This is a genomic window from Nocardioides soli, assembly GCF_014191495.1.
Taxonomy (GTDB): domain Bacteria; phylum Actinomycetota; class Actinomycetes; order Propionibacteriales; family Nocardioidaceae; genus Nocardioides; species Nocardioides soli.
On sequence record NZ_JACHWR010000003.1, the window covers coordinates 119,768 to 345,535 of the forward strand.

The 225,768-nt window shown below is 72.0% G+C and carries 219 protein-coding genes, 1 tRNA gene, 1 other RNA gene and 2 pseudogenes (2 of these 223 only partly in view); 134 read left to right on the forward strand and 89 right to left on the reverse strand.

The annotated features are described in order from the left end of the window. Together FHU40_RS19415 and FHU40_RS19420 are read left to right on the forward strand one after the other, a co-directional pair. A protein-coding gene (locus FHU40_RS19415; RefSeq protein ID WP_183594020.1) for a hypothetical protein crosses the window boundary here: on the forward strand, positions 1–119 show its 3' portion. The gene continues 46 nt to the left of window position 1, outside the view; only the last 119 of its 165 coding nucleotides appear in the window; its start codon lies off the left edge, out of view; it ends in the stop codon at positions 117–119. After that, positions 116–982 (forward strand): fumarylacetoacetate hydrolase family protein, encoded by an 867-nt coding sequence (locus FHU40_RS19420; protein WP_183594021.1) that lies wholly within the window; start codon positions 116–118, stop codon positions 980–982. Before FHU40_RS19415 ends, FHU40_RS19420 begins: the two co-directional genes overlap by 4 nt. A 69-nt stretch (positions 983–1,051) precedes the next feature. Here FHU40_RS19420 and FHU40_RS19425 read toward each other — a convergent pair whose 3' ends face one another. From FHU40_RS19425 to rnpB, 3 genes are all read right to left on the reverse strand, one after another. Continuing rightward, complete coding sequence (locus FHU40_RS19425) at positions 1,052–1,465, reverse strand: PIN domain-containing protein (protein ID WP_183594022.1); 414 nt, start codon at positions 1,463–1,465, stop codon at positions 1,052–1,054. After that, positions 1,462–1,689 carry a FitA-like ribbon-helix-helix domain-containing protein gene (locus FHU40_RS19430; RefSeq protein ID WP_183594023.1) on the reverse strand — a complete coding sequence of 76 codons (228 nt, stop codon included), beginning with the start codon at positions 1,687–1,689 and terminating at the stop codon, positions 1,462–1,464. Before FHU40_RS19430 ends, FHU40_RS19425 begins: the two co-directional genes overlap by 4 nt. Before the next feature lie 221 nt (positions 1,690–1,910). Continuing rightward, an RNA gene (rnpB, locus tag FHU40_RS19435) (RNase P RNA component class A) lies at positions 1,911–2,320 on the reverse strand. Positions 2,321–2,424: 104 nt separating this feature from the next. Between rnpB and FHU40_RS19440 the strand changes: the two genes are divergently transcribed. From FHU40_RS19440 to FHU40_RS19455, 4 genes are read left to right on the forward strand one after another with little or no spacing between them, the layout of a single operon-like run. Beyond that, complete coding sequence (locus tag FHU40_RS19440) at positions 2,425–2,973, forward strand: GNAT family N-acetyltransferase (protein ID WP_183594024.1); 549 nt, start codon at positions 2,425–2,427, stop codon at positions 2,971–2,973. 17 nt (positions 2,974–2,990) lie between these two features. Further along, the gene (locus FHU40_RS19445; protein ID WP_183594025.1) at positions 2,991–3,428 is read left to right on the forward strand and encodes a tetratricopeptide repeat protein; all 438 of its coding nucleotides are present in this window, start codon (positions 2,991–2,993) and stop codon (positions 3,426–3,428) included. Positions 3,429–3,457: 29 nt separating this feature from the next. Next, complete coding sequence (locus tag FHU40_RS19450) at positions 3,458–3,631, forward strand: hypothetical protein (protein WP_183594026.1); 174 nt, start codon at positions 3,458–3,460, stop codon at positions 3,629–3,631. Continuing rightward, positions 3,621–3,893: a hypothetical protein gene (locus FHU40_RS19455; RefSeq protein WP_221200073.1), complete on the forward strand. Its 273-nt coding sequence runs from the start codon at positions 3,621–3,623 to the stop codon at positions 3,891–3,893. Before FHU40_RS19450 ends, FHU40_RS19455 begins: the two co-directional genes overlap by 11 nt. Positions 3,894–3,899: 6 nt before the next feature. On the opposite strand, the gene FHU40_RS19460 is transcribed toward FHU40_RS19455, so the two are convergent. The 4 genes from FHU40_RS19460 to FHU40_RS19475 all read right to left on the reverse strand — a co-directional run bounded on the left by FHU40_RS19460 (position 3,900) and on the right by FHU40_RS19475 (position 7,812). Next, positions 3,900–5,156 (reverse strand): CNNM domain-containing protein, encoded by a 1,257-nt coding sequence (locus FHU40_RS19460; RefSeq protein ID WP_183594027.1) that lies wholly within the window; start codon positions 5,154–5,156, stop codon positions 3,900–3,902. Between the two features lie 9 nt (positions 5,157–5,165). After that, on the reverse strand, positions 5,166–6,332 hold the full coding sequence (locus FHU40_RS19465; protein ID WP_183594028.1) for a PQQ-dependent sugar dehydrogenase: 1,167 nt from the start codon (positions 6,330–6,332) through the stop codon (positions 5,166–5,168). 40 nt (positions 6,333–6,372) lie between these two features. Beyond that, positions 6,373–7,236 carry a 3-methyl-2-oxobutanoate hydroxymethyltransferase gene (panB, locus tag FHU40_RS19470; protein WP_425490191.1) on the reverse strand — a complete coding sequence of 288 codons (864 nt, stop codon included), beginning with the start codon at positions 7,234–7,236 and terminating at the stop codon, positions 6,373–6,375. A gap of 99 nt (positions 7,237–7,335) precedes the next feature. Further along, entirely contained in the window at positions 7,336–7,812 is a 477-nt protein-coding gene (locus FHU40_RS19475; protein WP_183594030.1) for a VOC family protein, read from the reverse strand. Positions 7,813–7,913: 101 nt separating this feature from the next. Here FHU40_RS19475 and FHU40_RS19480 point away from each other — a divergent pair, with 101 nt between their 5' ends. From FHU40_RS19480 to FHU40_RS19495, 4 genes are read left to right on the forward strand one after another with little or no spacing between them, the layout of a single operon-like run. Next, positions 7,914–11,750: a patatin-like protein gene (locus FHU40_RS19480; protein ID WP_183594031.1), complete on the forward strand. Its 3,837-nt coding sequence runs from the start codon at positions 7,914–7,916 to the stop codon at positions 11,748–11,750. Between the two features lie 10 nt (positions 11,751–11,760). Then, on the forward strand, positions 11,761–13,785 hold the full coding sequence (locus FHU40_RS19485) for an NAD(+) synthase (RefSeq protein ID WP_183594032.1): 2,025 nt from the start codon (positions 11,761–11,763) through the stop codon (positions 13,783–13,785). A 1-nt stretch (position 13,786) separates the two neighbouring features. After that, complete coding sequence (locus tag FHU40_RS19490; protein ID WP_183594033.1) at positions 13,787–15,838, forward strand: phosphoinositide-specific phospholipase C-related protein; 2,052 nt, start codon at positions 13,787–13,789, stop codon at positions 15,836–15,838. A gap of 28 nt (positions 15,839–15,866) precedes the next feature. Then, on the forward strand, positions 15,867–16,211 hold the full coding sequence (locus tag FHU40_RS19495) for a type 1 periplasmic-binding domain-containing protein (RefSeq protein WP_183594034.1): 345 nt from the start codon (positions 15,867–15,869) through the stop codon (positions 16,209–16,211). Between the two features lie 154 nt (positions 16,212–16,365). Here FHU40_RS19495 and FHU40_RS29080 read toward each other — a convergent pair whose 3' ends face one another. Both FHU40_RS29080 and FHU40_RS19505 read right to left on the reverse strand, forming a co-directional pair. Next, positions 16,366–17,709, reverse strand: a complete 1,344-nt coding sequence (locus FHU40_RS29080; protein ID WP_221200074.1) for an HNH endonuclease signature motif containing protein — start codon at positions 17,707–17,709, stop codon at positions 16,366–16,368. Between the two features lie 109 nt (positions 17,710–17,818). Next, positions 17,819–18,731, reverse strand: a protein-coding gene (locus FHU40_RS19505) for an IS5 family transposase (RefSeq protein ID WP_425490146.1) whose coding sequence is annotated in 2 segments (ribosomal slippage) — positions 17,819–18,392 and positions 18,391–18,731 — 915 coding nt in all. Because the reading frame shifts where the segments join, the coding sequence is not laid out codon by codon here. Between the two features lie 400 nt (positions 18,732–19,131). Here FHU40_RS19505 and FHU40_RS19510 point away from each other — a divergent pair. Then, the gene (locus tag FHU40_RS19510; protein WP_246391223.1) at positions 19,132–20,586 is read left to right on the forward strand and encodes a basic amino acid/polyamine antiporter; all 1,455 of its coding nucleotides are present in this window, start codon (positions 19,132–19,134) and stop codon (positions 20,584–20,586) included. 52 nt (positions 20,587–20,638) lie between these two features. Beyond that, a complete protein-coding gene (locus FHU40_RS19515; RefSeq protein WP_183594035.1) occupies positions 20,639–21,886 on the forward strand; it encodes an arginine deiminase in 1,248 nt (415 codons plus the stop codon). Positions 21,887–21,892: 6 nt separating this feature from the next. Here FHU40_RS19515 and FHU40_RS19520 read toward each other — a convergent pair whose 3' ends face one another. After that, positions 21,893–22,963 carry a trypsin-like peptidase domain-containing protein gene (locus tag FHU40_RS19520; RefSeq protein WP_183594036.1) on the reverse strand — a complete coding sequence of 357 codons (1,071 nt, stop codon included), beginning with the start codon at positions 22,961–22,963 and terminating at the stop codon, positions 21,893–21,895. A gap of 48 nt (positions 22,964–23,011) precedes the next feature. On the opposite strand from FHU40_RS19520, the gene glnA (FHU40_RS19525) reads away from it, so the two are divergent. From glnA (FHU40_RS19525) to FHU40_RS19540, 4 genes are read left to right on the forward strand one after another with little or no spacing between them, the layout of a single operon-like run. Next, positions 23,012–24,352, forward strand: a complete 1,341-nt coding sequence (glnA, locus tag FHU40_RS19525) for a type I glutamate--ammonia ligase (protein WP_183594037.1) — start codon at positions 23,012–23,014, stop codon at positions 24,350–24,352. Next, entirely contained in the window at positions 24,352–24,714 is a 363-nt protein-coding gene (locus tag FHU40_RS19530) for a hypothetical protein (protein ID WP_183594038.1), read from the forward strand. The genes glnA (FHU40_RS19525) and FHU40_RS19530 overlap by 1 nt, the downstream gene beginning before the upstream one ends. Continuing rightward, positions 24,711–25,448: a glutamine amidotransferase-related protein gene (locus FHU40_RS19535; protein WP_183594039.1), complete on the forward strand. Its 738-nt coding sequence runs from the start codon at positions 24,711–24,713 to the stop codon at positions 25,446–25,448. Before FHU40_RS19530 ends, FHU40_RS19535 begins: the two co-directional genes overlap by 4 nt. Then, a complete protein-coding gene (locus FHU40_RS19540) occupies positions 25,445–28,417 on the forward strand; it encodes a bifunctional [glutamine synthetase] adenylyltransferase/[glutamine synthetase]-adenylyl-L-tyrosine phosphorylase (protein ID WP_183594040.1) in 2,973 nt (990 codons plus the stop codon). Before FHU40_RS19535 ends, FHU40_RS19540 begins: the two co-directional genes overlap by 4 nt. Before the next feature lie 46 nt (positions 28,418–28,463). Here FHU40_RS19540 and FHU40_RS19545 read toward each other — a convergent pair whose 3' ends face one another. Continuing rightward, positions 28,464–29,183, reverse strand: coding sequence for a response regulator transcription factor (locus FHU40_RS19545; RefSeq protein WP_246391224.1), 720 nt, complete (start codon positions 29,181–29,183; stop codon positions 28,464–28,466). 86 nt (positions 29,184–29,269) lie between these two features. On the opposite strand from FHU40_RS19545, the gene mmuM reads away from it, so the two are divergent. Further along, positions 29,270–30,160: a homocysteine S-methyltransferase gene (gene mmuM, locus FHU40_RS19550; protein ID WP_343057952.1), complete on the forward strand. Its 891-nt coding sequence runs from the start codon at positions 29,270–29,272 to the stop codon at positions 30,158–30,160. Here mmuM and FHU40_RS19555 read toward each other — a convergent pair. Continuing rightward, the gene (locus FHU40_RS19555) at positions 30,144–31,517 is read right to left on the reverse strand and encodes an outer membrane protein assembly factor BamB family protein (protein WP_183594042.1); all 1,374 of its coding nucleotides are present in this window, start codon (positions 31,515–31,517) and stop codon (positions 30,144–30,146) included. The genes mmuM and FHU40_RS19555 overlap by 17 nt on opposite strands. A gap of 99 nt (positions 31,518–31,616) precedes the next feature. Between FHU40_RS19555 and FHU40_RS19560 the strand changes: the two genes are divergently transcribed. Together FHU40_RS19560 and FHU40_RS19565 are read left to right on the forward strand one after the other, a co-directional pair. Then, positions 31,617–32,237 carry a flavodoxin family protein gene (locus FHU40_RS19560; protein ID WP_183594043.1) on the forward strand — a complete coding sequence of 207 codons (621 nt, stop codon included), beginning with the start codon at positions 31,617–31,619 and terminating at the stop codon, positions 32,235–32,237. A gap of 1 nt (position 32,238) precedes the next feature. Continuing rightward, a complete protein-coding gene (locus FHU40_RS19565) occupies positions 32,239–32,856 on the forward strand; it encodes an RsmD family RNA methyltransferase (RefSeq protein ID WP_183594044.1) in 618 nt (205 codons plus the stop codon). A 23-nt stretch (positions 32,857–32,879) separates the two neighbouring features. Here FHU40_RS19565 and FHU40_RS19570 read toward each other — a convergent pair whose 3' ends face one another. Continuing rightward, positions 32,880–33,083 carry a CDGSH iron-sulfur domain-containing protein gene (locus FHU40_RS19570; protein WP_183594045.1) on the reverse strand — a complete coding sequence of 68 codons (204 nt, stop codon included), beginning with the start codon at positions 33,081–33,083 and terminating at the stop codon, positions 32,880–32,882. Continuing rightward, the gene (locus tag FHU40_RS19575) at positions 33,080–34,045 is read right to left on the reverse strand and encodes an iron-containing redox enzyme family protein (RefSeq protein WP_183594046.1); all 966 of its coding nucleotides are present in this window, start codon (positions 34,043–34,045) and stop codon (positions 33,080–33,082) included. Before FHU40_RS19575 ends, FHU40_RS19570 begins: the two co-directional genes overlap by 4 nt. Before the next feature lie 94 nt (positions 34,046–34,139). Between FHU40_RS19575 and FHU40_RS19580 the strand changes: the two genes are divergently transcribed. After that, positions 34,140–35,087 carry a TIGR03557 family F420-dependent LLM class oxidoreductase gene (locus tag FHU40_RS19580; RefSeq protein WP_183594047.1) on the forward strand — a complete coding sequence of 316 codons (948 nt, stop codon included), beginning with the start codon at positions 34,140–34,142 and terminating at the stop codon, positions 35,085–35,087. A gap of 45 nt (positions 35,088–35,132) precedes the next feature. Further along, a complete protein-coding gene (locus FHU40_RS19585) occupies positions 35,133–36,974 on the forward strand; it encodes a KUP/HAK/KT family potassium transporter (RefSeq protein ID WP_183594048.1) in 1,842 nt (613 codons plus the stop codon). 659 nt (positions 36,975–37,633) lie between these two features. Here the strand turns inward: FHU40_RS19585 and selD are convergent. Genes selD through FHU40_RS19615 form a run of 6 tightly spaced genes read right to left on the reverse strand, consistent with a single transcriptional unit; the run spans position 37,634 to position 44,411 of the window. Continuing rightward, the gene (selD, locus tag FHU40_RS19590) at positions 37,634–38,638 is read right to left on the reverse strand and encodes a selenide, water dikinase SelD (RefSeq protein WP_183594049.1); all 1,005 of its coding nucleotides are present in this window, start codon (positions 38,636–38,638) and stop codon (positions 37,634–37,636) included. Continuing rightward, positions 38,635–39,573 carry an NrfD/PsrC family molybdoenzyme membrane anchor subunit gene (gene nrfD / locus FHU40_RS19595; protein WP_221200075.1) on the reverse strand — a complete coding sequence of 313 codons (939 nt, stop codon included), beginning with the start codon at positions 39,571–39,573 and terminating at the stop codon, positions 38,635–38,637. Before nrfD ends, selD begins: the two co-directional genes overlap by 4 nt. Then, positions 39,573–40,457 (reverse strand): 4Fe-4S dicluster domain-containing protein, encoded by an 885-nt coding sequence (locus tag FHU40_RS19600; RefSeq protein WP_215524596.1) that lies wholly within the window; start codon positions 40,455–40,457, stop codon positions 39,573–39,575. Before FHU40_RS19600 ends, nrfD begins: the two co-directional genes overlap by 1 nt. Then, positions 40,457–43,132 carry a formate dehydrogenase gene (gene fdh / locus FHU40_RS19605; protein ID WP_183594050.1) on the reverse strand — a complete coding sequence of 892 codons (2,676 nt, stop codon included), beginning with the start codon at positions 43,130–43,132 and terminating at the stop codon, positions 40,457–40,459. The genes FHU40_RS19600 and fdh overlap by 1 nt, the downstream gene beginning before the upstream one ends. A gap of 12 nt (positions 43,133–43,144) precedes the next feature. Further along, entirely contained in the window at positions 43,145–43,723 is a 579-nt protein-coding gene (locus FHU40_RS29960) for a dehydrogenase (protein WP_183594051.1), read from the reverse strand. Between the two features lie 40 nt (positions 43,724–43,763). Further along, complete coding sequence (locus tag FHU40_RS19615; protein WP_183594052.1) at positions 43,764–44,411, reverse strand: TetR/AcrR family transcriptional regulator; 648 nt, start codon at positions 44,409–44,411, stop codon at positions 43,764–43,766. A 94-nt stretch (positions 44,412–44,505) separates the two neighbouring features. Here FHU40_RS19615 and FHU40_RS19620 point away from each other — a divergent pair, with 94 nt between their 5' ends. The 5 genes from FHU40_RS19620 to FHU40_RS19640 all read left to right on the forward strand — a co-directional run bounded on the left by FHU40_RS19620 (position 44,506) and on the right by FHU40_RS19640 (position 49,949). Beyond that, positions 44,506–45,048, forward strand: a complete 543-nt coding sequence (locus FHU40_RS19620) for a GNAT family N-acetyltransferase (RefSeq protein ID WP_183594053.1) — start codon at positions 44,506–44,508, stop codon at positions 45,046–45,048. A gap of 134 nt (positions 45,049–45,182) precedes the next feature. Continuing rightward, positions 45,183–46,541 carry an IS1380 family transposase gene (locus FHU40_RS19625; protein ID WP_183590707.1) on the forward strand — a complete coding sequence of 453 codons (1,359 nt, stop codon included), beginning with the start codon at positions 45,183–45,185 and terminating at the stop codon, positions 46,539–46,541. 309 nt (positions 46,542–46,850) lie between these two features. Then, positions 46,851–46,945 (forward strand) — tRNA-Sec (locus tag FHU40_RS19630). 23 nt (positions 46,946–46,968) lie between these two features. Continuing rightward, a complete protein-coding gene (gene selA, locus FHU40_RS19635) occupies positions 46,969–48,270 on the forward strand; it encodes an L-seryl-tRNA(Sec) selenium transferase (RefSeq protein WP_183594054.1) in 1,302 nt (433 codons plus the stop codon). Next, positions 48,270–49,949 carry a SelB domain-containing protein gene (locus tag FHU40_RS19640; RefSeq protein ID WP_183594055.1) on the forward strand — a complete coding sequence of 560 codons (1,680 nt, stop codon included), beginning with the start codon at positions 48,270–48,272 and terminating at the stop codon, positions 49,947–49,949. Before selA ends, FHU40_RS19640 begins: the two co-directional genes overlap by 1 nt. A gap of 131 nt (positions 49,950–50,080) precedes the next feature. On the opposite strand, the gene FHU40_RS19645 is transcribed toward FHU40_RS19640, so the two are convergent. Next, positions 50,081–50,254 carry a hypothetical protein gene (locus FHU40_RS19645; RefSeq protein ID WP_183594056.1) on the reverse strand — a complete coding sequence of 58 codons (174 nt, stop codon included), beginning with the start codon at positions 50,252–50,254 and terminating at the stop codon, positions 50,081–50,083. Positions 50,255–50,259: 5 nt separating this feature from the next. After that, entirely contained in the window at positions 50,260–50,415 is a 156-nt protein-coding gene (locus tag FHU40_RS19650) for a hypothetical protein (RefSeq protein WP_183594057.1), read from the reverse strand. Positions 50,416–50,534: 119 nt separating this feature from the next. Here FHU40_RS19650 and FHU40_RS19655 point away from each other — a divergent pair, with 119 nt between their 5' ends. After that, on the forward strand, positions 50,535–50,804 hold the full coding sequence (locus tag FHU40_RS19655) for a hypothetical protein (RefSeq protein ID WP_183594058.1): 270 nt from the start codon (positions 50,535–50,537) through the stop codon (positions 50,802–50,804). Here FHU40_RS19655 and FHU40_RS19660 read toward each other — a convergent pair. Beyond that, entirely contained in the window at positions 50,785–51,465 is a 681-nt protein-coding gene (locus tag FHU40_RS19660) for an HAD family hydrolase (protein ID WP_183594059.1), read from the reverse strand. The two genes, FHU40_RS19655 and FHU40_RS19660, sit on opposite strands and share 20 nt — an antisense overlap. 61 nt (positions 51,466–51,526) lie before the next feature. Here FHU40_RS19660 and FHU40_RS19665 point away from each other — a divergent pair, with 61 nt between their 5' ends. Further along, on the forward strand, positions 51,527–51,766 hold the full coding sequence (locus tag FHU40_RS19665; protein ID WP_183594060.1) for a hypothetical protein: 240 nt from the start codon (positions 51,527–51,529) through the stop codon (positions 51,764–51,766). Here the strand turns inward: FHU40_RS19665 and FHU40_RS19670 are convergent, their stop codons facing one another. From FHU40_RS19670 to FHU40_RS19680, 3 genes are read right to left on the reverse strand one after another with little or no spacing between them, the layout of a single operon-like run. Then, on the reverse strand, positions 51,767–52,135 hold the full coding sequence (locus FHU40_RS19670; RefSeq protein ID WP_183594061.1) for a hypothetical protein: 369 nt from the start codon (positions 52,133–52,135) through the stop codon (positions 51,767–51,769). Between the two features lie 37 nt (positions 52,136–52,172). Further along, positions 52,173–53,150: an LLM class F420-dependent oxidoreductase gene (locus tag FHU40_RS19675; protein WP_183594062.1), complete on the reverse strand. Its 978-nt coding sequence runs from the start codon at positions 53,148–53,150 to the stop codon at positions 52,173–52,175. Further along, on the reverse strand, positions 53,147–53,977 hold the full coding sequence (locus FHU40_RS19680) for a sigma-70 family RNA polymerase sigma factor (protein ID WP_183594063.1): 831 nt from the start codon (positions 53,975–53,977) through the stop codon (positions 53,147–53,149). Before FHU40_RS19680 ends, FHU40_RS19675 begins: the two co-directional genes overlap by 4 nt. 266 nt (positions 53,978–54,243) lie before the next feature. Here FHU40_RS19680 and FHU40_RS29660 point away from each other — a divergent pair, with 266 nt between their 5' ends. Continuing rightward, positions 54,244–55,425: an alcohol dehydrogenase catalytic domain-containing protein gene (locus FHU40_RS29660; protein WP_183594064.1), complete on the forward strand. Its 1,182-nt coding sequence runs from the start codon at positions 54,244–54,246 to the stop codon at positions 55,423–55,425. Between the two features lie 44 nt (positions 55,426–55,469). After that, positions 55,470–56,945, forward strand: a complete 1,476-nt coding sequence (locus FHU40_RS19690) for a SpoIIE family protein phosphatase (RefSeq protein WP_183594065.1) — start codon at positions 55,470–55,472, stop codon at positions 56,943–56,945. Between the two features lie 13 nt (positions 56,946–56,958). Here FHU40_RS19690 and FHU40_RS19695 read toward each other — a convergent pair whose 3' ends face one another. Next, complete coding sequence (locus FHU40_RS19695) at positions 56,959–57,438, reverse strand: DUF421 domain-containing protein (RefSeq protein WP_183594066.1); 480 nt, start codon at positions 57,436–57,438, stop codon at positions 56,959–56,961. Positions 57,439–57,446: 8 nt separating this feature from the next. After that, positions 57,447–57,965, reverse strand: coding sequence for a hypothetical protein (locus tag FHU40_RS27805; RefSeq protein WP_221200076.1), 519 nt, complete (start codon positions 57,963–57,965; stop codon positions 57,447–57,449). Between the two features lie 82 nt (positions 57,966–58,047). Here FHU40_RS27805 and FHU40_RS19705 point away from each other — a divergent pair, with 82 nt between their 5' ends. Continuing rightward, complete coding sequence (locus tag FHU40_RS19705) at positions 58,048–58,506, forward strand: SRPBCC family protein (RefSeq protein ID WP_183594067.1); 459 nt, start codon at positions 58,048–58,050, stop codon at positions 58,504–58,506. Continuing rightward, positions 58,503–60,101: an NAD(P)-binding protein gene (locus tag FHU40_RS19710; protein WP_183594068.1), complete on the forward strand. Its 1,599-nt coding sequence runs from the start codon at positions 58,503–58,505 to the stop codon at positions 60,099–60,101. The genes FHU40_RS19705 and FHU40_RS19710 overlap by 4 nt, the downstream gene beginning before the upstream one ends. Here FHU40_RS19710 and FHU40_RS19715 read toward each other — a convergent pair. Next, entirely contained in the window at positions 60,096–61,202 is a 1,107-nt protein-coding gene (locus tag FHU40_RS19715) for a YihY/virulence factor BrkB family protein (protein WP_221200077.1), read from the reverse strand. The two genes, FHU40_RS19710 and FHU40_RS19715, sit on opposite strands and share 6 nt — an antisense overlap. 128 nt (positions 61,203–61,330) lie before the next feature. On the opposite strand from FHU40_RS19715, the gene FHU40_RS19720 reads away from it, so the two are divergent. The 3 genes from FHU40_RS19720 to FHU40_RS29880 are packed head-to-tail and all read left to right on the forward strand — an operon-like array spanning position 61,331 to position 62,297. After that, on the forward strand, positions 61,331–61,546 hold the full coding sequence (locus tag FHU40_RS19720; RefSeq protein ID WP_183594069.1) for a DUF7218 family protein: 216 nt from the start codon (positions 61,331–61,333) through the stop codon (positions 61,544–61,546). Between the two features lie 2 nt (positions 61,547–61,548). Next, positions 61,549–62,079 (forward strand): cytochrome P450 family protein, encoded by a 531-nt coding sequence (locus FHU40_RS28490; protein WP_246391226.1) that lies wholly within the window; start codon positions 61,549–61,551, stop codon positions 62,077–62,079. After that, the gene (locus tag FHU40_RS29880; protein ID WP_425490207.1) at positions 62,004–62,297 is read left to right on the forward strand and encodes a cytochrome P450 family protein; all 294 of its coding nucleotides are present in this window, start codon (positions 62,004–62,006) and stop codon (positions 62,295–62,297) included. The genes FHU40_RS28490 and FHU40_RS29880 overlap by 76 nt, the downstream gene beginning before the upstream one ends. 21 nt (positions 62,298–62,318) lie before the next feature. Here FHU40_RS29880 and FHU40_RS19730 read toward each other — a convergent pair whose 3' ends face one another. Next, on the reverse strand, positions 62,319–62,747 hold the full coding sequence (locus FHU40_RS19730) for a CBS domain-containing protein (RefSeq protein WP_183594070.1): 429 nt from the start codon (positions 62,745–62,747) through the stop codon (positions 62,319–62,321). 140 nt (positions 62,748–62,887) lie between these two features. Here FHU40_RS19730 and FHU40_RS19735 point away from each other — a divergent pair, with 140 nt between their 5' ends. Together FHU40_RS19735 and FHU40_RS19740 are read left to right on the forward strand one after the other, a co-directional pair. Next, positions 62,888–63,682 (forward strand): SDR family NAD(P)-dependent oxidoreductase, encoded by a 795-nt coding sequence (locus FHU40_RS19735; protein ID WP_183594071.1) that lies wholly within the window; start codon positions 62,888–62,890, stop codon positions 63,680–63,682. 17 nt (positions 63,683–63,699) lie between these two features. After that, positions 63,700–65,952, forward strand: a complete 2,253-nt coding sequence (locus FHU40_RS19740; protein ID WP_183594072.1) for a catalase — start codon at positions 63,700–63,702, stop codon at positions 65,950–65,952. An 86-nt stretch (positions 65,953–66,038) separates the two neighbouring features. Here the strand turns inward: FHU40_RS19740 and FHU40_RS19745 are convergent, their stop codons facing one another. Next, positions 66,039–66,341: a hypothetical protein gene (locus FHU40_RS19745; RefSeq protein WP_183594073.1), complete on the reverse strand. Its 303-nt coding sequence runs from the start codon at positions 66,339–66,341 to the stop codon at positions 66,039–66,041. Between the two features lie 99 nt (positions 66,342–66,440). Next, entirely contained in the window at positions 66,441–67,904 is a 1,464-nt protein-coding gene (locus FHU40_RS19750; protein WP_183594074.1) for an aminotransferase class I/II-fold pyridoxal phosphate-dependent enzyme, read from the reverse strand. A 154-nt stretch (positions 67,905–68,058) separates the two neighbouring features. On the opposite strand from FHU40_RS19750, the gene FHU40_RS19755 reads away from it, so the two are divergent. From FHU40_RS19755 to FHU40_RS19800, 10 genes are all read left to right on the forward strand, one after another. Then, positions 68,059–69,180, forward strand: coding sequence for an SGNH/GDSL hydrolase family protein (locus tag FHU40_RS19755; protein ID WP_183594075.1), 1,122 nt, complete (start codon positions 68,059–68,061; stop codon positions 69,178–69,180). A gap of 131 nt (positions 69,181–69,311) precedes the next feature. Further along, positions 69,312–70,706, forward strand: coding sequence for an aldehyde dehydrogenase family protein (locus FHU40_RS19760; RefSeq protein WP_183594076.1), 1,395 nt, complete (start codon positions 69,312–69,314; stop codon positions 70,704–70,706). Continuing rightward, the gene (locus tag FHU40_RS19765) at positions 70,703–71,950 is read left to right on the forward strand and encodes a cytochrome P450 (protein ID WP_183594077.1); all 1,248 of its coding nucleotides are present in this window, start codon (positions 70,703–70,705) and stop codon (positions 71,948–71,950) included. Before FHU40_RS19760 ends, FHU40_RS19765 begins: the two co-directional genes overlap by 4 nt. After that, positions 71,950–72,162 (forward strand): ferredoxin, encoded by a 213-nt coding sequence (locus FHU40_RS19770; RefSeq protein ID WP_183594078.1) that lies wholly within the window; start codon positions 71,950–71,952, stop codon positions 72,160–72,162. Before FHU40_RS19765 ends, FHU40_RS19770 begins: the two co-directional genes overlap by 1 nt. Positions 72,163–72,211: 49 nt before the next feature. Then, positions 72,212–72,535 carry a 2Fe-2S iron-sulfur cluster-binding protein gene (locus tag FHU40_RS19775; protein WP_183594079.1) on the forward strand — a complete coding sequence of 108 codons (324 nt, stop codon included), beginning with the start codon at positions 72,212–72,214 and terminating at the stop codon, positions 72,533–72,535. Beyond that, entirely contained in the window at positions 72,532–73,773 is a 1,242-nt protein-coding gene (locus tag FHU40_RS19780) for an NAD(P)/FAD-dependent oxidoreductase (protein WP_183594080.1), read from the forward strand. The genes FHU40_RS19775 and FHU40_RS19780 overlap by 4 nt, the downstream gene beginning before the upstream one ends. A gap of 9 nt (positions 73,774–73,782) precedes the next feature. Beyond that, on the forward strand, positions 73,783–74,517 hold the full coding sequence (locus FHU40_RS19785; RefSeq protein ID WP_183594081.1) for a TSUP family transporter: 735 nt from the start codon (positions 73,783–73,785) through the stop codon (positions 74,515–74,517). A 16-nt stretch (positions 74,518–74,533) separates the two neighbouring features. Beyond that, positions 74,534–75,127, forward strand: a complete 594-nt coding sequence (locus FHU40_RS19790; RefSeq protein ID WP_183594082.1) for a TetR/AcrR family transcriptional regulator — start codon at positions 74,534–74,536, stop codon at positions 75,125–75,127. Then, positions 75,124–76,278 (forward strand): acyl-CoA dehydrogenase family protein, encoded by a 1,155-nt coding sequence (locus FHU40_RS29665; protein WP_221200078.1) that lies wholly within the window; start codon positions 75,124–75,126, stop codon positions 76,276–76,278. Before FHU40_RS19790 ends, FHU40_RS29665 begins: the two co-directional genes overlap by 4 nt. Further along, the gene (locus tag FHU40_RS19800; protein WP_183594083.1) at positions 76,266–77,018 is read left to right on the forward strand and encodes a TSUP family transporter; all 753 of its coding nucleotides are present in this window, start codon (positions 76,266–76,268) and stop codon (positions 77,016–77,018) included. The genes FHU40_RS29665 and FHU40_RS19800 overlap by 13 nt, the downstream gene beginning before the upstream one ends. On the opposite strand, the gene FHU40_RS19805 is transcribed toward FHU40_RS19800, so the two are convergent. Then, complete coding sequence (locus tag FHU40_RS19805) at positions 77,011–77,613, reverse strand: TetR/AcrR family transcriptional regulator (RefSeq protein ID WP_183594084.1); 603 nt, start codon at positions 77,611–77,613, stop codon at positions 77,011–77,013. The genes FHU40_RS19800 and FHU40_RS19805 overlap by 8 nt on opposite strands. A gap of 125 nt (positions 77,614–77,738) precedes the next feature. Here FHU40_RS19805 and FHU40_RS19810 point away from each other — a divergent pair, with 125 nt between their 5' ends. Genes FHU40_RS19810 through FHU40_RS19840 form a run of 7 tightly spaced genes read left to right on the forward strand, consistent with a single transcriptional unit; the run spans position 77,739 to position 83,558 of the window. Then, positions 77,739–78,941, forward strand: a complete 1,203-nt coding sequence (locus tag FHU40_RS19810; protein ID WP_183594085.1) for a CaiB/BaiF CoA transferase family protein — start codon at positions 77,739–77,741, stop codon at positions 78,939–78,941. Between the two features lie 52 nt (positions 78,942–78,993). Next, complete coding sequence (locus FHU40_RS19815; protein WP_221200079.1) at positions 78,994–79,878, forward strand: ABC transporter permease; 885 nt, start codon at positions 78,994–78,996, stop codon at positions 79,876–79,878. Positions 79,879–79,906: 28 nt separating this feature from the next. After that, a complete protein-coding gene (locus FHU40_RS19820; protein ID WP_183594086.1) occupies positions 79,907–80,686 on the forward strand; it encodes an ABC transporter ATP-binding protein in 780 nt (259 codons plus the stop codon). Between the two features lie 11 nt (positions 80,687–80,697). Continuing rightward, positions 80,698–81,771 (forward strand): ABC transporter substrate-binding protein, encoded by a 1,074-nt coding sequence (locus FHU40_RS19825; protein WP_183594087.1) that lies wholly within the window; start codon positions 80,698–80,700, stop codon positions 81,769–81,771. Between the two features lie 4 nt (positions 81,772–81,775). Then, positions 81,776–82,819: a zinc-binding dehydrogenase gene (locus FHU40_RS19830; RefSeq protein ID WP_183594088.1), complete on the forward strand. Its 1,044-nt coding sequence runs from the start codon at positions 81,776–81,778 to the stop codon at positions 82,817–82,819. Beyond that, complete coding sequence (locus FHU40_RS28500; RefSeq protein ID WP_221200080.1) at positions 82,819–83,223, forward strand: DUF202 domain-containing protein; 405 nt, start codon at positions 82,819–82,821, stop codon at positions 83,221–83,223. The genes FHU40_RS19830 and FHU40_RS28500 overlap by 1 nt, the downstream gene beginning before the upstream one ends. Then, complete coding sequence (locus tag FHU40_RS19840; protein ID WP_183594089.1) at positions 83,220–83,558, forward strand: DUF202 domain-containing protein; 339 nt, start codon at positions 83,220–83,222, stop codon at positions 83,556–83,558. The genes FHU40_RS28500 and FHU40_RS19840 overlap by 4 nt, the downstream gene beginning before the upstream one ends. 18 nt (positions 83,559–83,576) lie before the next feature. Here the strand turns inward: FHU40_RS19840 and FHU40_RS19845 are convergent, their stop codons facing one another. The 5 genes from FHU40_RS19845 to FHU40_RS19865 form a co-directional block, all read right to left on the reverse strand. Beyond that, a complete protein-coding gene (locus FHU40_RS19845) occupies positions 83,577–84,197 on the reverse strand; it encodes a dihydrofolate reductase family protein (protein ID WP_183594090.1) in 621 nt (206 codons plus the stop codon). Positions 84,198–84,314: 117 nt separating this feature from the next. Continuing rightward, positions 84,315–86,432 (reverse strand): MMPL family transporter, encoded by a 2,118-nt coding sequence (locus FHU40_RS19850; RefSeq protein ID WP_221200081.1) that lies wholly within the window; start codon positions 86,430–86,432, stop codon positions 84,315–84,317. Between the two features lie 89 nt (positions 86,433–86,521). Further along, positions 86,522–87,157, reverse strand: a complete 636-nt coding sequence (locus FHU40_RS19855) for a response regulator (RefSeq protein WP_183594092.1) — start codon at positions 87,155–87,157, stop codon at positions 86,522–86,524. Continuing rightward, a complete protein-coding gene (locus FHU40_RS29670; RefSeq protein WP_183594093.1) occupies positions 87,154–88,323 on the reverse strand; it encodes a histidine kinase in 1,170 nt (389 codons plus the stop codon). Before FHU40_RS29670 ends, FHU40_RS19855 begins: the two co-directional genes overlap by 4 nt. Before the next feature lie 50 nt (positions 88,324–88,373). Beyond that, on the reverse strand, positions 88,374–89,270 hold the full coding sequence (locus FHU40_RS19865) for a sigma-70 family RNA polymerase sigma factor (protein ID WP_183594094.1): 897 nt from the start codon (positions 89,268–89,270) through the stop codon (positions 88,374–88,376). A gap of 85 nt (positions 89,271–89,355) precedes the next feature. Between FHU40_RS19865 and FHU40_RS19870 the strand changes: the two genes are divergently transcribed. The 4 genes from FHU40_RS19870 to FHU40_RS19885 all read left to right on the forward strand — a co-directional run bounded on the left by FHU40_RS19870 (position 89,356) and on the right by FHU40_RS19885 (position 93,081). After that, positions 89,356–90,732: an MFS transporter gene (locus tag FHU40_RS19870; protein ID WP_183594095.1), complete on the forward strand. Its 1,377-nt coding sequence runs from the start codon at positions 89,356–89,358 to the stop codon at positions 90,730–90,732. A gap of 16 nt (positions 90,733–90,748) precedes the next feature. Next, positions 90,749–91,531 (forward strand): UTRA domain-containing protein, encoded by a 783-nt coding sequence (locus FHU40_RS29675; protein WP_221200082.1) that lies wholly within the window; start codon positions 90,749–90,751, stop codon positions 91,529–91,531. Continuing rightward, a complete protein-coding gene (locus tag FHU40_RS19880) occupies positions 91,531–92,295 on the forward strand; it encodes a sulfite exporter TauE/SafE family protein (RefSeq protein ID WP_183594096.1) in 765 nt (254 codons plus the stop codon). The genes FHU40_RS29675 and FHU40_RS19880 overlap by 1 nt, the downstream gene beginning before the upstream one ends. A gap of 84 nt (positions 92,296–92,379) precedes the next feature. Then, entirely contained in the window at positions 92,380–93,081 is a 702-nt protein-coding gene (locus tag FHU40_RS19885; RefSeq protein WP_183594097.1) for a haloacid dehalogenase type II, read from the forward strand. A 52-nt stretch (positions 93,082–93,133) separates the two neighbouring features. Here the strand turns inward: FHU40_RS19885 and FHU40_RS19890 are convergent, their stop codons facing one another. Beyond that, on the reverse strand, positions 93,134–93,526 hold the full coding sequence (locus tag FHU40_RS19890) for a RidA family protein (RefSeq protein WP_183594098.1): 393 nt from the start codon (positions 93,524–93,526) through the stop codon (positions 93,134–93,136). Between the two features lie 240 nt (positions 93,527–93,766). Here FHU40_RS19890 and FHU40_RS19895 point away from each other — a divergent pair, with 240 nt between their 5' ends. The 5 genes from FHU40_RS19895 to FHU40_RS19915 all read left to right on the forward strand — a co-directional run bounded on the left by FHU40_RS19895 (position 93,767) and on the right by FHU40_RS19915 (position 98,878). Beyond that, complete coding sequence (locus FHU40_RS19895) at positions 93,767–94,471, forward strand: ribonuclease activity regulator RraA (RefSeq protein ID WP_183594099.1); 705 nt, start codon at positions 93,767–93,769, stop codon at positions 94,469–94,471. Beyond that, entirely contained in the window at positions 94,468–95,496 is a 1,029-nt protein-coding gene (locus FHU40_RS19900; protein WP_183594100.1) for a Gfo/Idh/MocA family protein, read from the forward strand. The genes FHU40_RS19895 and FHU40_RS19900 overlap by 4 nt, the downstream gene beginning before the upstream one ends. After that, on the forward strand, positions 95,493–96,614 hold the full coding sequence (locus tag FHU40_RS19905; protein ID WP_183594101.1) for a mandelate racemase/muconate lactonizing enzyme family protein: 1,122 nt from the start codon (positions 95,493–95,495) through the stop codon (positions 96,612–96,614). Before FHU40_RS19900 ends, FHU40_RS19905 begins: the two co-directional genes overlap by 4 nt. Next, a complete protein-coding gene (locus tag FHU40_RS19910) occupies positions 96,611–98,026 on the forward strand; it encodes an aldehyde dehydrogenase family protein (RefSeq protein ID WP_183594102.1) in 1,416 nt (471 codons plus the stop codon). The genes FHU40_RS19905 and FHU40_RS19910 overlap by 4 nt, the downstream gene beginning before the upstream one ends. A gap of 81 nt (positions 98,027–98,107) precedes the next feature. Then, positions 98,108–98,878 carry an IclR family transcriptional regulator gene (locus tag FHU40_RS19915; protein ID WP_183594103.1) on the forward strand — a complete coding sequence of 257 codons (771 nt, stop codon included), beginning with the start codon at positions 98,108–98,110 and terminating at the stop codon, positions 98,876–98,878. A 13-nt stretch (positions 98,879–98,891) separates the two neighbouring features. On the opposite strand, the gene FHU40_RS19920 is transcribed toward FHU40_RS19915, so the two are convergent. Beyond that, positions 98,892–99,689 carry an MBL fold metallo-hydrolase gene (locus tag FHU40_RS19920; protein WP_183594104.1) on the reverse strand — a complete coding sequence of 266 codons (798 nt, stop codon included), beginning with the start codon at positions 99,687–99,689 and terminating at the stop codon, positions 98,892–98,894. A gap of 137 nt (positions 99,690–99,826) precedes the next feature. On the opposite strand from FHU40_RS19920, the gene FHU40_RS19925 reads away from it, so the two are divergent. The 9 genes from FHU40_RS19925 to FHU40_RS19965 all read left to right on the forward strand — a co-directional run bounded on the left by FHU40_RS19925 (position 99,827) and on the right by FHU40_RS19965 (position 109,469). Beyond that, complete coding sequence (locus tag FHU40_RS19925) at positions 99,827–100,636, forward strand: creatininase family protein (RefSeq protein WP_183594105.1); 810 nt, start codon at positions 99,827–99,829, stop codon at positions 100,634–100,636. Then, positions 100,629–101,777 (forward strand): M20 family metallopeptidase, encoded by a 1,149-nt coding sequence (locus FHU40_RS19930; protein ID WP_183594106.1) that lies wholly within the window; start codon positions 100,629–100,631, stop codon positions 101,775–101,777. The genes FHU40_RS19925 and FHU40_RS19930 overlap by 8 nt, the downstream gene beginning before the upstream one ends. Positions 101,778–101,858: 81 nt before the next feature. Then, positions 101,859–102,977, forward strand: a complete 1,119-nt coding sequence (locus FHU40_RS19935; RefSeq protein ID WP_183594107.1) for an ABC transporter substrate-binding protein — start codon at positions 101,859–101,861, stop codon at positions 102,975–102,977. Positions 102,978–103,031: 54 nt separating this feature from the next. Beyond that, positions 103,032–103,871, forward strand: a complete 840-nt coding sequence (locus FHU40_RS19940; RefSeq protein ID WP_183594108.1) for an ABC transporter permease — start codon at positions 103,032–103,034, stop codon at positions 103,869–103,871. 8 nt (positions 103,872–103,879) lie between these two features. Continuing rightward, complete coding sequence (locus tag FHU40_RS19945) at positions 103,880–104,659, forward strand: ABC transporter permease (RefSeq protein ID WP_183594109.1); 780 nt, start codon at positions 103,880–103,882, stop codon at positions 104,657–104,659. Then, the gene (locus tag FHU40_RS19950) at positions 104,659–105,765 is read left to right on the forward strand and encodes an ABC transporter ATP-binding protein (protein WP_183594110.1); all 1,107 of its coding nucleotides are present in this window, start codon (positions 104,659–104,661) and stop codon (positions 105,763–105,765) included. Before FHU40_RS19945 ends, FHU40_RS19950 begins: the two co-directional genes overlap by 1 nt. Beyond that, positions 105,762–106,808, forward strand: coding sequence for a phosphotriesterase family protein (locus FHU40_RS19955; RefSeq protein WP_183594111.1), 1,047 nt, complete (start codon positions 105,762–105,764; stop codon positions 106,806–106,808). The genes FHU40_RS19950 and FHU40_RS19955 overlap by 4 nt, the downstream gene beginning before the upstream one ends. Further along, positions 106,805–107,794, forward strand: a complete 990-nt coding sequence (locus FHU40_RS28510) for an NAD(P)-dependent oxidoreductase (protein WP_183594112.1) — start codon at positions 106,805–106,807, stop codon at positions 107,792–107,794. Before FHU40_RS19955 ends, FHU40_RS28510 begins: the two co-directional genes overlap by 4 nt. Positions 107,795–107,798: 4 nt before the next feature. Continuing rightward, positions 107,799–109,469: a thiamine pyrophosphate-binding protein gene (locus FHU40_RS19965; RefSeq protein WP_183594113.1), complete on the forward strand. Its 1,671-nt coding sequence runs from the start codon at positions 107,799–107,801 to the stop codon at positions 109,467–109,469. A 134-nt stretch (positions 109,470–109,603) separates the two neighbouring features. Here FHU40_RS19965 and FHU40_RS19970 read toward each other — a convergent pair whose 3' ends face one another. From FHU40_RS19970 to FHU40_RS29685, 3 genes and pseudogenes are all read right to left on the reverse strand, one after another. Continuing rightward, positions 109,604–110,323 carry a 2OG-Fe(II) oxygenase gene (locus FHU40_RS19970; RefSeq protein ID WP_183594114.1) on the reverse strand — a complete coding sequence of 240 codons (720 nt, stop codon included), beginning with the start codon at positions 110,321–110,323 and terminating at the stop codon, positions 109,604–109,606. Next, positions 110,320–110,715, reverse strand: coding sequence for a methylated-DNA--[protein]-cysteine S-methyltransferase (locus tag FHU40_RS29680; protein WP_343057999.1), 396 nt, complete (start codon positions 110,713–110,715; stop codon positions 110,320–110,322). Before FHU40_RS29680 ends, FHU40_RS19970 begins: the two co-directional genes overlap by 4 nt. Further along, positions 110,651–111,232: pseudogene (locus FHU40_RS29685) on the reverse strand (hypothetical protein); the annotation flags it as partial. The gene FHU40_RS29680 and the pseudogene FHU40_RS29685, both read right to left, overlap by 65 nt. On the opposite strand from FHU40_RS29685, the gene FHU40_RS19980 reads away from it, so the two are divergent. Further along, the gene (locus tag FHU40_RS19980; protein ID WP_183594115.1) at positions 111,119–111,844 is read left to right on the forward strand and encodes a hypothetical protein; all 726 of its coding nucleotides are present in this window, start codon (positions 111,119–111,121) and stop codon (positions 111,842–111,844) included. The pseudogene FHU40_RS29685 and the gene FHU40_RS19980 overlap by 114 nt on opposite strands. Before the next feature lie 91 nt (positions 111,845–111,935). Here the strand turns inward: FHU40_RS19980 and FHU40_RS19985 are convergent, their stop codons facing one another. After that, a complete protein-coding gene (locus FHU40_RS19985; RefSeq protein ID WP_183594116.1) occupies positions 111,936–112,847 on the reverse strand; it encodes a DUF4262 domain-containing protein in 912 nt (303 codons plus the stop codon). A 41-nt stretch (positions 112,848–112,888) separates the two neighbouring features. Between FHU40_RS19985 and FHU40_RS19990 the strand changes: the two genes are divergently transcribed. Next, on the forward strand, positions 112,889–113,497 hold the full coding sequence (locus tag FHU40_RS19990) for a hypothetical protein (RefSeq protein WP_183594117.1): 609 nt from the start codon (positions 112,889–112,891) through the stop codon (positions 113,495–113,497). A gap of 606 nt (positions 113,498–114,103) precedes the next feature. Here FHU40_RS19990 and FHU40_RS19995 read toward each other — a convergent pair. Continuing rightward, complete coding sequence (locus FHU40_RS19995; RefSeq protein ID WP_183594118.1) at positions 114,104–114,517, reverse strand: hypothetical protein; 414 nt, start codon at positions 114,515–114,517, stop codon at positions 114,104–114,106. After that, positions 114,514–115,110 carry a nucleotidyltransferase domain-containing protein gene (locus tag FHU40_RS29690; protein ID WP_183594119.1) on the reverse strand — a complete coding sequence of 199 codons (597 nt, stop codon included), beginning with the start codon at positions 115,108–115,110 and terminating at the stop codon, positions 114,514–114,516. The genes FHU40_RS19995 and FHU40_RS29690 overlap by 4 nt, the downstream gene beginning before the upstream one ends. Positions 115,111–115,201: 91 nt before the next feature. On the opposite strand from FHU40_RS29690, the gene FHU40_RS20005 reads away from it, so the two are divergent. The 7 genes from FHU40_RS20005 to FHU40_RS20035 all read left to right on the forward strand — a co-directional run bounded on the left by FHU40_RS20005 (position 115,202) and on the right by FHU40_RS20035 (position 120,201). Further along, positions 115,202–115,591, forward strand: coding sequence for a restriction endonuclease (locus FHU40_RS20005; RefSeq protein WP_343057958.1), 390 nt, complete (start codon positions 115,202–115,204; stop codon positions 115,589–115,591). Positions 115,592–115,989: 398 nt separating this feature from the next. Continuing rightward, complete coding sequence (gene istA, locus FHU40_RS20010) at positions 115,990–117,534, forward strand: IS21 family transposase (protein ID WP_064075337.1); 1,545 nt, start codon at positions 115,990–115,992, stop codon at positions 117,532–117,534. Beyond that, positions 117,531–118,325 (forward strand): IS21-like element helper ATPase IstB, encoded by a 795-nt coding sequence (gene istB, locus FHU40_RS20015; RefSeq protein ID WP_183591811.1) that lies wholly within the window; start codon positions 117,531–117,533, stop codon positions 118,323–118,325. Before istA ends, istB begins: the two co-directional genes overlap by 4 nt. 496 nt (positions 118,326–118,821) lie before the next feature. Then, on the forward strand, positions 118,822–119,364 hold the full coding sequence (locus FHU40_RS20020) for a DUF5994 family protein (protein ID WP_183594120.1): 543 nt from the start codon (positions 118,822–118,824) through the stop codon (positions 119,362–119,364). Between the two features lie 2 nt (positions 119,365–119,366). Next, the gene (locus tag FHU40_RS20025) at positions 119,367–119,615 is read left to right on the forward strand and encodes a hypothetical protein (protein WP_183594121.1); all 249 of its coding nucleotides are present in this window, start codon (positions 119,367–119,369) and stop codon (positions 119,613–119,615) included. Between the two features lie 38 nt (positions 119,616–119,653). Further along, positions 119,654–119,974: a hypothetical protein gene (locus tag FHU40_RS20030; RefSeq protein WP_183594122.1), complete on the forward strand. Its 321-nt coding sequence runs from the start codon at positions 119,654–119,656 to the stop codon at positions 119,972–119,974. After that, positions 119,971–120,201: a hypothetical protein gene (locus FHU40_RS20035; RefSeq protein WP_252274563.1), complete on the forward strand. Its 231-nt coding sequence runs from the start codon at positions 119,971–119,973 to the stop codon at positions 120,199–120,201. Before FHU40_RS20030 ends, FHU40_RS20035 begins: the two co-directional genes overlap by 4 nt. Positions 120,202–120,962: 761 nt before the next feature. On the opposite strand, the gene FHU40_RS29885 is transcribed toward FHU40_RS20035, so the two are convergent. Next, a complete protein-coding gene (locus tag FHU40_RS29885; RefSeq protein ID WP_221200084.1) occupies positions 120,963–121,430 on the reverse strand; it encodes a DUF5994 family protein in 468 nt (155 codons plus the stop codon). Positions 121,431–121,707: 277 nt separating this feature from the next. On the opposite strand from FHU40_RS29885, the gene FHU40_RS29890 reads away from it, so the two are divergent. Then, entirely contained in the window at positions 121,708–122,247 is a 540-nt protein-coding gene (locus FHU40_RS29890; protein ID WP_425490208.1) for a LuxR C-terminal-related transcriptional regulator, read from the forward strand. A 109-nt stretch (positions 122,248–122,356) separates the two neighbouring features. On the opposite strand, the gene FHU40_RS20045 is transcribed toward FHU40_RS29890, so the two are convergent. After that, positions 122,357–122,947 carry a hypothetical protein gene (locus FHU40_RS20045; protein WP_183594124.1) on the reverse strand — a complete coding sequence of 197 codons (591 nt, stop codon included), beginning with the start codon at positions 122,945–122,947 and terminating at the stop codon, positions 122,357–122,359. 379 nt (positions 122,948–123,326) lie between these two features. Here FHU40_RS20045 and FHU40_RS20050 point away from each other — a divergent pair, with 379 nt between their 5' ends. The 3 genes from FHU40_RS20050 (at position 123,327) to FHU40_RS20060 (ending at position 125,480) form a co-directional block, all read left to right on the forward strand. Continuing rightward, complete coding sequence (locus FHU40_RS20050; RefSeq protein ID WP_183594125.1) at positions 123,327–123,989, forward strand: hypothetical protein; 663 nt, start codon at positions 123,327–123,329, stop codon at positions 123,987–123,989. Then, the gene (locus FHU40_RS20055; RefSeq protein ID WP_183594126.1) at positions 123,925–124,521 is read left to right on the forward strand and encodes a hypothetical protein; all 597 of its coding nucleotides are present in this window, start codon (positions 123,925–123,927) and stop codon (positions 124,519–124,521) included. Before FHU40_RS20050 ends, FHU40_RS20055 begins: the two co-directional genes overlap by 65 nt. A gap of 46 nt (positions 124,522–124,567) precedes the next feature. Further along, positions 124,568–125,480 (forward strand): IS5 family transposase gene (locus FHU40_RS20060; protein WP_425490193.1). Its coding sequence is split into 2 segments (ribosomal slippage): positions 124,568–124,908 and positions 124,907–125,480, totalling 915 coding nucleotides; the frame shifts between segments, so codons are not numbered across the junction. Between the two features lie 398 nt (positions 125,481–125,878). On the opposite strand, the gene FHU40_RS20065 is transcribed toward FHU40_RS20060, so the two are convergent. After that, positions 125,879–126,523 (reverse strand): RES family NAD+ phosphorylase, encoded by a 645-nt coding sequence (locus FHU40_RS20065; RefSeq protein ID WP_281374822.1) that lies wholly within the window; start codon positions 126,521–126,523, stop codon positions 125,879–125,881. Between the two features lie 51 nt (positions 126,524–126,574). Further along, positions 126,575–126,757, reverse strand: a pseudogene (locus tag FHU40_RS29110) (HEPN-associated N-terminal domain-containing protein); the annotation flags it as partial. Positions 126,758–126,807: 50 nt separating this feature from the next. Here FHU40_RS29110 and FHU40_RS20070 point away from each other — a divergent pair. Continuing rightward, on the forward strand, positions 126,808–127,179 hold the full coding sequence (locus FHU40_RS20070) for a hypothetical protein (protein ID WP_183594128.1): 372 nt from the start codon (positions 126,808–126,810) through the stop codon (positions 127,177–127,179). Continuing rightward, positions 127,176–127,625, forward strand: a complete 450-nt coding sequence (locus tag FHU40_RS20075) for a hypothetical protein (protein WP_183594129.1) — start codon at positions 127,176–127,178, stop codon at positions 127,623–127,625. Before FHU40_RS20070 ends, FHU40_RS20075 begins: the two co-directional genes overlap by 4 nt. A gap of 275 nt (positions 127,626–127,900) precedes the next feature. Here the strand turns inward: FHU40_RS20075 and glnA (FHU40_RS20080) are convergent, their stop codons facing one another. Then, positions 127,901–129,319, reverse strand: a complete 1,419-nt coding sequence (gene glnA / locus FHU40_RS20080) for a type I glutamate--ammonia ligase (protein WP_183594130.1) — start codon at positions 129,317–129,319, stop codon at positions 127,901–127,903. A 190-nt stretch (positions 129,320–129,509) separates the two neighbouring features. On the opposite strand from glnA (FHU40_RS20080), the gene FHU40_RS20085 reads away from it, so the two are divergent. Both FHU40_RS20085 and FHU40_RS20090 read left to right on the forward strand, forming a co-directional pair. Beyond that, positions 129,510–129,920 carry an RDD family protein gene (locus FHU40_RS20085; protein ID WP_252274555.1) on the forward strand — a complete coding sequence of 137 codons (411 nt, stop codon included), beginning with the start codon at positions 129,510–129,512 and terminating at the stop codon, positions 129,918–129,920. A 74-nt stretch (positions 129,921–129,994) separates the two neighbouring features. Continuing rightward, on the forward strand, positions 129,995–130,894 hold the full coding sequence (locus FHU40_RS20090; RefSeq protein ID WP_183594131.1) for an SCO4651 family lipoprotein: 900 nt from the start codon (positions 129,995–129,997) through the stop codon (positions 130,892–130,894). Between the two features lie 37 nt (positions 130,895–130,931). Here the strand turns inward: FHU40_RS20090 and FHU40_RS20095 are convergent, their stop codons facing one another. Together FHU40_RS20095 and lipA are read right to left on the reverse strand one after the other, a co-directional pair. Continuing rightward, complete coding sequence (locus tag FHU40_RS20095; RefSeq protein ID WP_183594132.1) at positions 130,932–131,654, reverse strand: DUF4191 domain-containing protein; 723 nt, start codon at positions 131,652–131,654, stop codon at positions 130,932–130,934. 31 nt (positions 131,655–131,685) lie between these two features. Continuing rightward, positions 131,686–132,630, reverse strand: coding sequence for a lipoyl synthase (lipA, locus tag FHU40_RS20100; protein ID WP_183594133.1), 945 nt, complete (start codon positions 132,628–132,630; stop codon positions 131,686–131,688). A 95-nt stretch (positions 132,631–132,725) separates the two neighbouring features. On the opposite strand from lipA, the gene FHU40_RS20105 reads away from it, so the two are divergent. Continuing rightward, positions 132,726–133,097, forward strand: a complete 372-nt coding sequence (locus FHU40_RS20105; protein WP_183594134.1) for an ArsR/SmtB family transcription factor — start codon at positions 132,726–132,728, stop codon at positions 133,095–133,097. Continuing rightward, positions 133,094–133,591: an SRPBCC family protein gene (locus tag FHU40_RS20110; RefSeq protein WP_183594135.1), complete on the forward strand. Its 498-nt coding sequence runs from the start codon at positions 133,094–133,096 to the stop codon at positions 133,589–133,591. The genes FHU40_RS20105 and FHU40_RS20110 overlap by 4 nt, the downstream gene beginning before the upstream one ends. On the opposite strand, the gene FHU40_RS20115 is transcribed toward FHU40_RS20110, so the two are convergent. The 10 genes from FHU40_RS20115 to lipB all read right to left on the reverse strand — a co-directional run bounded on the left by FHU40_RS20115 (position 133,588) and on the right by lipB (position 144,257). Next, positions 133,588–134,556, reverse strand: coding sequence for an ABC transporter permease subunit (locus tag FHU40_RS20115; protein WP_183594136.1), 969 nt, complete (start codon positions 134,554–134,556; stop codon positions 133,588–133,590). The genes FHU40_RS20110 and FHU40_RS20115 overlap by 4 nt on opposite strands. Beyond that, positions 134,556–135,473 carry an ATP-binding cassette domain-containing protein gene (locus FHU40_RS20120; protein WP_183594137.1) on the reverse strand — a complete coding sequence of 306 codons (918 nt, stop codon included), beginning with the start codon at positions 135,471–135,473 and terminating at the stop codon, positions 134,556–134,558. The genes FHU40_RS20115 and FHU40_RS20120 overlap by 1 nt, the downstream gene beginning before the upstream one ends. A 48-nt stretch (positions 135,474–135,521) precedes the next feature. Next, positions 135,522–136,016, reverse strand: a complete 495-nt coding sequence (locus tag FHU40_RS20125; RefSeq protein ID WP_183594138.1) for a signal peptidase I — start codon at positions 136,014–136,016, stop codon at positions 135,522–135,524. Further along, positions 136,013–137,629, reverse strand: coding sequence for an RCC1 domain-containing protein (locus FHU40_RS20130; protein WP_183594139.1), 1,617 nt, complete (start codon positions 137,627–137,629; stop codon positions 136,013–136,015). Before FHU40_RS20130 ends, FHU40_RS20125 begins: the two co-directional genes overlap by 4 nt. 26 nt (positions 137,630–137,655) lie before the next feature. Next, a complete protein-coding gene (locus FHU40_RS20135) occupies positions 137,656–138,258 on the reverse strand; it encodes a hypothetical protein (protein WP_183594140.1) in 603 nt (200 codons plus the stop codon). Continuing rightward, positions 138,258–139,877 carry an RCC1 domain-containing protein gene (locus FHU40_RS20140; protein WP_183594141.1) on the reverse strand — a complete coding sequence of 540 codons (1,620 nt, stop codon included), beginning with the start codon at positions 139,875–139,877 and terminating at the stop codon, positions 138,258–138,260. Before FHU40_RS20140 ends, FHU40_RS20135 begins: the two co-directional genes overlap by 1 nt. A gap of 2 nt (positions 139,878–139,879) precedes the next feature. Further along, on the reverse strand, positions 139,880–140,500 hold the full coding sequence (locus tag FHU40_RS20145) for a hypothetical protein (protein ID WP_183594142.1): 621 nt from the start codon (positions 140,498–140,500) through the stop codon (positions 139,880–139,882). A gap of 106 nt (positions 140,501–140,606) precedes the next feature. Beyond that, positions 140,607–142,811, reverse strand: coding sequence for an ATP-binding protein (locus FHU40_RS20150; protein WP_183594143.1), 2,205 nt, complete (start codon positions 142,809–142,811; stop codon positions 140,607–140,609). Further along, positions 142,808–143,455: a LuxR C-terminal-related transcriptional regulator gene (locus FHU40_RS29695; protein ID WP_183594144.1), complete on the reverse strand. Its 648-nt coding sequence runs from the start codon at positions 143,453–143,455 to the stop codon at positions 142,808–142,810. The genes FHU40_RS20150 and FHU40_RS29695 overlap by 4 nt, the downstream gene beginning before the upstream one ends. An 85-nt stretch (positions 143,456–143,540) precedes the next feature. After that, entirely contained in the window at positions 143,541–144,257 is a 717-nt protein-coding gene (lipB, locus tag FHU40_RS20160) for a lipoyl(octanoyl) transferase LipB (protein WP_183594145.1), read from the reverse strand. A gap of 68 nt (positions 144,258–144,325) precedes the next feature. Here lipB and FHU40_RS20165 point away from each other — a divergent pair, with 68 nt between their 5' ends. Then, entirely contained in the window at positions 144,326–144,796 is a 471-nt protein-coding gene (locus FHU40_RS20165; RefSeq protein WP_183594146.1) for a hypothetical protein, read from the forward strand. Here the strand turns inward: FHU40_RS20165 and FHU40_RS20170 are convergent. The 3 genes from FHU40_RS20170 to lpdA form a co-directional block, all read right to left on the reverse strand. After that, positions 144,742–145,641: a TIGR01777 family oxidoreductase gene (locus FHU40_RS20170; protein WP_183594147.1), complete on the reverse strand. Its 900-nt coding sequence runs from the start codon at positions 145,639–145,641 to the stop codon at positions 144,742–144,744. The two genes, FHU40_RS20165 and FHU40_RS20170, sit on opposite strands and share 55 nt — an antisense overlap. 102 nt (positions 145,642–145,743) lie before the next feature. Then, on the reverse strand, positions 145,744–147,531 hold the full coding sequence (sucB, locus tag FHU40_RS20175; protein WP_183594148.1) for a 2-oxoglutarate dehydrogenase, E2 component, dihydrolipoamide succinyltransferase: 1,788 nt from the start codon (positions 147,529–147,531) through the stop codon (positions 145,744–145,746). 55 nt (positions 147,532–147,586) lie between these two features. After that, positions 147,587–148,978 (reverse strand): dihydrolipoyl dehydrogenase, encoded by a 1,392-nt coding sequence (gene lpdA / locus FHU40_RS20180; RefSeq protein WP_183594149.1) that lies wholly within the window; start codon positions 148,976–148,978, stop codon positions 147,587–147,589. Between the two features lie 157 nt (positions 148,979–149,135). Here lpdA and FHU40_RS20185 point away from each other — a divergent pair, with 157 nt between their 5' ends. Then, entirely contained in the window at positions 149,136–149,462 is a 327-nt protein-coding gene (locus FHU40_RS20185) for a hypothetical protein (RefSeq protein ID WP_183594150.1), read from the forward strand. 33 nt (positions 149,463–149,495) lie between these two features. Here the strand turns inward: FHU40_RS20185 and FHU40_RS20190 are convergent, their stop codons facing one another. Beyond that, on the reverse strand, positions 149,496–151,013 hold the full coding sequence (locus FHU40_RS20190) for a leucyl aminopeptidase (RefSeq protein ID WP_183594151.1): 1,518 nt from the start codon (positions 151,011–151,013) through the stop codon (positions 149,496–149,498). Between the two features lie 66 nt (positions 151,014–151,079). Here FHU40_RS20190 and gcvT point away from each other — a divergent pair, with 66 nt between their 5' ends. The 18 genes from gcvT (at position 151,080) to FHU40_RS20280 (ending at position 178,375) form a co-directional block, all read left to right on the forward strand. Then, positions 151,080–152,183, forward strand: a complete 1,104-nt coding sequence (gene gcvT / locus FHU40_RS20195; RefSeq protein ID WP_183594152.1) for a glycine cleavage system aminomethyltransferase GcvT — start codon at positions 151,080–151,082, stop codon at positions 152,181–152,183. A 3-nt stretch (positions 152,184–152,186) separates the two neighbouring features. Next, a complete protein-coding gene (locus FHU40_RS20200; protein WP_183594153.1) occupies positions 152,187–152,444 on the forward strand; it encodes a hypothetical protein in 258 nt (85 codons plus the stop codon). A 33-nt stretch (positions 152,445–152,477) separates the two neighbouring features. Continuing rightward, the gene (locus tag FHU40_RS20205; protein WP_183594154.1) at positions 152,478–152,990 is read left to right on the forward strand and encodes an RNA polymerase sigma factor; all 513 of its coding nucleotides are present in this window, start codon (positions 152,478–152,480) and stop codon (positions 152,988–152,990) included. After that, on the forward strand, positions 152,987–154,093 hold the full coding sequence (locus tag FHU40_RS20210) for a hypothetical protein (protein ID WP_183594155.1): 1,107 nt from the start codon (positions 152,987–152,989) through the stop codon (positions 154,091–154,093). Before FHU40_RS20205 ends, FHU40_RS20210 begins: the two co-directional genes overlap by 4 nt. A gap of 24 nt (positions 154,094–154,117) precedes the next feature. Beyond that, on the forward strand, positions 154,118–154,939 hold the full coding sequence (locus tag FHU40_RS20215; RefSeq protein WP_183594156.1) for a PhzF family phenazine biosynthesis protein: 822 nt from the start codon (positions 154,118–154,120) through the stop codon (positions 154,937–154,939). A 16-nt stretch (positions 154,940–154,955) separates the two neighbouring features. Then, a complete protein-coding gene (locus FHU40_RS20220; protein WP_183594157.1) occupies positions 154,956–155,750 on the forward strand; it encodes a thymidylate synthase in 795 nt (264 codons plus the stop codon). Beyond that, entirely contained in the window at positions 155,740–156,243 is a 504-nt protein-coding gene (locus FHU40_RS20225) for a dihydrofolate reductase (RefSeq protein WP_183594158.1), read from the forward strand. Before FHU40_RS20220 ends, FHU40_RS20225 begins: the two co-directional genes overlap by 11 nt. Before the next feature lie 18 nt (positions 156,244–156,261). Continuing rightward, positions 156,262–157,176 carry a hypothetical protein gene (locus FHU40_RS20230; RefSeq protein ID WP_183594159.1) on the forward strand — a complete coding sequence of 305 codons (915 nt, stop codon included), beginning with the start codon at positions 156,262–156,264 and terminating at the stop codon, positions 157,174–157,176. A 10-nt stretch (positions 157,177–157,186) separates the two neighbouring features. Further along, positions 157,187–157,555: a SpoIIAA family protein gene (locus FHU40_RS20235; protein WP_183594160.1), complete on the forward strand. Its 369-nt coding sequence runs from the start codon at positions 157,187–157,189 to the stop codon at positions 157,553–157,555. A gap of 53 nt (positions 157,556–157,608) precedes the next feature. Continuing rightward, positions 157,609–158,526, forward strand: coding sequence for an LLM class F420-dependent oxidoreductase (locus FHU40_RS20240; RefSeq protein WP_183594161.1), 918 nt, complete (start codon positions 157,609–157,611; stop codon positions 158,524–158,526). A 43-nt stretch (positions 158,527–158,569) separates the two neighbouring features. Next, a complete protein-coding gene (dapA, locus tag FHU40_RS20245) occupies positions 158,570–159,469 on the forward strand; it encodes a 4-hydroxy-tetrahydrodipicolinate synthase (RefSeq protein WP_183594162.1) in 900 nt (299 codons plus the stop codon). Beyond that, positions 159,466–161,151 (forward strand): ribonuclease J, encoded by a 1,686-nt coding sequence (locus FHU40_RS20250; protein WP_183594163.1) that lies wholly within the window; start codon positions 159,466–159,468, stop codon positions 161,149–161,151. Before dapA ends, FHU40_RS20250 begins: the two co-directional genes overlap by 4 nt. Before the next feature lie 395 nt (positions 161,152–161,546). Further along, positions 161,547–164,207, forward strand: coding sequence for an FtsK/SpoIIIE family DNA translocase (locus tag FHU40_RS20255; protein WP_183594164.1), 2,661 nt, complete (start codon positions 161,547–161,549; stop codon positions 164,205–164,207). Next, positions 164,204–165,922, forward strand: a complete 1,719-nt coding sequence (locus FHU40_RS29700; protein WP_183594165.1) for a helix-turn-helix domain-containing protein — start codon at positions 164,204–164,206, stop codon at positions 165,920–165,922. The genes FHU40_RS20255 and FHU40_RS29700 overlap by 4 nt, the downstream gene beginning before the upstream one ends. Positions 165,923–166,023: 101 nt before the next feature. Then, the gene (rimO, locus tag FHU40_RS20265; RefSeq protein WP_183594166.1) at positions 166,024–167,433 is read left to right on the forward strand and encodes a 30S ribosomal protein S12 methylthiotransferase RimO; all 1,410 of its coding nucleotides are present in this window, start codon (positions 166,024–166,026) and stop codon (positions 167,431–167,433) included. Then, the gene (gene pgsA / locus FHU40_RS20270) at positions 167,433–168,044 is read left to right on the forward strand and encodes a CDP-diacylglycerol--glycerol-3-phosphate 3-phosphatidyltransferase (protein ID WP_183594167.1); all 612 of its coding nucleotides are present in this window, start codon (positions 167,433–167,435) and stop codon (positions 168,042–168,044) included. The genes rimO and pgsA overlap by 1 nt, the downstream gene beginning before the upstream one ends. Positions 168,045–168,363: 319 nt before the next feature. Next, on the forward strand, positions 168,364–175,878 hold the full coding sequence (locus FHU40_RS20275; RefSeq protein WP_183594168.1) for an ExeM/NucH family extracellular endonuclease: 7,515 nt from the start codon (positions 168,364–168,366) through the stop codon (positions 175,876–175,878). 199 nt (positions 175,879–176,077) lie between these two features. After that, on the forward strand, positions 176,078–178,375 hold the full coding sequence (locus FHU40_RS20280; RefSeq protein ID WP_246391351.1) for a bifunctional metallophosphatase/5'-nucleotidase: 2,298 nt from the start codon (positions 176,078–176,080) through the stop codon (positions 178,373–178,375). Positions 178,376–178,402: 27 nt separating this feature from the next. Here the strand turns inward: FHU40_RS20280 and FHU40_RS20285 are convergent, their stop codons facing one another. Then, positions 178,403–180,190 (reverse strand): glycoside hydrolase family 15 protein, encoded by a 1,788-nt coding sequence (locus tag FHU40_RS20285; protein WP_183594170.1) that lies wholly within the window; start codon positions 180,188–180,190, stop codon positions 178,403–178,405. Positions 180,191–180,215: 25 nt separating this feature from the next. On the opposite strand from FHU40_RS20285, the gene FHU40_RS20290 reads away from it, so the two are divergent. Next, a complete protein-coding gene (locus FHU40_RS20290) occupies positions 180,216–180,704 on the forward strand; it encodes a CinA family protein (RefSeq protein WP_252274553.1) in 489 nt (162 codons plus the stop codon). Between the two features lie 42 nt (positions 180,705–180,746). Beyond that, a complete protein-coding gene (locus tag FHU40_RS20295; protein ID WP_183594172.1) occupies positions 180,747–181,049 on the forward strand; it encodes a helix-turn-helix domain-containing protein in 303 nt (100 codons plus the stop codon). Between the two features lie 7 nt (positions 181,050–181,056). Here FHU40_RS20295 and FHU40_RS20300 read toward each other — a convergent pair whose 3' ends face one another. The 3 genes from FHU40_RS20300 to FHU40_RS20310 all read right to left on the reverse strand — a co-directional run bounded on the left by FHU40_RS20300 (position 181,057) and on the right by FHU40_RS20310 (position 186,865). Next, positions 181,057–181,815, reverse strand: coding sequence for a DNA-formamidopyrimidine glycosylase family protein (locus FHU40_RS20300; protein WP_183594173.1), 759 nt, complete (start codon positions 181,813–181,815; stop codon positions 181,057–181,059). Then, positions 181,808–186,379 carry an ATP-dependent helicase gene (locus tag FHU40_RS20305; protein ID WP_183594174.1) on the reverse strand — a complete coding sequence of 1,524 codons (4,572 nt, stop codon included), beginning with the start codon at positions 186,377–186,379 and terminating at the stop codon, positions 181,808–181,810. The genes FHU40_RS20300 and FHU40_RS20305 overlap by 8 nt, the downstream gene beginning before the upstream one ends. A gap of 105 nt (positions 186,380–186,484) precedes the next feature. Continuing rightward, positions 186,485–186,865 carry a Rid family hydrolase gene (locus FHU40_RS20310; protein ID WP_183594175.1) on the reverse strand — a complete coding sequence of 127 codons (381 nt, stop codon included), beginning with the start codon at positions 186,863–186,865 and terminating at the stop codon, positions 186,485–186,487. A 198-nt stretch (positions 186,866–187,063) separates the two neighbouring features. Between FHU40_RS20310 and FHU40_RS20315 the strand changes: the two genes are divergently transcribed. Genes FHU40_RS20315 through FHU40_RS20330 form a run of 4 tightly spaced genes read left to right on the forward strand, consistent with a single transcriptional unit; the run spans position 187,064 to position 189,994 of the window. Next, the gene (locus FHU40_RS20315) at positions 187,064–188,002 is read left to right on the forward strand and encodes an ABC transporter ATP-binding protein (RefSeq protein ID WP_425490197.1); all 939 of its coding nucleotides are present in this window, start codon (positions 187,064–187,066) and stop codon (positions 188,000–188,002) included. Further along, positions 188,002–188,814 carry an ABC transporter permease gene (locus FHU40_RS20320; RefSeq protein WP_183594176.1) on the forward strand — a complete coding sequence of 271 codons (813 nt, stop codon included), beginning with the start codon at positions 188,002–188,004 and terminating at the stop codon, positions 188,812–188,814. The genes FHU40_RS20315 and FHU40_RS20320 overlap by 1 nt, the downstream gene beginning before the upstream one ends. Then, a complete protein-coding gene (locus tag FHU40_RS20325) occupies positions 188,814–189,626 on the forward strand; it encodes an ABC transporter permease (protein ID WP_183594177.1) in 813 nt (270 codons plus the stop codon). The genes FHU40_RS20320 and FHU40_RS20325 overlap by 1 nt, the downstream gene beginning before the upstream one ends. After that, on the forward strand, positions 189,623–189,994 hold the full coding sequence (locus tag FHU40_RS20330; protein WP_183594178.1) for a hypothetical protein: 372 nt from the start codon (positions 189,623–189,625) through the stop codon (positions 189,992–189,994). Before FHU40_RS20325 ends, FHU40_RS20330 begins: the two co-directional genes overlap by 4 nt. Here the strand turns inward: FHU40_RS20330 and FHU40_RS20335 are convergent. Continuing rightward, positions 189,966–190,484 (reverse strand): GNAT family N-acetyltransferase, encoded by a 519-nt coding sequence (locus FHU40_RS20335; RefSeq protein ID WP_183594179.1) that lies wholly within the window; start codon positions 190,482–190,484, stop codon positions 189,966–189,968. The genes FHU40_RS20330 and FHU40_RS20335 overlap by 29 nt on opposite strands. Positions 190,485–190,554: 70 nt before the next feature. Here FHU40_RS20335 and FHU40_RS20340 point away from each other — a divergent pair, with 70 nt between their 5' ends. From FHU40_RS20340 to FHU40_RS20380, 9 genes are all read left to right on the forward strand, one after another. Then, on the forward strand, positions 190,555–191,700 hold the full coding sequence (locus FHU40_RS20340; protein WP_183594180.1) for a class I SAM-dependent DNA methyltransferase: 1,146 nt from the start codon (positions 190,555–190,557) through the stop codon (positions 191,698–191,700). Then, positions 191,697–191,891, forward strand: a complete 195-nt coding sequence (locus FHU40_RS20345) for a DUF3046 domain-containing protein (RefSeq protein WP_183594181.1) — start codon at positions 191,697–191,699, stop codon at positions 191,889–191,891. The genes FHU40_RS20340 and FHU40_RS20345 overlap by 4 nt, the downstream gene beginning before the upstream one ends. Beyond that, positions 191,888–193,147 (forward strand): MFS transporter, encoded by a 1,260-nt coding sequence (locus FHU40_RS20350; protein WP_183594182.1) that lies wholly within the window; start codon positions 191,888–191,890, stop codon positions 193,145–193,147. The genes FHU40_RS20345 and FHU40_RS20350 overlap by 4 nt, the downstream gene beginning before the upstream one ends. A 4-nt stretch (positions 193,148–193,151) precedes the next feature. Then, positions 193,152–193,958 carry an S-methyl-5'-thioadenosine phosphorylase gene (locus FHU40_RS20355; protein ID WP_183594183.1) on the forward strand — a complete coding sequence of 269 codons (807 nt, stop codon included), beginning with the start codon at positions 193,152–193,154 and terminating at the stop codon, positions 193,956–193,958. Between the two features lie 385 nt (positions 193,959–194,343). Next, positions 194,344–195,393, forward strand: coding sequence for a recombinase RecA (gene recA, locus FHU40_RS20360; protein WP_183594184.1), 1,050 nt, complete (start codon positions 194,344–194,346; stop codon positions 195,391–195,393). Positions 195,394–195,542: 149 nt separating this feature from the next. Then, complete coding sequence (locus tag FHU40_RS20365; protein ID WP_183594185.1) at positions 195,543–196,208, forward strand: regulatory protein RecX; 666 nt, start codon at positions 195,543–195,545, stop codon at positions 196,206–196,208. A gap of 224 nt (positions 196,209–196,432) precedes the next feature. Continuing rightward, a complete protein-coding gene (locus tag FHU40_RS20370; RefSeq protein ID WP_183594186.1) occupies positions 196,433–197,155 on the forward strand; it encodes a GNAT family N-acetyltransferase in 723 nt (240 codons plus the stop codon). A gap of 51 nt (positions 197,156–197,206) precedes the next feature. Next, positions 197,207–197,974 carry a HipA family kinase gene (locus tag FHU40_RS20375; RefSeq protein ID WP_183594187.1) on the forward strand — a complete coding sequence of 256 codons (768 nt, stop codon included), beginning with the start codon at positions 197,207–197,209 and terminating at the stop codon, positions 197,972–197,974. Then, positions 197,971–198,351 carry a DUF3037 domain-containing protein gene (locus FHU40_RS20380; protein ID WP_183594188.1) on the forward strand — a complete coding sequence of 127 codons (381 nt, stop codon included), beginning with the start codon at positions 197,971–197,973 and terminating at the stop codon, positions 198,349–198,351. The genes FHU40_RS20375 and FHU40_RS20380 overlap by 4 nt, the downstream gene beginning before the upstream one ends. Here the strand turns inward: FHU40_RS20380 and FHU40_RS20385 are convergent. The 10 genes from FHU40_RS20385 to FHU40_RS20430 form a co-directional block, all read right to left on the reverse strand. Beyond that, entirely contained in the window at positions 198,344–199,531 is a 1,188-nt protein-coding gene (locus FHU40_RS20385) for a fatty acid desaturase family protein (RefSeq protein WP_183594189.1), read from the reverse strand. The two genes, FHU40_RS20380 and FHU40_RS20385, sit on opposite strands and share 8 nt — an antisense overlap. A 61-nt stretch (positions 199,532–199,592) precedes the next feature. Then, complete coding sequence (locus FHU40_RS20390; RefSeq protein WP_183594190.1) at positions 199,593–200,270, reverse strand: response regulator; 678 nt, start codon at positions 200,268–200,270, stop codon at positions 199,593–199,595. After that, positions 200,267–201,529, reverse strand: a complete 1,263-nt coding sequence (locus FHU40_RS20395) for a sensor histidine kinase (RefSeq protein WP_183594191.1) — start codon at positions 201,527–201,529, stop codon at positions 200,267–200,269. The genes FHU40_RS20390 and FHU40_RS20395 overlap by 4 nt, the downstream gene beginning before the upstream one ends. Before the next feature lie 87 nt (positions 201,530–201,616). Beyond that, positions 201,617–202,555, reverse strand: a complete 939-nt coding sequence (locus FHU40_RS20400; protein ID WP_183594192.1) for a D-alanine--D-alanine ligase family protein — start codon at positions 202,553–202,555, stop codon at positions 201,617–201,619. After that, positions 202,552–203,709: an alanine racemase gene (gene alr, locus FHU40_RS20405; protein ID WP_183594193.1), complete on the reverse strand. Its 1,158-nt coding sequence runs from the start codon at positions 203,707–203,709 to the stop codon at positions 202,552–202,554. The genes FHU40_RS20400 and alr overlap by 4 nt, the downstream gene beginning before the upstream one ends. Further along, positions 203,706–204,329: a M15 family metallopeptidase gene (locus tag FHU40_RS20410; protein ID WP_183594194.1), complete on the reverse strand. Its 624-nt coding sequence runs from the start codon at positions 204,327–204,329 to the stop codon at positions 203,706–203,708. Before FHU40_RS20410 ends, alr begins: the two co-directional genes overlap by 4 nt. Before the next feature lie 151 nt (positions 204,330–204,480). Further along, on the reverse strand, positions 204,481–205,224 hold the full coding sequence (locus FHU40_RS20415) for a sirohydrochlorin chelatase (RefSeq protein ID WP_183594195.1): 744 nt from the start codon (positions 205,222–205,224) through the stop codon (positions 204,481–204,483). Between the two features lie 127 nt (positions 205,225–205,351). Beyond that, positions 205,352–206,098: a phosphoadenylyl-sulfate reductase gene (locus FHU40_RS20420; RefSeq protein WP_183594196.1), complete on the reverse strand. Its 747-nt coding sequence runs from the start codon at positions 206,096–206,098 to the stop codon at positions 205,352–205,354. Continuing rightward, on the reverse strand, positions 206,095–206,289 hold the full coding sequence (locus FHU40_RS20425) for a hypothetical protein (protein ID WP_183594197.1): 195 nt from the start codon (positions 206,287–206,289) through the stop codon (positions 206,095–206,097). Before FHU40_RS20425 ends, FHU40_RS20420 begins: the two co-directional genes overlap by 4 nt. 51 nt (positions 206,290–206,340) lie before the next feature. Further along, on the reverse strand, positions 206,341–208,065 hold the full coding sequence (locus FHU40_RS20430) for a nitrite/sulfite reductase (RefSeq protein WP_183594198.1): 1,725 nt from the start codon (positions 208,063–208,065) through the stop codon (positions 206,341–206,343). A 399-nt stretch (positions 208,066–208,464) separates the two neighbouring features. Between FHU40_RS20430 and FHU40_RS20435 the strand changes: the two genes are divergently transcribed. Further along, entirely contained in the window at positions 208,465–209,913 is a 1,449-nt protein-coding gene (locus tag FHU40_RS20435) for a glycine hydroxymethyltransferase (protein ID WP_183594199.1), read from the forward strand. Positions 209,914–210,062: 149 nt separating this feature from the next. Further along, a complete protein-coding gene (locus FHU40_RS20440) occupies positions 210,063–210,605 on the forward strand; it encodes a Uma2 family endonuclease (protein ID WP_183594200.1) in 543 nt (180 codons plus the stop codon). A gap of 170 nt (positions 210,606–210,775) precedes the next feature. Here FHU40_RS20440 and FHU40_RS20445 read toward each other — a convergent pair whose 3' ends face one another. After that, positions 210,776–212,419 carry an acyl-CoA dehydrogenase family protein gene (locus FHU40_RS20445; protein ID WP_183594201.1) on the reverse strand — a complete coding sequence of 548 codons (1,644 nt, stop codon included), beginning with the start codon at positions 212,417–212,419 and terminating at the stop codon, positions 210,776–210,778. Between the two features lie 17 nt (positions 212,420–212,436). On the opposite strand from FHU40_RS20445, the gene FHU40_RS20450 reads away from it, so the two are divergent. From FHU40_RS20450 to FHU40_RS29705, 3 genes are all read left to right on the forward strand, one after another. Continuing rightward, positions 212,437–213,441 carry a YihY/virulence factor BrkB family protein gene (locus tag FHU40_RS20450; protein ID WP_183594202.1) on the forward strand — a complete coding sequence of 335 codons (1,005 nt, stop codon included), beginning with the start codon at positions 212,437–212,439 and terminating at the stop codon, positions 213,439–213,441. Between the two features lie 10 nt (positions 213,442–213,451). Beyond that, positions 213,452–214,552: a potassium channel family protein gene (locus tag FHU40_RS20455; RefSeq protein WP_183594203.1), complete on the forward strand. Its 1,101-nt coding sequence runs from the start codon at positions 213,452–213,454 to the stop codon at positions 214,550–214,552. A gap of 124 nt (positions 214,553–214,676) precedes the next feature. Then, on the forward strand, positions 214,677–216,656 hold the full coding sequence (locus FHU40_RS29705; RefSeq protein WP_183594204.1) for an ATP-binding protein: 1,980 nt from the start codon (positions 214,677–214,679) through the stop codon (positions 216,654–216,656). Positions 216,657–216,813: 157 nt separating this feature from the next. Here FHU40_RS29705 and FHU40_RS20465 read toward each other — a convergent pair whose 3' ends face one another. The 4 genes from FHU40_RS20465 to FHU40_RS20480 form a co-directional block, all read right to left on the reverse strand. Beyond that, entirely contained in the window at positions 216,814–217,392 is a 579-nt protein-coding gene (locus FHU40_RS20465) for a hypothetical protein (protein ID WP_183594205.1), read from the reverse strand. After that, positions 217,392–219,584, reverse strand: coding sequence for a YfaP family protein (locus FHU40_RS20470; RefSeq protein ID WP_183594206.1), 2,193 nt, complete (start codon positions 219,582–219,584; stop codon positions 217,392–217,394). Before FHU40_RS20470 ends, FHU40_RS20465 begins: the two co-directional genes overlap by 1 nt. Before the next feature lie 158 nt (positions 219,585–219,742). Then, positions 219,743–219,943 (reverse strand): hypothetical protein, encoded by a 201-nt coding sequence (locus tag FHU40_RS20475; protein WP_183594207.1) that lies wholly within the window; start codon positions 219,941–219,943, stop codon positions 219,743–219,745. 61 nt (positions 219,944–220,004) lie between these two features. After that, a complete protein-coding gene (locus FHU40_RS20480; protein WP_252274550.1) occupies positions 220,005–221,027 on the reverse strand; it encodes a LacI family DNA-binding transcriptional regulator in 1,023 nt (340 codons plus the stop codon). Positions 221,028–221,254: 227 nt separating this feature from the next. Between FHU40_RS20480 and FHU40_RS20485 the strand changes: the two genes are divergently transcribed. The 3 genes from FHU40_RS20485 to FHU40_RS20495 are packed head-to-tail and all read left to right on the forward strand — an operon-like array spanning position 221,255 to position 224,966. Next, a complete protein-coding gene (locus FHU40_RS20485) occupies positions 221,255–222,214 on the forward strand; it encodes an NAD(P)-dependent oxidoreductase (RefSeq protein WP_183594208.1) in 960 nt (319 codons plus the stop codon). A 1-nt stretch (position 222,215) separates the two neighbouring features. Further along, positions 222,216–223,469, forward strand: coding sequence for a M24 family metallopeptidase (locus FHU40_RS20490; protein ID WP_183594209.1), 1,254 nt, complete (start codon positions 222,216–222,218; stop codon positions 223,467–223,469). Positions 223,470–223,517: 48 nt separating this feature from the next. Further along, positions 223,518–224,966, forward strand: a complete 1,449-nt coding sequence (locus FHU40_RS20495) for an NAD-dependent succinate-semialdehyde dehydrogenase (RefSeq protein WP_183594210.1) — start codon at positions 223,518–223,520, stop codon at positions 224,964–224,966. A gap of 12 nt (positions 224,967–224,978) precedes the next feature. On the opposite strand, the gene FHU40_RS29710 is transcribed toward FHU40_RS20495, so the two are convergent. Together FHU40_RS29710 and FHU40_RS20505 are read right to left on the reverse strand one after the other, a co-directional pair. Further along, entirely contained in the window at positions 224,979–225,623 is a 645-nt protein-coding gene (locus FHU40_RS29710; RefSeq protein ID WP_183594211.1) for an FCD domain-containing protein, read from the reverse strand. Then, a protein-coding gene (locus FHU40_RS20505; RefSeq protein WP_183594212.1) for a VOC family protein crosses the window boundary here: on the reverse strand, positions 225,616–225,768 show its final stretch. 351 nt of this gene lie beyond the right edge of the window; only the last 153 of its 504 coding nucleotides appear in the window; the start codon falls outside the window, past its right edge; the stop codon is at positions 225,616–225,618. The genes FHU40_RS29710 and FHU40_RS20505 overlap by 8 nt, the downstream gene beginning before the upstream one ends.

Consider the following 225,768-nt stretch of genomic DNA (forward strand, 5'->3'; position numbering starts at 1 on the left):
TGCTGGAGACGTCGGCCCGTCGCCGGGCCGACCTTCCGGCGGACAGCGAGGCCCGGGCCGCGCGCGACGTGATCGTGCCGGTGCTGGTCCGGCCCGTGCCCGCGTGGTTCGGGCGATGAGGCTCGCCACCGTCCGCACGGAGAGCGGGACCCGGGCGGTCAGGCTCGAGGGCGACCGCCTGGTCGACCTCGGCCGGCCCGACCTCGGCGTACTGCTGGCGGAGGCCGACTGGGAGAGGACGGCGGCGACGACCGGGATGCGGACCTACCCCGTCGCGGACGCGGACTTCGCGCCGCTGGTGCCGAACCCGTCGAAGGTGCTGTGCGTCGGCCACAACTACACGAACCACATCCAGGAGATGGGCCGCGATCTCCCGGCGTTCCCCACGCTGTTCCCCAAGTTCGCCGACACCCTGATCGGCGCGAACGACCCACTCGTCAAGCCGCCCGAGACCGAGCGGCTGGACTGGGAGGTCGAGCTCGCGCTGGTCGTCGGCCGGCAGGTCCGCCGGGCCTCGACCGCGGAGGCGGCGGCCGCGATCGCGGGCTTCACCGTCATGAACGACATCTCCGTGCGCGACTGGCAGTTCCGCACCATCGAGTGGACCCAGGGCAAGATCTGGGACTCCTCCACCCCGGTCGGGCCGTACCTCGTCACCCCCGACGAGCTCCCGGGCGGCGTCCGGCCACAGGTGAACGTCCGCACCGTCGTCGATGGCATCGTGATGCAGGACGACGACACCGCGACCCTGCTCTTCGACCCGGTCGCGCTGGTGGAGTACGTCTCCACGGTGATCACCCTGCGCCCCGGCGACCTGATCGCGACCGGCACCCCGGCCGGCGTCGGTCAGGCCCGCGACCCGCAGGTGTTCCTCACCCCGGGCAGCACCGTCACGGCCGCCATCGAGGGGATCGGCGCCTGCACCAATGTGGTCATCGGCTCATCGTGCGGCGCCGCTGTGAGGCCGCGCGGCCGACGCTGAGCGGCTGTGGCGAGCAGACATCAAGAATGGCTTCGTTCGGACCAGGACGGCCGGACGTGCTGTGCGAGCTCAGGCGTCCCACGGGTTGAGGAGTTGTACCCCGAGAGGCTCGAAGTGCTTGGGGTTGCGGGTCGCGACCACGAGCTCGTTGGCTCGCGCGACGGCCGCGATGAGGGCATCGTCAAGCGGGGCATGCTCGGGAACCCGGTAGGTCGCTAAGACGCGTGCTGCGGCTAGATCGAACGGCAGAACGCGATCGGCGAACGCGGGCAGTACTCGCTCGCTGAACCAACGGCGGAGCACCGCTCCTTGCTCGGCGTCGGACCGCTCCAAGGCGGCCACGCCACGTTCGATCTCGGCAACCGTGGTCCCGGCGATGAACTGGTCGTTCACGGCGACCGACGCAGCCCAGACTTCGACCGCGGGATTGCGTCCGCGCACCCGCAGCGCCGAGACCACATTCGTGTCGAGCAGGTACCTCACAGTTCGGGCACTCGGGCCGTCAGACCGAGGCGGCCGGGCTCGAAGTCGATGTCGGCGCCCTCATCGGTGCTGAGAAGATCAACCAGCGTGACCGGCTCGCGCTCCAGAGCTTCAACGAGGATGGCCCGCACCTCAGCCTCTGTGTTTCGATGATGCTGCCCAGCGCGAGCCTTCAACTTGGCCTTGGTGCCGGGCGGCAGGTTGCGAATCAGGATCTGCTCCACGGCGATCACCTCCGATATCGATCTCACGATATCACCGCCGTCCTGTATCTGTGTCAGGCGCTCATGGCGTCGCGACGAAGTTCGGATCGACCCTTGCGGCGGCGTACGTCAAGCAGGCCGTGATGTCCTCGGAGGTCAGGTCTGTCGGGGTGTCCCTCGAGGATCGTGGCCTCGTCGGCCCTTGCAACGAGCATCGAGAGGACGTCGGTGACGCTGTTGTGCGGATGGGCTGGCCTGTAGGCCGGGTTCTGTGCGCCGAAGCGTGGCGACCATCCATCTACGACGGCCGTTGCCGGCCGCCTCCAGCGGTCTACCCGCGCACTCGGGCGGGCCGCCCTCGGTCGTGCGCGCGTCCGGGGCCCGAAGGCTCCGGACTTCTTGACCTTGCTCCAGGTGGGGTTTACCGAGCCGGCCGGGTCGCCCCGGTCGCTGGTGGTCTCTTACACCACCGTTTCACCCTTACCTCCCGTCGTCAGGCACAGCCGTCAGGCGGGAGGCGGTCTGTTCTCTGTGGCACTGTCCCGCGGGTTTCCCCGGGTGGGCGTTACCCACCACCTCGCCCTGTGGAGCCCGGACCTTCCTCGGCACCGCACTCTCGCGAGCACGGCGACGCGGTCGCCCGGCCAGCCCATCCGCAGGGACAGGATAGGGCAGGTGGGGCGGGGGACGTCATACGGATGGTGGAAGGGGACGCACTGTCCGTATGACGTCCGGGGGAGGGCCTAGGCTGGCGCGGTGCTGGCGGACGGGTACGAGATCAGGGCGCTGCGGCGGGGTGACGGGGCCGCGCTGGCGGCGGCGTTCCGGCGCAACCGTGAGCACCTCGCGCCGTGGGACCCGGAACGGCCGGACGAGTTCTACACCGACGCGGGGCAGGAGGCGGAGGTCGGCCGCAACCTGATGCAGGCCGAGCAGGGCCGGTCCTACCTCTGGCTGCTCACGTACGGCGACGTGGTGGTGGGCCGGATCATGCTCAACAACATCGTGCGCGGCATCCTGCAGACCGGCACGGTCGGCTACTGGATCGACCACGAGCACCTGGGTCGGGGCCTGGCGACCGCGGCCGTCGAGCACGTCGCCCGGGAGGCGACCAGGCTCGGGCTGCACCGGCTCGAGGCCGGCACGATGCCGCACAACGCGGCGTCGCAGGCGGTGCTGCGGCGCAGCGGCTTCACGGAGTACGGCACGGCGGAGAGGTTCCTCTACCTGCGCGGCGCGTGGCGCGACCACGTGCTCTTCCAGCGCATCCTGCACGACGACCCGCCCGGGAATCCCGTGCCCTGACCCGGTGTTGAGCGGGCATGTACGACGACACGCTGCCCACGCCGCCCGTCGTCTTCCCCGACCAGGCGGCACCCGAATCGGCCTACCGCACCGCCTTCGACCTGCTCGCCCGGCGCGCGCCCCGGGAGGCGCTCGAGGTGCTGACCCCCGCGCTCGAGCAGGAGCCCGACAACACCGGCCTGCTGACGCTGCGGGCGTGGGCCTACCTGATCCGTGCCCAGCTCGGGCCCGCCGAGACCGAGCTCGCCGCACTCGCCGAGCGGCGGCCCGACGACGACTGGGTCCGGCACGCGCTCGGCCGCGCCCTCGAGCGGCAGTCGCGGTACGCCGAGGCGCTGCCCCACCTGCGCCTGGCCGCCGCCATGTCGGGCGACCCCGAGCACGAGCTGGCGGTCCTGCGGGTCGAGCGACGGCTCGCCGAGACCGGTGAGCGGAGCCTCGACGACCTGACCTGACGGGCCGTGCCGCGTGTAGTTTCGGCAGCATGAGCTACTGGTTCTGCGTGCGGCACCGCCGGGTCGAGGACGAGGACAACATCTGCCCGCCGATCGACCGGCTCGGGCCCTACGACACGCGCGAGGAGGCCGAGCGGGCGCTCGAGACGGCCGAGCAGCGCAACGAGGACTGGGACAACGACCCGGACTGGAATGACGACTGACCCGACGCGCCGGGCCTCGCCCTGGCCGTTCGTGGGCATGGCGGGGATGGCCTGCGCCTTCTTCCTGTACGCCGCGAGTGGGCTGGTCGCCCCGTGGTGGGCGGTCGCGCTGCTGCTCGTCGTGTGGGTGCTCCTGCTGGTCGTCGCGTGCGCGTGGTGGACCCCGCGGCCGCGATGGGTCCCGGGAGTCGCGGTGTTCGCCGTGGTGCTGTGGTTCGCGGTCGTGACCGCGGGTGGGGCGTGGCTGGGCTGGACGGCCTGAGCGCCCTCAGGCGCCCGGCCGCACCGAGACCCGGGTGATCCGGTGCCGGTCGACGTCGGTGACGACGAGCCGGTGGCCGTCCACGACGACGGCGTCGCCGATCTCCGCCAGCCGGCCGAGCCGGTGCATGACGTAGCCGGCGACGGTCTCGTAGGGGCCGTCCTCCAACGGCACGCCGGTCTCGCGGGCGAACTCCTCGATCGTCAGACCCGCGTCGACGACGTCGGGTGCGGTCTCGGGCGCGGCCTCGTCGTACTCGTCGCGGATGTCGCCGACCAGCTCCTCGACGAGATCCTCGAGGGTGACGATGCCGTCGGTGCCGCCGTACTCGTCGACCACGACCGCGATGTGGCGACCCTCGTCGCGCATCCGGGCCAGCGACGGCAGCACCCGGTTGGTGGCCGGCAGGTGCACGATGTCGCGGGTCAGGCCGCGGACCCGGCGCTTCGGGTCGGCACCGAGCAGGTCGCGCACGTGCAGGAAGCCGCGGATGTCGTCGGGGCCGGTGCCGGTCACCGGGAAGCGCGAGTAGGGGTGGGACAGCGCCGCCTCGGTCGCCTCGGCGACGGTGCAGTCGGCGGCGAGGAACGTGACGTCGCGCCGGGGCCGCATCACCTCGCTCAGCGACCGGTCGCCGGCGTCGAAGACGTCGGTGAGGATCTTGCGCTCGTCGTCGGCCAGCCCCTCGTGCTGGTCGACGAGGAACCGCAGCTCGTCGTCGCTGAGCTGCTCCGCCGTCGCGCCGGGGTCGCCGCCGAAGACCCGCACCACCGCGTTGGTCGAGAGCGAGAGCAGCCACACCACCGGCCGCATCAGGACGGCGAACCGGTCGAGCGGCCCGCCGACGACGTACGAGACGCCCGCGGCGCGCTGGAGGGCGAGCCGCTTGGGCACCAGCTCGCCGAGCACCAGCGACAGGTAGGCGATGAACAGCGTCAGCAGGATCAGCGCCAGCGTGTCGGCGGCGGCGCCGCTGAGACCGAGATCGACGAGCACCGGGGCGAAGTCGGGCGCCAGCGTCGACGCGCCGTACGCCGCGGAGAAGAAGCCGGCCACGGTGACGCCGATCTGGACGGCGGCGAGGAATCGGTTGGGGTCGCGGGCGACCCGCGCGACCCTGGCCCCGCGCGGGCCGCGCTCGGCGAGGGCGTTGATCTGGCCCTCGCGTAGCGAGACCAGCGCGATCTCGGTGCCGGCGAACACGCCGCCGACGAGGATGAAGGCCAGGACGAGCAGCAGGTTGGTCAGCGTCTGGGCGTCCACCCGTGAAATCTAGCGGCGCGGTCGTACCCGCAGGATCACGTCGGTGCCGCCGCCGTTGTCGGTGGTCACATAGAACGTCGGACCGGGGCCGTCGACCACGGTGCGGATCCGGCCGTAGCGTCGCAGCTCGGCGGGCACGTGCACCCGCTGGAGCGCGCCGTCGGCCGACAGCGTCAGGAAGAGCACCCGCTCGGCCTTGAGCGCCGCGACGGCCAGGGTGCCGTCGTACGCCCCGAGGCCTCGGCCGCCGACGAAGCCGCCGCCGGAGGTGGCCAGCGTCGGGTAGCCCGAGCTCCACACGGCCTCGATCTGCCGGCCGGGCAGCGACTGGTCGGTCATCGGCACGCTCTCGTCGTAGCCCGGGCCCGGGTCGTAGCCGTAGTTGCCGCCGTTGACGAGCCGGTTGACCTCGTCGTCCCGATCGGTGCCCTGCTCGATCGACCACAGCGTGCCGTCGGCGCGCTGGCTGAGGCCCTGCACGTTGCGGTGCCCGTAGGTGTGGACGTAGCGCTGCGCGCGGCTCCGCGCCCCGGCGAACGGGTTGTCGGGCCACGGCCTGCCGGTGAAGCGGTCGAGCCGCAGCGTCTTGCCGCCGAGCGACCGCTTGTCCTGCGGGTTGGTGGCGGTGGCGGCGTCGCCGGTGCCGACCAGGAGCGAGCCCGCGTCGTCGACCAGCAGGCGACAGCCGCCGTGGCGACCGCTGGTCGCCGGGAGTCCGCCGACGAGTCGCCGCACCTTCGTGGCCCTGGTCAGGTCGGTGTTCAGCCGCCACGCGATCACGCGGACGTCGTGGCCGCTCGCGGTGGTGCCACCCTGGCAGGTGTAGATGCGCCGGTTCGTGGCGAAGCGCGGGTCGACCTCGAGTCCCATCAGCCCGGTCTCGCCGCTGACCCACACCGAGCCGCTGGGGAACCGCACCCGGTGCCGGCGCCCGTGGTCCCACACCCCGAGCGTGGCCCGGTCGCGCTGGGTGTAGAGCAGCACGCCGCGGCCGAGCACGCGGACGTCCCACGGATGGTCGAGGCCGCGCACGAGCCGCTTGACCGCGAGCGGTGGGTACGCCGCGGCCCGCCCGACCGCATCCCGGTCGTGGTGGCCGGGCGTGCAGGCGACCGCGGGTGCGGCGGGCAGGGCGAGTGCGAGGGCCGTGGTCAACCCGAGAACGACGGAGCGCATGGCGGCACGGTAGCGACGGTTGATGAGACCGCGGGTGGGGTCAGAAGGTGTGCTCCTCGGCCGGGAAGGTGCCGGCGCGGACGTCGGCGGCGTAGGCCCGCGCCGCGTCGAGCAGGACGCCGTGGAGGTCGGCGTACTGCCGCACGAAGCGCGGCATCCGGCCGGTGCGCAGCCCGAAGGCGTCCTGCCACACCAGCACCTGGCCGTCGCAGCCCGCGCCGGCGCCGATGCCGATGGTGGGGATCGACACGGACGCCGTGACGTCGGCGGCGACGTCGCCGGGCACCATCTCCATCACGATGGAGAAGGCGCCCGCCTCCTCCATCGCCCGGGCCTCCTCGATGACCCGCTTGGCCGCGTCGCCGCGGCCCTGCACGCGGTAGCCGCCCAGGTTGTGCTCCGACTGTGGGGTGAAGCCGATGTGCGCCATCACGGGGATGCCGCCCTCGGTCAGCTTGCGCACCTGCGGGGCCATCTCGACGCCACCCTCGAGCTTCACGGCGTGCGCGTTGGCCTCCTTCATGAACCGGACGGCGGTCAGGTAGGCCTGCTCGGGCGAGGCCTGGTAGGAGCCGAACGGCAGGTCGGCGACGACCAGCGCGCGGCGTACCGACCTCGTCACGGCGCGGGCCAGCGGGATCAGCTCGTCGACGGTCACCGGCAGCGAGGTCTCGTTGCCGAAGACGTTGTTGGAGGCGCTGTCGCCGACCAGCAGGACCTCGATACCGGCCTCGTCGAAGGTCTGGGCGGCGTACTGCTCGTAGGCGGTGAGCATCGCGAACCGCTCGCCGCGCTGCTTCATCTCGCGTAGGTGGTGGGTGCGGATCCGCTTGATCGCGGCGGCTCCCTCCGTCTGCTGGGCCTTGGCCGGACCGGTGCCGTACGGCGCGGTCTCCTCGCTCATGGAATCTCCCTGACATGTCATCTCGCGGCTCCCTGATGGAGTCCACGGACCGTTCGTCAGGCTAGCCCCGGACCGCCCCGTTGAGGCCTGTGTGCCTCGTCACGCGATGCCGGCGGGGCGGGCGGCGTCGGCCGCCGCCTCCATGTCGGCGATCACGATCTTCTGCATCGTCATCATGGCCGCGGCGGCCGCCTGGGCGCGGGCCGGGTCGGGATCGGAGATCAGCTCGTAGAGGCGCACCGGCACGATCTGCCAGGACAGCCCGAACCTGTCCTGCAGCCAGGCACACTGGTCGGGCCGGCCGCCGGCGACCAGGGTGTCCCAGTAGTAGTCGACCTCCGACTGGTCGACGCAGTCGACGCTCAGCGACACGGTCTCGGTGAAGCCGGCGTGCACCGGTCCGCCGTTGATGCCGCGGAACGGCCGGCCGTCGAGGGTCCACCGGGCGGCGAGCACGCTGCCGTCGTCGTGATGGGACACCCCGCGGATCTCGGAGTTCGGGAAGACCGCGGTGTAGAACTCCACGGCCTCCATCAGGTTGTCGTCGAACCACAGGCAGGTGCTGATCTCAGGCATGCCGTGCAGACCGCGGTCGGTCCGAGAACTCATCGCAGCCGGCACGGATCTGCCTCGTTCGGGCCATGTCGGTCGGGCGGTCGGCGGCGCACGCTGAGGGGATGGCAGCACCGCAGGACGCTCGGGAGGAGCTCCGCCTCGCCGTCGTCCTCAACGGCGGCGTGAGCCTCGCCGTCTGGATCGGGGGAGTCACCCTCGAGATCGACCGGATGACGCGGGGCGACCGCGTCTACGGCCAGCTGTTGGACCTGCTCGGCATGAGCGCTCGTGCCGACGTCATCACGGGTACGTCGGCCGGCGGGATCAACGGGGCCGCGCTCGCCCTGGCGCAGGTCAACGACCACGCCGACCTGCGCGGACTGCGCGACCTGTGGGCCGACCAGGGGCGGATGGAGACCCTGCTGCGTACGCCGTTCCACGGCCAGCCGGCGTCACTGCTGCGCGGCGACGAGTACTTCCTGCCGTCGCTGGAGCGGGCGCTGCGCGGCCTGACCGTCGACTACGCACCGATCGGGCCGGACCGCCGGCCGGTGTACCTCGGCGTGACCACGACGCTCCTCGACGGCGCCCGCACGGTCACCTCCGACGCGCTCGGCCAGGCGCTGCCCCAGGAGGTGCACGCCGGCCTGATGACCTTCAAGCATCTGGAGAACGACGGCCAGGACGACTTCGCGGCCGACCAGATCGGCGAGACCACGCGCCGGCTCGCCCTGGCCGCCCGCTCCTCGGCGAGCTTCCCGGTGGCCTTCGAGCCGTCGTTCCTGCCGGTGGGCACCGGGGTCTCGGGCAACGGCCGGCCGGACATGACGATGGTCGCCGACTGGGTCGACCCGACCGGACCGCCGGACCAGTCGCACTTCGGCGTCGACGGCGGTGCGATGGTCAACACCCCGACGCTCCCCGCACTCGAGGTGATCGACAGCCTGCCGGCGACCACGGCGGTACGCCGGGTGATGCTGCTCGTCTTCCCGCACGCGCCGACCGTGCAGGAGCGCCCGCCCGCCGAGGAGCAGGACCCGCCGACGGTGGTGGAGGCGCTGACCGGGGTCGCCCACGCGACCCGCAGTGAGGCGAGCCGCACGCATGTCGAGAAGGTGGAGGAGCACAACCGGCAGGCGGCGGCGCGCAGGTTCGGGCGCTCCGACGTGCTGATCAGCCTCCAGCGCAGCACCGACAACGGCCTGACCGACGTGCTGTCCGGGCTGTTCGGGACGCTCTACCCGCACTACCGCGAGCTGCGCCTGCGCCGGGCCGCCCGCGACCTCGCCGAACGGGTGCCGACGGTGCCGGGCTGGTCCTACGACCGGGTGCTCGGATCCGTCGAGAAGGCGCAGCAGCGCGTCGACGCGACGCACGGCCTGCCGTACGTCGTCACCACGGCGCAGGCGCGCGACTGGCGGTTCGACCCGGCGCGCGGCTGGCCGTGGGGCGTCACCACCGCCGAGCACCTGGCCGACGACGCGCTCGACCTGGCGCGCCGGCTGGTGCGCCTCGAGCTGACCGCGGACGAACGGGTGCTGGTCGAGCGGCAGCGGATGGCGCTCTTCGACGTACGCCGCCGGGTCGAGCGGGCCCGGCGGGGGTTCGACGACGTGTGGTTCCGCGGCTGCCTGAGCGGGCTGCCGCCGAACACGTCGTACTGGCAGGTCCGGATGGCCGCCCAGCAGCGCGCCTACCGCGGCGGGCGCGAGCTGGAGGCGGCCGACTTCGAGCGACTCACCCCGGACCCGCAGCGCCGCCAGGACCTCGCCGACCTGGTCAACGCGACCTATCCCGAGCGCAAGGTCGGCACCGAGGTCGCCGACGGCCTGATCGAGCTCGCGGCCTCGCTGCTCGCGCTGACGCCGGCCGTCGACCGGCTCGCCGACGTCGTGACCGGCGACGATCAGCTGGCGCTCCAGGCCTGGCAGAAGCTCCTCGGGAACGTCGCCGACGAGCGGGAGCTGATCGCGGAGCTGGTGCGGCTCGACGTGGTGACCGCGTGTCTGAGCAACGCCCCCGAGCGAGGCTCGGAGCAGCTGGTCGAGCTGGTGCAGGTGAGCCTGCAGACCAGCAACGCCTTCGCGCAGGTGACCACCCAGGGCAGCGACAAACTGGGCGGCGCCCGGCTCGGCCGCTTCGCCGGCTTCCTCAAGGAGTCCTGGCGGATCAACGACTGGATCTGGGGCCGGCTCGACGCCGCCACGATGCTCTGCCAGGTGCTCCTGGACCCCGACCGGCTCCGCCGCGCCCGCGAGGACGCCGAGCGGCGCGGCGAGCCCTGGCCGGCGACGGCGCAGGGGTGGGTCGACGCCTGGGTGGCGACGCTGTTCGCGGGCCGGGAGCCGGGGCCGGGCTTCCTCTCGCTCCGGCAGCGGGCGGTCGTGGAGCTGGACCGGTACGTCTACCACGACACCGCCGACCGGCCGCCCACGCTGGAGGCGCTGGCCGGGCTGTTCGCCTGGGCGATCCAGGCGGATGTCGCGGCCGAGGACCTGCCCGCGCTGCGGGACGCGGTCGCCGCGGACCGCCGGGAGGGCGCGACCCAGGCCTCGCACGGGGAGCGCTTCGTCGAGGACCACGCGGCCCTGCTCGACCAGCTCAAGGGGCTGGGGCCGGTGCTGCTGGCGTCCAACGAGCCGGGCGCCGCACCACCCGACGACCCGAGATCCGCCCAGCGCCGGGGTCTCGGGCTGGCCGGACTGCGCGCCTTCGACCGCGCGGGCGTCGGCCGCGAGCCGCTCGACGCCGAGGCGTCCGGCGACCTGCTGATCCGCACCGGCGTCACCGCGGTGGCCGTCGGTGCCACCGTGCTGGACAGCCCGAAGCTCGGCGTACCGGCCGCCAAGCCGCTGACCCGCACGATCCGGGGCCTGGCGCTGCTGCCGTACTGGGTGGCCCGCGGCCTCACCGGTGGCGCCCGCATCGGCAACACCGTCGCCATCGCCGTGCTGGCACTCGGCGGCGCGATGCTGGCGCTCTCGCTGGTGCTGTCGGCGACCCCGCGCTGGGTGGCGCTGATCGGGGTGTCGGCGCTGCTCTTCGGCTTCGCCTACGCCGCGCTGCGCACCGGCAGCCTGCTGCACGGCATCGCACTGCTCAGCCCGGTGATCCCGTTGATCGCGTACGCCGTGACCCAGCAGGTCCGGCCGACGGAGACGACCCTGCCCACGCTCGCCGTGCTGCCGTTCGTGGCCGCGCTGATCGCGGGCCTGGTCATCCTGGGATCCCTGCCGGCGCTGGTGCGTACGCCGTTCGCGGTGGTCACCGACAGCGGTGGGCGCGGGTGGCTGATCGCCCTGATCGTCGGAACGTTGGTGCTGGAGGCGGCGGTCGTGGCCGCCGTATGGATCACCGTCTCCTGGAGGCCCGCGCTGGTGCTGCTGGCCGTGTCGGTCGTCGTCGACGTGGCCTGCTGGCTGGCCGAGCGCGAGTCGTCGGCCTTCCGGGTGCGCTTCCTGGCCGCCGACGGCTGGGCCGAGGATCGGTTGGTGCAGCCACAGGCGGTGGCGGGCGCCTGGGCCTGCGTCTACGCGATCCTGTCCGCCGCGGTCGGGGTGCTGCTCTGGCTCCTGGTGCGCGCGCTCGGCGACGACCTGCGCTTCGACACCGGCGAGCACCAGGGCGAGCTGACCGCCACCGGGGTCGCGCTCTGGGCCTCGGTGCTCGGCGCGCTGGTGATGACCGTGCTGCTCGCGGTGCTCGTCGTGGCGCTGCCGCGCCGGGCCCGCGGCCGCTTCGCGACCGAACTGGAGCGGCAGGTCCGGGCCGGCGCCTTCGCCGTCGGCGCCAGCCTCGACGAGACGCGGGACCTGCTGGTGCGGCGGCTGCGCACGCGCGGCACGGCGTACGTCTATCTGACGCAGGTCGCCGACGACGACCTCGTGCTCTCCGGGACCGGCGACGGCCTGGCCCGGCGCATCTGGAGGGCGGCGGGTCATACCCAGGCCCACACCTAGACTCTGGGCCGTGGACTTCTACTCCGCCTACGCCCAGGGGTTCGCCCGGGTGGCCGCGTGCACCGTCCCGATCCGGGTGGCCGACCCCGCGACCAACGCTCGCGCCGTGCTGGAGCAGGCCCGGGCCTGCTCCGACGACGGCGTCGCGGTCGCGATCTTCCCCGAGCTCTGCCTGAGCGGGTACGCCGTCGACGACCTCTTCCTGCAGGACCCGCTGCTCGACGCCGTGGCCGACGCCATCGCCGAGATCGTCGAGGCGTCGCTCGACCTGCTGCCGGTGCTCGTGGTCGGCGCGCCCGTCGAGCACGGCAACCGCGTGCTGAACACCGCCGTGGTGATCCACCGCGGCCGGATCCTGGGGGTGGCGCCGAAGTCGTACCTGCCGACCTACCGCGAGTTCTACGAGCGCCGCTGGTTCGCGCCCGGGGACGACGTGCGCGGCACCACGGTGCTCGCGGGCCAGGAGGTGCCGATCGGGCCGGACCTGCTCTTCCGGGCCGACGACGTGCGCGGGCTGGTGCTGCACGTCGAGGTGTGCGAGGACCTGTGGGTGCCGGTGTCGCCGAGCGCCGAGGCGTCGCTCGCCGGCGCGACCGTGCTCGCGAACATCTCCGGCAGCCCGATCACCGTCGGCCGCGCGAGCGACCGGCACCTGCACGCCCGGAGCGCGTCGAGCCGCTGCCTCGCGGCGTACCTCTATGCCGCCGCCGGCCAGGGCGAGTCGACCACGGACCTGTCCTGGGACGGCCAGACGATGGTCTACGAGAACGGCGAGCTGCTCGTCGAGTCCGAGCGGTTCCCCGACGGGCCGCGGATGTCGGTCGCCGACGTCGACCTCGACCGGCTGCGGCTGGAGCGGCTCCGGATGGGCACCTTCGACGACAACCGTCGCGCGGTCGGCCGGGACTTCCGGACCGTCGACTTCGAGCTCGCGCCGCCTGCGGGTGACATCGGGCTGCGCCGCAAGGTGGACCGGTTCCCTTTCGTGCCGGACGACCCCGAGCGCCTCGCGCAGGACTGCTACGAGGCCTACAACATCCAGGTCTCCGGGCTCGAGCAGCGCCTGGCTGCGATTGGCCAGCCGAAGGTGGTGATCGGCATCAGCGGCGGCCTCGACTCGACGCACGCGCTGATCGTCGCGGCCAAGGCGATGGACCGGCTCGGCCGGCCGCGCAGCGAGATCCACGGCTTCACGCTGCCCGGCTTCGCGACCGGCGAGCGCACCAAGGGCTACGCCTGGCGGCTCGCGGAGTCGCTCGGCATCACCATGCAGGAGATCGACATCACCGGCGCCGCCCGGGAGCTGCTGACCGACCTCGGCCACCCCTACGCGCAGGGCGAGGAGGTCTACGACGTCACGTTCGAGAACGTCCAGGCCGGGCTGCGCACCGACTACCTCTTCCGGCTCGCCAACCACCGCGGCGGGATCGTGGTCGGCACCGGCGACCTCTCGGAGCTGGCGCTGGGCTGGTGCACGTACGGCGTGGGCGACCAGATGTCCCACTACAACGTCAACGCCGGCGTACCGAAGACGCTGATCCAGCACCTGATCCGCTGGGTGATCGGCTCCGGGCAGTTCGGCGACGACACCAACGACGTACTCGCCGAGGTCGTCGCGCAGGAGATCACCCCCGAGCTGGTGCCGCACCGCGAGGACCAGCTGCCGCAGTCGACCGAGGCGTCGGTCGGGCCCTACTCGCTGCAGGACTTCACGCTCTTCCACGTGCTGCGCCTCGGCTACCCGCCCCGCAAGATCGCCTTCCTCGCCTGGCACGCCTGGCACGACGCCGACGCGGGGGAGTGGCCGCCGAACTTCCCCGACGACCGCCGGGTCGCCTTCGACCTGGCGACGATCCGGACGTGGCTCGACGTGTTCGTCCGACGCTTCTTCGCCAGCCAGTTCAAGCGCTCCGCGCTCCCGAACGGGCCGAAGGTCAGCCACGGCGGCACCATGTCGCCGCGCGGCGACTGGCGGATGCCGTCCGACGCCAGCGCGGCGGCCTGGCTGGCCGACCTCGAGTCGGTCCCGGACTGAGGTGGCCACCCGATACCCGGGCCGCGGCGTACTCGCTGCGGTCGCTTGCCTCGGCGCCCTGCTGGTGCTGATCGGTGCGGCCTGCGGCGTCGTCAACCGCGAGGTGCTCGACGCCGGCCGCTTCGCCGCGCACGTCGACGCGGTCCGGTCCGACCCCGGCGTCTCCCGGCAGGTAGGTGCGCTGCTGACCGACCGGCTCCTGGAGGATCAGCCCGACCTGGTGGCGATCCGGCCGTTGGTCGAGAGCACGGCCACCTCCGTCGTCGCGAGCCCGGCGCTCGGCCCGGTGGTGCGGGCGGGCGTCCGACCGCTGTACGACGCGCTGGTGCTCGGCCGTGACGACGCCGTCGTGCTCCGGCTGGCCGACGTCGGCGCGGTCGTGGTCGGGTCGCTGGCGGTCGCGGCGCCGGAGACCAGGGCCGCGGTGCCGGCCGATCTGGACGTGCGGCTGTCGCGGTTCGGCGGCCAGGAGTACTCCGGGAGCGTGGTCGGCTCGGTGCACCTCGTGGAGCTGCTCGCCTGGCTCTGTCCGGTGCTGGGACTGGCGTTGCTCGTGCTGGCAGGCGTCCTCCGGGAGCGTGGTCCGGGGACGGTCCGCCGGGTGACGCGCGAGGTCGGCCGCGGCGTCCTGGCGGCCGGCCTGGGGCTCGCCGGCCTGCTCGTCGCGGTGGGCTTCGTCGTCGACCGGCTCGACCCGGGCACGCTGGCGGGCGCCGTACGCCGCGCCGCGTGGAGCGAGCTGGACGGGCCGTTCTGGGTGACCGCGGGCGTCGTGGTGGCGCTCGGGGCGCTGGCGACCGCCGTGGCGACGGCCACGAGGTGGCCGCGGCTCGAGGACGTGCGCCGGCTCGTCGACCTCGATGTGCCACCGCGCCGGCTTGCGGCCCGCGCGGTGGTGCTCGCCGTGCTCGGGGCGGCGCTCGTCCTCCAGCCCGCCCGGGTGGCCACCGTGGGTCTCGCGCTCCTCGGCGTCGGCCTGCTGACCCTCGCCGTGGTCTCGGCCCTGGTGGCGCTCGGCCGCAGTCCCCGGCGGCGTACCTGGATCGCCCTCGCCGCCGCCGGCCTCGTCGGAGCCACGGTCCTCTCCGCCCTCCCCGTCGAGCACCGGCTCGCGGTCACCTCGGCCGCTCCGCGCGAGGGCTGCAACGGCCACGTCGAGCTGTGCGACCGGCGCTACGACGAGATCGCCTACCCCGCGACCCACAACTCGATGGCGGCGGCGAGCGAGGGGTGGTTCTTCCCCGAGCAGCCCGACGGCATCGTCGACCAGCTCGACCACGGCATCCGGGTGCTGCTGATCGACAGCTGGTACGGCCAGCGCACCGACCGTCCGGGAGTCATCGCCACCGCCGACGAGCACCGGGCCAAGGCCATCGCCCAGGCGGAGTCCGAGCTCGGCGCCGCCACCGTGCGCAGCGCGCTGCGGATCCGCGACGCGCTCGGACTCACCCCGCAGGGCGCCGTCGAGTCGTACCTCTGCCACGGCCTGTGCGAGCTCGGCGCGACGCCGTGGCTGCGGAGCCTGCGCGAGGTGCACGACTGGCTCGTCGCGCACCCCGACGAGGTGGTCACGCTCTTCGTCCAGGACGAGGTGAGCCCCGACGACACGGTCGCGCTCATCGAGCAGGCCGGGCTGCTGCCGTACGTGCACGAGCAGGGCGGAGACTCCTGGCCGACGCTCGGCGAGATGATCGCCTCGGGCCGGCGTCTGGTCGTGCTGATGGAGAACCGGGGTGGGAGTACGGCGCATCCGTGGCTCCGACAGGGCTTCGACGAGGTGCAGGACACGCCGTTCCTCTTCCGTCGCCCCGGCGAGTTCAGCTGCGCGCCCAACCGAGGCGCCGTCGACGCCCCGCTCTTCCTGGTCAACCACTGGATCACCGACAAGACCGCCGAGATCACCAACGCGGAGCGGGTCAACGCGCGTGAGGTGCTGCTGCCGAGGGTCGAGCAGTGCCGGGCCGAGCGCGGGATGCTGCCCAACTACGTCGCGGTGGACTACTACGACCGCGGCGACCTGATGGAGGTCGTCGACGAGCTCAACGGGCTCTGAGCCGCCTCGGCCCCGATACGGTCAGCACGTGCGCGTCGATCTCCTGGAGTGTCAGCGGCCGGAGCACCGCGACCGGGGCATGATCACCGGACCCGACGGTCGCGGCTACGCCCGCCACGGCACGCGAACCGGCCGGCGAGCCGGGGACGAGCTGGTCGCCGCGGGCGTGCCGATCGTGCTGGACCTCTACGGCCACGGGCAGCTCGAGTGGTTCGACGCCGAGGATGCCCGCACCGCCTGGACCGAGGCGCGGCCCTTCGTCACCACGGCCGAGCCCACGTCTCGGCAGCTGGCCAAGCACGTCATGTGGACCGCGGGCACCTGGCTGTCCGAGGACGAGGGGCCCCTGCTCTACCTCACCGGTCGTTGCTGACCTGCCTTCGAGTGTGATGCCCGGAGCGGTGCGGTCAGCCGGTGGTTGCGGCCGGTGACGCGCTTACCGGGTTGGTGTGGTGGCCGTGGGTGGGGGTTACGGGGGGTGGTTGCGGCTGCTGGGCGGTCGACCGGGTCGACCGGGTCGGCCCTGGTCAGGCGGCGTAGTCGATGGCGATGTGGAGGTCGGTGTAGTAGAGCTCGCCTCCCATGAGGGGTACGACGCGGCTGGGGGTGGGTGCGCGGGGTGCTGCCGATCGGATCGTGTGGCCGGTGGGCAGGGTGGTCTCGACGACGTGCTGATCGGGTGGGCCGGCCAGTGGTCTGGCGCGCCAGCCGGGGGCTTGTTTGGTGTGGTTGCACTGCTCGCACAGGCCTTGGCCGTTGATGGCGGAGGTGGGGCCGCCGTCGGCGTGGTCGGTGATGTGGTCGTGGTGGCGGACCGGGGCGTTGCACCAGGGGGTGCGACAGGTCTGGTCGCGCAGCTCGAGGAACAGGCCGAGGGCCTTGGGGAACGCCCGGGCGCGGGTCTCCATCGCGACGAGGGTGCCGGTCTCGGGGGCCACGTAGAGCCGCCGCAGCGCCATCTGCGCCATCTGCGCCGTCTGTGCCTGGGCGAGGGCGGTGGCGGTGAGGTGACGGGCGTGGTCGGCGGTCAGGGGGCCGTAGCCGGTGAGCCAGGCCGGCTGGTGTCCGCCGGCGAGGAGGGTGTGGTCGGAGACGGTCAGGTTGACCGTGACCGGGACCGCCTCCGCAGAAACTTGTCCGGTGATCAGGGTGACGAGGGTGTCGGTCATCACCTGGCCCCGTGATCTCGGGTCGCCTTGGGCACGAGCGGAGTCGGCGGCCCGGGTCAGGGTGGCGTAGACGGCGACGCCCTGGGCGACCGGGAGCAGTACCGAGAGCCGGGCCATCGTGTCCGGCGCGGGCCGCAGGCTCACGTGCCGGTCGGCCTCCGCCTTCGCGCGGCGGTCGACCACCGCGGCCGGGTCCAGGCCGGCGACCAGCGCCCGGGCCTGCGCGATCAGGCGTCGGTCGCCCCACCCCTCGAACGGGTAGGTGCCCTGGTTGTCGGGGGCGCAGAGCTCGGCGTCCACGCGGGCCCGGTGTCCGGGCTGGAGGCAGGCGGTCTCCCGGGCGATCAGGATCGCCCGCCACTCCGACACCACCCCGGCCGCCAGGGCGGCCTCGGTGTGCGGGAGCTCGGTCAGGGCGTGCGCGAACCCCAACAACCGCGTGCCACGGGCGGGGGACTCCCGGCGGGCGTAGGCCACCAGACCGGGCACGTCCCGCCCCCGCCGCGCGACCGGCACCCCCTGGTCGGCGTGCCGGGCCCTCACACGGGCATCCAGTGCCCGGGTCAACCGCGCCTGGACCGCGCAGGCGCGGGCCTTGGCGTCCTCGAGGGCGCGGATCGCGTCCACCAGCTCCGCCTCGCTCATCCCCGACACGTCGGACACGTCACCGGCCCGGAGGTCGGTGACGGGAGCGCTGGCCATGCCTCATTGTATCGAACAATTGTTCGATCACACAAGGGGTTGGGCGGACCAGTTCGGCCGGGGTGGCCGGCTTGGGGTGGTTTCGAGACAGGCGCTAGGGAGTGTCTGGTTATTCGCGAAGCCAGATGAGGATGGCGCTGAGGACGACGCCGCCGCGGTAGGTCGTGGCGTGCTTGTCGTAGCGGGTCGCGATCCCGCGCCATTGCTTGTGGTCGTTGAAGGACCGCTCGACCACGTTGCGCCGTTTGTAGATGACGGGGTCGAACGAGGGTGGTCGTCCTCCTGCTGAGCCACGACGGATGCGGTTGCCGATCTCGTCGTCTCGCTGCGGGATGACTGTTCGGACCCGCTTGCTGCGCAGCAGGGCGCGGTTGGCGCGCGAGGAGTAGGCCTTGTCTCCGAGCAGACGGTCGGGTCGGGTGCGCGGCCGGCCGGGTCCGATTCGTTTGACCGCGAGGTCGGCCAGCAAGAACTTGAGCATCGGGGCATCGCCGGCCTGGCCCGCGGTCAGACCGATCACCAGCGGTCGCTTGCGGCCGTCGACGAGCTGGTGGACCTTGGTCGACAACCCGCCCCGGGAACGGCCGATCGCATGATCGGGAGGCTCGTGAGCCGGGGCCGCGGCGGAGTTCTTGTAGTTCGACTCAGCCCCCTGTGAGGCCGGCAGGCCGCTCCTCGCGCGACAGCGTGGTGGCGTGCTGGTGGGCCCGGTTGATCGTGGCGTCCACCGACACGGTCCAGTCGACCTCGCCCGCCGCGTCCGCCTCGGCGATCAGCTGGGCATGGATCCGGTCCCAGGTGCCGTCCCGGGAGAACGCCTGATGCCGCTCCCACACCGTCTGCCACGGCCCGAACGAGCCCGGCAAGTCACGCCACGCGACCCCGGTCCGGTAGCGGTAGATGATCCCTTCGACCACCTGCCGGTGATCGCGCCACGGTCGACCACGACGACCCTCGGAGGAGGGCATCATCGGCTCGATACGGGACCACTGAGCATCGCTCAACACCTCGACACGCGACATGGGTCAACAATCACCCACCCAACCGCCCCGAATTAGCAGACACGCCCTAGCGCGCCTTCCTCAACCACCGTGATCCCGAGGACGGTGGTTGAGGAGGTTGCGCTAGCAACCGTCTCGAAACCCTGCTGCGTCGGCGGATGTGGGGGTCGGGTGCTGGGTGGTGGTTTCGAGATAGGCGCTAGCGCGCCTTCCTCAACCACCGTGGGCGCGCTTTCGCACCTCGGCCACGGGGTGCTCGGGCGGGCCGCTTCGCCCGGAGTGGGTGAGGCGGAGGGGGTGGGGGCTGGGGGAGCATCGGCGTGCTTGCTGCTCCAACCGGCCGCTGTGCCGAGCGCTGGTGCGCCGGGCGCGCGCTGAGCGTGCCGTACGGCTGCGCCCGCTTCACGATCGAGGAGGCACCATGAGCACCCAGACCGAGGCGGCTCCGGGCGGCGCCGTCGCGAAGATGAGCGTGCCGACGCTGACGGCGATGGTGGTCGGCAGCATGGTGGGTGCGGGCGTCTTCTCGCTGCCGGCCCGCTTCGGCGTCGCCACCGGGATCCTGGGCTCGCTGATCGCCTGGGTGATCGCCGGCACCGGCATGCTGATGCTCGCGTTCGTCTTCCAGAACCTCGCGATCCGCCGGCCCGACCTCGACTCGGGTGTCTTCATCTACGCGAAGGCCGGGTTCGGCGACTATGCCGGCTTCAACTCCGCCATCGGCTTCTGGGCGAGCGCGGTGGCCGGCAACACCTTCTACTGGGTGTTCATGACCGCGACCGTCGGCGCGTTCTTCGACAGCTTCGGCGACGGGGACACGTTCCTCGCGGTCGCCGTCGGCACCGTCGGGGTCTGGATGTTCCACTACCTGGTCGCGCGCGGGGTCCGCGACGCGGCGGTGATCAACCGCATCGTGACGGTCTTCAAGATCATCCCGATCCTGGTCTTCATCGTCGTGCTGTTCGTGAACTTCGACGCCGGCGTCTTCTCCGACAACTGGACGGCCTACGGATACGGGGACCTCGGCAACCTCAACGAGCAGATCCGCAACACGATGCTGATCACGACGTTCGTCTTCATCGGCATCGAGGGGGCGAGCGTCTACTCGCGCTACGCGCGGCGCCGCGAGGACGTCGGCCGGGCGACGGTGCTCGGCTTCCTCAGCGTGCTGTCGATCTTCGCGCTGGTCACGCTCTCCAGCTACTCCGTCGTCCCACAGCCCGAGCTCGCCGACACCCGCCAGCCGTCGATGGTCGGCGTGTTCGAGACGGTCGTGGGGGACTGGGGCGAGGTCTTCATCAGCGTCGCCGTGATCGTCTCGGTGCTCGGCGCCTACCTCGCGTGGACGCTGATGGCGGCCGAGGTGATGTACATCCCCGCGCGCCAGGACGACTTCCCGGAGTTCCTCGGGCAGGAGAACGCCAACGGCACCCCGATCACGGCGCTCGTGGTCACCTCGCTCGCCGTGCAGGGGCTGCTGGCGCTGACGCTCTTCGTGACCGACGCCCTGAACTTCATGCTCGACCTCTCCACCTGCCTCGCGCTGCTGCCCTACCTGCTGGCCGCGGCGTACGCGCTGAAGCTGGGGCTGACCGGCGAGACGTACGACGGGGTGGCGGCGGCCGTCAGACGCAAGGAGACGATCGTCGCCGGCGTCGCGACGGCGTACACGATCTTCCTCTTCGACGCCGCCGGCATGAAGTTCGTGCTGCTGATGACGGTCATCCTCGCCCCGGCGTCGCTGCTCTACATCAAGGCGCGCAGCGAGCACGGCCGGCGCCTGTTCACGCCGGCGGAGATCGCGCTCTTCGCGCTGATCGTCGCCGGTGGCGTCATCGGTGCGATCGGGCTGTGGACCGGCCGCATCGTCCTCTGACCCCCGACCCAGACCTCCACGACGCAGATCCACGGCACAGAAAGGAACCCCGATGAGCGTCTCCGAGACGTACGGCGTGCACTCCGAGGTGGGACGGCTGCGCAAGGTGTTGGTGTGCGCGCCCGGCCTCGCGCACCGCAGGCTCACCCCGAGCAACAACGACGAGCTGCTCTTCGACGACGTCATGTGGGTCGAGAACGCCCAGCGCGACCACGCGGACTTCGTCAACAAGCTGACCCAGCGCGGCGTCGAGGTCGTCGAGCTCCACGACCTGCTGGCGCAGACGCTCGCCGTGCCGGGCGCGAAGGACTGGATCCTGGACCGTAAGATCGTGCCCAATCAAGTGGGCCTCGGGCTCGTCGACGACGCCCGCGGCTATCTCGAGGCGCTGCCGGACCGGCAGCTCGCGGAGTTCCTGATCGGCGGGCTGGCGACCAACGACCTCCCCGATGACTTCCGCTCCGACTACATCAACCTGGCCCGGGAGTCGACGGGGGCGCGGGAGTACCTGATGCCGCCGCTGCCCAACACCCTCTATACCCGCGACACCACCTGCTGGCTCTACGGCGGGCTGACGATGAACCCGCTGTACTGGGCGGCGCGCAAGGAGGAGACCCTCCTCTACAAGGCGATCTACCAGCACCACCCCGACTACGTCGGCTCCACGATCTGGTGGGGCGACCCGGAGCGGGAGTGGGGCCAGGCCAGCTTCGAGGGCGGCGACGTGATGCCGGTCGGCAACGGCGTCGTGCTGATCGGCATGAGCGAGCGTACGTCGCGGCAGGCGATCACCCAGGTCGCGAAGGCGCTCTTCGAGCAGGGCGCCGCGACGCGGGTGATCGTGGCGGGCATGCCGAAGCTGCGCTCGGCGATGCACCTCGACACGGTGTTCACGTTCGTGGACCGCGACATCGTCACGCTCTACCCGACGATCATGGACGCGGTGCACACGTTCACGCTGACGCCGTCCGACCGGGCGCCGGGGGTCGAGGTGCGCGACGAGGGCGCGGCGGCGTTCGTCGACGTGGTGGCGCGCGAGCTCGGGCTGCCGTCGCTCCGGGTCATCGACACCGGCGGGGACGTCTACCAGTCGGAGCGGCAGCAGTGGGACAGCGGCAACAATGCCGTCGCGCTGGAGCCCGGCGTCGTCTTCACCTACGACCGCAACACGCTCACCAACACGCTGCTGCGCAAGGCGGGCATCGAGGTGATCACGATCGTCGGCGCCGAGCTCGGCCGGGGCCGGGGTGGCGGGCACTGCATGACCTGCCCGATCACCCGCGACCCAGTGGACTTCTGACCGGCCTCAGCCCGCGGACTCAGGGGTCACGGGCACCGTCTGCTGCTCGCCGGCGCGCTCGAAGGTGACGTCGACGGGCTGCCCGATCGTCGCCTCGAGCTCGATCTGCACGAGGTCGTCGGGCACCGAGACCCGGCGTCCGTCGAGCTCCATGATGACGTCGCCCGGCCGGAGGCCGGCCTGCTCGGCGGGGCCACCGGGCACCACCGCCTGGACGAAGAGACCGGTGGGCAGGCCGGTGCTCTTCGCGGTGTCGACGGACACCGCGGCGACCTGCAGGCCGAGCGTGGGGTGGCGGACCCGGCCGTGGTCGACCAGCTCGGTGGCGATCGTGGTGAAGAGCGAGGAGGGGATCGCGAAGTTCAACCCCACGCTGCCCTGGTCGCCCGGCGGCGAGGCGCCCGCGGAGTTGATGCCGACGAGTTCCCCGGCGCAGTCGACGAGCGCGCCACCGCTGTTGCCCGGGTTGATCGACGCGTCCGTCTGGATCGCCCCGACGAGGTGGTGGGACGATCCGGCCGCCGAGGGGACCCGCACGTACCGGTCCGTCGCGCTCACGATCCCGGTGGTGACGGTCGAGCTGAGCCCGAGCGGGGCGCCCAGCGCGATGACCGGCTGCCCGATGCGGAGGTCGCCCGAGCTCCCGACCTCGACGGGTGGGGCGTCCGACTCGCCCTCGACCACGGCCAGGTCGGTCACCGCGTCGGCGCCGACGACGTGGCCGACGGCGGTGCGGCCGTCGCTGTAGATCACCCGGATGTCGGTGCCCGGATCGCCCGAGCCGACGACGTGCTCGTTGGTCAGGATGTAGGGGCGGCCCGGAGTCGTCTCGACCACGACGCCCGACCCGTTGCCCTCGCCCTCGGCGGTCGTGACCTGCAGCGTCACCACGGAGGGCAGGGTCGCGGCCGCCACCCGCTCCACGTCGCAGCCGGGGCCGGCCGACCCGCTGGGGGAGTCGTCCGACCCGGCCAGCTCACGAACGCCGACCACGACACCGCCACCCACGAGACCGGCGACGAGGGCCAGCGCCACGATCAGGTAGGGATGCGCCAGGATCCGAGGTGTCGCGTCCACGAGGCGACGCTAGGGGAAGCCCGGGGGACCAGCCAATAGGCTGGTCCCATGGGCAAGCAGGAAGACTTCGTTCTCCGCGCTCTCGAGGAGCGTGACGTCCGGTTCGTCCGGCTCTGGTTCACCGACGTGCTCGGCTTCCTCAAGTCGGTCGCGGTCGCCCCGGCCGAGCTCGAGCAGGCGTTCTCGGAGGGCATCGGCTTCGACGGCTCCTCGATCGAGGGATTCGCCCGCGTCTACGAGTCCGACATGCTGGCCAAGCCCGATCCGTCCACCTTCCAGATCCTGCCGTGGCGCAGCGGCGACGGGCCGTCCACGGCCCGGATGTTCTGCGACATCTCGATGCCCGACGGCTCACCGTCGTACGCCGACCCGCGCTACGTGCTCAAGCGCACCCTGAGCACCGCGGCCGACAAGGGGTTCACGTTCTACACCCACCCCGAGATCGAGTTCTACCTGTTCAAGGACGTGCCGGCGTCGGGCGCCGAGCCGATCCCGGTCGACCGCAGCGGCTACTTCGACCACACCGCGCAGTCGCGCGGCGCCGACTTCCGGCGCGAGGCGATCACGATGCTCGAGGCGATGGGCATCTCGGTGGAGTTCAGCCACCACGAGGGCGGCCCCGGCCAGCAGGAGATCGACCTGCGCTACGCCGACGCGCTCACCACCGCCGACAACATCATGACCTTCCGCACCGTCGTGCGCGAGGTCGCGCTGACGCAGGGCATCTGGGCGTCGTTCATGCCCAAGCCGTTCACCGACCAGCCGGGCTCGGGCATGCACACCCACGTCTCGCTCTTCGAGGGCGACAACAACGCGTTCTTCGAGGCGGGCGCGGAGTACCAGCTCTCCAAGACCGGCCGCGGCTTCATCGCCGGCATCCTCAAGCACGCGAGCGAGATCAGCTGCGTCACCAACCAGTGGGTGAACAGCTACAAGCGGATGCTGTGGGGCGCCGAGGCGCCGTCGTACGTCTGCTGGGGGCACAACAACCGCTCGGCGATGATCCGGGTGCCGATGTACAAGCCGCTCAAGGGCCAGTCCACCCGGGTCGAGCTGCGCACGCTCGATGCCGCGTGCAACCCCTACCTCGCGTACGCCGTGGTGCTCGCGGCCGGCATGAAGGGCATCGAGGAGGGTTACGAGCTGCCGCGGGAGGCCGAGGACGACGTCTGGTCGCTCTCGGAGCGCGAGCGCAAGAGCCTGGGCATCGACCCGCTGCCGAAGAGCCTGCACGACGCGATCGAGATCGCCGAGGACTCCGAGCTGCTGGCCGAGACGCTCGGCGAGCACGTCTTCGACTTCTTCCTGCGCAACAAGCGCGCCGAGTGGGACGACTACCGTGGCCAGGTCTCGGCGTACGAGCGCGACCGCATGCTCCCGGTGATCTGATGACGGAGGGCCCGGAGTTCCTCACCGACGACCGCACGAAGGTGCTGCGTCGGCTGCTCTTCGTCATCGTCGGGTTCGCGGTGGTGCTGGTGCTCGTCGGCGTGCCGCTCGTCGCCGGCGACTACGAGGTGTACGGCGCGATCGTGCTCGCGATCGCGGTGGTGGTCGGTGCGGCCGCCCTCGCGACGCTGCGCGCGATCCGCGGCCGCTCCCCGGCGGCCCGCCGGCTGTGCATCGCCACCGGGGTGCTGACGGCGGCGCTGTCGGTGCTGTTGGTCCCGGTCTGGATCGGCCTGTTGACGGTGGTCGCCGGCATCGGCCTGCTCGTGATCACCTTCGCCCCGGAGCGGGGACCTCGGTGAGCGCGCGGCGGGTGCTGGTCGTCGAGCACGACGCCGAGTGCCCGGTCGGCTGGCTGGGCGTCTGGCTCGACGAGGCCGGGTGCGCGGTCGAGGTGTGCCGGCCCTACGCCGCGGAGCCGCTGCCCGAGCTCGGCGAGTACGACGGACTGGTGGTGCTCGGCGGCCCGATGGGTGCCAACGACGACGAGTCGCACGCCTGGCTGGGCCCGGTGAAGCAGCTGCTGCGCGAGGCGCGGGACGTCGCGCTGCCCACGCTCGGCATCTGCCTGGGGCACCAGCTGGCCGCGGTCGCTCTCGGCGGCACGGTCGAGCGCAACCCGCGCGGCCAGCAGGTCGGCCTGCTCGCGCTCGGGTGGACCGCCGAGGCGGCCGCCGACCCGCTGCTCGGGCCGCTGGCGACGCCGCGCCGCGGCGTGCAGTGGAACGACGACATCGTGACCGCGCTCCCGGACGGCGCGGTGGTGCTGGCCGCGACCCCGGAGGGCGAGGTGCAGGCTGCCCGCTTCGGGCCGGCCATGTGGGGCGTGCAGCTGCACCCGGAGGTCGACGACGTCATGCTGCGGCCCTGGGCCGAGGTGGACCGGGGCAGCCATGCGACCCGGGGGATCGACACCGACGCCCTGCTCGCCGACGTGCGCGCGGCGCGGGCCGAGCTCGACGCCGCGTGGCGGCCGCTCGCCGAGAGCCTCGCGGCCCTGCTCGGCGACCGGACCACGGACGCCGCTGGGCGATGACCCGGACGGCGACGAGCAAGGGCGGCCTGGTGCGGCTCGGGTTCCAGGACCCGGAGGCCGCGCAGGCGGCCCTGGCGGGGCTCGGTGCCGCCGCCGAGCCGCTGCTGGGCGCGCTGGGTCGCACCGCCGACCCGGACGCCGCGCTGGCCGGGCTGGTCCGGCTGCGGGCGAGCGCCGGCGACGACGACGCCCTGCTCGCGACCCTCGTCGAGGACGACGACACCGCCATGCGGCTGCTCGGCGTGCTCGGCGCGAGCGAGGCGCTGAGCGACCACCTGGCCCGGCATCCCGAGCACTGGCACGAGCTGCGCGACCCGGCACTCGCCTCGACCCGGTCGGCCGCCTGGGCGCTGCGGGCGGCGCTGCTGGCCGCGGTCGGTGCGGACCCCGACGCCGACGTACCGGTCGCGACCCGGCCCGACGCCGAGGCGGTCGACGCGCTGCGGGTGGAGTACCGCCGCCTGCTGCTCCGGCTCGCGGCGCGCGACCTCGCTCACCGGCTCGAGGTCGACGACGCCGCCGCCGAGCTGTCCGACCTCGCCGCCGGCACCCTCGAGGCGGCGCTCGCCGTCGCCCGGCAGCGGGTGCCCGACGCCGGGCTCGCCCGGCTCGCCGTCGTCGCGATGGGCAAGTGCGGTGGCCGGGAGCTCAACTATGTCTCCGACGTCGACGTGATCTACGCCTACGCACCGGCCGAGGGCGCCGACGAGGCGGCCGCGCTCAAGGTGGCCACCCAGCTCGCCAGCCACCTGATGCGGGTCTGCTCCGACCACACCGGCGAGGGCACGATCTGGCCGGTCGACGCCAACCTCCGGCCCGAGGGCAAGGCCGGCCCGCTGGTGCGCACCATCGCCAGCCACCGCGGCTACTACGAGCGCTGGGCGAGCACCTGGGAGTTCCAGGCGCTGCTCAAGGCCCGGCCGGTGGCCGGCGACCTCGCGCTGGGTCGTGAGTTCGTCGAGCTGACCGCGCCGATGGTCTGGTCGGCGGCGGGCCGCGACGGCTTCGTGGAGGACACCCAGGCGATGCGCCGCCGGGTGCTCGACCACATCCCCGCCAAGGAGGCCGAGCGCCAGCTCAAGCTCGGCGCCGGGGGACTGCGCGACGTCGAGTTCGCCGTGCAGCTGCTCCAGCTCGTGCACGGCCGGGCCGACGAGCGGATCCGGCCGCCCACCACGCTCAGCGCGCTCGCCGAGCTGACCCGGGGCGGGTACGTCGGGCGCGCCGACGGGGAGGCGCTGCACGCGGCGTACGCCTTCCTGCGCACGCTCGAGCACCGCATCCAGCTGCACGGGCTGCGGCGGACGCACGTCGTGCCCGCCGACGAGGCCTCGCTGCGTCGCCTCGGCCGCAGCATGGGCCTCTTCTCCGACCCGGTCGGCACCCTCGACAAGACCTGGCAGCACCACCGCCGCGAGGTGCGGCGGCTGCACGAGAAGCTCTTCTACCGGCCGCTGCTGACCGCGGTCGCGCGGATCCCGGGCGAGGAGGCCCGGCTGACCCCCGAGGCGGCGCAGCTGCGGCTGGCCGCGCTCGGGTTCGCCGACCCGAGCGCCGCGCTGCGGCACCTCGAGGCGCTGACCGCGGGGGTCAGCCGCACGGCGCAGATCCAGCGGACCCTGCTGCCGGTGCTGCTGTCCTGGTTCGCAGACGCGCCCGACCCCGACGCCGGGCTGTGGGGTTTCCGGCGGATCAGCGAGTCGCTGGGCGCCACCCCGTGGTACCTCTCCACGCTGCGCGACGAGGGGGAGGTCGCCGAGCGGCTGGCCCGGATCCTCGCGACCTCGCGCTACGCCACCGACCTGCTCGAGCGCGAGCCGCAGGGCGTGCGGATGCTGGGCGGTGACCTGCAGCCGCTGACCGCCGAGGCGCTCACCGAGGAGATGCTCGCCTCGGCGAGCCGGCACGACCAGCCCGAGGCCGCGGTGCGCGCCGTCCGCGGCATCCGACGCCGGGAGCTGCTGCGGATCGCGGCCGGCGATCTGCTCGGCCTGACCGACGTCGCCGACGTCGGCGCCGGGCTCTCCCGCCTCACCGACGCGACCCTGGAGGCGACGCTCGCGGTCGCCGGCCGGGCCGCCCGCACCCAGCGCGGCCTCGACGAGGCGCCGACCCGGATGGCGATCGTTGCGATGGGGCGCTACGGCGGGTTCGAGCTGTCCTACGGCAGCGACGCAGACGTGATGTTCGTGCACGACCCGCTGCCGGGAGTCGACCCGCAGGCGGCCGCGACGTACGCCCAGGCGGTCGCCAACGAGCTGCGCCGGCTGCTCGCGCTGCCCGGACCCGACCCGGCGCTCGAGGTCGACGCCGACCTGCGGCCGGAGGGCCGGCAGGGGCCGCTGGTGCGCACCCTCGAGGGCTACGCCGGCTACTACGCCCGGTGGTCGAAGGTCTGGGAGGCGCAGGCGCTGCTCCGCGCCGACGCGGTGGTCGGCGACCCCGGCCTGCGGCAGCGCTTCGAGGAGCTGATCGCCCCGCTGCGCTACCCGCCCGCGGGCATCACCGAGGACGACGTGGTCGAGGTGCGCCGGATCAAGGCCCGGGTCGACTCCGAGCGGCTGCCGCGCGGCGCCGACCCGCACACCCACCTCAAGCTCGGCCGCGGCGGGCTCGCCGACATCGAGTGGACCGTGCAGCTGCTCCAGATGCGGTACGCCGGCAGCGTCCCCGGGCTGCGCACGCTGCGCACCCTGGACGCCCTCGCCGCGGCCCGCGAGGCCGGGCTGATCGGGGACGACGACGCCGCCGTGCTCCAGCAGAGCTGGCGCCGGGTCAGCCGCGTCCGCAACGCCGTCACCCTGGTGCGCGGCAAGCCCGGCGACGAGCTGCCGCACGACTTCCGGGAGCGGGCCGCGGTCGCGGCGGTCCTGGGCTATCCGCCGGGGTCGTCCGATGCGATGGTCAACGACCAGCTGCGCTACACCCGGCTCGCGCGCAACGTGGTCGACCGGGTGTTCTGGGCCTGACCGTTCCGGGCCTGACCGTTCCGGGCCTGACCGTTCCGGACCGGCCTCAGCCCTCCGCCGGCTCCTCCATCCGGTAGCCGACGCCCCGCACCGTGCGGATGTAGCGCGCCCCGCCCAGCTTGCGGCGCAGGTTGCCGACGTGCACCTCGACCACGTGGGTGTCGCCGACCCAGGGCGTGTCCCAGACCGCCTTGAGCAGGTCCTCGCGGGTCGCGACCCGGGTCGGGTTGCGCATCAGCTCGGTGAGCAGGTCGAACTCGGTGCGGGTGAGCGACAGCTCCTCGCCGTCGCGGAAGACCCGGCGGGCGGAGACGTCCACCCGCAGCCCACCGTGCACCAGCACGTCGGCGAGGTCACCGAGGCCGGGGCGGGGGCGCCGGAACATCGCGTTCGCCCGGGCCTGCAGCTCGCGCGGGCTGAACGGCTTCGCCATGAAGTCGTCGGCTCCGGTCTCGAGCCCGAGCAGACGGTCGATCTCGTCGGAGCGGGCGGTGACCATGATGATGTACGCGTCGCTGATCTCGCGGACCTGCCGGCACACCTCGATGCCGTCGATGCCGGGGAGGCTCAGGTCGAGCGTGACCAGGTCGGGTCGCAGCTCGCGGACCGCCTCGACGCCGTCCGTGCCGGTGTCGACGGCCGTGACCTCCATGCCGAGGTCGGCGAGCGTGTGTGCGATCAGCTCGCGGATGTCGCGGTCGTCCTCGACGACGACGACGCGCCGCGGCCGGTCGGGAACTCCCTCCATGTCGACGGATGATGCCATGCTCCGGAGGCGACCGTCCGGTAACCGGTGCCGACCTCGGGTCGGGTCGTGCCGCGGAGGCGGTCGGCAACCGGTTGAATGGGCGGGTGCCCGACTCTGTGGTGACCCTCGACGGCGGTCTCTCCAACGCCCTGGAGGACCGCGGACACGACCTGTCCTCCGACCTGTGGACCGCCCGCCTGCTGCTCGACGACCCGGGCGAGATCGCCGCGGTGCACGAGGCCTATTACCGCGCCGGAGCGGACGTCGCCACCACGGCGAGCTACCAGGCGAGCGTGCCGGGACTGGTGGCCGCCGGTCTCGAACGGACCCGCGCCGAGGCGGTGATCCGCGCCAGCGTCACGGTGGCCCGCGACACCCGGGACCGGCTCGCCGACGAGCTCGGGCGCCCGCTGCTGGTCGCCGCGTCCGTCGGCCCGTACGGCGCCTACCTGGCCGACGGATCCGAGTACCGCGGGCGCTACGGCGTCTCGGCGCGGGTGCTCCGCGACTTCCATGCGCCCCGCCTCGAGCTGCTCGCCGCCGCCGGGCCCGACCTGCTCGCGGTCGAGACGGTGCCGGACGCCGACGAGGCGGAGGTGCTGGTGTCGCTGCTGGCCGACCTCGGCCTGCCCGCCTGGTTCTCCTACGCCGTGGCCGGCGACGCCACCCGCGCCGGGCAGCCGCTGACCGCGGCGTACGACGTGGTGGCGGGCTGCGAGCCGCTGGTCGCGGTCGGGGTGAACTGCTCCTCGCCGTACGACGTGGGCGGGGCGCTCGCGGCGGCCCGCACCGCCACCGGGCTGCCCGGCGTCGCCTACCCGAACCTGGGGGAGGCGTGGGACGCAGAGCGGCACGCCTGGACGGGCGCGCCGGAGTACGACGTCGCGCTGGCGTCGGGCTGGGTCGCGGCGGGCGCGGCGTACGTCGGCGGCTGCTGCCGGGTCGGGCCGGGACTGATCGGCGAGCTGCGCGCGCGGCTCAGCGGTAGAGGCTGACCGTGTCGTCGGAGACCACGACGACGGTGCCGTCGCCGGCCTCGAGGTAGCGGGGGTCGGCGTGCGCCAGGTCGAGCCGCCAGGCCGGCTCGATGGCGTCGAAGGCGAAGAACGAGACCGTGTCCGAGGTGAGGTCGTAGACGCCGTCGCCGCTGACCGCGGAGAGGTGGGGGTGCGAGGTGCCGACCTCGTCGAGGTCGTCGTCGTACACGGTGCCGTCCATCGTCACCAGGAAGTCGCCGCCGGCTCCGTGCACCGCCAGCACGTAGAAGCCGCTCGGGTCGTCGCCCGGCACCGATCCGATGCGGCCGCGTGCGTCGTAGATCACCGCCCGTCGGGGCTCCTCGCCCCAGACGAAGACCGTCGACCGGGAGGCCTGGCCGACCGGCGGGCCGTAGGCCTCGGCCGCGACGTCGATGTCGGCGGTCCAGCGGGGCGCGCCGCTGTCGCTGTCGAAGGCGCGCGCCTCGTGCGTCCCCGCGGTGACGACGAAGCCGTCGGCGACCGTGATCGCGTTGAACCCGGACGACGAGCTGGCCTCGTCGACCGGCGCCGACCAGACCTCGTCGCCGTCGTCGAGGTCGAGACGGCGCAGGCGGTCGTCGTCGACGACGTACACCGCGTCCGGCCCCGTCGCCACCCCCGTGGTGGCCGCGGTGCTCCACCGCTCGCGCCCGGACCGGGCGTCGATCACGTGGGCCGTCCCGTCGGCGAGCAGGACCACGCGGTCGCCGGCGTCGTCGACGTCGTCGCCCGGTCGGGTCCAGAGCTCCGCGCCGTCGTGCGGGTCGAGCGCGGTCACCTCCCCGCTCTGGAACCCCAGCACCAGGAGGTAGTCGGCCCCGGCCGGCGCCATCAGGTAGGCGGCTCCGGACAGGTCCGTCGACCAGTCCTCTCGGCCCTCGGGGTCCAGCGCGTGGACCGCCTCGGTCGTCGCGACGTACGTCGTGGACCCGGCCGAGACGACCATCTGGACGGCGCTCTCGCCCGTCCAGGTCCAGGCCAGCTCCGGCCGGGCCGTCACGCCCGCCGGCTGCGCGAGGCGCGTGGTCCAGTAGTCCTCGTCGGTGTCGCCGCGCAGCACCCCCCAGGCCGTGCCGGCCACCGCCAGGGCGGCCACGGCGCTCACCGCGATCACGGCCGTCCGGCGCCATCGTGAGGTCTCCGCGGGGTCCGTGCCGACGGCGTCCGGCGCCTCGTCGACCGCTTCCTCGAACAGGATCGGCTCGGGCACCGGAGCCGGGGCCGGCGGCTCCGGCCGGGTGAGGACGTCCTTGCCACACCGGGGGCAGTAGCCGACGTTCGGCGAGAGCGGCTCCTCGCAGTGCGGACAGAACGGAGGCGACTCCAGGGTCACGGGCGGCCACCTCCTCGTCGGTCCGGCGTGAGTGGAGGGCCACTGTAGATGCTCCGAGCCACTCGCATGCCGAGCGGCACCAGCGGGCACCGGCGGGCCATGACCGATGCCCTCCGCGCGCTGATCCTCGTGTGCACCCTGAAGCCGTCTCCCGCGGAGTCGAGCTCCCATTCGATCGGGGAGCAGGTCCTCGGACAGCTCGAGCGGCTCGGCGTCGGTGGCGAGATCGTCCGGGTGGTCGACCACGACGTGCGGTTCGGGGTCGGCATCGACGAGGGCGACGGCGACGCCTGGCCGGGCATCCGGGAGAAGATGCTCGCCAGCGACATCCTGGTGCTCGCGACGCCGATCTGGATGGGTCAGCCGTCGTCGGTGTGCAAGATGACCCTCGAACGACTCGACGCCGAGCTGGGCGAGACCGACGACGAGGGCCGGATGCTCACTGAGGGCAAGGTGGCCGCCGTGGCCGTCGTCGGCAACGAGGACGGCGCGCACCACGTGGTCGCCGAGGTGCTGCAGGCGCTCAACGACACGGGATTCAGCGTCGCGGCCAACGCCAGCACCTACTGGGTCGGCGAGGCGATGCAGACCACCGACTACCTCGATCTCGACGAAACGCCCGAGAAGACCGGCTCCACCAACGAGTCCCTCGCCCGGCACACCGTCCACCTGGCCCGGCTGCTCGCGGCGGCGCCGTACCCCGTACCGGCGGGAGACTGACGTGACCGAGACCGACACCGTCGAGACGACGGACTTCGGGCTGCTGCGGATCAGCTTCGACCACCGCGTGTTGCGTCCACGGCCGTGGACGGCCGCGCAGTCGGCGTGGGCGGCGGAGCTGGCGGCGACCGGCCCGGCCGGGCCGATGCTCGAGCTGTGCGCCGGCGCCGGGCAGATCGGGCTGTTGGCGGTGCTCGACACGGCGCGTTCGCTGGTCTGTGTGGATGTGGATCCGGTGGCCTGCGGGTTCGCCCGGCGCAACGCCGAGGCGGCCGGGCTCGCCGACCGGGTGGAAGTACGGGTGGGCCGCATGGAGGAGGTGGTGCGCGACGAGGAGCGCTTCGCCGTCGTAGTCGCCGATCCGCCGTGGGTACGCCGGGCCGAGGTCGGCCGCTATCCCGAGGACCCGCTCCGGGCGATCGACGGGGGCGACGACGGGCTGGACCTGGCTCGGACCTGCGTGGCCGTGGCCCGCCGGCACCTGCTGCCGGGCGGCAGCGCGCTGCTGCAGCTCGGCACCGTCGAGCAGGTCGGCCTGCTGGAGAGCGTCGACGCCGCCGAGGTCGTCGAGGTGCGGCGCTACGACCGCGGGGTCGTCGTACGACTCGACCTGGCGTAGCGCCGCTCGGCCTCAGGTCGGCCTCAGGCCGGACGCAGCTTCGGCGGGAGCACCTTGTGGGTGTCGTCGCACCACGGGTACGACGCCGACCTGCTGCACCGGCAGACGGCGGTCACCGGCCGGGTGGTCTCGTGGGGGACCCCGTCGGCGTCCTCGACGGTGTGCCGTCCGCGCAGCAGCATCGGCCCGCCCGGGCAGAGGATGACGTCGGGGTGGTCGTAGCTCATGCCGCACGCTCCTCGACGCCCCAGCGCTGCAGCATCGCCCGGGCGAAGCGGTCCTCGAGGTCGAGACAGGTGAAGGCGCCGAACCACAGGTCTCCCTCGAGCTCCGGCTCCTCCGCCAGCAGGGCGCCGCAGATGGTGCGCACCGCGAGCTGCTCGTGGATCGCGTCCGCCTCGACGTGCTCGGCGTAGTAGGCGACCAGCTCGTCGGGGAAGCCGAGCCGCTCGAGACCGTGCACCATCCGGCGGGACGGGAGCGAGCTGGTCGCCTCGAAGGCCGCGAGATGGCCGAGCGCGGCCCCGCGCAGTCGGCGGTGCAGGCCGAAGAGCGTCAGGGCGTTGTTCTGCTCCAGCGCCTCGGCCGGTGCGACGTCGACGTGGGCGTCGTACGCCGGCTCGAGCCCGCAGGCCGCCATCCCGAGGGCGAACAGGTGGTGGTGCAGCCGGTTGGGGTCGCCGTCGCCGTACTCGTCGTACTGAAGCTCCATGAGCGCGGCCTTCGCGGGTACGCCGAGCCGGGGAACCAGCCAGGAGACCGGGTCGGACTCCTTGAGGTGGTAGAGCGAGCGGGCGCGCAGCAGGTCGAGCACCTGGTCGCGGTCGGCGTCGTGGTGGACGTGGCGGGCGAGCGAGACGCCCTCCTGGTCGTCGATCCATCCGAGGACGTCCGCGACGAACGGGCGGCCCTCGGGCGGCGTGCACCTGGCGCGCAGCCGGGTCTCGAGGTCGCGTTCGAGCAGCGTGCGCACCCGGACCAGCGTGGGCTCCCACTCGAGCGCGTCGTCGACCCCGGCGAAGCCGCGGTAGTGGAGCTCGTGGAGCACCCAGAGGGCGAGCGCGGCGTCGTCGCCGGTGGCGCTGGGAGCCGCCGCGAGGGTCGCGCGGAAGTCGGTGCCGACCGGTAGTGCGTCGAGGAGCTCTTCGGACAGGGGGCCGCGGGGTAGGGGGAGCCGGGGTCGGTGCATGGCCGACCCGTACCCGCACCGTGACCGGGACACGCGCCGCCCGCACGGGTGAGCCGGCCCGCATCGGCGCGGGACGCGGGGGTACTGCCGGGTCATGCGCATCGGATACTTCCTGTCGACCGAGGAGTACGCCCCCGCCGAGCTGCTCGCCCAGGCGCGGGCCGCCGAGGGGGCGGGCTTCCAGGGCCTGTGGATCAGCGACCACTTCCACCCGTGGAACGACGAGCAGGGCAACAGCCCGCACGTGTGGAGCATGATCGGCGCGATCAGCCAGGTGTGCGGCCTGCCGGTGACGACCGCAGTCACCTGCCCGACCACGCGGATCCACCCCGCGATCGTCGCGCAGGCCGCGGCCACCTCCGCCGAGCTGCTCGGTGGCCGGTTCACGCTCGGGGTCGGCACGGGGGAGGCGCTCAACGAGAGCATCCTGGGCGAGCCGTGGCCGACCCTCGACGTACGCCTGGAGATGCTGGAGGAGGCCGTCGCGCTGATCCGTCGACTCTGGACCGGCGAGGTGGTCACTCACCGCGGCCGGCACTACACGGTCGAGCACGCCCGGATCTACAACGTGCCCGACACGCCGCCGGAGGTCTTCGTCTCCGCGTTCGGCCCGAAGGCCGCCGAGCTGGCCGTCCGGATCGGCGACGGCTACATCGGCACGTCACCCGACGCCGATCTGGTGAGCCGGTTCAAGCGGGGCTCCGCGGGGAAGCCGGCGCAGGCCGGTGCCAAGGTCGCGTTCGCGCCGACCCCCGAGGAGGGCTGGGAGCACGCCCACCGGCTCTGGCCGAACGCCGGGCTGCCGGGCGAACTGGCGCAGATCCTGCCCACGGTCGAGCACTTCGAGCAGGCGACGGAGCTGGTCACGTTGGACTCCACCCGCGAGTCCGTGGTCGCCGGCAGCGACCCCGCGCCGCATCTGGAGCAGGTCCGCGAGTACGCCGAGGCCGGCTACGACGAGCTCTACGTCGCGAACATGGGGCCGCACCACCAGGCGATGATCGAGTTCTACGGCGAGCACGTGCTGCCGGAGTTCGGCTGAGGTCCGATGGCGGGCGGCGGGCGCCGCGGGGGTCTCCTCGTGGTGGTGGGGGCGCTGGGGGTGGTCTTCGGTGACATCGGCACCAGCCCGCTCTACGCGCTGCGCACGATCCTCGACGAGGGCGGCTCGCTCGACCGGGCCACCGTTTACGGACTGACCTCCACCGTCATCTGGTCGCTGCTCGTCGTCGTCACCATGCTGTACGTCGGCGTGCTGCTCGGCACCGACAACGACGGCGAGGGCGGACTGCTGGCGCTGCTGGGGCTGCTGCGGCGTACCGGCGCCCCGGCCCGGGTGGTCGCCGTGGCCACGATGGTCGCGATGGTCGGGGCCGGGCTGTTCCTCGGCGACTCGGTGATCACGCCCGCCATCTCGGTGCTGTCGGCGGCCGAGGGACTCGATGTCGCCAGCTCGTCGATGAAGGTGGTCGTCGTGCCGATCGCACTCGTGATCCTGAGCGGCGTCTTCGTGCTCCAGCGGGTCGGCAGCGGGCGGATCGGGGCGCTCTACGGACCCGTCATGGTGCTCTGGTTCGCGACGCTCGCCGCGGGCGGGGTCGCGTCGCTCGCGCGGGAGCCGGACGCGCTCCGGGCGCTGTCGCCCCTCTGGGCGGTCCGGTTCTTCCTCGACGAGCCGCTCACGGCGTTCCTGTCGCTGGGCGCGGTGATCCTCGCGATCACCGGAGCGGAGGCGCTGTACGCCGACCTCGGCCACTTCGGCCGCCGGGCCATCGCCCGCGCCTGGCTGCTCGTGGTGCTGCCGGCGCTGGTGCTCGCCTACCTCGGGGAGGCCGCCGCCGTCGTACGCGACCCGGGCGCCGCCGCGGACCCCTTCTACGCGGTCGTGCCGGGCTGGGCGACGGTCCCGGTGCTGGTGCTCGCCACGCTGGCGACGATCATCGCGTCCGAGGCGGTGATCGCCGGTGCGTTCACGGTGCTCCATCAGGCCGGCGGGCTCGGGATCTTCCCGCACCTGCTCACCCGCCACACCTCCGAGGAGGAGGGTGGGCGGATCTACCTGCCGGCCGTCAACTGGGCGCTGGCCGCGGCGGTGCTCCTCGTCGTCGTGCTCTTCCGCAGCTCCGACCGGCTGGCCTCGGCATACGGCGTCGCCGTGGCGGGCACGATCCTGACCACCGTCACGATCTTCCTGCTGCTCGACCGCAGCAGGGCGGGTCGGCCGACGCTGCGCCAGGGTGTCGCCGGCCTCGGCCTGCTCGCGATGCTGGCGTTCTTCGTCGCCACGCTGCCGAAGGTGGTCTCGGGCGGGTGGGCGCCGGTCGGGATCGGCCTCACGGCGTTCGTGGTGATGTGGACCTGGCGCGACGGGCAGCGCCGGCTGGCCGCGGCGCGCGCTCGCGCCGAGGGCACACCGCGTGAGCTGCTCGAGGGGCTCGACGCCCGCCTGCACCGAACGCCCGGCACGTCGGTCTTCCTCACCGATGATCGGGAGGTCGCGCCGTTCGCGCTGCGGACCGTCGTCGAGCGCGCCCGGGTGCTCCCGGAGCGGGTGGTGCTGCTCAGCTGGGACGTCCGCGACACTCCGTCGGCCCGGGCACACGGGGCCGTGGTCGACGTCGACGACTTCGACGGCCGCTGCCGGGGCGTGTTCGGGGTCTCCGTGACGCTCGGCTACCGCGAGCGGCTCTCGGTGCAGCGCGTGCTGGCCGCGGCGCGGGAGCGGGACCGCGAGCGGCTCGACATCGACCCGGACGAGGCGACGTACCTGCTCTCGGACTCGATCCCTCGGCTGTCCCGGTCCGGAGCCATGGCCGCCTGGCGGCAGCGGGTGTTCCTGTTGCTGCACCGTCTGGCGACCGACCGGGCCGAGCACCTGGACCTGCCGCGGGAACGGACGATCGTGATCGGGCGGGAGTTCGATCTGTGACCCCGAACCTCACGTGCGGCGGTGGAACTGGATCTTGCCGGTGGGGAGGTACGTCGTCTTCCTCAACCACCGTGACCCCGACGAGGACGGTGGTTGAGGAGGTTGCGCCAGCAACCGACTCGAAACCCTGCTGCGTCGGCGGATGTGGCGGGTCGGGTGCTGGGTGGTGGTTTCGAGACAGGCGCTAGCGCGCCTTCCTCAACCACCGTGGTCCCGAGGACGGTGGTTGAGGAGGTTGCGCTAGCAACCGTCTCGAAACCCTGCTGCGTCGGCGGATGTGGCGGGTCGGGTGCTGGGTGGTGGTTTCGAGACAGGCGCTAGCGCGCCTTCCTCAACCACCGGGCCCGACGAGGACGGTGGTTGAGGAGGTTGCGCCAGCAACCGTCTCGAAACCCTGCTGCGTCGGCGGATGCGGTGGGTCGGGTGCTGGGTGGTGGTTTCGAGACAGGCGCTAGCGCGCCTTCCTCAACCACCGTGATCCCGAGGACGGTGGTTGAGGAGGTTGCGCTAGCAACCGTCTCGAAACCCCCCTCGCGACGACGAGAACCCCCGACCCGGACCAGGTGGTGGTTTCGAGACAGGCGCTAGCGCGCCTTCCTCAACCACCGTGCGCGCGCGTCTTCACACCTCAGCCACCGTGTGCCCGGGCTCGGTCGCCGTCAGCGGACGGTGATCGTGGCAGCGCCGGCGGGCACCAGTTCGCCGATCACGGGGTAGCCCGGGACCTCGCCGGCGACGAGCAGTCCGCCCGAGGTCTGGGCGTCGGCGAGCAGCACGAGCTCGTCCTCGGACACCTGCGCGTCGAGGTGCGGGCGCACCCAGTCGAGGTTGCGGCGACTGCCGCCCGGCACGTAGCCCGCGGCGTACGACGCGCGCGCCGGTTCGAGGTAGGGCACCGCGGCGGCCTCGACGACGGCGGAGACCCCGCTGGCGCGGCAGAGCTTGTGCAGGTGGCCGAGCAGGCCGAACCCGGTGACGTCGGTCGCGCACACCACCCCGGCGGCGAGGGCGGCCCGGGAGGCGTCGCGGTTGAGCGTGGTCATCGCGGCGACCGCCTCGGGGAACACCTCGCCGGTCGCCTTGTGCCGGTTGTTGAGCACCCCGAGGCCGAGCGGCTTGGTGAGCGTGAGCGGTACGCCGGGGGCGCCGGCGTCGTTGCGCAGCAGGCGTGCCGGGTCGGCGATGCCGGTGACGGCCAGGCCGTACTTCGGCTCGGGGTCGTCGATGCTGTGCCCGCCCGCGAGGTGGCAGCCGGCGCGGCGGGCGACGTCGGCGCCGCCGCGCAGCACCTCGGCCGCGAGCTCGAAGGGCACCCGGTCGCGCGGCCAGGCGAGCAGGTTGACCGCGACCAGTGGCTCGCCGCCCATCGCGTAGACGTCCGACAGCGCGTTGGCGGCCGCGATCCGCCCCCAGTCGTAGGGGTCGTCGACCACCGGCGTGAAGAAGTCGGTGGTCAGCACGACCGCCCGGCTCCGCCCGTCGGGTCCGGCCTCGATCCGCACCACCGCGGCGTCGTCGCCGTTCTCGACGCCGACGAGCAGGTCGTCGCCGCCCGCCGGCACGACGTTGGCCAGCACGCGCTCGAGCTCACCGGGTGGGACCTTGCAGGCGCAGCCCCCGCCGGCGGCGTACTGGGTGAGTCGGACGTCGGCGCTCGCGGTCACCTGCTCATCTTGGCCGACCCGTCCTGACGCGCAAGCCGCTCGCGCTGGGGCACCACGGTGTACTTCGGGTCGCGCGCCGACGCGAGCCCCGCCTCGAAGATCCCGAACCGGGTGGTCACCGAGGCGGCGACGTACGTCGCGCCCGCGACCGCGGACGCCAGCCGCGAGCGGCGGCCGAGGAGCAGCGTGGCGGCGGAGGCGGCGGCCGTGCCGTTGCGGGCGATCCGCATCAGCCGGCCGGGCGTGCCGACCTGGTAGGGCTCGGCCACCAGGCCGCGCCGCAGCACGATCGACTCGGCCGCGGCGATCTCGACGGCGGCGCCGGCCAGCGCCATCCGCCGGGCCGGCCCGGCCTGGTCGAGCGGCACCAGCATCATCGCCAGACCGCCGGCGGCCTGCGCGCCGGAGCCGCCGAAGACGAACGGCAGCTCGCGGTGCGCCTCGTGCCACGCGGGCACCACGGTGTTGCCGAGCAGCGCCGCGGTGTACGTCGCGAGCGGTGGCCCGAGTACGCCCGCGCCGACGCCGGCCAGCCGGCCCAGCCGGGGCAGCAGACCGGTGACGTGGGAGGCCGCCGCGGCACCGGAGAGCGCGCTGAACGGCGCGAGGATGAACGACCCGACCGAGAGCGGCGACGTCGGCTTGAGCACGCGGAGCATGTTGAGGAACCGCTCGGGCCGGCCCAGGTCGTGGACCAGCGCGACGGTGCCGGCCGCCGCCCCGCCGGCGGCGGCCAGGCGGGTGACCCGTTCGAGCTCGGGGCGCCCGGACAGGGCGGCGCCCTCCGCGAGCACCGCCGAGCACCCGGCCAGGCCGCCCAGGAAGAGGTAGAGCGGGACGTCGGGGGTCTTCCACGTGGGCGTCTTGATGATCTGCCGGCCGTAGTAGGACTCGAACTCGACGTCGGGCACCATCGGCGCCTCGCCGCGGGCCATCAGCGCCTCCTCCCGGAGAAGGCGGCGACGCCGAGTCCGGCGACGGCCGCCGCGGCGTACCCGACGTGCTTCCACACCGAGCCGAGCGTCCGCGTGGGCACCACCGGGTCGGGCGGCAGGCCGTAGACCTCCGGCTCGTCGAGCAGCAGGAAGAACGCCCCGTCGCCGCCGACGCCGTCCTCGGGGTCGCGACCGTAGAGGCGGGCGACGTCGACGCCCCGCTCGTGCAGTTCGGCCAGGCGGCGGTCGGCGCGCTCGCGCAGCTCGTCGAGCTCGCCGAACTGGATCGACTCGGTCGGGCAGGCCTGGGCGCAGGCCGGCGTCTGCCCGTCCTTGAGCCGGTCGTAGCACAGCGTGCACTTGAACGCGCGGCCGTCGTCCTTGCGGAGGTCGATGACGCCGTAGGGACAGGCCGAGACGCAGTAGCCGCAGCCGTTGCAGACGTCGGGCTGGACGACGACCGTGCCGAACTCGGTGCGGAACAGCGCACCGGTCGGGCAGACGTCGAGGCAGCCGGCGTGCGTGCAGTGCTTGCACACGTCGGATGACATCAGCCAGCGGATCCCGGCGTCCCCCGACGCGGCCGACTGGTCGGCGTCCCGGGGCGGGCCCACGGTCGGCATGCCGAGGTCGACGGCGGGCTTCTCGACGAAGGCCACGTGCCGCCAGGTCGAGGCCCCCAGCTCCTGGGTGTTGTCGTAGGACATCCCGGTCAGCAGGTAGCCGTCGTCGGGGACGTCGTTCCACTCCTTGCAGGCCACCTCGCAGGCCTTGCAGCCGATGCACACCGAGGTGTCGGTGAAGAAGCCCATCCGGGGCGGATGGTCGGCGTCGTACCCCGCGTCCGCCTGGACGTCGTCGAGACCACCCCACAGGCTGCCCATCAGGTCTCCTCTCCGGCTTCGGGGATGCCGGCCCGGCGACGGTAGTCCGCGACGTACGCCGGGAGCGCCGGGCCGCGCGGGCGGCGACCGGGCCGGATGTCGCAGGTGCCGACCTTGTCCTGGATGTAGACGTTGGGATCGAGGGTGAGGTTGACCAGGTCGTTGGGGGAGTCGCCGGTGGTGATGCCGTTGCCGCCCCAGTGGTAGGGGAGCCCGATCTGCTCGACGAACCGGTCGCCCAGCCGCAGCGAGCGGAGCCGGTCGGTGACGATCACCCGCGCCTCGATCGCGGTCCGGGAGGTCACGATCGTGGCCCAGCCGAGGTGCTCCAGCCCGCGCTCGGCGGCCAGCCGCGGCGAGACCTCGCAGAACGGCTCGGGCTGGAGCTCGGTGAGGTAGGGCAGCGTCCGGCTCATCCCGCCCGCCGTGTGGTGCTCGGTGAGCCGGTAGGTCGTGAACACGTAGGGGTAGACCTCGCTCCAGCTCGGGTTCAGCGGGTTGGCGGGGGACCGCACCTGCTTGCGGGTGGGGTTGCTCTGCTGCCCGTAGAGCGGGTTGCGCACCGGGGACTCGGCCGGCTCGTAGTGGGTGGGCATCGGGCCGTCGGCCAGCCCCAGCGGCGCGAACAGCCAGGCCTTGCCGTCGGTCTGCATCACGAACGGGTCCCGGCCGCCGATCGCGTCGGGGCCCGTCGCGCCCTCCTCGGGCACGAAGTCCGGTGCCCGGTCGGGCACGAAGTCGGGCACGTCGGCCCCGGTCCACCGCCGCGCCTCGGCGTCCCACCAGACGTAGCGCTTGCGCTCGCTCCACGGCGTGCCGTCCGGGGCCGCGGAGGCCCGGTTGTAGAGGATCCGGCGGTTCGCCGGCCAGACCCAGCCCCACTCGGCGGCGACCTGGTCCTGCTCCCAGTGCGGCTTGCGACGCCGGGCCTGGTTGGCCTCGTCGGCATACACACCGCAGTAGATCCAGCAGCCGCAGGCCGTCGAGCCGTCGGCCCGCAGCTCGGTGTACGCCGAGAGCGCGGCGCCGTCGGGTCCGGTGCCGTTGATCTCGCGGAGCACCGACTCGGGCTCGGGCCCGCCCTCGGCGTCGAGCGGGTAGTCCCAGGCCAGGTCGAGCAGCGGCCGGTCCCTCTCGTCGGTGGAGCCGGCGAGCCTGGCGCGGATCCGCCGACCGAGGTCGAAGTAGAACTGCAGCTCGCTCTGACAGTCGCCGGGCGGGGCGACGGCCTGGTCGCGCCACTGCAGCATCCGCTGGGTCTGGGTGAAGGAGCCGGCCTTCTCGACGTGCGAGGCGGCGGGCAGGAAGAAGACCTCGGTGCCGATCCGCTCGGTGACCAGCTCGCCGGTCTCGATCTCCGGGCCGTCCTTCCAGAACGTCGCGGACTCGATCAGCTGCAGGTCGCGCACTACCAGCCAGTCGAGGTTGGCCATGCCGAGCCGCTGCATCTTGCCGTTGCTGGAGCCCACGGCGGGGTTCTCGCCCACGACGAAGTAGCCCTTGCAGCGGCCCTCGATCATCGCCTTGACGGTGGTGTACGTCGAGTGGTCGCCGGTGACCCGCGGCAGGTAGTCGAAGCAGAAGTCATTGTCCGCGGTCGCGGCGTCGCCCCAGTAGGACTTCAGCAGGCTCACGGCGTACGAGCGGACGTTCCCCCAGAAGCCGGCCTTGCCCTCGTCGTCGGCCACCCACGCGTCGAGCGACTGGTGGTGGGCGGCGTTCGGCATCGGGAGGTAGCCCGGGAGGATGTTGAACAGCGTCGGGATGTCGGTCGACCCCTGGATGCTGGCGTGGCCGCGCAGCGCCATGATGCCGCCGCCGGGGCGGCCGATGTTGCCGAGCAGCAGCTGGAGGATCGAGGCGGTGCGGATCATCTGCGCGCCGACGCTGTGCTGGGTCCAGCCGACGGCGTAGCAGAACGCCGTGGTGCGCTCGCGGCCGCTGTTGCGGGTCAGCGCGTCGGCTACCCGGCGGAACTGCTCGGGCTCGATGCCGCAGACATCCCGCACCATCTCGGGGGTGTAGCGGGCATAGTGCCGCTTGAGGATCTGGAAGACGCAGCTCGGGTGCTGCAGGGTCTCGTCGCGCAGGCCCTTCCAGCTGACCGGCGCGCCGCCCGAGCCGTGGCTCTCCGAGCGGGCCGCCTGGTGGGACTCCTGGTGGCGGCTGCCCTCCTGGTCGCGGCGCTCCTCGTCCTCGAGCTCCTCGGCGCGCTGGCGCTCCTGGTCGGTCATCTCGGCGGGGGGCCGGTAGCGCCAGGTGATCGGGTCGTACTGGCCGGCCTCGGGGTCGTAGCCGGAGAACAGGCCCTCCAGCTCCTCGGTGTCCTGGAAGTCCTCGTCGATCACGTTGGCGGCGTTGGTGTAGGCCACGACGTACTCGCGGAAGTCGAGGTCGTTGCTCAGCACGTGGTTGACCAGTGCCCCGAGGAAGGCGATGTCGGAGCCGGCGCGGATCGGCACGTGCTGGTCGGCGACCGCCGAGGTGCGGGTGAAGCGCGGGTCGACGTGGATGACCGTGGCGCCCCGCCGCTTCGCCTCCATGACCCACTGGAAGCCCACGGGATGGGCCTCGGCCATGTTCGAGCCCTCGATGAGGATGCAGTCAGCGTTGCTGAGGTCCTGCAGGTTGGTGGTCGCCCCACCACGGCCGAACGAGGTACCCAGACCGGGCACCGTGGAGGAGTGTCATATCCGAGCCTGGTTCTCGATCTGGATCGCGCCCATCGCCGTGTAGAGCTTCTTCATGAGGTAGTTCTCCTCGTTGTCGAGGGTCGCTCCTCCGAGGCTCGCGATGCCGAGGGTGCGGCGGGTGCGACGCCGGCCGTCGGGTCCGTCGGCCTCCCACTCCCAGTACTTCCTGCGGGTCTCGACGACCCGGTCCGCGATCATGTCGATCGCGGTGTCGCGGTCGAGGTCCTCCCAGTCGGTGGCGTACGGCCTGCGGTAGCGGACCTTGGTGACCCGGGTGGGGGAGGTGACCAGCTGCTTGCTGGCGCTGCCCTTGGGGCACAGTCGGCCCCGCGAGATCGGGCTGGCGGGGTTGCCCTCGATCTGGATGACCTCGCCGTCCTTGACGAAGACCTTCTGCGCGCAGCCGACCGCGCAGAACGGGCAGACCGAGTCGACGACCCGGTCTGCCGACGCGGTGCGGGGTGTCAGGCGGTCGCTGCGCTCGGACCGGGCGGCGTGGCCGCGGCCGAGCCGGTCCGCGCCCGTGACCTGACGCAGCAACGGCCAGCCCAGGAACGTCCGCGGATCCGCCACAGTGGCCAGGTAACCACACCTGACCCGCCGAAAACACCGGTCAGCCGACGGGTCCCGGCCGGCAGGCCGCGTCGGCCAGTCGCTGGTCGATGGCGCGCCGCGCCTGGTCGTAGACGTCGAAGCTGTCCATCAGCAGCGAGCGCAGGTTCGCCGAGTCGAGGCAGGCGACCACGTCGAAGGCCATCAGCCCGGCATCGATGTCGGCCCGCAGCTCGCCTGTCGCCTGCGCCTCGACGATGGTCCGGGTGATCAGGCCGATCCACTCCTCGTCGACCGCGGCGAGGGCGTCACGGATCGCGCCGGGCCGCCCCGCGTGCTCGTGTGCGGCGCGGCCGAAGAAGCAGCCGCCGGGGAAGCGTCGGTCGCTGGAGTACTCCAGCCAGGCGTCGAGCAGTCGCCGCAGCCGGGTCATTCCCTCGGGCGACTCCAGCGCCGGCTCGATGACCGTGCGCACGAAGATCGCCCGGGCCGCCCGGATCGTCGAGAGCTGGAGCTGCTCCTTGGTGCCGAAGTGGGCGATCAGGCCGCTCTTGCTGATCGAGAGCTCCGCGGCCAGCCGCCCGATCGAGAGGCCGTCGAGGCCGTCCACCGACGCGACGTCGACCGCCTTGGCCAGCACCACCCGACGGGTGCGGTCGCCGCGGCGCACACGCCCGTCGGTGGGCTCGTCGACCCGTTGCTCGCTCATCGCCGTCCAGCCTAGTGCGGATGGGGGATTGACCTGACGATCAAATAGTACGATCGTTCGGTTTGTTAGTTCAATCCATCGTGATGAGGCCACCATGACCAGCACCGACCTCCCGGATCGCCGCACCTCCGGCCCGACCCCGAGGGGCCTGCGGATCCGGGGCGCCACGCGGGCCGACCGCACCGAGCTCGCCGGGCTGCTGCGCGGCCTGAGCCTCGAGTCGTCGTACCGCCGCTTCCAGACCGGCCTCGGACCCGAGCCGCCGCCGGCGGTGCTCGACGCGCTGCTGCCGGAGGGCCTGCGCGGCGCCGCCGTGCTGGCGTACGTCGGGAGCGCGCTGGTCGGTCACGGTCTCTGGGTGCGCGCCGGCGCGACGCCGGTGGCCGAGATCGGTCTCATCGTGGCGGACGACCACCAGGGCCGCGGCATCGGTACGGCGCTCGCGCGCGGGCTGATGGCCGACCTGGGCGCCCACGGCGTCGAGCGCGTGGAGGTGTTCGCGAGCGTCACCAACGAGCCGGTGATCCGGATGGTCCGCCGCCAGGCTCCCGACGCGGTCGCCGAGCCCGACGGGGCCACGGTCACCTACTCGTTCGCCATCCCCGTGCTCGCCCGCGCCGTTCGCCCCGTGGCCTGACCGCGGGCACTAGCCTCGATCTTTCACGTAGTCGTGACTGAGTACGGCGTGTAACGCACGGAAGTGCCTGTCCTGCGAGGGATTCTTGGGCTTGTCGAAGGTCCAAGGAAGCCAAGCGGAAAGGCACTCCGTAGGTGAAGGTTATCCCGGCTGGTTCTGGTCTTCGTGTCGAGTGCGGGGGCGAGTCGCTGATCTCGTCGGCGGGCGCGGCGATTTTGTTGTCGACGGCCCGTGTGAGCGGGCTGGCAACGGCATTGGCGGATGGGTTGGCGCCGTGGCGCTCGAGCAGGTCGACGCACGACCCGGGCAAGACGGTGCTGGATCTGGCGGTTGCGATCGCGTTGGGTGGCGACTGCCTGGCCGACATCGGCGTGGTCCGGGCCCAGCCGGAGCTGTTCGGGTCGGTGGCCTCCGACCCGACGGTCAGCCGCCTCATCGAGGCCTTGGCTGAGCGACCTGAGGAAGCGATCGCGGCGATCCGGGCCGCTCGTGCGGTTGCTCGCGATCGAGTGTGGGCGCAGCGCACGCCCTTCGCCGATGAGGAGCAGGTGGTGGTCGATCTTGATGCCACCCTGATCGGGGCGCACTCGGAAAAGGAGGGTGCGACGCCGAACTTCAAGCGCGGGTTCGGGTTCCACCCGATGCTCGCCTTCGTCGACCACGGTCAGGGTGGCTCCGGTGAGCCGTTGGCGGCGATGCTGCGGCCGGGGAAGGCGGCCGCCAACGACGCCGCTGACCAGATCAGGGTCCTCGATGAGGCCCTCGCCCAACTCCCCGAGCACCTGCGGTCGCGGGTGCTGGTGCGTGGTGACACCGGCTCGGGGGTCCACGCGTTCGTGTGGCACGTCCACAACTTGGGTCTGGAGTACTCGGTGGGCGTCTACGGTCGTCAGCCCGTTCTCGACGCCCTCGCGGTGCTGCCGAAGCAGGCGTGGCGCAGGGCACTCGATGCCGACGGACGGCCGCGTGAGGGCGCTCAGGTCGCCGAGCTGACTCGGTGGCTGCCGACCACGTTCACGGGCTGGCCGCCCGGGATGCGGGTGATCGCCCGCCGCGAGCGGCCCCACCCAGGAGCCCAGTTGCGGATCACCGATCACGAGGGCTGGCGGATCACGGTGTTCGCCACCAACACCAAGAGCGGCCGGCTGGCTGATCTCGAGGTCACCCACCGGCTCCGGGCCCGCGCCGAGGACCGCATCCGCGCCCTGAAGGACACCGGGGCGACCAACCTCCCGCTGCAGGGGTTCGACAAGAACCAGCTCTGGCTCGAGCTGACCCAGCTCGCCGCCGAACTCATGACCTGGACCCAGGTCCTGGCCTGGCACGGACAACCAGCGCGGGTCTGGGAACCCAAACGGATCCGACTGCGACTCCTCGCGGTCGCCGGCCGGGTGATCACCACCGGCCGACGTCGGATCCTGCGCCTGTCGCGGCGATGGCCCTGGGCTGACCTCGTCCTCGGCGGACACCGCCGACTCGCCGCCCTCACCTGAACACCCGCCCAGCCCGAACGACCAGGACCTCGGAGAACCGGCAAGAGGGCCGGCGATTCACCGCGCCAGCGGCCACCAAAGCCCATCAGCTCAGCACGACACCCGATCCACCGACGTCATGAAAGATCGAGGCTAGTGGTCATCACCGTTGATACGTCGGGGGTATCCGTGTTCAGGGTGGGTGCCTCGCAAGGCGGCGGCGCGACGGCATACCTGGTTGTCTACCGAGCGTCGCCGACGCGGCGAGGTGCGTGCACTGGGTGCGTAGACCCTTGGTGAATCAGCGGTGATGGCCACTAGATTGCCCGTGGAGGCGTAACTCGTCTGGTGACGGGCGCGGTCCTCAACACCGTAGTGGTCGGTCACGCCGGCCAGGCGGGTTCGATTCCCGTCCGCCTCCGCCAATGCGTTCCCGCAGAGGAGGCCCGTGACCGACGATCCGCGCCGTCGTACGCCGCGCACCGATGCCGTGCTCGCCGACCCGGCGGTCGCGGCGGCGGCCGTGCGGCTCGGGCGGGCGCGGGTCAAGGGCATCGTGGTCGAGGTGCTCGACGAGTGCCGCACCGGTGCCGTCCCGCCGCAGGATGCGGTCGCGGTGGTCCTCGACCGGCTACCGGCGGCGGCCACCACGCTGCGTCGGGTCGTCAACGCGACCGGTGTCGTGGTGCACACCAACCTCGGGCGGGCGCCGCTCTCGGCGGCGGCCGTCGAGGCGGTCGCCCGGGCCGCCGGTGCCACCGACGTCGAGATGGACCTGGCCTCGGGCCGGCGCGGGCCGCGGGGCACCGGTGCGCTCGCCGCCCTGGCCGCCGCCGTGCCCGACGCGGGCGGCGTGCACGTCGTCAACAACGGGGCAGCGGCGCTGGCACTCGTGGCGTGCGCGCTGGGCCAGACCGAGATGGGCCGCGCTCGGGAGGCGGTGATCGCCCGGGGCGAGCTGGTGGAGATCGGCGACGGGTTCCGGATCCCCGAGCTGCTGGAGTCACTGGGCGTCCGGCTGCGGGAGGTCGGCACCACCAACCGGGTGCGGCTCGCCGACTACGAGGCCGCGCTCGGCGCCGACACGGCGTTCGTGCTCAAGGTGCATCCCTCGAACTTCCGCGTCGAGGGCTTCACCTCGGCGGTCTCCGTGGCGGAGCTGGCGAGCCTCGGCGTGCCGCTCGTCGTCGACATCGGCTCCGGGCTGCTCGCGCCGCATCCGCGGCTGCCCGACGAGCCGGACGCCGCGACCGTGCTGCGGGCCGGCGCGGACCTGGTCACGGCCTCGGGCGACAAGCTGCTCGGCGGACCGCAGTGCGGCCTCCTGCTCGGGGAGGCCGGGCTCGTCCAGCGGCTGCGCCGGCACCCGTTCGCGCGGGCGCTGCGCGTCGACAAGCTGACGCTGGCGGCGTTGGAGGCGACGCTGACCGGCCCGGTGCCCCCGGTGCCCGCCGCACTGGCGGCGCGGCCGGAGGAGCTGCTGGCCCGCGCGACGCGACTGGCGCGGCAGCTCGGCGGCGTCGCCTCGGCCGTGCCGTCGCAGGGCCGGGTCGGGGGCGGCGGGGCGCCCGGCGTACCGCTGCCCAGTGCCGCGCTCGCGCTGCCCGCCGCGCTCGCGGCCCCGCTGCGACTCGGCGATCCGGCCGTGGTCGGGCACGTGCACGACGGGCGGCTGCACCTCGACCTGCTGACCGTGCCGGAGGAGCTCGACGAGGTGCTGGTCGAGGCGGTCCGCCGCGTGGCTCCCTGATGCACGTCGTCGCGACCGCCGGCCACGTCGACCACGGCAAGTCGACGCTGGTGGCGGCGCTCACCGGTCAGGATCCCGACCGGCTCGCGGAGGAGAAGCGGCGCGGGCTGACCATCGAGCTCGGCTACTGCTGGACGTCGCTGCCCGAGGTGGGCGAGGTGGCGTTCGTCGACGTGCCCGGCCACGAGCGCTTCGTGACGACGATGCTCGCCGGTGTGGGACCGGTGCCGGTGACGATGCTCGTGGTGGCCGCCGACGATCCGTGGATGCCCCAGGCGGCCGAGCACCTCGCCGCGCTCGACGCGCTCGAGGTCGCGCACGGCGTGCTGGTCGTGACCCGGGCGGACCTGGCTGACCCGGCGCGGGCACTGGGCCGGGCCCGCGCCGAGGTCGACGCGACGTCGCTGCGCGGGATTCCCGACGTCGTCGTCAGCGGGCGGACCGGCGCCGGCCTCGACGGGCTGCGGTCGACGCTGGCCTCGGTGCTCGCCGCCGTGCCGGCCCCGGACCCCACCGCCGACGTGCGGCTCTGGGTGGACCGGCGCTTCCACGTGCGCGGCGCCGGGACCGTGGTCACCGGCACGTTGCCCGCCGGCACCATCCGCGTCGGCGACGTGCTCGCCTGTGGCGACGCCGAGGTGCGGGTGCGTGGCCTCGAGTCGCTCGGGACGCCCCGGCCCGCGGTGTCCGGGGTGGCGCGGGTCGCCCTCGACCTGGGCGGGCGCGCTCCGGAGTCGATCGGGCGGGGGAGTGTGCTGGTGACGCCGCGCGCATTCAAGGCGACCGCCGTCGTCGACGTACGCCTCACCGGTCCGGACCGGCTGCCCGCGCACCCCGTCCTGCACGTCGGCTCGGCCCACCTCGGCACCCGCGCGCACCTGCTCGCGCCGGGCGTCGCGCGGCTCCGGCTGGAGCGCCCACTGCCGCTGCGGTACGCCGACCGCGCAGTGCTGCGCGACCCGGGCAGCCGCCGGGCCTGGGGCGTGCGGGTGCTCGACCCCGTCCCGCCGCGCCGGCGGCGTGACATCGCCTCCCACGACGGCACGCCGGAGGCCGAGCTGCGGCTGCGCGGCGTCGTCCGCCGGTCGCTGCTGACGCGCGCCGGACTGCCGATCGAGCCGCTGCCGCCCGGCACCGTCGTCGTGGGCGACTGGCTGGTCGCGCCGGGGCTGGCCCGCGAACTGCGGTCACGGCTCTCGTCACTCGTGGTCGACGGTCCGGTGGCGTCCGGCGCCGCCGCGCACGCACTCGGCCTGCCCGACCCCGCGGTCGTCGATGCGCTCGTGCTCGCGCCGCTGCGGCTCGAGGAGGGCCGGATCGTCGGACCCGACGGCCTGCCGCCGGCGCTGGTCGCGGCGGCCGAGACGCTGTGCGCGGGGCTGTCGGGGTTCGCCGCTCCGGAGGCCGGCCGGCTCGACGAGCTCGGCCTGGATCCCGCCGCCCTGGCGGTGCTGCACAAGGCCGGGCGGCTGCTCCGCGTGGACGAGCGCGTCGTCCTGCTGCCCGGGGCCGACGAGCGGGCGCTGACGGTGCTCGCCGAACTGGCCCAGCCGTTCACGACCAGTGAGGCCCGGCAGGCGCTCGGCACCAGCCGCCGGGTGGCGCTACCGCTGCTCGCCCATCTCGACCGCACCGGGCGGACGGTGCGACTGTCCGACGATCGACGTCGACTGCGCTGACGTGGCCGGTCTCGTCGGGGGCTCGTCCACGGTGATCTGCAGGTCCTTCTCGACCGACGCGTAGATCGGGGTCTCTTCCATCGCCCGCACCTACCCCGGTCCTCGGGGCCGCACACGTGAGGGTTGTCTCATCACGGCAGCGTCCGTGCGCTAGACGGCGAGGGCGACGGCTGGTGCTCCTTCAGGTCGTTGGTCGGATCGCCGTTGATCCAGGTGATGACGAGGAAGACGATGAGCACGAGGATGATCGCGCCGACGGTCACCCCGCCCACCAGCTTGGCGGTCTGCGCGGGTGTCAGGTTCATGTCGATCAACCGTGGTAGCCCAGCGCGGTGATCAGCAGGAAGACCACCACGATCAGCATGACGAGCCCGGCCGCGACCAGCACGGGCGTCATCTGGGGGCGCGGCCGGGTGCTCAGCGGCTGCTTCGCGCCCGCGTGGCGTCGCCGTTCGTCGTCGGTCACGACGTCCAGTGCCCACCCCGCGCGCGGCGCACACCTGATCCCGGCTGATCCCGGCTGGTCCGGGCCGAGTTGCGCCCGGTCGATCGGGTACCGGGTCGGTGACAGGGGGAGGACGAGCGTTGGGCACGATCACGTGGGAGGCCGGCCAGCACCGGCTGCGGCTGGCGGGCAGGTTCGAGGAGGGCGACCGGGGGGCCGTCGAGGACGCGCTCGCGGCCATCGGCGACCCGGGTCCGGTGTTCATCGTCGACCTGACCGCGGTCGACTCGCTGGACCCGTCCGTGGTCGAGATCCTCGCCGCCTGCGAGCGGGCCGAGGGCTGCCGGGTCAGCGTGCTGCGCCGCTCCGGGAGCGAGGTCGACCGGATGCTCAGCGAGCGGGGGGCGTGACGGCCGAGAGGTAGACCTGCCACTGCAGGCCGAGCAGGTCCTCCGGGGCGGCCGCGACCGTGACCGCGCCCGCTTCCATCAGCTCGGCCCGGCCGACGCCACCGGAGAGCAGCGCGACGCAGGCGAGACCGGCACGCGAGGCGGCCGCCACGTCGTACACCGTGTCGCCGACCAGGAGGGCCCGCTCGACGCCGTCCATACGGCTCAGCGTCTCGCCCAGGAGGTCGGGCTCAGGCTTCGAGGCGTCCACGTCCTCGGAGGTCGTGAGCAGCTCGATGTCGCCGCCGATGCCCAGCATCTCGACGGCCTCCCGGGAGAACTGCGGGTCTCCGGACGACGCGAGTGCCACCCGGTAGCCCTCGTCGCGGAGCCCGGCGATCAGGGGGCGGGCGCCCGGGAGCGGACGGACCTCCTTCCGGAGCTCGAGGTACTCCTCCCGCCATGCGTCGCGCAGCAGGTCACCGAGCCGGTCCTCGGTCTCGTCGTCGGCGACCTGGGCGACGAGCCGGTCCCCGCCCATCCCGATCGCCCGGTGGATCCGCCACAGCGACTGCGCCACGTCGTGGCGGGCGAAGGCGCGGTGCCAGGCGACGGCGTGGTGGTAGGTCGAGTCGACGAGTGTGCCGTCGATGTCGAACAGCACGGCGGTGGTGGCGGTCATGACCGTGCGGTACCCAGGCGGTTGGCGGCATGCGCCGCGGGCGGCCGGGTACTTGCCCGGCATGGGAGAGCGTGAGCACACGAAGCAACCGGTTGAGGAGCATCGCCCCGTCGACGCGCCCGGCGTGCCCGACGAGGAGGATCTGTCCCGCGCCGACGTCGCGGAGCGGGTCGACCTCGATCCGGACGAGCAGCCCAACCGGCCCGAGCAGGCCGACTTCGACGAGGCCGAGCGCCGGCAGTACGACGAGCCGCCGGTGGACCGGCCGATCGCCGAGTCGGACCGCCCCGAGGACCGCTGATCACTCCTCGTCGGCGAACCGCACCGGGGTGGGGTCCATCGACGCTCCGGTGTCGATCGCGGTGCTGTGCGCCGACGCGATGGTGGCGCGGACCCGAGCCCGGTCGCGGTCGACGCCCGCCGGGCACGAGATGTGCACGAGGTCGGTCCGGTGTGGGTCGGCGGTGGCCGAGAAGCCCTCGGTCGACAGCGCCGTGAGCACCACGACCGGGTCCTGCCCGGGCGGCACGTGATAGTCGAGGGTCGAGGTCGTCGGCCGCGCCAGGTCCTCGGCCACGGCCTCTCGCCGAGCCGCCCACGCCCGCACGCCGACGCCCACGGCGATCAGGATGACGACGAGCAGGATCAAGGGGACCAGCAGTGCGCCCATGGGCCCTCGGTGCCCGTCCCTCCGATCCGCAAACGGCTCAGGACCGGAGTCGCTCCAGCAGCGGACCGGCTGCTTCGTCGAGGAACCGGTCCTGGCCCTCGTCGCCGATCTGCACGATCGCGACGTCCGTGAACCCGGCGTCGACGTACGCCGTGATCGCCTCGGCGGCGCGATCGAGGTCGGGACCGCAGGGGATCGCGTCGGCCACGTCATCGGGGCGGACGAACTGGGTGGCGCCGGCGAACCCCGCCGGGGTGGGCAGGTCGGCGTTGACCTCCCAACCGCCGCCGAACCACCGGAACTGCTCGTGTGCGCGCCGTACGGCGGCCTCCTCGTCGGGGTCCCAGCAGATCGGGATCTGGCCGATCGCCCGCGCGCGCTCGCCGATCACGCGAGCGCCGTCGACGGCGTTCCAGGCGGTGATCAGCGACGGATCGGGCTCGACGCCGATCAGATGGTCCCCGAGGGGCGCGAAGGCCTCGACCGCGCGATCACCGGCGACGGCCAGACCGATCTCGACACCCTCCTCGGGGAGGTCCCAGATCCGTGCGGAGTCCACCTGGAAGTATTCGCCGCGGTGGTCGATCAGCTCGCCGGTGTGCAGCGCCCGGATGATCTCGACGGCCTCGCGGAGCATCTCCTGACGGTCCTGGATCGCGGGCCAGCCCGCACCGACCACGTGCTCGTTGAGGTTCTCTCCGCTGCCGAGACCGAGCGTGAAGCGGCCATCCGCCAGGATCTGCAGGGTCGCGGCCTTCTGGGCGACGACGGCCGGGTGGTAGCGCAGCGTCGGACAGGTCACGTACGTCATCAGCCCGACGCGCGAGGTCGCCTGGGCGACCGCGCCGAGGGTGGTCCACGCGTACGGCGCGTGCCCCTGCTCGACCAACCATGGCGAGTAGTGGTCGCTCATCACCTCGAAGTCGAAGCCGGCCCGCTCGGCGGCGCCGGCGTAGCGCAGCAGCTCGCGCGGCCCGCTCTGCTCGGTCATCAGCGTGTAGCCGAAGCTGGTCATCGCGCGTGGTGCTGGTCCAGCTCGTGCCTCATGTCGCCGAGGATCCGGGCCAGCAGCCGGGAGACCTGCATCTGGGTGACCCCGAGGTCGTCGCCGATCTCAGCCTGGGTGAGGTCCTCGAAGAAGCGCAGGTAGAGGATCCGGCGGTCCCGCTCCGAGAGCCGGCGGACGACGGGCTCGAGCATCAGTCGTGCGTCGCTGGCGTCGTGGTCCTCGTCGGTGTCGGGCAGCAGGTCGCCGAGCGTCGCCGACTCCGCGCCGACGGGCAGGTCGAGCGAGGTCGGCTGGAAGCAGCCGAGCGCGGCCATCGCCTCGTCGTACTCCTCGACGGGGATGTCGAGCTCGTCGGCGACCTCCTCGCCGGTGGGCTCGCGGCCGAGGTCCTGCTCGAGCTCGCGCACGACGGCGTTCGCGTGGCTCTGCAGCTCCTGGATCCGGCGCGGTGGCCGCACCGTCCAGCCCTGGTCGCGGAAGTAGCGCTGGAGCTCGCCGCGGATGGTGGGGACGGCGAAGGTGAGCAGGTCGTTGCGCAGGGACGGGTCGAAGCGGGTCACCGCCTTGGTGAGGCCCTCGTAGGCCACCTGGTTCAGGTCGTCCTGCGGCAGTCCGCGTTGGCGGTAGCGCCGGGCCACGGCCTCGGCGACCCCGCGGTTGATGAGCACGGCGCGGGCACGCAGGGCGTCGGCCTCGCCGCGATCTGGCGTCTCGTGCGCCGCCCGGAGCAGGGTGTCGGTCTGCTCGGCGCGCTCCGTGCGGCTGAGGCCGCAGTCGCTGGAGTGTGCCTCCGCGTCGGTCAGTGGGGGGAGCAGGGATGAGGATCGTGCCATCAGGTCACTCCATCTCGTCTGTGATGGTGCGCCCTGCCGACTCTCGGCAAGGTGAGGCTGCGTCCGGACTCACTGGCGACGCTACCCGCGCTGCCGACGGATACAAGCCGCCGACCTTCGTCGGCCGGGCATCGCCGGATCCGTCGGTGCCCGGCTCCCACCATGCGCCCTCCGGGGGAGGCGTCGTCTCACCCCAACGGGTCGAATCCTCCCGCCGATCCTGGGTACGGACGGTCATCCGAACGACGTCAGCAGGAGGGTGAGTCGTGAAGGCAGTGACCTGGCAGGGCCGGCAGGACATGAGGGTCGAGGAGGTCCCGGACCCCTCGATCGAGCAGCCGACCGACGCGATCGTGCGGATCACCAGCACCGGTCTGTGCGGGTCCGACCTGCACCTCTACGACCCGCTGGCGCCGTTCATGACTCCGGGCGACGTCGTCGGCCACGAGCCGATGGGCATCGTGGAGGAGGTCGGATCGGGTGTTCGCGACCTGAAGGCGGGAGACCGGGTCGTCGTCCCGTTCAACGTGAGCTGTGGTGGCTGCTGGATGTGCGAGCGCGACCTCTACAGCCAGTGCGAGACCACCCAGAACCGCGACCAGGGCACCGGCGCGAGCCTCTTCGGCTACAGCAAGCTCTACGGCCAGGTGCCCGGCGGCCAGGCGGAGTACCTGCGGGTGCCGTTCGCCGACTTCCTGCCGGTCCGGGTGCCCGAGGGACCGCCGGACGAGCGGTTCCTCTACCTCTCCGACGTGCTGCCGACAGCGTGGCAGGGCGTGGAGTACGCCGCCGTGCCCGACGGGGGCACGCTGTTGGTCCTCGGGGCCGGGCCGATCGGCGACATGGCAGCCCGGATCGCGCTCGACCGAGGAATACGGGTGATCGCGGTCGACTACGTGCCCGAGCGACTGGCCCGGGTGGCGGCCCGGGGCGCCGAGACCATCGACCTGACCGAGTGCGACGACGTGCCGGCGGTGGTGCGCGAGCTGACCGACGGCCGCGGTGCCGACAGCGTGATCGACGCGGTGGGCATGGAGGCGCACGGGTCGCGGGTCGCTGAGACGGCACAGAAGGCGCTCGGCCTGCTGCCGAGCAGGGTCGCCGGCGCGGTGATGACGCGGGCCGGGATTGATCGGCTCGCCGCGTTGCAGACGGCGATCGAGGCGGTGCGCCGCGGCGGCACGATCTCGATCTCGGGGGTGTACGGCGGCGCGATGGATCCACTTCCGATGATGCAGCTCTTCGACAAGCAGGTGCAGCTGCGGATGGGGCAGGCGAACGTGCGCGCCTGGACCGACCGGATCCTCGGCACGCTCACCGAGGACGACGACCGGCTGGGGGTCGAGACGTTCGCCACCCACCGGCTGCCGCTGGACCGGGCCCCGGACGCGTACGCCAGGTTCCGGGCCAAGGAGGACGGCATGGTGAAGGTCGTCTTCCAGCTCTGACGACCTGTCCCTGCGACGAACGGACAACGGGGAAGGACGGTGGCATGGAGGACCGGCAGCGTCGGGAGGCGGACCTGGTGCTCCGGGTCCACGACGCGCTGTTGCCGAAGGGGATCCCCGTCGTACCGGGCGTGGAGGTCTCTGCTCGCTACCTGCTCGCGGAGACCCATGTCGGCGGCGACTGGTTCGACGTGATCCCGCTCGAGGACGGCCGGCTCGTGGTCTGCGTCGGCGACGTCGTCGGGGCCGGTGTCGAGGCCTCGGCCGCGACGGGCGGGCTGCGCACGGTGTTCGACGACCGGGTCCGTGACGAGGGTGACCTCGCCGCCGCGCTCCGGGCGTTGGACCGGCGAGCGCGGCGCGCCCCGGAGACGCGGGCGACGACGATCTGCGCCGCGGCGGTCGACCCCGCGTCCGGCGACCTCTGCTACTGCACCGCGGGGCACCCCCCGCCGATCGTGGTCGATCCCTTTGGGCGCGCGTCGTACCTGCCGACCTCCGGCGCCGTCCCGCTGGGGAGCGGTGATGGCACGTTCCCGACGCTCACCCATCATCTCCGGCGGGGCGAGCTCGTGCTGCTCTACAGCGACGGTCTCGTGAAGCGGCCGGGTCGTACGCCGGCGGAGGGAGCCGCCGAGCTGCTGGAGGCCGTGAGCGGGAGCGTCGTCGGCCGGCTGGACGGCACCGACGGGACGGACGACCAGCTCGCCGACCGGGTGTCCCGCGGGATCCTGGAGCTGGTGACGAGCGCCACGGGCTATGACGACGACATCACCCTGGTGGCGCTGCGGCGGGTCGAGCCGATCGCGCCGCTGCTGCTGGAGCTGCCGGCGATCCCCGATGCGGCGCGCGCCGCGCGGGCCGATCTCGGCGCCTGGATGGCGCCGTTGCACGTGAGTGTGCTGGACGACCTCGCGGTGCGGCATGCGGTCGGCGAGCTGGTGGCGAACGCGGCAGAGCACGCCTACGAGCAGCCGGGGGTGCAGGACCAGGTGCGCCTCACCGCCGTGCTGGAGCCCACCGGCGTACTGGCGGTGCAGGTCGTCGACGACGGTCGCTGGCGGGACCGGCCCGACATCCCGGGCAACCGGGGCCGGGGCCTGGCCCTGGTGCGCGGGTTCATGGACGACCTCACCCTGGAGCGGGGGGAGTTCGGCACCCGGGCCACGATCCGGCACCTGCTGACGCGCCCGGCCGTGATCCTGCGTGGTGTGCCGTCCGGACGCCTCGGGCCCGTGGTGGCTCGGGGCTTCCGGCTGGAGGTCGACGGGCACCGGCTCGCGGTGGTCGGCGATCTCGACCAGGAGGGCGCCGACGAGCTCCGCCGGGCCTTGATCCTGAGCTCGCGGGGAGGCACTCGGGCGCTGGAGGTCGACCTGTCGGGCGTTCGGGTGCTCACCAGCGCCGGCGTGCAGGTGCTGCTGGACGCGCGTGCCGAGGGGGAGGTGCGGCTGCTGGCGCCCGCCGGGTCGCCGGCCCAGCATGTGCTCGAGCTCGTGCAGGTGCCGTACGAGGCCTGAACGCCCGTCGCCCTCAGCCTTGGGGCGGCTTGTCCGGAGCGCCGGCTCCTTCGCCCTCGCGGGTGAAGAACGAGATCCTGCCGTCCGCCTCGAGCACGGCGTACTCGATCTCGGAGGTGCGCCTGATGCCCTGCTCGCGGGCGGCGACCAGCAGGTCGGCGAGCGACAGGCGCTGCTCGTCCATGCTCTCCTCGACCGGCGAACCGTCGGCGAAGACGAGGACCGGCCGCCCGGTGACGACCGGACGCGTTCTCGGGACCCGCCACTGCAACCACGACAGCCCGACGGTCAGCAGCGCGAACGTGCCCACGGCGAGGAACGCGGCCGTCACCGAGTAGTCCTGCTGGGTGACCGCCTGCTGCACCAGGTCGCCCATCGTCACGTAGAGCAGCAGCTCGAAGGTGCTGAGCTCGCCGAGCGTCGCGCGGCCCGCCGCGCGGGTGACCAGCCAGAGGAACAGGAACACCACCAGGGCGCGGATCACGATCTCCACAGGTCCTCCTACGGCAGCAGCCGGGTGCGGAAGTCGGTGGCGGCCACCCGGTCGCCGTCGACCATGACGGCGACGGTCCCGTCGCGGCCGGTCTGGGCGGAGGGCTGGACGTACGCGTCGTACGCCACCACGAACGTGTCGCCGGGCGGCGCCGTGAAGGTCAGGTAGAGCGTGTGTCCGTCGCGGGTCTCGTCGGACGGCTCGGGGTCGAACCCCTGCGACTCGAAGATGTCGAAGTAGTCGCCCGTGACGGCGAGGGTCAGCTCCTTGTCGAAGCCGCCCGGGTGGGTGACCGTCACCTGCCACGGGACGTCGAGGCCGGCGCGGGCGACCGACGCGTGCTCCACCGTGAGCGTCCACCCCGCCTCGTCGCTGCTCGCGGTCGTCGTGCGGACGCCGAGGAGGCCGAACAGTCCGGCGAGCACGAACAGCAGCAGCGCCAGCAGGAAGAGGCGCCGCAGCCAGGCCGCCGGGCGTCCCGGACGGCCGGTCTCGACGCCCGAGAGCGTGGAGGTCGTGGCGTCCACGGATCCGGTCTAACACCGTGGGTACGGCGTGCCGGCCCGACACGCCGCGTTGCTCCGGCCCGTCGCCGGGTACCCGACGACCATGGCGGCCGTGAACGAGCGCACGATGGACGCGAGCGCAGAGGCGATCTGGGACGTCCTGGCGGACGGATGGCTTTACCCCCTCTGGGTGGTGGGCGCGTCCCGGATGCGGGACGTCGACCGGCACTGGCCGGACGTCGGCTCCCGGCTCCATCATTCCGTGGGAGTCTGGCCCCTCCTCGTCGACGACGAGACCGAGGTGCTCGACGTGATCCCAGGGGAGGCGCTGACGTTGCACGCCAGGGCGCGCCCGACCGGCACGGCGGAGGTGGCGCTCCGCCTCGAGCCACGCGGCGCCGAGACCCGGGTGGTCATCGAGGAGGACGCCGTCGCGGGTCCCGGGCTGCTGGTGCCCAGGCCCCTGCGCGAGCTCGGCCTCACCTGGCGCAACGTGGAGAGCCTGCGCCGGTTGGCTTACCTCGCCGAGCGTCGTGCCCGCCGAAGCCACGAGGCATCGTGACCGAGTGGGACGCCGTCGTCGTCGGCTCCGGGCCCAACGGCCTGGTCGCGGCCAACCTGCTCGCGGACGCCGGCTGGTCGGTGCTGGTGTTGGAGGCCCAGCGCAGCCCCGGCGGCGCGGTGCGCAGCGACCGCGACGTGGACCCGGACTTCGTCCACGACACGATGAGCTCGTTCTATCCGTTGGCGGCCGCGTCGCCGGTGGTCGCGCGTCTCGGCCTGGAGGCGCACGGGCTGCGCTGGCGCCACGCGCCGGCGGTGCTCGGCCACTTCCACCCGGAGTCCGGGGGCTGGGCGGTCCTGCACCGCGATCGGCAGGTGACCGCCGATCTCCTGGATCAGCACGACCCCGGTGACGGTGCGGCCTGGCTGGCCCTCTGCGAGTCGTGGGACGCGATCGGGGAGTCGCTGATCGGCGCGCTGCTCTCGCCGTTCCCGCCCCTGCGCAGTGGGCTCGCCACCGCGCGCAGGCTGCCGCGGGCCGGCGGCCTGGACCTGGTCCGCTCGCTGCTGATGCCGGCGTCCACCCTCGCTCGGCAACGCTTCGCCGGCGAGCGCGGCCGGCTGCTCATGGCCGGCAACGCCGGCCATGCCGACATCCCGCTCGACGCGCCGGGATCGGGCCTGATGGCGGTGTTGCTGGCGATGCTGGGGCAGACGGTCGGCTGGCCGGCGCCCGAGGGTGGTGCCGGTCGGCTCGCCGAGGCGCTGGTACGCCGCTTCGAGGCCGCCGGGGGGACCCTGCGCTGCGCGGCCGAGGTGGTCCGGATCGAGGTCGAGGGCCGGCGCGCGACCGGGGTCCGGCTGGCGGACGGCGAGCGCATCTCCGCCGGGGTCGTCCTGGCCGACGTCGCCGCCCCACGTCTCTACGGAGGGCTGGTCCGCCCGGAGGACCTGCCGTCGCGCACGCTGCGCCGGATGCGCGGCTTCCAGCTGGACCCGGCGACCCTCAAGGTCGACTGGGCGCTCACGGGCCCCGTGCCCTGGGCGGTCCCGCCGCCGTACCGGCCCGGCACCGTGCACGTGGCCGACTCGGTCGCCGAGCTGACCGAGACCTACGCCCAGATCGAGGCCGGGGCGGTGCCGGCCCGGCCGTTCCTGCTCGTGGGGCAGATGACGACGACCGACGAGGGCCGCTCGCCCGTCGGCACGGAGTCGGCGTGGGCCTACACGCACATGCCGCAGCAGGTCCGGCGGGACGCCGGGGACGACGGCGTCACCGGACGCTGGGACCACGACGACTGCGAGCGGCTGGCCGACCGGATGCAGGCGCGGATGGAGCGGCTCGCCCCGGGCTTCGGCGACCTGGTGCGTGCCCGGCGCGTGCTCGGACCGCGAGAGCTGGAGGCGCGCAACGCCAACCTCGTCGGCGGGGCCATCAACGGCGGCACGGCCCAGCTCCACCAGCAGCTCGTCTTTCGCCCCATCCCCGGCACCGGCCGGGCCGAGACGCCCGTGCGCGGTCTCTACCTCGCCTCGGCCGCCGCCCACCCCGGCGGCGGGGTGCACGGCGCGGCCGGCAGCAACGCGGCCCGCGCGGCGCTGGCGGCCCGCCGGATCAGGCCGCCGATCTCCCGGATCCCCTGGACCTCATGAGCCGTCCCGGCCCTCGGGGTTGCCCCGGGTCAGCCGTAGCTGGCGACCACGCTCGACGTCGGTCCGCGCCTTCCGCGCGGCCTTGTCGCTCTTGCGGGTATCGCGGGCCGGCAGCTGGATGACCTCCTCGGCGGGCATGCCCGCCTGCAGCTCGCGTCCGCGCTCCAGCTCGGCGTCCAGCTCGGCGCCGAAGAGCAGCGCGAGGTTCGTGATCCAGAGCCAGAGCAGGAAGACCACGACCCCGGCGAGCGAGCCGTAGGTGCGGTTGTAGCTCGAGAAGTTCGCGACGTAGAAGCCGAACGCCGCCGACGCCACGACCCAGGTCAGGATCGCCACCACGGCGCCCACGCTGACCCAGCGGAAGCGGGGCTGCCGCACGTTGGGGGTGGCGTAGTAGAGCAGCGCCACGATGAGCACCACGACGGCCAGCAGTACCGGCCACTTGGCGATGTTCCAGACCAGCACCGCCGTGTCGCCGAGACCCACCGCGTCGCCGACGGCCCGGGCCGCGGGGCCGGTGAGGACGAGCCCGAGGGCGACCAGCGCGGTGAGGACGACGGTGATCAGCGTGACCAGCAGCATCGCCGGGCGCAGCTTCCAGATCGGCCGGCCCTCGGGGACCTCGTAGATCCGGTTCATGCCGCGCCCGAACGCGCCGACGTACCCGGACGCCGACCACAGCGCGAGCGCGAGGCCGAGGAGCAGGCCGAGGCCGGCGTTGCTGGTGCGGCTGAGCTCGGTGAGCGTGGGCTCGAGCGTGTCGGCGGCGCCGGTCGCGCCGACATCGCGCAGGATCTGCAGCAGCGTGTCGACGGTCTGCGCACCCTGCCCGACGAGGCCGACCAGCGACAGCATCGCGATCGCGGCGGGGAAGAGCGCGAGCACGGAGTAGTAGGTCAGCGCCGCGGCGAGATCCGTGCACTCGTCGTCGGAGAACTCCCGGATCGACTTGCGTACGACGTACCGCCACGACGGCTTGGTCAGGTCGGTGGGGGAGCTCGGTTTGCGTGGGTCGTCGGGGTGCGGCGTCTCGACCGGGTCGACCGGGTCGACCGGGTCGGGCAGGTCGGGGGTGTCCGCCTCGGCGTGCTTGCCCACCATCGCCTTCTCCTCTCGTACGGGTGTGTCGGAGACGGTGCCCGTCGGGCCAACCCTCATGCGGGCCGGCGGCCCGCATGCTCGGCGAGACGCCGGGTACCGCCGGGGGCGAGTCCCCAGGAGGTGGCGCGATGCCCGGCAAGTCCTCGAACGTGAAGAACGAGAAGCAGTACGAAGCCCTCAAGGACAAGGGGATGTCGAAGGAGAGGGCCGCGAAGATCGCGAACGCGAAGGACTCCTCGAAGCACGGCGGCCAGCAGTCCGGCAAGGGCGGCAGCAGCAAGCAGGGCGGCACGACCGCGCAGAAGAAGGAGGCCGGCCGCAAGGGCGGCAAGGCCAGCCACTGAGCGTGCCGGCGGAGACCGTGACCGGCGACCTGGCGGCGCAGCTGCTGCGGCGCGGCTATCTCGCGCTCCCACGCGAGCACCGCGACCGCGGCGGGGCAGACGTCTTCGAGACCTCGGTCCTCGGCCGCCGTGCGATCGTCATGCGGGGTCGGGACGGCGCGCGGATGTTCTACGACCCCGACGTCGTGGAACGCGAGGGTGCCGTCCCGGCGCCACTCGCGAACCTTCTCTTCGGCCGGGGCGCGGTGCACGGCACCGACGGTGCGACCCACGCGTCGCGCAAGCGGATGTTCCTCGACATCCTCGACGACGGGCGGGTCGCGGACCTCGCCGCGACCATCGGCCGCGACCTCGAACGGCGGGTGGGGGGCTGGACCGGCCGGACGGTCGTGGTCTTCGACGAGCAGCCCGGATCGGCGGGAGCACCGTCGAACCAGGCGATCTCGTCGTGCTCGACGTGCCCGGCACCAACCAACACCCGGCCCACTGGGATGAGGCGGAACGGTTCCTGCCGGAGCGCTTCGACGAGGTGATGCCGACCCCGTTCGCATTCGTCCCGCAGGGCGGTGGCGATCCGACCACCGGGCATCGGTGTCCCGGCGAGCCGCTCACCGTGCGGATCCTCTCCGAGACGGCACGGGTACTCGCGCAACTCGACTACGAGCCCGTCGCCGACACCTCCCACGACCCGACTCGGATCCCGACGCTTCCCGCGCGTGGGCTGCCGGTGCGGGTGGTGGGAGGCCGCTGAGGGACGGTCCGGACCGGCAGGTCAGTCGGTGCTCGGTGCCGAGGAGATCGCCTCCAGAAGGTCGCCCACCCTGTCCTCCGGCAGATTGCGGGCGATGTCGGCCTGGCTGACCATCCCGACGAGATCGTGCCCGTCGATCACCGGCAGCCGGCGTACGCCGGCCCTGCTCATCGTCGTCAACGCCTCCTCGACCGAGTCGTCGGCGCCGATCGTCACGACCTCCGCCCCGGCGTAGTCCTGGACCTTGGTCTGGGTGGTGTCCATGCCTTCGGCGACACAGTTCAGCACGATGTCGCGGTCGGTGATCATGCCCTTGAGCCGGTTGTCCTCGCCGCAGATGGGCAAGGCACCCACTCCGAGGTCGCGCATCTTCTGCGCCGCCTGGGTGACCGTGTCGTTCACGCCGGCGCACTCGGCTCCGGGTGTCATGATGTCGCGCGCGGTGGTCATCTGTTCCTCCCGTGGTTCGTCGGGTTCGGGCTCCGTTGAGGTATCCAGGGCGCGCGACTTCACGCCCGGTGCCCGAGACGATCGCGACGTCTACCCGAAGGGGTGGAGTGTGCGGCCGGGCCTCGCGGTTACCGGGCCGCATGACCCCACAGACACCCGCACCGCTGGCCCTCGTCACGGGGGCCTCAACCGGGATCGGGCGCGCCCTCGCGCAGGAGTTCGCCGAGCACGGCTTAGACCTCGTGATCGTCGCGGAGGAGCCCCGCATCCAGGAGGCAGCCATCGAGCTGGAGGCGACCGGGCGTCAGGTGGTGCCGGTGCAGGCGGACCTGGGCTCGGCCGAGGGTGTGCAGGCGGTCTGGGCCGCCGTGACCGGCACCGGTCGCACGCCGTACGCCGCCGCCCTCAACGCCGGCATCGGCGTGAACGGGCGGTTCGACCGGACCCCGTTGGAGGACGACCTGCAACTTGTCGACCTCAACGTCCGCTCGACCGTGCACCTCGCGAAGCTGCTGACCCGAGCGATGGTCGAGGCCCGGGAGGGGCACCTCCTGGTCACGTCGTCGATCGCGGCCGTCGCGCCCGGCCCGTACCACGCGACCTACGCCGCCTCGAAGGCGTTCGTGCACTCCTTCGCGGAGGGCATCCGCGTCGAACTGAAGGACACCGGCGTGGTCGTGACCTCGCTGATGCCGGGCCCGACCGAGACCGAGTTCTTCTCCCGCGCCGAGATGGAGGACACCCGGATCGGCCGGATGGAGGACAAGGACGACGCTCGCGACGTCGCGCGGGATGCCTACGAGGCGCTGATGGCGGGAAAGGCGAGCGTCGTCGCGGGGTCGTTCAAGAACCGGCTGCAGGCCGAGCTCGGCACCCATCTCCCCGACGCGCTCACCGCGCCGATCCTGGCGCGGATGACGAAGCCGCAGGACTGAGACCACGAGAGGCAGACATGGACCCCAAGAAGCTCGCCAAGGACACCTTCGACAGGATCGTCACCGGTCTCGCGGGCGGTTCGGAACCGTCCGTCCCGGGTGCGCCCGGGGGCGAGGCGCCGTCGGTGGCCGAGCCCACCGAGCCTCGTCGGCCGTTGCCGGCCAAACCGGACCAGGCGGCCCCCGAGGTGCGGACTGCGACCGGGGTGGAGACCGACGCAGTGCCCGACGCCCGCGCCCAGCAGGAGCCCTTCCTGACGACCTCGACCGGGATCCGGCTGCGCGACACGGATCACTCGCTCAAGGCGGGGGAGCGCGGGCCGACCCTGCTCCAGGACCACCACCTGCGCGAGAAGATCACTCACTTCGACCACGAGCGCATCCCCGAGCGCGTCGTGCACGCCCGGGGCGCCGGGGCGCACGGGGCCTTCATCGGCTACGGGACCGCCGACTCGGTGTGCCGGGCCGGCTTCCTGCGCGAGGGCGTCGAGACTCCGACGTTCGTGCGGTTCTCCACCGTGCTGGGCTCGCGGGGCTCGGCCGACACGGTGCGCGACACTCGCGGCTTCGCGACGAAGTTCTACACCGCCGAGGGCAACTTCGACCTGGTCGGCAACAACATGCCGGTGTTCTTCATCCAGGACGGCATCAAGTTCCCCGACATCATCCATGCCGGCAAGCCGCATCCCGACCGTGAGATCCCGCAGGCGCAGAGCGCCCACGACACCTTCTGGGACTTCGTGTCGCTGCACACCGAGGCCCAGCACCACACGATGTGGAACATGTCCGACCGGGGCATCCCGCGCTCCTACCGGATGATGGAGGGCTTCGGCGTCCACACCTTCCGGGTCGAGAACGACGCGCGGGAGACCGCGTTGGTCAAGCTCCACTGGAAGCCGCGCCTCGGCGTCCACTCCCTGACCTGGGAGGAGGCGCAGCTGATCGGCGGCATCGACCCCGACTTCCACCGGCGCGACCTCTACGACGCCATCGAGACGGGCGCCTACCCCGCGTGGGAGCTGGGGATGCAGGTCCTCCCCGACGAGCCCGACCAGATGTTCGCCGGCATCGACCTCCTCGACCCGACCAAGATCGTCCCCGAGGAGCTAGCGGCGGTGCAGCCTGTCGGCCTGATGGTGCTGACCGCCAACCCGACGAACTTCTTCGCCGAGACCGAGCAGGTCGCCTTCCACGTCGGTCACCTGGTGCCGGGCATCGACGTCACCGACGACCCACTCGCCCAGGCCCGCCTCTTCTCGTACGTCGACACGCAGCTGACCCGGCTGGGCGGGCCGAACTTCAACCAGATCCCGGTCAACCGCCCGCACGTCGAGACCAACGACATGCTGCGCGACGGCTTCCACCAGCACGCGGTGCACGCGGGCGTCGCGCCGTACCGCCCCAACTCGCTCGACGGCGGCTGTCCGTTCCAGGCCGGCGCCGATGTCGAGCGCGCCTTCGAGCACCTGGCCGCGCGGGTGCCCGAGGCCACCAAGGTGCGTGCCCAGCCCGCGTCGTACGACGACCACTTCAGTCAGGTGCGGCTCTTCTGGCTGAGCATGACGCCGGTCGAGCAGGAGCACATCGTCCGGGCCTACACGTTCGAGCTCGGCAAGTGCTTCGAGCAGGCGATCAAGGAGCGGCAGCTGCAGTGCCTGGCCAACATCGATGCGCGACTCTGCGCCGAGGTTGCCACCGGGCTCGGCCTCCCGGCGCCGGAGCCGACGGTCGGGCTCGCGGACGTCGAGCCCAGCCCGGCGCTGTCGCAGGTCGGCCGGGAGTGGCCGGCCGACGGCCGCCTCGTCGGCATCGTCGTCGACCCTGACGGCGACCTGTCCGGGGTGGCCGAGGCGCGCACCGCGATCTTCGAGGCGGGCATGGTCCCGTTGGTGATCGCTCCGCACGGCGGGGTGGTCGGAGAGGGCCTCACCGCGCAGCGCACCTTCGCCACCGCCCGTTCGGTCGAGTTCGACGCGCTCCTGGTGGCCGGGGCGCCGGTGCCGGCGCCCGACGCCCGCGCGCTGCGCGACGCCAAGGCCGGCGCCGACGACACCCCGAACCTCGATCCGCGGGTGGTGCTGCTGGTCGAGGAGTGCTTCCGGCACGCCAAGGTGATCGGGGCCTGGGGTGACGGCACCGCGGCGCTCGACCTGACCGGCTGCTCCGGAGCCCCCGGGATCGTGCGCGGCAAGACCGGCGCAGATGTGCTCGCCCGGGTGCAGGAGCAGCTGGCGGCGCATCGGGTGTGGGAGCGGTTCGCCGCGTCGTAGACCGCTCGGCCGAGCATCCCGGGCGAGCATCTGGGCCGCGATCATCCGGGCCGGGTGCCGGGCAGGCGTCCAGGCCGCGGACACGCTCACACAGCGGCCGTGGACTGGGTCGGCCCGGCAGTGGGCGTCATCCGCGCGGCGGTCGGCGCGTCGGGATCGGTCCAGACCCGGATCCGGCAGCCGAGCTGCTCCGCGTGGCGGCAGGCGTCGCGGATGGCGACGGCGACCGCGTCGGGCAGGTTCGGCATCCGGGTGAGATCGAGGATGAGGGCCTCGCCGGGCCGCGCGAACACCTCGATGGCGTCCGCGAGACCCCGCGCGTCCTGGGGCCAGCAGAGGCTCTCGAACGCGAGTCGCCTCTCACGTGCGCTGTACGAGACGGACGCCATGATGCGCTCCTGGTATGTGCGGCCACTCCGGGCAACCACGCCGAGCCCCACCGGCCCCGACGCGTCGCCGGTACCCGGCGGGCACCGTCCATGTCATGCTCAGGTGGAGCGGACGACCCGCAGCGTCCCGACTTCGGGATCGGCGGCCTCGGGGATGAGCATGCCCGCCGCGACCCCCGTCCGGAGGTACTCGACGACCTCGGCGGTGATGCGCTCGCCGGGCGCGATGGCCGGCACACCGGGCGGGTACGGCGTGACCATCTCGGCCGCGATCCGCCCCACCGCCTCGGTCGCCGGGACCTGCTCGACCGCGGCGAAGAAGGCGTCCCGCGGCCGCATGACGGACTCGAGCTCGAGCGCGCCGGCGTCCGGCAGCTCGACCTGCGGCGCGGGCTCCGCCCGCGCGGCGTCGGCGCGGAGCTTGTCCACGGTGGCCACGAGCAGGTCCACGGACTGCTGATCGTCGGCGTGGGTGAGCCGGGCGTTGACGCGGAACGTGTCGGCAGCGCCGAGGTCGACGTGGTGATGGGCGCGCGCCAGCTCGCTGGCCTGGAAGCCGGTGATCCCGAGCTCGCGGACGTCGACCGAGAGCACGAGCGGGTCGATCTCGTGGGCGAGGCCCTCCTCGACCACCTCCGCGCCCATGACGCTCACGCCGTCGAGCCCGCCGATGCGCTCGCGAGCCTCGCGGGCGAGTTCCAGGATCCGGCCCAGCAGCTCGGTGCCGCTCTCCGCCATCTGCCGGCGCCAGCCGTCCAGCGACCCGTAGACCAGGCTCGAGGCGCTGGTGGTGCCCAGCAGGTCCTCGCGCTGCTTCAGCACCGTCGGGTCGATCCGGTCGCCCTGCAGGTGGAAGACCGAGCTCTGCTCGATCGCACCACCCATCTTGTGCACGCTCGTCACCACGAGGTCGGCGCCGGCGTGCATCCCCCAGGCGGGCAGATCGTCGTGGAAGGGCAGGTGCGCACCCCACGCCTCGTCGACGATGAGCGGTACGTCGAACTCGTGGCACACCTCGGCCACGCCCCGGATATCGGCACAGCTGCCCCAGTCGGTGGGCGTGATCAGCAGCATGCCCTTCGCGTCGGGGTGCCGCTCGAGCGCCCGACGTACGTCGTCGGGCTCGGGTGGGTGCGCGAGATGGCGTCCTGCGTCGAACTTGGGGTGCACCCAGATCGGGACCGTCCCGTTGACGATCACCCCCGAGATCACCGACTTGTGGGCGTTGCGCGAGATCAGCAGCTTCTCGCCCGGCCCCGCGACCGCCAGCATCGCGGTCTTGACCGACAGCGAGCTGCCGCAGGTGGAGAAGAAGGCCTGCTCGGCGCCGACCGCGTCGGCCATCAGCTCCTGGGCGGCCTCGAGAACGCCGCCGGACAGCCGACGGTCGTCGAGGCCGTTCATCATGAGCACGTCGGAGGCGAAGAGTCCCTCGCCCAGCACGTTGAGCACGCGCTGGTCGACCCCACGGCCCTGCCGGTGACCCGGTGGGCCGAAGACGACGTCGCCCCGGTTGCGGAAGTCGGCGAGGGCGTCGAGGACGGGCGTTCGAGAGTGGTCCATGCCCACTCGGTTCCCGGGCGTCAGTGCCGGAAACGGGCGGGTCGGGCAGGTAGGTTGCCTGGGTGCTCGCGATCGTCGCTCCCAGCCCGGAGGCTCTCCCTGCCCGCGGACGGCTCACGATCGACCCCGCCCGGTCGATCTGAGCGCGGTGAGCATGCGCAAGCTCCTCCTGGGCCCGATCGTCCTCGCGGTCCTGCTCGCCCTCGTGCCGGTCTACGGGCCTGCCCAGGCCGCGCGCGAACGCGCCCCGAAGCCCGTGGTCTTCCCGCGTGCCTACACGAAGGCACACCCGATGCGGGTGATGTTCGTGGGCGACTCGATGACCCACGGGCACCCGGGCTCGGCGACCTACCGCTACTGGATGTGGCGTGAGTTCCAGGCGCAGCGGGTGCCGGCCCGCTTCGTCGGGCCGCGCACCGACCTGCGCTCGACGTACCCGAGGAAGGACCTCGCCCCGGGGGAGTACAACTACGAGCACACCGACCACGGGTTCGGCCGCCAGCTGGCGCATGCGGCGCAGGGTGGGTCGCGGTTCGCCTACCACCTGCCGCGGATCGCCGGCGAGGTCCGCACCTACCGACCCGACGTGGTCGTGCTCGAGCTCGGCTTCAACGACGCCACCACGCGCTCGGCGTGGAGCATCGCCCGCGACACCGCGACCCTGCTGCGGCGGATCTGGTCCGTGGAGCCGCAGACCCGGGTCGTGGTCGGCGAGATCCCCAGCTCCGGTCGGGAGGAGGGGGTCAACATCAAGGCGAGCCGGAAGAACTCGCGCACTGCGTACGCCAACGAGCTGATCGCCCGCAGGATCGGCTCGGACCCGCGGGTCGCGATCGCCCACCTCCGCACCAATCCGGCACATCCGTGGGATCCCCGGCTCTACACCTTCGACAACGTGCACCCGAACCCGACGGGGGAGACGCTCTTCGCCGAGAACTTCTCGCTGGCGTTCGCCGAGCTCGGGGTGTTCCGCCGACCCGTGCGCGTCTTCCACCAGGAGGACTGGACGCCGCGGATCACGCTGCCCGTGTCCGGGGGCACCGGACTCGCGGTCGCCAACCTGCTCACCGTGCGCCAGATGACCTACGCCACGCGGGCGCGGATCCGGGTCTGGACCGCGCCGAAGGGCGGCACGCTGGTGGTCGAGAGCAAGTGGAGCAAGGACGACTACGCCGCGGTCCGCCTGGACCCCGGCGCGTACTGGGTCGAGCCGATCGCCGCTCGTCGCGAGCTGGTCAGCGCTCCCGGGGCCCGGGTTCCGGTCACCGTCTCCTGACCATCGGTCCCGGCCTCGTCCGGGCGCCCAGCCGGTGCGGATACCGCCGGCGGCCGTCGCGCGCCGAGAGCGCCTGCCGGCATCGAGAGCCGACCCTTGACAGGCATTAGCCATCCGGCTAATTTAGCCACATGGCTAACGGTGATGCGCACCACATCGAGGTGCTGAACCCGGCGACCCTGAGCGTCGTCGAGCAGGTCCCGACGCAGTCGGCGGCGGATCTCGACGCCGCCCTCCGCACGGCGTCGACGGCGCGCGAGGAGTGGCTGCGGGTTCCGCAGCGCAGCGTCTACCTGGAGGCGGTGAGCGAGCTCATCGCCGCCGAGACCGAGTCGATCGCTCAGGTGCTCACCGCCGAGCAGGGCAAGCCATTGACGCAGGCACGCCTCGAGGTGGGCGTCGCCGCCCGGGCGTTCGCCTACTACGCCGGCCAGCGGCTCGCGCCGGAGGTGCTGCACGACGACGAGCGGCGTCGGGTGGAGCGGCACTTCCACCCGCTCGGGGTGGCGGGCCTGATCACCGCCTGGAACTTCCCGGTCGCGCTGCTGGCCTGGAAAGCGGCCCCCGCCCTGCTCGCCGGCAACGCCGTGATCATCAAGCCGGCGCCGACGACGCCGCTGTCGGCGCTACGGCTGCAGGGGCTGCTCGACAAGGTCTTCCCCCAGGGCCTCGTGCAGACCCTGGTCGGGGGCAACGACCTGGGGGAGGCCATCGTCACCCACCCGGGGATCGGCAAGATCTCCTTCACCGGATCGACCCAGACCGGCCGCGCGATCATGGCCGGCTCGGCGCCGTACCTGAAGCGACTCACCCTCGAGCTCGGCGGCAACGACCCGGCCGTGCTGCTGCCCGACGCCGACCTCGCCGCGGCGGTGTCCGGGATCGCCGCGGTCGCCTTCCGCAACGCGGGCCAGGTGTGCATCGCCCCCAAGCGGGTCTACGTGCCGCGCGACCTCCACGACGAGGTCGTCGACCGGTTCGTCGATCACCTCCGTGGCCAGCGGGTCGGCGACGGCGCCGACGAGCAGACCACGATCGGGCCGGTGCAGAACGCCGCACAGGCCACCCGCCTGACCCGGCTCCGCGAGTCCGTCGCGGCCGACGGAGGCCTCCTCCACGCCGGCGCCTCCGGGCCGGGCGACCTGCCCGGGTACTTCGTGCAGCCCGCCGTCGTGACCGGCCTCGACGAGAGCGCCGAGCTGGTCCGCGAGGAGCAGTTCGGGCCGCTGCTCCCCGTGCTGGCGTACGACGACGTCGACGCCGTCGTCCGGTCGGCGAACCGGACCGAGTTCGGCCTGGGCGCCTCGGTGTGGTCGCGCGACCTCGATGCCGCCGTCGCGGTCGCCGACCGGCTCGACGCCGGCACCCGCTGGGTCAACCAGCACGGCCCCGCCGAGCTCGACATCCCGTTCGGCGGCGTGAAGCAGAGCGGGCTCGGGTCCGAGCTCGGGCGCGAGGGCCTGCTCGCCTTCACCGAGTCCCGCATCACCAACATCAAGAAGCAGTCAGACAGGACGACACCATGACCATCCTCGAGGACCAGCCGATCAACCCGCCCACCACGCTCGATCTCGACGAGATCAACCTCGCCGATCCGGACTTCTGGCTGCGGCCGGACTACCACGACGCCCTGGCCAAGCTGCGGGCCGCGCGACCCGTCAGCTGGCACGAGCACCACGACAGCGGCAAGGGCTTCTGGGCCTTCCTCGACTACGAGGACATCATCGCGGTGACCCGGGACTGGGAGGCCTTCAGCAGCAAGCACGGCATCCGCGTGCACCACGACGCCGGCACCGGACAGGTGCGCCCCGGCACCAACATCATGATCGAGATGGACCCGCCCGAGCAGACGGCGAACCGCAAGCACGTCAGCACCGGCTTCACTCCGCGCCAGGTCCGGAAGATGGAGACCTACGTCCGCGAGCAGGCGATCCGGATCGTCTCCGAGTTCGAGCGCGGCGACGAGATCGAGTTCGTCGGCGACATCGCGGCACGACTGCCGATGGAGATCATCTGCGACATCATGGGCGTCGACCCGGCCGACCGTCCGCACCTGCTCGACCTCTCCAACCGGACCCTGGGCGACCAGGACCCCGACTACGGCGTCGACCCGCTCGAGGGCACCAAGGCCACGCTGGAGCTGCGCGAGTACGGCGTCCAGCTCGCGGCCGAGCGGCTGGAGAACCCGGGCGACGACCTCTTCTCCGAGATCGCGCGGATCGAGGTCGACGGCAAGCCGCTGCCGAAGGAGCAGCTGGGCGGCTACTTCGCGCTGCTGATCGCGGCCGGCAACGAGACCACCCGCACCGCGATCACCCACGGCATGATCGCCTTCTCCCGGTTCCCCGACCAGAAGGCGCTCTTCCAGTCCGACCCCGTCGGGCTCGAGCAGTCCGCCGCCGAGGAGATCATCCGGTGGGCCAGCCCGCTGCGGCACATGGGCAGGGTGCTCACGCACGACATCGAGTACCGCGGCGTCCGGATGCGCACCGGCGAGAAGGCGGCCGTGTGGTACTCCGCGTCCAACCGCGACCCCGCGGTGTTCGACGACCCGTTCCGGTTCGACATCACCCGCGACCCGAACCTGCACCAGAGCTTCGGCGGCGGCGGCCCGCACTTCTGCCTGGGCGCGAACCTCGCCCGTCGTGAGGTGTGGGTGCTCTTCCAGGAGCTCTTCGCCCGGTTCCCCGACGCCGTGGCGGTCGCCGATCCGGTGCCGCTGCGCTCGGTGCAGGTCAACGGGGTCAAGTCGCTGAAGGTGAGGCTCTGATGACGCAGCAGGACACCGTACGCCGCGAGGTCAGCGTCGACCTCGACGTCTGCGAGGCGTCGGGCGTGTGCGCCCGCATGGTCCGCGAGGTCTTCCGGCTCGACGACGACGACGTCCTCACGATCGCGCACCAGCCCGACACCGACGAGCTCGACCGGCGGGTCGCCGTGGCGGTCCGCCGCTGCCCGAAGCAGGCGCTGAGCCTGCACTGACCGGCAGCTCGCGCCGCCACCACCGCCACCACCCAGGAGGGAGGCCGTCATGGCCACTGTCAGCTATGTCAGTCACGCCGGCGAGGAGACCACGGTCGAGGTCGCGCCCGGCACCAGCATCATGCGCGGGGCGCTCAACAACAGCGTCTCCGGCATCTACGCCGAATGCGGCGGCGAGACCATGTGCGCCACCTGCCACGTCTACGTCGACCCGGCCTCGGCCGACGCCTTCCCGCCGGTCGGCGAGGACGAGGACGAGATGCTCGAGGCCACCGCCTGCGACCGCGAGTCCACCAGTCGGCTGTCCTGCGGGCTGGTGATCACCGAGGCGCACGACCGGATCGTGGTGCGGATGCCGGAGTGCCAGCGATGAGCGAGACCGCCGAGCACGTGGTCGTCGTCGGCGGCGGCCACGCCGGCGTCCAGACCGCGCTCAGCCTGCGCGAGCGCGGGTGGGCCGGCCGGGTCACCGTCCTGAGCGCCGACCACGAGCCGCCCTACGAGCGCCCACCGCTCTCCAAGGGCTGGCTGAAGGGTGCCGTCGAGGACGACGGGCTGGCCTTCCGGCCGGCCGCGACGTACGCCGAGCAGGGCATCGAGGTGCGCACCGGGGTCCGGGTCGAGCGGATCGAACGCACGGCCCGGGAGGTCCGGTGGGCCGCCGGCTCGCTGCGCTACGACCACCTCGTCCTCGCCCTGGGTGCTCGTCCCCGCCGACTCCCGGTCACCGGAGCCGACCTCATCGGCGTGCATGCCCTGCACACCCACTCCGACGCCCTCGCCTTGCGGGCGGCGCTCGACCGGGCCCGGTCCGTCGTCGTCATCGGCGCGGGCTTCATCGGGCTCGAGGTCGCGGCGGAGGCCCGGCGCCGGGGATGCGACGTCGTCGTGGTGGAGGCGGGGGAGCGCGTGATGCAGCGTGCGCTGACGCCGCTGATGTCCTCCTTCTTCGCCGACCGGCACCGAGCCGCGGGCGCGGACCTCGCCCACGGCGTCGTCGCCGCCGAGCTGCTGGGCCGCGACGGGCGGGTCACCGGCGTCCGCCTGTCCGACGGCCGTCGGGTGCCGGCCGACCTGGTGGTGACCGGGATCGGCGTCGAACCGAACTGCGACCTCGCCCGGGAGGCCGGCCTGCACTGCGACGACGGCGTGGTCGTCGACGAGCATCTCCGCACCGGTGACCCGCGGATCTCCGCGATCGGCGACTGTGCGTCGTTCCCGGTCGACCAGCGGAGGATCCGGCTGGAGTCGGTGCAGAACGCCGTCGACCAGGCGCGACTGGTCGCCGCTCGCCTCACCGGCGAGCCGCGTGCCTATCGCGAGGTGCCCTGGTTCTGGACCGACCAGCACGGCGGCAAGCTGCAGATGGCCGGGCTGACGGCCGACAGCGACACCCACGTGGTGGTCGGCAGCGTCGACGACGCCCGCTTCACCGTGCTCTGCTGGCGCGCCGGCGTCTTCGTGGGCGGCGAGTCGGTGAACCGGCCCGGCGACCACATCACGGTCCGGCGGCTGCTCGCGGACGGCGTCCCGCTTGACCCGGCCGCCGCGGCGGCACCGGGCTTCGAGCTGAAGACCCACCTGAGACACGCGCTCGGCGCGGCGGCCTAGGAGCCGCTTGTGCCCCTCACCATGCTCACCGCCGTCCTGGTCGTGACCACGGTCGCCGCGGTCGTCCAGGGCAGCCTGGGGTTGGGGCTTGCCCTGGTCGCGAGCCCGGGGCTGTCGATGGTCGACCCGGCCTTCGTCCCGCTCCCCATCCTGGTGGCGGCACTCGTCGCGAGCCTCTGGACAATGGTCCGCGACCAGCGGCACGGACTGGCGCCGTCGTTCGGGTGGACGCTGATCGGGATCCCGCTCGGGATCCCGGTCGGGATCCTGCTGCTGCAGTCGCTCTCCTCGACGTCGCTGATGCTGATGCTCGGCCTCTCGGTGCTGGCGCTCGCGCCGCTGGCCGCGATGCGGCTTCCGGCGCTGCGCGTGGGCCCGGCCTCGCTCGGCGTCGGCGGCTTCCTCTCGGCCCTGGCCGGAACCACGGTCGGCCTGACCGGCCCGACCGTGGCCGTGGTCTACCACGAGCTCGAGCCGGCCGTGCTGCGGTTCACGATGGCCGTCTACCTGACGATCGTGCAGACGATCGCGATCGCCGCCCTGCTCGTCTCCGGCATGGTCACCGCCACGGACCTGCGGCTGGTCGCGCTGGCCATTCCCGGGACCGCCCTCGGCCTGGTGCTGTCGGGACGGGTCGCGGCGCGGCTGAAGCCCGCCGTGGCACGCCGAGCGGTCATCGTCGTCTGCGCCGTCGCCGGACTGAGCGTTACAGTCCGCGCCTTGATCGATCTCTTCCACGACTGACCCGAGGACTGCACCCATGCCACCGTCACCATCCGACCAGTCGAAGGGCCCGACCCGGCTCACGCCCAGCGGCGCGGCCAAGCCGACGGCCCGAGAGCGCATCCTCGATGCCGCTGCGGAGCTGATGAAGCACAAGGCGCCCAGCCAGATCACCGGACGCGAGCTGGCCTCCACGGCCGGCGTCAACTACGGCCTGGTGCACCACTACTTCGGCGGCAAGAACGGCGCCTGCCAGGAGGCCTTCACCGCACTCGCCCAGCGCTACGTCGACTCGGCGCAGGAGAGCCACGCCCAGGACTGGATCCTCTCGATGGGCGACCTGCCGGAGTACGCCGACCTCTGGCGGATCCTCGCCCACGCCGCGATGGACGGCGAGTCGCTGGAGATGCTCGGGTGGGACTACCCGTTGCTCCGGGCCCGCCTGGCCGCACGTACGTCCGAGCGTGGCGCCGACGCCGGGGAGACCAGCGAGGCGATCGCGACCGCCTTCTCGCTCGCGCTCGGCTGGATCGTCTTCCAGCCGTTCATCAAGGAGGCGCTCGGGCTCGGTGATCAGCAGGCCACCGCCGTGGGGGAGTCGATCGTGCGCCGGATCGACGAGCTGTGGTGACCGGCGACGTGGACTTCCCCGAGCTCCGCGAGGCGGTCCGGAGACTGACCGACGACGTACTGATCCCGGCCGAGCAGCAGATGGTGGCCGACGGCCAGGTGTCCGAGCAGTCGCTGGCCGCGCTGCGCGACCTCGGGCTGTTCGGGATGACCCTGCCCCACGAGCACGGTGGCCTCGGGCTGGGCATGGAGGAGCAGGTCCGGCTCACCTTCGAGTTCACCCGGGCGTCGGCGGTCTACCGCTCTCATCTCTCCACCACGTTCGGTCTGGTCTCGCGGGTGCTGGTCGACTTCGGCACGCCGGAGCAGCAGCAGACCTGGCTGCCCCGGTTCGCCACCGGTGAGGCGACGGCGGCGTTCGCGCTGACCGAGGAGGCGGCGGGCAGTGACGCGACCGCGCTGACGACCGTCGCTCGGCGGACCGCGGACGGCTACCGGATCTCGGGCAGCAAGCGCTACATCACCAACGGCCACACGGCGAGCGTGCTGATGGTGTTCGCGGTGGTCCCCGAGCACGGCATCACGGCGTTCCTCGTGCCCCGGCCCGCCGCGGGCCTGTCGGCCCGGCTGCCGAGCCGGATGAACGGGCACGCCGAGAACCCGGTCGCCTACGTCGAGCTCGACGACGTGTGGGCGCCCGACGCGGCGGTCGTGGGCGGGCCCGGAGAGGGCATGCGGCTGGCGCTCACGGGGATCAACCACGCCCGCACCCACGTCGCCGCGACCGCCGTCGGCCAGGGCACCCGGCTGCTGCAGGAGGCGACCCGGCACGCTGCGACCCGCGAGCAGTTCGGGGCGCCCCTGGCCGAGCTGGGCACCGTGCAGGCGACGCTCGGCCGCAGTCTCGCCGAGCTCGCCGCGGCCCGGGAGCTCACGCTCGCCTGCGCCCGCGCGTGGGACCGCGGTGCGCCGGACCGGCACCAGATCTCCGCCGCGAAGCTCTACGCCACCGAGATGGTGGGGCAGCTGGCGGACCGCGCCGTCCAGGTGCTCGGCGGCGCCGGGATCGTCGGCGACAGCCCGGTCCCGCGGATGTGGCGCGACGTGCGCGCGCTGCGCATCTACGAGGGTGCGTCGGAGATCCACGAGCGCAACCTCGCTCGTCACCTGGTGGCGCTGGACCGACACGGCCTCCCGCTGTGGACGGGCTGACGTCGACACCGGCGATCGTCCTGGTCCTCGGAGGGCTGTGCGTCGCCGCCGGAGCGCTCCTGGGCGGGCTCTCCGGCTTCGGCTACGGCCTGGTGGCGACGCCCCTGCTCCTGGTGCTCGGCCTGCCGCTGCCGCTGGTGGTCGCGACCAACATGCTGCTCGGCGGCAGCACTCGAGCGATGGCCGCGTGGACCTTCCGGGGCTTCGTCGCTCCGCGCCGCGTGGCCGCGTTGATCGTCGGCACCCTGCCCGGGGTGCTCGTGGGCCTGCTGGTGCTGGAGGCCGTGGACCGCGACCGGCTCCGCCAGGCGGTGGGCGCCGTGGTGATCGCGGGTGCCGTCGCGATGATGGCCGCGCGCGGCCGCGCCACGAGCGCGGAATGGGGGAGAGGGCCGGCGGGCTTCGTGGGGTTCCTGGGCGGGGGACTGGGAGTGACCACCTCGCTCAACGGCGTGCCTCCGGTCCTGATGTACACCTGGGAGGGTGCGTCGCCGCGGCGGATGGTCGCCGACCTCTCCGTCTTCTTCGTCGCCTCCAACGCGATCGTGGCGCTGCTCCTGCTGGGCACCAGGTCGGCGCCCGCGGGTCCGGTCCTCGGGCTCTTCCTGCTCTGGCTGCCCGGAGTGCTGCTGGCGACCTACCTCAGCAACCGACTCGTGGACCGGATCCCGGAGGCGCAGTTCCGGCGACTGGTGCTGGGCATCGTGCTGCTCGGCGGCCTGACCGCGTTGCTCAGCTGATCTCCTCCGCGGGTTCGGCCTGGACCAGACGCTTCAGCACGTCGCCGAAGGTGTCGAGGATGCGCTCGTCGAGCGCCTCGGGTGTGAGTCCGGTGTCGCGGGCGTACGCCTCCCGGAAGATGCAGTAGCCCATGTACGTCGCTGCCGTGAGCACGTGCAGCATCAGGGCGTCCGCGTCGTGCGGGATCGCCCCCTCGCGCCGGTCCCGCTCGAGGGTCTCCTGGGCCTCGGCGAGCCACGGGAAGACGGTAAACTCGGCGTCGCCGTCCTGGGCGAGCAGCGCCTCGAGCCGGACGACGTCGGGGTTCTGGAGGAACTGCTCGAAGATCTTCCGCCGGCGCTGCGGGAACGGCAGCTCCTGGTGGGCGTCGCGCTCCTCGCGGGTCCGGGTGAGGATGTCGAGGATCGCCGCCCGGAGCAGCGCCTGCTTGGTCCCGAAGTTCTGGTAGATCTGCACGCGGTTGACGCCGGCCTCGTCGGCGACCGTCTGCAGCGTGAAGCCGGCCAGCACGCCGTCGCGCACCAGGATCCGGCGTACCGCCTCGAAGACCAGGGGGTCCGTCTCCGAGCGGTCCCGGCGTCGGCGCTTCTCCATCGGGGGTCACCCTTCGGTCGCAGTGGCGGCGATCACAAATTGTTCGCCGAGGCCCTTGTCAGGGCCGCGGGCAGCATACTAACATATTGTAACTACAAAATGTAAGTAACGACCGAGAGGCCTAGATGTCCGCCCCGAACCTCCCGCTTGCCGGGATCCGTGTCCTGGACCTGTCGACCGTCCTCGCCGCACCGGTGAGCACCACCCTGCTCGGCGACTTCGGAGCCGACGTGGTCAAGATCGAGGAGCCGGGTCGCGGTGACTTCACCCGCGGGCGCGCCGGCCAGACCGGCGGCCGGTCGCCGCAGTGGCTGCAGGAGGGCCGCAACAAGCGCTCGGTGACGATCAACCTCCGCGAGCCCGAGGGGCAGGCGATCCTGCGGGACCTGATCCCGCGCTTCGACATCATCGTCACCAACTACCGGCCGCCGACCCTCGAGCGGTGGGGCCTGGGGCCCGACCGGCTTCGCGAGATCCACCCCGAGGGGATCTTCCTGATCATCACCGGCTTCGGGCTGACCGGCCCGTACCGGAGCCGGGGCTCCTTCGACCGGATCGCGAGCGCGTTCGCCGGGCTGACCTACGTGAGCGGCGACCCCGACATCGACCCGGTGCGCAGCGGCTTCTCGGTCATCGACTTCATGGCGGCCTACCTCGGTGCGTTCTCCGCGATGATGGCGCTCTACCACCGCGACCACCACGGCGGCACCGGACAGGTGATCGACCTGGCCCTGTACGAGGCCGGCTTCCGCGCCGCCGAGGACGCGCTCATCGACCACTCCGTGACCGGCGCCGTCCGGGAGCGGATGGGCAACAAGAACCCCTACATCGTCCCGGCCTCGGACTTCACGACGGCCGACCGGCGCCGGGTGTCGCTGCACGCCGGCACCGACGCCCTCTTCGCCCGGCTCGCGTCGGTCATGGGCACACCGGAGCTGGCCGCGGACTCGCGCTATGCCAGCCGCGCGACGCGCGAGGAGCACCAGGACGACCTCTACGGGCTGATCGAGGAGTGGATGGCCCGGCAGACCGCCGAGTCGGTGGTCGACGAGCTCAACGACGCCGGGGTGCCGGCCTCGCTGGTGATGACGATCGCCGACATCAGCAAGGACCAGCACTACCGCGATCGCGGCACGATCGTCGATCTCGACGACCCGGAGTTCGGCACGGTCACGACGGTCGCGCCACTGCCGTTCCTCTCCGAGACGCCGGGCCGGATCCGGGCCCTCGGCCCCGAGCTCGGCGAGCACACCGACGAGGTCCTCGGCGACGAGATCGGCCTGACCGCCCACCAGCTCGACGACCTGCGGTCCCGGGGCGTTGTCTAGTGCCGTGCGACGTCCCCTGGCCCGACGACCCCAGCACAGCAAGGAGCGCACAATGACCGAAACCGTCCTGACGGCCTCGGAGACCGAGAGGCCGACGACCGCGACCGAGGAGGCCATGTCGACGTCCCGCCGCAAGGGCAGGGCGCAGCGCGGCTCGACCCGACGAGCGGCACTGCGCGGCTGGCGCCTGGCCCTGGCCCAGCTCGGCGTCCTCGTCGCCTGGCTGGCGGTGTGGCAGCTCGTGGTCTCCCGGGGATGGACCCCGTCCGTGCTTGCGGTCTACCCCTCCGAGGTCTTCTCGTTCCTGAAGACCTCCTACCAGTCGGGTGAGCTCGTGGAGGCCACGGTCGCCACCATGTACGCCACGCTGATCGCGTTCGTGCTGGCCTCGTTCGTCGGCGTCGTCGTCGGCATCTCGCTGGGCCTGATGCCGCGTACCGAGCGCGTACTCCAGCCCTACCTCGACGCACTCAACTCGATGCCGCGGATCGCCCTCGCGCCGGTCTTCATCATCGCGTTCGGCATCACCACCACCGCGAAGGTCGCGCTCGCGTTCACGATCGTGGTGTTCATCCTGATGTCCAACGCCCGGGCCGGCATCCGCAGCGCCGACCCCGACGTGATGCGGCTGTCGACGGTGCTGGGGGCGAGCAAGCTCCAGCTGTTCTTCAAGGTGATGCTTCCGGTAGCGGTGCCCTCGATCTTCGCGGGCCTGCGGATCGGGCTCATCTACTCGCTGCTGGGCGTCGTGACCGCGGAGATCATCGCCTCCAAGATCGGCCTCGGCCAGCTGATCATGAAGTACTCGGGCCTCTACCAGCTCGAGGGCGTGTTCGGGATCCTCCTCGTGCTGGCCGTGATCGGCGCCCTGCTCAACATGCTGATGTCGGCGCTCGAGCGCTGGATCCTCCGCTACCAGCCGCCCGCCGACCACTGATCGCTCGCACGGACCACCAGGGAGAGTCATGTCCACCTACGCTTCGACCCCGACGCTGGCGGGTGCCCAGATCCGAGACCTCACCGTCGAGTTCCCCGACCCCACGACGGGCGGCAGCAACGTCGTCCTGCGCGGCATCGACCTCGACGTCGCCGCCGGCGAGTTCGTCGCGCTGATCGGGAGGAGCGGCTGCGGCAAGACGACGCTGCTCAACGTGCTCGCGGGCCTGGTCCGCCCGACCTCCGGGGAGGTGACCGTCGCCGGTCTCGCCCCGGCGCAGGCCCGCTCCGAGATCGGCTACATGTTCGCCCGGGACGCGCTGCTGCCGTGGCGCACCGCGCTCGGCAATGTGGAGTACGGCATGGAGCTGCACCGGAAGGTGCCCCGCTCCGAACGGCGCACCCGGGCGACCCGCTACCTCGAGCGCGTGCACATGGGACATGCCGCCAAGCAGTGGCCCTGGCAGCTCTCACAGGGCATGCGGCAGCGGGTGGCCCTGGCGCGCACCTGGGCGCTGGAGCCACAGGTGCTGCTGATGGACGAGCCGTTCGCCGCCCTCGACGCGCAGACGCGGATGTCGGTGCACGCCGAGTTCCTCGACGTCTGGGAGTCCAGCAAGAAGTCGGTCGTCTTCGTCACGCACGACCTGACCGAGGCACTCCAACTCGCCGACCGCGTCGTACTCCTCAGCGACGGCCGGATCGCCGAGGACATCACGGTGCCCTTCGCCCGGCCCCGGACGGCCGAGCTCAGCACCACCCCGGAGTTCCAGGAGCTCCGCCGACACCTGATCGAGCAGATCTTCTGACCTTCTCGGGCATGCCCACCCATCCCATCCACCACGCCACACCCACCACGCCACCATCCGAAGGAACCGTCGTGCTCTCACTCCAACGCCGCGTCATCTCCGCCGCCCTGCTGGTGCCCGCCCTCGTCCTGCCGCTCGCCGCCTGTGGAGGTGGCAGTGCCGACGCCGACGCGACGCCGGTGGTCAACCAGGGCGTCTACACCTCGAAGCTCCCGCTGGACCTCCCGGTCATCGTCGCCCAGGACCGCGGCTACTTCGACGACGAGGGCATCACGGTCGAGACGACCGACATCCAGACCGGGACCGACATGGTGACCGCGATCATCAGCGGCAGCATCGACGTCGGCAACCCGGCGACGCCCCCGGCCATCACCGTCCTCACCCAGCAGGGCGCCGACGTCGGCGCGCTCGCCGGCGGCCCCGCGCTCGACTTCCGGGTCCTGGTGCCCGCCGACGCCGACGTGCCGTCGGGGTCGATGGCCGACCGGCTGAGCGTGCTGAAGGGCACGACCGTCAGCGTCATCGGCAGTGGCACCCTGACCGACTGGTGGTTCCGGGACGCGCTCGGGCAGGCGGGCCTGTCGGACAAGGACGTGCAGATCGTGGCGGCGAACAACGTGCCCAGCCAGATCGCCGCCTTCCAGGAGGGCAAGGTCGACGCGATGGTCGCCTTCGGCACCGTGCCCGGCCTCCTCGGCACGGAGGGCACCGACTACCAGGTCCTGCTCGGCATTCCCGAGGGCGACACCGGCGACACCTACGACGGCTACCTGCAGACCTTCACCGCGGCCTCGCACAAGTGGCAGGACGACCACGAGGACGCCGTCGGCAAGTACTGCGCGGCCGTGGCCAAGGCGGTGGACTGGCTCGAGGACGACGCGAACCACGACGAGGCGGTGCAGGCGATGGCCGACTGGACCCAGCTCGACGAGGCCAAGGCGGAGGCGCTGCTCGAGTCGACGGACTACGAGATGAAGCTGACCCCGAAGTCGTGGGCGGCGCAGGGCGACACCGTCGGAGAGGCCTCCAGCCTGGACTTCGACAAGGACGTCAACGGCACCTGCAACGACCAGTTCTCGGAGTGACCCGATGACCATCGCCTCGCGGATCGTCGCCCAGGAGCAGCAGCACGGGCCGCTCACGATCATGGACGTCGTCGTCCCGGACCCGAGCGACCATCAGGTCGTCGTCGCGCTGGAGTCGACCGGAGTGTGCCAGAGCCAGGTGTTCTGGACCCGCCAGCCCCGTTCGGCGCCGGTGCTCTTCGGACACGAGGGCTACGGACGTGTGCAGGCCGTGGGCAGGCTCGTGTCGGGCCTGTCCGAGGGCGACCACGTGCTGGTCACCTGGCTCCCGCGCGCGGCCGCCGACGGTCGGGCGCCGGAGGTGGCGACCGCGGACCTCGGCGGCGTGGTCGGCCGGTCGCCCAACGTGTACACCTGGGCCGAGCACGTGGTCGCCGACGAGCTCTACGTGCACCGGCTCTCGGGGCCGGTCGACCCGGAGGCTGCGGTCGCGGCCTGCGCGGTCATCACCGGGTCCGGGTCGGTGCTCAACGCGCCGGTGGAGGTCGCCGGCCGATCGGTCGTCGTCATCGGTGCCGGCGGCGTGGGCCTGTGTGCGGTGGCCGCGGCCCGGATCCGCGGTGCGGCATCGATCACGGTCCTCGACCTCGTCGACGACAAGCTCGCCCTGGCCGACAAGTTCGGGGCCACCCGGACCTTCAACGCCCGCGAGCAGACCCCCGAGGAGATCCTGGCCGCGATGGGTGCCGGCGCCGATCTGGTGGTCGACTGCGTCGCCAACCGGTCCAGCGTGAGCTCGGGGACCACGCTGCTGCGGCCCGGCGGCCTGAACTCCGGGCCGGGCGGCACCCTGGTGCTGGTCGGGCTGCCCGAGGGCGGCTTCGAGGTGGACCTGGGCCCGGTCGTCTTCGGGCAGCGGTCGATCGTCGGCCTGCTCGCCGGCGGCTGCGTCCAGGACGATCTGGACACCTTCCTCGACTGGCACCGCCGTGGCGAGCTCGACCTGCGGGAGCTGGTCACCCACCGCTACCCGTTCGACGCCGTCGGTGAGGCCGTCGACGACCTGGTGGCCGGCCGGGTGACCGGCCGAGCGATCCTGACCGTCTAGTGTCCGGTACCGACCTCGAGGGCGACGCCCCGGTGCCCGGACGCCGGTTCCCCCGGCACGTGTACACCGTCGGGTCGGAGCCCGACCCACGCTTCACCCTGGCCAACGAGCGCACCTTCCTGGCCTGGATCCGCACCGCGCTGGCGCTGCTGGCCGTCGCGGGAGCGCTTCTGGCCCTGGACCTGCCGGTCCGGACCGGTTGGCAGTGGTGCGGGGCGATGCTCTTCGCCCTGGCGTCGGTCGGCGCCGCCGCGTGGGCCTGGTGGGCCTGGGCCGGCACCGAGCGGGCGCTCCGGCTGCGTCGCCCGCTCCCGGGGCTCGGCCCGGGAGCGGGGCTGGTCGTGCTGGTCGCACTGGGCCTGCTGGTGCTCGTCGTGGGCCTGGTCCTCGACGAGGTCGGATGACCGGACGCCCGCACGCCCTCGCGCGCGACCCGGGGGTCCAGCTCGAGCGGACCGCTCTCGCCTGGCGCCGGACCAGCCTCTCCATCGCGGTGGGGGCGGCCTTCCTCGCCCGGATGGCGGTCGAGGCGGTCGGGGTCGCGGGGCTGGCCGCCGCCCTGCTCTGCGCCGGGCTCGCCGTGGCGACGGCGGTCACCGGGGCGCGTAGGTACGGCGGCGCGGTTCGACGTACTCCCGACGCAGGACGGGCGGCCGCACTGGCCGCGGCCGGCGTCTGCTCACTGGGGCTGGTCCTGGTGCTGATCTCGTGCGCCCACCTCGCGCGGACCGTGCTGTGACCGCGGCCCGCGCCCGGATCAGCGCGCCGCCGCGGGTCGCCTGACGGCGTACCGCACGTGGGTGGCGTACGGCGAGCTCCAGGTGCCGAGCACCTCGAGGTCGAGGTCCTGCTCGAAGCCCTCGAACAGCCGCTTGCCGCCGCCGAGGACCACCGGCGCGATGGAGAGCGCGAGCTCGTCGACCACCCCGGCTGCCAGGCCCTGGCGGATCAGGTCGGCGCCGCCGCCGAGGGACACGTCGTCGTCCCCGGCGAGGTCCCGCGCCTGGGCCAGAGCCGCGTCGAAGCCGTCGACGAACAGGAAGCCGGCGCTCGGGTCCGGCTGGTCGCCGGTCCGGTGGGTGAGCACGATCAGCGTGCCGGGGAACGGGTTGGTGCCGCCCCAGGCGCCCGCCGCGTCGTACATGTTGCGACCGACGATGCCGCAGCCCAGACTCGCGGTGAGCGCCTCGTAGTACTCCCGGTCCGGCCCGTGCATGCCGTCGGTGTCGCGCCCGTCGTCGGCGTAGGACCAGGGCCCGCCCATCACCCAGTAGTGAAGCCGCTCACCGCCGATGCCGAGGCCGTACTGCGGGCCGTCCTCCGGGCCCACGACGTAGCCGTCCACCGAGGTGCTGATGGCTGCGATGACCTTGCTCATGATGCCTCCCTCGTCGCGTCGATCATGCAGACCGGGTGCCCTCGCCGAACTCATCGGCTCGGTACGCCGCCAGGCCGTGCTCACCCCGGCGGGCTCGTCGACGCCCGCGTCGTGGAGTCAGAGGTGCGTCGGCCGGCTCGGCCAGAGGGCGTTGCGTCCGAGCAGCCGGATGCAGGCCGGCACCAGCAGCGGCCGGATGACGAAGGTGTCGAGCAGGATGCCGATCGCCATGGCCAGGCCGAACTGGTACAGCTCGCGAATGGGCTGGGTCATCAGCACGGCGAAGGTGCCCGCCAGGATGACACCGGCGGAGGAGATGACGCCGCCGGTCCGGACGATCGCGGTGCGCAGCGCGGCGGCTGGGTCCTGGGTGGCCAGCTCCTGGCGATACCTGGTCATCATGAAGATCGTGTAGTCCACGCCGAGGGCGACGAGGAAGACCAGCACGTACACCGCGACCCGGTTCCCGATGCCGAGGTCGCCCCCGACCGTGATGGTGATGAAGGCGGTCAGGCCCATCGTCGCGGCGTACGACGCGAGGAGCGTCGCGGTCAGGTAGACCGGCGCCAGCACCGAGCGCAGCACGATGCCGAGGATGACCGCGACGGCCAGGAGCATGACGGCGCCCACGACGAGGAGGTCGCGGTCGAGTGCCTCTCGTGTGTCGGCCGCGACGGCGGTCTCGCCGCCGATCAGGACCTCGACGTCGTGGACTCCGGCCTGGTCGGCGGCCTCGTCGACGCTCGCGCGGAGCTGAGGGACGCGGTCCATCGCCTCGGCGCCGTACGGGTTCGCGTCGAGGGTGACGTCGATGCCGACCGAGCGGTCGTCGGGTGACGTCGTGGTGGCGCCGAGACCGGCCACCCCGGGAGCGGTGGTGAGAGCCGTCCGGATGGTCTCGACCTGTCGCTCGTCGATCGGGGCTTCCGAGCGGACGATGACCCGGCTGGGGGCGATGGCACCGGGTCCGAACGCGTCGCCGAGCAACTCGCTGCCGGCGGCCGACTCGGTCTCGATGCGGAAGCCGCTGACGAGGTCGAAGGTCTGGTGCACGCCGATCAGCCCGGTCGACAGCAGTGCCAGGGCGGCAAGGCCGCCGGCCAGGACGCGCCGCGGTGCGCCGATGGCGAGGTCGGCGACTCGGCTCCAGGTCCGTGGGTCGCGGAGGGGCTGCCCGAGGACCGGAGCTCGGCGCGGCCAGAAGGCGAAGCGGCCGGTGAGCACGAGCAGCGCCGGGGTCAGCGTGAACGCGACCGCCGCCATCGAGACGACGCCGATGGCCAGGTAGGGGCCGAAGGCATGGAGCGTCGGCGTCACCGCTGTCAGAAGGGCGAGCACCGCGGCGACGATCGTCGACATGCTCGCGAGCAGGGCGGCGGACACGGACCGGGTCGCGGCGGCGACGGCGACGCTCGGATCGTCGGTGGTCGACAGTGCCTCGCGGAAGCGCGAGAAGATGATCAGCGCGTAGTCCGTGCCCACGCCGAACAGCAGCACCGTCATGATCGATGCGGTCTGGCCACTGATCTGGATGAGCCCCGCTTCGGCGAGCAGCGCACCGAGGCCCTCGGCGAGCCGCATGGCGAACCCGACCCCCACCAGCGACACGACCACGAGGACCGGCGAGCGGTAGATCGCGAACAGCAGCACGATCACGAGCGCCACGGTGCCGAGCAGCAGCACCTTGTTGCTGCCGCCGAAGACCTTGACCGCGTCGACGACGATGGCCGCCGGGCCGGTCACGGCCACGTCGACGTCCGCCGGTGCGTGCGCCGAGGCGATCTCGCGCAGCTCGACGACCGCATCGCGGAACTGATCGTCGGCGGGGTCACCGGTGAGCGCCACGACGACCGCCTCGGCGGTCCCGTCCGCGGTCGCCAGGCCGGCGCCGGCGGGTCCGGAGCGGGAGTCGAGGATGCCCGCGACCGGGTCGAGGTCCGCAGACTCGATCGCGGCGGTGATCGCGCCCGCGGCGTCGCGGGTCGAGTCGGGTGAGTCGGAGCGGATCACCACGATGGCGGGCGGCGTCGAGTCGACGCCGAGCTCGGTCCGGGCGAGGGCCGCGGCCCTCATGGACATGGAGTCGGCCGGGGGATTGTCGTCGTCGTTGCTCTCGACCGAGTCCAGCGACGGGGCGAGCGCGGCGAGGGCGCCGACCAGGATCACCCACCCGAGCACCACGAGCCAGGCAGCGCGTCGGGAGAAGCGTGACCGAGGAGATCCGAATGAGCTCACGGTGCCGAGTGAAGCGGGCTTCTCGCCCCGCCACATCCGGCGTTGGTCCGGACCTGCCTCTAACTTTCGATGGGGGCGCGGCTCGGTGGTCAGGATTCGAGCGGAACCAGGCCGAGTTGACGAGCGCGGGCGACGGCCGCGGTGCGGGACCTGACGTCGAGCTTGGCGAAGACCTGCACCAGGTGGGACTTCACGGTGCCCTCGCTCAGGAAGAGCGCCCGTGCGACGTCGCGGTTGGACTTGCCGGTCGCCACCGATCTCAGGACCTCGAGCTCGCGGGGCGTCAGTCGTGCGGTCGGCGCGCGCAGGGTGTCGAGGATCCGCGCTGCGATGGCGGGGGGAAGCGTGGAGCCGCCCGCGGCCGCGGTCCGCACGGCCGCCCAGAGCTCAGCGGGCGGTGCGTCCTTCAGCAGGTAGCCGTTCGCACCCGCCTCCAGGGCCCGCAGGATCTCGTGGTCGGTGTCGTAGTTCGTCACCACCAGCACCTGGGGTGGCTGGGGGAGTGCGCGGATGCGGCGAGTGGCGTCCACGCCAGTCTCGGCCTCCCCGCTGAATCGCAGGTCCATGAGCACCACGTCGGGTTGAACCTCCACCGTCAGCCGTACGGCGTCCGCGACCGTGGCCGCCTCACCGACGATCTCGACCTCGGCGGAGTGCCGGTCGAGCAGGGCGCGCAGGCCGGCGCGCACGATGGCGTGGTCGTCGGCGATCAGGATGCGGATCATGCCGGCACCCCCGCCGGTGCGCTCATCGCGGGGATGGGGAAGGTGGCCGAGAGGGCGGTGTGGCCGGCCTCGGACTCCACCGAGAACTCGCCGCCCAGGTCGCGGACGCGGGCGCGCATCGTCGTCAGGCCGAAGGCGCGGTTGCGCCCCGCGGTCAGCGTCGTCGGATCGAAGCCGACTCCGTCGTCGACGACATCGAGCCGGACCGCGTCGACACCCCAGCTCAGGCTGACGACGGCTCGAGCCTGAGATCCCGCATGTCGGTCGACGTTGCCCACGGCGCCCTGCGCGATGCGGACCAGTGCCGCCTCCACCGACGGGGCCAGCGCGACGGGCGCACCGTCCACGTCGAGCCTGACCGGGGCGATGGCTCGCGAGCAGACCTGCGCCAGGGCCGAGGCCAGCGTCGAGTCGACGAGATCGGCGGGTCCGAGCTCGTCCATGATGTGCCGGGTCTCCGAGAGCGCGGCGGCGGCCGTCTCCCGTGCCATGGAGATCCGCTCCCTGGACCGAGGGGGGACGTCGCTCCCGTCGGCGGCGTGGAGCAGCATCTGGATGCTGCTCAGGCTCTGGGCGACCGCGTCGTGTATCTCCCGGGCCAGGCGCTGGCGCTCGGCCGCCTGCCCGGCGGTGCGCTCGGACCGGGCCAGCTCGGAGCGGGTGAGATGGAGCTCGTCGATGAGGTCCTGCTGCCTGCTGAGCATGTCGAACAGCAGGCGATACCCCAGGCCCAGCAGCACCGAGATGACGGCCCCGAGCACGGGCGCCGCCAGCAGCGCGACCGGGTCTCCGTGGGCGGCGGACACGACGACGTCGAAGACCGTCATGGCGAGGACGCAGGCGAGCGCCTGAGTGACCCTCAGGTCGATCAGGAAGACCAGGAACAGCCCGACCGAGATGTACGCGGCGTCGGCCCCCAGCACGGTCAGGGACGCCCAGATCGTGACCATCGCCGCGAGCAGGACGCCACGGGTCCGCGGCGAGGCGACCTGCTCGCGAACGACGTACGCGAGGGCGAAGGCCGTCACGAGGACCGCGATCGGCCCGGTGCGCGGCTGGGAGAGGAGGGCGGCACGGAGCAGCACGACCGACGCGAGGGTGAGGACGAGCGTGTGCAGTCCCCAACGCAGCCGGCCGGAGCTCGGCCGCGGGGAGTGATCGGGCACGCATCGAGTGTACGAACGGGGAACGATCGGCCGGTCGCCGCCCGGCGGCGTCAGCCGTCGAACTCGACGATGCCGGCCGTGAGGGTGCGCACCCGGTCGCGATCGCGGATGCCGTCGATCTCCACGATCCGGTCGCCCACGACGGTGAAGGCCAGGAGGGAGACGGGGCGGCCGTGCCGAGCGGTGACCACGCCGGGGAGGCCGTTGACGATCACCGGGTACAGGTCGGCGCCCCGGCCGGCGCGGGACTGCCGGGCGATGGTGTCGACGCCGCGGTACACGGCGGGCGCGCGTCCCGGGCCGTAGTCGGCGCGGAGGACGACGTCCGGGTCGAGGATCCGGGCCAGCGAGGCGAAGTCTCCGGCGTTCACCGCTGCGAAGAACGCGTCGACGACCCGGCGCTGCCGACCGGACCGGTCCGGACCCGGCGCCGGAGGGTCGGCACCCCGTACCCGGCGCCGGGCGCGGCTGGCGTGCTGTCGGGCGGCCGCGGGGCTGCAGCTCATCAGCGAGGCGATCTCGTCGAAGGCGAAGCCGAACATGTCGTGGAAGACGAAGGCCAACCGCTCGGCGGGGCTCAGCGAGTCCAGCACCACCAGCAGGGCGAGGCTGACCGAGTCGGCGAGCAACGCCTCCTGCTCCGGGTCGGCCGGCTCCTCGGCCGCGGACACGACCGGGTCGGGCAGCGGGCGCGCCACCGGGTCGACGAGCCGTTCGGGTCGTCGTCGTCGCGAGCGCAGCACGTGGAGGCACTCGCGACCGACGACGGTGGTCAGCCACCCGCCGAGGTTCTCGATGGCGTCGGGGTCGGCCCGGTGGAGCCGCAGCCACGCGTTCTGGACGGCGTCCTCCGCATCGGGCAGCGACCCCAGCATCCGGTAGGCGACCGCACGCAGCCGAGGTCGGTTCGCCTCGAACTGCCGCGAGAGCCACTCCTCGTCGTCCATCCGTCACATCCTCCTCTCCGCCGGGCTCATCCCCATGAGCCCGCACGCGGGCCTGATGTGACCGACGAGCAGAGGGAGGCTCCCCGTGGCCGTGCAGCAGGAGCAGTCGAGACCGGCAACGCGCCAGCGGAACCAGTGGTCGCTGGTGGTGGTCGCCGCCCTCGCGGTGTTCATGGCGTCGGTGGACATGAGCATCGTCAACGTGGCGCTGCCGGCGATCGAGTCCGACCTGGAGATCCCCACCAGCATGACCGAGTGGGTGGCGCTGGCCTACCTGCTGCCGCTCGCCGGTCTCGCACTGCCCAGCGCCCGCTGGCTCGACACCGTGGGTCGTCGTCCCGCTCTGGCGTTCTCGCTCGGTGGCTTCGCCCTCGCGAGCCTCGCCGCCGGCCTCGCTCCCGACCTCGGCTGGCTCCTCGGGGCGCGCGTCGTCCAGGGGTCGTTCGGTGCGGTGCTCTTCGCGCTCGTGCCGGCGCTGGCGACCGCGGCCGTGCAACCGCGGGCCCGCGGGCGCGCGATGGGGCTGATCACCACGCTGGGACCGCTCGGCCTGATCAGCGGGCCGGTGCTCGGCGGCGTGCTCGTCGATCGCCTGGACTGGTCGTGGATCTTCTTCGTCAACGTGCCGGTCAGCCTCGTCGTCCTGGTCGTGGGCATGAGGCGGCTGCCGACGACGACGCCGCTCCGAGCGCCGACCCGGGCGTGGTACGCCGAGGCACTGCTGCTCAGCTGCGCGGTGGCGGCACTCCTGCTCTCGCTGACCCTGACGGCCGACGCGGGGGCGCCCTGGCTCCTGCTGGCCGTCGTCGCCGTTCCGCTGCTCGCCACCTGGCTGCACCGGCCGGACAGCGCGCCCGTGCGGCGGCTGCTGCGCGCACCGGCAGAGGCGGGGCCGCATCTGGCCCTCGCGCTGACCGCCACGGCCATCGGCGTGATCTTCTTCATCACGCCGTTCTTCCTGCAACGCTCGCTCGGCCAGTCCGCGTCGGCGACCGGCGTGATCATGCTGGCGTTCCCGGCCGGGATGGCGTTGGCCGGGCCTGTCGGCGGCTTCGCGGGGGACCGGTGGGGCTGGCGTCGTACGGCGTTGCTCGGCGTCACCTGGTTCAGCGTCGGCCTCGCCTGCCTGGTGCCGATGAGCGCCGCCTGGAGCCCCGGAGACGTGGCGTGGCGGCTGTTCCTGGCCGGCTGCGGGAGCGGGCTCTTCAACGCACCGAACATGGCCATCGCGATGTCGAGTGCTCCCGCGGCGTTGCTGGCGACCACCGGCGCCACCACCAGCCTCGCCCGACAGGCGGGGTTCGCCGTCGGGCCGGCGGCGGCCACCGTCGCCTGGTCGCTGTCGGGCTACCACGTGGCGGGGATGACCACCGCGATTCTTCTGGGCGCCCTGCTCGGCGCGGCGGCGCTCGTCGTCCTGGCGTGCCTCCGTGGCGCCGACAGTGGCGGAACTCTGGCGTAACTCCTAGGGTGGGGTCGTGGACAGGCGCACGACTCCCCGCACGATCCCGCCGGGCTGGACCTCGGCCCATCCGCGACAGGTCCGAGCCCGGGAGGTCGCGGAGCGCCTGCGCGAGCTTATCCTCGGCGGCGAGTTCGGAGCCGGTGACCGGCTCGACGAGGCCGCGCTGTCGGCGCGGTTCACGGCGTCGCGCAACAGCGTCCGCGAGGCGTTGGACCTGCTGCGGCGGGAGGGGCTGATCGAGCGGAGGCGGGGAGCCGGGACCACCGTGACGGCCCCGAAGTACGGCCACGGCCTGGACCGGCTGGAGGGTCTCGCGGAGTCGCTGGCGGGCCACGGAACGGTGCGCAACCGGGTCCTCGGGGCGGAGCGGCTCGTCGAGCTGCCGGCCGATGTCGCCGCCCGACTCGAGATCGATCCTGCCGAGGGTGGCATCCGGCTGGAGCGGCTGCGGTTCGTCGACGACGAGCCGCTGTCGCTGGACGTCAGCTACCTGCCGGTCGGCATCGGTGAGCCGCTGCTCTCGGCGGACCTGGCGGGCACCGACGTGTTCGCGCTGATCGAGGAGGCCAGCGGCGTCGCGCTGGGGCGCGCCGAGATCGTCGTCCATGCCGCGACGGCCGGCCCGGATGTCGCCGGCCTGCTCGGGCTCGACGTCGGGGACGCGATCTTCGCCATCGACCGGCTGACCCGGGGGGCGGACGGGCGCCCGGTCGATGCCGAGGTCCTGCGGATCCGTGCCGATCGGTTCGCGCTCCGGGCGGTGGTCCATCGCGACCGCCGCCTGGGGAGCGAGTGATGCACGACCTGTCGCCGCTGATCGTGGTCGCGCTCGCCCTGGTCGGATTCGCGGGCGGCGTCGGGATCACCGCGATCGGTCCGGGAGGGATCCTGCCGACCATCGGGCTGGTGACGCTGACCGGGCTGGCGCCGGCGGAGGTCGCCGGCACCGCGATCGCGACGCACGTGGCGACCGGCGCCCTGGGGACGGCGACCTGCGCGCGATCCGGGCACCTCCGGGCTCCGGGCACCGCTCGGGTGGCGTGGACCGTGGGCGGCGTGGCCCTGATCGGTACGCCGCTGGGGATCGCGCTCAACTCGTTGCTGTCGCCGCGTTGGTTCGGTCTGGTGCTCGGGGCCCTGCTCGCCGTGGTGGCGCTGTTGGTGCTGCCGCGTGCGCGCCGGACCGACCCGCCGGCGACCCGCCGTCCGGGACTCCCGCTGCTGGTCGGCATCGGCCTGTTCGTGTCGGTGGTCGCCGGGATCGTGGGCATCGGCGGGCCGATGCTGACGGTGCCGCTGCTGGTCGCCGTCGGGTTCGAGATGCTGGGCTCGCTGGCGGCCGCGCAGGCCCAGTCGGTGGTCATCGCCGGTGTCGGCACCATCGGCTACCTGCTCCAGGGGTCCATCGACTGGCCGCTGGCGGTGCTGGTCGGCGTTCCCGAGCTGGCCGGCGTGCTGCTGGGTTGGCGCATCGCCAGGGCCGTGCCGACCAGGACCCTGCAGCTGGCCCTGGTCACGGCGCTGCTCGCGATGGCGCCGTACCTGGTGTGGCACGGATGAACCCCTCTCGATGACCGGAATGCCCGCGCGCCGGTGGCGTTGAACCAGCACGGGACGGGACCGTCTCGGGAACAGGAGAGTGCGATGGCTGGGACCCCCGACATCGAGGTCGTCGTGTTCGACGTGCTCGGCACCATGGTCGACGAGCCGGGCGGGCTCCGAGCGGCCATTCGCGGCGCCGTGCCGGCGGCCGACGACGCCGCGGTCGACCGGCTGCTCGGCGTCTGGCAGGAGCACGTCGAGCACGAGCAGCGTCGCATCGCCGACGGCGACCGGCCGTTCGCCACGACCGAGGTCATCGACCGCGAAGCGGCCGGACGCGTGGCCGACGACGCCGGGGGACTGGACCCGGCCGCCGGCGTGCGACTCGCGACCGCGGGACAGCGCCTGGAGCCCTGGGCGGACTCCGTCGAGGGTCTCGCCCGGATCGCGGCTCGGTTCCCCGTCCTCGGGCTCTCGAACGCCAGCCGCGCGGCGCTGCTCCGGCTCAACGCGCACGCCGGCCTGCGCTGGCACCAGGCCCTGTCGGCGGAGGACGCCGCGGCGTACAAGCCCGCACCGGAGGTCTACCGGCTCGCGATCGACGCCGCGGGATGTGCACCGGGTCGGATCCTGATGGTCGCCGCCCACGCCTGGGACCTGCGCGGAGCCCAGGCGGTCGGCATGCGCACGGCGTACGTCGAGCGGCCGGTCGGCGACCCGCCGACCGATGGTGACACCTTCGACTGGCGCGTCACGAGTCTCGATGCGCTGGCCGCCGCGCTGAGCTCGCCCGACGCCGGGTAGCCGGTGACGACCACAGGACGTCGGGCGGCGCCGCGGCCGGAGCCCGAGGGGCTCAGGCGCCGTCCTCCCGGACGCAGGCCATCAGGTCGATCTCGACCAGCATGCCGGCCGGGAGGACGGCACCCACGGTGGTCCGTGCGGGGGGCTCCGCGGCCCAGAACTCCGTGTACGCCGCGTTCATGGCGGCTCGGTCGGCGAGGTCGCTGAGGAAGACCTGGGCGCGGACGACGTCGTCGAGGGTCGCCCCGCAGGCTTCCAGCGCGGCCCGGCAGTTGACCAGCGACTGACGGGTCTGGGCCGCCACGTCGTCCGACACGAGCTGCCGGGTCACGGGATCGAACCCACCCTGTCCCGCCGTCCAGACGACGGGTCCGATCCGAACGGCCTGCGAGTAGTGGCCGGACGGCTTGGGCGCCTGGTCGGTCGCGCTCACTCTGCGGATCATCGGTCTGCTCCTCGGGAGGGTTCGTAGTGATGCGTTGAACGCATTACTGTTGCGCTCAGACCATACGACAGCGCGCGCTCGGCGCGCCAGATGCGCCTGGCGGGCGAGGAGGCATCGCCAACCCGGCGCCGGTCGTGCTTCCCAGTGAGGCGAAACGCCGCTAGGTTGATCGCATGCAGCGCATTGGCGTTGCATTCACAGCATCGCTCACCAGCCGGTGACCACTGAGAAGGAGGCCCCGTGGGTCCCGAGACCTTCGAGCGCCTGGGCGCGGCCAGCACGGCGACACTGCAGAACCAGCTCTTCATCCGCGGGCTCCGCCGGACCGTGATCCAGGGGGTGCTGCCCCTCGGTCACGGTCGCCGGAACTTCGTGGCTGAGGCATTCACGCTGCGGTACATACCGGCGCGGGAGGACCTCGACACGGTCGAGTCCTTCCGGGACCCGGAGCACGCGCAGCGTGCGGCGATCGACACGATCCCCGCCGGCCAGGCGCTGGTCGTCGATAGCCGCGGCGACGGCGCCGCCGCCTCGGCCGGCGAGATCCTGATGACCCGGCTGGCGGTGCGTGGCTGTGCCGCGTTCGTGACGGACGGCTCGGTGCGCGACTCCCACCACATCAGCGAGATGGACATGCCCGTCTTCGTCGGGTCGGTGACCCCTACCACCAACCTGGTCCTTCACCACGCCGTGGACTTCCAGGTGCCGATCGCCTGCGGCGGGGTCGCGGTGTTCCCCGGCGACGTGCTGGTCGGCGATCCGGAGGGCGTCGTGGTGATCCCTCGTCACCTCGCCGAGGAGGTCTCACGGGACGCCGTCGAGCAGGAGGGCCTCGAGGAGTTCCTCCTGGAGAGGGTCCGTGGCGGGGCGCCGGTCCGCGGGACCTATCCGCCCACCGCCGAGCTGCGGGCGGAGTACGACGCGCAGCGCGGAGCCCGGGGATGAGCCCGAACGCGCCGTTCGAGCCCTTGCGGTGCGCCGTCGTGGGCCTGGGCAGCATCGGTCGCGACCACGCCGCGATCCTCGACGCGCTGCCGGAGACCGAGCTCGTCGTCGGCTGCGACCTCGACCCGACCCGCCGGGCGGTCCTGCCCGCCGAGGTGCCGTTCGTGACCGAGGCCGACGCCGTACTCGATCGCGACGACGTGGACGCGGTCTGGGTCTGCACCCCGCAGCACCTCCACCGCGATCTGACCGTGGCCGCCCTCGAGCGCGGCCTCCATGTGTTCTCGGAGAAGCCGATCGCCCACTCGCTGGCGGATGCGGACGCGATGATCCGCGCCGCGGAGCGCTGCTCGGAGGCCGTGCTCGTGGTCGGGCACACCCTGCGCTTCCATCCCGACTTCGTGGTGGCGATGGAGGCGGTCGCCGCCGGGCAGGTCGGCGTTCCGATCCAGCTGTCCGCGCGCTGGAACACCGGTGACCACGAGGGCACGGTGATCTCCGGCCGCACGACGGTCCCTCTCGAGATGGCCATCCACGACGTGGACATCCTCCGGCAGATCGCGGGCGAGGTGCGGTCCGTCTTCGCGGTGGCATCGACGATCAGCCCCTGCGGCCCCGGCCCGGACGCCGTGGCGGGCACGCTCGAGTTCGAGTCCGGCGCGGTCGCGTCGCTGGACCACAGCTGGATCATGCCCTCGACCACCGGCATGTTCAGCGACCACCGGTTGGCGGTGTTCGGCGATCGCGGCACCGTGTACGTCGAGACGCGGCCGACGCCCGCGCAGATCTTCGGCCCGGACGGGCCGGCCTTCCCCAACACGGCCTATCGGCAGGCGAACCCGCTCATTCCCGGCGGTGCCCTGGCGACCGCGGACCGGCACTTCGTGCGCACGGTGAAGCACGGGGCCCCGTGGCCGCTGACGCTCGCCGACGCGCGTGCCGCACTGGCCATCGCGCTCGCCATGGATCGCTCGATCGTGGAGCGTCGGCCGGTCGAGATGCGCGAGATCGAAGGAGAACGATGAGGATCGTCGCTGTTCGCACCATTCCGGTGCACGTCCCGGTGTCGCCTCCGCGGGTCTCCGCCCTCGGGACCTTCACCGGCTATGACTACGCGATCGTGCTCGTGGAGACCGATACCGGCGTGCAGGGCATCGGGGAGATCTCGACGCTCTGGGACGGAGCCTCCGCCGTGCAGTGCGCGATGGTCGAGAGGGTCTTCGCGCCGGCGCTGATCGGGCTGGACCCCCGGCAGGTCACCGAGGCACGTCGGCGGATGACGATGCTGAAGGAGAGCGGTCTCCCCGCCCGGGCGGGGATCGAGATGGCCCTGTTCGACCTGGTGGGCAAGGACCTCGGGGCGCCGGTCCACGACCTGCTCGGCGGTCGGACGCGCGACCGGATCACCCTGTCGAGGTCGATCCACATGTCGTCCCCGGAGGAACTGGGCGATCGGGCGCGGCAGTACGTCGCCGACGGCTTCGGGTGCGTGAAGGTCAAGGTCGGTCGTGGCATCGACGACGACGTGGCCGCGGTCCGTGCCGTCAGGGAGGCGGCGGGTCCGGGCACGCTCATCCGGGTGGACGCCAACATGGCCTGGCGGTCGGCGAAGGAGGCGACCCGCAACATCGACCTGCTGAGCGAGTTCGACCTGCACTCGGTGGAGCAGCCCCTCCCGCCGGGCAACATCGACGAGATGCGCCTGCTGAGGACGCTGTCCCGCGTACCGATCATGGCCGACGAGTCGGTGTGGGGTCCGGAGGAGGCGTGGAGCCTGCTGCGGCACGGCGCCGTCGACCTCCTGAACGTCTACGTCGCCGAGTCCGGCGGCCTGGCGGCGTCGGCGCTGATCTTCCAGATGGCTGCCTTGGCCGACGTGCGCTGCGTCATCGGAGCGATGCCCGAGCTCGGGATCGGCACGGCCGCCGCGGTCCATCTCGGCGTGTCCGTCGCCGAGCTCACCGATCCGTGCGACGCCTCCGGTGCGATGTATCAGCAGCACGATGTCGTCCATGAGCGCTTCGACATCGCCGACGGCACGATCGCTCCGCCGCCCGGACCGGGCCTCGGCGTCACCCTTGACCTGGAGCAGGTCGAGCGCTTCGCCGTGGATCCCCTGCGGATGAACGGCGCGCTGGCGTGACCGGCGACGACGACGTGGCAGCGGTGCTCGACGCGGCGACCGCTGCGGCTCCTTTCCTGGCGGCGCTCCCTCCGGACCGGCGTGGTCGCGGCCTCCTGGAGCTCGCGTCGGCGCTGGAGGACGCCGCCGGCGAGCTCACGGAGGCCGCGGTCGCCGACACGGGGCTGGACGCCGAGCGGCTCCGCGGGGAGATCACCCGTACCTGCACGCAGTTGCACCTGTTCGCCGACGTGCTCGCCGGAGACGACTGGCTCGGCCTCCGGGTTGACGAGGCGCAGCCGGGGCCGCCGCGGCTGCCGTCGACCGTGCGCTTCCGGATGCCGATGGGTCCGGCTCTGGTGTACGAGGCCAGCAACTTCCCGTTCGCGTTCGGTGTGCTGGGGACCGACACGGCGGCTGCGCTGGCGGCGGGCTGTCCGGTGGTGGTGAAGACCCATCCGGGTCACCTGGCGACGTCGGCCAGGACGCTGGAGATCGCTTCGGAGATCCTCGGCCGGCTGGAGTGGCCCGACGGCGCCCTCGGGGCGCTGCACACCGAGGACGGAGCGGTCGCGGCGATGGCCGACACCCGGGTCCGCGTGGCGACCTTCACGGGGTCACTGGCAGCGGGGCGGGCGCTGTTCGACATCGCGGCCCTGCGGGCCGACCCGCTGCCGTTCTACGCCGAGATGGGCAGCGTGAATCCGGTCTTCGTCCTCCCGGAAGCGGCGCGGACCCGGGGCCGGGAGATCGCCGAGGGACTGGCGGGCTCGTTCGGGCCGAGCGGGGGCCAGCTCTGCACCAAGCCCGGGTTGGTGTTCGTGCCCCGCGACAGTGCCCTGGAGGCCGCCATCGCCGACGCCGTCCGCGACGTGCCTGCGGCCCGGCTCCTGACCGAGCGCATCAGCACGATGTACCGCGCCACCAGGACGGCACTGATCTCCCTCGACTCGACCGAGGTGCTCGCGACCGGTCGGCGCGGCGGTGCGGGGGAGGTGGAGGCGACCGCCCTCGCCGTCGACCTGCACGCCCTCGACGCACCGGGGTCTCCCTATCTCGAGGAGTGCTTCGGCCCCCTTGTCGTCGTGGTGCGGTACGACGACGTGGCAGAGCTATCCGCGGCGGCCGCCCGGATCCCGGGCTCCCTCACGGCGTCCGTCCACGCGGCCGACGGCGAGGAGTCCGGCGGCGACCTCGTGCGGCTGCTGGCCGACCGGGTCGGCCGACTGGTGTGGAACGGCTGGCCGACCGGGCTGCGGGTCGGCCAGGCGACCCACCACGGCGGTCCCTACCCGGCGACGTCCTCCGCACAGTTCACCTCGGTCGGAGCTCCGGCCATCGACCGGTTCCTCCGGCCGGTCGCCTATCAGGGCGTCCCGGACGAGGCCCTGCCCGGCCACGTGCGAGCCGCCCTCGTGCGCCTGCGGGGATAGCGATTCCTGCCCGGACGACGGTCCGAACCCATCCCTTACAATCGCCGCGGCACCCATTGCTGCGCTCAGATCGGAGAATCCATGACCGCGAGCTCCGGCATGCAGAATGCGACGCGGGTCGTCCAGACGATCGAGTACCTGGCGGAGCACGGGAGCGGACGGATCGAGGACATCGCCGACCTGCTCGGGGTCCACAAGTCGAGCGCGTCACGGCTGCTGGCGACGCTGCGGACCTGTGGCTGGGTGGTCTCGAACCCGAGCCGCACGCGTTTCACCCTCGGGCCGCGGCTCGTCCGGATCGGTCAGGCGGCGTTGCCCGAGGTGCAGATCGAGCGGGCGATCCAGCTGGCCACGGACCTGCGTGAGCTGACCGACGAGACGGTGCACGTCTCCGTCCCCGATCCGAGCAGTCATCAGATGGTCGTCGTCGCCCGGGTGGACAGCAAGGACCCGTTGCGGGTGACCCAGCCCGTGGGCTCCTTCGACCCGTTGCACTCCACGGCGGTCGGCAAGGTCTACCTGGCCTCGCTCACCCCCGAGGAGCTCGAGCGGGAGTTCGAGGAGATGGGGACCCTGGACAGGTACGCGTCGCAGACGATCACCAGCAAGAAGCGCCTGCTCCGCGACCTCGAGCTGGTGCGCACTCGGGGCTACGCGCTCAACCTGGGGGAGTCCCGGCTCGGCATCGCCGCCGCGGCGGTCCTGCTCCGCTTCTCCGAGTACGGCTCGGTCGTGGCGTTGTCGATCACCGGTCCGGCCAGCCGGTGGACCGCCGAGGCGATCGAGTCCGCGATGCCCAGCGTCCTCAAGTACGTCGACCAGTACCGGGTCCGGTTCGACTCCGACTCCTGAGCCCGGCGGCCCGTCAGCCGATCCGGCCGCCGGGGTAGCGGTCGAACACCCGCGGTTCGTGGATCGGGACGATGTGCTGCGCCGAGCGCAGGGTGCGCGCGTAGGCGGTCAGGCCTTCGTCGATGCTCTCGTTGAGCCCGAGCATCCGGCCGTCCTCGACGTTCGCGTAGTAGAAGAAGGCGTCCGAGACCGCCACGGTGCCGTCCGGGGTGTCGATCTCGACGACGACCGACTCGCGGTGATGGGTGCCGGCCCACCATGTCCGGAGCCCATCCGCCACCTCGTGCTCGTCGTCGAGCAGCCGGACGCGGTCCCACGAGTCCGTGACGAGGTCGACCAGGGTGGACTGCGGGAACTTGCGCCAGCGCTTGTCGTGCGGGTGGTCGTGGACCGTGTGGAGGTGCACCCAGCCGGTCCGGGACAGGTAGATCTCCGCCTTCTGGAACAGGTGGAGCGTGCCCGTCGTGTAGAGCTCGAAGGGCGTCAGGATGACGGTGTCCACGTCGTCGGGCTCCAGGCCGTGAGCGGCCAGTGCCGCGACCATGTGGTGACGCGGCTCGCGATCGAGGTCGCCGGCCGGCGCGTCGTGCAGGTACCGCATCCGCGGGAAGAGCCGCTCGACCACCTCGGTCGTCTCCGGCGGTGAGGTGTTGATCAGCACGGTGCGGGCCGCGCTCCGGGCCAGCACGGCGTTGAACGCCAGCGGGACCATCTCGTCCCATGCGTCGTTCCAGAAGGCCTGGGGTCCCCGGATCAGGGACTGACCGAGATCGAGGACCTGGACGGACCAGGCCGGGGTGGTCGCGCTCATCTGCACTCCTGACGTCGATGCGTTCAGAACATCGGCATTGCGAATCCCTTGACACCGGGCATTACACCAGTATTGACTGCTGTCGCGCTAGCCACATCGGCGATGCGCTTAACGCAACGAAGAGGCGGTGGTGGGCGATGACATCCACGACTGGCCCGAGGGGGTGGGCGCTGGCCGAGCATCGCCGCGAGACGCTCGTGGAGCGGGCGGCCGCCGGTGCCGTCCTGGTGCTCCCGGTCGGCGCCATCGAGCAGCACGGCCCGCACCTCCCGGTGTGGACCGACGCGCTGATCGCCACGCACGTGGCGGAGCGGGCGGCGGCGGCGCTCGACGGCACCCCCGACGTCCTGGTCGCGCCGACCTTCAGCTTCGGCTCCTCCGACCACCACCTGCCCTTCGGCGGCACCCTGTCGATGCGCACCCGCACCCTGATGGACGCGCTCACCGACCTGGGTCGGTCCGCGGTGGACTCCGGGTTCCGGCGTCTGTACCTCCTCAACGGCCACGGGGGCAACGACGAGATCGTGCAGCTGGTCGCCCGGGACCTGGCCTTGCAGCTGCCCGTGCACGCCGGCTGCAGCTCGTGGTGGAAGCTCGTCGAGAAGCAGGTGCGCGGCTCCGGGCTGGCGGCGGCCGCGAGCCGGATCCCCGGGCATGCCGGCGCCTTCGAGTCCGCGGTGATGCAGACGCTCCGGCCCGACCTCGTGGGCGACTTCCCGGCCGAGCAGCCGGAGCCCGAGAGCAAGAGGCAGCTCAGCCGCCTCGAGATGCACCAGGCCTGGATCCGAGCCGACGGCTACACGGACTCCCCAGGCTCCCTTTCCGCTGCCGACGGTGCCGCGATCCTGCGCATCGCCGTCGACGCCGTGGCCACGGAGATCCGGCGCTTCTGCGCCCTGGCTGACCAGAATTCGCTTCCGACCGAGGAGACCCGTACCCGTGACTGAACTCGTGCTGCCCAAGATCGACGCCGACCAGGTGGTCGCCCTCGCGTCCGAGCTGACCGCCATCCCGTCGCAGGCGTCCAACGAGCTGGCCGTCGCCGAGGTCGTCTACCGCGAGCTGAACCATCCGCGGGTCGAGCTGCACATCGAGGAGGTCGTCAAGGGACGGGCGAACGTCGTGGCCCGCGTGCGCGGCGGCGGCGAGCGGCCGCCTCTGGTGCTCAGTGGTCACCTGGACGCCTCGGTCTCCGAGCGGTGGAGCAGGGACCCGTACCAGCCCTGGGTCCAGGACGGTCGGCTCTACGGCGCCGGCGTCGACGACATGAAGGCCGGCGTGGCTGCGATGGTCTTGGCGGTCCGCGCGGCGGCGGACCACCGGGTCCCGATGCGGGGCGATCTCATCCTCCACGCCGTCATGCACCACGACACCATCGGGCTGGGGGAGAAGTACGTCCTCGCCAGCGAAGGCCCTCACGAGGGCTACGCCATCTGCGGCGAGCCGAGCTCGCTGGACATCAACACCGCGAACGGCGGCGCGCTCAAGTTCTCGGTGCTCTTCCGGGGGGAGACCGCGCACGTGTCCCGTCTCGAGGGTGCCCGCGACGCGCTCGGCGCCGCCGTATCCGCGTACGGCGCCGTGCAGCAGATGGAGCTGCCGTTCGAGCCGTGTGATCGGCTCCCGCACCTGCCGCGCAAGGTCATCGGACGGCTCTCGGGCGGCTTCGACCCCGGCAAGGTGGCCGAGGTGGCAGAGTTCCACGGAGACATCCGCACGGTCCCCGGCATGCGGCGCGAGGACATCAAGCGGGCCATCCAGGAGGTCGTGCACGATGCCTGCCCCGCCGATGTCGACATCGACGTGCGCATCACGGCGGTGCAGCGGCCGTTCCTCGGGCCGGAGAGCGGACACCTGATCGACACGATCCGACGTGCGCACACCGATGTCCGCGGCGTCGAGCCGCGGGTCACGAGCCGACTGCCGATCCAGGCGTTCGTCACGGACGCCGCGGACCTGGCCCACCAGGGCCTGGAGACGGTCGTGTACGGCCCGGGCGACTGGCACTTCGGACCCGACCAGTCGATCGACATCGCCGAGCTCGTCGACTCCTCACGCATCTATCTCGCAGTAGCGGCGGCCCTGTGACCACCGCCGGCCTCCGACTCGGGCGGCCAACCCGGTCCTGCAGACCCCTCTGCAGGATTCCCTTGATGAGAGGTTGAACCCATGAAGAAACGATGGCTCCTCGCAGCAGCCGTTTCATCAGCGTTGCTGGTCCTCACCGCGTGTGGCTCCAGCGACGATACGTCCGAGTCGCAAGGCCCGGTCAAGGAGAACGCGTGCGAGAACGCGACCATCAACTTCATCGGTCTCGAGGGCGAAGAGGGCAAGGTCGAGCTCGAGGACTGGCGCGAGGAGCGAGGCACCAAGCTGGTCAGTTCGTGGCCCGGTGACTGGGCCCAGCTGATCGCGGCGATCAAGGTCGGCCAGCCGTTCGAGCTCTCCACCATCCCCTATCACTGGGCCCAGCGGATGATCGCGGCCGAGGTGGTCCAGCCGATCGACACGAGCCGGCTGACCAACTGGGACAAGGTCGCCTCGGGCCTGGCCGAGAGCCCGTCCCTGCGCGGCGAGGACGGAGAGATCTACGGCGTCCCCATCGCGTGGGGCGACGCTCCGTACATCTACGCCCCGGACCGGGTGAGCAACCCACCGAAGTCGATCACCGACCTGCTCGACCCGAGCTGGAAGGGCCGGTTCGTGCTGTTCGACGCACCGGACTCGCCGTTCTACCTGTTGGCCAAGGCACACGGCTTCGACGAGTCGCCGCTCCTCACCCAGGAGCAGCTGGACGTGGTGGTGGCCGATGCGGCGAAGCTGGTGGACAACGCTGCGGCGTTCCAGAGCAACTATCAGGACGCCAACGACCGGCTGATCAACAAGGACGTCGACTTGGCCGTCGGTGGCTGGGAGGCGCAGGTCGCGTGGGCCGAGGAGAAGGGCGTGACCCTCGACTTCGGGTTCTTCGACGAGGGTCGCCACGGCTGGTGGGACGGGCTGGCGATTCCCAGCACGTCGGAGAACGTCGACTGCGCCTACGAGTACATCGACCAGATGATCTCGACCGAGGTGCAGGCGGAGCTGGCGACGAACCTCGTCTCCGGAGCGGTGAACACCGACGCGTTCGACCTGGTCGAGGGGGACGCCCAGTCCTACGACTACTCCGTCGTGACCGGCGGAGCGAACTCCGACGACTTCGCCTCCAGCACTCCGCCCGAGGAGGTGGCGGACGGCTACATGAACTACCAGGACTGGCTCGACGCCTGGCAGAAGATCAAGTCGTAGCCGGCTGTACCTCGCCGGATCCGCCGACGATCGAGACATGGGAGGGAGTAGGCCGTGAGGCCCAGTGTGCGCACGCTGCAGATGGCGCCGGCGACGCTGTACTACGTCGCGCTGTTCCTGATTCCGTTGCTGATGCTCGCGGTCTACTCCTTTTACTCGGTGGAGTCGTTCGAGCCGGTGCCGAAGCTGACCCTGGACAACTACGTCGAGGCGGCGACGAGCGACGTCTTCCGCGGGTTCTACCTGCGCACGCTGCGGGTCGCGCTGACCGTCGCGCTCATCGTCACCCTGATCAGCTTCCCCTTCGCGTTCGTGCTGAACTACGTGCTGCCGGCACGCAAGCACGTCGTCTACTTCATGGTGCTGGTGTCGCTGTTCGGCGGCTACATCGTTCGGGTGTACGCGTGGCGGAACATCATGGGCCGCGAAGGCGTCGTCAACCAGACGCTCCTCGGCCTCGGCGTCGTGGACCGTCCGGTCACGCTGTTCCTGAACAGCGAGCTGGCGGTCATCGTCGCCCTGGTGAACTACCTCATCCCGTTCGGGATCCTCCCGATCTACGCGGCGATGCAGAACGTTCCGGTGGGGCAGGTCGAAGCCGCCCAGGACCTGGGCGGCTCGCGCTGGCTCGCCGCCCGCCGGGTGGTCCTGCCGCTCACGTCGCAAGGGTGCGTGGCGGCGTTCGCGATCAGCTTCATCGCGACGTCGGCCGAGTGGGTGACGCCGCAGCTGTTGGGTGGCACCGGTGACCAGCTCATCGGCAACCAGATCCAGCACCAGTTCGGCGGCGGTCTCAACTGGCCGCTCGGAGCCGCCCTCGCACTGACCATGGTCGTGTTGGTGGTGGCACTCCTCGGCCTCGCCTACGCGGTGATCAGGAGGTGGCTGCGATGAGGAACCCGATGGCGACGCGAAGCACCCGGGCGCTCGCCAGGGCGTACCTGATCGCGGTGCTCGCCTTCCTGTTCGCGCCCCTGGTCGTCGTGGTGCTGTTCTCGTTCCACTCCGTGCCGCGGATGAGCCTGCCCTTCGAGGGGTTCTCGCTGCGGTGGTACGACGAGGTCCTGCACGATCCGGTCGTGATCGACGCGATGATGCGGTCGGCGACCGCGGCGGTGCTCACCGGTCTGCTCAGCGGAATCCTCGGACTGAGCATCGCCCTGGCGTTGGTCGGGGCGCGCCAGCGTGTCCGTGCCGCGACGATGGTGGCGGCGCTGATCCCGCTCACCTTCCCCAGCCTGCTCTACGCGATCGGTCTGGCGATCTGCTACCACTACTTCGACGTGGGCTACTCGCTGAAGGCGACGATCGGTGGTCACGTGATCATCGCCCTGCCGTTCGTCTTCATCGTGCTGAGCGCCAGCCTGGACCGGTTCCGGTTCTCGCTGCTCGAGGCCGCGTTCGACCTCGGGGCGAGCCCGTGGCTGGCGTTTCGCAAGATCACCCTGCCACTGATCCTCCCCGCGGTGATCGGCGCGACCGTGCTGGCCATGGCGCTGTCCACCGACGAGTTCGTGGTCGCGTTCTTCACCGCCGGGCAGGAGAAGACCCTGCCCCTGTTGCTCTACGCCCGTATCAACCAAGGGTTGGATCCCAGCCTGAACGCGATCGGCACCATCCTGCTCGTGGCAACGACGGGGTTGGCGTGGCTGAGCGCCGTCCGAACCGCCAAGGAGAGCTGATGACCGAGTCTCAGGCCGATGCCGCCGCGATCGAGCTGGTCGGGATCCACAAGAGCTTCGGTACCGCGGAGGCGGTCCGTGGCATCGATCTGGCCGTCCGGCAGGGGGAGTTCTTCTCCCTGCTCGGGCCCTCCGGATGCGGCAAGACGACCACGCTGCGGATGATGGCGGGGTTCGAGCAGCCGACGTCCGGGTCGATCCGCATGCACGGGCGCGACGTGACGGCGCTCGGTGCCAGTGCTCGTCCGACCAATCTCGTGTTCCAGAAGTACGAGCTCTTTCCCCACATGACCGTCTTCGACAACGTGGCGTTCGGGCTGCGCGTGAAGAAGGTGCCCAAGCACGAGACCGCGACCCGGGTCGCCGAGATGCTCGACGTCACCGGGGTCGGAGACCTGGCCGAACGACGTGCCGAGCAGCTGTCCGGTGGTCAGCAACAGCGGGTCGCGCTCGCCCGGGCCCTGGTCAACAAGCCCCAGGTGCTCCTCCTCGACGAGCCCCTGAGCGCCCTGGACGCGAAGCTCCGCCACCGCATGCAGGTCGAGCTGAAGGACATCCAGGCACGGTTGGGCACCACCTTCCTGTACGTGACCCACGACCAGGAGGAGGCCTTGATGATGTCGGACCGCATCGGGATCATGAACGCGGGCCGACTCGAGCAGGTCGGCACGCCGGACGAGGTCTACGAACGCCCGGCCACGCCCTTCGTCGCCGACTTCGTCGGGGCCACCAACACGTTCAGCCTGGTCGGCTCTGCGACCCAGGGAGGCGCCGTCGTGTACCAGAGTGCCGGCGCCCGGATCGTGCTGCCCCCGGGCACACCGGCCGGGGAGCCGGTGCAGACGATCCTGCGCCCCGAACGTGCCCGCATCGCCGCGGTGGGCGAGCAATGCCTGGAGTCGTCCGTGCGCGGGACCTTGACCCGCGTGATCTACGCCGGCGCGTCGTCCCGCCTGGTGGTCGAGACCGAGCTCGGTCCGGTGATCGTCTCCGAGGCAGGTGTCGACAGGTCCGGCCTGCCGGCCGAGGGCAGCGCCGTCGAGGTGGGCTGGCGGGCCGACGCGCTGCGCGTGGTCGACCGCATCGGGCCGGGAGTCGGAGCATGAGCGTGATGACGGTCCTCGGGCCGATCGATCCGGACGCCCTCGGCCCCACGATGATGCACGAGCACGTGTTCCTCGACGTCCGCGATCGGTGGAGTGCGCAGGACTCCCCCCTGGCGGATGCGGGCGTGCGCCGGTTCGACGCCTCGCTGAACGCCCGGGCCCGCTGGTCGAGCCACGTCGTACGGGACAACCTCGCGCTCGATCCGGTCGCCGACTACGACGTGCTCCGCCAGGAGGTCGCGACCTTCGTCGCGGCGGGCGGACCGGGTGCCTGCCTCGTGGACCTCACCTCCGGCGGCATCGGGACCGATGTGACCCGTCTGCGGGAGCTTGCGGCAGAGGTCGGCGTCACGATCGTCACGGGGGCGGGGTTCTACGTCTGCTCCACCCACCCGGCATGGGTCGAGACGGCCACGGTCGACGAGCTCGCCGACCACATCCTCGGTGAGGTGGAGCACGGCCGCGACGGCACCGACGTCCGTGCGGGGATCATCGGAGAGATCGGCACCTCCGAGGCGCTGCAGGACTGCGAGGAGCGCGTCCTCCGGGCAGCGGCCCAGGTGAGCCGGGCGACCGGGGTGGCCATCAACGTGCACTGCCACCCGAGCGGCCCGGAGGTCACCCACCGGATCATCGACGTGCTCGAGTCCGGTGGCGCCGACCTGACGCGCTGCTACCTCTCCCACCTCGACGAGATCGGCGACGTGGACTACCTGCGCTCGGTCCTCGACCGCGGCTGCGTGATCGGCTTCGACAGCTTCGGGCAGGAGGGGTACTTCGCCCCGGACTGGCCGGCCCGGACCGACGGGGCGAAGGCGCTCATGCTCAGCGGCCTCGCGGAGGGCTACCGGGACCAGCTGGTGGTCGCCCAGGACGTCTGCAAGAAGCAGCACCTGAGTGCGTTCGGGGGGCTCGGCTACGACCACGTCCTCGTCCGGGTCCTTCCCCGGATGCGGCAGCTGGGTCTGCTCGACGACGACCTGGAGGACCGGCTGCTCCGCGGCACGCCGCGTCGGCTGCTCACCCGGGTGCCGGGCGAGTGAGCTCCAGCCGGACGGGCTCCGCCGTCGACCCGGTGGCGGTCCTGTGCGACGGTGAGCCCGGGGGATCCCTCGATGGCCTGCGGGAGCGTGCTCCCGTGCTGGTCTCGTCGCTTCGTGAGCCGCCGCCGCCGGGGTGGAACCCGGAGATCGTCTACCTGACCGAGTGGCCGACCACGCCCTGGGAGCAGGCGCTGGCCGAGGCGCCTCGACTTCGCTGGGTGCACTGGGCCGGCGTCGGCGTGGACCGGCTCCGGGGTCCGCTGTCATCACGCCCGGAGGTCCTGGTGAGCACCTCGCGCGGGGTGTTCGACCAGGCGATGGCCGAGTACGCCGTCATGCTGGGTCTCGCCGCGCTGCGTGACCTGTGGCCGACGTGGGAGTACCAGCGCCTGCGCCGGTGGGCCCCCCGGCCGACCCGCCGGCTGGCCGATGCCCAGGTGGTCGTGGTCGGGGCCGGCTCGATCGGCCACGCGGTCGGCCGGGCGTTCTCGGGACTGGGGGCCGAGGTGAGGCTGGTCGGCCGCGCCGGGCGCACCGATCCGGAGCTCGGCACCGTGGTGGCCGTCGGCGAGCTCGGGGAGGTCGTGCCGGAGGCGGACCTTCTCGTCCTCGCCGTCCCGCTCACCAAGGACACCCGCGGCATGATCGACCGTGCGGTGTTCGACCGCCTGAAGCCCGGCGCCCACCTCATCAACCTCGCGCGCGGACCCGTTGTCGTGGAGGCCGACCTGGTCGCGGCGCTCGCCTCCGGCCGGCTCGCCGGCGCCGCCCTCGACGTGTTCGACACCGAGCCGTTGCCCGCAGACCACCCCCTGTGGACGCTCCCCGGCGTCGTCGTCTCGCCGCACATGTCGGCATCGGCGCACGGCGACTGGGACCGACTGCTCACCCACTTCCTGTTCAACCTCGACCGCTACCTGGCGGGGGAGCGGCCGCTGGACCTGGTCGACCTCGAGCAGGGCTTCGTCTCCAGCGAAAGGGACTGATGTCGTGACAGCGCATCCTCCGGCGGCCGGCACCGAAGGGACGGTGGCCGCCGACCTCGCCGATCTCCTCGTGACCGAGGGGATCGACCGGGTGTTCACGGTCCCGGGTGAGAGCTTCCTGCCGCTGCTCGACGCCCTGCACGAACGGGGAGTCCAGGTCGTCACCTGCCGGCACGAGAACGGTGCTGCGTTCATGGCCCAGGCCGCCGGTCGGCTGACCGGACGTCCCGGTGTCTGCCTGGTCTCCCGGGCGCCCGGCGCGACCAACGCCGCGATCGGCGTTCATGAGGCGGAGCAGGCCGGCACGCCGATGCTGATGATCGTTGGCCAGGCGAGCACTGGGCTGCTGGGACGCCACGCCTTCCAGGAGGTCGACCTGGTGCGCGTGTTCGCCCCGATGGCGAAGGCTGCGTACCAGCCCGTGGCGGCGGGAGAGGTGGCCGGTGCCGCGCGGGATGCGTGGCGCGCCGCCGTCTCCGGTCGCCCGGGCCCGGCGGTGCTCGCCGTACCCACCGACCTGCTGCGCGCCTCCACCGGCGTCCGGACCGCCACGGTCGCGTCCGGCGATTCACCACGTGCCGGCCGGGCCGAGGCCGTGGCCGAGCTGGTGGCGGGTGCGCATCGTCCGATGGTGATCGTCGGAGGTGGGCGATGGTCGGCCGAGGCCGCGGCCGATCTCCGCCGCTGGGCCGAGGCCTGGAGCCTCCCGATCGCGGTGGAGTTCCGCTGCCAGGACTACCTCGACAACCGCTCGACGTCGTACGTCGGCGATCTCGGCCTGGCGCCGAGCCCGGCGCTCGCCAGACGGATCGCCGATGCCGACGTCTGCGTCGTGATCGGCGGCGAGCTCGGCGACATCGCGACCCAGGGCTTCTCCCTGTTCGCCCGCCGGCAGCCGGAGAGCTTGCTCCAGGTCGTCGACGACCCGAGCCGGGTGCGCGGTCGCCACCCGGGACGGGTGCGCGAGGGCGGCGGCCCCGAGACGGTCCGCGCGCTGGCGCAGCTGCCGGCCCCGCCCGGAGCGTCGGCCTGGCAGGGCCGGACCGGCACGGCGCGCGAGGAGTGGGTGGAATGGACCTCCGCGCACGAGAGCGGAGACGAGCTCGCGGTGGCCGTGCGTGGCATGTCGGAGCTGGCGAGCGAGCACACGGTGGTGAGCGTCGGCGCGGGCAACTACACGGGATGGGTGCAGCGGCACTGGACGTTCCGCCAGTACGGCACCCAGCTCGCGCCACGCAGTGGCTCGATGGGATACGGCCTGCCATCGGCCGTCGCCGCCGCTCTGGGTGGCGCCCAGGGGCCGGTCGTGTCCTTCGGCGGGGATGGCTGCTTCCTGATGACGGCCCAGGAGCTGGCCACCGCAGCGCGTTACGGCGCCGGCGTGGTGGCCGTCGTCGTCAACAACGGCATGTACGGCACGATCCGCATGCACCAGGAGGCCGCCTACCCCGGTCGCGTGGCGGGCACGATGCTGACCAATCCCGACTTCATGGAGCTGGGGCGGGCCTACGACTGCTGGACACATCGTGCGCACCGAGCGGAGGAGGTGCTGGAGGCCTTCGCCGACTGCATGGCCCACCCGGAGCGGCGCTCGCTCATCGAGATCGTGACGGCACCGGATCGCATCACTCCTACGCGGTCCCTGCTGCGGGGTGGTGGCCTGAGCCCGGCGTGACCGGCCAGGTGCGTCCTTGCCGCCCCAGGTTCCTGGCTTGGGGGAGTCGTAGGGCAGCCGATCGGCTCCGAGCAGGGTGAAGCGCTTCTCGGGCATGGTGGTTCTCCTGGTGCGGCCGTGAGGCGGAGCCTGAATCAGGCGGCGTCGTGGAAGACGAGGGCGAGCGTGTGCCGCTCGCCGCTGCGGATCGCCGACACGCCGTGACGCACCGGAGCCGCGGACCAGCCGCGTGCCGACGGGACCGGACGGTCGCGGGTGGTGAACACGTAGCCGTGCCCCTGGGGGAGGAGCGTCGAGGTGCCGCGGGACTGGGCACGGGGCCGTTGCTCGACGAGCAGGAACTCGCCGCCGGTGTGGTCGACGCCTGGCTCGTTGAGGTTGATGACGACCTGGAGCGGGAAGACGAGGTCGCCATAGAGGTCGCGGTGCAGGGCGTTCCAGTCGCCTTCGCGGTAGCGCAGCAGGATCGAGGTCGACTTGGTCTGCCCGACCGCGTGGCACCGGTCGAGCCACTCGTCGAGGCTGTCCGGCCAGGGCGCCTGCCGACCCAGGCGGGTCCACCAGTCGCGGGCGACGGGCAGCAGGCGCGGGTAGAGGGCCTGCTTGAGCCGCTCGATCGGCTCCGGGTACGGCGCGCGGAAGTACTTGTACTCCCCGGAGCCGAAGCGGTGCCGAGCCATGTCGATCCGGCTGCGGAAGAGCTTGTCGCGCTGGTACAGGTCGCGGATCTCCGCCGTCTCGTCGACACTGAGGAGCTGGGGCAGCAGCGCGCCGCCGTACTGGTCGAGGTCGCTGGTGACCTGGGCCCAGTCGGCTCCGGCGACGCGCTGCTCCCACGATGCGATCGTGCTCATGCGGCCTCCAGGTGCAGGAGGGTGGACTTGGCCTCGGCGCCGCCGATGTAGCCGCCGAGGCTGCCGTCGGCGCGCAGGACCCGGTGGCAGGGGACCACGACCGGGAGGGGGTTGGTGGCGCATGCCGTACCGACGGCGCGGACGGCCTTGGGGTTGCCGACGAGCATCGCGACCTCGCCGTAGCTGCGGGTCTGTCCATAGCCGATCGCGGGGAGATGCCGCTGGACCAGCTGCCGGAAGCCGTGGGACAGCGACAGGTCGAGGTCGAAGGTCGAAGGTGCGACGGTCGCCGGCGAAGTACTCCGCGAGCTCCCGCGCCACGCGATCGAGCCGGGCCGGTGCCCGCAGGATGCGGGCGGACAGCTTGCGGCCGAGCTCCTCGAGGACCAGATCGTGGTCCTCGCGGGCGAAGGCCACGCGGACCAGGCCCTTGTCGGTGGCGGCGAGCAGCAGCGGCCCGACGGGACTGTCGACGACGGTGTAGGCGACGTCGAGGATGCCCTCGGCGGCGGCCTGCGTGACCAATCGGTCGTGGAGGCGGGCCAGGGTCGTGGGCGAGATGAGGGCGGTCAGGCCGCCAACGGCTCTGGCGGCGGTCGTGACCTGCAAACGGGGGTGGGCCCGGTCGTGATCGGGCCCCGGTCGAAGGTGTCGAGAGGTGGTGCGGCCAGTGGGAGGGCGGCGGGAGCCACCCGGGGATGAGGGCGAAACGAGATCTGAGCCATTCGCCCGCGGATGCCGTGCGACGGAAACTAGTGTGCGTGCCCAGCGGTCATACGACTCTTGGGGGAGAAGATGCTGCGCAAGCTCACCGCTTCCAGCGTGTGCATGGCGGTCGCCGCATTCGCAGGTCTGAGCATGCCCGCGTTGAGCCCCGCCTCTGGGATCGCGCCCGACGGAAGGATTCACGTCGACCGGCGCGGCGTTCTCTACGAGGGCTGCAACGACGTCGACTACTCCTGGAGCATCAACCTGCCCTATGGCGCCGCGTCCTGGTCGATGACCGTGACCCTCGAAGGCCCGGACGGCACAGAGGTCGACTCGGACTACGAGTATGACAACCACGGCGGCTACGGAAGCGGCTCGTTTCAGATCTGCGACTGGGAGGAGCCCGGCCGCTACTACATCGACGTGGACGCCTCGTATCTCGATGAAGACTACGACGAGCGCTTTCTGTGGGTAGACGCACCGAGCTTCTCCATGAAGCGGCCCAAGAGCCGAACCCAGATCTCAGTCCACCCGACTCGCAATCTGCACCGCGGACAACTCGTCACCATGAAGGTCACCAGTCGGGGTCAAAAGCCCTACGGCTACTTCCGACTGCCCTACGTCAACGTCGTCATTCAGGTCCGGCACGGCAGCGGAGCGTGGCGCAACATCAGGTGGACGAAGAGCATCACCGGTCGCAACGGCACCGCGACCATACGCGGCAAGTACACCGGTCGCGTCGCCGTTCGAGCGCGCACGGTCGGCGGGGGCGCGTACAAGTCGTCGAACTCCCGCGTGATTCACCTGCGCTGACTCCGAACCATGACCGCGGCCAGTGGCGGGCGCTGTGCCACTCATCGCATGGAGAGGGTCGGTGTCGCGTTCCGTGTGTGCACGTGAGAACTCAAGGACACAGGCGCGCTGTCGCCCAGGGGGAGTCGGGATCGGCGCGCAACGCCTCCTCGTCGAACCCCAGATCGCTGATCGCACGGAGGCTCGGTGCGGAGCGGACCAGGTGCGCCAGGTGCACCACCCGCATGTCGCGCGTCTCGTGGTCGACCGCGCCGCAGTGGATGGTCCAGTCCTCGCCGCGCTCCTCGTCCGACTGACGCGCTGCCCACAGGACGGCCTCGCCGTCGTCGACGACGTGGCTGCAGGAGAACGCCCGGTGGTCCGGCGGCACGGGGAAGGTCCACTCCGGGTCCGGCGCGAGTCCGCCGGTGTGGTCGATGGGGACCCGCCACTCGCGAGGCTGCAGTTCGTCGAGCATCTCGTCCGCCCCCGGCTGCCACGCGAACACGCCGCTGTGGTCCGGCCACACGATCGCCAGGGCGTCCTGCGGGCGGCGATGGAACCACGCCGACCAGGTGACCGTCTCCTCGAGCGCGTCGTCATCGACCTGCTCGATCGCGACCGGCACGCCGGCCAGCACGTCCTCGAGAGCGTCGCCGGGGGCGAGGCGGCGGCCGTCGATGACCCGTTGGGCCACGTCGTTGAGGGCGCTGTGCAGCACGCGGTGGTCGAGTCCGGACATCAGCAGCTCCGGGTGACCGCAGCGATGCCCCAGGCCGACCGTGTACGCGAACGCAGGTCCTGGTTCGTCGTGGTCGTCGAACCAGGGGTCGTCGTGATCGGGGTGGCTGCAGTCAGCCTCCCCGCCGACCAGGATCACCTGCCATCCGTGCTCGAGGACCGTGTCGATCGTGTGACGGTCCAGCTCGTCGTAGGCGTCGTCCGGCCGACAGATGTGGCAGTCGCACCCGCGCGCCGCGGGAAGCGGGCCCATCCACGGCGTGTCGTTCCCGGCTCGTGACATCGCACCTCCTCGTGTCGGAGTCGGTTGTACCGCGCCCGGAGGTGGTGGCGCTCGGCTATCCACAGGCCGCCTCCTGCGCATTGCGCAGCAGAGCGGCTGATCGCAGCCTTGTCGTCATGGGCTACCAGACCGACTTCATCGGCTATCTGCAGATCGAGCCACCCCTCGGGCCGCGCGAGATCTCCTTCATCAACCGCATCTCCGGATCGCTGTTCCTCCACGAGTCCGAAGGCGGACTGCGGGTGGCCGACGAGGACGACGAGGTGCTCCGCGATCTCACCAAGCATGCCCCGCGCGGGTGGTCCAACTGGGCCGTGTGTCCCCAAGGCTGCTGTCTCAGCTACGACGGCGGTGACAAGGCGAACCACATGGTGCCGTGGCTCACGTTCCTGATGGACACCTTCCTGGTGCCGGGCGCCGCAGCCGAGGGCATCGAGGGGATGACCTGTGACCACATCCTGACCGGCATGGTTGTCGGCTCTCGTCGCGACACCCGAGAGCTCTACTCGATCACCGCCCGAGACAACGACGTCGAGGTCGAGCTCATGTGGCCAGGCAATCCGCAGTGGAGCGACTACCCGCGGCTGGCGTATCAGACCAGGATCGATCGCTTCCGAGACTGGGTGGCCGACCGGAAGGCGCGCGGATAGGGAGAGCGCCGCAGGGTTTGGGACCCTCGGCCCTCGTCGCGACGATCGAGCCCGGTTCCGACCACCCGTCAGCTCGCCCGGCCTACCAACGGCTCGGCCTTCGCGAGCGTGATGAGCGTCGTGCCGCGTCGTGCCGGGCGCAAGCGACCGGTGCCCAAGGACAGCTCAGCCATGTCACCGCCGCCGTTGTGTCGCATGCACGAGGCCCGCGGACTCCTAGCGAAACCGAGGCGATCCTCGGGGGCTCTCCCAACTCGGCCCGTCTTCCGCGTGCTAGTGGTCGTCGCTGGAAGTTCCTCGGGGGTGGCCCGTGCTCGGGGTGCGTGCATCGCAAGGCGCCGGAGCGCGGCTCTACTTGCTCGTCCAGCAAGCGACGGCAACGCCGCGAGGTGCGTGCCCGGGGTGCGGGCCAACCGAAGAACTTCCGGTGATGACCACTAGTCGTTTGAAGGGCTACGGCCCTCCGCCGATCAAGAACGGGAAGCACTGCGGTGGATCCCTGCGTCAGTCATCACCTGGGTCAAGCAGCACGAGCGCGCGGCCGGCTGAGGAGTGCGGCTAGGCTCCGACGCGGGCGAGTACGGCCCGCTCGAGGCGACGAGCGTCTCAGGCGAGAAGGACTCGCGCCTTCACGATCAGCGAAGCGCTGGCTCGCTCGGCCTTCTTCCGCGCATCGGCGTTGATCAAGGCCGTTGAGTAGTGGGCCGTGTCCTTCAGATCGAGGAGGGTGGTGAGGTGCTTGCTCGGCTTGTCGTCCGGGATCGCGCTGCGGAGGAAGCCGATGGCTCCCGCGTGGTCCTCGCCGCGCCATCGCTCGCCGACGGCGCCGGCCCCGATCGCATCGGCGGCTGAGATCCCCGCGAGGACATAGAGCGAGACGGCGACCTTGGCGGCGTAGGTGTCATCGACGTCGGAGCCGACCAGTTCGCCGGCCTCATGGCATTTGCGCGCGTAGTCGAGTCGCTGCCTGCCCTGTGCGCGATTGAACGCCTCGGTCCTGCCTCGGCTCGAGCGGCTCATCCGACGCGCTCCGTTTTGTTCATGAGGTCGAGTCCGTCGCGGCGGATGCTGTCAACCAGCGGGTCGCCATCCTTGGTCATCCTTGTCCACGCCGACTCGCTGACGACGACGAGCTGCGCGTGGTTGCCGGTCCACCGGGCCACGGAAGACCGGAGCGCCTCGATGTCTGGGTCCGTTGGCGCGGAGTCATCTCGGTGGACGATCAGGATGTCGATGTCGGACGCGGCGTCGCCGTCGCCTCGGGCTGCGGAACCGAAGAGCGTGGTCTGCTTCGGCGGCTGCTCCCAGGTGCCCAGGAGGTCGCCGAGGCGCTGGAGCAGGGAGCTGCGGATGCCGACGAGGACCTCGACGGCCGGCCAAGCGAGGTGCTCGCGATTGGCCTCGTAGAGGATCGACGAGCCGGCGCGCTCAGCCGTGATGATGCCGGTCTCGGTGAGTCGATCGAGCACCGTCGCGACGCCGGGGATGCTGCCTCGGCGCGCAAGGCGCTGCACCTGTCGGCCGGTGATCGGCTTGCCGGCTCGGGCCAGGACCTCAAGCACAGCGCCGTCAAGCGACGGCACGACAGTCTCGTAGGGAGCGGACACATCCACGTGCTAAAAATAACAGACATGTGTCTGAAATAGTTGTCGGCCAATCTGGCGTGCGCGTATCGAGATGGGTTCGCTCACAGCGAGCACTCCCGTGGTGGTCCTCGGACAGGCGAAGTGCATTCTGCCGAGTTCGTCGGTATCACCGGAGCAAGTCGCGCGCGTGGTCGCGCGGCTGCGCCGGGACTGGCTCGGCGTCTATGTCACCACAGGATCCTTCTCGCGGCAGGCCCAGGTCGAGATCATCGACGACCAGTACCCGGTCGTCTTGATCTCCGGCGGCACGCTGGCAGCTGCGGTGCGGCAGATGGCGCAGGCCAACGACGGCGGCGATCTGGAAGCCCTCCTGGAGTCCACGATCGACGGACACGGCACGGTGGCCACGCATCGTCGACCCGAGGAAGTCCTCTCGATGCAGGTGTGTCGGGCACACCTCGCGCGTGGGCTGCACTGGGTACGCACAACAACGAAGAACGGCGCCTGACGCTGGAAGACGTCGAAAGACGTTTTCGCAGGACAGGCGCCGTTTCAGGCACCCAGCCGCAGGTCAGCGAGACCCGGAATCAGATGTCGTAGTTCTGACCGCACCTGTACCCTGACCTGCGCAAACGTCGAATAGGCAGATAGGCAGGGGGTCGGGCCGCGATGGGGCCGCACGCGGCCAGTCGCCGCGCGCGGACGCCACTGGCCGTGTCGGCGGCCATGAAATTCTGCCCGGAGACGGCCACGAAACTGCCCGCTGGCGGACATGAAACCTGCCCGGTGGCGGTCATGGGATCTGCCCGACACGACGTCGTCTGCCTCACCGGCTCCGACGGTTGAGGCCCCTCCTCAGGTGCGATCGGCGGTGCTGAAGCGCCCGTCGCCCTGAGGAGGGACAACTTGAAGTCTGCCGAGGAGATCATGGAAATCCTGGATGCCTACGACCTGACAGGGTCGTTGCGTGATGCCGGCGAGCTGGCCGGATGCTCGCACCACACGGTCAAGCACTACGTGGACCGCCGTGCTGCCGGGGGTGAGCTGGACAAGGCCGTGACTCGGCCGCAGTTGATCGATGAGTACCTGCCCAAGGTCGAGGAGTGGGTCGAGCGGTCCAAGGGCAAGGTCCGTGCCGACAGAGCGCACGAGAAGCTGCTCGCGATGGGCTACAAGGGTTCGGAGCGCACCACCCGTCGTGCGGTCGCATCGGTGAAGAAGTCATACCGGTCAGGACATGTGCGGGTCCACCGGCCCTGGGTCACCGAGCCGGGGATGTGGCTGCAGTACGACTACGGCGACGGACCTGTCGTCGACGGCGTCAAGACGGTTCTGTTCGTGGCGTGGCTGGCGTGGTCGCGGTTCCGGGTCGTGATCGCGCTGCGCGATAAGACCATGCCGTCCGTGTTCGCCGCGCTGGACCAGACCTTCCGCCGGTTGGGTGGGGTGCCGACCTACGTGCTGACCGACAACGAGAAGACCGTCACGACCGAGCACATCGCCGGGATCCCGGTCCGCAACGGACAGCTCGTCACCTTCGCCGAGCACTACTCGGTCGTGGTCCACACCTGTGTGCCGGCGGATCCGGCGTCCAAGGGCGGCACCGAGTCGTCGGTGAAGATCAGCAAGGCCGACCTGGTGCCCAAGGACACCAACCTGCGTGAGGAGTACGCGTCGTTTAGCGAGCTCGAGGAGGCGTGTGAGGCGTTCTGTCAGAAGGTCAACACCCGGGCTCACCGGACCACGAAGCGGCCACCGGTCGAGATGTTGGCCGAAGAGCGGACACGGCTACACCCGGTCCCGACACAGCCGCACACAGTCGCGTTCGGCACCACCCGGGTAGTGCCGGGCAACACGCCGATGGTGATGTTCGAGTCCGGCCAGTACTCGGTGCCACACACCCTGCTCGGCGCCACGGTGTGGGTTCGTGCCCAAGGACTCGGCGACGGCGAGGAGGTCGTCATCGTTCACGTCGGCGAGGACGGACCCGCCGAGGTCGCCCGCCACGCGCGCGCGACGCCGGGCACGCCGAGGATCAACGACGAGCACTTCCCACCGCAGCCGGAAGGTCCGTTGAACCGGCAGCCGCGAGCGAAGAACCCAGCGGAAGCCGAGTTCCTCGACCTGGGCGAGGGCGCCCGCCTGTGGCTGGTCGAGGCCGCTGCGGCGGGCACGCCGCGGATGAGGGTCAAGATGGCCGAAGCCCTCAGCCTGGCCAAGCTGTTCGACCCCGTCGAGGTCGACTGGGCACTCGGCCACGCCGCCGTCCACGGCCGGTTCGCCGAGGCCGATCTGTCCTCGATCCTCGACCACCACGCCCGGCAACCCGCTGTTGGCGAGCACCGTGCCGGCGAAGAACGGTCGCTGACCCAGGGCACCGCCGGATGGGCACGTCTCGGCCAGCACGACAGCCAGCACGACAGCCGCGAGGGGAACGAGGTGACCCGATGACGACCAAGACCACCACACCATCGATGGCGTCCGCGCCGCCGTTGCCGGCCGAGTTGGAGGACCTCTTGCGGCGGCTTCGGCTGCCCCACATCCGTCGCCACGCACCGGAGGTCGTCGCGACCGCGAAGGCCCAACGCTGGGAGCCCGCCGAGGTGCTCAAGGCTCTGTTCGCCGAGGAGGTCGCCGGAAGGGAACGCTCCGCACTGGCCACCCGCAGGGCGGCTGCGGGGTTCCCGACCGGGAAGACGTTCGATGCGTGGCAGCCCGAGGCATCCTCGATCCCGGCACCGACCCAGCAGGCACTCCGCACCCTGGAATGGGTCCACCGTCGGGAAAACCTCGTCGTGTGCGGGCCGTCGGGGACCGGGAAGACGTTCCTACTGGAGGCACTCGGTCACCAAGCCGTCGAGGCCGGGTTGAAGGTCGCCTGGTTCACCCTGGAAGACCTCGGGGTCCTGCTGCGCCGCCATCGTGCCGACGACACGGTGTCCAAGGCCATCGCCCGTGTGCTGCGCGCCGATCTCGTTGTCGTCGACGACATCGGCCTGTTGCCGGTCGCCCAGGATGCCGCCGAGGGGCTCTACCGGCTCGTCGACGCCGCCTACGAGAAGCGGTCGGTCGCGATCAGCTCGAACCTGCACCCGTCCGGGTTCGACGAGCTGATGCCCAAGACGCTGGCGACCGCCACCGTCGACCGGCTACTGCACCACGCCCACGTGTGCCAGACCAGCGGAGACTCCGTGCGACTTACCCAGGCACTCGCCGGCCGAGGGGTGAGTCCCTTGAGCTGAGTGCTCTGGTCGGTGGTGGCCGCAAGCCCACTGGGCAGATCCCATGGCCACCACCGGGCAGTTCTCGTGACCGTCAGCGGGCAGGTCTCACGACCGCCCCTGGGCAGTTCCTACTGTCCCTTGACATGGCCGACCTCGGTGGACCCGGAATGAGGCATCGCACTGATCGCGGTGAGGCTCGGGTGCTCTATCGGGCGGTGCGCAGCGTGGACCAAGTCAACGATCGGGTCTGCTGCACGATCGGGTGACAGGTCAAGGTGTCACCCATCCGTGCAGCAAACCCTCAGGCAAGAGTGGAGGCGGCGGTGGCCCGCGAGCTGGCACGCCGGTATGGCGTGTGACCTCCGCCCGGCGTCGGTGTACGCGTGTTTGAACGCCATGGGATGGTGCGCCGACTGGACTGATCGCCGAGGTTGGTGCCGGGCGTAGGGTTGAGGTGAGTGACCGGCGATAAGGCCTCCGCCCGGAGGTCGGTGTCGGTCGAGAGGCGGACGTCATGACGACGTCGAAGGGGCTCATGCATCCCTCCGAAATCGCCCCCGTGGGTCGCGGCCCGCTGCGGCTCAACATGGCCGAGCATCCCGGCAAGAATCGTCTCGATGGCGCGTGGTGGCCCCAGAGCCGCGACTTGGCGGTGGAGCTGGCCGACCTGGTCGACCACATCCCCCCGCGGTTCGGCCGGGTCGCGCGCGTGCTGTTCTCCCCGCCCGACTGGGATCCCGGGCCGCGCCGTGTTCCGGTCGCCGGCGGCTACGTGAAGGTCGGCTCGTTTCCTCGCGACGACAGCCACCTGATCGACCTCACGATGTCGGACCGGACCGTGCTCCACGTCCTGGTCGTGCCAACCGGCTTCACCGCGGGCCAGGGCGAGGAGGCACTGTTGGCTGCTGCGACCTCCGGAAACGCGCACTCGGCAAACGACCTCCTCGCAGAGGTCGTGGACTCGCCTGATGTCGACCCCACGGGTCACTGGACCGACGACGGTGGGTCCTGGTGGAGACGGAGCCCGATGCCACCGTCGTTCCGGACAGGCAGCTGACAGTGGCGTACTTGATGCTCTACGGCAACGGGTGGACGCAGCGCTGGGGGATCGTTCCGGGTATGGAGGAGCAGGTCCGTTCCCAGATCGTCCAAGTCGGAACGGACGCCACGGGGGAGCTCACCGTGGTCGATCCTGGGTCCGAGGCCGAAGCCACCCTTGTGGTCGCGTGGGCACTTGTGGCGGCCGCCGTGGTGCTCGACGGCTCCGGCCGGGCCGCAGCCGGCGACTCCACGGGGCAGTACGCCTGACACCGACTCCGATCGAGGCGAACAAGGAGGCACCGACGATGAAGTTCGTCATCGAGGCGAATCTGGCGAGCAAGCCAGCATGGTGGCTGCTCGATGACGACGATCGAGTCGTCGCCTGGGCTGGGCGGACCTTCGTCAGCCTCGCCCACGCCGACCAGGCAGCCCATGACTTCCGAGTGAATGCCGATGATCCCGACTACCGGATCCACACCAAGTCCGGTGGCAGTTGGCGGTGGACTGCCTGGCGGTCGGAGGGCGTCCGGGTGGCTGTCTCTGGTGACTGGTTCCCCGACAAGGCCGCCGCTCGCGACGCGGCCCGGCGAGTTCAGCAGCAAGCGTGCACCGCTATCGGGCCGTGACCGTGTCGGGCCTGGTGCTTCGCGTCCGGCTGGTCAGCGGTGACAGTACCGACGTCACCTACGAAGACCCCGACGCGGGAAGCGACGCCGAGTTGATCGACCACGTCGTAGCCAGGCTCTCGAACGACTCCGGCGTACTGCGCTGCAGACACGGCGACCGGCTCGTGGTGTTGTATGCCAGGGGCGTCGCAGCTGTGGAAGTCGCACCTCGGGGCGCTGTCCTCTGACGGATGGAGCCGTGGTCGGCACTTCGAGGTCACATCTGATGAGCCTGGCTCATCTCGTGGGCCCGGATTCTAGGTCAGCGGAGTCCCCGAGACGGTCGCCACCAGGTTTGCGATGATCTGCTCGCCGGCTTGCGGGTCGCGAACGAGCGGCCGCTGGATGGCGGCGCGAATCTGGGTGGTCTCCAGGATGAGAGCACGACCCTCGGGCATCGACTCGAAGAGACCGCCTCCGAGAGCCGGGCGAGCCTGGGATCGTTCGTCGTCATGGCGCCCGCGATCTGCGCGGCGTCGAGGAGCGCCACGCCAGCACTGGCACTGAGGGACATGTTGTTCCTCCGCTCATCGTTGGCATCTCGTGCTGAACATCGCGCGACACGGCGCCGGCCGAGTCAGTGCCTCAGGGCGCGCCCCTCAGCCGGCGGTAGACCACGATCTCGGTTCTGATCCGACGAGGTATGGGCGCGCCCAGGTCAGTGATGGCGGAGGCGTACTGCTCCAACGCGTCGAGCAGGTCTTCACGTGCGGCCGCCTTGTCGATCTCTCGTGCCGCTCCTCGTCGACCGCGTAGTCTCGCTCGCGCGACCCCGACCGTTTGAAGGCATGTCACAAGCCGGTCGTGCTCCAGCGGCCCGGGGCGACGCCTCGGTAGGGGCATCTGGGACTCCTGACGTTGACCGCAGTCGAAGCCTGACCGTATGAGCGCCGGGGCTCCGACGCCCGGGCCGGCGGCCTCCGGCGTGCGGCGGCGGCCGAACGAGAGGCTAGTGACCCGGACTCTCATGATGCGCGCGCGCCCAGTCAGGGTCCGTACCGCCATGGGCGCTGTGCGTCGCGACGGCGCGCATTCGTCGCTCACCCTCGGCCTGATCGGTGTCGCTAGGCACCACCACGAGGCGAAGGCGGCGACCGTTCGCCATGGACAGAACCATCAGATGCGTGTCGTCCCTGGGGAACGAGCCCACCTTCACTGGCCCCCGACCTGCCTGAATTCGACGAAGTCCCTGACCGTTCGTGGCCCCGTCGTCCCAGTCGGGGCGGGAGAAGAGCAGTCGGTTGATCCGACCGACCGAGGCCGGGAACTGGTCGACCAGCTGAGCGGCTTCGGTCGCCAGGACGCGGGACCGTGGCCACCATGCGCCGTCGAGATGGTCTGGGGTCTCCTGGAGCGCCAGACGCAGCGGCGCTGCTGCCAGGGGGGATTCGCCAGGTGTGTTCGGAGACGTCGTCATGACGTCCGCCCTTCAGTCCTGCCCCGCAGTTCGACGAACTGGCTCGACAGGTCGGTTGCTCTCGACACTACTCGGACGTGCCAACTCGCACCTCGCGATATCCGCCGTGACCGGCCGGGGTGTACCGGTCCTTGTCGCGCGTCGGTCAACGCGTCGTCGCGGTCATCGATGTCGACACCGCGTACCGTCGCGGCGAGGCGTGGTCTTGGCCTGTGCAGTTGCAGTCGCGTGCAAGGCGGCATCGCTACAAGAGTTCCTCGCGGTCGTCCGCAAGACGATGCACGGCCTACCGTCGGTTGACCGGGCCGAACGGCTCAAACTGGTCGGTTTGTACCGTCGAGGACATGGTGACCGCGCTGCGGTCAGCGCCCGACTTGCGAGCCTGAGTCGGCAGGAACGGGCCGTCCTGGGCCACCTCATGGCTGGGCACGTGGTCAGCGAGATCGCCGTCTTGCGCGTCGTCTCCGAACTGACGGTTCGTACCCAGGTCAAGGCGGTGCTGTACAAGCTGGATGTCGCGAGCCAGATCAAGGCGTCGCCCTTGCCTGGGACAACAACGTCGCGCCGAGCGCAGAGACTCCCTATCGCCAGGCTGTGCCTCGTTCCGAGTAAACCGCTTTGCCTTCAACGGGACCGGGCACTCCGGATCTCTCCGAAGTGCCCGTCAACCCGTCGTAGCGACGAGACGCACGAAGCGTGGCGTACACGAATCGCGATCCGGCCTACGGGCCGAGGCGATGAAACGACCCTTCCCCCGTATCGGGCAATGCCACCACGTGTACGGAACTGTCCTCCGGATAGCGCTCCACGTCAATAGGCGTCAACCGACGTCCGAGTCTGGCCCGCGCACGGCCCTCGCCTGGTTGCCATGTTCCGGTTCTGGGCGGTCACGCCGCAGCCAAGCGTTCGCAGCAGAGTCCTCAGGGTCAAGCCCAAAGTACGTCGCCGACGCGGTGATCGGCGCTCTCGCCAAGCACGCGCAATCCAGTTTGAGCTGTACTACCCCCGTTGCCCCACCAATGTCTGTAGATGTTGGCGAACCGGATGATGCACTGGCCAACGAAGTAGGTACGGAGTGTTGCCCCGCGGGTGCTGTCCCACTTGCGCTTCAAGAGCACGTCGCGCCGAAAGTGGTACAACGCCTTTGCCACCGTCTCGCTCGTCAGTTCCGTGATCTCATCCGGTTCAAACGGACGCCCGAGTTCAGGCAGGCCGAAGCCCTTGGCACGACACTTGTGGTGGATGAGGCCCTTATGCATCCACCCGCCGATCACAGCCATGCCGTACTTAGCCAGTTCGGTCGCGAAGACATCCCAGCGGTCGCCCTCGTAGTTGCTGAGTGCCAGAAGCATGACGACCTCGACGTCGCCGGCCAGGCGGTCGACCTTGTCCGCAAGCCCAGCGTGCTCAGGCTCGCTGAGCCAGTCCTCCGGGATCGCCGCTTCACCCGGCTGCAGTTGTACGGGCTCGCCTGAGGCGCCGGGGCCACCCGGCGGTCGCTTCGGCTCGAAGGCCATAGCGTCTCCTCAGTTCGGCGACGTCGGCGAGCAAGCTCGTCGATGTCCCCTCATAAGTGCCGCCCAGCGTGCCACCCCCCAACCTTCCGGAATCTTTTTCTGGGAAGCAGCCGACAGCCGAATCAGTGTCGCAACAACCACCGACATAGCGAGGCGTCGCGCCTCCGAAATCCGCTGGATTGGCAGCCGCAACTCAGGGACGGCCAGCCCGCGGTCCTCGGGGATCTCCACAGGTCAGGTCCGCGCCGGCAACGCGGTCCAGCCCTCGACCGCCGGTGCCGCGAGGTGTTCTGCGGGGATGTCTGCGGCATGCCCCCACAGCGACAGGCCGGGCCTGCCGTGTTTGACGGACAACTTCGCCTAAGCGAATATGTATGTCATGTCGTTGCTCGCCGTTTCTGATGCCGCTGAGCGGCTCGGTGTCTCGACGCGGCAGGTGCAGCACCTGGTCGCGCGGGGTGAGCTGCGGTCGCTGGCGAGGGGAGTGGTCGACGAGACCTCGGTTGAACGCCTGCTGGCCGTTCGCCGTGGTTCGCACACCAGGGCGTGGGCCGAGTCAACGGCATGGGCGGCCGTGGCTTTGCTCTCCGGACGTGAGGCGGGGTGGCTGGGGGAGAGCCAGCGGTCCCGCCTCAGAGGACGACTCCGTGGGCTCGGAGCAGAAGAACTTGTCGAGCGCGCCCGCGGGCGGGCCAGCGTGAGCCGGTACGTCGCACACCGCAGCGCAGGGGGGCGGCTGCGTTCGGAGTTGGTCGACACATCATCGGCGGCCGCACGACTGGGATTGGCGACGACGAACGCGATCGACGGCTACCTGGCCACGACCGCCTTGAAAGCGGTCGCGGCTCGACACGGCCTGATTCGCGATGACACCGGGAGCGTGACCCTCCGCGCGACCTCCATGGACCTCGTTGTGGTCCGCGACCTGATCGACGCCAGCGATGTCCTCGCCGCACTCGACTTGGCCGAGTCCCTCGATGTCCGCGAACGCCGAGCCGGAATCGGTGTGCTCGAGCGCGCGCTGGGAGAGTTCCGTGGCTGACCGGCCGACCATCGACGTCGCCACGCCCGCCGGCGGTTGGGGTGCGCCATGGCCGAACGTCGCCGAGATCGAGGCAGTGCTGCCCCACGACAAGTGGACGCTCGTCGGCGGACTGATGGCTCAACTGCACGGCATCCACGCAGGCATCGCCACAGTACGCCCCACCAATGACGTCGACATCGTCCTGCACGTCGAGACCACCCGCGGCATCGCGTCTGAGACCGCGAGGGCCCTCGAATCACTCGGATACGAGCTGGCGCCGTCGATCGACGAACGCAACAACACCGCCCACCGGTTCAGGCGAGGGGACTCGACCGTCGACGTCGTCACCGACGGTCCCGACGTGGTTGACGTTCTCGTCGCCGACCACGCCTCACCGCGAGTGGTCGAGAAGCTCCGTGGTCGCACGATGGTCGCCATCGAGGGCGGCACCCAGGCCCTACGTCGAACGATCAACGCACGGATCCAGATCACGGCTGGGCGCACCACAACGGTGAGTGTGCCGTCCCCGTTCGGCGCCGTCATCCTCTAGGGCATGTCTGCTAATTCGGGGCGGTTGGGTGGGTGATTGTTGACCCATGTCGCGTGTCGAGGTGTTGAGCGATGCTCAGTGGTCCCGTATCGAGCCGATGATGCCCTCATCCGAGGGTCGTCGTGGTCGACCGTGGCGCGATCACCGGCAGGTGGTCGAAGGGATCATCTACCGCTACCGGACCGGGGTCGCGTGGCGTGACTTGCCGGGCTCGTTCGGGCCGTGGCAGACGGTGTGGGAGCGGCATCAGGCGTTCTCCCGGGACGGCACCTGGGACCGGATCCATGCCCAGCTGATCGCCGAGGCGGACGCGGCGGGCGAGGTCGACTGGACCGTGTCGGTGGACGCCACGATCAACCGGGCCCACCAGCACGCCACCACGTTGTCGCGCCAGGAGCGGCCTGCCGGCCTCACAGGGGGCTGAGTCGAACTACAAGAACTCCGCCGCGGACCCGGCTCACGAGCCTCCCGATCATGCGATCGGCCGTTCCCGGGGCGGGTTGTCGACCAAGGTCCACCAGCTCGTCGACGGCCGCAAGCGACCGCTGGTGATCGGTCTGACCGCGGGCCAGGCCGGCGATGCCCCGATGCTCAAGTTCTTGCTGGCCGACCTCGCGGTCAAACGAATCGGACCCGGCCGGCCGCGCACCCGACCCGACCGTCTGCTCGGGGACAAGGCCTACTCCTCGCGCGCCAACCGCGCCCTGCTGCGCAGCAAGCGGGTCCGAACAGTCATCCCGCAGCGAGACGACGAGATCGGCAACCGCATCCGTCGTGGCTCAGCAGGAGGACGACCACCCTCGTTCGACCCCGTCATCTACAAACGGCGCAACGTGGTCGAGCGGTCCTTCAACGACCACAAGCAATGGCGCGGGATCGCGACCCGCTACGACAAGCACGCCACGACCTACCGCGGCGGCGTCGTCCTCAGCGCCATCCTCATCTGGCTTCGCGAATAACCAGACACTCCCTAGGCCGCTGCGTATCAGACCGACTCCCGCGACCGGGAACGTCACCTCCAGGATGCTGCGCTCCTACTTGCGGTCATCGACGATCCCTACGCCGAGCGGGAGCAGTTCGCTGGGTCGGATCGCTCCCGACTCCAGATGTTGGCGCGCGCCCTTCCGGACTCTCCCGCTCAATGGCGGTCGCTGCCGGCCGGCGCCCGCGCCAACGGACAGACTGCGATTCGAATCCTGAACGCCTGAGGAGTGACGGCGCGTCGTTCGCTGCGGAGTGTCGCACCTCGGCTCGAGCTGATTGCCGCAGACGAGGACACGGGACGCGAACGCCTGACTCCGCGCTAGACCTCAGCGACTGCTGCGCATGAACAAACAACTGCGGGAGCGTACGTTGATCAGAGGGGTGGCGGCAGGTAGGCAATGGAGGTCGGGTCCAGCACGAGGCGTGTCTTATCCCCCTCGTGGCCGCCGTCGGCTACCTCTTCGGGCGGGATGAACAGCACACATGAGGTCACGGACGGGTCCTTCGAGGAGCGCCAAAGCACACCGTCTGCAGAGAGGTCGTACCTCATGGTCTCGGCCATCACCTGCGTGGGGATGTAGTCGAGATTCTGGAAGTCGCCCGGGTCAGCAACCTCCCGCACGTCTCGCACGAAGCCGTGGAGGAACTCGATGTAGGGACGCAGGTGCCGAAGGGCAGGATCGAAGAGCGAGGGCACGGTCGGCACATCTCTCAGGTCGACAACTGTGAGTGGTACTGCGGTGGTGAAGCGACCGATGCTGGCTGCGTGAGCAGGGTCGGCATAGCCGGCGACCTCGTCACGTGCCCCCTTCTCTGTAGATGCTCCGTAGAAGGCACCGATGCCCTTCGGGGTCATGCGGTTATCTCGGGCCGCTTTGTCAGGAGGTGTCCCAATCTCGGCGGCAATCGAGTAGCTCTCTGTGGCGGGGTGAGGACGCAGCCGCCACCACTCGCTGCCCTTTGGAAGCGTCACGACGAGGCCTCCAGCGTGAACCGAATCGGAGACGGCGTTGGGCATCGCGTGGAGTGGAATCTCCCCGGCTCCCTCAGCCGTGCTGTGGTCCTCAACCAGGAAGGTGTACCGGCGCTTGTGCTTTACGTGCATCCGGAAGGCCTCCCACCCCCACCGGAGTGCGTCGGCTGGCTTCGCCGCGTAGGGGTCCTTCTGGCACCAAACGTCCTGCTCAATGGCATACGTGAGCGCGCGGACTACGTCGGTGCTTTCCGTGGCGCCCAGATCGAGGATCAGGTCCCACGTGTCGTGGGACTTTCCGCGAGTGGGAGATCACCGCGGAGCTGCTCATGCCGGCCGCCGACTTCAAGCACGCCGACCTGAGCACGCTCGATGCCGTGCGCGATACCTCGGACGTGTTCAAGGTGACCCCGAGCGCCGTGGTCACTCGAGCGCGCCGCCTCAACATTCTTGGCAAGCAGGAGGCAGACCGATACCTCGAGGAGCTCCGCATCGCGTACGAAAGGGGAGGCAACCCGCCTCGCCGCGCGGCAAAGGGACTTAAGGCTCTGCGGAAGTACAACGGCGTGGAGTGCTCGCGTCGAATGCTCGCCCTCTACGACGCTCAGGGCGTCTCACGTGGCGACTTCTGCCGAGTGATGTTTTCCAACAAGTTCCGTGGAGCGCAGTCCATCAACGACTACAGGGCGTTGGTGGCATGACCGAGACCAAGTACCTCGTTGATAACAACGCGCTCATCTTCCTGGGAACCAAGCGCAATGCATCCCACTTCTTCAGGGAGTACTGCCGTGTGCCCGAGGAGGTCGCACACGAGGCGGGCACACGGCGAGCCGAACTCTTGACACCGCTGACCGTGCCAATGAGCGTTCGGATACTCAATGAGCTCAGCGCCGTGATGAAGACGGTGCCGGTCGGAGACAAGGGACTTCTCGACCTCTACGGCAACAGGGGCGCCGCTGACCCCGTCCTCGTTGCAACGGCCGTTGTGCTGAACAAGCCGGAGAAGCCCACGCTCTTCGAAGAGGAGTGGGTCATCGTCACCAACGACAGAGCCGTGCGTGACAAGGCCAAGGAGTTCGACGTCAAGACCGCCACGCCTGAGGCGTTGGCGGCACTCATCGACGCTGCGGGATCACCCGCAGACTGAGGATTCGCTGCACGATCCGGTGACAGAAGACGCGTGAGGGGCAACCACGACGATGAGCTGCGGACCTGGGCGGGAGCGGTGATCGTGCAGATCAGCTGCTGCCTTGCGGGTCTTGACCGCGGTTAGGCCCGCAAAACCCTGCCGCGGCGTGTTCCATTGGATGCGTGGCATGGGGGCGGGAATCGGTAGCGATCCCGCAATCGAAATGATTGGTGGCCCCGGGGAGACCCGGGGCCACCGTTGATCGAATACGAGTAATTCGATCAGTTTACGACCTAAATGTCGTAGTAGAGCTCGAACTCGTGCGGGTGCGGGCGCAGCTGGACCGGGGCGATCTCGTGGGTGCGCTTGTAGTCGATCCAGGTCTCGATCAGGTCGGGGGTGAAGACGTTGCCGACGGTGAGGAAGTCGTGGTCGGCCTCGAGGGCGTCGAGGACGGCGTCGAGCGAGGTCGGGACCTGGTTGATCTCGGCCATCTCGTCCGGCGGGAGCTCGTAGATGTCCTTGTCGATCGGGGCGGGCGGCTCGATCTTGTTCTTTATGCCGTCGACGCCGGCGAGCATCAGGGCGGAGAACGCCAGGTACGGGTTGGCCGACGGGTCGGGGAAGCGGGCCTCGACGCGCTTGGCCTTCGGGTTCGCACCGGTGATCGGGATCCGGATCGAGGCGGAGCGGTTGCGCGAGGAGTACACCAGCGAGATCGGGGCCTCGTAGCCCGGCACCAGGCGGTGGTAGGAGTTCACGGTCGGGTTGGTGAACGCGAGCAGCGCCGCGGCGTGCTCGAGGATGCCGCCGATGTACCAGCGGGCCAGGTCGGAGAGGCCGCCGTACCCGGTCTCGTCGTAGAACAGCGGCTCGCCGTCCTTCCACAGCGACTGGTGCACGTGCATGCCCGAGCCGTTGTCGCCGAAGATCGGCTTCGGCATGAAGGTGACCGACTTGCCGGCCTCCCAGGCGGTGTTCTTGATGAGGTACTTGAACTTCATCACGTCGTCGGCGGAGCGCAGCAGCGTGTCGAAGCGGTAGTTGATCTCCGCCTGCCCCGCGGTGCCGACCTCGTGGTGGGCGCGCTCGACGAGGAGGCCGCAGGCCTCGAGGTTCTTCACCATGTCGTCGCGCAGGTCGCCGTAGTGGTCGTACGGCGCGACCGGGAAGTAGCCGCCCTTGAAGCGGGTCTTGTAGCCGCGGTTGTCGCCCTCCTTGCCGGAGTTCCACCAGCCCTCGACGGAGTCGATGTGGTAGTAGCCCTCGTTGGCGGTGGTGGAGTAGCGGACGTTGTCGAAGATGTAGAACTCCGCCTCGGGGGCGAAGAACGCGGTGTCCGCGATGCCCGTGGTCGACAGGTAGGCCAGCGCCTTGCGCGCGATGTTGCGCGGGTCGCGCGAGTAGGCCTCGCCCGTGATCGGGTCGTGGATGAAGAAGCTCAGGTTGAGCGTCTTGGCCGCGCGGAAGGGGTCGACGTAAGCCGTGGACGGGTCCGGGAACAGCGCCATGTCCGACTCGTTGATCGCCTGGAAGCCCCGGATCGACGAGCCGTCGAAGGCCAGGCCGCTCTCGAAGACGGACTCGTCGAACGACGACACCGGGACGGTGAAGTGCTGCTCGATACCGGGCAGGTCGACGAAGCGCACGTCGACCATCTCGACGCCGTCGTCCTTGATGAACTTGAGCAGCTCGTCGCTGTTCTGGAACATTCGTCCTCCTTGGCTGCGCGCGGGTCGGCAGCCGGCAAGTGTGCGAGCAAGACCTCCGCAGCGTCGCTGCCACGGGCGGAATGTCCGCAACGTATGCACACGCAGTTTCTCGACCGTATCTGGTTTGTTTCCGGCGTGTAACAGATGCCCGGTGGGCGGTCACGGAGCCGGGCCGCCTACGCTGGCGCCCGTGTCCGCCCCGGTCGTGCTGCCCTACGAGACCGCCTCCTGGGGACGCCGCGCCCTCGCCCTGCTGGTCGACTGGTTCGCCTGCATGGCGGTCGTCAGCCTGTTCTCGCCGGTCCTCGGTACGCCGGGCGGGCCGGGCGGCTTCTACACGCTGCTGCTCTTCGTGGTGGAGTCGGCGGTGCTCACCTGCACCGTCGGCGGGTCCTTCGGCAAGCTGCTCACCCGGCTGCGGACGGTCCGCGTCGACGGCGGCGGGCACCTCGACCCGCTGCGCTCCCTGGCCAGGGCGATCCTGGTGGCGCTGGTGATCCCGCCGCTGGTCTTCCGGCCCGACCGCCGCGGTCTGCACGACCTCGCGGCCGGCACGGCGACCGTCACCCTGCAGGTCGCGCTCAGCCGCCGGGGGCAATAGTCCGGGTGGAGGTTTCGGCGCTTGGTGCCGGGAGGGATGCTGGACGCATCCATCACCTGTCGGAAAGGCCCGTTGTGACCGTCTCGATCACTGCCCGTCGTACTCTCGCCGCCGCCGCACTGACGCCGCTGCTGCTCACCGGCTTCGCCGCGTGCGGCGACGACTCAGGCGACTCCGGTGGCTCCGGCTCCAGCTCCGCCGCCGGCGCGCCCGCGGCCGGGTCGGCCGTCCTCGCGGGCCTGCAGAAGGGCGAGGAGGTCTCGCCCGAGGAGTTCGTGGACACGGTCTCCGACGGGCTCGAGGACTCCACGACCGCGCACATGGAGATGAAGATGTCCATGGGCGACCAGGTGTCCACCACCGCTGAGGGGGACCTCGACTACACGACCAAGCCGCCGTCGCTGTCGATGTCGATGGAGGTGCCGCAGGCCGGCGACATGGAGATGGTGCTGGTCGACAACGTCATGTACCTCAAGGCCGGTGCGATGAGCGGCGACAAGTTCTGGAAGCTCGACCTGGCCGACCCCGACAGCCCGTTCGGGGAGATGGGGCTGGACAAGATGCTCGAGCAGTCCGACCCGATCGGAGCGCTCGAGTCCATGAAGGACGGCATCGACACGGTCACCTTCGAGGGCACCGAGGACGTCGACGGCCGCGAGCTCGACCACTACGTGCTCACCATCGACATGTTGAGCGTCATGGACTCCTACGGCGCCGACCTGCCGAGCGACGCGGCGGACGGCATGCCCGAGTCGATCACCTACGACCTGTGGCTCGACGACCAGGACCGGTTCGCCCAGATGCAGATGGAGGTGCCGGTGATGGACAAGAGCATGGAGATGGAGATGTCCCTGGACGACTGGGGTCAGGACGTCTCGATCGAGGCGCCGCCGGCCGACCAGGTCACCGACATGCCCGACCTGGGCAGCATGATGGGCGGTACGTCGAGCGGGAGCGCCTCCGGCCAGAGCTGACCGGCAGCGCTGATCGGCCGTGCGATGCGCGGGCGGGTCACCGCCCGCGCATCTGCGAGCGCATGCCCTTCATGTTGGTCGGCACCGGCCCCTTGGGCAGCGGGATGTTCGACCGGTTGGCGTCGAGGGCCCGGATCCGGTAGAGCACGTCGGTCATCTCGGCGGGCTTCACCTTGCGGCCGAGCTTCTGCACGTGCCGCGCGAGCTTCGGCAGCGGCACCTCGCCCTCGCCGTTGCCGCAGATGACCTCGTGGATCGGCACGTCGGCGGCGACGCGCTCGTGCTTGCGGCGCTCGCTGAGCATCAGCTGGCGCAGCCGGTTGGGGTTGCCCTCGCCGACGAGCACGATGCCCGGAGGGCCGACCACCCGGTGCACGACGTCCTGCTGCTTGGTGAAGCCGATCACCGGGTCGGTCTTCCAGCTGCGCCCGCGCAGCATCCGCAGCGCGGCCGCGGCCGCTCCGGGCTGGCCCTCCATCTGGGCGTACGCCGCCCGCTGGGCGCGGCGGCCGAAGACGATCATCGCGAGCAGGGTGCCGAGCAGCACCGCCCCGACGGCCGTGATGATGATGCCGAGGACGCCGTCGGTCGGCAGCAGCAGCCAGAACACGGTGAAGCCGACGGCGGCGCCGAGCAGGAACGAGCCGAGGACCCACAGCCCGAGACGCGGGTCGGACTTCTTGGCCATCCGGTAGGTCTCGACGAACTGGGCGCGCCGGCTCATCTTGTCCGGGTCGACGGGCTTCGGTTCCTTCGCCATCTTCTGCGGTGCCTCGCTCTTGGGATGTGGATCAGGCGGTCGGGGCGCCCGCGCGGGCGTCCATCGCCTGACGGTACAGCCGACCGGCGCGGTAGGACGAACGCACGAGCGGTCCGGAGAGGGCGCCGGCGAAGCCGATCTCCATCGCCTCGGCCTGGAGCTCGACGAACTCCTCGGGCCGGACCCAGCGCTCGACCGGGTGGTGGCGCACCGAGGGGCGGAGGTACTGGGTGATCGTGACCAGGTCGCAGCCGGCGTCGTGCAGATCGCGCAGCGCCTGGGAGACCTCCTCGCGGGTCTCGCCCATGCCGAGGATCAGGTTCGACTTGGTGACCAGCCCGAACTCGCGGGCCCGGGTCAGGACGTCGAGCGACCGGTCGTAGCGGAACGCGGGTCGGATCCGCTTGAAGATCCGCGGCACGGTCTCGACGTTGTGGGCCAGCACCTCGGGCCGCGACTCGAACACCTCGGCCAGCAGGTCGGGCTTGCCGTTGAAGTCGGGGATCAGGTTCTCCACGCCCGTGTCGGGGTTCAGGTCGTGGATCGCCCGCACGGTCTCGGCGTACAGCCACGCACCGCCGTCGGGGAGGTCGTCGCGGGCGACGCCGGTGATCGTGGCGTAGCGCAGCCCCATGGTCTGCACAGACTCGGCGACGCGACGCGGCTCGTCGCGGTCCAGCGGCTGCGGCCTGCCGGTGTCGATCTGGCAGAAGTCGCACCGCCGGGTGCACTGGTCGCCGCCGATGAGGAACGTCGCCTCGCGGTCTTCCCAGCACTCGAAGATGTTCGGGCAGCCCGCCTCCTGGCAGACCGTGTGCAGTCCCTCGGACTTCACCAGGCTCTGCAGGTGCTGGTATTCGGGACCCATCTTCGCCCGGGTCTTGATCCACTCCGGCTTGCGCTCGATCGGGGTCTCCGCGTTGCGGACCTCGAGGCGCAGCAGCTTGCGTCCCTCTGGTGCTGGAGCTTGCGTCACGTGGACCAACTGTACGCGCGCGGGCCAGCGTCCCGGGCGCCGGTCCGGGTGGGGTGCCCTTGCGTGACGAGTAACCAAATGGTTACCTATTTGGCATGGATGCGTTCGCCGCGTTGGGGGACCCGGTTCGTCGCGGTCTGCTCGCGGACCTCGCGGCCGCACCGGCCCGGGTGGTCGACCTCGCGGAGACGCGGTCGATCTCGCGGCCGGCGGTGAGCAAGCACCTGCGGCTGCTCGCGGAGGCGGGCCTGGTCTCCGTCGAGTCGCGCGGACGCGAGCGGCACTACCGGCTGCGTCGCGACGGGCTCGCGCCCCTCACGACGTACGTCGAGGGCCTGATCCGCACCGGTCCGCTGACCGACAACGCCCTCGACGCGCTGGAGACCGAGGTACGGCGTACCTCCCGGGAGCGGCGACGCGAGACCGGCGCCATCGCCCCGACCACCGACGCCAAGGAGACGGCATGACCAGGACACCCACGGGCCGCATCGAGGTCGTCGACGGCGAGCACCGGCTCGTCATCGTGCGCGAGCTGCGCGCGCCGATCGAGGACGTCTGGGCGGCGGTGACCGAGTCCGAGCGCCTCGCCCGCTGGATCGGGACGTTCACGGGCGACCCGGCGAGCGGGCTGGTGCGCTTCCGGATGACGGTCGAGGAGGGCGCGCCGGAGGACGACATGGAGATCCGCGAGTGCGACCCGCCCCACCGGCTCGCGGTCACCGCGCGGTCGGGCGACGAGGGCTGGCGCCTCGAGCTCGACCTCGTCGAGCGGGGCGGCCTCACGGTCCTGACCTTCACCCAGCCCGGGATCGCCCCGGCGTCGGTCGACAGCGTGGGTCCGGGCTGGGAGTACTACCTCGACCGGCTCGTCGCGGCCGAGGCCGGCGACGACCCCGGGGACCTCGACTTCGGCCGGGACTACTACCCGGCGATGGCCGACCACTATCGCACCGAGGCCTAGGGAACGTCGCGGCGCCGGAAGGACGCCACCGACGCACCCGCCGTGGCCACGAGCGGGACGCCGTAGTAGCCGATGCCCTCCCAGGCCGAGAGGTCGCGCCGCTGGTCGCACTCCGAGCCGGGCGCGGGCTCCCGCTCCGCCCGGTCGCCGATGAAGCACGACTCGGGCACCTCGACCCAGTACGTCGTGCCGTTGTCGACGATCGCGGCGATGTTGAGGTCCGGCTGCCACCGACCGCTCAGGCCGACGACCGCGATGACGATCCCACCGGCCACCGAGACTCCGAACAGCACGCCGACGGTCGCGACCGTGCTGCGGAGCAGCATCGTGAGGGCGTAGCCGCCCAGCGCCGCCGCGGCCGCGAAGAGCGCACCGCGGAGCCCGTAGGCCATCGAGTCGGTGAGCGCGCCGTCGAGGGTCGGCAGGTCGCGGACCTGCATGGCCGCCCAGATCGTCAGCCAGTACACCGCGCTCACCAGCGCCGCGAGCACGAGCGAGACGAGCGTGACCGCGAGCGCCTTGGCCGCCCAGACCCGGCCGCGGCGCGACTCGAAGAGCAGCTGGTTGCTCATCGACCCGCTGTTCCAGTCGTGGCCGACGAACGTCGTCCCGGCCAGCAGCAGGAGGGTGGTGAGCACCGCGACGACGCCGATGCCGGAGCCGCCGCGCTCGCCGGCCATGCTGAGCGGCTCGCGCCCGGTGTACCAGCCGACGATGGTGGTCTCACACTGCGTCTGCGCCGCGGCTCGAGGTACGCCGTACCGGCGGGGGTGGTCGAGGCACTGCTGGATCTCCGAGGACGCCATCTCGGTCGCGCGGTCGAGGTCGGCCTGGGAGACCGGCCGGGTGGCCCAGATCCGGCTGGCGGCGATCACCGCCGGCACCACGATCGCGAGCAGGAGCAGCACCAGGATGGCGCGTCGCCAGCGGAACCGGGTGAGCTCGACGCCCAGCAGCCGCCGCATCAGGCGGCCCCGCCCAGCTGGTCGCCGGCGGTGAGCTCGAGGAACACGGTCTCGAGGTCGGGCCGCACCGGGGTGAGCTCGCAGAGCCAGACCCCGGCGTTGCCCAGCGCCTCGGTGACGGCCGCCGGGCGGTCGGTCTCGACGAGCAGGTCGGATCCGTCGCGAAGCGTGAAGCCGGCGCCGTCCAGCACTGCGCGGGCGGCGGCCGGATCCGGCACGCCGACCCGGTAGGCCGTACTCGTGCCCAACAGGTCCTCGACCCGCCCGGAGGCCAGCAGCCGGCCGTTGCCGATGATCGTCGCCGAGGTGCACACCTGCTGCACCTCGGCGAGGATGTGCGAGCTGAGCAGCACGGTGACGCCGGACTCGCCGAGCTGTCGGATCGTGTCGCGGATCTCCCGGATGCCGGCCGGGTCGAGCCCGTTCGTCGGCTCGTCGAGGATCAGGAGCGCGGGCCGCTTGAGCAGGGTCGCCGCGATCGCGAGCCGCTGCTTCATGCCGAGGGAGTAGGACTTGTAGCGGTCGCCGTCCCGGCCGGTGAGGCCCACCGTCGCGACGGCCTCCTCGACCCGGTCGGCGGAGGCGCCGATGGTGCGCGCGAGCAGGGTGAGGTTCTGGCGGCCGGTGAAGTGGGGCGCGAACTTCGGGTTCTCCACAACCGCGCCGATCCGGTCGATGACGGCCGGGAGCCGCCGGGGCACGGGCTCGCCGAAGAGCCGCATCGTGCCCGCGGTCGCGTGGGCGAGCCCGAGCAGCATCCGGATCGTGGTGGTCTTGCCCGAGCCGTTGGGGCCGAGGAACCCGTGCACCCCGCCGGCCGGCACGGCCAGGTCGAGGTCGTGCACGGCGATCCGGACGCCGCGCCGGGAGCGGAACTCCTTGCGCAGCCCGCTGGTCTCGATGACGAGGTCGCTCACGGCCCCGATCCCAGCATGGCGGCCGGGGGAGTGCAGTCCGACGCGCCGTCAGTCCGGCCCGGGATCGGCCGGACGCCGGCGGAAGGCGGTGCGCGGCGGTGGCACGAGGAGGACGGCGAGCACGGCGAGGAGCAGCACCGTGCCCGGCGGACCGGTCACGGTGCGGGTCAGCGTCGCCGCCGGTCCGGTGATGGCGGTGACGAGCACCGCCTCGACCTCGGTCCGGGACACCCAGGTGGGGTCGGGGGCGGCGTTGGCGTCGCCCTGCAGCCGGAGTCGCGAGCCGTCGGCGTCGATCTCGACCACGCGGTGGGTGTAGCGGTCCGGGGGAGTGCCGATGACGAGGATCCGTCCGGCCCGGAGGTCGTCGTCGGTCGGCGGCCGGGTGAGCAGCACGTCGCCGCGATGCAGGGTCGGCTCCATCGATCCGCCGTCCACGACCGTGAGCTGGCGATCGGTGAGCAACGGCAGGGCGAACGGCGCGACCAGGGCGAGACCGATCGCTGCGACCGCGGTCCAGCGCAGCACCCTGCCGACCGTCACGGGCTGTTCCAGTCGGCGGCGATCGTGCTCGCGAGCGACGACCAGCCGGCCTTGGTGTAGACGACCCGGTAGGAGACCGGCACGGTCGCCCCCGGCGAGCAGCGCGCGGCGTCCGAGTCGAGGAGCCAGCCGGCCGCACAGGTCAGCGTCGACAAGGCGTCGGTGCCGGTGGGGGTGGGCGTCGACCGGTCGCTCGTGGTGCCGTCACCGAGCTGGCTGGTGGCGTTCGCCCCCCAGCAGTACGTCGTGCCGGAGCCGACCGCGCAGCTGCTGTCGAACCCGCTGCCGACCGAGGTGGCGGTGACGCCGGCCAGGGCGCTGCCGGGGTCGACGGCGACCGGTCTCGGCTGGTTGCTCGTGACGCCGCTGCCCAGCCGACCGTTGTGGTGGGCGCCCCAGCAGTACACCCCGCCGTCGGCGATGGCGCAGGTGTGCGAGACGCCCGCGGCGAACTCGGTGATGGTCTTCCCGGCCAGTGCGCCGGACGCGTCGACGGCGAGCGGAATCGCGGAGTCCGCGCCGGCCGTGCCGCTGCCGAGCTGCCCGTAGGTGTTGAACCCCCAGCAGTACGCCGCGTCGTCGGCGATGGCGCAGGTGTGCGAGCCACCGGCACTGATGGCGGTGACGGTCCTGCCGGTCAGCACGCCGCCGGCGTTGACGGGCACGGGCGTCGAGCTGCTGGCCCCGACCGACGCGTTGCCGAGCTGCTTGGAGCCGTTGTCCCCCCAGCAGTAGGCGACCCCGCCGGCGATTCCGCAGGTGTGGCGCGACCCCGCCGAGACCGCGGTCCACGGCCCCCCGGGACTGCTGACCGGGCCGGGGATCCTGCGGAAGAGATCCGTGCCACTGAGCTGACCGTAGCCGTTCGAGCCCCAGCAGTAGACGGCTCCACCGACGAGTGCGCAGTTGTGGTTGGCGCCGGAGGTGATCGTGCTGACCGTGCCGCCCGGGAGCGACACCGCGACCGGCACGGTGCTGCTCGCGCTTCCCCCGTCGCCGAGCTGGCCGGAGCCGTTGCCGCCCCAGCAGTAGGCGGCATCGTCGGCGATCGCGCACGAGAAGAAGTCGCCGACGCTGATCGCGGTCACGGTCCTTCCGGCCAGCGCACCGGTGTCTCTGACGGCGGTCGGCTCCGACCGGTTGGTCTTCGTGCCGTCGCCCACGGTGCCCTCGCTGTTCGAGCCCCAGCAGTAGGCCCGGCCGTCGGCCAGTTCACAGGCGTGGAACCGCCCGCTGGCGACCGCGGTGGCGGCGGCGATGCCCCCGTCGGCCTCGACGGTGAGGTCGTCGGTGAGGGAGGCGCTGCCGTCCTCCGCGCTGACCGGGGCGTCGACGGCGGTGGTGGTCGCCCCGACGGTCCGCTCGACCGAGTACGCCGGCGCCACGTCGGCGCGCACCGTCGGCGCCGACCAGGTCACCGTGGCGGCGCCTCCCGCGGCGTACTCCGCGGCGCCGTCGGTCACCGGCGCGAGCACGGCCGTCGCCATCGCCTGCGGTGCCGTGGTGGCGGACTCCGCGGTGAAGACGGCCGCGGCCGTACCGGGGGCGAGCGCCAGCACGAGTCCGGTAGCCCCGGCGAGGGCGCCGTTGCGCCATCGACGGTGGGTGCGCATCGCGTTCACCTCCTCCGGTTCTGGAGTCATCGGGCCGTCGCGGTAAGGACCAGCTCGAGTGGCGTGGTGGTGCCCTGAAGGTCGTCGCCGGCGGAGGGCAGGACGTCGACGACCAGGGTCGCGACGGTCCGCTGGCCGGGGGCCAGCAGCACCGGTCCGCCGATGTCGTCGAAGCGGACCCGTCCGTGCAGCCCGGATGCCGACGCATCGGTCCGCAGCCGTCCGGAGAGCCGGATCGGCACGGCGTCGCTGTTGGTGACCGGCACGGTCAGCACCGCGACGCGGTCGCCGGGCAGCAGCCCGACGGTGCCGGCGGTTGCGGCCCAGGTGATCGCCGACTCGTCGATGGTGATCAGCGAGCAGCCGTCCCCGTAGTCCACCTGTGCGGTGTCCGCGTGCGCCCGGGGAGCACCGGCGGGGGAGAGCAGCACTCCGGCGACGACGGCGGCCGCCAGCATCGCCCCGGCGGTGCGTCCGCGCCGGGCCCGGAGCAGCAGGACGGTGCCGGCGACGAGGAGCACGAGCGCGAGGGGGAGCAACCACAGCGGCGCTCCCGCGCCGGTCTCGGGCAGGGAGCCGACGCTGGCCGTGCAGGTCCGCCCGATCTCGTCGAGTGCCGTCCCGGTCATCACGATCCGCTCCAATCCGCCGACAGCTCGACCGCGGCCGGAGGCGACCAGCCGCGCTTGGCGTAGTCGATCCGATACGACACGGACACGTCCGGTCCGGGGGCACATCGGGTCGCGTCGAGCAGCCAGTCGGGCTCGCAGAAGGGCTCGGTCAGCCCGTGCCCCTCGTCCCCTGCGAGCACCGGTTCGTAGCTGCGGCGGACCGAGCTGCCGTCGCCCAGTTGGCCTTCGCCGTTGTCACCCCAACAGGCGACCACCCCGGCGCTCACGCAGCCGCTGCCGGGCCCGAGGGAGATGGCCGTGGCCGTGGTGCCGTGAAGGACGCCGGTGGTGTCCAGGGCCACGGGCACGGAGGATCGTGCGCTGAGCTCGACCGAACCCCAGCAGTACGCCGCACCGGAGGCGACCGCGCAGGTGCCCAGGTCTCCGCCGTCGATGTCGGTGACGGTTCGGCCGGCGAGCGCGTCGTCGGTGCTCACGGCGACCGGCACGTACTGATCGGTGCTCGTGCCGTCGCCGAGCTGTCCGCGGGCGCCGCGCCCCCAGCAGTACGCCTGACCCGAGGCGACGGCACAGGCGTGGCCGTTGCCCGCCGTGACCCGGGTGACGGTCGTGCCCGCCAGGGCTCCGTCGGTGCGCACCGCGACCGGGACGCTGCTGGTGCTGACGCCCTCGCCGTCGCCGACGGCACCGTCGCCGTCGTAGCCCCAGCAGTAGGCGCGGCCCGCGGCCAGGGCGCAGGCGATGCCGCCGCCGGCCGCGACGGCGGTAACGGTCTTGCCCGCCAGGGCGCCGCTCGTGCTGACCGCCACCGGGACATAGCTGGCGGTGCTGCCGCCGTTCCCGAGCTTGCCGTTGCCGTTGTCTCCCCAGCAGTAGGCCCGCCCGTCGGCCACGGCGCACGTGAAGTTGTAGCCGGTGCTGATGTCGGTGACGGTCTTGCCCGCCAGGACCCCGTCGGTGCTCACCGCGACCGGGACGGAGCTGGTGGTCGTGCCGCCGTCGCCGAGTCCGCCTCCCCAGCCCCAGCAGTAGGCCCGTCCGTCGGCGACCGCGCAGGTCTGGGCGAGGCCGACGCTGATGTCGGTGACGGTCTTGCCGGCGAGGACGCCGCTGGTGGACACCGGGGTCGGGACCTTGCGGCTGGTGGTGGTGCCGTCGCCGATCTGCCCGTACACGTTCCGGCCCCAGCAGTAGGCGGCGCCGTCCGCGATCGCGCAGACGTTGAAGGCACCGGCGCTGACGCGGGTGACGTCCCGGTACCTGAAGTCGGCGGCACGGGTGAGGTCGTCGGTGAAGCCGGTGCGGCCGTCGGAGGTGGTGAGGGTGGGGTCGATCTCGGCCGTGGCCGCCTCGACCGTGCGGCGCACCGTGTACGCCGGCGCGACGTCGTTCCGCTGGGTCGGCGTGTCCCAGCCGACCGTGGCGACGCCCGCGGCCGTCCGGGACGCGGAGGGGTCGCCGAGGGCCCCGACCTCCGCGGCGTGGGCCTCCTGCGCCGCGCCGACGACGGCCTGCGCGGTGAAGGAGGCGCCGGTGGTCGGCAGACCGCCGGAGAGGGCGAGCAGCAGCGTGGCCGCGCCGGTGACGCCCAGCAGCCCGAGGCCGATGTGGGGCACGGTCAGTCCGCGACCCAGCCGGCGGTGGGCGCCGTGGTGTTGCGGGCCTGGATGGCGTCGATCTGGGCGGTGAAGCCGGCGTCGAGGCCCTGGAGGGTGTTGTCGGCCGTGGTGGGCAGTGAGATCGTCACGGTCATCGTCTGGCCGCCGGCCGCGGCGAGTGCGGGGCCGATCTGGAGGGCGCCGGCCTGCCATGCGGTGAGGCTGCGGGTCTCGGAGGCGGCACCGACGGCCACCTCGACCTGGATCGCTGACTCGAGGGCGGTGTCGCCGCCGGCGGTCTTGGGCAGCCGGATCGTGTAGTAGACGTCCTCGCTGCCGGTGTTGGCGAGGTCGATGGTCGTGCTCTCGCTGTCGCCGGGCAGCAGGCTGGCGGCGCTGATGGGTGCCGAGGAGGTCGCGGTGCCGGCGGTGATCGCCACGGTGGCCGTGCCGACCGACTGGCCGCTGACCGTGGCCTGGGAGGTGAAGTAGGCGCCGGTGACCGCGATGCCGCCGGCGACGAGCGCCGCGGCCGCGGCGACCCCGACACCTGCCACCACGATCTTGCGCCGGCGGGTGAGTCCGTGGGCGTGCCGGGCGCCGGCGGGCGCCGGCGGGGCGGGCTGATCGGTGACTGACAAGGGTGCTCCTCGGACGGACGGGCAGGACGCTCGTCACGTTAGGGAGTACGACGCCCCCGCCGTGCGGACTCCAGCCACCCCTTTCCGTGGTTCTTCCGACTCCCGGTCACGGGGTCCGCGGCAGCTCGGCGACCTCGTCGCCCGTCACCGCGCTGGCCAGGCCGTCCCGGCCGTGCGGCAGGATGCGGCCGGTGAACCGCCCCTCCGGTACGGCGTCGAGCCGGCTGGCGAGCCAGTGCGCGATCGCGTCCAGCTCGGTCTCGGACAGCACCCGGTCGGACGCGTCGTCGAGCAGCACGACGTCGACGCCGCGCCGGCGGGCGGCCATCGCGGCCTCGATCATCGGAGGCCGGCTGATCCGGCCGCCCCGGTACTGGTCGCGGAGCCGGCCGTCGAGGGCGGCGCACTCCCGGCGCTCGTGCTCGGTGAGCTCCGCACCGCTCTCGAGCCGCTCCAGCATGCGGCCGATGACCTCCTCCAGGGCCCGGGACCGCTCCCGCAGCTCGCGAGCCGCCGCCTCGCGGAACACCTGGGCACGCACCGCCGCCAGCTCCTCGGCCCGCAGCGCCGTGGTCCGAGCCTGGGTGCGGGCGGTGCCCAGCACCAGCAGCACCCCGATCGCCAGGATCACCAGGTGCCGGGTCGTCGAGGCGAGCACGTCCGCGACGTCGTTCGGCCAGAGGTAGGCACCGCTCAGCGAGAGCACGACGGCGACCAGGCCGCCGAGGACCGCCACGCCCGGCCGGCCTCGGACCGCGAGCGCGAGGAGGACGAAGCCGCAGGCCGCGACGTACCAGGTGTCCCCGTAGCGGTGCTCGTCGCGCGGGATCGGGACGAGGCTCAGCGCGGTGGTGGCGACGACGATCGCGACGACCACCCAGGCACGTGCGGGAGTGGGTCGGGCCAGCGAACGCCAGCCGATGGCGAGGAAGGCCGCACCGACGCCGACGATCGCCAGGCCGGCGACCGCGGGGTCGCCGGCCGCAGCGCCGGCGATGCCGGCGAGAACCGCCTGGGCGGCCCAGAAGACCGCGATCGTGACCAGGATCCCCGTTCGCACCCGGCGGTCCTCCGCCGGCAGGATGCCCGTGTCCACGGCCGGGGCGGCCGGCTCCTCCGCCGGGCGGCCACGGGTCCAGGCGAGGGTGACCCGGGTGCCCGAGCCCGGTCGCGACTCGACCCGGGCCTCGCCTCCGGGCACGCCCCGCACCCGCCCGACGATGCTGGTGGAGATCCCCATCCGGCGCGGCGAGACCCGGGCCGGGTCGAACCCCACACCGTCGTCCGCGACCCGGATCCGCACGTCGTCGTCCGAGATCGCCATCTCCACCGAGATCGTCGCCTGCGGCCCGGCATGGGTGCGGCTGTTCACGAGTGCCTGGCGCAGAGCGCCCGTGAGCGCCTCGGCGACGTCGAGGCCGACGGAGGCCGCGGCGCTGCCCGTCCGCCGGCTGTCGATGAGACCGACCCGGGCCGCGGGGCACTCCTGGGCGGCGGTGTCACGCACCTGGCGCACCAGGTCGTCGACGGGCACGCGCGCGGCGGCCTCCGGCTCGTGCAGGTCGCGAAGCAGCCGACGGGTGCGGGCGGCCTGGGCGGCGACCGCGGTGCGCAGGGCCGGGGCGTCTCGTGCGGCGAGCACCAGCGTTGCCAGCAGCTCGTCGTGCACGAGCGCCTGGAGGCGGCGTCGTACGCCGGCGCGGGCGTCCTCGGCCGACCGGTGGGACGCCCGGGCGTAGGCGACCCTGGTGGAGCGGTCGAAGTCGCGGCTCGCCGCGACCAGGGTCCCGAACAGCAGCACGAGCGCCAACGAGGCGAAGAAGGCCTGCACGTCGCTCGCCAGCGCGCTCAGGGTGTCGTGCCCGACCAGGACGCGGAGCAGCTGGATCGCCGCGGTGGCCGCGAGCAGCACCAACCACGCCGCACGCCGTCCCCAGGCGACCAGCGCCGCCGCGACCGGCGCCGCGGTGAACGTGAGCACCCACGGCACCTCGCCGTCGCTCACCCGCCCGGACGCGGCAGCCAGGGCCAGGACCAGCAGCAGCACGCCGTACTCGACGACGACCAGCGCGTTCAGCCAGCGCAAGGTGGGCAGGTCCGACCAGGGCGCGCTGCCCGCGGCCAGCAGCGGCAGCAGGATCGCGATCGCCGTGAGCACCCACGGGGACGTCGGAGTGCCGAGCCGGTCGGGCTGGGTGACGACGAAGGAGGTCGCGACCGTGGCCGCCAGCGTGCTCGCGCCGACGACCCCGGTGCACAGGCGCAGGGTGCGCAGTTCCGCGCGCGGCTCGCGCGCCGCCGTCGCGGTCACGACAGGGTGGGGTACGGCAGGATGCCGTCCTCCATCCCGCGCCGGTACAGGTCCACCTTGGTGTTCGCGGGACGGCTCAGCTGGGCGTAGACGGTGCGGATCCTGCGGATGTGGTCGTCGATGGTGTTCTCCGTGACGCTCAGGCGGCGCGCGACGCTCTTCGCGGGGAGCCCGGAGGCGTAGAGCGCAAGCACCTCGCGCTCCCGGTCGGTCAGCGGCGCCGAGCCGAGCTCGGGATCGGAGTCCAGGGCGGCGGCCCACTCCGTGGTCACGATCGGCTGTCCGGCCGCGGCCGCGGCGATCGCCCCGATGATGTCCTCCGGTGCGGCCGACTTCCGTACGATCCCCAGCACCCCCGAGCGGGACACCTCCCGGATCAGGAACGGGTTCTCGCCCGAGGTCAGCACCAGCACGTCGGTGCCGCGGTCACGAAGTCGCTCGACGTTCTCCGAGGGCTGGGAGCCGTCCCGCAGGTTCAGGTCGAGGACCACCAGGCGGGCGCGGATCCCGGCGGCGATGAACTGCGGCACGGACGCCGCGTGGCCGGCGAACTCGAGCGCCTCGTGGTCGTGGATGAGGCCACCGACGGCCAGCGAAACCAGCTCGTGATCGTCGACGATCGCCACCTGGATCGGCTCCGGCACCCTGTCCCCTCTCGTCGCCGCCCACCGTAGTCGGCGGACGCGGCACGCGTGGCCGAATCCGGACGGGCCCGGTGTGGGCCGGGACTCAGGGGGTGAGCAGCTCGATCCGGGGGCCCTTCGCCGGGTCCGGGCGCGGGTCGTAGTCGGGTGTCGCGTCGTACGGCTCCCAGGCCAGGTAGGTGCGCAGGTGGCGCTCGACGTACGGCGTGACCTCCGCGACCGTGACGTCGCGCCCGAGCTCGAGGCTCAGCGAGGTGACGCCCGCGTCGGAGATGCCGCAGGGGACGAACCGGTCGTACCAGCCGAGGTCGACGTCGCAGTTGATCGCGAAGCCGTGCATGGTCACCCCGCGACTCACGCGGATGCCCAACGCGGCGATCTTGCGCTCCGGCCCCCGGTCGTCGGCCCGCAGCCAGACGCCGCTGCGCCCCGGCACCCGCGCCGTGGTGACGCCGAGGTCCGCGCACGCCCGGATCAGCGCCTCCTCGACCCGGCGCACGTAGTCGACGACCTTGACGTGGTCGGGCAGCGTGACGATCGGGTAGCCCACCAGCTGACCGGGTCCGTGGAAGGTGATCTTGCCGCCGCGGTCGACGTCGACGACCGGCGCACCGCCGGGGTCGAGCGGGCGCTCGTGCGGCTCGGTGCGCTTGCCGGCCGTGAACACCGCCGGATGCTCCAGGAGCAGCACGGTGTCGGGCCGGTCGCCGTCCGCGACCCGCTCGTGCAGGTCGCGCTGGAGATCCCACGCGGCCAGGTAGTCGACGAGCCCGACGTCCTCGAACTTCAGCCGGTCAGTCACGCGTCGAGCGTACTGCGGCGCCTGTGGACGGCCGACGGGACGGTCTCGCTGCTGGGTAGGAGAGGGGCATGACGTTGCTGCTGTCCCTGGTGCTGCCGGTGCTCGTGGCCGCCCCGGCCGCACCACCTGCGATCGAGGCCGCCGCCGTGCTGCATGCCTGGGACGCGCGACGCGCGACGGCGTGGGCCGACGGCGACGTGACCGCGCTGCGGTCCCTCTACGTGCCGGGGTCGGCGACCGGCCGGGCCGACGTCGCGATGCTGCGCGCGTGGGTGGCCCGCGGCCTGCGGGTCGAGGGGTCGTCGATGCAGCTGCTGCGCGTCGAGGTACGTCGGGCGGACGGGTCGCGCCTGACGCTGGTCGTCACCGACCGGCTCGTCGGGGCGGTCGCCGTCGGCCCCGGCGTACGCCGCCCGCTGCCGCGGGACCGGGCCTCGACCCGGCGGATCGTGCTGGTGCGCCGAGCGGGGGAGTGGCGCGTGGTTCAGGCGAGCCCGGTGCGGACCACCTCGTGGACGGTGCGGTCGCGGAAGGAGTAGCCCGTCGCCTCGAGGACCGTCGGCCGCAGGTTGATCGAGCCGAGCACCTCGCCGGACACCGGGCCGGCGCCGACCCTGATCGCGAACGCCGGCGCGGGCAGCAGCGCGCGGCGGCCGAGCGCCCGGGCGAGGGCCTCGGTGAACTCGGCGTTCGTCGGGGTCTGCGGGCAGCACAGGTTCACCGGCCCGGAGACGTCGTCGAGCTCGGCCAGGTGTGCCGCTGCGCCCACCCAGTCGCGCAGCGAGATCATCGCCATCCGCTGCCGGCCGCTGCCCAGCCGGCCACCCAGGCCGGCTCGGAAGAGCAGTCGCAGCTGCTTGAGCGGCGCCGCGCGGCGGTCCATGACCGGCGAGGTGCGCAGCACGCAGACGCGGGCACCCGCGGCGACGGCCGGGGCCGTGGCGTCCTGCCACTCCCGGGTCACGCCGGTCATCAGGCTCTCGCCGCGGCTGTCGGACTCCTCGGTCACGACATCCTGCCCGTGGTCGCCGTACCACGCGATCGCGTTGCCGGCGAGGTACGCGGGACGCCGCTCGCTGGTCGCGACCGCCTCGGCCAGCACCCGGGTGGTGGTCACCCGGCTGGCCCGAAGCTCCCGCGCCCAGCGGCGCGAGTGGGGGTTGCCGATCGTGGGCGTGCCGGCGAGGTTGACGACGACGTCGGCGGACTCGATCACGGCGCGGTCGTAGACCCCGGCGTACGGGTCCCAGCTCGACTCGTCCGGCGCCGACGTCGGACGCCGGGTGAGCGCCACCACCGCGTGCCCGCGCCCGACCAGCTCCTCGGAGAGATGGCGCCCGAGGAAGCCCGAGGCGCCCGCGATCACGACGGTCCTGGTGTCCACGCCCCCACCCTGCCATGCCCCGAAATGCCGAGTAGGCACCAGATTTCAGCTGGGGCTGAAATCTGGCGCCTACTCGGGTGAAATCTGGCGCCGGGTCGGCGGTCAGACCTCGAAGTGACCGGCCTCCAGGCGCTGCTTGACCTCGCGGAGGAAGCGGCCGGCGTCGGCGCCGTCGACCAGCTGGTGGTCGTAGGTCAGGGACAGGTAGACCATGTAGCGCACGGCGATCGTCTCGCCGAGGTTCGGGTCGTCGATGACCACCGGGCGCTTGACGACCGCGCCGGGGCCGAGGATCGCGACCTGCGGCTTGTTGATGATCGGGGTGTCGAAGAGCGCCCCGAAGCTGCCCAGGTTGGTGATCGTGAAGGTGCCGCCGGAGAGCTCGTCGGGCCCGATCTTGTTGGTGCGGGTCCGCTCGGCGACGTCGGCGATCTTCTTCGCCAGGCCGGCCACCGACAGGTCGCCGGCGTCCTTGATCACCGGGGTGAGCAGGCCCTTCTCGGTGTCGACCGCGAACGCGACGTGCTCGCGGTCGAAGTAGGTGACCTCACCGGCCTCGGTGTCGAGGGTGGCGTTCAGCGCCGGGTGCTGCTTGAGCGAGTCGATCGCCGCCTTGGCGAAGAACGGCAGGTACGTCAGCTTCGCGCCCTCCCGCGCCAGGAAGTCGTCCTTCACCGCCTCGCGCAGGCGGGCGATGTTGGTGACGTCGACCTCGACGACCTGGGTCAGCTGGGCCGAGGACTGCAGCGAGTCGCGCATCCGCTCCGCGATGATCTTGCGCAGCCGCGAGATCTTCTCGGTCTTGCCGCGTAGCGGCGACGGCTGCACGGGCACCGGGGCCGCGGCCGGGGCGGCCGCCGGAGCGGCGGGAGCCGCCGCGGCAGGGGCCGCCGGCGCCGCGGGGGCCGCCGGCTGGCGGGCGTCGAGCACGTCCTGCTTGCGGATCCGACCGCCGACGCCGGTGCCGCGCACCGTCGCCAGGTCGACGCCGTGCTGTGCCGCGAGCTTGCGGACCAGCGGGGTCACGTAGCCGGGGCCGTCGGAGTCGGCCGCCGCGGGCGCGGCGGGAGCCGGGGCGGGGGTCGCCGCGGCCGGGGCCGGAGCGGCGGGGGCGGCCGGCGCGGGCGCCGGCTCGGGCTCGGGCTCGGGCGCCTGCTGCGGCTCGGGCTCCGGTGCCTTCTCGGGCTCGGGCTGGGCCTGCTGCTGGGTCTGCTGCGGGGCCTGCTGGGCGGGCGCGGCGGAGGCGTCCCCGATCACGGCCAGCTCGGCGCCGACCTCGACAGTCTCGTCCTCCTGCACCTTGACCTCGAGCAGGGTGCCGGCGACCGGGGAGGGGATCTCGGTGTCGACCTTGTCGGTGGAGACCTCGAGCAGCGGCTCGTCGACGGCGACGTCGTCGCCGACCGACTTCAGCCAGCGGGTGACGGTGCCCTCGGTCACCGACTCGCCGAGGGCGGGCAGAGTGACCGACGTGCCGCCGCCGGAACCGCCGGTCGGCTCGGCCTCGGCCGCGGGCTGCTCGGGGGCCGGCGTGGTCGCTGCGGGCTGCTCGGCCGGCGCGGGCTCCGGTGCCGGCTCGGGCTCGGGCTGGGATTCCTGCTGCTGCTCCTGCTGCGGCTCGGCGGCCTGCTCCTGCGAGCCCGAGGACTCGCCCGCGTCGCCGATGACCGCCAGCACGGCGCCGACCTCGACGGTGTCGTCCTCGTTGGCCTTGATCTCGAGCAGGGTGCCGGCCACGGGGGAGGGGATCTCGGTGTCGACCTTGTCGGTGGAGACCTCCAGCAGCGGCTCGTCGACCGCGACCGTGTCGCCGACCTGCTTGAGCCAGCGGGTGACGGTGCCTTCGGTGACTGACTCGCCGAGTGCCGGGAGGTTGACTTCGGTGGCCATGGAGTTCCTTCGCTTCGAGTGCTGAGTCTTGTTCTGGACGTCTGGTTCTGGACGGTCAGGAATGTGCGTGCAGGGGCTTGCCCGCGAGCGCGAGGTGCGCCTCGCCCAGGGCTTCGTTCTGCGTGGGGTGGGCGTGCACGAGCGGCGCCACGTCGTCGGCGTACGCCTCCCAGTTGTAGATCAGCTGGGCCTCGCCGATCAGCTCGCCGACCCGGTCGCCGACCAGGTGCACGCCGACCACCGGCCCGTCCTTGCGGCGGACCAGCTTGACGAAGCCCTGCGTCTTGAGGATCTGGCTCTTGCCGTTGCCGCCGAGGTCGTAGGTCACGGTCTCGACGCCGTCGTCACCGTACGTCGTGCGCGCCTGCGCCTCGTCGAGGCCGACGGAGGCGACCTCGGGGTGGGAGTAGGTGACCCGCGGGATGCCGGCCTCGTCGATCGGAGTCGGGTCGAGCCCGGCGATGTCCTCGGCCACGAGGATGCCTTGCTGGAAGCCGCGGTGCGCGAGCTGGAGGCCGGGCACGATGTCGCCGACGGCGTACACGCCGTCGAGGTTGGTGCGGCAGCGCTCGTCGGCGAGCACGAAGCCGCGGTCCATCGCGACGCCCTGCTCGTCGTACCCGAGCCCCTCGGTGACCGGTCCGCGACCGACGGCGACGAGCAGCAGCTCGGCCTCGATCACGCTCTGCTCACCGTCGGCTCCCTCGACGGTCACGGCGACGCTGGCGTCGGTGGTCTTCACGCTCCGGAAGGAGGTGCCCGTGCGGAACGCGATCTTGCGCTTGCGGAACGCCCGCTCGAGCGCCTTCGACGACGCCTCGTCCTCGGCCGCGAGCAGCCGGGGCAGGGCCTCGACGATGGTGACCTCGGCCCCGAAGCTGCGCCAGACGCTCGCGAACTCGCAGCCGATCACGCCGCCGCCGAGCACGACCACCGAGGCCGGCACCCGGTCGAGCCGGAGCGCCTGCTCGGAGGTGATCACGCGCTCGCCGTCGATCTCGAGGTCGGGGAGGCTCTTGGAGTAGGAGCCGGAGGCGAGCACCACGTGCGTGCCGGTGTACGCCGTGCCGTCGACGGTCACCTCACGCGGGCCGGTGAGTCGGCCGGCGCCCTCGATCACGGTGATGCCGCGGCCCTTGATCAGGCCCGTCAGGCCCTTGAAGAGCCGCGAGACGACCCCGTCCTTGTAGGCGTTGACGCCAGCCATGTCGACGCCCTCCAGCGTGGCCCGCACGCCGAACTGCCCCGACTCGCGCGTCTGGTCGGCCACCTCGGCTGCGTGCAGCAGCGCCTTGGTCGGGATGCAGCCCACGTGCAGGCAGGTGCCGCCGAGGTTGCCCTTCTCGACGAGTCCGACCTTCAGACCCAGCTGGGCCGCCCGGAGAGCACAGGCATAGCCGCCCGAACCGGCACCGAGGATGAGTACGTCGAAGTCGGGATCGGCCACGGGCCCATCTTTGCACTTCTGACCCGCCAGTCCACACCGGCCTCCCGACTACCGAGCGGTCACCACCGGCGTGGAACCGCGACGCTGCGTGGCGGGTGTTGGCACACTTGACCACATGTCATGGATGGACCGCTTTCGCCGTGGGTCGAAGGTGCGGATGAGCGCCCCGGCGCAGGACGCCGCCCGCACCGGCTCGACCCGGGTGCGCGCCTCGGACTCGATGGACGTCGGGCACCTCTACACCTGGGTCGCCGAGCGCCGCGGGGTCGAGGGCTTCGTCGAGCCGCGGACGGCGGTCAGCGACGTGACCCTGCTCCTCGTCGCCCATGACGGCGAGTGGACCCGGCGCCGGGTGCCGTCGGCGAAGTGGGCCCACGAGTTCTGCAACAAGCAGCAGATCCCGTCGTACGACGCCGCCGTGGTCGGGATCCCGCAGCGGATGCGCGACTACAACCGGCGCAAGAAGCTGCAGGGCGGGGCGTAGCTGCTCCCTCCGACTGACTACCCGGCCGACCGACTACCGCGCCGCTACCAACGCCCGCGCGTAGTCGACCAGCGTGCCGACGGCGACGCCGGTGCCGCCGCTGGTCACGTGACCCCAGGGGCCGCCGGAGTTGAACGACGGGCCGGCGATGTCGAGGTGCGCCCACGGCAGCCCGCCGGTGAACTCGCGCAGGAACGCCGCGGCGTACAGCCCGCCGCCCCACCGGATCCAGTCGTGCTGGGAGAGGTCGGCGACCTTGCTGCTGCGGATCCGCTCGTTCATCGCCTCGGGGATCGGCATCGGCCACATCTCCTCGCCGGCGGTCGCCGCGGCCGCGAGCACGTCGTCGACGACGTCGGGGGAGCCCATCACCCCGGCGACCCGGTCGCCGAGCGCGACGACCATGTGCCCGGTCAGGGTGGCGACGTCGACCAGCACGTCGGGCCGCTGCTCGGTCGCGCGCACCAGCGCGTCGGCGAGGATCAGTCGGCCCTCGGCGTCGGTGTTCTGGATCTCCACGGTGGTGCCGCCGTACTGCGTGAGCACGTCGCCGGGCCGGATCGCGCTGCCGGAGAGCATGTTCTCGGCCATCGGTACGAACGTGCTGACCTTGAGCGGCAGGCCGAGCGTCGCGATCGCGTACGTCGCCTGCACGACGGCGGCCGCCCCCGCCATGTCGGACTTCATCTCGCCCATGCTCTGCGCGGGTTTGATCGTCAGGCCGCCGGAGTCGAAGGTGATGCCCTTGCCCACCAGCGCCAGGTGGTGCTTGGCGCCGCGGGGGGAGTAGCTGAGCTCGACCAGTCGCGGCGCCGCGGAGGAGCCGGCACCGACGCCGAGGATGCCCCCGCAGCCCAGCTCGGCGAGCGTCTGCTCGTCGTACACCTTGATCGCGATCTTCGGGGCGCCGCGACCGCGCGTCAGCTCCTTGGTCGCGGCGGCGACGGTGTCGGCGAACGCCGGCGGCGTCAGGTCGCCCGGAGGGGTGTTCACCCAGTCGCGGGTGACGGCGACGGCGCGGGCGACGACCTGCGCCTCCTCGAACGCCGCGACCGCCTCCTTGCGGCGGGCGACCTCGCTGAGCACGACCACCTCGCCGGGGGCCGAGTCCTTTCCGTCCTTCTTCGCCGGGCCGGACTTGTAGGCGGTGAAGGTGTAGCCACCCAGGAGGTGCCCCTCGGTCACCGCGCGGACCAGCTCCGGGGAGCCCGCGGGCAGCGCGAGGGCGACCGACGCCGCGTTGCCGACCGAGCGGCCGGCCACGCCGGCGGCCCGGCGTACGGTCGTGGGGTCGACCTTCTTGCCCAGGCCGACCAGCACCAGCAGCGGCGAGCCGAGGGCGCCGGCGGTCGGCACCTTGACCGCCTCGCCGGCCTTGCCGGTCACGCCGAGCGTCGCGAGCAGCGGCCGCAGCTTGCGTCCGTAGGCCTTCGCGACGTCGGCGCCGCCGTCGGCCAGCTCGGGGCCCTTGGCGCCTTGCACGACGCCGATCACCACCGCATCGCACTTGGTCTTCGCGGGGCTGGCGCTGCGCAGGGTGTACGTCGTCACCGGGGCAGGATAGTGCGGACCTGCCGAGGTGCGCGCTCCTCCCGGGCGCTCGGCTAGGGTCGCCACATGGCCGACCTCCTCCACTCGCCACTCCACGACCGGCACGAGGCGTCGGGTGCCAAGTTCGGGGAGTTCGGTGGCTGGTCGATGCCGCTGGAGTACCCCACCGGCGTGGTCAAGGAGCACACCGCGGTCCGCGAGGGCGTCGGCGTCTTCGACGTCAGCCACCTGGGCAAGGCCGTGGTGGCCGGCCCGGGTGCGGCCGCCTTCGTGAACAGCACGCTCACCAACGACCTCGGGCGCATCGCCCCCGGCCAGGCGCAGTACACGCTGTGCTGCGACGACGAGACCGGCGGCGTGGTCGACGACCTGATCGCTTACCTGTACGACGACGAGCGGGTGCTGCTGGTGCCGAACGCCGCGAACACCGCCGAGGTCGTGCGCCGGCTCACCGCGGCAGCGCCGGAGGGCGTGACCGTCACCGACGAGCACCGCGACCACGTGGTGCTCGCCGTGCAGGGCCCGCGGTCCGACGAGGTGCTCGGCGCGCTCGGGCTGCCGGTCGGGCACGACTACATGTCCTTCGGGGTCGCTCCCTTCGAGGGCGCGGACGTCGTGGTGTGCCGCACCGGCTACACCGGCGAGCGCGGCTACGAGCTGATCGCGCCGAACGCCGTCGCCGGCGCGCTCTGGGACGCCATCCTCGCCGCGGGCGCGGAGCACGGCATCACGCCGTGCGGCCTGGGCGCCCGCGACACCCTGCGCACCGAGATGGGCTACCCGCTGCACGGCCAGGACATCTCCCTCGACGTCACGCCCAACCAGGCCCGCATCGGCTGGGCGGTCGGCTGGAAGAAGGACGCCTTCTGGGGCCGCGACGTGCTGACCGCCGAGCGCGAGGCCGGTCCGGCGCGGGTGCTGCGCGGCATCGTCGCCACCGGCCGCGGCATCCCGCGCCCGCACATGTCGGTCAGCCTGACCGCCGACGTCCCTGTCGGCGAGGTCACCTCCGGCACGTTCTCGCCGACGCTGCGCAAGGGCATCGGGCTCGCGCTCGTCTCGTCCGCCGTGGCCCCCGACGCCGAGGTCGGCGTCGACATCCGCGGTCGGCGCGAGGTGTTCCAGCTGGTGAAGCCGCCGTTCCTCGACCCGTCCGTGCGGGAGGACTGATCCGTGAACCTGCCCGACCAGCCGCCCACCTTCCGGCCCCCGAGCCCGGCCGAGCGTCCGTGGTGGTGGCGCCTCGAGAACGCCGCCGGAGCCGAGGTCGCCGTCGCGGGAGACCTCGCCGGCCAGCGCTTCGCCAGCCAGGCCGACGCCGAGTCCTGGGTGGGCGAGATCTGGTCGGAGCTCGCCGACCAGGGCGTCGACGCCGTCACGCTCTTCGAGCACGACCGGCAGGTCTACGGACCGATGTCGCTGCGGGCCTGACGCGGCCCGTCGCGTTGGGGTCATGATGGCGGCATGGCCGGGGACGACGCCGACTTCGCCGCCTACCTGGCGGCCCGGTGGCCGTCGGTCGTCCGCACTCTGATCCTGCTCGGCGGCCCGCCGGCGCAGGCCGAGGACGTCGCCCGCGACGCGCTCGCCCGCTGCTACGGCTCGTGGGAGCACGTCCGCCGCGAGGACGACGTCGACGCCTACGTCTACCGCACGGTCCTGGAGCGCTGGCGGCACGGCCGGCGGCACCGGGCGTTGGTGCCGCCGACGGTGCCAACGACGGAGGCGGCGACAGTGCCGGCGACGGAGGCGGAGGGCGAGGAAACCGGTCCGGTGCGGCTGCGCCGGGCGCTGGAGGCCGAGCTCGACCGGCTGGCCGAGGAGCCACGCGAGGCGGTGGTGCTGCGGTTCGTCGCCGGGCTCGACGACGTTCAGGTGGCCGGTGCGCTCGACGTGCCGCTGGACGCGGCGCGGCAGCGGCTCACCCAGGCCCTCGCCGAGGTCGACCTCGACGCGCTGCGGGAGCTGGACCCGTGAGGCCGCGCGAGGTGCTGGCGGCGGACCTCTTCCGTCGCGCGTCCGAGTCGATCGAGGTCTCGTCGGTGCCGCTGGAGGAGATCGTCGGCGCGGCCCGGGCCGAGCGCGTCCGGCGCCGCCGGCGCGCGCTCGTCGGCGTGGCCGTGGCGGCGCTGGTCGTCGGCGTCGCGACCTGGCTGTCGACCCGCTCGTCCTCGGAGCCCGACAGCCTCGGCCCGCTGGAGGTCAGGCGGGCGCCGAACCCGGTGGACGTCGCCTGGTACGCCGGCGGGCGCCTGCACCTCGATGACGTCACCGTCGCGCTGCCGGCCCTCACCGATCTCGTGGAGCTCAACGGCGGGGCGGTGTACGGCGACCACGAGGGCACCGTCGCCTTCGTCGCGGCCGACGGCGAGCGGCGGCTGCTGGGCCACAAGGACCCCGACACGCTGCTGGTCGGCTCCACCGCGCAGGCCTGGGTCGCCTGGATCGAGCCGGGCGAGGACCGGCGACTCGTCGCGTACGACGTCAGCACCGGCGAGGTGGTCGACACCCGCGACCTGCCCGCCGGCGACGCCCAGCTGATCGCGCTCGACCAGCACCGGATCTTCTACCGCGACTCGGCGGGCGCCTACGCCTGGACGCCCGGCGTCGACAGCGCGGAGCGCCTGGTGCGCGGCGGACTCGTCGACGTCGAGTCCGCCACGCGCGTCTACCAGGAGGGTCGGCGGATCGACATGGTCCAGGCGTTCTTCAGTGTCGACTTCGAGCGCCCCGGGATCGGCGCGCTGCTCTCGCCGGGCGGCACCCACGTGCTGACCCGGCGGCCGGACGGCGCAGCGACGCGGGTCGACGCGCCGTACCGGCCGCTGCTGTACGACGCGCGCTCCGGGGATGCGCTCGACACCGGCGTCGGGCGCGGCGAGCGGGCGGTCGACGCGACGTTCGGGGACAACCTCGAGACGGTCTACCTGGTCGCCCAGGTGGCCGACCTGGCGGGCGGGTCCGACCTCGACGGCAACATCGACCCGCTGCTGGTGCTGCGCTCCTGCTCGATCGGCGGCCAGTGCCACGACGTCGCCCCCGTGCAGACCGGCACGGACCGGCCGCTGCTCGCGCACTGACCGGCCTGGCCCTACCGTCGGCTCATGCGCTTCAGCCAGGTCGACGTGTTCTCGAGCGAGCCGCTGCGCGGCAACCCGGTCGCGGTCGTGCACGATGCCGACGGCGTGACCGACGAGCAGATGGCGGCGTTCGCGCGCTGGACGAACCTGTCGGAGACGACGTTCCTGCTCACGCCGACCGACCCGGCCGCCGACTACCGGCTGCGGATCTTCACCCCCGGCGACGAGCTGCCGTTCGCCGGGCACCCCACGCTCGGCAGCGCCCACGCGTGGCTCGAGGCCGGGGGAGCGCCGGCGGCCCGCGACCGCGTGGTGCAGGAGTGCGGCGCGGGGCTCGTGACGATCCGGCGCGAGGACGGGCTCGCCTTCCAGGCGCCGCCGCTGATGCGCTCGGGCGCCGTCTCCGACGAGGATCTCGACGCGATCGCGGTCGCCCTGCGGCTCGACCGCGCCGACCTCGTCGACACGGCATGGATCGACAACGGGCCGGGCTGGGTCGGTGTGCTGCTGCGCGACGCCGACACGGTGCTGGGGCTGCGCCCCGACTGGGCGGCGTTCGGCGACCTCAAGATCGGCGTCGTCGGTCGGTACGCCGCCGGCGGCCCGGCCGACGTGGAGGTCCGGGCGTTCTGCCCGCAGTACGGCGTGCCGGAGGACCCGGTGACCGGCTCGCTCAACGCCGGCCTCGGCCAGTGGCTCGCGGGCAGCACCCTGCCCGCGGCGTACGTCGCGTCGCAGGGCACGGCGCTGCAGCGGGCCGGCCGGGTGCAGGTGTCGCTGGTCGGCGGCGCGGTCTGGGTCGGCGGGGCGACGCGCACCACGGTTGCCGGGTCCGTCGATCTCTGAGGACTAGGCTCGGGCCGTGCAGCAGTACCTCGACCTCCTCCAGCGGATCCTCGACGAGGGCGTCGAGAAGGGCGACCGCACCGGCACCGGCACCCGCTCGGTCTTCGGCCACCAGATGCGCTTCGACCTGACTGCGGGCTTTCCGCTGGTCACCACGAAGAAGGTGCACACGCGCTCGGTCTTCGGCGAGCTGCTGTGGTTCCTGCGCGGCGACACCAACGTGAAGTGGCTGCAGGACCGCGGCATCAGCATCTGGGACGAGTGGGCCGATGCCAACGGCGACCTCGGCCCGGTCTACGGCTACCAGTGGCGCTCCTGGCCGACGCCCGACGGCCGGCATGTCGACCAGATCGCGCAGGTGGTCTCGCAGCTCCGCGACGATCCCGACTCGCGGCGGCACATCGTGTCGGCCTGGAACGTCGCCGACATTCCCGACATGGCGCTCGCGCCGTGCCACACGATGTTCCAGTTCTACGTGGCGGACGGCCGGCTTTCGTGCCAGCTCTACCAGCGCTCGGCCGACGTCTTCCTCGGCGTGCCGTTCAACATCGCGTCGTACGCCCTGCTCACCCACATGGTCGCCCAGGTGACCGGTCTCGAGGTCGGCGACTTCGTGCACACGCTCGGCGACGCGCACCTCTACCTCAACCACCTCGACCAGGCGCGGCTGCAGCTCACGCGCTCGCCGAGGGACCTCCCGCGGCTGGTCCTCGACCCGTCGGTGACCGAGCTCGACGCGTTCGACCTCGAGCACATCGCCGTCGAGGGCTACGACCCGCACCCCGGCATCAAGGCTCCCATTGCCGTCTAGGGGCGGACGTCGGGTCGTCCTGGTCGCCGCCGTCGCCCGCAACGGCGTGATCGGCAACGGCCCGGACATCCCGTGGCGGCTGCCCGGCGAGCAGGCGCTGTTCAAGTCGCTCACGCTCGGCCACACGCTGGTGATGGGCCGCACGACGTACGCGTCGATCGGCCGGCCGCTCCCGGGCCGCACCACGATCGTGCTGACCCGGTCGACGACCTGGTCGGCCGACGGGGTGCTGGTCGCGCACTCCGTCGAGTCCGCCCTCGACCTGGCCGACACCCTCGACCCCGCCGCCCAGGTGATGGTCGCCGGCGGGGGAGAGGTCTACGCCGCCGCCCTCCCGCACGCCGACGAGCAGGTGCTGTCGCTGGTGGACCTGACTCCCGACGGCGACGCGTTCTACCCGGCGTACGACCCCGCCGAGTGGATCGAGACCGCTCGCGAGCCGTACGACGGATACGAGCGGGTGTTCCTGGTTCGGGCCTCGGAGCGGCTGTAACGCGGCTACGGTGCGCCTGTGGTCGACCTCTGGGCGCGCTTCGGCATCGCGGCCTTCTTCGTGTACGGCACGGTGCGCCACTGGCCGAAGAGGTCGCCCGAGGCGGTCGAGCTGCGTCTCGAGCAGTTCGCGGAGCGATTCGAGTCGCCGGTCCGGATCGAGGAGGCGTCGGGCGTCGACGGCGTGATTCGCGGGGGCGACCACTTCCTGAGTCTCGCCTATGCCGGGCTGGCCGTGATCGCGCTGGCGTGGGGCCCGGAGCCGGCGACCACGGTCGGCATGATCGGCGCCACGGTGCTCCTCGGTGCGGTGCTCGCGCTCGGAGCAACGGTGCGGGCGTTCTCGCGGCTGGAGGATCGCTCACCTGACGGCGAACTGGTGTCGTCCACGGACTTCCAAGACCCTGCGGAGCGAGCCACGCCGTACGCCCTGGTGGTGGCGTCCGTCCTCGCGGTTGTGGCCGACCATGCCGTTGTCGGGTTGGCGGTCGCCGGCGCCGGCCTCCTGGGCGCGGTCGCGATGATCGGTCTCGACCGCTGGCTGTTCCGACTTCGCTTCACGCCCCGTGACGAGCACCACGCGTACGTGCTCGACGCGCTGCGAGCGTCCATCGTGGCGCGCCTGTACCTAGTCGCGGTGAGCTGGCTGGTTGTCCTGCTCGCCATCGGCGAGCACACCGAGCCCTGGACCGCCCTCGCGGTGGCGGTCGTCGTCGTCCCGGTCGTCTGCACCGTGGTGCTCGGCTGGTCGGGGTCGCCGCGCTTCGTCCGGCGGCGCTGGCGGGAACGCGCGGCACGGGCCGACGCTGCCCGAACTGCGAAGGCGCCCTGGTGGCGGCGCCCGCGAGCCGTACGACGGATACGAGCGGGTGTTCCTGGTTCGGGCGGCCGACCGCCTGTAACGGGTGATCCCGCGCCCGCCCCGCGGAACTAGCGTGAGGCGCATGATCAGGGTCATCGAGGACATGCCGCCGGGGACGATCGGGTTCGAGGCCGGCGGCAAGGTCACCGACGAGGACTACGAGACGGTCCTCGTGCCGGCGGTGCAGGCGGCGCTGGAGGCGGGTGAGGTGCGGCTGCTCTACGTCCTCCCGGACGGCGTGCAGTACTCGCCCGGCGCGATGTGGGCCGACACCAAGCTCTGGGCCGGCCACCTCAAGGGCTGGAAGCGGGTGGCGATCGTCTCCGACGCCGACTGGCTGGAGCACGCCATCAAGGCGTTCGGCTGGATGATGCCCGGCAAGGTGCGCGTCTTCGACGACGACGACGTCCGCGAGGCCAAGGCGTGGCTGGTCGGCATCGACGACGACTGAGCCGGGCCACCCTCGCCGACCATGCGCTTGGCCGGCCTGACAGGCTGGACGGCATGGAGCTGCGCGTCTTCACCGAACCCCAGCAGGGAGCCACGTACGACGACCTGGTGGCCGTCGCCCAGGAGGCCGAGAGGCTCGGGTTCGGGGCGTTCTTCCGGTCCGACCACTACCTGGGCATGGGCACCGAGGGGCTGCCCGGGCCGAGCGACGCGTGGATCACGCTGGCCGGCATCGCGCGCGAGACCAGCACGATCCGGCTCGGCACGATGATGACCAGCGCGACGTTCCGGCTGCCGGGTCCGCTGGCGATCAGCGTGGCGAACGTCGACCAGATGAGCGGCGGGCGGGTCGAGCTGGGCATCGGCGCCGGCTGGTTCGAGCCGGAGCACACCAAGTACGGCATCCCGTTCCCGGGCACGAAGGAGCGCTTCGACCGGTTCGAGGAGCAGCTGGCGATCGTCACCGGCCTCTGGGCGACCGACGGCGGCTTCAGCTTCGATGGCGAGCACTACCAGGTGACCGACAGCCCGGGGCTGCCGAAGCCCACCCAGCCCAAGCCGCCCGTGCTCATCGGCGGCGTGGGCAGGAAGCGGACGCCGCAGCTCGCGGCGCGGTACGCCGACGAGTTCAACCTGCCGTTCGTCGACGAGACGACGACCAAGGAGCAGTTCGCCCGCGTGCGTGAGGCATGTGAGGCACAGGGCCGCGACCCGCGGACCATGCGCTGGTCCAACGCGCTCGTGGTCTGTGTCGGCGCCGACGAGGCCGAGGTCGAGCGCCGGGCCGCCGCGATCGGGCGGGACAAGGACGAGCTGCGCGAGAACGGCCTCGCCGGCACGCCGCAGGAGGTCGTCGACAAGATCGGCCGGTACGCCGCGCTCGGCGCCGAGCGGGTCTACCTCCAGGTGCTCGACCTCGCCGACCTCGACCACCTCCGGCTGATCGCCCGCGACGTGATGCCGCACGTGTGAGCCGACACCGGTCGGGCCGGGGCGGAGCGATAGCCTGGGGGACATGACCTCTGCCGCACCTGCAGCGCCGTTCGGACGCATGCTGACCGCCATGGCGACCCCCTTCGCCGCCGACGGGAGCCTCGACCTCGACGGGGTGCAGCGCGTGGCCAAACACCTGGTCGCCACCGGCCACGACGGGCTCGTGGTCTCCGGTACGACGGGCGAGTCGCCGACCACCACCAAGGAGGAGGACGGCGAGATCCTCGCCGCGGTGCGCGCCGCGGTCGGTCCGGACATCAAGCTGGTCGCCGGCGTCGGCACCAACGACACCGCGACCTCGACGTACCTCGCCCGCCAGGCCCGCGAGCGCGGCGCCGACTGCGTGCTCCTCGTGTCGCCCTACTACAACAAGCCCGGCCAGCGCGGCATCGTCCAGCACTTCCGCCAGGTGGTCGACGCCGCCGAGCTCCCGGTGATGCTCTACGACGTTCCCGGCCGCACCGGCAGCCAGATCGCGCTCGAGTCGTACGCCGAGATGATCGCCTGGGAGCCGGTGATCGCCGTCAAGGACGCCGTCGGTGACATGCCGCGCGCGGCGAAGCTCGCGCAGCTCGGATACGCCGTCTACTCCGGCGACGACGTCAACACGCTCGGCTTCCTGGCCCACGGCGCCTGCGGCCTGGTCTCGGTCGTCGGCCACGCCGCCGGCAAGGAGCTGTCGTCGATGATCGCCACCTTCCTCGCCGGCGACCACGCCGGTGCCCTGGAGACCTACCTGCGGCTGATGCCGGCGTTCGAGGCGGTGATGGGGGTGCCCAACTACGGCGCGACCACCGCCAAGGCGTCGCTCGAGCTGCTCGGGGTCCTCGACAACCGCCACGTCCGGTCCCCGCTCGTCGCGCTCGACGACAACGAGGTCGCGGCGCTGCGCGCCGGCCTGGAAGCGGCGGGTCTGTTGTGAGCCACCCCCATCCCGAGCTGTCCGCCCCCGGCCCGCTCGCGCAGGGGGGCCTGCGGGTCACCCCGCTCGGCGGGCTCGGCGAGGTGGGCCGCAACATGACCGCCTTCGAGTACGACGGCCGGCTGCTGCTGGTCGACTGCGGCGTGCTGTTCCCCGAGGACCACCAGCCCGGCATCGACCTGATCCTCCCCGACTGGTCCTCGATCCGCGACCGGCTCGACGACGTCGAGGCGCTGGTGCTGACCCACGGTCACGAGGACCACATCGGCGCCACGCCGTACCTCCTGCGCGAGCGGCAGGACATCCCCCTGGTCGGCTCCCAGCTCACGCTCGCGCTGCTCGGCTCGAAGCTCCGCGAGCACCGGCTGAAGGAGACGGTCCACCACGTCGTCAAGGAGGGGGACCGGATCTCGTTCGGGCCGTTCCAGCTCGAGTTCGTGGCGGTCAACCACTCCATCCCCGACGCGCTCGCGGTCGCGATCCGCACCGGCGCCGGCCTGGTGCTGCACACCGGCGACTTCAAGATGGACCAGCTGCCGCTCGACGGCCGGATCACCGACCTGCGGGCGTTCGCGCGGCTGGGGGAGGAGGGCGTCGACCTCTTCCTCACCGATTCCACCAACGCCGAGACGCCGGGCTTCACCCCGACCGAGAAGAAGATCACCCCGGTCATCGACCAGGTCTTCCGCGAGTCGAACCAGCGCATCATCGTGGCCTGCTTCGCCTCCCACGTGCACCGCGTGCAGCAGGTGCTCGACGCGGCGTACGCCCACGAGCGCCAGGTCGCGTACGTCGGGCGCTCCATGGTCCGCAACATGGGCATCGCCCGCGACCTCGGCTACCTCAAGGTCCCGCCGGGCACACTGGTCGACACCAAGGACCTCGCCGACCTGCCGCCCGAGCGGCAGGTGCTGATCTCGACCGGGTCGCAGGGCGAGCCGATGAGCGCGCTGAGCCGGATCGCGCAGCGCAACCACAACTTCGTGCACATCGAGGAGGGCGACACCGTCCTGCTCGCCTCCAGCCTGATCCCCGGCAACGAGAACGCCGTCTTCCGGGTGATCAACGGCCTGGCCCGCTGGGGCGCCCGGGTCGTGCACAAGGGCAACGCGATGGTGCACGTCTCCGGCCACGCCAGCGCCGGCGAGCTGCTCTACTGCTACAACATCGTGCAGCCCCGCAACGTGCTGCCCGTGCACGGCGAGATCCGGCACATGCTCGCGAACGGCGAGCTGGCCCGGGCCACCGGCGTCGAGAACGTCGTGATCGCCGAGGACGGCGTCGTGGTCGACCTGGTCGACGGTGTCGCGGAGGTGGCCGGCAAGGTCGAGTGCGGCTACGTCTTCGTCGATGGCTCCTCGGTCGGCGACGTCACCGAGTCCGACCTCAAGGACCGCCGGATCCTGGGCGAGGAGGGCTTCATCTCGGTGATCGTGGTCGTCGACTCGGTCAGCGGCAAGGTCGCCGCCGGCCCGGAGATCCACGCGCGCGGCAACGCCCTCGACGGCGCGTCCTTCGACGAGATCAAGCAGCCGATCATCGACGCGCTCGATCGGGCGATCTCCGAGGGCAACACCGACACCTACCAGCTGCAGCAGACCGTGCGGCGGGTGATCGGCCGCTGGGTGAGCAACACCCACCGCCGCCGCCCGATGATCGTGCCGGTCGTGATCGAGGCCTGAGCGGGTCGTCCGCCTCTCGGCCGCGTCGGCCGAGAGGCTCGGGCAGTCCCACGCCGGAGCCTGCGAGGGCGTGACGGTGCGTGTCGAGGTATCGGTGAGCCGGGCAGCTGCCTGTCGTTTCATCAAGGGATGTGGGCGAAGTTGCGCCTCCCCCGATGGGGTGCTGCGCGACGGCGTCGGTTCGCCTTCATCCCTTGGTGGCGCCGCGGTTCCCTGGATGAGCTCGGCGAGGGAAGCGCCGGTTCACCCTCATCCCTTGATGGAACCCCCGGGCTCCCACGCCGATCACCCCCACGGAACCGACACCCGATCCGCTTCTTGACGAGACGACCGAGCCAAGACACGCACTCCTGTGGTGCGTGTGACGGGAGTGGCTGCTGCGTAGGGTGGTAACCATGGCGACCCGTACGTCTTCCCCGCCGGGGTCGCGGAGCAAGAGCACGTCCTCGACCTCCCGATCCCGGAGTACCGGCACCAGCCGGACCACCAGCAGCCGTTCGACCGGTTCGGGGCGCAAGCCTGCCTCGAAGTCCCGGTCGAAGAGCTCGAGCAAGAAGCGTCCGGCGTCGCGGCGCCCCGCGCCTCGCGCGGTCCGCACCGGTCCGGGGCCGATCTCCCGGTTCTTCACGATGATCTTCCGCGGCGTCGCGGCGCTGTGGCTGGCGATCGCCCACGGCGTCGGCGCGGTCGCCCGCAGCATCGGCCACACCGCCCGGGACCTCGAGCCCGAGCACCGCCGCGACGGCGTCGGGCTGTTCCTGCTTGGCGGCGCGGTCGTCGTGGCCGCCGCGGTCTGGTGGCAGCTGCCGGGCTCGGTCCTCGACGGGGTCCGCACCGTGGTGCAGGGGTCCGTCGGCAAGGTCGGGTTCCTGGTCCCGCTCGCGCTGGTCTTCGTCGGCTGGCGCACCATGCGCGACCCCGAGCACACCGGACCCGCCGGCCGCCAGGTCGTCGGCTGGACCGCGCTCGCCTTCGGCGTCCTCGGCATCGTCCAGATCGCCGAGGGCAACCCGCAGCCCGATCTCGGCGACACCAGCGACCTGCGGACCGCCGGCGGTGCCGTGGGGTACGTCGTCGCGAGCCTGCTGCTCGACCTGCTGCGCTCGGTGTACGTCGTGGTGCCGCTGCTCGCGCTGCTCGCCTTCTTCGGCGTCCTGATCGTCACCGCGACGCCGCTCTACCAGGTGCCGCACCGGCTCGCCGAGACGCGCGACCGCCTGCTCGGCCGCACCCACGAGGACGAGGACGCGGGCGAGTCCGCCCCGACCCGCCGCAGCCGCCGGTCGAAGGTCGACGACGACGAGATCGATCCCGACCTCGGCGACCCGGCGTACGACAGCCCGGTGCTGCAGGACCGAGAGCTTCGCAAGCGCAAGAAGCGCCTCGAGACCACCGAGGACGGCCTCGACATCTTCGCGTCCGACCCGTTCGCCGACCCGGCGGCCGACCCGGAGCCGGACCCGGCCGACGTCGCCACCGTCGCCAACGGCCCGGCCTTCCCCGACGTCGGCTCCGAGAAGGTCGAGCTCGAGCCGCCGCCGCACGTCCCGCTGCCGGTGCGGGCCGAGCAGCTCGCGCTGTCCGGCGACATCGTCTACACGCTGCCGGGCAGCGACGTCCTCAAGGCGGGCTCGCCGCACAAGCCGCGCTCGAAGGCCAGCGACGCCGTGGTCGAGCGGCTCACCCAGGTGCTGGAGGAGTTCTCCATCGACGCCCAGGTCACCGGCTACACCCGGGGCCCGACGGTCACGCGCTACGAGGTCGAGCTCGGCCCCGGCGTCAAGGTCGAGAAGATCACCAACATCCAGAAGAACATCGCGTACGCCGTCGCCTCGGCCGACGTCCGGATCCTCAGCCCGATCCCCGGCAAGTCGGCGGTCGGCATCGAGATCCCGAACGTCGACAAGGAGGTCGTCTCCCTCGGCGACGTGCTGCGCTCCACCACCGCGCGCTCCGACCATCACCCGATGGTGGCCGGCCTCGGCAAGGACGTGGAGGGCGGCTTCGTGGTCGCCAACCTGGCCAAGATGCCGCACCTGCTGGTCGCCGGCGCCACCGGCTCGGGCAAGTCGTCGTTCATCAACTCGATGATCACCTCGGTGCTGATGCGCGCGACGCCCGACGAGGTCCGGATGATCATGGTCGACCCCAAGCGGGTCGAGCTGAACGCCTACGAGGGCGTCCCGCACCTGATCACGCCGATCATCACCAACCCCAAGAAGGCCGCCGAGGCGCTGGCCTGGGTGGTGCGCGAGATGGACCTGCGCTACGACGACCTGGCCAACTTCGGGTTCCGCCACATCGACGACTTCAACAAGGCGGTGCGCGCCGGCAAGGTCGACCTGCCCGCGGGCAGCGAGCGCAAGCTCGAGCCGTACCCCTACCTGCTGGTGATCGTCGACGAGCTCGCCGACCTGATGATGGTCGCGCCGCGCGACGTCGAGGACGCCGTCGTCCGGATCACCCAGCTGGCCCGCGCCGCCGGCATCCACCTGGTGCTGGCGACGCAGCGACCGAGCGTCGACGTCGTCACCGGCCTGATCAAGGCGAACGTGCCCTCGCGGCTCGCCTTCGCCACCTCCAGCCTTGCCGACAGCAGGGTCATCCTCGACCAGCCCGGCGCGGAGAAGCTGGTCGGCCAGGGTGACGGGCTTTTCCTGCCGATGGGCGCCTCGAAGCCCGCGCGCATCCAGGGGTCCTGGGTGACCGAGGCCGAGATCGCCCAGGTGGTGAAGTACTGCAAGGGGCAGCTGGAGCCGGCGTACCGCGAGGACGTCACCGCGCCCGCGGCCTCCAAGCGCGAGCTCGACGACGACATCGGCGACGACCTCGACCTGGTGATCCAGGCGGTCGAGCTGGTGGTCTCCACGCAGTTCGGCTCCACGTCGATGCTGCAGCGCAAGCTCCGGGTCGGCTTCGCCAAGGCGGGCCGGCTGATGGACATCCTCGAGAGCCGTGGCGTGGTGGGGCCCAGCGAGGGCTCGAAGGCGCGTGACGTGCTCGTCAAGCCCGACGAGATCGATGGTGTGATCGCGACCCTCCAGGGGGAGATGTGAGCAACCTCAGCACGGCCGACTTCGACCAGACCTACGACGAGCCGGCCGCCACCGCGCCGGCCCCGGTCGAGGTGCGCCGCAACGGCGCGCTCTCGGGCGGCATCGGCGTGGTGGCGGCGGTCGTCGCCCTCGCCTACCTGACCCGAGCCCTCGGCGACGGCGCGCTGCTCGACTGGGTGCTCGCCCTCGCGATGGGTGCCGTCGCGGCGGTGTACCTGTCCGCGCTCGTCGACGCCCGCACCCCGCTCATGGTCGTCGACGAGCAAGGTGTCCGACTCCGCAGGGGCCGCCGCTGGCTCGGCTTCCGGTGGGACTCGGTCGAGTGCCTGGAGCACCGGCCCCGCCGCGGGGCGCTGCGCGACGGGCGCCTGGTCGTGGTCGCGTTCGACGACGACCGCGAGTACGCCGTACCCCTGTCGCTCTCGACCTGGGTGGCCGGGGGCGGCGACGACCTGACGCTGGCGCTGGAGCGGCTCGCCGACGATCCCGACCGGGTCGTCGAGGTCACCGACGTCGCCGACGCTCCGGTCGAGGACGAGTGGACCGAGGACGACCTCGACGAGCCCGAGTACGACCCGTACGACGAGGGGGAGTGGGTCGACGAGGCCGACCGGCCGGAGGAGCCGCTCCACCCCGTGCTGCACGACCCCCGGCCGACCGTGGCCCGGGGCATCGACTTCCTCGCCGACCGGCTGCGACTGCGCCGCGAGCGGCCGACCGGCCACGACGAGGCCGAACAGGACGCGGCCGAGCACGACGCGGCCGAGCACGAAGACCTTCCGGCCGGTCCCGAGCCGACCGTCCCGCTGGTGGCCGCGAGCGCGACGCCGCTGCCGCTGCGTGACCCGGTCGGCGGCAGCCGGGCCGAGGTGCGCTTCGACGGCGCCGCCGCCCTGGCGGCCGAGCCGGCCGAGACCGACGACACGATCGCGGCCGCGCTGCCCGAGATGGGCGAGCTGTGCCGCGATCCGGACGCGCTCGTCATCGACGCCGGCGACGTCGCGCCGGTCGTCGATCCGGTGGTCGGCCCGGTGCTGGCGGCGGCTCGCACCCGGCTCCACCTCACCGTCGACCAGCTCGCCGAGCGCACCCGGATCCGCCCGCACGTCATCGAGTCCATCGAGGTCGACGACTTCGCGCCCTGCGGCGGCGACTTCTACGCCCGCGGCCACCTGCGCACGCTCGCGCGGGTCCTGGGCGTCGACGCGACACCGCTGCTCACGGCGTACGACGAGCGGTACGCCGACGCGCCGATCGACGCCCGGCGCGTCTTCGAGGCCGAGCTCGCGACGGGCGCGGACGGCCCGATCCGCAGCATGCGCGGCGGCCCCAACTGGTCGGTGCTGATCGCCGCCGTGATGGCGCTCGTGCTGGCCTGGTCGATCGCGCGGCTGGTCATGGACAGCCCGGTCGAGATCGGCGACAAGCCGGTGCTCAACGGCTCGCCGGCCCCGCGCACCAAGCTCGGCGCACCGGTGCCGGTCGTCCTCGACGCGGCCACCGGCGGCACGCACGTCGTCGTGCTCGACGGCGCGGGCGAGCAGGTCTTCAGCGGCGATCTCGCCTTCGGCGAGAAGAAGACCGTGAAGGCGGCGCCGCCGGTGCGCGTGCAGGCCTCCGACGGCGGTCTCCAGGTGACGGTCGCCGGCAAGGAGCGCGGCGCGGTCGGCTCCGAGGGCCAGCCCGCCCAGAACACCTTCGCCGCCGACGACTGAACCGGACGCCGAGGCGGCGCCAGATTTTCACAACACCGTGCAATCTGGCGCCGACTCGGCATTTCGACGCGCCACCCGTCGGTTGGGATACTCGGAGGGACATGACGACCGAAACCAGCAGCCCGTCCGATCTCCTCTCCGTCGCGATGGTCACCCTCGGGTGTGCCCGCAACGAGGTCGACTCCGAGGAACTGGCGGGGCGCCTCGAGGCGGGCGGCTTCCGCCTGGTCGACGACCCCGCCGCCGCCGACACCGTGGTCGTCAACACCTGCGGCTTCGTCGAGTCGGCGAAGAAGGACTCGGTCGACACGCTGCTCGAGGCCGCCGATCTCAAGGCCAGCGGCCGTCCCCAGGCCGTGGTGGCGGTCGGCTGCATGGCCGAGCGCTACGGCAAGGAGCTCGCCGACTCACTGCCCGAGGCCGACGCCGTGCTCGGCTTCGACGACTACCCCGACATCGCGGCCCGGCTCCGGTCGATCATGGCGGGGGAGTCCCACGAGGCGCACACCCCGCAGGATCGCCGCACGCTGCTCCCGATCACGCCGGTCGAGCGCGCGCTGTCGACCGCTCCGGTGCCCGGCCACGCCTCGGGGCCCGCCAGCCTGCGCCGCCGCCTCGACTCCGGCCCGACCGCCTCGCTCAAGCTCGCGAGCGGCTGCGACCGGCGCTGCTCGTTCTGCGCGATCCCGTCCTTCCGCGGCTCCTTCGTGAGCCGCCGCCCCTCCGACGTGCTCCAGGAGGCCCGCTGGCTGGGCGGCAACGGCGTCCGCGAGCTGTTCCTGGTGAGTGAGAACTCGACGTCGTACGGCAAGGACCTCGGCGACCTGCGGCTGCTCGAGACGCTGCTGCCCGAGCTGGCCGCGGTCGAGGGCGTCGACCGGGTCCGGGTCTCCTACCTGCAGCCCGCCGAGACCCGGCCGGGGCTGATCGAGGCGATCGCGACCACGCCCGGCGTCGCGCCGTACTTCGACCTCTCCTTCCAGCACGCCAGCGCCGGCGTGTTGCGCCGGATGCGCCGCTTCGGCGACCCCGAGAGCTTCCTGTCGCTACTGGAGCAGATTCGCGGGCTCGCGCCCGACGCCGGCGTGCGGAGCAACGTGATCGTCGGCTTCCCGGGCGAGACCGAGGACGACCTGCAGACGCTGTGCGACTTCCTCGTCGCGGCCCGCCTCGACGTCACCGGGGTGTTCGGCTACTCCGACGAGGACGGCACCGAAGCGGCGACGTACGACGCGAAGCTGGACGACGACGAGATCCGCGGCCGCGCCGAGCACGTGACGGCCCTGGTCGAGGAGCTCACCAGCCAGCGGGCGGCCGAGCGGGTCGGCGAGACCGTGGAGGTGCTCGTCGAGCGCATCGACGACGAGACCACCGAGGGCCGCGCCGCCCACCAGGGGCCGGAGGTCGACGGCTCGACGTACCTCCTCGACGGCGACGCGCAGGTGGGCGACCTGGTCCGCGCGGTCGTGGTCGAATCCGAAGGCGCCGACCTCTACGCTCGGGTGGTGTGATGGACGAGGCCGTGCGCACCCAGCCCAGCAACTGGAACGTCCCCAACGTGCTGACGACCCTGCGGATCGTCATGGTCCCGTTCTTCGCCTGGGCGCTGCTCGTCGACGGCGGTGAGTCGATCACCTGGCGCTTCGTGGCGTTCGTGATCTTCGCGGTCGCCATGATCACCGACAAGATCGACGGCGACCTGGCCCGCAAGCACGACCTGGTCACCAACTTCGGCAAGATCGCCGACCCCATCGCCGACAAGGCGATCACCGGCATGGCCTTCATCGGCCTGTCGATCGTCGGCGACATCTGGTGGTGGGTGACGATCGTCGTGCTGCTGCGCGAGTGGAGCGTCACCCTGCTGCGGCTCTCGATCCTGAAGAAGGTCGTGATCGCCGCGGCCGACCTCGGCAAGATCAAGACCACCTTCCAGGCGGTCGCACTCGCGACGCTCTGCCTGCCGCTGCGCGACCCGGACCTCCCGAGCGGGCTCGAGGTGCCCGGCGAGGTCGTCTTCTACCTCGCGCAGGCGTGCCTGGCGATCGCGGTCGCCCTCACACTCTGGTCGGGCTGGGAGTTCTACCGCGGCGTGTGGCGGCAGCGGGCCTCGCTGCGCTCCTGAGCCCCACCGACGAGCGCTGACGGGTCCGGATCGGACCTGTCCGGACGTCTACCCGGATCCCGGTAGACGTCCTCGGCGGCGCGCCGTCGCGGCCGGCCTGTAACGAATTGTTCAGCAGATACAGGTGCGAGACGTCCGTTTCGAGGCTAGGGTCCCTTCACCACCATGGTCCGCGCCGGAGGGCTTCCCCCACCGCTGCGTCGTCGCCGAGAGTTCTCCTGAGCTTCCCGGTGCGGCCAGCGAAGCTTCCCGACGTTCGCGGTTCGATGGCGCCGCTCGCTGTTGCTGTCCACCGTCAACCGTTCGGAGAACGCCTTACATGTTTGCTTCCGGAAAGCGATTCGCCTGGGGCGCAGCCCTGGCCGTCGTCGCCAGTGGTCTGCTCGTCCTCCCCGCCGCACCTGCCTCCGCCAATCCGGCCGGCACCGGCTTGGTCATCAACGAGGTCTACGGCGGCGGTGGCAACACCGGCGCGGTCTACACGAACGACTTCATCGAGCTCTACAACCCGACCGCGAACGCGATCTCCGTCGGCGGGCTGAGTCTGCAGTACCGCGCCGCCGCCGGCTCCGGTGCGCCCGGGTCGTCGAACGTGTTCGCTCTGCCGACGAAGACGATCCAGGCGGGTGGATACTTCCTGGTGCAGGCGGCGCCCGGCACGACCGTGACCGACAAGCCTCTTCCGGTGACGCCGGACGCGCAGACCACCGGTACCGCGCTGAACCTGTCGGGCACCGGCGGCCAGATCTTCCTCGCGGACGGCACCGCCCCGCTCGACCCCGGCACGGGAACGATCTCCAACCCCTCCGTCATCGACTTCGTCGGCTGGGGCACGTCCACGACCAGCTACGAAGGCGTCCCGGTCGCGCCCGCAACCCGCAACAGCGCCCCGGCCACGGCGAACGCGACTTCGATCTCGCGCACCTCCCCGGGCGCCGACACCGACTCGAACTCCGCCGACTTCGCGGCCGCGACCACGCCGTCCCCGACCACGTCGACGGTCGCTGCCGCACTCGCCGTGACGACGCCGGGTAACAAGTCGGCCTTCGTGGGCACCGCGATCGCGCCGATCGCACTCGCCGCTACGGGCGGTACCCCTCCCTACGCCTGGGAGGCCAGTGGCCTGCCCGCGGGACTGTCGCTGGGCGGAGCCACGATCTCGGGCACCCCGACCGAGACCGGCACCTCGGAGGTCACGGTCACGGTGACGGACTCGGCGAGCCCCACCCCGGCCTCTGACTCCCAGACCTTCACGATCACCGTCAGCGAGACGCCCGAGCTCCGGACGATCGCCGAGGTGCAGGGCACCGGCGAGCGCTCGGAGTTCGCCCCCGCCACCGGCAACGGCGCCGGCCAGACGGTGGCCGTGCGCGGTGTCGTCACCGCGATGTACCGCACCGGCGGCTACAACGGCATGTACGTCCAGACCGAGGGCACGGGCGGCACCACCGACGCCACCCCCGGTGCGTCGGACGCGATCTTCGTCTACGGCAACCCCGACATGAGCCGCATTCCCGCCGGCATCGAGATCGGCGACTCGGTCGAGGTCATCGGCGCCGTCTCGGAGTTCTACAACTCCACCCAGATCACCCCGGCGGTCGGCGGCGTCACCGAGCTCGGCACCGCGCTGGACCCGGTCACCGGCTTCGAGACCGGCTACCCGGCCACCGACGCGGAGCGCGAGGCACTCGAGGGCATGCTGCTCGCCCCCACCGGCGACTTCGTCGTCAGCAACGCCTACAGCACCAACCAGTACGCCGAGGTCGGCCTCGCCGCGACGATCGAGGGCGCGGGCGGCGACCCCGACATCGCCGGACCGCTGAAGCAGCCGACCGAGCACGTCAAGCCCAGCGACACCGCGGGCGTCGCCGCGATCAGGGCCGAGAACGCCGCTCGTGCGGTCACCCTGGACGACGGAGCCTCGTTCAACTACCTGCAGAGCCAGGCCAACAAGGGGCTTCCCGTGCCCTACCTGACCGGTGCCGACGGCCAGCCGAACCCGGTCCGGGTCGGCGCCAAGGTCACGTTCGAGGTGCCGGTGATCTTCGAGTGGCGCAACGACCTGTGGAAGTTCCAGCCGACCTCGCAGGTCACCACCAACGGCGCGGACTTCGTGACCTTCGAGGACACCCGCACCCCCAACGCCGCGCCCCAGGACGTCCTGGGGACCGACGGCGACCTCAAGATCGCCACCTTCAACGTGCTCAACTACTTCGACACCACCGGTGAGGCCTACGTCGCCGCCGGCCAGCACGAGAACCCGCCGATCGTCACCCACTGCACCTACTACACCGACCGGGCGAGCAACCGGATCGGCAACGACCAGTGCGGTGTCAAGCACCCCGGTGAGACCTACACCGCCTCCAACCCCAACGACGGCCGTGGACCCCGCGGCGCGGCGACCGACGCGAGCCTCGCGCGCCAGGAGGCCAAGCTGGTCAACACGCTGATCACCATGGACGCCGACATCATCGGGCTGGAGGAGATGGAGAACTCCATCAAGCTCCCCGGAGAGTCGAACCGCGACGAGGCGCTCGCCCACCTGGTCGACCTGCTGAACGCCGCGGACGACCAGAACACCTGGGCCTACGTGAAGAGCCCGGGTGAGGCGATGACCGCAGCCGCGGTCGCCGAGCAGGACGTGATCCGCGGCGCGTTCATCTACAAGCGCGACACCGTCGAGACCGTCGGCCAGTCGCGGATCCTCTTCGGCACCGACCAGTTCGCGAACGCCCGCGAGCCGCTCGCCCAGGCATTCAAGGCCGCGGGCGCTCCCGACGGCGACGCATTCGCGGTGATCGTCAACCACTTCAAGTCCAAGGGCGACAACCAGTCCCCGACCCCGCCGGCGACCGGCGACAACGCCAACGACACCATCACGGGCGTCGGCGCCTTCAACGGCGACCGCAAGCGCCAGGCGACCCGCCTGCTGCAGTTCGCCGAGGACTTCGCCGAGGAGCGGGAGATCGAGGCGGTCTTCCTGGCCGGTGACTTCAACTCCTACAGCATGGAGGAGCCGATCGCGATCCTCACCGCTCCGTCCGCCGGGTACGAGCTGATCGAGTCCGACCAGGCGGGCGAGGAGTCCTACTCCTACAACGGCCTGTCGGGCTCTCTCGACCACGTCCTCGGCAATGCGGCCGCGATCGACATGGTGACCGGCGCGGACATCTGGGAGATCAACGCCAACGAGGCGGCCTCCTTCATGTACAGCCGCTACAACTACAACGTCACCGACTTCTGGCAGCCGAACCTCCCCTTCGGCACCTCGGACCACAACCCCGAGATCGTGGGGGTCGACGTCCCGGACTTCACGCCGACCTCCTACGAGGAGGTCCAGGTGATCGGCACCAACGACTTCCACGGTCGGCTGCTCCCCGACGCCGGCAACGCGGCCGGCGCGGCGCCGTTCGCCACGGCGGTCAAGGAGCTGAAGGACGACAACCCGAACTCGGTCTTCGTCGCGGCCGGCGACCTCGTCGGTGCCTCGACGTTCGAGTCCTTCATCCAGGACGACGAGCCGACCATCGAGGCCCTCAACGCCATGGGCCTCGAGGTCTCCGCGGCGGGCAACCACGAGTTCGACCGCGGCTACACCGACCTCGCCGACCGGATCCGGAGCAAGGCCGACTGGGAGTACATCGCGGCGAACCTCGAGTACGACCCCGAGTTCATCGAGGCGGCCGACGAGCTCGCCGAGACCTGGACCAAGACGATGCCGAACGGCAAGAGGATCGGCTTCGTCGGCGCGGTCACCGAGGACCTGCCGGCGCTGGTGAACCCGGCCGGCATCGAGGGAATCACCGTCACCGACGTGGTCGACGCGACCAACGACGCGGCGGCCGCCCTCAAGTCCGGTCCGGACCCCGTGGACCTGGTCGTGCTACTCGTCCACGAGGGCTCGCCGTCGACGGTGTGCAACTCGGACAGCTTCACCGACGAGGCGACCACCTGGGGCAACATCGTCCAGAACACCTCGGCCGACGTGGACGCGATCATGTCGGGCCACACGCACCTGGCCTACAACTGCCGGTTCCCGGTGCAGGAGTGGGTCGACGACTCCTCGCGGACCGTCAAGCGCCGTCCGGTCGTCTCGGCCGGCCAGTACGGCACCAACCTCAACCGGCTCGTGTTCAAGTACGACGACGCGACCGGCGACCTGGTCTCGATCGGCCAGGACGTGATCGCCACGGCCGGCGTCGGCTACCCGTCGAACGCCACGGTGCAGGGGATCGTCGACGACGCGGTCGACTACGCCGCGACCAAGGGCGCCGAGCCGCTGGGCTGGATGGACGGCGAGTACCGCCGGGCGTCGTACAACCCGAGCGGCACCGCCACCGAGAACCGGGGCGGCGAGTCGACGCTGAACAACCAGGTCGCGGAGGTCCAGCGCTGGGCCACCGACGAGGCCGGCATCGAGACCGACATCGCGTTCATGAACCCCGGTGGTCTGCGGACCGACATGCCGGGTGACGCGGACGCCGGCCTGCGGAAGCTGACCTACCGAGGGGCGGCCAACGTCCAGCCCTTCGCGAACACGCTGGTCAACATGAAGCTGACCGGTGCGCAGCTGAAGACGGTGCTCGAGCAGCAGTGGCAGCGCAACGCCCAGGGTGGCGTCCCGTCGCGGCCGTTCCTGCGCCTGGGTGTCTCGAAGGGCTTCACCTACACCTACGTGGAGACCCCGGAGACGGTCAGCGTGCCCAACTCCGCACCCGTGAACACGTTCCAGGGTGAGGTCACCGGCATGTGGCTCGACGGTGAGCCGATCGACCCCGCGGCGACGTACTCGGTGACCGTCAACTCCTTCCTCGGTGGTGGCGGCGACAACTTCTGGGAGCTCGCGAACGGGACCCAGAAGGTCGACACCGGCAAGGTCGACCTCGAGGCGATGGTCGAGTACATGAAGCAGTACCCCGACGCCGCGCACGCGCTGCCGGTCGACTACAGCCAGCGGGCCGTCGAGGTGACCTTCCCGAACTCCGCCCCGGCGACCTACGCCCCGGGGGACTCGGTGACCTTCGATGTCGCCTCGTGGGCGATGTCGGCGGCCGGCGACAAGACCGACGCGGAGCTCAAGGTGCTGCTCGACGGTGAGGAGATCGGCTCCGCCACGGTCGACAACGCCATCGGCGCCCAGCCGTACGACGACTACGGCACCGCCACGGTCGACGTCGAGCTGCCGCAGGACGTGCCCAACGGCACGGTCACGCTGACGCTCGTCGGACCCGCGACCCACACCGAGATCCCGGTCGAGGTCGAGGTCGAGGACGGCCTGGAGCGGATCCAGATCCTGGCGACCAATGACTTCCACGGTCGGATCCAGAACGACTCGGGCAGCGCGGCCGCCGGTGCGGCGGTGCTGGCCGGAGCGGTCAAGCAGCTGCGGGCGGCCAACCCGAACACCGTCTTCGCGGCGGCCGGAGACCTGATCGGCGCCTCGACGTTCGAGTCGTTCATCCAGAACGACAAGCCGACGATCGACGCGCTCAACTCGGCCGGCCTCGAGGTCTCGGCGGTGGGCAACCACGAGCTGGACAAGGGCTACGACGACCTGCTCAACCGGGTCATGGCCGAGTACGACGAGACCGACAACCCCGAGGGCGGCGCCGAGTGGCAGTACATCGCCGCCAACCTGAAGATGAAGGCGACCGGTGACCCGGCCGTCCCGGCGACCTGGGTCAAGACGATGAACGGTGTGGACGTCGGCTTCGTCGGCGCGGTCACCGAGGACCTGTCCTCGCTGGTCAGCCCGGCCGGCATCGCCGACCTCGAGGTCGCCGACCTCGTCGACTCGGTCAACGAGGCGGCCGAGGAACTGAAGGACGACGCGGACGTCGACCTGGTGGTCATGCTGGTCCACGAGGGCTCGCCGTCCACCAACTGCGCGTCGATGACCGACCCGGCCAAGCCGTGGGGCCACATCGTCACCGGCGTCAGCGACGACGTGGACGCGATCGTCTCGGGCCACACCCACCTGGAGTACAACTGCTCCTTCGCGGTCGACGGCTGGGCCGACCGACCGGTCAAGGAGCGCCCGGTGGTCTCGGCCGGTCAGTACGGCGCGAACCTCAACCAGCTGGTGTTCACGGTCGACCCGGTGACGGGCACCGTGCAGGCCAAGGACCAGAAGGTCCTGAAGCTGAAGAGCTGCACCAACTCGACCGCGTGCACCAACTACGCGGCGGACGCGGCGACGGCGGACATCGTGGCCACGGCGGTCCAGGCCGCCGTGGAGCCGGGCAAGCAGGTGCTCGGCAACATCCGGGCGCCGTTCGCCCGGGCGAAGTTCGCTGCCGGCGGCGAGAACCGGGGTGGCGAGTCCACGCTGGGCAACCTCGTGGCCGAGGTGCAGCGGTGGGCGACGCCGGCGGAGACCGTCGGCGCGGCCGACATCGCCTTCATGAACCCCGGTGGCCTGCGCACGGACATGGCGGGCACGGTCGACGGTGCTGACCGCAAGGTCACCTACCGCGAGGCGGCCAACGTCCAGCCGTTCGCGAACACGCTGGTGAACATGGATCTCACCGGCGCGCAGATCGCGAAGGTGCTGGAGCAGCAGTGGCAGCGCAACGCCTCGGGTGCGGTGCCGACCGGCCGCACGTTCCTGCGGCTCGGCGTCTCCGTCGGGTTCACCTACACCTACACCCAGCGGGACGACCCGGACAACGCCGGTCAGAAGCTGGGCCGGGTGACCGGGATGTGGCTCGACGGCGTGCCGATCGACCCGGCGGCGACGTACTCGGTGACCGTGAACTCGTTCCTGGCGGCTGGTGGCGACAACTTCCACGAGCTGGCCAACGGGACGGGCAAGCAGGACACGGGCATGACCGACCTGCAGGCCATGGTCGACTACATGGCGGCCGAGGGTGTCGGAGCCGGCGTCGGCGTCGACTACGCCCAGCGGGCGGTCGACGTGACGTTCCCGGCCGACGCGCCGGCGGCGTACGCGCCGGGTGCGCACGTGGTGTTCGACCTGAAGTCGTTGTCGATGACCGACCCCGGGGACCAGAGGGACACCCAGGTCGCCGTCAGGCTGGGCGACGCCGTGATCGGGTCGGCGGAGGTGACCACCTCGGTCAGCTCGTCTCCCGACAACAGCGCGAACAGCAACGACGACGCGGGCACCGCTCACGTGGACGTCGTGATCCCGTCCGGGATCGCGGCCGGCGCCACGACGCTCACCGTGGTCGGCAACAACACCGGTACCGAGGTCCGGGTGCCGATCACCGTCGCATCGGTCACGCCGGGTCCGGACCCGCAGCCGGTGCCGTCGACCGTGACCGCGGGCGACGTGTCGATGACGTACGGCAAGGCGGCGACGGTCACCGTCAACGTCAGCGGTGGCGGCGGCGGAACGGTGACCATCCTGGACGGGCCCAAGAGCCTGGGCAGCGCACCGGTCGCCGGCGGGGTCGCCACCATCGGGCTGTCGGCCGGGGCGCTCCTGCCCGGCGCGCACACGCTCACCGCGGCGTACTCCGGTGACGCCCGCGTCGCCTCGGGCTCCGACACGTTCGCGGTGACGGTCGCGAAGGCGAAGTCGTCGACGAAGGTGAAGGCGAAGCCGGCGAAGGTCAAGGTCAAGAAGACCAAGGCCAAGCTGACCATCACCGTGACCGGACAGTCGGGTGTGGTGGCGACCGGCAAGGTGAAGGTGAAGGTCCCGGGCCAGGGCACGAAGACGGTGACCCTGCGCAAGGGCAAGGCCACGCTGAAGCTGGCGAAGTTCACCGATACCGGCAAGAAGAAGGTCAAGGTCAGCTACCAGGGCAGCGACCTGCTGAAGCCGAGCTCCGGCTCGGTGGTCGTGAAGGTCGTCAAGAAGAAGTAGGCCCGAAAGCAGGCTGCGACGTACGTCGGCCCGTCCGTGCTCCGGCAGGGACGGGCCGACGTACGTTACCGGGAACCGTCGGTCGACCGGGTTAGGGTGCTGGTCCGTCTCGGATCTCGGCTCTCTCGGAAAGGTCAGTCAGTTGCTCCCTTCCCCTCGGACCGGCAGGGGCGTTCGCGCCCTCGTCGCCGTGTCGTCCATGGGCCTGGTCTCCGCCGGGCTCGCCCTCGTCGCGGCGCCGGCGGGTGCCGCACCCGCCAGCCCGGTCGACGTGACGATCCTCGCGACCAACGACTTCCACGGCCGGATCAAGGCCAACGGAGCCGAGGCCGGCGCGGCCGCGATCGCCACCTACGTCAAGAACGCCAAGGCCGATGCGACGACCGGGCCCAACACCGTGTTCGCGGCCGCCGGTGACCTCATCGGCGCCTCGACCTTCGAGTCGTTCATCGCCCACGACAAGCCCACGATCGACGCCCTCAACGAGGCGAGGCTCGACGTGTCCGCGGTCGGCAACCACGAGTTCGACAAGGGGTACGCCGACCTCGTCGACCGCGTGATGAAGCCGTACGACGCGACCGCGAACCCCGAGGGCGGCGCCCAATGGAAGTACGTCGGCGCCAACCTCGTCGAACCCAACGGGGCCGACGCGATCAAGGCGTCGTGGACCGCCGAGCTCAGCAACGGCACACCCGAGACGACCGATGACGTCAAGGTCGGTTTCATCGGCGCCGTGACCGAGCACCTTCCCGAGCTGGTCTCGCCGGCCGGCATCCAGGGCCTCCAGGTGACGCCGATCGTGCAGGCCGTCAACGCCGAGGCGGCGGCCCTGAAGTCGGCCGGCGCCGACGCGATCGTGCTGCTGGTGCACGAGGGCGCGCCCAGCACCGACTGCGCCACGATGGCCGGCGACCCGGCGTCCGACTTCGGCAAGATCGTCACCGGTGTCAGCGCCGACGTCAACGCGATCGTCTCGGGCCACACCCACCTCGCCTACGACTGCGACCTGGCCAAGCCGGGCGGTGGCACCCGGCCCGTCGTGTCGGCCGGCCAGTACGGCTACAACCTCAACAAGCTGAAGCTGACGATCGGCACGGACGGCGCGGTGACCACGGCCCACAGCCTGGTGCCGCTGACGACCAAGAGCGGCGACACCTACACGCCGATCCCGGAGACCGTGCCGGCCGACCCGGCGACCAAGGCGATCGTCGACGCGGCCGTCGCGGCCGCGGAGGTCAAGGGCGCGGCGCCGCTGGGCAAGCTCGGCGGGGCCTTCTACCGCGCGTCGCGGCCGGTCGTGTCCGGCACCGGTGCCGAGGAGAACCGTGGCGGCGAGTCCACCCTCGGCAACCTGGTCGCCGAGGCCCAGCGCTGGGCGACCCGCTCGGCCACGACCGGCTCCGCCCAGATCGCCTTCATGAACCCGGGCGGGCTGCGGGCGGACATGCTCGGCAACAACGCCGGCGGCTATCCGGCCGTGCTGACCTACAAGCAGGCCGCCAACGTGCAGCCGTTCGCGAACACGCTGGTCAACATGAGGCTGACCGGCGCCCAGCTCCGAGCGGTCCTCGAGCAGCAGTGGCAGCCCGCCGGCGCGTCGCGGCCGTTCCTGCGGCTCGGCGTCTCGCAGGGCTTCACCTACACCTACGACCCGACGACCAAGAAGGTCACCGGCATGTGGCTGAAGAAGAAGCAGGTCGAGGACGCCACGTCGTACTCCGTCACGGTGAACTCCTTCCTCGCCTCGGGCGGCGACAACTTCGCGGCGTTCAAGGACGGCACCGGCCGCCGGGACACTGGCCAGACCGACCTCGAGGGCATGGTGGGCTTCATGGCCGCCAAGGGCGGCGGCAACGGGCTGCCGGTCAGCTACAAGCAGCGTGCGGTGGGCGTCACCCTGCCCACGGGCGCCCCGAAGGCATACCGGGCCGGCGACAGCCTGTCGTTCAAGGTCTCCTCGCTGGCCTTCACCGGCCCCGGCGACGTGCAGGACAAGCGCGTCGACGTCACCCTCGGCAAGACCAAGCTCGGCCGCGCCAAGGTCGACAACACCGTCGCGGCCGGCGCCACCGACGACGAGGCCGGCACCGCGACCGTGACGGTCCGGGTCCCCGGCGGCGTGAAGTGCGGGGTCCAGCAGGTCAAGGTGACCGGCGTCCAGACCAAGACCCAGGTCCTGGTGCCGGTGCGGTTCAAGGGCAACCGGCTCGACTCGAAGCTGACTGCGAAGCTGCACCCGAAGAAGGTCAAGGTGCGCCAGGGCCGGGTCCAGGTCCGGGTCAAGGTACGTGCCGCGGGCGCCCCGGCGGCCGGCAAGGTTCGGGTCCGCGCCGGGCACCGTCCCTACGTCGCCCGGCTGAACAAGAAGGGCGTCGCCACCTTCCGGCTGCTGCCGTTCAAGCAGACCGGGGTCAAGAAGGTGAAGGTCGCCTTCCTGCGCACCAACGCCCTCAAGGCCGACCACGAGGTGCTGACCGTGCGGGTGGTCCGCCGCTGATCGATGGGGGCCGGTCGGCCGGGGAGCTCACCCCGGTCGGCCGGCCCGCGCCTCGGCCAGGTCGGCGGCCGCGTGCACGAGCGCGAGGTGGCTGAACGCCTGCGGGAAGTTGCCGATCATCCTCCGGCCCGCCGGGTCGTACTCCTCCGACAGCAGGCCGACGTCGTTCGTGAGGTCGCAGAGCCGGTCGAAGAGCGCGGCGGCGTCGTCGACCCGGCCGGCCCGGGCGTACGCCGAGACCAGCCAGAACGAGCACGCGAGGAACGGGTGCTCGTCGCCGGCGAGGCCGTCGACGCCGGTGCTGGTGCGGTAGCGGAGCACCAGGCCGTCGCGGAGCAGGTCGCGCTCGATGGCCTCGATGGTGCCGAGCATCCGCGGGTCGTCGCCGTCGATGAAGCCGATCGTCGGCAGCACCAGTAGCGCGGCGTCCACCTCGGCGCCGCCGTAGTACTGCACGAACGTGCCGCGCTCGGCGTCGTACCCGTGCTCGAGCACCCGGGCGTGCACGGTGTCGCGCAGCCGCCGCCACTGGTCGACCGGGCCGTCGAGGTCGAACTCCTCGACCGCACGGACGGCCCGGTCGAACGCCGCCCAGACCATCGCCTGGGAGTGCGTGAAGTACTGCTGCGGGCCGCGGATCTCCCACAGCCCGTGGTCCTTGCGTCGCCACGTCGTCGCCAGGTGCTCGACGAGCGTGCGCTGGAGGGCCCACGCGTCGGCGTCGGCCCGGCCGGTCGCCCGACGGATCTGCTCGAGGCCGATCATCACCTCGCCGAGCACGTCGAGCTGGCGCTGCACGGCGGCGCCGTTGCCGATGCGCACCGGGGTCGAGCCGGCGTACCCCGGCAGGTGGGGCAGGGTGAACTCGGGGAGCCGGCGAGCGCCGTCGACGGCGTACATGATCTGGAGGTCGTCGGGGTCGCCGGCGACCGCCCGCAGCAGCCACGCCCGCCAGAGCCGTGCCTCGTCGGTGTGGCCGGCCCGGACCAGGGCGCCGATCGTCAGCGCGGCGTCGCGCAGCCAGCAGTAGCGGTAGTCCCAGTTGCGCTCGCCGCCCGGATCCTCGGGCAGCGACGTGGTGGGTGCGGCGACGATGCCGCCGGTCTGCTCGTCGGTGAGCAGGCGGAGGGTGAGCAGCGAGCGGAGCACCGCGTCGAGGCGGGGCAGGTCGGCGCGGCAGCGGTGTGCCCACCGCTGGCCCTCCCGGATCGACTCCGTGACGTGGTCCTCGGGCGGGTCCGTGACGGTCAACGGGGCCCACGAGGGCAGCCAGGTCGTGGTGAAGACCAAGTGGTCGCCGGCCAGCACGTCGAACTCGTCGGCATGGTGCCGGTCGACCGCGCCGGGCAGCCGCGGTCCGCGCAGCACCAGCCGGTCGGGCCCACCGGTCGCGGTGATCACCCGCTCGCCGGCGACCTCCGCCCGGCGTACCCACGGCACCACGGCGCCGTAGTCGAACCGGACGGTCCACTCGTGGCGGACCCGGACGGTGCCGCGAACGCCCACCACCGTGCGCACCAGGTCGGCGCGGCCGTCACCGCGGGGCATCGCGTCGGTGAGGGTGATCTCGCCGGTGGCGGTGGTGAACGTCGTCTCCAGTACGGTCGACTCGCCGACGTAGCGCCGGCGGACGTCGTACTCGTCGACCGGACAGAGCTGCCAGTGCCCGTGGTCGTCGCCGCCGAGCAGGCCGGCGAAGCAGGCGGGGGAGTCGAAGCGCGGCAGGCAGAGCCAGTCGACGGAGCCGTTCCTGCCGACCAGCGCGCCGCTGCGGCGGTCGCCCACCAGGGCGTAGTCCTCGATCGGCAGCGTCATGGCTCTGGACAGTAGCGTTGCTCCCGTGACGGACCTGGCGACACGCGTGCACCTCCTCCTGCGCGGCTCGGGTGGCACGGTGGCGACCGCCGAGTCGCTGACCGGCGGCCGGCTCGCGGTGGCGCTGACCGACACGCCGGGGGCGTCCGAGACCTACCTCGGTGGCGTCGTGACCTATGCGACCGAGCTCAAGAAGTCGGTGCTGGGCATCGACCAGCGGATCATCGACGACCACGGCGTGGTCTCGGCCGAGTGTGCGAGGGCGATGGCCTCCGGCGTGCGGGCGTTGACCGGGGCGGCGTTCGGCCTGGCGACCACCGGCGTCGCCGGGCCGTCCGAGCAGGAGGGCAAGGCACCCGGGACGGTGTTCGTGGGGATCGCCGGGCCCGGCGTGCTGGAGGTCGTGGCGCTCGAGCTCAGTGGCAAGCGCCAGCAGATCCAGGATCGGACCTGCACCGAGGCGCTCACGGCGTTGGAGCAGGTCTTGCGGCGGGAAGAAACGGCCCTCGGGTAGCGTTGGGCCCGACAGGTCTCGGCATCGGAGGGAGCGACGCGCATGGTGCTGGTTCGTCGAGTGCTCGGCGACGTGCTCCGCAGCCTGCGGATGCAGCGCGGTCTGACCTTGCGTGAGGTCTCCGCCGCGGCCCGGGTGAGCCTGGGCTACATCTCCGAGATCGAGCGCGGGCAGAAGGAGGCCTCCTCCGAGCTGCTCGCGTCGCTGTGTGCCGCGCTCGAGGTGCCGCTGTCCGATGTGCTGCGGGAGGTTTCCGACCTCGTGGCCGTCGAGGAGGCGGCTGCCGCGCTGATCCGGATCCCGGTGGCCACGCCGGCGGCCCCGGTGGTCACCTCGGCCGCCTGACCCGCCCTCACGAGCGCGTGGGCTGGCAGCTGGGGCACCAGTACGCCGTCCGCTCCGCACCGGCCCGCCCGAAGGCCGTCGTCGCCACGCGGCCGCCGCAGCGGCGGCACAGCCGCTGCCGGTAGACCCACATCCGGTTGGACCGGGACCACTCCTGGTCGAGCATCTGCCGGGCCCGGCGCACCATCCGCGGCAGGTCGGGCACCTCGCCGACCGGGGCGACCGGCGGGACGCCCATGACGAAGAGGACCTCGGCGGCATAGATCGTGCCGATGCCCGCGAGCAGGGTCTGGTCGCGCAGGGCCTCGAACACCGGTCGCTCCGGGTGCATCCGGAGCCGCCGCAGCGCCTCGTCCTCGTCCCAGTCCGGTCCCAGCAGATCGGGCCCGAGATGTCCGACGACCTCCGGCTCCCACTCGCGGGGCACGAGCTCGACGATCCCGAGCAGGTAGCCGACCGCCACCGGTCCGTCGGTCTCGAGCACCACGCGGATCTCGTGGGACCGGGGGTTCCAGCGCTTGCCGGGCTCGAAGACCCGCCACGACCCCTCCATCTTGAGGTGGGTGTGGAGGGTCACGGGTCCGTCGTCGCCGTCGATCCGGGTCAGCAGGTGCTTGCCCCGCGACACGGTCTTGACGACCGTGCCGCCCGCGAGGTCGGCGGTGGCGTGCCGCGGGACGCGGAGGTCGCTGCGGGTCAGCACCCGGCCGTCGAGCGCCTGCGCGAGCCGGCGGGCGGTACGGCGCACGGCGTCGCCCTCAGGCACCGGCGCCCCTGAGCCGGAGCCCGCGCGGGGTGGCGACGAACCCGGCCGCCTGGAGCGCGTCGCGCAGCGGCGTCGCCCCGGCGCCGAGGAGCTGCTCCCCGTCGGCCTTCTCGACGGTCATCCGGCCCAGCGACCCCTGCCGGGCGGCCTCGGCGAGTGCTGCAGTGGCCGGGCCGAGCCGGTCGGGGTCGTCGGACCAGGTGAGGAGGGTGCGACCACCGCGCTCGACGTACAGCGTGAGCCGCCCGTCGACGAGCACCACGATCGCGCCGGCCTTGCGGCCGGGCCGATGACCGCTGCCGGCCGCCTCGGGCCAGGGGAGCGCGGCGCCGTACGGGTTGGCCGGATCGGTGGCGGCCAGGGCGACCGCCGTGGGTTTGGCGTCGACGTCGACCTCGGAGAACGTGCGTAGCCGGTCGACCGATCCGGCCGTGCCGAACTGGGCGGCCCCGAGGCCGGCCACGAAGTAGCCGCGTCGACAGCGCCCGGACTCCTCGAAGGCCGAGAGCACCTTGTAGACCGCGGCGAACCCTCCCGGGAGCCGTTCGCTGGCCACGGCGCCGCGGGTGACCACGCCGTGGCGGTCGAGGAGCCGCTCCGCGACCGCGTGCGCGCGCCGGGTCGGATCGGTGTCGATCGGCGGCAGCAGCGCCCACCGGCCGGCGGTCTCGGGCGGCCCGGTGCGCGCGGGCATCCGGGCCCGGCCGCCGGTGGTGCTGGACATCCGGATCCGGGGTGGTGGGCGGCGGGTCCGGTGGGCCGGCGTGCCGCCGCGGGTCAGCGCCCGCAGCGGGGTCAGCGTGTCGTTGCTGATCCGGCCCGCCCAGACCAGGTCCCACAGCGCGGCCGAGAGCACTGCGTCGTCGCTGGACCCGACCGACTCGGCGAGCTGGCGGAAGAACCACGCGCCACCCGGTGCGAGCGCGTCGAGCACGGCCTGGTGGAGCTCACTGTGGTCGAAGGGGGCGGGCTCGGGCAGCGTCAGGGGAGCCTGGTCGGCGGTGTGCAGCGAGACCCAGCCGTCGGCGCCGGGCAGCGGCGCGTGCCCGGCCCAGACGACCTCGCCGGAGGCGGTGAGCTCGTCGAGGTACGCCGGCTCGTAGTCGCGCACGCGGCCGGCCAGCACCAGCGGCTCGAGCGCGGAGGCCGGGATCGCGCAGCCGGCGAGCTGGTCGACCGCGGACAGTACCCCGTCGACGCCGCGCAGGCCGCCACGGGACGTGACCACGTGCTGCCAGGCCGGCAGGAACCGGCCCAGCGTGTCGGGCTCGACCGGCTCGATCTCCTGGCGCAACCGGGCCAGGGAGCGGCGCCGGAGCCGGCGCAGCACCTCGGCGTCGCACCACTCGGTGCCCGAGCCGGCGGGCCGGAACTCGCCGTCGAGCACGCGGCCCTGGGCCGCCAGTCGCTGCAGGGTGTGGCGGACGACGGCGGCGCCGAGCCCGAGCCGGGTCGCCACGTCATCGACGGTGAAGGGGCCGTGCGTGCGGGCGAAGCGGGCGACCAGGTCCGCGAGCGGGTCGTCGACCGGTTCGGCGAAGGCGTCGGGGGTGCCGGGCGGGACGGGGACGCCGAGTCCGTCGCGGAGCCGGCCGACGTCCTCGACCGCGGCCCAGCGCTCGACGCCGGCCATCCGGACCTCGACGACGCGGCGACTGTCGGCGAGCGCGGTCAGCCAGGCCGCGACGTCGGCTCCGGGCGTGGAGCGCTCGGCGACCTCGTCGGTCGAGAGCGGTCCGAGCAGCCGGAGCAGGTCGGCGACCCCTTCGGCGCCGCGGGCGTGCCGGTCGGTGGCGGTGCGCTGGAGCTCGGCCTCGACCTCGGCGAGCACCTCCGGGTCGAGCAGCTCGCGCAGCTCGGCCCGGCCGAGGAGCTCGGCGAGCAGCCCCTGGTCGAGCGCGAGCGCGGCGGCGCGCCGCTCGGCGATGGGGGAGTCGCCCTCGTACATGAACTGGGCGACGTACCCGAAGAGCAGCGTGCGGGCGAAGGGCGACGGCTGGTGGGTCGCCACGTCGGCCACCCGGATCTCGCGCCGGTCGATGCCGCGCATCAGTGCCGTGAGCGAGGGCAGGTCGTAGACGTCCTGGAGACACTCACGGACGGCCTCGAGCACGATCGGGAAGGACGGGTACTGTGCGGCCACCTCGAGCAGCGCGGCCGAGCGCTGCCGCTGCTGCCACAGCGGCGAGCGGCGGCCGGGATCGCGGCGGGGGAGCAGCAGGGCGCGGGCCGCGCACTCGCGGAAGCGCGACGCGAAGAGCGCCGAGCCGCCGACCTCCTGGGTGACCAGGGCCTCGATCTCGTCGGGCTCGAACACGACGACGTCGCCGGCCGGGGGCTCGGCGTCGGTGTCGGGCACCCGGATCACGATGCCGTCGTCGGAGGCGACCGCCTGGCCGTCGACGCCGTACCGCTCCCGCAGGCGGGCGTTGATCGCCAGCGCCCATGGCGCGTGCACGGGCACGCCGTACGGCGAGTGCACGACCAGCCGCCAGTCGCCGAGCTCGTCGCGGAACCGCTCGACGACGAGGGACTGGTCGCTCGGCAGCAGGTTGGTGGCCTCCAGCTGCTCGTGGAGGTAGCCGACCAGGTTGCCGGCGGCGTACTCGTCGAGTCCGTCGGCCCGGGCGCGCTCCTCGGCACGCTCGCGGGGCAGGGCGGCGAGCTCGCGGGTGAAGGCGCCGATGGCCCGGCCGAGCTCGGCGGGCCGGCCGAGGGTGTCGCCCTTCCAGAACGGCAGCCGGCCGGGGACGCCGGGTGCGGGGGTGACCAGCACCCGGTCGTGGGTGATGTCCTCGATGCGCCAGCTGGTCGCGCCGAGGGCGAAGATGTCGCCGACGCGGGACTCGTAGACCATCTCCTCGTCGAGCTCGCCGACCCGCCTGCCGGTGCCCTCGCCCACCAGGTAGACGCCGAACAGGCCGCGGTCGGGGATGGTGCCGCCGCTGGTGACGGCGAGCCGCTGGGAGCCGGGGCGTCCGGTGAGCACGCCCGTGACCCGGTCCCAGACGATGCGCGGGCGCAGCTCGGCGAACTCGTCGGAGGGGTAGCGGCCGCTGAGCAGGTCGAGAGTGGCGTCGTAGGCGCTGCGGGGGAGCTGGGTGAACGGCGCGGTGCCGCGGACCAGCTCGTAGAGGTCATCGGCGGTCCAGGCGTCGAGCGCGGTCATGGCCACAATCTGTTGGGCCAGCACATCGAGCGGATTGGCGGGCACCCGCAGTGACTCGATCGCGCCGGTGCGCATCCGGTCGACCGCGACCGCGGTCTGGGCGAGGTCGCCGCGGTGCTTGGGGAAGAGCACGCCGCGGGAGACCTCGCCGACCTGGTGGCCGGCCCGGCCGACGCGCTGCAGTGCGCTCGCGACGCTCGGCGGGCTCTCGATCTGGACGACCAGGTCGACTGCGCCCATGTCGATGCCGAGCTCGAGGCTGCTCGTGGCCACCACGCAGGGCAGTCGGCCGCGCTTGAGGTCGTCCTCGATCAGGGCCCGCTGCTCCTTCGAGACCGACCCGTGGTGCGCCTTCGCGATGATCTGGTCGGCACCGTGGCTCTGCCCGGACTGCGCCATCACCTGCGCCGGCACGGTGGTTGAGGAAGGCGCGCTAGCGCCTGTCTCGAAACCACCGTCCTGCTCGAGGTCGCCGCCGGCCCGCTCGCTCGCGATCTCGTTGAGCCGCGCGGTCAGCCGCTCGGCCAGCCGGCGGGAGTTGGCGAACACGATCGTCGAGCGGTGCTGCTCGACCAGGTCGACCACCCGCTCCTCGACGTGCGGCCACAGGCTCTGGGAGCGCTGTGGGTCGTCGCTGTCCTCGGCGTAGTCGTCGGGGGCCGTCATGTCCTCGACAGGGACGACGACGCGCAGGTCCCACCGCTTCTCGCTCGGCGGCGCGACGATCTCCACGGGGGTGGAGCCGCCGAGGAAGCGGGCGACCTCGTCGAGCGGCCGCACGGTCGCCGAGAGGCCGATGCGCTGGGCGGGCCGGTCGAGGAGGGCGTCGAGCCGCTCGAGGCTGACCGCGAGGTGGGCACCGCGCTTGGTGCCGGCGACGGCGTGGACCTCGTCGAGGATCACGGTCTCGACGCCTCGCAGCGACTCGCGCGCCTGGCTGGTCAGCATCAGGAACAGCGACTCGGGGGTGGTGATCAGGATGTCGGGCGGGCTGGTGGCCAGCTTGCGACGGTCGGCGGCGGGCGTGTCGCCGGAGCGGACGCCGACGGTCACCTCCGGCATCGGGATGCCGAGCCGGTCGGCGGTGTGGCGGATGCCGGCCAGCGGCGCCCGGAGGTTGCGCTCGACGTCGACGCCGAGCGCCTTGAGCGGCGAGATGTAGAGGACCCGGCAGCGGTGCTGCTTGTCCTCGGGCGGCTCGGCGGTGAGCAGCCGGTCGAGGCCCCACAGGAAGGCGCTGAGCGTCTTGCCCGACCCGGTCGGCGCCACCACCAGCGCATGTCGACCCGCGCCGATCGCCTCCCACGCACCCGTCTGCGCGGGCGTCGGCTCGGCGAACGCCGCACCGAACCAGGCGCGGGTGGGCTCGCTGAACCTCTGGAGCGGGTCGGTCACCTCCCCATCCTCGCGCACCCCACCGACAGTCGAGTCGGGACTTCTGGTCGGAACTCCCGATGCGACCGAGTGGGGCCGGCGCGGCGACACCTGCCGGTCGGTGGGTCAGCCGATGACCGCGTCGAGCTCCATCTCGACCTTCCAGCGCGGGTCGAGCAGGCCGGCGACGACGACCATCGTGCTCGCGGGCCGGACGTCGCCGAAGACCTCGCCGTGGACGGCGCCGATCGCGTCGGCGTACGCCGCGTCCACGACGTACTGCCGGGTGCGGACGACGTCGGTCACGTCGCCGCCGAGCTCGGTCAGCGCGGCGAGCATGATCTCCCAGCAGCGACGGGCCTGGGTCGCGGGGTCCGGGTCGACGCTTCCGTCGGGCCAGACCGGCGCGGTGCCGCTGACGGCGACCGTGTCGCCGACGCGCACGGCCCGGCTGAAGCCGATGCTGGCCTCGAAGGGCGACCCTGACCTCGCGTGCTGTCGTTCCACGTGGCGACTCTAGGACGCCCAGGGGTGTCGTCTTCCCCAGGGGATGAGGGTGAAGCTGCGCCTCCCCGGTTGAGCTTGCCGGGGCGAGCGCAGGCCGATCCTCATCCCTTGATGAAGCCCCCGGCGCCGCGGTGGCCACGACTCCACCGATCCGGCACCAGAGGCGGATGTCGGCGCCGGGTTCTAGGGTCTTGATACGTGAGCACCGTCGACGCCGACTCCATGATCCACGCCGCCGGCCTGCGCAAGTCCTTCGGGAGCTTCGAGGCGGTGCGTGGCATCGACGTCGACGTACGCCGCGGCGAGGCGTTCGGCTTCCTCGGCCCCAACGGCGCCGGCAAGTCGAGCACGATGCGCATGGTGGCGGCGGTGTCCCCGGTGAGCGGCGGCACGCTGCGCATCCTCGGGATGGACCCTGCCACCGACGGCCCGCAGATCCGGGCGCGCATCGGGGTGTGCCCGCAGGAGGACACCCTCGACACCGAGATCACGGTCCGCGAGAACCTCTACATCTACGGCCGCTACTTCGGGCTCCCGCGCAAGGAGGTGCGCGAGCGCGTCGACGAGCTGCTGGAGTTCGTGCAGCTGACCGAGAAGGCCGGAGCGATGGTCGAGGATCTCTCGGGCGGCATGAAGCGCCGGCTGACGATCGCGCGCAGCCTGATCAACCGGCCCGAGGTGCTGCTGCTCGACGAGCCGACGACCGGGCTCGACCCGCAGGCCCGCCACGTCGTCTGGGACCGGCTGTTCCGACTCCGCCAGCAGGGCGTGACGCTGGTCCTGACGAGCCACTACATGGACGAGGTCGAGCAGCTCTGCTCGCGCCTGGTCGTGATGGACAAGGGCGTGATCGTCGCCGAGGGATCGCCGCTCGGCCTGATCGCCGAGCACTCCACCCGCGAGGTCGCCGAGCTCCGGTTCGCGGTGGGGGAGAACGAGTCGGCCGCGGGCAAGGTCGAGGACCTCGCCGACCGGGTCGAGGTGCTGCCCGACCGGCTGCTGCTCTACACCGCGGACGGCGAGGAGACCGTGGCCAAGGTGCACGAGCGCGGCCTCGAGCCGGTCGCGACGCTGGTACGCCGCTCCACGCTGGAGGACGTCTTCCTCCGCCTCACCGGCCGGACGCTGGTCGACTGATGGCCGCTCCCAGCCCCAGCACCGCGCCCGCCAACGATCTCGCGGGCGCCGGCCGGCTGTTCGACTACTGGCTGATCGTCTACCGCCGCACCTGGAAGGGCTCGGCGATCTCGTCGTTCGTCAACCCGCTCTTCTACGTCCTGGCGATGGGCGTGCTGCTCGGCGACTACATCGCCGGCGACCCCGGCCAGCTCGAGGGCGCGACGTCGTACCTCGCCTTCATCGCCCCGGGTCTGCTGGCCGGCCAGGCGATGCAGACGACGTTCGGCGAGACCACCTATCCGGTGATGGGCATGATCAAGTGGCAGCGGGTCTACTTCGGCATGACCGCCTCGCCGCTGAGCGTGCGGTCGGTGATCCTCGGCCACCTGGGCTTCGTGATGTTCCGGGTCGGGCTCGCGTGCGGGGTCTTCGTGCTGGTGATGGCGCCGTTCGGGGTCTTCGAGACGGTCTGGGGAGCGGTGCTGGCGTTCCTGGTGCAGTTCCTGGTCGGGCTCGCCTTCGCCACCCCGATCTTCGCCTTCTCCGCCGGGCTGAAGGACGAGAGCGCGTTCGCCCTGGTCTTCCGGCTCGGGATGATCCCGCTCTTCCTGTTCTCCGGTGCGTTCTTCCCGATCGAGAACCTCGACGGCTGGATGCAGGTGCTCGCCCGCGCCACGCCGCTGTGGCACGGCGTCGACCTGACCCGGATGCTCACCCTCGACACCGTCGACGGGTCCGCCGCGCTGGTGCATGTCGTCTACCTCGTCGTGCTCGCGCTGCTCGGCTGGCTCTGGGCCGTGCGCCGCCTGGGCCGGAGGCTGATGTCCTGATGGCCATCACCACGACCGCCGTCGCCCGCGCCGCGGCCCACCCCGTCGGGCCCGCGGAGGCCACCGGCCTGCTCGTCTACCGCAACTACCTGGCCTACCGCCGGGCCTGGTACATCTTCCTCACCGGCTTCCTGGAGCCGGTCTTCTACCTGTTCTCGATCGGCGTCGGCGTCGGGCAGCTGATCAGCGGCTTCGAGTTCAACGGCCAGGACATCCCGTACGCCGAGTTCGTCGCGCCCGGCATGCTGGCCGCCTCCGCCATGAACGGCGCCCTGCTCGACAGCACGTTCAACTTCTTCTTCAAGCTGAAGTACAACAAGCTCTTCGACCAGATGCTGGCCACCCCGCTGACCACGATGGACATCGCCCGCGGCGAGCTGAGCTGGTCGCTGCTGCGGGGCGGGCTCTACTCCGCCGGCTTCCTCGTGGTGATGGTCGCGATGGACCTGGTCTCCTCGTGGTGGGCGGTGCTCGTCGTGCCGGCGTCGCTGCTGATCGGGCTTGCGTTCGGTGGCGTGTGCATGGCGCTGACCACCTGGATGCGCTCGTGGCAGGACTTCGAGTGGGTGACGCTCGCGACGATGCCGATGTTCCTCTTCTCAGCCACGTTCTTCCCCGTCGAGGCCTACCCCACGGCGGTCCGGTGGGTCGTCGAGGTCACGCCCCTCTATCGTGGCGTCGTGCTGTGCCGTGAGCTCACGACCGGCGCCTTCTCGTGGGGCTCCCTGGTCTCGGTCCTGTACCTGGTCGCGATGGGCGTGCTCGGCCTGCTCGTCGTACGCCGCCGCCTCGACAAGCTGCTGCTCACATGACCCGCCACGCGATGCCGCGGCCCCACCCCCTCGTCGGGGTGCTGCTCGCGGTCACCTTCAGCCGGCCCCGCGTCGAGGTGACGGACTCGGCTCTCCTGGTCTCGCTGGGCTGGTCCTTCCGCGTCGCGGTCCCGCGCGCGGCGATCCAGGAGGTCGCCTCCGTGCCGTGGCGGCGCCTGAGCATCGGCGCCCACGGCTGGCGCGGCCGCTGGCTGGTCAACACCACCGGCGGCCCGCTCGTCCGGGTGCGGATCGACCCGGCCACCCCGGGCCGGATCCTCGGCGTCCCGATCCGGGTCCGCGAGCTCCTGCTCAGCATCGACGACGTCGACGCGTTCCTCACCGACCTCGGTTCGAATCCGGGCTGACCGCGAGCCGCAGCTCCCACAGCTCGGTGTCGATCCACCGGTCGAACTTCCGGCCGACGTCGTGCAGCACGCCGACCCGCTCGAAGCCGCAGGCCCGGTGCAGGCCCCGGCTGCCGGGGTTGGGCAGCGCGATCACCGCGACCGCCAGCCGCACGCCGTCGGAGCGCAGCCGCCCGAGGAGCTCGTCGTACAGCGCCCGGCCGACGCCCTCGCCCCGAGCCGGCGCCGCGAGGTAGACGGAGGTCTCGCGGGTGTGCCGGTACGCCGCCCGCGGGCGGTAGTCGCCCGAGTACGCATAGCCGACCACCGCGCCGGCGCGCTCGGCCACCAGCACGTGGTCACCGGGACGGGCCGACTCCAGGCGCTCGCGCCAGTAGCCGACGCCGGGCGGCTCGGTCGCGAAGGTCGAGATGCCGTGGCGCACCTCCTCGTCGTAGATCGCGGCGATCGCCGGCAGGTCGCCTGCGGTGGCGGAGCGGACCGTCGTCATGGCGCCATCTTCGCGGAGGGTGGCCGGATCTCCCGCGCGCGGGGCGCCGCCGGCCTGGGAGGATGAGGCCATGAACGTCGACGGGATCGTGCCCGACACCAAGGACTGGACCTGGGTCCTCGACCGGCCCTGCCCGGAGTGCGCCTTCGACGCCTCGACCGTCACGGTGGACCGGATCCCGGCCGTGATCCGCGACAACGCCACCACCTGGGAGGCCGTGCTGACCTGCGACGACGTGGCGGTACGGCCCGAGCCGGCCACCTGGTCGCCGCTGGAGTACGCCTGCCACGTCCGCGACGTCCACCTGCTCTTCGACGAGCGCGTCGCGCTGATGCTCGAGCAGGACGCACCCCGGTTCCGCAACTGGGACCAGGACGAGACGGCGGTCGCCCAGCGGTACGCCGAGCAGCGGCCGGCGACCGTGTCGGCCGAGCTGCTGGACGCCGCCGAGCGGGTCGCCGAGCGCTACGAGTCGGTCCCGCCGGGGGCGTGGAGCCGCCGCGGTCTGCGCGGCGACGGCAGCGAGTTCAGCGTCGAGAGCATCGGGCTCTACCACCTGCACGACATCGTCCACCACGCATGGGACGTGCGCGCCACGGTGGTCCGCGCGACGGTCGCGGCCTACGACGCCCACGCGGCGGCGTACGGCGAGGGCACCATCAGCCTGCCCGCCGAGGTCGCCGACGACATCGTCGCCTTCGCGATCGCCGTCGGGCCGCGCGGCCGGGTGCTCGAGATCGGCAGTGCCACCGGCCGCGACGCCGCCGCGCTCGAGGCCGCCGGCCTCGACGTGCGCCGCACCGACATCACGGCGGGCTTCGTCGAGCTGATGCGCGCCGCCGGGCAGCGCGCCGACCGCCTCGACCCGCTCACCGACGACCTCGCCGACCCCGAGCGCCCGGGTATGCCGTACGACGGGGTGTGGGCGAACGCCTGTCTGCTCCACGTCGACCGAGCCGACCTGCCCCGGCTCCTGGAGCGGCTGGCCGCGGCCACCCGCCCGGCCGGGCCGCTGGCACTGACCCTCAAGGAGGGCGACGGCGAGGCGTGGTCCACCCACGGCCACGTCGGGGCGCCGCGGCGCTTCGTCTTCTGGCGCGAGGCGGAGCTGCGCACGGTGCTCGACGCCGCCGGCTGGCGGGTCGAGGCGGTGCGGCAGAGCCGCAGCGCGCGCACCGGCGAGCCGTGGCTCGACGTGCAGGCGGTGCGTGCATGAGGCACACCGAGTTCTGGGCCCGGATGGACGACGCGCTGGGTGCGGCGTACGCCCGGTCCTGGGCGGGCAGCTTCGTGATCGGCGAGCTCGGCGGCCGCACCGCCGCCGAGGCGCTCGATGCGGGAGTGCCGCCCAAGGAGGTCTGGGCCGCGGTCTGGCGGACCCTCGAGCTGCCGGCCTCCCAGAAGTGAGCGCCCCGGCCCGGGTCGAGCCAGACCTGGCGGCGATCCAGCGGCGCACGATCCGCACGCTCGTCGTCGCCCAGGCGGTGGGCGCGATCGGCATCACCATCGGCATTGCCACGGCGTCGCTGCTCGCGCGCGACATCTCCGGCTCGGAGAGCCAGGCCGGCCTGGCCCAGACCTTCCAGGTGCTCGGCGCCGCGGTGGCGTCGTACCTCCTCGCCCGGGTGATGGCGATCCGCGGCCGCCGGATCGGCCTGGCCGCGGGGTACCTGATCGGTGCCGCCGGCGCCGTCCTGGCGGTGGTGGCCGGCGTCCTGGACTCGATGGTCGTGCTGCTCCTCGGGGCGGTCCTGCTCGGCGCGACGACCGCCGCCAACAGCGGGGCCCGGTACGCCGCCACCGACCTCGCGGAGGACGCCCACAAGGGGCGTGCGCTCTCGACGGTGGTCTGGGCGACCACGATCGGGGCGGTCGCCGGCCCCAACCTGACCGGCCCGTCCGGTGCGCTCGCCGACACGATGGGGATCCCCGAGCTGACCGGGCCGTTCGCGCTCGGCAGCATCGGCATGCTGGCGGCCGCGCTGGTCGTGTGGGGGCTGCTGCGTCCCGACCCGTTGCTGGTCGCGCGCGAGGCGGCGGGCGTGGCACCCGAGGCCCCCGCTGGTACGGCGTGGTCGCGGGCGGTGGCCGCCACCCGTGAGCGCCCGGTGCTCGCGTTCGCCGTGCTCGGCATGGCGTGCGCGCACGCCGCGATGGTCGGCGTCATGGTGATGTCGCCGCTGCACATGGAGCACGGCCACGCGGAGCTGCGCGTGATCGGTCTGGTGATCAGCCTGCACGTGCTCGGCATGTTCGCCTTCTCGCCCCTGGTCGGCATGCTCGCCGACCGCACCGGGCGCCCGACCGTGCTGGTCGAGGGCGCGGTGCTGCTGCTGGCCGCGATGGTGCTGTGTGCGAGCGCCCCGGAGGGTTCGTCGTGGCAGATGTTCACGGGGCTGTTCCTGCTCGGCCTGGGCTGGTCGTTCGCGACCGTCGCGGCCTCGACCCTGATCGCCCAGCACGCGCCGATCGACGCCCGCACCGACGTGCAGGGGGCCGCCGACCTGGTGATGGGGCTGACCGCGGCGGGCGCCGGCGGGCTGGCCGGGGTCATCGTCGGCGTGTGGGGCTACCCGGAGCTCGCGATCTGCTCGATCGGACTGGTCGTGCTGGTCGCGATCGGCGGGTTCGGGGCGCGCGCCACGACGCGGCTGGCAGGCTGAGGCCATGAGCTTCGCGGAGGTGGCGGTGATCGGCGGCACCGGCTTCTACTCGTTCCTCGACGACTACGAGGAGCATCCCGTCGAGACGCCGTACGGCGCGCCCTCGGCGCCGGTCGCGGTCGGCACGCTGGCCGGCCGGCGGGTGGCGTTCCTGCCGCGGCACGGTCCGCACCACGAGCATCCGCCGCACGCGATCCCGTACCGCGCCAACCTCTGGGCGCTGCGCGCCCTCGGCGTCCGCCAGGTGCTCGCGCCGTGCGCGGTGGGCGGGCTGAGCGACGCGGTGGCGCCCGGCGACCTGGTCGTCCCCGACCAGCTGGTCGACCGGACGTTCCGCCGGGTCCCGTCGTACGTCGAGCGCGGGGCGGTCCACCTCCCGTTCGCCGACCCCTACTGCCCGGGCGTCTCCGGCGCGCTCGCCGCCGCCGACCCGGAGCTGAAGGTCGGGGGAGCGATGGTCGTCATCGAGGGTCCGCGCTTCTCGACCCGGGCGGAGTCGCGCCACTACGCCGACCAGGGCTGGACGCTGATCAACATGACCGGAGCGCCCGAGGCGGCCCTCGCCCGCGAGCTGCGGATGTGCTACGCCCCGGTCGCGCTCGTCACCGACATGGACGCCGGCGCGGAGGTGGGGGACGGCGTGGACCAGGAGGAGGTCGTCGCGTTGTTCCGGGCCAACCTCGAGCGGCTCAGCGGCCTGCTCGCCCGCGCGATCGAGGGGCTGCCCGACCCGCGCGGGTGCGGCTGCTCGACGTGGGCCGACGGCGTCGAGCTGACCTACGAGGTGCCGGGCGGCATCGGACCCGGGTGACACACGGGTGGGCGGCCCCGCTGGTGCACCCATCGGATCGGGGGGCCTCAAGGGTCACACCAGCACCTCCGCTCCCACCTGGCGGCCGAGAGCCGCACGACACGCCGCATCAGCTCGGCGCGCCGTGCGGGTTTCGGCTGCCGGCAGCCGAAACCCGCACGACGACCACGACCACGACCACGGCGACGCCGCGCCGCGGCCCCGAATCCGCAACACGCCGGACCGCGCTGCCGACATCGAACAGATGTTCGGGCTAGGTTGTGTCCACAGGCACGACGCGGACGAGGTTCTCCACAGGTTCGACGGCGCTGATCAGGCACTGTCGGTGGCTCGCTCTAGCGTCGCCGATGTGCCTGGAACCCGACGAGAGACGAGGAAGAAGACCATGGCTGGTGGAGACCGCGAGAAGGCCCTCGACGCCGCGCTCGCCAACATCGAGCGGCAGTTCGGCAAGGGGTCGGTCATGCGGCTCGGCGACGAGAGCCGGGCACCGCTCGAGATCATCCCGACCGGATCGATCGCGCTCGACGTGGCGCTGGGCCTGGGTGGCCTGCCCCGCGGCCGCGTGGTCGAGATCTACGGCCCGGAGTCGTCGGGTAAGACGACGGTCGCCCTGCACGCGGTGGCCAGCGCCCAGGCCGCCGGCGGCATCGTGGCCTTCATCGACGCCGAGCACGCGCTCGACCCGGAGTACGCGAAGGCCCTCGGCGTCGACACCGACGCGCTGCTGGTCTCCCAGCCCGACTCCGGTGAGCAGGCGCTGGAGATCGCCGACATGCTGGTCCGCTCCGGCGCGCTCTCGCTGATCGTCATCGACTCGGTGGCCGCGCTGGTGCCCCGGGCCGAGATCGAGGGCGAGATGGGTGACAGCCACGTCGGCCTCCAGGCGCGCCTGATGAGCCAGGCGCTGCGGAAGATGACCGGTGCGCTCAACAACTCCGGCACCACCGCGATCTTCATCAACCAGCTGCGCGAGAAGATCGGCGTGATGTTCGGCTCGCCCGAGACCACGACCGGTGGCCGGGCGCTGAAGTTCTACTCCTCGGTCCGGCTCGACGTGCGCCGCATCGAGACGCTCAAGGACGGCACCGACATGGTCGGCAACCGCACGCGCGTCAAGGTCGTGAAGAACAAGGTGGCCCCGCCGTTCAAGCAGGCCGAGTTCGACATCATGTACGGCAAGGGCATCAGCCGCGAGGGTGGCCTGATCGACGTCGGTGTCGAGGCCGGCCTGGTCCGCAAGGCCGGCGCTTGGTACACCTACGAGGGCGATCAGCTCGGCCAGGGCAAGGAGAACGCGCGCAACTTCCTGCGCGACAACCCCGACCTCGCCAACGAGCTGGAGAAGAAGATCCTGGAGAAGCTCGGCGTGGGCCCGCAGGTCGACCAGGAGGCACCGCTCTCCGACGAGCCGATCGGCGTCGACTCCTTCTAGTGATGGTTTCGAGGCTCGCAAGCTCGCACCTCAACCCAAGGGTTTCGAGGCTCGCGGCCTCGCACCTCAACCACCGTCATGTCGGTGGTTGAGGTGTGAGGGCCGCCAGGCCCGAGCCTCGAAACCCAGCGACCCAGGAGAGCAAGCCCATGACTCTCGACGAGGACCGGCCGCCGCCGGAGTGGCTCGGGGACGTCTCGACCGGGGTGGACGCCTGGACCAAGCGCGCAGCCGCCCCGCCCCCCGAGGACACCACGGCGCAGGGCCCCTTCGAGACGGTTGCTGCGCAACCTCCTCAGGAACCACCGGACGCCGACCCGGAGGCGGTGGCCCGCAAGATCCTGCTCGACCAGCTCACCGGACAGGCGCGCAGCCGCCAAGAGCTCGCCGACAAGCTGGCCAAGAAGCACGTGCCGGACGAGATCGCCGGCCGTCTGCTCGACCGGTTCGAGGAGGTCGGCCTGGTCGACGACGACGCGTTCGCCCGGTCCTGGATCGCCAGCCGTGGCCCCGCGGGGGCGGGTGGCAAGGGCCTGGCCCGGCGGGCGCTCGCCCAGGAGCTGCGCCGCAAGGGCGTCGACGACGAGACCGCCCGAGAGGCGCTCGACGAGATCGACCCGACCGACGAGGAGGAGACCGCCCGGGCCCTGGTGCGCAAGAAGCTGCGGTCGCTGCAGCGCGTCGACGACGCCACCGCCACCCGGCGCCTGGTCGGCATGCTCGCCCGCAAGGGCTACGGCTCCGGGATGTCGTTCGCCGTGGTGCGCGACGAGCTGGCGGCCGCCGGCCGCGAGTCGGCGGACCAGCACGCCTAGTGTCGTGCGTTGGAAGTTGTGGCACGGTTGGCGTGCTCACGGTGCGTGCGCTGCAAGGCGCCGGAGCGCAGCCATACCCGCTCGTCTCGCAAGCGACGGCAACGCCGCAGAGTGCGTGCCATGGGTGCGCGAAGCGCACCAGAACTTCTGACGCACGACGCTAGGGCCGGTCGATCGGCGCGAGGCTGTTCCCCGATCCCCATGCCACCCGGCACAATGCCGCGATGAGCCACCCCATCGCCGACGCACCGGTCCGCGTGGTCGTCCACGACCGGGGCCGCGACCTGAGCGGGGTGGTGCGGCCGGACGAGTCCTGGGCCGCAGCCGCGCGGCGTACCTGCGCCAGCATGCACGCCGAGCCGGTGCCGGGCGACCTGTCCGGGCAGGTCAAGGAGTTCGTGGTCGACCACGACGAGCGGGTCGCGGTACGCGCGATGACCCGCGGTGACCTGGGCGACCTGCTGCGCTGGCGGCAGTCCGACCACGTGGCCCGTTGGTGGGCCTCGGAGGGCGAGCCGACGGCGGCCCTGATCGAGGCGCGCTACGGGCCCCGGATCGACGGCCGGAGCGCCACCCGGATGTGGGTGGCGGAGGTCAACGGCCGGTCGGTGGGCTTCGTGCAGGACTACCGGGTCGGCGACTACCCCGACTACGCCGTGCTCGGGCCGGATCCGGACGCGATCGGCGTCGACTACGCACTGGCCGAGGAGTGGAGCGGCCGCGGCCTCGGCGTGCGGGTGCTGTGGGCGTGGATGCGGCGCGCCCGGAGCCGGTTCCCCGAGGCGACGACGTACTTCGCCGCGCCCGACCACCGCAACGCCGCCTCGCTGCGGATGCTCGCGAAGGCGGGCTTCGAGGCGGGCCTGTGGTTCGACGAGCCCCAGGAGGACGGCAGCGTCGACACGGTCGTCGGCTGCACGCTCGACGTACGCCGGGTGCTCGGCTGACCTGCCGGTGGCGCGACTCCGGAGCACGCCGTCTCATCTAGGGTTTGGGTCGTGATCCCGACCGTCGCCGTGACCCGCTACGTCACTCCGCTGCGCGAGGGCGGCAGCCTGCCCGGCATCGTCGAGGGCGACGACCTCGGCACCTACGTCTGCAAGTTCCGCGGCGCCGGCCAGGGCCTGCGCGTGCTGGTCGCCGAGGTGATCGTGGGCGAGCTGGCGCGGCGCATCGGGCTGCGCACGCCGCGGCTGGTCGCGCTCGAGCTGGACCCGGAGATCGCCCGCTACGAGGCGGACGAGGAGGTGCAGGACCTGCTCAACGCCAGTGCCGGGCTCAACCTCGGGATCGACTTCCTGCCCGGGGCGTTCGGCTACGACGCCGAGGTGCCCGCCGGGGACGGCGTCGGCGCGAAGATCCTCTGGCTCGACGCCTTCACCGCGAACGTCGACCGCTCGTGGCGCAACCCCAACCTGCTCGTCTGGCACGGCGACCTGTGGGTGATCGACCATGGCGCCTGCCTGTACTTCCACCACGCCTGGGCGGGCGGGGTGACCGACCCGGGCCGGTTCGCCGAGCAGCGCTGGAGCCCCGACGACCACGTGCTGCTCGCGCACGCGCCCGACCTGCCGGCCGTCGACGCCGAGCTCGGCGACCTGCTCACCGCGGAGGTCTTCGCCGAGGTGCTGGCCGAGGTCCCCGATGAGTGGCTCGGGCCGGTGCCCGGCGCGGACTCACCCGACGCGCTGCGCGCGGCCTACGCGGCGTTCCTGACCGCACGGCTCGGCACCCGCCAGTGGCTGCCGGTGGTGGCGCGCCGATGAGCAAGCTCGCCTACCAGTACGTCGTGCTGCGTTGCGTGCCCCGCGTCGACCGCGAGGAGTTCGTGAACGTCGGTGTCGTGCTCTACTGCCACGCGACCGACTTCCTGCGGGCGGCGTGGCACGTCGACCGCGACCGGCTGCGGGCGCTCGACCCGCGGTTGGACCTCGACCAGGTCTGCGAGGCGCTGGAGTTCATCGAGGGCGTGTGCGCGGGTGACCAGCGCGGGGGAGCGGCGGCGGAGCGGCCGTTGAGCCAGCGGTTCGGGTTCGTGAAGGCGCCCCGCAGCACCGTGATCCAGCCCGGGCCGGTGCACGGTGGGGTCACCACCGATCCCGAGCGCCAGCTCGAGCACCTGCTGGAGCAGTTGGTCAGCTGACGGCCGGAGCGAGCGCCGGCCGCGCGGGCCGGGCTGCGACGGCCAGCCGCCGCAGCTGGGGCAGCAGGTTGCGTCGGTTGGTCTCGGCCAGCCAGCCGTTGGGCAGCGACAGGCGCACGACCTTGTGCCACGCGCTCGCGACCTGACGCACCAGCGGTCGGGAGTTGTAGGGCAGGTCGAACCGGGCGAACACCTCGCGCACGCGCGGCGCCACCTCGATGTACCGGTTGCTCGGCAGGTCGGGGAAGATGTGGTGCTCGATCTGGTGGGAGAGGTTGCCGGTCATCAGGTGCAGCAGCCGGGACCCGGAGATGTTCGCCGAGCCGAGCATCTGGCGCAGGTACCAGTGCCCGCGGCTCTCCCGCTCGTCGAGCTCGGCCTGCTCGAAGGTCGCGACCCCCTCGGGGAAGTGGCCGCACATGATCACCGAGTGGCTCCAGAGGTTGCGCGCCAAGTTGGCGGTCGCGTTCGCGGCCAGCGTCGAGCGCCAGGCCCGCCCGGAGAGGGCGGGGTAGACGACGAAGTCCTTGGCCAGTTGCCGGCGCACCTTCGCCAGGGCGACCTTGACCTCGGCCTTCTTCTCCGTGCTCATCTGCCGCTTGTCGCGCAGATGGTCGCCGAGGTCGAGATCGAACATCGTGATGCCGTACTCGAAGATGCACGCTGTCACGAAGTTCCACGCCGGCTGCACCAGGTAGCGGGGCTTCCACTCCTGGGCCTCGTCGACGCGCATGATGCCGTAGCCGAGGTCGTTGTCCTTGCCGAGGATGTTCGTGTACGTGTGGTGGGTCTCGTTGTGGGCGCGCTTCCACTGGGCGGCCGGGGAGGTGTGGTCCCACTCCCAGGTGCTCGAGTGGATCTTCGGATCGCGCATCCAGTCCCACTGACCGTGCAGCACGTTGTGCCCGATCTCCATGTTGTCGAGCACCTTCGCGACGCTCAGCCCGGCCGTGCCGGCGACCCAGGCGAGCCGGTTGCGGCTGCCGAGCAGCAGCGCCCGGCTGCCGAGCTCGAGGATCCGCTGCACCCGGACCAGCCGGCGGATGTAGGCGGCGTCCGAGGCGCCGCGGGAGTCGAGGACGTCCTGGCGGATCCGGTCGAGCTCCGCGCCGAGGAGGTCGACCTCCTTCGAGGTGAGCCCGCCGGGGATGGTCGCGGGACGCTCGAGCAACGCGGTCATGTTTCAAGGTACCGCGCCGGGCGGGCGGGTACTGATTCGGCGTCGATGTCGGTCACGGAGGTCAGCGCGCGGCCAGGCCGTGCTCGTGGGCGAAGACCACGATCTGCACCCGGTCGCGCAGCCCGAGCTTGCGCAGGATCGCGCCGACGTGGGTCTTGACGGTCGACTCGCTGAGGAAGACCCGGCCGGCGATCTCGCCGTTCGACAGGCCCGCGGCGACCGCCGCGAACACCTCGCGCTCCTTCTCGGTCAGCGAGAGGTACGCCGCGGGCGGCGCCGTTGGCGCCCGGAACTGGCTGTCGAGCAGCGTCGACAGGTCGGTGGGCGCGAGCACCGCGTTGCCCGCGTGCACGGTGCGGATCGCGTCGCGCAGCATGACCGGCGTGGTGCCCTTGAGCAGGAAGCCGCTGGCGCCGTACCGGATCGCGGCGGCGGCCCGGTCGTCGAGGTTGAACGTCGTGAGCACCACGACCCGGACCGGCCGCTCCCGGCGCGCGGCGCGGTCGGGCAGGAAGATCTGGCGGGTTGCCTCGACGCCGTCCATCTCGGGCATCCGGATGTCCATCAGCACGACGTCGGGCGAGAGCTCGTCGACCAGCTGGACGGCCTCGATGCCGTCGGCGGCGGCGCCGACCACCTCCATGCCCTCCTGCGCGTCGACGATGACCCGGACGCCCTCGCGGAAGAGCTCCTGGTCGTCGACGAGCAGCACCCGGATGGGCTCGGCCGGCGTGCTCATCGCGACCTCACCGGCACCCACGCCGTCGCGGTGAAGGTCGGCGGATCGGTGCGCCGGCGTACGTCGAGCCGGCCGCCCACCGCCTCGAGCCGGCGGCGCATGCCGTCGATGCCCTGGCCCCCGGAGACCGTCGGGTCGCCGGCATCGGGAGGCTCGGCGGGGACGGCGAGCGGCCGGGTCTCGTCGGTGGTGGTGTCGATCGTGTTCTGCACCTCGATGCGCAGGTCGCCCTCCCAGTGTCGCTCGACCAGCACCGGCCGGTCGCGCCGGCCGTGCTTGATGGCATTGGTCAGCATCTCCTGGAGCACCCGGAAGGCCACCACCTCGAGCTCCGGCGGCATCGGGTGCGGGGTACCGACCTCGGTGGTGACCACCTCGTGGCCGCTCGCGCGCACGCCGTCGACGAGGCTGTCCAGGTCGGCGTGCCGGGCGCGCGGTGCGGGGACGCCGGAGGTGTTCGCGGCCGTGGATGCCAGCACCTGCCGGACGTCGTCGAGCGAGCTGCGCGCGGAGGTCGCGATGTTCTCCATGGTCTGCTTCAGCCGCTGGGTGTCGGCGTCCTCGAGGTACTGCGCCGACTCGGCCTGGGCGAGGATCACCGCCAGCGAGTGTCCGACGACGTCGTGCACGTCGCGGGCCAGCCGAGCCTGCTCCTCTCGCAGCTGCGCGATCTCCTCGGCCTGGTCGCGCTCGGCCTCGGCGACCACCTGGGAGGCCCGCGACTGCTGCGCCCGCGCCGAGAACCGCAGCGCCAGTCCGGCCAGCCACGGCACGCCGAGCACCGCCATCCCGGCGACCGCGGCGGTGACCTGCCAGCGGTCGCCGAAGCGCGAGGTCTGGTCGACGAGGGCCTGGAAGCCCGCCGTGTCGAGTGCGGCGTAGAAGACCCCCGAGTCGATCCAGTAGACCGTGATCACGGCGGCCAGCGGGATCGACATGGCGCTGAGCCAGACGGTGCCGGCGCTGCCCCAGCGGGCGGTGCCGAAGGCGACCGCGGCGATCGCCAGCTCGATCATCAGCAGCTGGGTGCCGGTGACGACCTGCATCGCGCAGACCACCCACACCACGGCGAGGGCGGCCGCCGGCAGGTGCCGGGAGAGCGACACCGCGATCGCGATGCCGACCACGACCAGCAGCAGGGCGGGGCGCGGGTCGCCGACGTAGTAGTACGGGTCGATGTTGAAGACCTCGAGCACCCCGAGGAGGAGCACGAGCAGGCCCGCGCCGAGGTCGGGCAGCCACGGGCGCCAGGCGGTCATGGCGCGGCCACGGCGCACGAGGGACCGGTCACGATGGTCCACCCTGCCAGGTCGCTGGCCAGGGCGCTGCGTCGGTCGGGACGCCGCTCACCGGTGGGCGCCGCGGACCAGCTCGTCGAGCAGCTCGGGGTAGGAGAGCCCGGCGGCCGCGAACATCCGCGGCACCTGGGAGTGCTCGGTCATCCCCGGCACGGTGTTCACCTCGTTGAGCACCGGCCCGTCCTCGGTCAGGAAGAAGTCGACGCGGGCCACGCCGGAGCACGCCAGGGCGTCGTACGCCGTGAGTGCGGCGTCCTCGAGCGCCTTGGCGTCGACCTCGTCGAGCCGAGCGGGGACCCGGAAGTCGGCGTGGCCGCCGTACTTCGCGTCGTAGTCGAAGAGCCCGTCGGTGACGATCTCGAGCGCCGGCGCGGCGACGAGGGTGCCGTCGGCACAGCGCAGCACCGCGACGTCGATCTCGCGGCCGGTGACGACGTCCTCGACCAGCACCCGGTCGTCGAGGGCGAGAGCGGCCTCGAGCGCCGGTCGCAGCTGTTCGGGCGCGGCGGCGAGGCCGACGCCTTGGCTCGACCCCGCGGCGACCGGCTTCACGACGACCGGATGGGTCCAGCGCAGGTGCGCGGCCGTCGCGGCCGTGACCAGCGTGCCGGGCGCGGTCGCGATGCCGACCGCCGCGGCGACGAGCTTGGTCGCCCACTTGTCCATGGCAAGCGCGCCGGCGCGGACGCCCGAGCCGACGTACGGGAGGCCGGCGAGCTCGCACAGCGCCGCGAGCGCGCCGTCCTCGCCGCGCGGGCCGTGCACGACCGGGAACACCACGTCGCAGCCGCGCAGCACGTGGGCCGCGCCGCTGAGCCCGATCGGCCGCAGGCCGCGGTCGCGCCAGGTGCCGTCGCGGCCGATGGTGAGCGGCACCACGTCGTACGTCGCGGGGTCGAGCGCCGCCGCGACCGAGGCCGCGGAGGCGAGGGAGACGTCGTGCTCGCAGTTCTGCCCGCCGCCGATGACGGCGACCCGCGTCCTCATGCGAGGCTCCGCAGGTGCGGCACCGCGAGGGTGCGCCGCTCGACCCGGGCGCCGATGCCGGTCACGATCTCGTGCTCGATGGTGCCGGACCAGCGGGCCCACTCGGCCACGGTCGGCTCGCCGTGGCCGCCGGGGCCGAAGACCGTCACGGTCTCGCCGAGGTCGACGGCCCGGCCGAGGTCGACGACGAGCTGGTCCATCGAGATCCGGCCGACGACGGGCCGGCGCACCCCGCGGACCAGGACCTCCGCGCGCCCGGAGGCGGTCCGGGGCAGGCCGTCGGCGTACCCGAGCGGCACCAGCCCGAGGTACGTCGCGGTCGCCGTGCGGTGGGCGTGGCCGTACCCGACCGGGGTGCCGCCGCGCACCCGCCGCACCTGCGTCACCGGCGCCGTGAGCGTCATCGGCGGGCACAGGTCGGCGGTGTGCGACGGGTCGATGCCGACCAGGCCGGCGCCGACGCGGCACATCGTGTGGTGGGCCCGAGGGTCGGTCAGGGTGGCGGCCGTCGCGGCGAGGTGGCGCTCCCGCGGGCGCAGGCCGGCGGCGCGCGCGATCTCGATCGCCCACGCGAACCGGGTCCGGCCCCGGGCGTTGCAGTCGTCGCCCGGGTCGTCGGCGCAGCCGAGGTGCCCCATGACGCCGACGACCTCGACCTCGCCGCGCTGCTCGGCCCGGCGGGCCGTGCGGCAGAGCTGGGTCCAGATCGCCGGGTCCGCGCCGTCGCGGGCCATGCCGGCGTCGACGTGCAGGTGGACCCGGTGCCGGCCGGGTGCCTCCGCCACCGCGGCCAGGTGCTGCAGGCCGGGCACGGCCACGTCGACGTCCCACGCGGCTGCCGCCGCCCAGTCGGCGTCCACGGGGTTGAGCCAGCTGAGGATCGGTGCGGCGAGGCCCGCGTCGCGCAGCGGCCAGGCCTCCTCGAGGCTGGTCACGCCGAGGCGGGTGGCGCCGTGGGCGAGCGCGGTGCGTGCCACGTCGAGGGCTCCGTGGCCGAAGCCGTCGGCCTTGACGACCGCCATCAGCTCGCCGGCGGCGCGGTCGGCCAGCAGTCGGGTGTTGCGGGCGACGGCGGCGAGGTCGATCGTCAGTCGGGGGCGCGACCGTGGGGCGATCCGGGGCAGCACGGCGACGCGGCGCTCCGCGGCGGTCATGCCGCCACCGCCGCGGCGAGCGGGCCGTAGCAGGAGTGCTGGGCCCCCGTCGCCAGCGCCCAGTAGCGGTCGCCGAAGCTCCAGTGCCACCACTCGGTCGGGTAGTTCACCAGCCCCTGATCGCCGAGCACCTGCGCCAGCAGATCCCGGTGGGCGCGGGCGTCCGCGCCGATCCCGTCCGCGGCGAACCAGCACCGACCGTCACTCGCCTCGGGCGTCGCGTCAATCGGCGTCCCGAGGTCGAGCTCCTCGCCGCACACGTCGACGAGGGTCAGGTCGACCGCGGCGCCGGCCACGTGCGGCGCCACGTCGACGGGGGAGACGAACCGGCTGGTCAGCCGCTCGAGCTCCCCGGCACCGATCCCCGGGTGCAGCCCACAGAGCTCCGCGGCGTACGACGCGATGATCTCGCGCTGCTGCTCGACCGGGCGGAAGCCCTCCACGACCCGCAGCCGCAGCCCGGCCGGCAGCAGCCGGTCGGCGGCCACCAGCCGCTGCGCCAGCCCGGCGCGCACCAGCGCCCCGGCCGGGGAGAGGTCGCGCGGCAGCAGGACCAGCGGCTCGCCGCACTCGACCACGGGCACGGCCCGGACCCGCGGGTCCGACAGCAGGATCGTCATGCCGACAACGCTAGGAATCCGGGAGTGCCGCCGCCTCCACCTCAGGTGCCGGTCGACTGTCTCCAAGTGCCGAGTTGGCGCCAGATTCCCCCGGCAGGCGGAATCTGGCGCCAACTCGGCTGAAATCTGGCGCCGGCTCGCGGCGGTGGGGTCAGACCGGGACGAGCTCGACCGCGCCGACGGCGTACCGGGCCAGGATGGTGCGGGCCAGCTCCGGGTGGGCGCCCAGCGGCTCGGACACGGCGACCGCGCCGGCCTCGAGGGCGAGCTCGGCGGCCCGGTCCGGCAGGAAGCCGGGCGCGAGGAACAGCGAGGCCACGGCGACGTGGCGGCGTCCCTCGGCGCGGAAGGCGCGCACGGCCTCGCCGGCGGCCGGCGGGGCGGCCGAGGCGAACGCCGCGGTCACCGGCAGCTTGTGCCGCGTGCCCCAGACCCGCGCCAGGCGGGCGACCGCCTGGTTGGCGAGCGGGTCGCTGGAGCCGGCCGCGGCGAGCACCAGCGCGTCGAGCTCGCGCACCCGCGACGCCTTGAGCGCCTCGCGCATCCGGACGTCGAGCACCTCGAGGAACTGCGCCTCGAGGCCGAGGATCGAGGTGGCGTGGAACTTCACGCCCTCGTGCCGGGCGCTGGCCTCGGCGATCGCACCGGGCACGTCGACCTTGGCGTGGTAGGCCTGGGTGAGCAGCAGTGGCACCACCACGATCTCCTCGTGACCGGCCTTCACCAGGCGGTCCACGACCGTCTGGAAGGACGGTCGGGAGAGCTCGAGGAACGCCGGCTCCACCTTGAGGTCCGGGCGCATCGCCTTGACCTCGTCGACGAGTGCCTTGATCGTGGCGGCGGACCGCGGGTCACGGCTTCCGTGAGCCAGGGCCACCAGAGCAGGAGCAGTCATCGCACTGCCTCCTTGTCTGTGCGTGATGATGCAGGGATCTGCCTGTCGAGTGCAGGGACGGCCACGCTGCCGGCCTGCGGAGTGGGGATCCTCGGATCGAGGAGGTCGTTCTGCGACCGTCTCGAAATCATGAGTGGATCCCGCACTCGGTCTTGTTGGTGCCGGCCCAGCGGCCGCTGCGCGGGTCCTCGCCCGGCGCGACGCGGCGCGTGCAGGGCCAGCATCCGATCGAGGGGTAGCCGTCGTACGCGAGCGGGTTCACCAGGACGCCGTTCTCGGCGATGTAGCGGTCCACCTGCTCGTCGCTCCACCGGGCCAGGGGGGAGACCTTGACCTTCTGCTTCTTGGCGTCCCAGCCGATCACCGGCGCGATCACCCGGTTGTGCGTCTCGGCGCGGCGCAGCCCCGTCGCCCAGGCGTCGTACCCGGCGAGGGCGTCGGCCAGCGGCTGTACCTTGCGGAGCTTGCAGCACAGGTCGGGGTCGGTCTTGTACAGGTCCTTGCCGTACGCCGCGTCCTGCTCGGCGACCGACTGCACGGGGGTGATCGTGAGCAGGTTGACCGGCAGCGTCGCCTGGACCGCGTCGCGGGTGCCGATGGTCTCGACGAAGTGGTAGCCCGTGTCGAGGAAGACCACATCGACGCCCGGAGCGACCTTCGAGGTGATGTCGGCGAGCACGGCGTCGGCCATCGAGGAGGTCACGCAGAAGCGCCCGCCGAACGTCGCGACCGCCCACTCGATGATGTGCTCCGCCGGGGCCAGCTCGAGCTCGGCGCCCCAATGGGACACCAGCTCGCGCAGCTCCTCCGGGGTGCGCCCGTCGGTCGTGGTCCCGCGGTTGTTGCGCGCGGTGATCGTGGTCGCGGCCGTCATGACGCGCCCCCGCGAGAGCCGGAGGGGTCGACGAGCCCGAGCATGGTCAGCCGGAAGGCGCGCAGGCAGCCGCGGCACTCCCAGGTGCCGTGCGGTGAGGAGACCTCGCCGGTCTCGGAGACGACCTCGTGCGGGCGCAGGTCCTCCTCCCCGCAGTACGGGCAGTGGAAGGGGACGGCGCGCTCAGTCATGTCGGGGTCCCCGCCGGAACCGAGCGAAGCGAGTGTTCTGGTGGGGTGTTCTCATGGTGCGACCGCCGCCAGTGCCTTCTCGCCGCGCAGCAGCTCCTCGTCGGCCCGGACCACCCACTGCGCGAAGCTCTCCGTGGCGTCCGACCGGTCGGCCAGGTAGTTCGTCACGATCGCGGTGACGTAGTCGTCCAGGCCCGCGCTGGTGACCTTGTGGGCGCGGAGCTTCTTCCCGATCGTGTTGTGCAGTCCGATGCCGCCGCCGAGGTGCACCTGGAAGCCCTCGACCTGCTCGCCTTCGTGCAGGACGAGCTGCCCCTTGAGGCCGATGTCGGCGATCTGGGTGCGGGCGCAGGCGTTGGGGCAGCCGTTCACGTTGACGCTGATCGGCGTGTCCAGGTCCGGGAAGCGCCGCTCCAGCTCATCGACCAGGTCGATGGCGCGCTGCTTGGTGTCGACGATCGCGAGCTTGCAGAACTCGATGCCGGTGCACGCCATCGTCGACCGGCGCCAGGTCGACGGCCGCGCAGAGAAGCCGATCGCGTCGAGGTCGGCCACCAGCGCGTCGACGCGGTCCGGGGCCACGCCGAGCACGACGACCTTCTGGTACGCCGTGAACCGCGCGCCGGCGGCGCCGTACCGCTCCACGAGGTTGCCCAGCTCGGTGAGGGCGGCGCCGTTGATGCGGCCGACCGTCGGGGTGGCGCCGATGTAGAAGTTGCCGTCCTTCTGCTCGTGCACGCCGATGTGGTCGCCGTTGCGGGTGGCGTACTCGGGCGACGGGCTGCTGACCAGCCGCTTGCCGAGGTACTCGTTCTCGAGGACCTCGCGGAACTTCTCGACGCCCCAGTCGGCGACCAGGAACTTCAGGCGCGCCCGCGACCGCAGGCGCCGGTATCCGTAGTCGCGGAAGATGCCGATGACGCCCTCCCAGGCGTCGGCGACCTCGTCGACCGGGATCCACACGCCCATCCGCTGGGCCAGCATCGGGTTGGTGGAGAGGCCACCGCCGACCCACAGGTCGAAGCCCGGGCCGAGCTCGGGGTGCACGGTGCCGACGAAGGAGACGTCGTTGATCTCCGGTGCGCCGTCGAGGCTGGGGTGGCCGGAGATCGAGGTCTTGAACTTGCGCGGCAGGTTCGCGTAGTCGGGGTTGCCGATGTAGCGGCGGCGGATCTCCTCGAGCGCGGGCGTGCCGTCGATCAGCTCGTCCTTCGCGACGCCGGCCACGGGGGAGCCGAGGAAGCCACGAGGGCAGTCGCCGCACGCCTCGAGCGTGTCGAGGCCGACGGCCGCGAGCCGGTCCCAGATCTCGGGCACGTCGACGATGTCGATCCAGTGGTACTGGATGTTCTGCCGGTCGGTGATGTCGGCGGTGTCGCGGGCGAAGTCGGTCGAGATGCCGCCCAGCGTGCGCAGCGCGTCGGCGCTCAGCAGCTTGCCGTCCGAGCGGACCCGCATCATGAAGTAGCGGTCGTCGAGCTGCTCCTCGCCGAGCACCGCGGTCTTGCCGCCGTCGATCCCCGGCCGGCGCTGGGTGTAGAGGCCCATCCACCGGAACCGCCCGCGCAGGTCGGCCGGATCGATCGAGTCGAAGCCGCGCTTGGAGTACGTGTAGAGGATCCGATCGCGGACGTTGAGCGGGTTGTCGTCCTTCTTGGACTGCTCGTTCTTGTTCAGCGGCTCGCTGTAGCCGAGCGCCCACTGGCCCTCGCCGCGCTTGGGGCGGGGGATCTCGGTGTGCTCGGGGCGGCTGGCGGTGTAGCGGAGATCGGTCATCGGGGCGTTCCTTGACGAGGATGGCGAGCGACACTCGAACCGGGCGGGCCACGTCGTCGGGGCTCCGGACGTCCGGTGAGGTCAGCTGCGCGGGGCTGCTGGTGGGCGGCTGGTCAGGAATGCCAACACATCATGCTGCGCGTGCGCCCGAAGTCCACGTGGCGTCGAACCACGAGGTAGGCGTGCGTGGCAGCAGAGATCATGTCCCGGAGTCTCACGGTCCGGACGCTCATCCCACAAGTCGAAATCTCATGTTTCGAGACGGGAGTCCAGAATCTGATACGCACCGGGGTTGCCTCCCGTGGCAGCGGGACCGCGGGTGCGTCCCACGTCACATCGCGCCGGCCACGCTCGCAATCCTTCTCGATCCGGAGGGCCCGACGCATCTAGGCTTCGGCCATGAGTGACGACCGGACCTCCGCCCTGACCAGCAGCGCGTACCAGCAGGCCCTCGAGGTGATCGCCTCGGTCGAGCCGCGGATCGCCGACGCGACCCGGCAGGAGCTCACCGACCAGCGAGGTTCGCTCAAGCTGATCGCGAGCGAGAACTACGCCTCGCCCGCCGTGCTGCTCACCATGGGCACCTGGCTCAGCGACAAGTACGCCGAGGGCACGGTCGGCCACCGGTTCTACGCCGGCTGCCAGAACGTCGACACCGTCGAGGCCCTCGCGGCCGAGCACGCGCGCGAGCTCTTCGGCGCGCCGTACGCCTATGCCCAGCCGCACTCCGGCATCGACGCGAACCTGGTGGCCTTCTGGTCGATCCTGGCCCACCGCGTCGAGACGCCCGCGCTGGCCAAGCTCGGCGCCAAGAACGTCAACGAGCTCACCGAGGAGGACTGGGAGCGGCTGCGCCACGAGCTCGGCAACCAGCGCCTGCTCGGCATGTCGCTCGACGCCGGTGGGCACCTCACCCACGGCTTCCGCCCGAACATCAGCGGCAAGATGTTCCACCAGCAGCAGTACGGCACCGACCCCGAGACCGGGCTGCTCGACTACGACGCCGTCGCCGCGAAGGCGCGCGAGTTCAAGCCGCTCGTGCTGGTGGCCGGCTACTCGGCGTACCCGCGCCGGGTGAACTTCGCCAAGATGCGCGAGATCGCCGACGAGGTCGGCGCGACGCTGATGGTCGACATGGCGCACTTCGCCGGCCTGGTCGCCGGCAAGGTGTTCACCGGCGACGAGGACCCGGTGCCGCACGCCCACATCACCACCACGACCACCCACAAGTCCCTGCGTGGCCCGCGCGGTGGCATGGTGCTGGCGCAGGAGGAGTACGCCGCCGACGTCGACCGCGGCTGCCCGATGGTGCTCGGCGGGCCGCTCTCGCACGTGATGGCCGCGAAGGCGGTCGCGCTGGCCGAGGCGCGTCAGCCGTCGTTCCAGACCTACGCCCAGCAGGTGGCCGACAACGCCAAGTCGCTCGCCGAGGGCTTCCTGACCCGTGACGCCACGCTGGTCACCGGCGGCACCGACAACCACATCGTGCTGCTCGACGTGTCGTCGTTCGGCCTCACCGGCCGCCAGGCCGAGTCGGCGCTGCTCGACGCGGGCGTCGTCACCAACCGCAACTCGGTGCCCCAGGACCCCAACGGGGCCTGGTACACCTCCGGCATCCGCCTCGGCACCCCGGCGCTGACCACGCGTGGCTTCGGTCACGACGAGTTCGACGCCGTCGCCGACCTGATCGTCCAGGTGCTCCAGAACACCCAGCCCGGCACCACCAAGGACGGCAAGCCGTCGAAGGCGTCGTACGCACTCGGCGACGGCGTGGCCGACAAGGTCAAGGGCGCCGCGGCCGACCTGCTCGACAAGCACCCGCTCTACCCAGGTCTGAACCTCTCGTAGCGAGCGAAGCGAGCTACCCCGCGTGGCCTTCGACCTTGCCTGACGGGATTCTCCACAGGCCTCGCTCGCGTCGGGTCCATGCTGGCGACGATGTCGCCAGCATGGACCGGTGCTCTGGACGCGTGTGACACTCGGGTTGGAGGTGAGTCATGTCCCAGTTGTTCCCCCACGCGGGGCCCTGGACGGTGGACGACCTCCCGGAGGAGGGCTGGTACGAGATCGTCGACGGTGCACTCGTCGTGAGCCCGGCACCGTCCCCCCGGCACGAGGTGATCGGCTCCGGGCTGCTCGTCCTGCTGGCTGGCCGTTTCGGGCATGCACGCGTGCTCGCCGGGGGCGGGGTCACGTTCTCGGCCGTGAACTACCGGATCCCCGACACCCTGGTGTTGCGCGAGGGGCTCGACGCGATGACTGCACCGTCGATCGGGCCGGGCGACGCGCTGCTGGTCGTCGAGGTGGTGTCGCCGTCCTCGGTGACCACCGACCACATCACGAAGCGGGCGCAGTACGCACGGGCCGGTATCCCCGGCTACTGGATCGTCGAGACCGACCCTGAGCTGCGGCTGACGGCGATGACGCTGCCTGCCGGCGGAGACGTGTACGCCGAACTCGGGTCCTGGGGCGAGGGCGAACGAGTGGCGGTCGACACCCCGCTCGAGATCGCTTTCGAGCTCGCGACGTTGCGGGGCTGACGACTCAGCCCCAGCTCGCGGCGTTGGTGAGGCGGAAACCTGCGGTCCGGTCGCCTCCACGACGGTCTCGTCGCCGATCGCTCACCGGTCGCCGAGGTCGTCCAAGGGTGAGGTTCTCCCGATGGAGCCATCGGGGCAACCGAAACGTGACGGACTATTCCAGCGGGGCCTCACACCACCGGCGTCGCGCGCTCCACGATCGCCCGCAGGTCGCCGCCGTCGAGGGTGCCGAAGACGCCGTCGTACGCCGTGCCCAGCCGCGATGCGCAGAAGACGTCGGCGACCGCGGCGGGGGCGTAGCGGACCAGCAGCGAGCCCTGCAGGCACAGCGCCATCCGCATCGCCAGCCGTCGGGCGTTGACCTCGAGCGAGGTGGGCTCGCCCAGGAGCGAGCCGATCAGGGCCAGCGTGTCCTCGACGGCGCGGTCGAGCCGGGCGTCGCCGCCGCGGGCCCGGCCGACCTCGGTGATCCAGGCGTCGAGCACCTCGGGCTCGCGACCCAGCGCCCGCAGCACGTCGAGCGCGTTGACGTTGCCGGAGCCCTCCCAGACCGAGTTCAGCGGCGCCTCGCGGTAGAGCAGCGGCAGGCCGGACTCCTCGACGTACCCGTTGCCGCCGAGGCACTCCAGCGCCTCGGCCACCAGGGCGGGCGTGCGCTTGCAGACCCAGAACTTCGACAGCGGCAGCGCGATGCGGCGCAGCGCCGCCTCGTGCGGGTCCTGGAGGCCGTCGACGGCGGCCGCGAGCCGGATCGCCAGCGCGGTCGCGGCCTCGGCCTCGACCGCGAGGTCGGCCAGCACGTTCTGCATCAGCGGCTTCTCGATCAGCAGGCCCCCGAACGCCGACCGGTGTCCGGCATGCCAGGTGGCCTCGTTGACCGCGCGCCGCATCAGCGAGGTCGAGCCGAGCACGCAGTCGAGCCGGGTCGCCGCGACCATCTCGATGATCGTGCGGACCCCGCGGCCCTCGTCGCCGAGCCGCCGGGCGACGGTGCCGTCGAACTCGAGCTCCGACGACGCGTTCGACCGGTTGCCGAGCTTGTCCTTGAGGCGGACGACGTCGAGCCGGTTGCGGCTACCGTCGGGGAGGACCCGGGGCACGACGAAGCAGGTCACGCCACCCGGTGCCTGGGCGAGCACGAGGAAGACGTCGTTCATCGGGGCCGAGGTGAACCATTTGTGGCCGTGCAGGGTGTACTCGCCCTCCACGGAGGTACGCCGCGCCTCGGTGACGTTGGCGCGGACGTCGGAGCCGCCCTGCTTCTCGGTCATGCCCATCCCGGCCAGGGCGCCGAGCTTCTCGGAGGCGAGCCGGACGCCGGGGTCGTAGCGCAGCGACGCCAGCAGTGGCGTCCACTCCTTCGCGATCGCGTCGTCGGCGCGCAGAGCCGGCACGGCGGCGTACGTCATCGAGACGGGGCAGCCGTGGCCGGGCTCGGTGTGCGACCACGCCATGAAGCCCGCCGCCCGGCGCACGTGCGCGTGCGGCTCATCCGACTCCCATGCCGCCGCCGCGAGGCCCTGGGAGACCGCCCGGTCCATCAGCCAGTGCCACGACGGGTGGAACTCCACCTCGTCGATCCGGTGGCCGTAGCGGTCGTACGGCGTGAGCCGCGGGTGGAACTCGTTCGCGAGCATCCCGTGCTCCCGCGCCTCGGCCGTGCCGGCCAGCGCGCCGATCGGGGCCAGGTCGTCGACCACCCCGGCGTCCGCGTGGCGGGTGACGGCCTCGACCAGCGAGGCATCGCCCGTGACGATGTTGTGACCAACCAGCGGCGGCGCCTGGTTCGTGGCTACCCGGATGTCGGAACCCATGTGTCTACGGTAGGTCCATGCCCCCCGCGGAGCGTGCCCAGACGCAGCAGCGCGCGTCCTCGGGCACCCCGGAGCCGTCCGTCGGCGCCGCGGTCGCCGATCGGCTGCGGCGGGCCCGCGCCGTGGTCTGGCGCCTCGTCGTCGCCACGGTGGGGTCGTGTCTGCGCTACCGGGTGACCGGCCTGGCCGCGGAGGCGGCCTTCTTCGCCGTGCTCTCGGTGCCGCCGCTCATCTTCGCGATGGCGGGCGCGATCGGCTTCGTCACCGACCAGTTCAGCCCGGCCCAGGTCGCCGACGTGCGGGCCGCGGTCATCGACCTGTCCGAGCAGGCCCTGACCCAGGGCGCGGTGCACAAGATCATCGAGCCGACGATCGACGACGTGCTCGAGGGCGGCCGCTTCGACGTCATCTCGCTCGGCTTCGTGCTCGCGCTGTGGTCGGGCTCACGGGCCCTGCACGTCTTCGTCGACACCATCACGATCATGCACGGGCTCGGTGGGCACCGCGGGATCGTCCGGGCCCGTGCGCTGTCCTTCGTGCTCTACGTGCTGGCGATGGTGCTGGCCGTCTTCATGGTGCCGCTCGTGGTCGCCGGCCCCGATCTGGTCGAGCACTGGCTGCCCCAGCGCCTCGACTTCCTGATGGCCTTCTACTGGCCGGTCGTCGTGCTGATCAGCATCTGCTTCCTCGCGACGCTCTACCACGTGTCCGTCCCCGTGCGGACCAACTGGAGCTTCAACCTGCCGGGCGCGACGTTCACGCTGTTCTGCTGGATCGTCGGCTCCTACCTGTTGCGCTGGTTCCTCACGGTCACCGCGGCCGACTCGCGCTCGATCTACGGGCCGCTGGCGGCGCCGATCGCGGTGCTGCTGTGGCTCTACCTGGTCTCGATCGCGGTGCTGATCGGCGCGGCCGTCAACGCGGCGTTCGACAGCGTCTTCCCGCAGTCCTCGACCATGCTCGCGAGATCGGAGCTCGTGCAACGGCTGCGTCGCATCGGCTCGCGACCCGACACGGACTAGATTCAGCGCCGTGGCCGACGACTCCAGCGACATCACCCAGGGCCACAGCCTGGGGAAGCTGTCCCTGCCGGCGAGCACCCGCTCGCCGTGGTGGGAGCTCGGTCGACGGCTGCTGATGGCGGTGGCGATCCTCGTCGGCACGGTGTTGATCGTCTACCTCGACCGGCACGCCTACGTCGACGGCAACGACCCGACCGGCGAGGTCGACCTGGTCGACTCGATCTACTACACGACCGTCACGCTGAGCACGACCGGGTACGGCGACATCACCCCGGCGGAGGCACACGCCCGCATGATCAACGCGTTCGTCGTCACCCCGCTCCGCATCGCCTTCCTGGTCCTGCTGATCGGCACCACCCTCGAGGTGCTCGCCTCGCAGGGCCGCGAGATGTTCCGAGCCGCCCGCTGGAGGAAGCGCATGACATCCCACGTGGTCGTCATCGGCTACGGCACCAAGGGCCGTGCCGCGGTCGACACCCTGGTCAACAACGGCCTGGACCGGGAGTCGATCGTCGTGGTCGACCCCGGGGCCGAGGCGCTGCAGGATGCGCACGCCGACGGGCTGGCGGTCGTCACCGGGGACGCCACCCGCCGCGAGGTGCTGCGCCGTGCCGGTGTCAGCGAGGCCGAGCAGGTGATCATCACGACCAACCGCGACGACTCCAACGTCCTCGCCACGCTCACCGTGCGCCAGCTCAACCCCGAGGTGTGGATCGTCGCCGCGGTGCGCGAGCAGGCGAACGTCCCGCTGATGCGCCAGTCCGGCGCCAACTCCGTGATCACCTCGTCGGACGCCGTCGGCCGGCTGCTCGGCCTGTCCTCGCTGTCGCCGACGCTGGGCACGGTCATGGAGGACCTGCTCACCTACGGCGAGGGCCTCGAGGTCGCCGAGCGCGAGCTGATCGTCTCCGAGGTGGGCAAGCAGCCGCAGACGCTGCCCGACCAGGTGATCGCCGTGGTCCGCGACGAGAAGGTCTACCGGTACTTCGACCCGGTCGTCACCCAGCTGGCCCGGGGCGACCGTCTCGTCGTCGTACGCCCGGCGCGGGAGCTGCCGTGGGCGCCGCGCCCGGGCACCCACAACGAGGACTTCGCGACCGACGACGCCTGAGGCTGCCCCCGTCCAATTCCCGAGATTCCCGCGACGACGGCTCGCTCCGGCTAGCCTTCTGAGCGTGGGTGGGGGCCCTGGGGTCGGCGCAACGCCGAACGTCCGAACGAGGCCGCGTGCATACGTGGGCCTCGCTGCAGCTGTCGGCTTCGCCCTGCTCTTCACGTGCTCGGCGCTGATCACGCACCGGATCGAGCTCTTCGGGTCGGGGTTCAACGGGCTGTGGCCGGCGGGCGGACTCCCGATCGTCTGGCTGATGGTCCGCGGCGCCACCGTGGTGTCGATCGACAGCGTCCTGCTGCTCGCGGCCGCCTTCGCCGCCAACCTGGTCGCCGGCGGCGAGACCGAGCTGGCGGCGGCCTTCGCGGTGGCGAACTTCGCGCAGTCCTGGGCCGCGGTCATGCTCCTGCGGCGCTGGTGCGGCGACCTGTGGGGGTGCGGCGGGGACCGCCCGATCGCCCGACCGCGCGACGTCGCCCGGCTGGGCGCCGCGCTGGGCGTCGCGACGCTCATCGGTACGACGCTGGCCACCGCCGCGGTCGTCCTCCTGCCCGGCGTGAACGGCAGCTTCGACCCCGTCGCGAGCGGGCTCTGGACCGGCCGCAACTTCGCGAGCGCGCTGGTCGTGGTCGCCCTCGCCATCCTGATCGGCTACCGGGTCACCAGCCCGCCCCCGCGGCCGTCGCTGCGCGGAGCGGACGGGGGGCAGCTCGAGCTCCTGGTCGCCGTGCTCTTCACGATCACGACGTACGGGCTGGCCTTCAGCCTGGTCGAGCTGCCGCTGGCCTTCCCGCTGCTCGCGGCCAGCGTGTGGTTCGGCGCCCGCTTCTCGACGCTGCTGAGCGCCGCGCACTCCTGCGTCGTGGGCCTGGTGACGGGCCTGCTGACGCTCAACGACATCGGCCCGTTCGCGAACGTCGCCGACACCGACCTCGGTTTCATGATCGCCCAGTTCTACGTCGCCACGATCGCCCTCACCGGTCTGGCGATCGCCACCGGTCGCGACGAGCGCCAGGCGCTCGCCACCGACCTGCGTCAGGCGCAGGAGGAGGCGGGATACGAGGTGAGCATGCGCGCGGCCGTGATCGGCTCCATGATCGAGGGGGTCCTGGTCGTCGACGAGGCCGGCGACCTGCTGGTGCACAACCCGGCCGCCGCCCGGATCCTGGGCCTGGGCGACGAGCTCGACACCGAGTCCCAGTTCGCGCTGAGCAGCTGGACCCTCGACGGTCAGGAGCTGGCCGAGGACGAGCGCCCGACCTCCCGTGCGCTGCGCGGCGAGACCGTCGAGTCCGAGCTGGTCCTGGTCCGGGTCGCGGACGTCGGCGAGCGGGTGCTGACGATCTCGGCGATCCCGCTGCCCCGCGACGAGGTGCAGCACCGGGCGCGTGCACTGCTGCTGCTGCGCGACACGACGACCGAGCACGCCCACCGCGAGGAGCTCGCGGCGTTCGCGGGCGTGGTCGCGCACGACCTGCGCAACCCGCTGGCCGCCATCGACGGATGGACCGAGATGATCGCCGACGAGCTGGACGCCGGTGAGCTGGACACCCAGCTCGCTCGCGAGTTCGTCTCCCGCGTGCGGTCCTCGTCGCGGCGGATGCGAGAGCTGATCCGTGACCTCCTGGCCCATGCGACCAGCAGCTCTCGCGACCTGGACGTCAGCCGGGTCGAGGTGACCGCGCTGGCGACCGAGGTCGCCGCCGCCCGGCACGCGAGCGGCCAGGTGAGCGCCGAGCCGGTGCCGCCGGTGCTCGCGGACCCGGTCCTGGTCCGACAGGTGCTCGACAACCTGATCGGCAACGCGATCAAGTACGTCGCGCCGGGCGAGGAGCCCAAGATCGTCGTCCAGGGCTGTCGCAGCGATGCCCGCCTGGTCACCGTCGAGGTGGTCGACCACGGCATCGGCATTCCGGAGCAGGACCGGGAGAAGGTCTTCGACGAGTTCCACCGGGCGCACTACCGCGAGTACGAAGGCAGCGGCCTCGGGCTCTCGATCGTGCGGCGGATCGTGATCCGCCACGGCGGAACGATCCAGGCGGTGCCCAACCCGGCCGGCCAGGGCTCGGTGTTCCGGTTCACCCTCCCGGCGTACGAGGCCTGACGCTCCGGGCGCCTCGCCCGCGCGGAGTTTCATCCCTACGGGTGAGCCGGTGCGCGCCGCCGGGCAGCATGCTGATCGCGCTCCGGTGGCCGCACCGGTCCTCCCGTCTCGGGGGAGGGGACCGGGTGCGGCCGCCGGTGTCCAGGCCAGCAGCTCCTCAGGCGGCGGTCGGTGGCGAGCGGAAGTTGCCGGTCCACATCCGGCCGCTCCACAGCTCCCACCGGTCGGCGCGGTGTGGTGAGGGGTAGCTGCCCGGAGGCAGCACGGTGAGGTCCGGTGTCGCGACCGGGAGCCCGGACCGGCGGTCGCAGACCCAGGTCCCCGAGCAGTCCCACCGCACCCGGATCGCCCCGTTGCGCCACGGCCGCAGCGAGGCCATCCAGAAGGTGCCCTCGTCGAGCACCAGCGTCGTGTAGCCCGCGCCGAGCTCGGCCACGAACCGGTCGCCGACCCTGCCGAGCAGCCACCACAGCGTGACGAGGAACCCGCTCCCACCGGCGGTGATGGCCAGCCACGCCGCGGCGGCGGTCACGCCCGCCTTGCCGGCGACGACACCCAGGATGACGAAGGCGGCGAAACCACCGATGGTGACGACGGTCCAGCGCGCCATCAGGGTGCCCGCGGGGGTCCCCGGCAGCGGCTCCGGCGGCCGGGTGGCGACGCGCGGCAGCAGGCCACGCGACCGCGCCTCGGCGTACCCCGGAACCTGCGGGGGGCCGGGCGCGGTCCGCGCCATCAGCGGGTGACGACGTAGGCGTCCGAGGTGTCGCTGCCCCTCTGGTCGAGCACCACGATGCCGTTGACCCTGACGATCAGGTGCCAGCTGAGGTCCGGGTCGTCGCAGGAGCTCCAGTTGACGACCTGGATCGTGTAGTCGCCGCTGGGCGCCTGGCCCGCCGGCCAGTAGACGTTCTCGGTCGGGCGCACCAGCACCGTCTCGCAGCCCGCGTTGGCGTCGAGGTCGAGCGCGCCGCCGGACTCCGACGTCTCGTGCCCGTAGTAGATCTCCTCGCCCGAGGGGTCGGTGACGTGCAGGTCGAGGTCCGCGGCGCTGTTCCAGGTCAGCGTGGCCTGAACGTCACCGGTGCCGGCGATGGGCTCCTTCTCGCAGTCGGTGGGGAAGTACCACGGGTCGTGCCAGTTGTGCGTGTAGTTGAGGGCGTCGGGGTGCCAGCTGGCGGACCAGGTGAACTTGCCCGCCCACGCCTTGGCCTCCAGGCCCGCCCCGACCTCCAGGCGGGACTGGAAGCTCACGCATCCCGCGGGGTTGGTGGGGGAGGCCGCGCCGATGACCTTCAGCTCGCTGACGAGCGGGTTGAAGTAGCCGTTCACGCCGGCGACGACCCCCGCAAGGTCGGTCCCGACGCCCGGGCCGATGGTCAGGGAGCCGCCGAGCTTGACCGTCACGGCACCGCTGGGGCCGATCATCGTGGGCGCCGTGACCCGCCCGTCGTTGATCGGGCCGCTGGCGAAGGCGGGGCCGAGACCGATCTGTCCCTTGGCCCAGAAGCCGTTGGTGATCGTCGCCTGGACGTCGTGCAGCTTGACCGCGCCGGAGACGCTGACCTCGACGGTGGGCTCCAGCACCATGGTGATCGGCACCGGGTAGGCCGACAGCTGCTTGACCACCTTCGTCAGCGGCAGCGCGCAGGCGACCGAGAACTCGGTCTCGAGATCCATCTGGACTCCGGTCTCCAGTGCGACGCTGAAGTCGAACGTGGCCGCGTAGGGGATGCCCCACTTGTCCTTGATCCCCGAGTTCCAGTGCCCCTTCGGCCGCAGGATCGGCCGCAGTGCCGACAGCTGGTGGGAGAGTGAGGTCTGGAGGCACGACTCCCGGCGTTGCAGCCGCTGGCGCTGACCGTCCTTGCCGCTGGGCTGCTGGGCGAGGGCGGCGTTGTACGACGCGACCCGCGCTCGCGCGCCGGCGGGATCCGTGACGGCGGAGAGCTCGATCGGCTCCTCGGTGATCGCGCGCTGGAGGTCGAGGCTGGCGAAGACGTCCGCGAGCCCGCCGGGGGACAGGGCGACGCTGCGCCCGTCGGCCGAGACGGAGGCGACGGTGCCGAGGAATCCGCCGGGCAGGGCCGCCGACGGGGGCAGCACGAAGCCGGCGCCGACCGGCGGCGTCGGCCGGCCGGGTGCCAGCCGGACACTCGCCACGCCACCCGACACCGTGACGGTGTCTCGGTCGCTGCCGAGCACCGCCGCGGGTGCCAGGGAGTACGACGGCGTCGACCCGTCGGCCGTGGGCACGCCGACGGTGACGGCGTCACGGACCCAGCCCCCGTGCTTCCGCTTGACGAACAGCGCGTAGCTGTAGGTCGCGCCCGGGGTCAGGTGATCGGTCGCCCGGTTCTTGCGAACGCCGACCCGCTTGCCGGCGTGCCTGCTCCGTGGGGCCACGCTGCCCGCGGCGCGACGCAGCACCACCTTCGCCTTGCCGGACGCACGCCAGGTCAGCCCGACCGACTCGGCGGAGAGGGAGGTCGTCGTGAGCCCGAGCGAGCGGACCTTGCGGAGCTTGATCCGCAGCGGTCCGGTCCGGCCGTGGGCCGAGACCCTGATCCTCGAGCGGTGCGGCGCCGCGGCGTACGTGACGCCCTTGAGCACGACGTCGTCGACCCTGATCCGGTATCGGCCCGGCGCCAGCCTGGTCCGGACCTTCGCGGAGGTGCCCGCCGCGGTCTTGCGTACGACGGTCCTGGTCTTGCCGACCAGCCGCACGCTGGCCGGGACTCCGCGCGGAGTCGTGAGGACGACGGTGACCTTCGCGCGGCGCGGCTTGGCCGCCTGCTCCGCGCTCGCCGAGCCCGAGGCCGCCGAGCCCGAGGCCGCCGAGCCCGAGGATGCTGGAGCGGCGCTGGCTTCCCCTGCCCCGCCGAGCGGACCGGCGGCGAGCGCCAGCGTCGTGGCGGCGACCACCAAGGAACGAGTGAGACGAGACACGTGAATTCCCCCGTTGTGCGTCGTCCACGGCTGTGGACCCGCCGCATGCTAGCGACGGCAGGGGCGGCTCCGGGCGGTTTCTCCAGACCGGGTGCCCCACCTCGGCCGGTGCGGTCGCGGCGGGCGCGGGCGGGTCGTCAGGCGGCTTCGGTCGAGAGGCCCGGCAGCAGGTGCCCGCGGGTGTCGCAGCCGTGCTCGCAGGCGCCGTGCGTGGGCATCCAGACCGCGGCCTCGTCGGGCCGCGCCGGGTCGGCAAGGCCCTCGTAGGTCACCACCATCGACCGCCGCCCGCACGCGGGGCACCGGGTGACCTCGCAACTGAGGAACTGGGCGTCCATGACGGGGGGATACCCGTCCGGGCCACCCGCGACACCTCCCGCCCGGTATCGGTCCGGTCGGTCAGCGCCCGCCGGGCGGCGCCGTGGAGCCCCGCTCGACCAGCGACGTGGGCAGCAGCACCGACCGGGCCGAGCGGTCGGTGCCGTGGAGCGCCTCGAGGAGCAGGCGGGCCGCGTCGGTCCCGATCTGGGTGTTCGGCACCGAGACCGTGGTGAGAGGCGGGCGCAGCTTGTCCAGGAACGGCATGTCGTTGAATCCCACGATGCTCAGCTCGTCGGGACAGTCGATCCGGCGCTCGGCGCACACGTCGTAGCAGCCGAGGGCGATCAGGTCGTTGCCGGCGACCACCGCGGTGACGCCCTCGGTGCCGTCGAGCAGTTGGCGCAGGCCGGCGGCGCCGGCGCCCTCGGTCCACTGCGTGCAGGTGACCATCAGCTCGGGTCCGTGGTCCAGCCCGAGCTCGCGCACCGCTCCGCCGAACGCGCGTGCCCGGGCGACGCCGGTGGAGGTGGTGGCCGGGCCGGCCACGTGGGCGATCCGCCGATGGCCGAGCTGCGCGAGATGCCGGACGGCGAGCTCGATGCCCGCCGCGTCGTCGGGCCCGACGTACGGCGCCTCGATCCCTTCGGCGCGCCGGTTCACCATCACCATCGGAATGTCGCTGCGCTGCAGCTCCTCAAGCAGGGGATGGTGGACCAGTGCGGTGGCGATGACCAGGCCTTCGACCTGGCGCGATCGGAGCGACTCGACGAGCGTCCGCTCCCGTTCCGGGTCGCCGTCGGTGTTGACGATCAGCGCGGTGTAGCCGGCCTCCTCGAGAGCGTCCTCGACACCGCGGACGATCGGCGGGAAGAGTGGGTTGGTGAGGTCGGGGATGACCAGCCCGATGGTGGCCGACTTCGCGGTCTTCAGCCCGCGCGCGATCGGGTTGGGGCGGTAGCCGAGCTGCTCGGCGACCCGCAGCACGCGGCGGGCCGTCTCCGCGTTGACCAGCGCCCTGGTGTTGGCGTTCAGTGCACGGGAGGCGGTGGCCGGGTGCACGCCGGCGGCGTCGGCCACGTCTCGCAGGGTCGGATTCGGCACAGCACGGATCCTAGGGCCCACCGGTGTGGGTGCGTCGCGGCCGCCGGCCGGCGCCGGGTGCGTCGCGGGTATCCGCCGGGTCGCGCTCCATGCCAGCAATAGTAGCCTATGCTGCATTCGATTGCAGCCGGCAGGGACTCGGGAGTACGGGGCTTGACAACCGACTTGAGAAGCACCACGCTGCAAGCGTTTGCAGTCCGACTCGACCACCACGGAGGCAGGTACACATGAGCACCCCCGATCTTCCCAGCGAGCTCACGGTCGGCTGGATCGGTACGGGACGGATGGGCGCGGCGATGGCCGGACGGCTGGCCCGGGCGGGCTACGACGTGACGGCCTGGAACCGGACCCGAGCGAAGGCCGAGCCGTTGACGGAGCTCGGCGCGCAGGTCGCCGACACCATCGCCGACCTGCGCGGCCGCGACGTCGTCTTCACGATGGTCTCCGCGCCCGCCGACCTCGAGCAGGTCCTGGTCGGTGAGGGCGGGCTGCTCGTCGGCGACGGCGAGGTGCCCGGGGTGGTGGTCGACTGCTCCACGGTGTCGACCGAGTCCTCGGCGGCGATGCGCGCCGCCTGCGCCGAGCGCGGCGTCGCGTTCCTGGCGGCGCCGGTCAGCGGCAACGGCAAGGTCGTCCGGGCGGGGATGCTCAGCATCGTCGTCTCCGGTCCCGAGGAGACCTACCAGCGGGTCCAGCCCCTGCTGGACTGTCTGGGCCTGGGGTCGACGTACGTCGGCGACGGCGACGTCTCCCGGCTGGTGAAGATCGCGCACAACCTGATGCTGGGTGTGGTCACCCAGTGCATGGCCGAGATCACTGTGCTGTGCGAGAAGGGCGGCGTTCCCCGGCACGCGTTCCTGGAGTTCCTCAACAACTCGGTGATGGGATCGACCTTCACCCGCTACAAGACCCCGGCGTTCGTGAACCTCGACTACACCCCGACGTTCACCCCGGTGCTGCTGCGCAAGGACTTCGACCTGGGGGCCGCCGCGGCCCACGAGCTCGACGTGCCGATGCCGATCTGCGCCGCCACCGCCGCCGCGGTGCAGACCAGCGTCAGCCAGGACCGCAACACCGAGGACTTCGCGATCCTGCTGGACGTCCAGGCCGCCAACTCCGGGATCACGCTGGTCTCCGAGGACGTCGAGGTGGACGACGGACTGTCGGCCGCCGACCGGGTGGGCTGATATGGCAGTCCAGCTCGGGGGCCGCCCACTGCCGGCCCCCGGTCACGGTGGTGTCGACTACGAGGAGCGCGTCGACTTCCAGCGCCTGCGGGCCTACCGGCTCTCGCGGGCACGGGCGGCGCTGGAGAGCAGCGAGTGCGGCGCGTTCCTGCTGTTCGACTTCTACAACATCCGCTACACCACACAGACGTGGATCGGCGGCGCCCTCGGCGACAAGATGATCCGGTACGCGCTGCTGACCCGTGGTCAGGAGCCGATGCTGTGGGACTTCGGCTCCGCCGTGAAGCACCACCAGCTGCACTCGCCGTGGCTGCCGACCGAGCACAACCGGCCCGGGTTCCTGGGCTTCCGCGGCGCGGTGGCACCCACCGTGGGTCTGATGACTCAGGCGGTCGCGGAGATCAAGTCGCTCCTGGTGGAGGCGGGCGTCGCGGGCCTCCCGGTCGGCGTGGACATCGTCGAGCCGCCGTTCCTGTTCGAGATGCAGCGACAGGGCCTGACGGTCGTCGACTGCCAGCAGCTGATGCTCGACGCCCGGGTGATCAAGAGCGCCGACGAGATCATGCTGCTCAGCCAGGCGGCCGCCATGGTCGACGGCGTCTACCAGGACATCTACGAGGCGCTGAAGCCCGGCGTGCGGGAGAACGAGATCGTCGCGCTGGCCAACAAGCGGCTCTACGAGATGGGCTCGGACCAGGTGGAGGCGGTCAACGCGATCTCGGGGGAGCGGTGCAACCCGCACCCGCACAACTTCACCGACCGGGTGATCCGCCCCGGTGACCAGGCGTTCTTCGACATCATCCACTCCTTCAACGGCTACCGGACCTGCTACTACCGGACCTTCGCCGTGGGCCGGTCCACGCCTGCCCAGCGCGACGCCTACCAGCAGGCGCGGGAGTGGATGGACCGGGGCATCGACGGGATCAAGGCCGGGGTGGGCACCGACCAGGTGGCCGCACTGCTGCCCAAGGCGGAGGACTTCGGCTTCCCCGACGAGCTGTCCGCGTTCGGGCTGCAGTTCGCGCACGGGCTCGGCCTCGGCCTCCACGAGCGGCCGATCATCTCGCGGCTGAACTCGATGAAGGAGCCGCTCGAGCTGCAGGTCGGCATGGTCTTCGCCCTGGAGACCTACTGCCCGGCCTCCGACGGCTTCTCGGCGGCGCGGATCGAGGAGGAGATCGTGGTGACCGAGGACGGTCCCCAGGTGCTCACCCTGTTCCCGGCCGACGAGCTCGTCGTCGCCAACCGCTACTGACCCCCCACCACCGCAGCCAGAACCACGCGAACGGACTCGAGAGCCGCCATGCCACTAGACATCCCCGACCTCCCCCTCGACCTGTGGATCGACGGCAAGCCCACCCCGGCTTCCGACGACCGGCGCTTCGACGTCGCCGACCCCGCCACCGGAGCGGTGCTCGCCGCCGTCTCCGACGGCTCGGTCGAGGACGGTCTCGCCGCCGTCGCCGCCGCGGAGGCGGCCGCGGCGGCCTGGGCGGCGACCGCACCGCGGGAGCGGGCGGAGGTGTTGCGCCGTGCCTTCCTGCTGATGCAGGAGCGGAGCGAGGAGCTGGCCAGGCTGATCTCGCTCGAGAACGGCAAGGCGCTCGTCGACGCCCGGGGCGAGGTGGCGTACGCCGCGGAGTTCTTCCGGTGGTACGGCGAGGAGGCCGTGCGGATTCTCGGCACGGTGGCCACGGCGCCGTCGGGCCAGAACCGGATCCTGGTCGTCCATCAGCCGGTCGGCGTCGCGGTGCTGGTCACGCCGTGGAACTTCCCGGCGGCGATGGCGACCCGGAAGATCGGCCCGGCGCTCGCGGCGGGCTGCACGGTCGTCCTCAAGCCGGCCAGCGACACCCCGCTCACCGCCCTGCTGGTCGCCAGGATCCTCGCCGATGCGGGGGTCCCGCCCGGGGTCGTGAACGTGCTCCCGGCCCGCCGGTCCGGCGCGGTCGTGTCGGCGATGCTGCACCACCCGTCGGTGCGCAAGCTGTCGTTCACCGGCAGCACCGAGGTCGGCCGGATTCTGCTGCGCGAGGCCGCCGACCAGGTCGTGAACTGCTCGATGGAGCTGGGTGGCAACGCGCCGTTCCTGGTCTTCGAGGACGCCGACCTCGACGCCGCGGTCGCGGGCGCGATGGTGGCGAAGATGCGGAACGCCGGTGAGGCCTGCACGGCCGCCAACCGGCTCTACGTCCATGCCGACGTGGCCGGGGAGTTCTCGCGCCGGCTCGCGGAGCGGATGTCGGAGCTCAGGGTCGGGCCCGGTACCGCCGCGGAGACCGACGTCGGGCCGCTGGTCAACGCCGACGCCGTCGACAAGGTCGACGAGCTGGTGCGGTCGGCGGTCGCCGAAGGAGCTCGGGTGGTCGTCGGCGGCGACCGACCCGATCGGGTCGGCAGCTACTTCAACCCGACCGTGCTGAACGACGTCCCGCCGTCCGCGGCGATCCTGCGCGAGGAGATCTTCGGGCCGGTCGCGCCGATCGTGACCTTCACCGGGGAGGCGGAGGCGATCCGGTTGGCGAACGACACCGAGTACGGCCTGGTGTCCTACGTCTACACCAACGACCTGGCGCGCGGCCTGCGGGTCAGCGAGGCGCTGGACTCGGGCATGGTCGGGCTCAACCGGGGCCTGGTCTCCGACCCGGCGGCCCCCTTCGGCGGCACCAAGCAGTCCGGCATCGGGCGCGAGGGCGGGCACGAGGGAATGCTGGACTACCTGGAGTCCAAGTACATCGCGGTCAGCTGGTAGCCGGCACCCGACCTAGGCGTCGAACAGGTCGGGGTACCGGGCCAGCTCGATCCGGGTGCGCCGGATGTGCCCCTCCAGGGTGCGCTCGGCGTCGACCGAGTCGCCGCGCGCGATCGCGTCGAGGAGCAGTCGGTGCTCGGCATTCACCACCCACATCCGGCTCCGGCCGCCGCGGGCGACGTACGCCCGGCGATAGGGCTGGGTGGAGTTCCACAGGCGCTGCACCATCGACGTCAGCGGATCGAGCCGGCAGCCGCGGTAGGAGTGCAGGTGGAACTCCCGGTCGAGCTCGAGGAACCGCTCGAGGTCGTCGTTCTCCTCGATCTCCTGCTGGATCTCCTCGAGCCGGGCGGTGTCGGTGTCGTCGAGTCGGGGGATGCTCTCGGCCAGCGCGAGCGGCTCGAGCCGCTCGCGCATGCGGTAGACGCCGTCGACCTCGTGGGCGGTGAGCCGGGGCACCCGGGCGCCCTTGTGGGGCTCGTGCTCGGTGAGCCCCTCGGCCTCGAGCATGCGCAGGGCCTCGCGCACGGGCAGCCGGCTGGCGCCGAACCGTGAGGCGATCTCCTCCTGCCGGATCCGGTCGCCGGGCTTGAGCTCTCCGCTCAGGATCGCGGTGCGCAGATAGTCGGCGACCCGCGTGCTGCTCGCCTCAGTCACGACGCGACTCCTCCTGTTCTCGGTCCCACTTCTTCCCGGCGGGATAGGAGACCAGCTCGAACTGCATGCCCCAGGGTGCCAGGAAGTAGATCCACCGGTTGCCCTCGGCCGGGCCGCGACTCGCTGTCGGCCCGGCGAACACCTC

What these genes read in the sequence shown, in the direction of transcription:
- FHU40_RS20185 (WP_183594150.1), top strand. Translation starts at nt 149,136, where the DNA reads ATGAGCGCCCCGGCGCAGGACGCCGCCCGCACCGGCTCGACCCGGGTG.
- FHU40_RS19720 (WP_183594069.1), top strand. Translation starts at nt 61,331, where the DNA reads ATGCCCGGCAAGTCCTCGAACGTGAAGAACGAGAAGCAGTACGAAGCC.
- FHU40_RS19925 (WP_183594105.1), top strand. Translation starts at nt 99,827, where the DNA reads ATGACATCCACGACTGGCCCGAGGGGGTGGGCGCTGGCCGAGCATCGC.
- FHU40_RS20285 (WP_183594170.1), bottom strand. Translation starts at nt 180,190, where the DNA reads ATGACGCTGCCGATCGAGGACTACGCCCTGGTGGGCGACCGCCGCAGC.
- FHU40_RS19815 (WP_221200079.1), top strand. Translation starts at nt 78,994, where the DNA reads ATGACCGAAACCGTCCTGACGGCCTCGGAGACCGAGAGGCCGACGACC.
- FHU40_RS20050 (WP_183594125.1), top strand. Translation starts at nt 123,327, where the DNA reads ATGTCGTTGCTCGCCGTTTCTGATGCCGCTGAGCGGCTCGGTGTCTCG.
- FHU40_RS19640 (WP_183594055.1), top strand. Translation starts at nt 48,270, where the DNA reads ATGCACGTCGTCGCGACCGCCGGCCACGTCGACCACGGCAAGTCGACG.
- FHU40_RS19450 (WP_183594026.1), top strand. Translation starts at nt 3,458, where the DNA reads ATGAGCTACTGGTTCTGCGTGCGGCACCGCCGGGTCGAGGACGAGGAC.
- FHU40_RS20330 (WP_183594178.1), top strand. Translation starts at nt 189,623, where the DNA reads ATGACCCGCCACGCGATGCCGCGGCCCCACCCCCTCGTCGGGGTGCTG.
- FHU40_RS29080 (WP_221200074.1), bottom strand. Translation starts at nt 17,709, where the DNA reads ATGGCCAGCGCTCCCGTCACCGACCTCCGGGCCGGTGACGTGTCCGAC.
- FHU40_RS19865 (WP_183594094.1), bottom strand. Translation starts at nt 89,270, where the DNA reads ATGGACGACGAGGAGTGGCTCTCGCGGCAGTTCGAGGCGAACCGACCT.
- FHU40_RS19885 (WP_183594097.1), top strand. Translation starts at nt 92,380, where the DNA reads ATGGCTGGGACCCCCGACATCGAGGTCGTCGTGTTCGACGTGCTCGGC.
- FHU40_RS20415 (WP_183594195.1), bottom strand. Translation starts at nt 205,224, where the DNA reads ATGACTGCTCCTGCTCTGGTGGCCCTGGCTCACGGAAGCCGTGACCCG.
- nrfD (WP_221200075.1), bottom strand. Translation starts at nt 39,573, where the DNA reads ATGGCCCGCGGCGAGGCGCCGATGGTGCCCGACGTCGAGTTCGAGTCC.
- FHU40_RS20335 (WP_183594179.1), bottom strand. Translation starts at nt 190,484, where the DNA reads ATGACGACGGTCCGCTCCGCCACCGCAGGCGACCTGCCGGCGATCGCC.
- FHU40_RS29890 (WP_425490208.1), top strand. Translation starts at nt 121,708, where the DNA reads ATGCACGGCCTACCGTCGGTTGACCGGGCCGAACGGCTCAAACTGGTC.
- FHU40_RS19820 (WP_183594086.1), top strand. Translation starts at nt 79,907, where the DNA reads ATGTCCACCTACGCTTCGACCCCGACGCTGGCGGGTGCCCAGATCCGA.
- FHU40_RS20135 (WP_183594140.1), bottom strand. Translation starts at nt 138,258, where the DNA reads ATGACCGGGACGGCACTCGACGAGATCGGGCGGACCTGCACGGCCAGC.
- FHU40_RS19680 (WP_183594063.1), bottom strand. Translation starts at nt 53,977, where the DNA reads ATGGCACGATCCTCATCCCTGCTCCCCCCACTGACCGACGCGGAGGCA.
- FHU40_RS20435 (WP_183594199.1), top strand. Translation starts at nt 208,465, where the DNA reads ATGAGTGACGACCGGACCTCCGCCCTGACCAGCAGCGCGTACCAGCAG.
- FHU40_RS19540 (WP_183594040.1), top strand. Translation starts at nt 25,445, where the DNA reads ATGACCCGGACGGCGACGAGCAAGGGCGGCCTGGTGCGGCTCGGGTTC.
- FHU40_RS20065 (WP_281374822.1), bottom strand. Translation starts at nt 126,523, where the DNA reads ATGCCCAACGCCGTCTCCGATTCGGTTCACGCTGGAGGCCTCGTCGTG.
- FHU40_RS19880 (WP_183594096.1), top strand. Translation starts at nt 91,531, where the DNA reads ATGCACGACCTGTCGCCGCTGATCGTGGTCGCGCTCGCCCTGGTCGGA.
- FHU40_RS19770 (WP_183594078.1), top strand. Translation starts at nt 71,950, where the DNA reads ATGACGCAGCAGGACACCGTACGCCGCGAGGTCAGCGTCGACCTCGAC.
- FHU40_RS20445 (WP_183594201.1), bottom strand. Translation starts at nt 212,419, where the DNA reads ATGGGTTCCGACATCCGGGTAGCCACGAACCAGGCGCCGCCGCTGGTT.
- FHU40_RS20450 (WP_183594202.1), top strand. Translation starts at nt 212,437, where the DNA reads ATGCCCCCCGCGGAGCGTGCCCAGACGCAGCAGCGCGCGTCCTCGGGC.
- dapA (WP_183594162.1), top strand. Translation starts at nt 158,570, where the DNA reads ATGACCTCTGCCGCACCTGCAGCGCCGTTCGGACGCATGCTGACCGCC.
- FHU40_RS20365 (WP_183594185.1), top strand. Translation starts at nt 195,543, where the DNA reads ATGACTCTCGACGAGGACCGGCCGCCGCCGGAGTGGCTCGGGGACGTC.
- FHU40_RS20395 (WP_183594191.1), bottom strand. Translation starts at nt 201,529, where the DNA reads ATGACCGCCTGGCGCCCGTGGCTGCCCGACCTCGGCGCGGGCCTGCTC.
- FHU40_RS19620 (WP_183594053.1), top strand. Translation starts at nt 44,506, where the DNA reads ATGACCAGCACCGACCTCCCGGATCGCCGCACCTCCGGCCCGACCCCG.
- FHU40_RS19510 (WP_246391223.1), top strand. Translation starts at nt 19,132, where the DNA reads ATGAGCACCCAGACCGAGGCGGCTCCGGGCGGCGCCGTCGCGAAGATG.
- FHU40_RS20370 (WP_183594186.1), top strand. Translation starts at nt 196,433, where the DNA reads ATGAGCCACCCCATCGCCGACGCACCGGTCCGCGTGGTCGTCCACGAC.
- FHU40_RS20130 (WP_183594139.1), bottom strand. Translation starts at nt 137,629, where the DNA reads ATGCGCACCCACCGTCGATGGCGCAACGGCGCCCTCGCCGGGGCTACC.
- FHU40_RS19615 (WP_183594052.1), bottom strand. Translation starts at nt 44,411, where the DNA reads ATGAGCGAGCAACGGGTCGACGAGCCCACCGACGGGCGTGTGCGCCGC.
- FHU40_RS19950 (WP_183594110.1), top strand. Translation starts at nt 104,659, where the DNA reads ATGACCGAGTCTCAGGCCGATGCCGCCGCGATCGAGCTGGTCGGGATC.
- FHU40_RS19790 (WP_183594082.1), top strand. Translation starts at nt 74,534, where the DNA reads ATGCCACCGTCACCATCCGACCAGTCGAAGGGCCCGACCCGGCTCACG.
- FHU40_RS20095 (WP_183594132.1), bottom strand. Translation starts at nt 131,654, where the DNA reads ATGGCGAAGGAACCGAAGCCCGTCGACCCGGACAAGATGAGCCGGCGC.
- FHU40_RS20110 (WP_183594135.1), top strand. Translation starts at nt 133,094, where the DNA reads ATGACCAGGACACCCACGGGCCGCATCGAGGTCGTCGACGGCGAGCAC.
- FHU40_RS20440 (WP_183594200.1), top strand. Translation starts at nt 210,063, where the DNA reads ATGTCCCAGTTGTTCCCCCACGCGGGGCCCTGGACGGTGGACGACCTC.
- FHU40_RS19530 (WP_183594038.1), top strand. Translation starts at nt 24,352, where the DNA reads ATGACGGAGGGCCCGGAGTTCCTCACCGACGACCGCACGAAGGTGCTG.
- FHU40_RS19575 (WP_183594046.1), bottom strand. Translation starts at nt 34,045, where the DNA reads ATGCACCGACCCCGGCTCCCCCTACCCCGCGGCCCCCTGTCCGAAGAG.
- FHU40_RS19905 (WP_183594101.1), top strand. Translation starts at nt 95,493, where the DNA reads ATGAGGATCGTCGCTGTTCGCACCATTCCGGTGCACGTCCCGGTGTCG.
- FHU40_RS20115 (WP_183594136.1), bottom strand. Translation starts at nt 134,556, where the DNA reads ATGCGGCGGCTGCTGGGCGTCGAGCTCACCCGGTTCCGCTGGCGACGC.
- FHU40_RS20045 (WP_183594124.1), bottom strand. Translation starts at nt 122,947, where the DNA reads ATGGCCTTCGAGCCGAAGCGACCGCCGGGTGGCCCCGGCGCCTCAGGC.
- FHU40_RS20400 (WP_183594192.1), bottom strand. Translation starts at nt 202,555, where the DNA reads ATGAGGACGCGGGTCGCCGTCATCGGCGGCGGGCAGAACTGCGAGCAC.
- FHU40_RS19780 (WP_183594080.1), top strand. Translation starts at nt 72,532, where the DNA reads ATGAGCGAGACCGCCGAGCACGTGGTCGTCGTCGGCGGCGGCCACGCC.
- FHU40_RS19935 (WP_183594107.1), top strand. Translation starts at nt 101,859, where the DNA reads ATGAAGAAACGATGGCTCCTCGCAGCAGCCGTTTCATCAGCGTTGCTG.
- FHU40_RS19955 (WP_183594111.1), top strand. Translation starts at nt 105,762, where the DNA reads ATGAGCGTGATGACGGTCCTCGGGCCGATCGATCCGGACGCCCTCGGC.
- FHU40_RS19645 (WP_183594056.1), bottom strand. Translation starts at nt 50,254, where the DNA reads ATGAACCTGACACCCGCGCAGACCGCCAAGCTGGTGGGCGGGGTGACC.
- FHU40_RS19995 (WP_183594118.1), bottom strand. Translation starts at nt 114,517, where the DNA reads ATGAGCCGCTCGAGCCGAGGCAGGACCGAGGCGTTCAATCGCGCACAG.
- FHU40_RS20020 (WP_183594120.1), top strand. Translation starts at nt 118,822, where the DNA reads ATGACGACGTCGAAGGGGCTCATGCATCCCTCCGAAATCGCCCCCGTG.
- FHU40_RS19750 (WP_183594074.1), bottom strand. Translation starts at nt 67,904, where the DNA reads ATGGACCACTCTCGAACGCCCGTCCTCGACGCCCTCGCCGACTTCCGC.
- FHU40_RS19715 (WP_221200077.1), bottom strand. Translation starts at nt 61,202, where the DNA reads ATGGTGGGCAAGCACGCCGAGGCGGACACCCCCGACCTGCCCGACCCG.
- FHU40_RS19805 (WP_183594084.1), bottom strand. Translation starts at nt 77,613, where the DNA reads ATGGAGAAGCGCCGACGCCGGGACCGCTCGGAGACGGACCCCCTGGTC.
- FHU40_RS19755 (WP_183594075.1), top strand. Translation starts at nt 68,059, where the DNA reads ATGCGCAAGCTCCTCCTGGGCCCGATCGTCCTCGCGGTCCTGCTCGCC.
- FHU40_RS19675 (WP_183594062.1), bottom strand. Translation starts at nt 53,150, where the DNA reads ATGACCAGCTTCGGCTACACGCTGATGACCGAGCAGAGCGGGCCGCGC.
- FHU40_RS20385 (WP_183594189.1), bottom strand. Translation starts at nt 199,531, where the DNA reads ATGACCGCGTTGCTCGAGCGTCCCGCGACCATCCCCGGCGGGCTCACC.
- FHU40_RS20275 (WP_183594168.1), top strand. Translation starts at nt 168,364, where the DNA reads ATGTTTGCTTCCGGAAAGCGATTCGCCTGGGGCGCAGCCCTGGCCGTC.
- gcvT (WP_183594152.1), top strand. Translation starts at nt 151,080, where the DNA reads ATGGCCGACCTCCTCCACTCGCCACTCCACGACCGGCACGAGGCGTCG.
- FHU40_RS19515 (WP_183594035.1), top strand. Translation starts at nt 20,639, where the DNA reads ATGAGCGTCTCCGAGACGTACGGCGTGCACTCCGAGGTGGGACGGCTG.
- FHU40_RS19730 (WP_183594070.1), bottom strand. Translation starts at nt 62,747, where the DNA reads ATGACCACCGCGCGCGACATCATGACACCCGGAGCCGAGTGCGCCGGC.
- FHU40_RS20380 (WP_183594188.1), top strand. Translation starts at nt 197,971, where the DNA reads ATGAGCAAGCTCGCCTACCAGTACGTCGTGCTGCGTTGCGTGCCCCGC.
- FHU40_RS20075 (WP_183594129.1), top strand. Translation starts at nt 127,176, where the DNA reads ATGACCGAGACCAAGTACCTCGTTGATAACAACGCGCTCATCTTCCTG.
- FHU40_RS20215 (WP_183594156.1), top strand. Translation starts at nt 154,118, where the DNA reads ATGCGCTTCAGCCAGGTCGACGTGTTCTCGAGCGAGCCGCTGCGCGGC.
- FHU40_RS19690 (WP_183594065.1), top strand. Translation starts at nt 55,470, where the DNA reads ATGGAGGACCGGCAGCGTCGGGAGGCGGACCTGGTGCTCCGGGTCCAC.
- FHU40_RS19920 (WP_183594104.1), bottom strand. Translation starts at nt 99,689, where the DNA reads ATGAGCGCGACCACCCCGGCCTGGTCCGTCCAGGTCCTCGATCTCGGT.
- FHU40_RS20280 (WP_246391351.1), top strand. Translation starts at nt 176,078, where the DNA reads ATGGGCCTGGTCTCCGCCGGGCTCGCCCTCGTCGCGGCGCCGGCGGGT.
- FHU40_RS20430 (WP_183594198.1), bottom strand. Translation starts at nt 208,065, where the DNA reads ATGACCGATCTCCGCTACACCGCCAGCCGCCCCGAGCACACCGAGATC.
- FHU40_RS19855 (WP_183594092.1), bottom strand. Translation starts at nt 87,157, where the DNA reads ATGATCCGCATCCTGATCGCCGACGACCACGCCATCGTGCGCGCCGGC.
- alr (WP_183594193.1), bottom strand. Translation starts at nt 203,709, where the DNA reads ATGACCGCCGCGGAGCGCCGCGTCGCCGTGCTGCCCCGGATCGCCCCA.
- FHU40_RS19945 (WP_183594109.1), top strand. Translation starts at nt 103,880, where the DNA reads ATGGCGACGCGAAGCACCCGGGCGCTCGCCAGGGCGTACCTGATCGCG.
- FHU40_RS19760 (WP_183594076.1), top strand. Translation starts at nt 69,312, where the DNA reads ATGGCTAACGGTGATGCGCACCACATCGAGGTGCTGAACCCGGCGACC.
- FHU40_RS29885 (WP_221200084.1), bottom strand. Translation starts at nt 121,430, where the DNA reads ATGACGACGTCTCCGAACACACCTGGCGAATCCCCCCTGGCAGCAGCG.
- FHU40_RS20340 (WP_183594180.1), top strand. Translation starts at nt 190,555, where the DNA reads ATGAACGTCGACGGGATCGTGCCCGACACCAAGGACTGGACCTGGGTC.
- FHU40_RS20420 (WP_183594196.1), bottom strand. Translation starts at nt 206,098, where the DNA reads ATGACGGCCGCGACCACGATCACCGCGCGCAACAACCGCGGGACCACG.
- FHU40_RS19840 (WP_183594089.1), top strand. Translation starts at nt 83,220, where the DNA reads ATGACCGGACGCCCGCACGCCCTCGCGCGCGACCCGGGGGTCCAGCTC.
- FHU40_RS19545 (WP_246391224.1), bottom strand. Translation starts at nt 29,183, where the DNA reads ATGGCATCATCCGTCGACATGGAGGGAGTTCCCGACCGGCCGCGGCGC.
- FHU40_RS19735 (WP_183594071.1), top strand. Translation starts at nt 62,888, where the DNA reads ATGACCCCACAGACACCCGCACCGCTGGCCCTCGTCACGGGGGCCTCA.
- FHU40_RS19560 (WP_183594043.1), top strand. Translation starts at nt 31,617, where the DNA reads ATGACCGATGCCCTCCGCGCGCTGATCCTCGTGTGCACCCTGAAGCCG.
- FHU40_RS19465 (WP_183594028.1), bottom strand. Translation starts at nt 6,332, where the DNA reads ATGCGCTCCGTCGTTCTCGGGTTGACCACGGCCCTCGCACTCGCCCTG.
- FHU40_RS19890 (WP_183594098.1), bottom strand. Translation starts at nt 93,526, where the DNA reads ATGATCCGCAGAGTGAGCGCGACCGACCAGGCGCCCAAGCCGTCCGGC.
- FHU40_RS19830 (WP_183594088.1), top strand. Translation starts at nt 81,776, where the DNA reads ATGACCATCGCCTCGCGGATCGTCGCCCAGGAGCAGCAGCACGGGCCG.
- FHU40_RS19825 (WP_183594087.1), top strand. Translation starts at nt 80,698, where the DNA reads ATGCCCACCCATCCCATCCACCACGCCACACCCACCACGCCACCATCC.
- recA (WP_183594184.1), top strand. Translation starts at nt 194,344, where the DNA reads ATGGCTGGTGGAGACCGCGAGAAGGCCCTCGACGCCGCGCTCGCCAAC.
- FHU40_RS19665 (WP_183594060.1), top strand. Translation starts at nt 51,527, where the DNA reads ATGGGAGAGCGTGAGCACACGAAGCAACCGGTTGAGGAGCATCGCCCC.
- FHU40_RS20325 (WP_183594177.1), top strand. Translation starts at nt 188,814, where the DNA reads ATGGCCATCACCACGACCGCCGTCGCCCGCGCCGCGGCCCACCCCGTC.
- FHU40_RS19570 (WP_183594045.1), bottom strand. Translation starts at nt 33,083, where the DNA reads ATGAGCTACGACCACCCCGACGTCATCCTCTGCCCGGGCGGGCCGATG.
- pgsA (WP_183594167.1), top strand. Translation starts at nt 167,433, where the DNA reads ATGGACGAGGCCGTGCGCACCCAGCCCAGCAACTGGAACGTCCCCAAC.
- FHU40_RS19480 (WP_183594031.1), top strand. Translation starts at nt 7,914, where the DNA reads ATGGCAGCACCGCAGGACGCTCGGGAGGAGCTCCGCCTCGCCGTCGTC.
- FHU40_RS19765 (WP_183594077.1), top strand. Translation starts at nt 70,703, where the DNA reads ATGACCATCCTCGAGGACCAGCCGATCAACCCGCCCACCACGCTCGAT.
- FHU40_RS19845 (WP_183594090.1), bottom strand. Translation starts at nt 84,197, where the DNA reads ATGAGCAAGGTCATCGCAGCCATCAGCACCTCGGTGGACGGCTACGTC.
- FHU40_RS20345 (WP_183594181.1), top strand. Translation starts at nt 191,697, where the DNA reads ATGAGGCACACCGAGTTCTGGGCCCGGATGGACGACGCGCTGGGTGCG.
- FHU40_RS19740 (WP_183594072.1), top strand. Translation starts at nt 63,700, where the DNA reads ATGGACCCCAAGAAGCTCGCCAAGGACACCTTCGACAGGATCGTCACC.
- FHU40_RS19420 (WP_183594021.1), top strand. Translation starts at nt 116, where the DNA reads ATGAGGCTCGCCACCGTCCGCACGGAGAGCGGGACCCGGGCGGTCAGG.
- FHU40_RS20410 (WP_183594194.1), bottom strand. Translation starts at nt 204,329, where the DNA reads ATGACGATCCTGCTGTCGGACCCGCGGGTCCGGGCCGTGCCCGTGGTC.
- FHU40_RS20485 (WP_183594208.1), top strand. Translation starts at nt 221,255, where the DNA reads ATGAGCACCCCCGATCTTCCCAGCGAGCTCACGGTCGGCTGGATCGGT.
- FHU40_RS20255 (WP_183594164.1), top strand. Translation starts at nt 161,547, where the DNA reads ATGGCGACCCGTACGTCTTCCCCGCCGGGGTCGCGGAGCAAGAGCACG.
- FHU40_RS19600 (WP_215524596.1), bottom strand. Translation starts at nt 40,457, where the DNA reads ATGGGCAGCCTGTGGGGTGGTCTCGACGACGTCCAGGCGGACGCGGGG.
- FHU40_RS20295 (WP_183594172.1), top strand. Translation starts at nt 180,747, where the DNA reads ATGGTGCTGGTTCGTCGAGTGCTCGGCGACGTGCTCCGCAGCCTGCGG.
- FHU40_RS19810 (WP_183594085.1), top strand. Translation starts at nt 77,739, where the DNA reads ATGTCCGCCCCGAACCTCCCGCTTGCCGGGATCCGTGTCCTGGACCTG.
- FHU40_RS20235 (WP_183594160.1), top strand. Translation starts at nt 157,187, where the DNA reads ATGATCAGGGTCATCGAGGACATGCCGCCGGGGACGATCGGGTTCGAG.
- FHU40_RS19475 (WP_183594030.1), bottom strand. Translation starts at nt 7,812, where the DNA reads ATGCCTGAGATCAGCACCTGCCTGTGGTTCGACGACAACCTGATGGAG.
- FHU40_RS20490 (WP_183594209.1), top strand. Translation starts at nt 222,216, where the DNA reads ATGGCAGTCCAGCTCGGGGGCCGCCCACTGCCGGCCCCCGGTCACGGT.
- FHU40_RS20055 (WP_183594126.1), top strand. Translation starts at nt 123,925, where the DNA reads ATGTCCGCGAACGCCGAGCCGGAATCGGTGTGCTCGAGCGCGCGCTGG.
- FHU40_RS19775 (WP_183594079.1), top strand. Translation starts at nt 72,212, where the DNA reads ATGGCCACTGTCAGCTATGTCAGTCACGCCGGCGAGGAGACCACGGTC.
- FHU40_RS20105 (WP_183594134.1), top strand. Translation starts at nt 132,726, where the DNA reads ATGGATGCGTTCGCCGCGTTGGGGGACCCGGTTCGTCGCGGTCTGCTC.
- FHU40_RS19660 (WP_183594059.1), bottom strand. Translation starts at nt 51,465, where the DNA reads ATGACCGCCACCACCGCCGTGCTGTTCGACATCGACGGCACACTCGTC.
- FHU40_RS19455 (WP_221200073.1), top strand. Translation starts at nt 3,621, where the DNA reads ATGACGACTGACCCGACGCGCCGGGCCTCGCCCTGGCCGTTCGTGGGC.
- FHU40_RS19980 (WP_183594115.1), top strand. Translation starts at nt 111,119, where the DNA reads ATGCTGCGCAAGCTCACCGCTTCCAGCGTGTGCATGGCGGTCGCCGCA.
- rimO (WP_183594166.1), top strand. Translation starts at nt 166,024, where the DNA reads ATGACGACCGAAACCAGCAGCCCGTCCGATCTCCTCTCCGTCGCGATG.
- FHU40_RS20465 (WP_183594205.1), bottom strand. Translation starts at nt 217,392, where the DNA reads ATGGCGCGGACCGCGCCCGGCCCCCCGCAGGTTCCGGGGTACGCCGAG.
- glnA (WP_183594130.1), bottom strand. Translation starts at nt 129,319, where the DNA reads ATGTTCCAGAACAGCGACGAGCTGCTCAAGTTCATCAAGGACGACGGC.
- FHU40_RS19970 (WP_183594114.1), bottom strand. Translation starts at nt 110,323, where the DNA reads ATGAGCACGATCGCATCGTGGGAGCAGCGCGTCGCCGGAGCCGACTGG.
- FHU40_RS19985 (WP_183594116.1), bottom strand. Translation starts at nt 112,847, where the DNA reads ATGTCACGAGCCGGGAACGACACGCCGTGGATGGGCCCGCTTCCCGCG.
- FHU40_RS19745 (WP_183594073.1), bottom strand. Translation starts at nt 66,341, where the DNA reads ATGGCGTCCGTCTCGTACAGCGCACGTGAGAGGCGACTCGCGTTCGAG.
- FHU40_RS19705 (WP_183594067.1), top strand. Translation starts at nt 58,048, where the DNA reads ATGGCGGCCGTGAACGAGCGCACGATGGACGCGAGCGCAGAGGCGATC.
- FHU40_RS20320 (WP_183594176.1), top strand. Translation starts at nt 188,002, where the DNA reads ATGGCCGCTCCCAGCCCCAGCACCGCGCCCGCCAACGATCTCGCGGGC.
- FHU40_RS20425 (WP_183594197.1), bottom strand. Translation starts at nt 206,289, where the DNA reads ATGACTGAGCGCGCCGTCCCCTTCCACTGCCCGTACTGCGGGGAGGAG.
- FHU40_RS19670 (WP_183594061.1), bottom strand. Translation starts at nt 52,135, where the DNA reads ATGGGCGCACTGCTGGTCCCCTTGATCCTGCTCGTCGTCATCCTGATC.
- FHU40_RS20390 (WP_183594190.1), bottom strand. Translation starts at nt 200,270, where the DNA reads ATGAGCACGCCGGCCGAGCCCATCCGGGTGCTGCTCGTCGACGACCAG.
- FHU40_RS20070 (WP_183594128.1), top strand. Translation starts at nt 126,808, where the DNA reads ATGCCGGCCGCCGACTTCAAGCACGCCGACCTGAGCACGCTCGATGCC.
- FHU40_RS19915 (WP_183594103.1), top strand. Translation starts at nt 98,108, where the DNA reads ATGACCGCGAGCTCCGGCATGCAGAATGCGACGCGGGTCGTCCAGACG.
- FHU40_RS19900 (WP_183594100.1), top strand. Translation starts at nt 94,468, where the DNA reads ATGAGCCCGAACGCGCCGTTCGAGCCCTTGCGGTGCGCCGTCGTGGGC.
- sucB (WP_183594148.1), bottom strand. Translation starts at nt 147,531, where the DNA reads ATGGCCACCGAAGTCAACCTCCCGGCACTCGGCGAGTCAGTCACCGAA.
- FHU40_RS20495 (WP_183594210.1), top strand. Translation starts at nt 223,518, where the DNA reads ATGCCACTAGACATCCCCGACCTCCCCCTCGACCTGTGGATCGACGGC.
- FHU40_RS20355 (WP_183594183.1), top strand. Translation starts at nt 193,152, where the DNA reads ATGAGCTTCGCGGAGGTGGCGGTGATCGGCGGCACCGGCTTCTACTCG.
- FHU40_RS20205 (WP_183594154.1), top strand. Translation starts at nt 152,478, where the DNA reads ATGGCCGGGGACGACGCCGACTTCGCCGCCTACCTGGCGGCCCGGTGG.
- FHU40_RS19445 (WP_183594025.1), top strand. Translation starts at nt 2,991, where the DNA reads ATGTACGACGACACGCTGCCCACGCCGCCCGTCGTCTTCCCCGACCAG.
- panB (WP_425490191.1), bottom strand. Translation starts at nt 7,236, where the DNA reads ATGAGCGAGGAGACCGCGCCGTACGGCACCGGTCCGGCCAAGGCCCAG.
- FHU40_RS20240 (WP_183594161.1), top strand. Translation starts at nt 157,609, where the DNA reads ATGGAGCTGCGCGTCTTCACCGAACCCCAGCAGGGAGCCACGTACGAC.
- glnA (WP_183594037.1), top strand. Translation starts at nt 23,012, where the DNA reads ATGGGCAAGCAGGAAGACTTCGTTCTCCGCGCTCTCGAGGAGCGTGAC.
- FHU40_RS19580 (WP_183594047.1), top strand. Translation starts at nt 34,140, where the DNA reads ATGCGCATCGGATACTTCCTGTCGACCGAGGAGTACGCCCCCGCCGAG.
- istB (WP_183591811.1), top strand. Translation starts at nt 117,531, where the DNA reads ATGACGACCAAGACCACCACACCATCGATGGCGTCCGCGCCGCCGTTG.
- FHU40_RS20030 (WP_183594122.1), top strand. Translation starts at nt 119,654, where the DNA reads ATGAAGTTCGTCATCGAGGCGAATCTGGCGAGCAAGCCAGCATGGTGG.
- FHU40_RS20165 (WP_183594146.1), top strand. Translation starts at nt 144,326, where the DNA reads ATGACGTTGCTGCTGTCCCTGGTGCTGCCGGTGCTCGTGGCCGCCCCG.
- FHU40_RS20475 (WP_183594207.1), bottom strand. Translation starts at nt 219,943, where the DNA reads ATGGACGCCCAGTTCCTCAGTTGCGAGGTCACCCGGTGCCCCGCGTGC.